Origin of the sequence: Elizabethkingia miricola, from assembly GCF_001675285.1 — a bacterium.
Classification (GTDB): Bacteria; Bacteroidota; Bacteroidia; order Flavobacteriales; family Weeksellaceae; genus Elizabethkingia; species Elizabethkingia miricola.
Genome location: NZ_LSGQ01000001.1, coordinates 57,672 through 288,357, shown reverse-complemented (window position 1 = coordinate 288,357; position 230,686 = coordinate 57,672). Strand labels below are relative to the sequence as shown.

Annotated in this window: 215 protein-coding genes, 1 pseudogene and 1 riboswitch (2 of these 217 only partly in view); of the genes and pseudogenes, 106 read left to right on the top strand and 110 right to left on the bottom strand. The window is 35.6% G+C overall.

All coding sequences use genetic code 11. The features are described 5' to 3' along the window. The 3 genes in view from ATE49_RS01325 to ATE49_RS01315 are tightly spaced (at most 28 nt apart) and all read left to right on the top strand, a layout consistent with a single transcriptional unit that may run on beyond the window. Positions 1-675: the 3' portion of an NAD(P)H-dependent glycerol-3-phosphate dehydrogenase gene (locus ATE49_RS01325; protein ID WP_057267694.1), read on the top strand. It extends 336 nt beyond the left edge of the window; the window shows 675 of its 1,011 coding nt (coding positions 337-1,011); its start codon lies off the left edge, out of view; it ends in the stop codon at positions 673-675. Between the two features lie 28 nt (positions 676-703). Continuing rightward, positions 704-2,185 carry a malate dehydrogenase (quinone) gene (mqo, locus tag ATE49_RS01320; protein ID WP_065080777.1) on the top strand — a complete coding sequence of 494 codons (1,482 nt, stop codon included), beginning with the start codon at positions 704-706 and terminating at the stop codon, positions 2,183-2,185. Next, positions 2,185-2,784 (top strand): DUF1684 domain-containing protein, encoded by a 600-nt coding sequence (locus ATE49_RS01315; protein ID WP_065080776.1) that lies wholly within the window; start codon positions 2,185-2,187, stop codon positions 2,782-2,784. Before mqo ends, ATE49_RS01315 begins: the two co-directional genes overlap by 1 nt. A 133-nt stretch (positions 2,785-2,917) precedes the next feature. Here the strand turns inward: ATE49_RS01315 and ATE49_RS01310 are convergent, their stop codons facing one another. From ATE49_RS01310 to ATE49_RS01300, 3 genes are all read right to left on the bottom strand, one after another. Further along, the gene (locus ATE49_RS01310) at positions 2,918-4,285 is read right to left on the bottom strand and encodes an MFS transporter (RefSeq protein ID WP_059154718.1); all 1,368 of its coding nucleotides are present in this window, start codon (positions 4,283-4,285) and stop codon (positions 2,918-2,920) included. A gap of 17 nt (positions 4,286-4,302) precedes the next feature. Then, positions 4,303-5,133 (bottom strand): 5-dehydro-4-deoxy-D-glucuronate isomerase, encoded by an 831-nt coding sequence (gene kduI, locus ATE49_RS01305; RefSeq protein WP_065080775.1) that lies wholly within the window; start codon positions 5,131-5,133, stop codon positions 4,303-4,305. A 118-nt stretch (positions 5,134-5,251) separates the two neighbouring features. Then, positions 5,252-6,016, bottom strand: coding sequence for an SDR family NAD(P)-dependent oxidoreductase (locus tag ATE49_RS01300; protein ID WP_065080774.1), 765 nt, complete (start codon positions 6,014-6,016; stop codon positions 5,252-5,254). Between the two features lie 184 nt (positions 6,017-6,200). On the opposite strand from ATE49_RS01300, the gene ATE49_RS01295 reads away from it, so the two are divergent. Together ATE49_RS01295 and ATE49_RS01290 are read left to right on the top strand one after the other, a co-directional pair. After that, entirely contained in the window at positions 6,201-6,689 is a 489-nt protein-coding gene (locus tag ATE49_RS01295) for a GNAT family N-acetyltransferase (RefSeq protein WP_078794469.1), read from the top strand. A gap of 105 nt (positions 6,690-6,794) precedes the next feature. Continuing rightward, positions 6,795-7,271, top strand: a complete 477-nt coding sequence (locus tag ATE49_RS01290) for a GNAT family N-acetyltransferase (RefSeq protein ID WP_065080773.1) — start codon at positions 6,795-6,797, stop codon at positions 7,269-7,271. Here ATE49_RS01290 and mtaB read toward each other — a convergent pair. Then, positions 7,268-8,614, bottom strand: a complete 1,347-nt coding sequence (gene mtaB, locus ATE49_RS01285) for a tRNA (N(6)-L-threonylcarbamoyladenosine(37)-C(2))-methylthiotransferase MtaB (protein WP_045180665.1) — start codon at positions 8,612-8,614, stop codon at positions 7,268-7,270. The genes ATE49_RS01290 and mtaB overlap by 4 nt on opposite strands. A gap of 221 nt (positions 8,615-8,835) precedes the next feature. Between mtaB and ATE49_RS01280 the strand changes: the two genes are divergently transcribed. Genes ATE49_RS01280 through ATE49_RS01270 form a run of 3 tightly spaced genes read left to right on the top strand, consistent with a single transcriptional unit; the run spans position 8,836 to position 12,116 of the window. Beyond that, positions 8,836-9,876, top strand: coding sequence for a UDP-glucose--hexose-1-phosphate uridylyltransferase (locus ATE49_RS01280; protein ID WP_081278395.1), 1,041 nt, complete (start codon positions 8,836-8,838; stop codon positions 9,874-9,876). Between the two features lie 2 nt (positions 9,877-9,878). Further along, positions 9,879-11,039: a galactokinase gene (gene galK, locus ATE49_RS01275; RefSeq protein WP_081278394.1), complete on the top strand. Its 1,161-nt coding sequence runs from the start codon at positions 9,879-9,881 to the stop codon at positions 11,037-11,039. A 15-nt stretch (positions 11,040-11,054) separates the two neighbouring features. Beyond that, the gene (locus ATE49_RS01270; protein ID WP_233174457.1) at positions 11,055-12,116 is read left to right on the top strand and encodes an aldose epimerase family protein; all 1,062 of its coding nucleotides are present in this window, start codon (positions 11,055-11,057) and stop codon (positions 12,114-12,116) included. A 173-nt stretch (positions 12,117-12,289) separates the two neighbouring features. Here ATE49_RS01270 and ATE49_RS01265 read toward each other — a convergent pair whose 3' ends face one another. After that, positions 12,290-13,072, bottom strand: coding sequence for a hypothetical protein (locus tag ATE49_RS01265; RefSeq protein ID WP_021346437.1), 783 nt, complete (start codon positions 13,070-13,072; stop codon positions 12,290-12,292). Between the two features lie 114 nt (positions 13,073-13,186). On the opposite strand from ATE49_RS01265, the gene glgP reads away from it, so the two are divergent. Continuing rightward, on the top strand, positions 13,187-14,851 hold the full coding sequence (glgP, locus tag ATE49_RS01260; RefSeq protein WP_059343995.1) for an alpha-glucan family phosphorylase: 1,665 nt from the start codon (positions 13,187-13,189) through the stop codon (positions 14,849-14,851). 60 nt (positions 14,852-14,911) lie between these two features. On the opposite strand, the gene ATE49_RS01255 is transcribed toward glgP, so the two are convergent. Continuing rightward, positions 14,912-17,110, bottom strand: a complete 2,199-nt coding sequence (locus ATE49_RS01255) for a glutamine synthetase III family protein (protein WP_065080771.1) — start codon at positions 17,108-17,110, stop codon at positions 14,912-14,914. 316 nt (positions 17,111-17,426) lie between these two features. On the opposite strand from ATE49_RS01255, the gene ATE49_RS01250 reads away from it, so the two are divergent. Beyond that, positions 17,427-18,224, top strand: coding sequence for a GLPGLI family protein (locus ATE49_RS01250; protein ID WP_065080770.1), 798 nt, complete (start codon positions 17,427-17,429; stop codon positions 18,222-18,224). A 128-nt stretch (positions 18,225-18,352) separates the two neighbouring features. Beyond that, positions 18,353-18,769, top strand: a complete 417-nt coding sequence (locus tag ATE49_RS01245; RefSeq protein ID WP_065080999.1) for a hypothetical protein — start codon at positions 18,353-18,355, stop codon at positions 18,767-18,769. Positions 18,770-18,852: 83 nt separating this feature from the next. Here ATE49_RS01245 and ATE49_RS01240 read toward each other — a convergent pair whose 3' ends face one another. Both ATE49_RS01240 and ATE49_RS01235 read right to left on the bottom strand, forming a co-directional pair. Next, positions 18,853-20,124: a Y-family DNA polymerase gene (locus ATE49_RS01240; protein ID WP_065080769.1), complete on the bottom strand. Its 1,272-nt coding sequence runs from the start codon at positions 20,122-20,124 to the stop codon at positions 18,853-18,855. Positions 20,125-20,328: 204 nt separating this feature from the next. Beyond that, positions 20,329-21,075: a DeoR/GlpR family DNA-binding transcription regulator gene (locus ATE49_RS01235; protein ID WP_065080768.1), complete on the bottom strand. Its 747-nt coding sequence runs from the start codon at positions 21,073-21,075 to the stop codon at positions 20,329-20,331. Positions 21,076-21,198: 123 nt separating this feature from the next. On the opposite strand from ATE49_RS01235, the gene ATE49_RS01230 reads away from it, so the two are divergent. After that, entirely contained in the window at positions 21,199-21,726 is a 528-nt protein-coding gene (locus ATE49_RS01230) for a 5' nucleotidase, NT5C type (protein ID WP_059343999.1), read from the top strand. A gap of 57 nt (positions 21,727-21,783) precedes the next feature. On the opposite strand, the gene ATE49_RS01225 is transcribed toward ATE49_RS01230, so the two are convergent. Both ATE49_RS01225 and ATE49_RS01220 read right to left on the bottom strand, forming a co-directional pair. Then, positions 21,784-22,971, bottom strand: a complete 1,188-nt coding sequence (locus ATE49_RS01225) for an MFS transporter (protein ID WP_169817109.1) — start codon at positions 22,969-22,971, stop codon at positions 21,784-21,786. A gap of 187 nt (positions 22,972-23,158) precedes the next feature. Beyond that, positions 23,159-24,958: a DUF4091 domain-containing protein gene (locus tag ATE49_RS01220; protein ID WP_065080766.1), complete on the bottom strand. Its 1,800-nt coding sequence runs from the start codon at positions 24,956-24,958 to the stop codon at positions 23,159-23,161. Between the two features lie 190 nt (positions 24,959-25,148). On the opposite strand from ATE49_RS01220, the gene ATE49_RS01215 reads away from it, so the two are divergent. From ATE49_RS01215 to ATE49_RS01180, 8 genes are all read left to right on the top strand, one after another. Then, positions 25,149-25,904, top strand: coding sequence for a M12 family metallo-peptidase (locus ATE49_RS01215; protein ID WP_065080998.1), 756 nt, complete (start codon positions 25,149-25,151; stop codon positions 25,902-25,904). A 129-nt stretch (positions 25,905-26,033) separates the two neighbouring features. Next, positions 26,034-27,170 carry an acyltransferase gene (locus tag ATE49_RS01210; protein ID WP_065080765.1) on the top strand — a complete coding sequence of 379 codons (1,137 nt, stop codon included), beginning with the start codon at positions 26,034-26,036 and terminating at the stop codon, positions 27,168-27,170. Between the two features lie 68 nt (positions 27,171-27,238). After that, positions 27,239-29,485 carry a glycoside hydrolase family 20 protein gene (locus ATE49_RS01205; protein ID WP_059344005.1) on the top strand — a complete coding sequence of 749 codons (2,247 nt, stop codon included), beginning with the start codon at positions 27,239-27,241 and terminating at the stop codon, positions 29,483-29,485. 116 nt (positions 29,486-29,601) lie between these two features. Continuing rightward, complete coding sequence (locus tag ATE49_RS01200) at positions 29,602-30,597, top strand: isoaspartyl peptidase/L-asparaginase family protein (protein ID WP_059154733.1); 996 nt, start codon at positions 29,602-29,604, stop codon at positions 30,595-30,597. 22 nt (positions 30,598-30,619) lie between these two features. Continuing rightward, complete coding sequence (locus ATE49_RS01195) at positions 30,620-31,177, top strand: hypothetical protein (RefSeq protein ID WP_065080764.1); 558 nt, start codon at positions 30,620-30,622, stop codon at positions 31,175-31,177. A gap of 15 nt (positions 31,178-31,192) precedes the next feature. Continuing rightward, positions 31,193-31,855, top strand: coding sequence for a copper homeostasis protein CutC (locus tag ATE49_RS01190; RefSeq protein ID WP_065080763.1), 663 nt, complete (start codon positions 31,193-31,195; stop codon positions 31,853-31,855). Positions 31,856-31,858: 3 nt separating this feature from the next. Next, entirely contained in the window at positions 31,859-32,479 is a 621-nt protein-coding gene (locus tag ATE49_RS01185; protein WP_065080762.1) for an SGNH/GDSL hydrolase family protein, read from the top strand. 218 nt (positions 32,480-32,697) lie between these two features. Next, positions 32,698-33,993 (top strand): serine hydrolase domain-containing protein, encoded by a 1,296-nt coding sequence (locus tag ATE49_RS01180; RefSeq protein ID WP_065080761.1) that lies wholly within the window; start codon positions 32,698-32,700, stop codon positions 33,991-33,993. Positions 33,994-34,058: 65 nt separating this feature from the next. Here ATE49_RS01180 and ATE49_RS01175 read toward each other — a convergent pair whose 3' ends face one another. Next, positions 34,059-34,955 carry a hypothetical protein gene (locus tag ATE49_RS01175; protein WP_065080760.1) on the bottom strand — a complete coding sequence of 299 codons (897 nt, stop codon included), beginning with the start codon at positions 34,953-34,955 and terminating at the stop codon, positions 34,059-34,061. A 116-nt stretch (positions 34,956-35,071) separates the two neighbouring features. Between ATE49_RS01175 and ATE49_RS01170 the strand changes: the two genes are divergently transcribed. The 4 genes from ATE49_RS01170 (at position 35,072) to ATE49_RS01155 (ending at position 39,887) form a co-directional block, all read left to right on the top strand. Beyond that, positions 35,072-35,767 carry a glycine-rich domain-containing protein gene (locus ATE49_RS01170; RefSeq protein ID WP_065080759.1) on the top strand — a complete coding sequence of 232 codons (696 nt, stop codon included), beginning with the start codon at positions 35,072-35,074 and terminating at the stop codon, positions 35,765-35,767. Between the two features lie 9 nt (positions 35,768-35,776). Then, positions 35,777-36,115 (top strand): hypothetical protein, encoded by a 339-nt coding sequence (locus ATE49_RS01165; protein WP_065080758.1) that lies wholly within the window; start codon positions 35,777-35,779, stop codon positions 36,113-36,115. Between the two features lie 123 nt (positions 36,116-36,238). Further along, entirely contained in the window at positions 36,239-38,725 is a 2,487-nt protein-coding gene (locus tag ATE49_RS01160) for a beta-mannosidase (protein ID WP_233174391.1), read from the top strand. 253 nt (positions 38,726-38,978) lie between these two features. Beyond that, positions 38,979-39,887, top strand: coding sequence for an AEC family transporter (locus ATE49_RS01155; RefSeq protein ID WP_059154738.1), 909 nt, complete (start codon positions 38,979-38,981; stop codon positions 39,885-39,887). Positions 39,888-40,100: 213 nt separating this feature from the next. On the opposite strand, the gene ATE49_RS01150 is transcribed toward ATE49_RS01155, so the two are convergent. Both ATE49_RS01150 and ATE49_RS20435 read right to left on the bottom strand, forming a co-directional pair. Next, positions 40,101-41,351: an alpha-L-fucosidase gene (locus tag ATE49_RS01150; protein ID WP_260255532.1), complete on the bottom strand. Its 1,251-nt coding sequence runs from the start codon at positions 41,349-41,351 to the stop codon at positions 40,101-40,103. After that, the gene (locus tag ATE49_RS20435; protein WP_221407058.1) at positions 41,290-41,472 is read right to left on the bottom strand and encodes an alpha-L-fucosidase; all 183 of its coding nucleotides are present in this window, start codon (positions 41,470-41,472) and stop codon (positions 41,290-41,292) included. Before ATE49_RS20435 ends, ATE49_RS01150 begins: the two co-directional genes overlap by 62 nt. Positions 41,473-41,643: 171 nt before the next feature. On the opposite strand from ATE49_RS20435, the gene ATE49_RS01145 reads away from it, so the two are divergent. The 6 genes from ATE49_RS01145 to ATE49_RS01120 all read left to right on the top strand — a co-directional run bounded on the left by ATE49_RS01145 (position 41,644) and on the right by ATE49_RS01120 (position 52,655). Further along, positions 41,644-43,779, top strand: coding sequence for a S9 family peptidase (locus tag ATE49_RS01145; RefSeq protein ID WP_065080756.1), 2,136 nt, complete (start codon positions 41,644-41,646; stop codon positions 43,777-43,779). A gap of 143 nt (positions 43,780-43,922) precedes the next feature. Continuing rightward, entirely contained in the window at positions 43,923-45,581 is a 1,659-nt protein-coding gene (locus tag ATE49_RS01140) for a peptide MFS transporter (RefSeq protein WP_059344012.1), read from the top strand. 181 nt (positions 45,582-45,762) lie between these two features. Then, on the top strand, positions 45,763-47,472 hold the full coding sequence (locus ATE49_RS01135; protein WP_065080755.1) for a peptide MFS transporter: 1,710 nt from the start codon (positions 45,763-45,765) through the stop codon (positions 47,470-47,472). Positions 47,473-47,599: 127 nt separating this feature from the next. Continuing rightward, a complete protein-coding gene (locus ATE49_RS01130) occupies positions 47,600-49,075 on the top strand; it encodes a peptide MFS transporter (RefSeq protein WP_065080754.1) in 1,476 nt (491 codons plus the stop codon). Positions 49,076-49,107: 32 nt separating this feature from the next. Then, positions 49,108-49,641 carry a thioredoxin family protein gene (locus tag ATE49_RS01125; protein WP_057267743.1) on the top strand — a complete coding sequence of 178 codons (534 nt, stop codon included), beginning with the start codon at positions 49,108-49,110 and terminating at the stop codon, positions 49,639-49,641. A 73-nt stretch (positions 49,642-49,714) separates the two neighbouring features. Further along, a riboswitch (SAM riboswitch) is annotated at positions 49,715-49,810 on the top strand. Between the two features lie 64 nt (positions 49,811-49,874). Beyond that, the gene (locus tag ATE49_RS01120; protein ID WP_081278393.1) at positions 49,875-52,655 is read left to right on the top strand and encodes a TonB-dependent receptor plug domain-containing protein; all 2,781 of its coding nucleotides are present in this window, start codon (positions 49,875-49,877) and stop codon (positions 52,653-52,655) included. Positions 52,656-52,715: 60 nt separating this feature from the next. On the opposite strand, the gene ATE49_RS01115 is transcribed toward ATE49_RS01120, so the two are convergent. From ATE49_RS01115 to gldC, 6 genes are all read right to left on the bottom strand, one after another. After that, a complete protein-coding gene (locus ATE49_RS01115) occupies positions 52,716-53,438 on the bottom strand; it encodes a YqjF family protein (RefSeq protein ID WP_065080753.1) in 723 nt (240 codons plus the stop codon). 101 nt (positions 53,439-53,539) lie between these two features. Then, the gene (locus tag ATE49_RS01110; RefSeq protein WP_081278392.1) at positions 53,540-54,964 is read right to left on the bottom strand and encodes a CCA tRNA nucleotidyltransferase; all 1,425 of its coding nucleotides are present in this window, start codon (positions 54,962-54,964) and stop codon (positions 53,540-53,542) included. Positions 54,965-54,978: 14 nt separating this feature from the next. Continuing rightward, on the bottom strand, positions 54,979-55,527 hold the full coding sequence (locus ATE49_RS01105) for an L-threonylcarbamoyladenylate synthase (protein WP_024565131.1): 549 nt from the start codon (positions 55,525-55,527) through the stop codon (positions 54,979-54,981). A gap of 69 nt (positions 55,528-55,596) precedes the next feature. Then, positions 55,597-56,745 carry a cystathionine gamma-synthase gene (locus tag ATE49_RS01100; RefSeq protein ID WP_065080751.1) on the bottom strand — a complete coding sequence of 383 codons (1,149 nt, stop codon included), beginning with the start codon at positions 56,743-56,745 and terminating at the stop codon, positions 55,597-55,599. A 13-nt stretch (positions 56,746-56,758) separates the two neighbouring features. Next, positions 56,759-57,298, bottom strand: coding sequence for a hypothetical protein (locus tag ATE49_RS01095; RefSeq protein ID WP_059154782.1), 540 nt, complete (start codon positions 57,296-57,298; stop codon positions 56,759-56,761). Positions 57,299-57,326: 28 nt separating this feature from the next. Then, complete coding sequence (gene gldC / locus ATE49_RS01090; RefSeq protein WP_034871059.1) at positions 57,327-57,653, bottom strand: gliding motility protein GldC; 327 nt, start codon at positions 57,651-57,653, stop codon at positions 57,327-57,329. Between the two features lie 206 nt (positions 57,654-57,859). Between gldC and ATE49_RS01085 the strand changes: the two genes are divergently transcribed. From ATE49_RS01085 to ATE49_RS01070, 4 genes are all read left to right on the top strand, one after another. Further along, positions 57,860-58,363 carry a GNAT family N-acetyltransferase gene (locus ATE49_RS01085; protein WP_065080750.1) on the top strand — a complete coding sequence of 168 codons (504 nt, stop codon included), beginning with the start codon at positions 57,860-57,862 and terminating at the stop codon, positions 58,361-58,363. A gap of 7 nt (positions 58,364-58,370) precedes the next feature. Next, positions 58,371-59,162, top strand: coding sequence for an NAD(+) synthase (gene nadE / locus ATE49_RS01080; protein ID WP_065080749.1), 792 nt, complete (start codon positions 58,371-58,373; stop codon positions 59,160-59,162). A gap of 73 nt (positions 59,163-59,235) precedes the next feature. After that, entirely contained in the window at positions 59,236-59,727 is a 492-nt protein-coding gene (locus tag ATE49_RS01075; RefSeq protein WP_065080748.1) for a ribonuclease domain-containing protein, read from the top strand. A 13-nt stretch (positions 59,728-59,740) separates the two neighbouring features. Further along, on the top strand, positions 59,741-60,028 hold the full coding sequence (locus ATE49_RS01070; RefSeq protein WP_009085403.1) for a barstar family protein: 288 nt from the start codon (positions 59,741-59,743) through the stop codon (positions 60,026-60,028). 115 nt (positions 60,029-60,143) lie between these two features. On the opposite strand, the gene ATE49_RS01065 is transcribed toward ATE49_RS01070, so the two are convergent. After that, positions 60,144-61,364 carry a hypothetical protein gene (locus tag ATE49_RS01065; RefSeq protein WP_065080747.1) on the bottom strand — a complete coding sequence of 407 codons (1,221 nt, stop codon included), beginning with the start codon at positions 61,362-61,364 and terminating at the stop codon, positions 60,144-60,146. Positions 61,365-61,390: 26 nt separating this feature from the next. After that, entirely contained in the window at positions 61,391-63,994 is a 2,604-nt protein-coding gene (locus tag ATE49_RS01060; protein WP_081278391.1) for a TonB-dependent receptor plug domain-containing protein, read from the bottom strand. Between the two features lie 164 nt (positions 63,995-64,158). Here ATE49_RS01060 and ATE49_RS01055 point away from each other — a divergent pair, with 164 nt between their 5' ends. The 5 genes from ATE49_RS01055 (at position 64,159) to ATE49_RS01035 (ending at position 69,193) form a co-directional block, all read left to right on the top strand. Then, positions 64,159-64,836 carry a response regulator transcription factor gene (locus ATE49_RS01055; RefSeq protein ID WP_009085400.1) on the top strand — a complete coding sequence of 226 codons (678 nt, stop codon included), beginning with the start codon at positions 64,159-64,161 and terminating at the stop codon, positions 64,834-64,836. A gap of 9 nt (positions 64,837-64,845) precedes the next feature. After that, the gene (locus ATE49_RS01050; protein WP_059154752.1) at positions 64,846-65,874 is read left to right on the top strand and encodes a sensor histidine kinase; all 1,029 of its coding nucleotides are present in this window, start codon (positions 64,846-64,848) and stop codon (positions 65,872-65,874) included. A gap of 127 nt (positions 65,875-66,001) precedes the next feature. Then, on the top strand, positions 66,002-66,580 hold the full coding sequence (locus ATE49_RS01045; RefSeq protein ID WP_059154753.1) for an IS1096 element passenger TnpR family protein: 579 nt from the start codon (positions 66,002-66,004) through the stop codon (positions 66,578-66,580). A 127-nt stretch (positions 66,581-66,707) separates the two neighbouring features. Then, positions 66,708-67,991, top strand: coding sequence for an alpha-amylase family glycosyl hydrolase (locus tag ATE49_RS01040; RefSeq protein WP_065080746.1), 1,284 nt, complete (start codon positions 66,708-66,710; stop codon positions 67,989-67,991). Between the two features lie 11 nt (positions 67,992-68,002). Beyond that, a complete protein-coding gene (locus tag ATE49_RS01035) occupies positions 68,003-69,193 on the top strand; it encodes a S41 family peptidase (protein WP_065080745.1) in 1,191 nt (396 codons plus the stop codon). Positions 69,194-69,222: 29 nt separating this feature from the next. Here the strand turns inward: ATE49_RS01035 and ATE49_RS01030 are convergent, their stop codons facing one another. The 5 genes from ATE49_RS01030 to ATE49_RS01010 form a co-directional block, all read right to left on the bottom strand. Further along, positions 69,223-70,239 (bottom strand): DUF6624 domain-containing protein, encoded by a 1,017-nt coding sequence (locus tag ATE49_RS01030; protein ID WP_065080744.1) that lies wholly within the window; start codon positions 70,237-70,239, stop codon positions 69,223-69,225. Between the two features lie 58 nt (positions 70,240-70,297). Next, entirely contained in the window at positions 70,298-71,119 is an 822-nt protein-coding gene (locus ATE49_RS01025; protein WP_065080743.1) for a helix-turn-helix domain-containing protein, read from the bottom strand. An 8-nt stretch (positions 71,120-71,127) separates the two neighbouring features. Further along, complete coding sequence (locus tag ATE49_RS01020) at positions 71,128-72,186, bottom strand: serine hydrolase domain-containing protein (RefSeq protein WP_065080742.1); 1,059 nt, start codon at positions 72,184-72,186, stop codon at positions 71,128-71,130. Positions 72,187-72,275: 89 nt separating this feature from the next. Then, complete coding sequence (locus ATE49_RS01015; RefSeq protein ID WP_081278390.1) at positions 72,276-75,155, bottom strand: gluzincin family metallopeptidase; 2,880 nt, start codon at positions 75,153-75,155, stop codon at positions 72,276-72,278. Position 75,156: 1 nt separating this feature from the next. Then, positions 75,157-75,789, bottom strand: a complete 633-nt coding sequence (locus ATE49_RS01010; RefSeq protein ID WP_065080994.1) for an alpha/beta hydrolase — start codon at positions 75,787-75,789, stop codon at positions 75,157-75,159. 199 nt (positions 75,790-75,988) lie between these two features. Between ATE49_RS01010 and ATE49_RS01005 the strand changes: the two genes are divergently transcribed. Then, complete coding sequence (locus ATE49_RS01005; protein WP_034871049.1) at positions 75,989-76,939, top strand: isopenicillin N synthase family dioxygenase; 951 nt, start codon at positions 75,989-75,991, stop codon at positions 76,937-76,939. A gap of 51 nt (positions 76,940-76,990) precedes the next feature. Here ATE49_RS01005 and ATE49_RS01000 read toward each other — a convergent pair whose 3' ends face one another. Next, entirely contained in the window at positions 76,991-77,620 is a 630-nt protein-coding gene (locus ATE49_RS01000; RefSeq protein WP_065080741.1) for a hypothetical protein, read from the bottom strand. A 170-nt stretch (positions 77,621-77,790) separates the two neighbouring features. On the opposite strand from ATE49_RS01000, the gene ATE49_RS00995 reads away from it, so the two are divergent. After that, positions 77,791-78,657: an ATP-grasp domain-containing protein gene (locus ATE49_RS00995; protein WP_065080740.1), complete on the top strand. Its 867-nt coding sequence runs from the start codon at positions 77,791-77,793 to the stop codon at positions 78,655-78,657. 139 nt (positions 78,658-78,796) lie between these two features. Here the strand turns inward: ATE49_RS00995 and ATE49_RS00990 are convergent, their stop codons facing one another. The 3 genes from ATE49_RS00990 to ATE49_RS00980 form a co-directional block, all read right to left on the bottom strand. Then, a complete protein-coding gene (locus ATE49_RS00990) occupies positions 78,797-79,438 on the bottom strand; it encodes a peptidase associated/transthyretin-like domain-containing protein (RefSeq protein WP_059154760.1) in 642 nt (213 codons plus the stop codon). Positions 79,439-79,564: 126 nt separating this feature from the next. Then, positions 79,565-80,860 (bottom strand): tyrosine--tRNA ligase, encoded by a 1,296-nt coding sequence (gene tyrS, locus ATE49_RS00985; protein WP_059344026.1) that lies wholly within the window; start codon positions 80,858-80,860, stop codon positions 79,565-79,567. A gap of 107 nt (positions 80,861-80,967) precedes the next feature. Further along, positions 80,968-82,275, bottom strand: a complete 1,308-nt coding sequence (locus tag ATE49_RS00980) for a hypothetical protein (protein ID WP_065080993.1) — start codon at positions 82,273-82,275, stop codon at positions 80,968-80,970. Positions 82,276-82,465: 190 nt separating this feature from the next. On the opposite strand from ATE49_RS00980, the gene ATE49_RS00975 reads away from it, so the two are divergent. From ATE49_RS00975 to ATE49_RS00910, 16 genes are all read left to right on the top strand, one after another. Next, positions 82,466-83,026, top strand: a complete 561-nt coding sequence (locus ATE49_RS00975; RefSeq protein ID WP_034871045.1) for an RNA polymerase sigma factor — start codon at positions 82,466-82,468, stop codon at positions 83,024-83,026. Beyond that, the gene (lipA, locus tag ATE49_RS00970) at positions 83,019-83,891 is read left to right on the top strand and encodes a lipoyl synthase (protein WP_065080739.1); all 873 of its coding nucleotides are present in this window, start codon (positions 83,019-83,021) and stop codon (positions 83,889-83,891) included. Before ATE49_RS00975 ends, lipA begins: the two co-directional genes overlap by 8 nt. 410 nt (positions 83,892-84,301) lie before the next feature. Continuing rightward, a complete protein-coding gene (locus ATE49_RS00965; protein WP_065080738.1) occupies positions 84,302-85,858 on the top strand; it encodes an AraC family transcriptional regulator in 1,557 nt (518 codons plus the stop codon). Between the two features lie 47 nt (positions 85,859-85,905). Beyond that, complete coding sequence (locus tag ATE49_RS00960) at positions 85,906-87,474, top strand: tetratricopeptide repeat protein (protein ID WP_233174364.1); 1,569 nt, start codon at positions 85,906-85,908, stop codon at positions 87,472-87,474. A gap of 65 nt (positions 87,475-87,539) precedes the next feature. Beyond that, positions 87,540-87,944, top strand: a complete 405-nt coding sequence (locus ATE49_RS20470; protein WP_260255531.1) for a tetratricopeptide repeat protein — start codon at positions 87,540-87,542, stop codon at positions 87,942-87,944. A gap of 160 nt (positions 87,945-88,104) precedes the next feature. Then, complete coding sequence (locus ATE49_RS20465; protein ID WP_260255530.1) at positions 88,105-88,473, top strand: helix-turn-helix domain-containing protein; 369 nt, start codon at positions 88,105-88,107, stop codon at positions 88,471-88,473. Between the two features lie 461 nt (positions 88,474-88,934). Further along, positions 88,935-89,108 (top strand): hypothetical protein, encoded by a 174-nt coding sequence (locus tag ATE49_RS20310; protein WP_166460689.1) that lies wholly within the window; start codon positions 88,935-88,937, stop codon positions 89,106-89,108. A gap of 55 nt (positions 89,109-89,163) precedes the next feature. Next, positions 89,164-90,756, top strand: coding sequence for a hypothetical protein (locus ATE49_RS00950; RefSeq protein ID WP_065080737.1), 1,593 nt, complete (start codon positions 89,164-89,166; stop codon positions 90,754-90,756). A 215-nt stretch (positions 90,757-90,971) separates the two neighbouring features. Further along, positions 90,972-91,805, top strand: coding sequence for a dienelactone hydrolase family protein (locus tag ATE49_RS00945; protein ID WP_065080736.1), 834 nt, complete (start codon positions 90,972-90,974; stop codon positions 91,803-91,805). Positions 91,806-91,808: 3 nt separating this feature from the next. Then, positions 91,809-93,065, top strand: a complete 1,257-nt coding sequence (locus ATE49_RS00940) for a CinA family nicotinamide mononucleotide deamidase-related protein (protein ID WP_065080735.1) — start codon at positions 91,809-91,811, stop codon at positions 93,063-93,065. A 132-nt stretch (positions 93,066-93,197) separates the two neighbouring features. Continuing rightward, positions 93,198-93,866, top strand: coding sequence for a head GIN domain-containing protein (locus ATE49_RS00935; protein WP_034871151.1), 669 nt, complete (start codon positions 93,198-93,200; stop codon positions 93,864-93,866). A 153-nt stretch (positions 93,867-94,019) separates the two neighbouring features. Further along, on the top strand, positions 94,020-96,083 hold the full coding sequence (locus ATE49_RS00930; RefSeq protein WP_065080734.1) for a M13 family metallopeptidase: 2,064 nt from the start codon (positions 94,020-94,022) through the stop codon (positions 96,081-96,083). 108 nt (positions 96,084-96,191) lie between these two features. Continuing rightward, entirely contained in the window at positions 96,192-97,442 is a 1,251-nt protein-coding gene (locus ATE49_RS00925) for a DUF2264 domain-containing protein (protein WP_065080733.1), read from the top strand. A 91-nt stretch (positions 97,443-97,533) separates the two neighbouring features. After that, on the top strand, positions 97,534-98,112 hold the full coding sequence (locus ATE49_RS00920; protein ID WP_065080732.1) for a hypothetical protein: 579 nt from the start codon (positions 97,534-97,536) through the stop codon (positions 98,110-98,112). A 73-nt stretch (positions 98,113-98,185) separates the two neighbouring features. Next, on the top strand, positions 98,186-100,258 hold the full coding sequence (locus ATE49_RS00915) for a M13 family metallopeptidase (RefSeq protein WP_065080731.1): 2,073 nt from the start codon (positions 98,186-98,188) through the stop codon (positions 100,256-100,258). Between the two features lie 92 nt (positions 100,259-100,350). Further along, a complete protein-coding gene (locus tag ATE49_RS00910; protein ID WP_065080730.1) occupies positions 100,351-101,193 on the top strand; it encodes an alpha/beta hydrolase family protein in 843 nt (280 codons plus the stop codon). A gap of 66 nt (positions 101,194-101,259) precedes the next feature. Here ATE49_RS00910 and ATE49_RS00905 read toward each other — a convergent pair whose 3' ends face one another. The 8 genes and pseudogenes from ATE49_RS00905 to ATE49_RS00870 all read right to left on the bottom strand — a co-directional run bounded on the left by ATE49_RS00905 (position 101,260) and on the right by ATE49_RS00870 (position 108,987). Beyond that, positions 101,260-102,180: a M28 family peptidase gene (locus tag ATE49_RS00905; protein WP_065080729.1), complete on the bottom strand. Its 921-nt coding sequence runs from the start codon at positions 102,178-102,180 to the stop codon at positions 101,260-101,262. Position 102,181: 1 nt separating this feature from the next. Continuing rightward, positions 102,182-103,006 carry a flavin reductase family protein gene (locus ATE49_RS00900; protein WP_059155309.1) on the bottom strand — a complete coding sequence of 275 codons (825 nt, stop codon included), beginning with the start codon at positions 103,004-103,006 and terminating at the stop codon, positions 102,182-102,184. Between the two features lie 25 nt (positions 103,007-103,031). Then, positions 103,032-103,406 (bottom strand): annotated as a pseudogene (locus ATE49_RS00895) (four helix bundle protein). A gap of 56 nt (positions 103,407-103,462) precedes the next feature. Beyond that, on the bottom strand, positions 103,463-104,710 hold the full coding sequence (fahA, locus tag ATE49_RS00890) for a fumarylacetoacetase (RefSeq protein ID WP_065080728.1): 1,248 nt from the start codon (positions 104,708-104,710) through the stop codon (positions 103,463-103,465). A gap of 96 nt (positions 104,711-104,806) precedes the next feature. Then, positions 104,807-105,298, bottom strand: coding sequence for a hypothetical protein (locus ATE49_RS00885; RefSeq protein WP_065080727.1), 492 nt, complete (start codon positions 105,296-105,298; stop codon positions 104,807-104,809). A gap of 42 nt (positions 105,299-105,340) precedes the next feature. Next, positions 105,341-106,471 (bottom strand): 4-hydroxyphenylpyruvate dioxygenase, encoded by a 1,131-nt coding sequence (gene hppD, locus ATE49_RS00880; RefSeq protein WP_065080726.1) that lies wholly within the window; start codon positions 106,469-106,471, stop codon positions 105,341-105,343. A gap of 62 nt (positions 106,472-106,533) precedes the next feature. Beyond that, positions 106,534-107,808: an acetyl-CoA hydrolase/transferase family protein gene (locus ATE49_RS00875; RefSeq protein WP_034871027.1), complete on the bottom strand. Its 1,275-nt coding sequence runs from the start codon at positions 107,806-107,808 to the stop codon at positions 106,534-106,536. 24 nt (positions 107,809-107,832) lie between these two features. Further along, on the bottom strand, positions 107,833-108,987 hold the full coding sequence (locus ATE49_RS00870; RefSeq protein ID WP_059344041.1) for a homogentisate 1,2-dioxygenase: 1,155 nt from the start codon (positions 108,985-108,987) through the stop codon (positions 107,833-107,835). A gap of 281 nt (positions 108,988-109,268) precedes the next feature. On the opposite strand from ATE49_RS00870, the gene ATE49_RS00865 reads away from it, so the two are divergent. Both ATE49_RS00865 and ATE49_RS00855 read left to right on the top strand, forming a co-directional pair. Beyond that, positions 109,269-109,715, top strand: a complete 447-nt coding sequence (locus ATE49_RS00865) for a nuclear transport factor 2 family protein (RefSeq protein ID WP_065080725.1) — start codon at positions 109,269-109,271, stop codon at positions 109,713-109,715. 119 nt (positions 109,716-109,834) lie between these two features. Next, positions 109,835-111,049: a hypothetical protein gene (locus ATE49_RS00855; protein ID WP_143349670.1), complete on the top strand. Its 1,215-nt coding sequence runs from the start codon at positions 109,835-109,837 to the stop codon at positions 111,047-111,049. A gap of 100 nt (positions 111,050-111,149) precedes the next feature. On the opposite strand, the gene ATE49_RS00850 is transcribed toward ATE49_RS00855, so the two are convergent. The 4 genes from ATE49_RS00850 to cls form a co-directional block, all read right to left on the bottom strand. Beyond that, the gene (locus ATE49_RS00850; protein WP_065080722.1) at positions 111,150-112,487 is read right to left on the bottom strand and encodes a UDP-N-acetylmuramate--L-alanine ligase; all 1,338 of its coding nucleotides are present in this window, start codon (positions 112,485-112,487) and stop codon (positions 111,150-111,152) included. Between the two features lie 15 nt (positions 112,488-112,502). Continuing rightward, positions 112,503-113,321: a lysophospholipid acyltransferase family protein gene (locus ATE49_RS00845; RefSeq protein ID WP_009085366.1), complete on the bottom strand. Its 819-nt coding sequence runs from the start codon at positions 113,319-113,321 to the stop codon at positions 112,503-112,505. A 61-nt stretch (positions 113,322-113,382) separates the two neighbouring features. Next, complete coding sequence (locus ATE49_RS00840) at positions 113,383-114,009, bottom strand: NUDIX hydrolase (RefSeq protein WP_021346499.1); 627 nt, start codon at positions 114,007-114,009, stop codon at positions 113,383-113,385. Positions 114,010-114,133: 124 nt separating this feature from the next. After that, on the bottom strand, positions 114,134-115,612 hold the full coding sequence (cls, locus tag ATE49_RS00835) for a cardiolipin synthase (protein WP_065080721.1): 1,479 nt from the start codon (positions 115,610-115,612) through the stop codon (positions 114,134-114,136). A gap of 94 nt (positions 115,613-115,706) precedes the next feature. Here cls and ATE49_RS00830 point away from each other — a divergent pair, with 94 nt between their 5' ends. Both ATE49_RS00830 and ATE49_RS00825 read left to right on the top strand, forming a co-directional pair. Next, positions 115,707-116,279 (top strand): NfeD family protein, encoded by a 573-nt coding sequence (locus ATE49_RS00830; protein WP_065080720.1) that lies wholly within the window; start codon positions 115,707-115,709, stop codon positions 116,277-116,279. A 4-nt stretch (positions 116,280-116,283) separates the two neighbouring features. Continuing rightward, positions 116,284-117,873, top strand: a complete 1,590-nt coding sequence (locus tag ATE49_RS00825) for a flotillin family protein (protein WP_065080719.1) — start codon at positions 116,284-116,286, stop codon at positions 117,871-117,873. A 109-nt stretch (positions 117,874-117,982) separates the two neighbouring features. On the opposite strand, the gene ATE49_RS00820 is transcribed toward ATE49_RS00825, so the two are convergent. The 4 genes from ATE49_RS00820 to ATE49_RS00805 form a co-directional block, all read right to left on the bottom strand. After that, positions 117,983-118,597, bottom strand: coding sequence for a GNAT family N-acetyltransferase (locus tag ATE49_RS00820; RefSeq protein WP_065080718.1), 615 nt, complete (start codon positions 118,595-118,597; stop codon positions 117,983-117,985). A 175-nt stretch (positions 118,598-118,772) separates the two neighbouring features. Then, positions 118,773-119,573: an endonuclease/exonuclease/phosphatase family protein gene (locus ATE49_RS00815; RefSeq protein ID WP_065080717.1), complete on the bottom strand. Its 801-nt coding sequence runs from the start codon at positions 119,571-119,573 to the stop codon at positions 118,773-118,775. 90 nt (positions 119,574-119,663) lie between these two features. Next, positions 119,664-121,220 carry an Rne/Rng family ribonuclease gene (locus ATE49_RS00810; RefSeq protein ID WP_009085359.1) on the bottom strand — a complete coding sequence of 519 codons (1,557 nt, stop codon included), beginning with the start codon at positions 121,218-121,220 and terminating at the stop codon, positions 119,664-119,666. 222 nt (positions 121,221-121,442) lie between these two features. Beyond that, positions 121,443-121,739 carry an HU family DNA-binding protein gene (locus tag ATE49_RS00805; protein ID WP_009085358.1) on the bottom strand — a complete coding sequence of 99 codons (297 nt, stop codon included), beginning with the start codon at positions 121,737-121,739 and terminating at the stop codon, positions 121,443-121,445. A gap of 47 nt (positions 121,740-121,786) precedes the next feature. On the opposite strand from ATE49_RS00805, the gene mutY reads away from it, so the two are divergent. From mutY to ATE49_RS00750, 11 genes are all read left to right on the top strand, one after another. After that, positions 121,787-122,818 carry an A/G-specific adenine glycosylase gene (mutY, locus tag ATE49_RS00800; RefSeq protein ID WP_065080716.1) on the top strand — a complete coding sequence of 344 codons (1,032 nt, stop codon included), beginning with the start codon at positions 121,787-121,789 and terminating at the stop codon, positions 122,816-122,818. 145 nt (positions 122,819-122,963) lie between these two features. Then, on the top strand, positions 122,964-123,884 hold the full coding sequence (locus tag ATE49_RS00795) for a PfkB family carbohydrate kinase (protein ID WP_059155325.1): 921 nt from the start codon (positions 122,964-122,966) through the stop codon (positions 123,882-123,884). A gap of 42 nt (positions 123,885-123,926) precedes the next feature. Beyond that, complete coding sequence (locus ATE49_RS00790) at positions 123,927-125,768, top strand: peptidylprolyl isomerase (protein ID WP_065080715.1); 1,842 nt, start codon at positions 123,927-123,929, stop codon at positions 125,766-125,768. Between the two features lie 65 nt (positions 125,769-125,833). Beyond that, a complete protein-coding gene (locus ATE49_RS00785; RefSeq protein ID WP_065080714.1) occupies positions 125,834-127,207 on the top strand; it encodes a peptidylprolyl isomerase in 1,374 nt (457 codons plus the stop codon). Positions 127,208-127,357: 150 nt separating this feature from the next. Further along, positions 127,358-128,290 carry an NAD(P)H-dependent flavin oxidoreductase gene (locus ATE49_RS00780; protein WP_176370680.1) on the top strand — a complete coding sequence of 311 codons (933 nt, stop codon included), beginning with the start codon at positions 127,358-127,360 and terminating at the stop codon, positions 128,288-128,290. 562 nt (positions 128,291-128,852) lie between these two features. After that, a complete protein-coding gene (locus ATE49_RS00770; RefSeq protein ID WP_059155328.1) occupies positions 128,853-129,041 on the top strand; it encodes a hypothetical protein in 189 nt (62 codons plus the stop codon). A gap of 33 nt (positions 129,042-129,074) precedes the next feature. After that, positions 129,075-130,715: a fibrobacter succinogenes major paralogous domain-containing protein gene (locus ATE49_RS20460; RefSeq protein WP_234107927.1), complete on the top strand. Its 1,641-nt coding sequence runs from the start codon at positions 129,075-129,077 to the stop codon at positions 130,713-130,715. A gap of 468 nt (positions 130,716-131,183) precedes the next feature. Then, positions 131,184-131,360 (top strand): hypothetical protein, encoded by a 177-nt coding sequence (locus ATE49_RS00760; RefSeq protein ID WP_249489599.1) that lies wholly within the window; start codon positions 131,184-131,186, stop codon positions 131,358-131,360. Positions 131,361-131,401: 41 nt separating this feature from the next. After that, entirely contained in the window at positions 131,402-132,985 is a 1,584-nt protein-coding gene (locus ATE49_RS00755) for a hypothetical protein (protein WP_065080713.1), read from the top strand. Between the two features lie 356 nt (positions 132,986-133,341). Next, positions 133,342-133,518, top strand: coding sequence for a hypothetical protein (locus ATE49_RS20305; RefSeq protein ID WP_165689183.1), 177 nt, complete (start codon positions 133,342-133,344; stop codon positions 133,516-133,518). Between the two features lie 33 nt (positions 133,519-133,551). Then, complete coding sequence (locus ATE49_RS00750; protein WP_065080712.1) at positions 133,552-135,045, top strand: hypothetical protein; 1,494 nt, start codon at positions 133,552-133,554, stop codon at positions 135,043-135,045. An 80-nt stretch (positions 135,046-135,125) separates the two neighbouring features. Here the strand turns inward: ATE49_RS00750 and ATE49_RS00745 are convergent, their stop codons facing one another. Then, on the bottom strand, positions 135,126-135,413 hold the full coding sequence (locus ATE49_RS00745) for a rhodanese-like domain-containing protein (protein WP_034871006.1): 288 nt from the start codon (positions 135,411-135,413) through the stop codon (positions 135,126-135,128). Positions 135,414-135,425: 12 nt separating this feature from the next. After that, a complete protein-coding gene (locus tag ATE49_RS00740) occupies positions 135,426-136,229 on the bottom strand; it encodes a 5'-nucleotidase, lipoprotein e(P4) family (protein ID WP_065080711.1) in 804 nt (267 codons plus the stop codon). 85 nt (positions 136,230-136,314) lie between these two features. Between ATE49_RS00740 and queG the strand changes: the two genes are divergently transcribed. Continuing rightward, on the top strand, positions 136,315-137,250 hold the full coding sequence (gene queG, locus ATE49_RS00735; protein WP_065080710.1) for a tRNA epoxyqueuosine(34) reductase QueG: 936 nt from the start codon (positions 136,315-136,317) through the stop codon (positions 137,248-137,250). A 219-nt stretch (positions 137,251-137,469) separates the two neighbouring features. Here the strand turns inward: queG and ATE49_RS00730 are convergent, their stop codons facing one another. Both ATE49_RS00730 and ATE49_RS00725 read right to left on the bottom strand, forming a co-directional pair. Then, positions 137,470-139,515 carry a M16 family metallopeptidase gene (locus tag ATE49_RS00730; RefSeq protein WP_065080709.1) on the bottom strand — a complete coding sequence of 682 codons (2,046 nt, stop codon included), beginning with the start codon at positions 139,513-139,515 and terminating at the stop codon, positions 137,470-137,472. 4 nt (positions 139,516-139,519) lie between these two features. After that, positions 139,520-140,839 carry a M16 family metallopeptidase gene (locus ATE49_RS00725; RefSeq protein ID WP_065080708.1) on the bottom strand — a complete coding sequence of 440 codons (1,320 nt, stop codon included), beginning with the start codon at positions 140,837-140,839 and terminating at the stop codon, positions 139,520-139,522. A 141-nt stretch (positions 140,840-140,980) separates the two neighbouring features. On the opposite strand from ATE49_RS00725, the gene ATE49_RS00720 reads away from it, so the two are divergent. Beyond that, the gene (locus ATE49_RS00720) at positions 140,981-141,469 is read left to right on the top strand and encodes a DinB family protein (RefSeq protein ID WP_059155335.1); all 489 of its coding nucleotides are present in this window, start codon (positions 140,981-140,983) and stop codon (positions 141,467-141,469) included. A gap of 27 nt (positions 141,470-141,496) precedes the next feature. Here ATE49_RS00720 and ATE49_RS00715 read toward each other — a convergent pair whose 3' ends face one another. The 3 genes from ATE49_RS00715 to ATE49_RS00705 are packed head-to-tail and all read right to left on the bottom strand — an operon-like array spanning position 141,497 to position 144,035. After that, positions 141,497-142,477, bottom strand: a complete 981-nt coding sequence (locus tag ATE49_RS00715; protein ID WP_065080707.1) for a helix-turn-helix transcriptional regulator — start codon at positions 142,475-142,477, stop codon at positions 141,497-141,499. A gap of 8 nt (positions 142,478-142,485) precedes the next feature. After that, positions 142,486-143,139, bottom strand: a complete 654-nt coding sequence (locus tag ATE49_RS00710) for a DUF1345 domain-containing protein (RefSeq protein ID WP_065080706.1) — start codon at positions 143,137-143,139, stop codon at positions 142,486-142,488. Positions 143,140-143,162: 23 nt separating this feature from the next. Beyond that, positions 143,163-144,035, bottom strand: coding sequence for a bestrophin family protein (locus ATE49_RS00705; protein WP_059155338.1), 873 nt, complete (start codon positions 144,033-144,035; stop codon positions 143,163-143,165). Between the two features lie 158 nt (positions 144,036-144,193). Here ATE49_RS00705 and ATE49_RS00700 point away from each other — a divergent pair, with 158 nt between their 5' ends. Further along, the gene (locus tag ATE49_RS00700; RefSeq protein WP_065080705.1) at positions 144,194-145,363 is read left to right on the top strand and encodes an MFS transporter; all 1,170 of its coding nucleotides are present in this window, start codon (positions 144,194-144,196) and stop codon (positions 145,361-145,363) included. A 70-nt stretch (positions 145,364-145,433) separates the two neighbouring features. On the opposite strand, the gene ATE49_RS00695 is transcribed toward ATE49_RS00700, so the two are convergent. Further along, positions 145,434-146,375 (bottom strand): MBL fold metallo-hydrolase, encoded by a 942-nt coding sequence (locus ATE49_RS00695; protein WP_065080704.1) that lies wholly within the window; start codon positions 146,373-146,375, stop codon positions 145,434-145,436. A 4-nt stretch (positions 146,376-146,379) separates the two neighbouring features. After that, complete coding sequence (locus ATE49_RS00690; RefSeq protein WP_059155341.1) at positions 146,380-146,778, bottom strand: hypothetical protein; 399 nt, start codon at positions 146,776-146,778, stop codon at positions 146,380-146,382. A gap of 217 nt (positions 146,779-146,995) precedes the next feature. Here ATE49_RS00690 and ATE49_RS00685 point away from each other — a divergent pair, with 217 nt between their 5' ends. After that, positions 146,996-147,406 (top strand): hypothetical protein, encoded by a 411-nt coding sequence (locus ATE49_RS00685; protein WP_059155342.1) that lies wholly within the window; start codon positions 146,996-146,998, stop codon positions 147,404-147,406. 92 nt (positions 147,407-147,498) lie between these two features. On the opposite strand, the gene ATE49_RS00680 is transcribed toward ATE49_RS00685, so the two are convergent. The 13 genes from ATE49_RS00680 to ATE49_RS00620 all read right to left on the bottom strand — a co-directional run bounded on the left by ATE49_RS00680 (position 147,499) and on the right by ATE49_RS00620 (position 159,134). Continuing rightward, complete coding sequence (locus tag ATE49_RS00680) at positions 147,499-148,017, bottom strand: YceI family protein (protein ID WP_035589261.1); 519 nt, start codon at positions 148,015-148,017, stop codon at positions 147,499-147,501. A 44-nt stretch (positions 148,018-148,061) separates the two neighbouring features. After that, positions 148,062-148,880 (bottom strand): 4,5-DOPA-extradiol-dioxygenase, encoded by an 819-nt coding sequence (gene ygiD / locus ATE49_RS00675; protein WP_065080703.1) that lies wholly within the window; start codon positions 148,878-148,880, stop codon positions 148,062-148,064. Between the two features lie 71 nt (positions 148,881-148,951). Then, complete coding sequence (locus ATE49_RS00670; protein WP_059155344.1) at positions 148,952-149,296, bottom strand: tRNA-binding protein; 345 nt, start codon at positions 149,294-149,296, stop codon at positions 148,952-148,954. Further along, positions 149,296-149,871: a DUF1572 family protein gene (locus tag ATE49_RS00665; protein WP_065080702.1), complete on the bottom strand. Its 576-nt coding sequence runs from the start codon at positions 149,869-149,871 to the stop codon at positions 149,296-149,298. Before ATE49_RS00665 ends, ATE49_RS00670 begins: the two co-directional genes overlap by 1 nt. 39 nt (positions 149,872-149,910) lie before the next feature. Next, a complete protein-coding gene (locus tag ATE49_RS00660) occupies positions 149,911-150,519 on the bottom strand; it encodes an alpha-ketoglutarate-dependent dioxygenase AlkB family protein (RefSeq protein WP_065080701.1) in 609 nt (202 codons plus the stop codon). Continuing rightward, the gene (locus ATE49_RS00655; protein WP_059155347.1) at positions 150,506-150,751 is read right to left on the bottom strand and encodes an Ada metal-binding domain-containing protein; all 246 of its coding nucleotides are present in this window, start codon (positions 150,749-150,751) and stop codon (positions 150,506-150,508) included. The genes ATE49_RS00660 and ATE49_RS00655 overlap by 14 nt, the downstream gene beginning before the upstream one ends. Position 150,752: 1 nt before the next feature. After that, a complete protein-coding gene (locus ATE49_RS00650) occupies positions 150,753-151,466 on the bottom strand; it encodes a 2OG-Fe(II) oxygenase (RefSeq protein ID WP_081278389.1) in 714 nt (237 codons plus the stop codon). A gap of 9 nt (positions 151,467-151,475) precedes the next feature. After that, on the bottom strand, positions 151,476-152,321 hold the full coding sequence (locus ATE49_RS00645) for a methylated-DNA--[protein]-cysteine S-methyltransferase (protein WP_059155348.1): 846 nt from the start codon (positions 152,319-152,321) through the stop codon (positions 151,476-151,478). A gap of 60 nt (positions 152,322-152,381) precedes the next feature. Then, complete coding sequence (locus ATE49_RS00640) at positions 152,382-152,906, bottom strand: DinB family protein (protein ID WP_065080700.1); 525 nt, start codon at positions 152,904-152,906, stop codon at positions 152,382-152,384. A gap of 108 nt (positions 152,907-153,014) precedes the next feature. Further along, the gene (locus ATE49_RS00635; protein ID WP_065080699.1) at positions 153,015-156,506 is read right to left on the bottom strand and encodes a glycosyltransferase family 117 protein; all 3,492 of its coding nucleotides are present in this window, start codon (positions 156,504-156,506) and stop codon (positions 153,015-153,017) included. 152 nt (positions 156,507-156,658) lie between these two features. Beyond that, complete coding sequence (locus ATE49_RS00630; protein WP_065080698.1) at positions 156,659-157,393, bottom strand: DsbA family oxidoreductase; 735 nt, start codon at positions 157,391-157,393, stop codon at positions 156,659-156,661. 66 nt (positions 157,394-157,459) lie between these two features. Continuing rightward, positions 157,460-158,119, bottom strand: coding sequence for a hypothetical protein (locus ATE49_RS00625; RefSeq protein WP_009085285.1), 660 nt, complete (start codon positions 158,117-158,119; stop codon positions 157,460-157,462). 112 nt (positions 158,120-158,231) lie between these two features. After that, positions 158,232-159,134 carry a sulfite exporter TauE/SafE family protein gene (locus tag ATE49_RS00620; RefSeq protein ID WP_234107931.1) on the bottom strand — a complete coding sequence of 301 codons (903 nt, stop codon included), beginning with the start codon at positions 159,132-159,134 and terminating at the stop codon, positions 158,232-158,234. A gap of 421 nt (positions 159,135-159,555) precedes the next feature. Between ATE49_RS00620 and ATE49_RS00615 the strand changes: the two genes are divergently transcribed. From ATE49_RS00615 to ATE49_RS00595, 5 genes are all read left to right on the top strand, one after another. Next, positions 159,556-159,762 (top strand): hypothetical protein, encoded by a 207-nt coding sequence (locus tag ATE49_RS00615; RefSeq protein ID WP_065080697.1) that lies wholly within the window; start codon positions 159,556-159,558, stop codon positions 159,760-159,762. A 19-nt stretch (positions 159,763-159,781) separates the two neighbouring features. Further along, on the top strand, positions 159,782-161,464 hold the full coding sequence (locus tag ATE49_RS00610) for a hypothetical protein (RefSeq protein ID WP_065080696.1): 1,683 nt from the start codon (positions 159,782-159,784) through the stop codon (positions 161,462-161,464). Positions 161,465-161,628: 164 nt separating this feature from the next. Next, a complete protein-coding gene (locus ATE49_RS00605; protein WP_065080695.1) occupies positions 161,629-162,306 on the top strand; it encodes a TIGR02117 family protein in 678 nt (225 codons plus the stop codon). Between the two features lie 183 nt (positions 162,307-162,489). After that, entirely contained in the window at positions 162,490-162,849 is a 360-nt protein-coding gene (locus tag ATE49_RS00600) for a hypothetical protein (RefSeq protein WP_065080694.1), read from the top strand. Beyond that, on the top strand, positions 162,815-163,336 hold the full coding sequence (locus ATE49_RS00595; RefSeq protein WP_234107936.1) for a GNAT family N-acetyltransferase: 522 nt from the start codon (positions 162,815-162,817) through the stop codon (positions 163,334-163,336). The genes ATE49_RS00600 and ATE49_RS00595 overlap by 35 nt, the downstream gene beginning before the upstream one ends. Before the next feature lie 36 nt (positions 163,337-163,372). Here ATE49_RS00595 and hisIE read toward each other — a convergent pair whose 3' ends face one another. The 17 genes from hisIE to ATE49_RS00510 form a co-directional block, all read right to left on the bottom strand. Next, positions 163,373-163,960: a bifunctional phosphoribosyl-AMP cyclohydrolase/phosphoribosyl-ATP diphosphatase HisIE gene (gene hisIE, locus ATE49_RS00590; RefSeq protein WP_065080692.1), complete on the bottom strand. Its 588-nt coding sequence runs from the start codon at positions 163,958-163,960 to the stop codon at positions 163,373-163,375. Beyond that, the gene (gene hisF, locus ATE49_RS00585) at positions 163,951-164,709 is read right to left on the bottom strand and encodes an imidazole glycerol phosphate synthase subunit HisF (RefSeq protein WP_065080691.1); all 759 of its coding nucleotides are present in this window, start codon (positions 164,707-164,709) and stop codon (positions 163,951-163,953) included. The genes hisIE and hisF overlap by 10 nt, the downstream gene beginning before the upstream one ends. 63 nt (positions 164,710-164,772) lie before the next feature. Further along, complete coding sequence (locus ATE49_RS00580) at positions 164,773-165,429, bottom strand: N-acetylmuramoyl-L-alanine amidase (protein WP_065080690.1); 657 nt, start codon at positions 165,427-165,429, stop codon at positions 164,773-164,775. Between the two features lie 29 nt (positions 165,430-165,458). Next, positions 165,459-166,175 (bottom strand): 1-(5-phosphoribosyl)-5-[(5-phosphoribosylamino)methylideneamino]imidazole-4-carboxamide isomerase, encoded by a 717-nt coding sequence (gene hisA, locus ATE49_RS00575; protein WP_065080689.1) that lies wholly within the window; start codon positions 166,173-166,175, stop codon positions 165,459-165,461. A 1-nt stretch (position 166,176) separates the two neighbouring features. Beyond that, positions 166,177-169,374 carry a S41 family peptidase gene (locus ATE49_RS00570; RefSeq protein ID WP_065080688.1) on the bottom strand — a complete coding sequence of 1,066 codons (3,198 nt, stop codon included), beginning with the start codon at positions 169,372-169,374 and terminating at the stop codon, positions 166,177-166,179. 15 nt (positions 169,375-169,389) lie between these two features. Beyond that, a complete protein-coding gene (hisH, locus tag ATE49_RS00565) occupies positions 169,390-169,968 on the bottom strand; it encodes an imidazole glycerol phosphate synthase subunit HisH (protein ID WP_065080687.1) in 579 nt (192 codons plus the stop codon). A 99-nt stretch (positions 169,969-170,067) separates the two neighbouring features. After that, entirely contained in the window at positions 170,068-171,201 is a 1,134-nt protein-coding gene (hisB, locus tag ATE49_RS00560; RefSeq protein ID WP_065080686.1) for a bifunctional histidinol-phosphatase/imidazoleglycerol-phosphate dehydratase HisB, read from the bottom strand. 33 nt (positions 171,202-171,234) lie between these two features. Further along, positions 171,235-171,609 (bottom strand): four helix bundle protein, encoded by a 375-nt coding sequence (locus ATE49_RS00555; protein ID WP_034847777.1) that lies wholly within the window; start codon positions 171,607-171,609, stop codon positions 171,235-171,237. A 132-nt stretch (positions 171,610-171,741) separates the two neighbouring features. Further along, a complete protein-coding gene (hisC, locus tag ATE49_RS00550; RefSeq protein ID WP_065080685.1) occupies positions 171,742-172,776 on the bottom strand; it encodes a histidinol-phosphate transaminase in 1,035 nt (344 codons plus the stop codon). A 3-nt stretch (positions 172,777-172,779) separates the two neighbouring features. Continuing rightward, entirely contained in the window at positions 172,780-174,081 is a 1,302-nt protein-coding gene (hisD, locus tag ATE49_RS00545; protein ID WP_065080684.1) for a histidinol dehydrogenase, read from the bottom strand. 97 nt (positions 174,082-174,178) lie between these two features. Beyond that, positions 174,179-175,033: an ATP phosphoribosyltransferase gene (gene hisG / locus ATE49_RS00540; RefSeq protein ID WP_140384386.1), complete on the bottom strand. Its 855-nt coding sequence runs from the start codon at positions 175,031-175,033 to the stop codon at positions 174,179-174,181. Between the two features lie 231 nt (positions 175,034-175,264). Beyond that, positions 175,265-176,674 carry a DHA2 family efflux MFS transporter permease subunit gene (locus tag ATE49_RS00535; protein WP_059155366.1) on the bottom strand — a complete coding sequence of 470 codons (1,410 nt, stop codon included), beginning with the start codon at positions 176,672-176,674 and terminating at the stop codon, positions 175,265-175,267. Between the two features lie 77 nt (positions 176,675-176,751). Then, on the bottom strand, positions 176,752-177,990 hold the full coding sequence (gene fabF, locus ATE49_RS00530; protein WP_065080682.1) for a beta-ketoacyl-ACP synthase II: 1,239 nt from the start codon (positions 177,988-177,990) through the stop codon (positions 176,752-176,754). A gap of 115 nt (positions 177,991-178,105) precedes the next feature. After that, the gene (locus ATE49_RS00525) at positions 178,106-178,990 is read right to left on the bottom strand and encodes a pirin family protein (RefSeq protein ID WP_059344086.1); all 885 of its coding nucleotides are present in this window, start codon (positions 178,988-178,990) and stop codon (positions 178,106-178,108) included. A gap of 18 nt (positions 178,991-179,008) precedes the next feature. Beyond that, positions 179,009-179,311 carry a GNAT family N-acetyltransferase gene (locus tag ATE49_RS00520; protein ID WP_065080681.1) on the bottom strand — a complete coding sequence of 101 codons (303 nt, stop codon included), beginning with the start codon at positions 179,309-179,311 and terminating at the stop codon, positions 179,009-179,011. Positions 179,312-179,461: 150 nt separating this feature from the next. Further along, positions 179,462-180,337, bottom strand: coding sequence for a pirin family protein (locus ATE49_RS00515; protein ID WP_065080680.1), 876 nt, complete (start codon positions 180,335-180,337; stop codon positions 179,462-179,464). Between the two features lie 51 nt (positions 180,338-180,388). Then, entirely contained in the window at positions 180,389-180,739 is a 351-nt protein-coding gene (locus ATE49_RS00510) for a response regulator (RefSeq protein ID WP_065080679.1), read from the bottom strand. Between the two features lie 140 nt (positions 180,740-180,879). Here ATE49_RS00510 and ATE49_RS00505 point away from each other — a divergent pair, with 140 nt between their 5' ends. Further along, on the top strand, positions 180,880-181,401 hold the full coding sequence (locus tag ATE49_RS00505) for a hypothetical protein (protein WP_065080678.1): 522 nt from the start codon (positions 180,880-180,882) through the stop codon (positions 181,399-181,401). Between the two features lie 60 nt (positions 181,402-181,461). Here the strand turns inward: ATE49_RS00505 and ATE49_RS00500 are convergent, their stop codons facing one another. The 5 genes from ATE49_RS00500 to ATE49_RS00480 are packed head-to-tail and all read right to left on the bottom strand — an operon-like array spanning position 181,462 to position 186,126. Then, positions 181,462-182,775: a serine hydrolase domain-containing protein gene (locus ATE49_RS00500; protein ID WP_081278388.1), complete on the bottom strand. Its 1,314-nt coding sequence runs from the start codon at positions 182,773-182,775 to the stop codon at positions 181,462-181,464. 14 nt (positions 182,776-182,789) lie between these two features. Beyond that, positions 182,790-183,872 (bottom strand): serine hydrolase domain-containing protein, encoded by a 1,083-nt coding sequence (locus tag ATE49_RS00495; RefSeq protein ID WP_065080676.1) that lies wholly within the window; start codon positions 183,870-183,872, stop codon positions 182,790-182,792. A gap of 33 nt (positions 183,873-183,905) precedes the next feature. Next, a complete protein-coding gene (locus ATE49_RS00490; protein ID WP_065080675.1) occupies positions 183,906-184,709 on the bottom strand; it encodes a class I SAM-dependent methyltransferase in 804 nt (267 codons plus the stop codon). Positions 184,710-184,712: 3 nt separating this feature from the next. Beyond that, on the bottom strand, positions 184,713-185,258 hold the full coding sequence (locus ATE49_RS00485) for a CopD family protein (RefSeq protein WP_059155375.1): 546 nt from the start codon (positions 185,256-185,258) through the stop codon (positions 184,713-184,715). Positions 185,259-185,298: 40 nt separating this feature from the next. Beyond that, positions 185,299-186,126 (bottom strand): SAM hydrolase/SAM-dependent halogenase family protein, encoded by an 828-nt coding sequence (locus ATE49_RS00480; protein ID WP_034869184.1) that lies wholly within the window; start codon positions 186,124-186,126, stop codon positions 185,299-185,301. A 114-nt stretch (positions 186,127-186,240) separates the two neighbouring features. On the opposite strand from ATE49_RS00480, the gene ATE49_RS00475 reads away from it, so the two are divergent. The 6 genes from ATE49_RS00475 (at position 186,241) to ATE49_RS00450 (ending at position 191,428) form a co-directional block, all read left to right on the top strand. After that, positions 186,241-187,200, top strand: coding sequence for a PhoH family protein (locus tag ATE49_RS00475; RefSeq protein ID WP_065080674.1), 960 nt, complete (start codon positions 186,241-186,243; stop codon positions 187,198-187,200). Positions 187,201-187,262: 62 nt separating this feature from the next. After that, positions 187,263-187,739, top strand: coding sequence for a hypothetical protein (locus tag ATE49_RS00470; protein WP_065080673.1), 477 nt, complete (start codon positions 187,263-187,265; stop codon positions 187,737-187,739). Positions 187,740-187,887: 148 nt separating this feature from the next. Then, positions 187,888-188,382 (top strand): hypothetical protein, encoded by a 495-nt coding sequence (locus tag ATE49_RS00465; RefSeq protein ID WP_065080672.1) that lies wholly within the window; start codon positions 187,888-187,890, stop codon positions 188,380-188,382. A 136-nt stretch (positions 188,383-188,518) separates the two neighbouring features. Beyond that, a complete protein-coding gene (locus ATE49_RS00460; RefSeq protein ID WP_065080671.1) occupies positions 188,519-190,111 on the top strand; it encodes a hypothetical protein in 1,593 nt (530 codons plus the stop codon). Positions 190,112-190,243: 132 nt separating this feature from the next. Beyond that, complete coding sequence (locus tag ATE49_RS00455) at positions 190,244-190,762, top strand: hypothetical protein (protein WP_065080670.1); 519 nt, start codon at positions 190,244-190,246, stop codon at positions 190,760-190,762. Positions 190,763-190,777: 15 nt separating this feature from the next. Further along, positions 190,778-191,428, top strand: a complete 651-nt coding sequence (locus ATE49_RS00450) for a porin family protein (RefSeq protein ID WP_065080669.1) — start codon at positions 190,778-190,780, stop codon at positions 191,426-191,428. Positions 191,429-191,534: 106 nt separating this feature from the next. On the opposite strand, the gene uvrA is transcribed toward ATE49_RS00450, so the two are convergent. Continuing rightward, positions 191,535-194,327 (bottom strand): excinuclease ABC subunit UvrA, encoded by a 2,793-nt coding sequence (uvrA, locus tag ATE49_RS00445; RefSeq protein ID WP_065080668.1) that lies wholly within the window; start codon positions 194,325-194,327, stop codon positions 191,535-191,537. 265 nt (positions 194,328-194,592) lie between these two features. On the opposite strand from uvrA, the gene ATE49_RS00440 reads away from it, so the two are divergent. The 5 genes from ATE49_RS00440 to ATE49_RS00420 all read left to right on the top strand — a co-directional run bounded on the left by ATE49_RS00440 (position 194,593) and on the right by ATE49_RS00420 (position 201,584). Next, the gene (locus ATE49_RS00440) at positions 194,593-196,395 is read left to right on the top strand and encodes a TonB-dependent receptor plug domain-containing protein (protein WP_065080667.1); all 1,803 of its coding nucleotides are present in this window, start codon (positions 194,593-194,595) and stop codon (positions 196,393-196,395) included. Positions 196,396-196,497: 102 nt separating this feature from the next. Then, entirely contained in the window at positions 196,498-197,217 is a 720-nt protein-coding gene (locus ATE49_RS00435) for a DUF2490 domain-containing protein (protein ID WP_034869174.1), read from the top strand. A 102-nt stretch (positions 197,218-197,319) separates the two neighbouring features. Continuing rightward, entirely contained in the window at positions 197,320-198,450 is a 1,131-nt protein-coding gene (dnaN, locus tag ATE49_RS00430) for a DNA polymerase III subunit beta (RefSeq protein WP_034869173.1), read from the top strand. A gap of 160 nt (positions 198,451-198,610) precedes the next feature. After that, on the top strand, positions 198,611-201,010 hold the full coding sequence (gene pheT / locus ATE49_RS00425) for a phenylalanine--tRNA ligase subunit beta (RefSeq protein WP_065080666.1): 2,400 nt from the start codon (positions 198,611-198,613) through the stop codon (positions 201,008-201,010). A 139-nt stretch (positions 201,011-201,149) separates the two neighbouring features. Next, on the top strand, positions 201,150-201,584 hold the full coding sequence (locus tag ATE49_RS00420) for an META domain-containing protein (RefSeq protein WP_065080665.1): 435 nt from the start codon (positions 201,150-201,152) through the stop codon (positions 201,582-201,584). Between the two features lie 49 nt (positions 201,585-201,633). Here ATE49_RS00420 and ATE49_RS00415 read toward each other — a convergent pair whose 3' ends face one another. From ATE49_RS00415 to ATE49_RS00395, 5 genes are all read right to left on the bottom strand, one after another. After that, entirely contained in the window at positions 201,634-201,873 is a 240-nt protein-coding gene (locus ATE49_RS00415) for a hypothetical protein (protein ID WP_009085191.1), read from the bottom strand. A 54-nt stretch (positions 201,874-201,927) separates the two neighbouring features. Then, a complete protein-coding gene (locus tag ATE49_RS00410; RefSeq protein ID WP_065080664.1) occupies positions 201,928-202,821 on the bottom strand; it encodes a 3-hydroxybutyryl-CoA dehydrogenase in 894 nt (297 codons plus the stop codon). A gap of 56 nt (positions 202,822-202,877) precedes the next feature. Continuing rightward, the gene (blaCME, locus tag ATE49_RS00405) at positions 202,878-203,765 is read right to left on the bottom strand and encodes a CME family extended-spectrum class A beta-lactamase (protein WP_065080663.1); all 888 of its coding nucleotides are present in this window, start codon (positions 203,763-203,765) and stop codon (positions 202,878-202,880) included. 24 nt (positions 203,766-203,789) lie between these two features. Continuing rightward, positions 203,790-204,383, bottom strand: coding sequence for a hypothetical protein (locus ATE49_RS00400; protein ID WP_148774283.1), 594 nt, complete (start codon positions 204,381-204,383; stop codon positions 203,790-203,792). A gap of 205 nt (positions 204,384-204,588) precedes the next feature. Further along, positions 204,589-205,551: a Gfo/Idh/MocA family protein gene (locus ATE49_RS00395; protein ID WP_021346561.1), complete on the bottom strand. Its 963-nt coding sequence runs from the start codon at positions 205,549-205,551 to the stop codon at positions 204,589-204,591. 173 nt (positions 205,552-205,724) lie between these two features. Here ATE49_RS00395 and ATE49_RS00390 point away from each other — a divergent pair, with 173 nt between their 5' ends. Next, positions 205,725-206,372 (top strand): protein-L-isoaspartate(D-aspartate) O-methyltransferase, encoded by a 648-nt coding sequence (locus ATE49_RS00390; RefSeq protein ID WP_065080661.1) that lies wholly within the window; start codon positions 205,725-205,727, stop codon positions 206,370-206,372. A gap of 127 nt (positions 206,373-206,499) precedes the next feature. Here the strand turns inward: ATE49_RS00390 and ATE49_RS00385 are convergent, their stop codons facing one another. Together ATE49_RS00385 and ATE49_RS00380 are read right to left on the bottom strand one after the other, a co-directional pair. Further along, positions 206,500-206,883 carry an acyl-CoA thioesterase gene (locus tag ATE49_RS00385; RefSeq protein ID WP_034869160.1) on the bottom strand — a complete coding sequence of 128 codons (384 nt, stop codon included), beginning with the start codon at positions 206,881-206,883 and terminating at the stop codon, positions 206,500-206,502. Between the two features lie 247 nt (positions 206,884-207,130). After that, on the bottom strand, positions 207,131-207,562 hold the full coding sequence (locus tag ATE49_RS00380; protein WP_065080660.1) for an MliC family protein: 432 nt from the start codon (positions 207,560-207,562) through the stop codon (positions 207,131-207,133). Positions 207,563-207,857: 295 nt separating this feature from the next. Here ATE49_RS00380 and ATE49_RS00375 point away from each other — a divergent pair, with 295 nt between their 5' ends. After that, entirely contained in the window at positions 207,858-209,837 is a 1,980-nt protein-coding gene (locus ATE49_RS00375) for a urocanate hydratase (protein ID WP_065080659.1), read from the top strand. A 244-nt stretch (positions 209,838-210,081) separates the two neighbouring features. Here the strand turns inward: ATE49_RS00375 and ATE49_RS00370 are convergent, their stop codons facing one another. The 4 genes from ATE49_RS00370 to ggt form a co-directional block, all read right to left on the bottom strand. After that, positions 210,082-210,414, bottom strand: a complete 333-nt coding sequence (locus tag ATE49_RS00370) for a DMT family transporter (protein ID WP_065080658.1) — start codon at positions 210,412-210,414, stop codon at positions 210,082-210,084. A gap of 70 nt (positions 210,415-210,484) precedes the next feature. Then, positions 210,485-210,982 (bottom strand): ecotin, encoded by a 498-nt coding sequence (locus ATE49_RS00365; RefSeq protein ID WP_009085173.1) that lies wholly within the window; start codon positions 210,980-210,982, stop codon positions 210,485-210,487. 361 nt (positions 210,983-211,343) lie between these two features. Next, on the bottom strand, positions 211,344-212,315 hold the full coding sequence (locus tag ATE49_RS00360) for a sterol desaturase family protein (RefSeq protein WP_059155390.1): 972 nt from the start codon (positions 212,313-212,315) through the stop codon (positions 211,344-211,346). 143 nt (positions 212,316-212,458) lie between these two features. Then, a complete protein-coding gene (gene ggt / locus ATE49_RS00355; RefSeq protein ID WP_065080657.1) occupies positions 212,459-214,156 on the bottom strand; it encodes a gamma-glutamyltransferase in 1,698 nt (565 codons plus the stop codon). A gap of 102 nt (positions 214,157-214,258) precedes the next feature. On the opposite strand from ggt, the gene ATE49_RS00350 reads away from it, so the two are divergent. Both ATE49_RS00350 and ATE49_RS00345 read left to right on the top strand, forming a co-directional pair. Continuing rightward, positions 214,259-215,227, top strand: a complete 969-nt coding sequence (locus ATE49_RS00350) for an NAD-dependent epimerase/dehydratase family protein (protein ID WP_065080656.1) — start codon at positions 214,259-214,261, stop codon at positions 215,225-215,227. Beyond that, positions 215,228-215,983: a polysaccharide deacetylase family protein gene (locus tag ATE49_RS00345; RefSeq protein ID WP_065080655.1), complete on the top strand. Its 756-nt coding sequence runs from the start codon at positions 215,228-215,230 to the stop codon at positions 215,981-215,983. A gap of 58 nt (positions 215,984-216,041) precedes the next feature. On the opposite strand, the gene ATE49_RS00340 is transcribed toward ATE49_RS00345, so the two are convergent. Next, positions 216,042-217,250 (bottom strand): metallophosphoesterase, encoded by a 1,209-nt coding sequence (locus ATE49_RS00340; RefSeq protein ID WP_059344113.1) that lies wholly within the window; start codon positions 217,248-217,250, stop codon positions 216,042-216,044. Continuing rightward, a complete protein-coding gene (locus ATE49_RS00335; protein WP_009085157.1) occupies positions 217,247-218,311 on the bottom strand; it encodes a 3-oxoacyl-ACP synthase III family protein in 1,065 nt (354 codons plus the stop codon). Before ATE49_RS00335 ends, ATE49_RS00340 begins: the two co-directional genes overlap by 4 nt. A gap of 113 nt (positions 218,312-218,424) precedes the next feature. Between ATE49_RS00335 and ATE49_RS00330 the strand changes: the two genes are divergently transcribed. From ATE49_RS00330 to ATE49_RS00295, 8 genes are all read left to right on the top strand, one after another. After that, positions 218,425-218,994, top strand: coding sequence for a hypothetical protein (locus ATE49_RS00330; protein WP_045180294.1), 570 nt, complete (start codon positions 218,425-218,427; stop codon positions 218,992-218,994). A gap of 10 nt (positions 218,995-219,004) precedes the next feature. Then, positions 219,005-219,730, top strand: coding sequence for a bifunctional demethylmenaquinone methyltransferase/2-methoxy-6-polyprenyl-1,4-benzoquinol methylase UbiE (ubiE, locus tag ATE49_RS00325; protein ID WP_034869134.1), 726 nt, complete (start codon positions 219,005-219,007; stop codon positions 219,728-219,730). A gap of 125 nt (positions 219,731-219,855) precedes the next feature. Beyond that, the gene (locus ATE49_RS00320) at positions 219,856-220,158 is read left to right on the top strand and encodes a hypothetical protein (RefSeq protein ID WP_034869133.1); all 303 of its coding nucleotides are present in this window, start codon (positions 219,856-219,858) and stop codon (positions 220,156-220,158) included. Further along, entirely contained in the window at positions 220,158-220,451 is a 294-nt protein-coding gene (locus tag ATE49_RS00315) for a cell division protein ZapA (RefSeq protein WP_009085149.1), read from the top strand. The genes ATE49_RS00320 and ATE49_RS00315 overlap by 1 nt, the downstream gene beginning before the upstream one ends. Before the next feature lie 245 nt (positions 220,452-220,696). After that, positions 220,697-222,268 carry a ribonuclease Y gene (gene rny, locus ATE49_RS00310; protein ID WP_045180292.1) on the top strand — a complete coding sequence of 524 codons (1,572 nt, stop codon included), beginning with the start codon at positions 220,697-220,699 and terminating at the stop codon, positions 222,266-222,268. Positions 222,269-222,363: 95 nt separating this feature from the next. Next, positions 222,364-223,425 carry an SMI1/KNR4 family protein gene (locus tag ATE49_RS00305; RefSeq protein WP_065080654.1) on the top strand — a complete coding sequence of 354 codons (1,062 nt, stop codon included), beginning with the start codon at positions 222,364-222,366 and terminating at the stop codon, positions 223,423-223,425. Positions 223,426-223,468: 43 nt separating this feature from the next. Then, entirely contained in the window at positions 223,469-223,945 is a 477-nt protein-coding gene (locus tag ATE49_RS00300; protein WP_065080653.1) for a hypothetical protein, read from the top strand. A gap of 343 nt (positions 223,946-224,288) precedes the next feature. After that, on the top strand, positions 224,289-225,383 hold the full coding sequence (locus tag ATE49_RS00295; RefSeq protein WP_065080652.1) for a glycoside hydrolase family 18 protein: 1,095 nt from the start codon (positions 224,289-224,291) through the stop codon (positions 225,381-225,383). Between the two features lie 50 nt (positions 225,384-225,433). On the opposite strand, the gene ATE49_RS00290 is transcribed toward ATE49_RS00295, so the two are convergent. The 6 genes from ATE49_RS00290 to ATE49_RS00265 form a co-directional block, all read right to left on the bottom strand. Next, complete coding sequence (locus tag ATE49_RS00290; protein ID WP_081278387.1) at positions 225,434-225,916, bottom strand: YybH family protein; 483 nt, start codon at positions 225,914-225,916, stop codon at positions 225,434-225,436. A gap of 14 nt (positions 225,917-225,930) precedes the next feature. Continuing rightward, complete coding sequence (locus ATE49_RS00285) at positions 225,931-226,590, bottom strand: NADPH-dependent F420 reductase (RefSeq protein WP_065080987.1); 660 nt, start codon at positions 226,588-226,590, stop codon at positions 225,931-225,933. A 116-nt stretch (positions 226,591-226,706) separates the two neighbouring features. Next, positions 226,707-227,282: a Crp/Fnr family transcriptional regulator gene (locus ATE49_RS00280; RefSeq protein ID WP_059155400.1), complete on the bottom strand. Its 576-nt coding sequence runs from the start codon at positions 227,280-227,282 to the stop codon at positions 226,707-226,709. Positions 227,283-227,287: 5 nt separating this feature from the next. Beyond that, positions 227,288-227,854 carry a cysteine hydrolase family protein gene (locus ATE49_RS00275; protein ID WP_065080651.1) on the bottom strand — a complete coding sequence of 189 codons (567 nt, stop codon included), beginning with the start codon at positions 227,852-227,854 and terminating at the stop codon, positions 227,288-227,290. A gap of 17 nt (positions 227,855-227,871) precedes the next feature. Further along, complete coding sequence (locus ATE49_RS00270; RefSeq protein WP_065080650.1) at positions 227,872-228,585, bottom strand: DUF2071 domain-containing protein; 714 nt, start codon at positions 228,583-228,585, stop codon at positions 227,872-227,874. Between the two features lie 26 nt (positions 228,586-228,611). Further along, on the bottom strand, positions 228,612-229,313 hold the full coding sequence (locus tag ATE49_RS00265) for a hypothetical protein (RefSeq protein WP_065080649.1): 702 nt from the start codon (positions 229,311-229,313) through the stop codon (positions 228,612-228,614). 134 nt (positions 229,314-229,447) lie between these two features. Here ATE49_RS00265 and ATE49_RS00260 point away from each other — a divergent pair, with 134 nt between their 5' ends. Next, positions 229,448-230,686: the 5' portion of an ATP-dependent helicase gene (locus ATE49_RS00260; RefSeq protein WP_065080648.1), read on the top strand. Its footprint extends 1,080 nt past the window's final position; the window shows 1,239 of its 2,319 coding nt (coding positions 1-1,239); its start codon is at positions 229,448-229,450; the stop codon falls past the right edge of the window.

Below are 230,686 nucleotides of genomic sequence, written 5' to 3'. Positions count from 1 at the left end.
ATTAAAGGGATTGTACCGGAACAAAATGATATTGTAGCACATTTTCTAAGAGAGAAACACAATATTGGTTTCCGAAGTCAGGCTGTAATTTCTGGCCCTTGTCATGCTGAAGAAGTTGCTATGGAGAGACTTTCTTATCTTACGGTTTCAGCTGCTGAAGAAGAAAATGCAGCTAAGGTTGCTAAACTTCTGGAGTCAGACTTCATCAAAGTAAACAAATCTTCGGACATTTTAGGAAACGAGTACAGTGCGGTTCTAAAGAATATTTATGCAATTGGTGCTGGAATAGCAGCAGGTCTGGGGTATGGAGATAACTTTAATGCAGTATATGTTTCCAATGCAATCCGCGAAATGGAATTGTATCTGGATGCAATATATCCCGAACCAAGAGACGTAAACCAATCTGCATTCCTTGGAGATCTATTGGTGACCGCTTATTCTTTATTTAGCCGGAACAGAATGCTGGGGAATTTAATAGGTAAAGGATATACTGTAAAATCAGCAATCCAGTCTATGAGTATGGTGGCGGAAGGTTATTATGCAACAAAAAGTATTTATGAAATCGGAAAGGAAAGGAAATTAAAGCTTCCGATCGTTAATACAGTGTATGAAATCCTTTATGAGGAAAAGAATGCTGAAAAGCAGTTTAAAAAACTAACAGCGAAACTTAACTAATCCTATAATATAAAATTGTTATAATAAAATGAATCCGAAACCTAAATACGATGTCGTTCTTATTGGCGGAGGTATAATGAGTGCTACTTTGGGTACTATGTTACACGAGTTTGACCCAAACCTGAAAATTGCACTTTTCGAAAGATTAAAAGATGTAGCCCGCGAGAGCTCATCTGCATGGAATAATGCAGGAACAGGTCACTCTGCTTTTTGTGAACTAAACTATACTACCGAGAAAAAAGATGGCTCAGTAGATATTAGTAAGGCTGAAAAAATTGCAGAACAATTTGAAATTTCAAAACAATTCTGGGCTTATCTTATTAGCAAAGGATATATTGATTCTCCTAGAGAATTCATCAACTCCTGTCCGCATATGAGTCTGGTATTTGGAGAAAAAGATATTGAGTTTCTTAAAAAACGTCATGAGACAATGATAAAATCCCATTTGTTTGAAGGAATGGAGTTTTCTGAGAATCATGATAAACTGAAAGAATGGGTTCCTTTAATTATGCGTTCACGTAATGCTTCTGAAAAATTAGCAGCTACAAGAGCAACAATGGGGACAGATGTAGACTTTGGAGCTTTAACTAAAAAGTTGGTAAAACACCTTGAAGAAAGTTCTAATGTTGAAGTATTCCGTTACCACGAGATCAAGGATATTGATGATAACAGTGGTAAATGGAGAATGAAAATAAAAGACAGGTTAAACAACCATCCTGTAGAAGTAGAGGCAGATTTTGTTTTCATCGGAGCAGGAGGCTATGCATTGCCTCTTTTAGACAGTTCAGGTATTGAAGAAAGTAAAGGTTACGGAGGTTTCCCTGTTAGTGGGCAATGGCTTGTAACCAAAGATCCCGAGCTTATTGCAATGCACCATGCAAAAGTATATACACAGGCTACTGTAGATGCACCACCAATGAGTGTACCTCACTTAGACCTTAGAATTATCGATGGAGAAAAGGCTTTACTTTTCGGACCATTTGCAGGATTCTCTACTAAATTCCTTAAAAACGGAAGCTATCTGGATTTACCGGAAAGTGTAAACTTCAAAAATATCCGTTCTTTATTCGGTGCATGGTGGCATAATCTGTCATTGACGAGATACCTGATCAGACAGGTAACAATGAATAAAGATCAGCGAATTGCACACCTTAGAGACTTCATTAAAGATGCTAATGCCGACAAATGGGAACTAATGGTTGCCGGGCAAAGAGTACAGATTATTAAAAAAGACGATGCTGAAGGTGGTAAACTGGAATTCGGAACCGAGGTTGTAACAAATAAGAAGGGAACTATTGCATCTCTGTTAGGCGCTTCTCCTGGGGCGAGTACAGCAGCTTTTGCGATGATTAATATTCTTGAAAAATGTTTCGGAGACAAACTTCAGAAAGAATGGAGAGATAAGCTTTTGGAAATGGTACCTACTTACGGAAGAAAGCTAAAAGATAACGCTGAGCTTACAGACAGAGTAAGAAATTATACTAAAGAAAAACTGGAATTAGAATACTAATGAAGTATCTGTTTGTTTTCCTGTTTAGCATTTTTGCTTTTGGACAAAAAGCCGAAATAAAAGAGATTCAGAAATTTCAGGCTGACTTGAATGCTGAATACAAAAATCCTGAAGAAAGCCCGTTAAGAGGAAATTTACTGAAGGATTTTAAAGCAATACCTTTTTTTGATATTGACCTTAAGTACAATGTAAAGGCTAAGCTGGTTCCGACAAAAGATGCAGAAGTTTTTGAACTGCCTACATCTTCCGGGAAAACAAAAAAGTATAAAGAATATGGCACTGTAACCTTTTCTTTAGAAGGCCAGCAATATTCACTAAAAGTATACCAGAGTCAGGATCTGATTAAGAAGCTAGGCTTTAAAGATCATCTTTTTCTGCCGTTCAGAGATGCGACCAACGAGAAAGAAACTTATGGCGGTGGACGTTATATCGATTTGAAGATTCCTAAGAAAGATAATCTGATGATCGATTTTAATAAAGCTTATAATCCTTATTGCGCATATAATGCCTTCGATTATAACTGTCCCATTGTCCCTATAGAAAATAAACTTCCTGTAGAGATAAGAGCAGGAGTAAAGTATGACGATATTTATCACTAAAATAAAATCCCCGGAACTTCCGGGGATTTTTTTATATACTGCTAAGGTAAAAGAGCAAAACTAATTAGCTGTTTTTTGCTCTTTTTAGAACATTAGTTCTTTTGTACCTTTTGTGGTTGATATAATTTATTTTTTATAAATCCGTAATAGGTCTGTATTTCGGAACCAAAATTTTCATAATACTCCATGCCAGAATATAAGCGATAGCACAGTAAGTAAACATAATGGTATATCCGGTTTCTATACTGCCTTGTTTTTCGTAAAAATCAAATAGAGGTCCTCCGATTTTTGAGATAATTACACCGCCAATTCCGCCTGCCATTCCTCCAATACCGGTAACAGAAGCTACTGTTTTTCTTGGAAACATATCAGATACTGTCGTGAAGATATTAGCACTCCAAGCCTGATGCGCAGAAGCGCCGAGGCCGATAAGGATTACCGGAACCCAGTAACCGAATGAACCTAAAGGCTGAGCAGCCAATACAATTAAAGGACATAATGCTATAAAGAACATAGCACGCATTCTTCCGTCATAGGCCTGATAGCCTTTCTTTATAAAATACATAGGGAACCATCCGCCGGATATACTGCCGACCATTGTCATGCTATATAATACAAACAAAGGGAGAGCAAGCTCTTTTCCACTCAGATGATATTGTCCTTCCAGATACTTAGGCAGCCAGAATAAGAAAAACCACCATACACCATCAGTCAGGAATTTTCCGGTAGCAAAAGCCCAGGTTTGTTTATACTGCAGCAACCTGAACCATGGAACTTTTTTAGCATCTTCAGGATTTTCGCTCTGGTCTACTGTTTGATCAACGTCACTGCGGATATAAGCCAGTTCTTCGATAGAAAGCTTCTTCTGTTTTTCAGGTGTTTCATATAAGAAGAACCAGAAAATTAACCAGAGAAAGCCTATACCTCCGATAATCATAAATGTGGATTCCCATCCGTATTTTTCCGATAGGACAGGTACTGTTAATGGTGCTAAAATAGCACCGATATTACTTCCCGAATTAAAAATTCCGGTAGCTAAAGCCCGTTCTTTTTTAGGGAAATATTCTGCTGTGGTCTTTATAGCGGCCGGGAAGTTTCCGGATTCACCAATTCCTAAAACCGCTCGTGCGATGACAAATCCCAGTATAGATACAGGTACGCTTGCCAATCCAATCCAACCCATAACAGAATTAGCCGCATTACCAATATCTATAGCATGTGCATGCATCATAGCTCCAAGACTCCATATGATAATAGCAATAGCAAATCCCCATTTAGTCCCTAGTTTATCAATAAACCTTCCGGCAAAAAGCAGGGATATAGCATATACAAACTGGAAGACAGCTGTAATATTTCCATAGTCGCTATTGCTCCAGCCAAATTGGTGGGTAAGTTCCGGAGCCAGAAGGCTGAGAACCTGACGGTCTAAATAATTAATTGTTGTAGCAAAGAATAAAAGACCGCAAATTGTCCACCTGTATTTTCCGATACTTTTTTCCATAATCTAAACGCTTATGGTTATAAAAGTACATCTAAAGGAGCCGGGTCCATATCATCGTATCGTTTATTTTCGCCACCCATTCCCCAGATAAATCCGTAATTGGAAGTACCGGCGCCAAAGTGTACGCTCCATGAAGGTGAAATAACAGCCTCGTGGTTTTTCATAATGATATGGCGTGTTTCCGTCGTTTCACCCATCATATGGAATAGCTTCTGTTCTGCACTCAGATCGAAGTAAAAATAAATCTCAGTTCTGCGGGTATGGGTATGCGCAGGAATTGAATTCCATACACTGCCTTCTTCCAGAACAGTAAGTCCCATAACAAGCTGACAGCTCTGAATTCCGGCTTCGTGGATATATTTGTAAATTGTTCTTCTGTTAGATGTTTTACCATCACCCAGTGTTACAGGAGCTGCCTGTTCTTTTGTGTACTTTGTTGTAGGGTATTCCTTGTGAGCAGGAGCCGATAATAAATAATATGTAGCCGGTTCAGCAGGATTGTCACTGGAAAAAGTAACTTTTTGTGCTCCTTTACCTACATATAGACAATCTAATTTATCCAGTGCATACTTTTCACCATCTACTTCTACAGAGCCTTTTCCACCAACATTAATAATTCCTAATTCTCTTCTCTGAAGAAAATAATCGGCTTTTAGTTCTTCATGTGTCTTCAGTTCAGTAGATTGTTTTACAGGTTTGGTTCCGCCTATAATAAGTCTGTCGTAGTGTGAATATGTAAGGCTGATGTTGTCTTCAGTCATAAGGTTTTCCACCAGAAATTCCCGGCGTAAAGATGCAGTGTCCATCGTTTTGACCTCACGGGGACTGCTCTCAAATCTAATTTGCATGGTTGTAATGTTTTTATAGTTGTTAGTTTTTATTGTGGTCACCAAGAATACTGTACTGATTACATGGTATCTCAATACATATTCCTGACTCTATTGCACAGCTGATTATAGAAAGAACTTAACGTCCCATCCATCCACCGTCGACAGTAAGAATTGTACCGTCAACATAATCACTGGCTGAAGATGAAAGAAAGACTGCAGGGCCTGCAAAATCTTCCGGAGTGCCCCATCTGTTTGCAGGTATTCTGTCCAGAATAGCTTTACTGCGCTCTTCATCGTTGCGTAAAGCTTCCGTATTATCTGTGGCGATATAACCCGGTGCAATGCCATTTACGTTGACACCTTTAGAAGACCATTCGTTGGATAAAGCTTTGACTAAACTGGCCAGAGCTCCTTTACTGGCAGCATATCCCGGAACATTAATCCCGCCCTGAAAGCTTAATAAAGAACAGGTAAATATAATTTTACCCTTCCCCTGATCGATCATTTTTTTTCCTATTTCACGAGCCAGGATAAATGGTGTATCCAGATTGATATTGATTACAGAATCCCAGTATTCGTCAGGATGTTCTGCAGCAGGTTTTCTAAGAATGGTTCCGGCATTATTGATAAGGATATCTATATGTGGATGATTGGAGTTGAGCTGCTGAATAAATTCATAGACATTATCCCTGTTTTCAGCATCCATCTTATAAAAATGGAAATTTCTTCCCAGTTTTTTTACCTCCTGTTCTATTTCAGAATTGGCTTCTATACTACGGGATGCAATAATAATATCAGCACCTGCCTGAGCGAGGCCTATAGCCATTCCGCGGCCAATACCTTTATTGCCTCCTGTGACCAGAGCAGTTTTACCGCTAAGGTCAAATAATTTGTTCGTCATGGTTGGTTTTAGTTTTTCCAAATATATAAATTAATTATGAAGTATGAATGACTAAATATAACCCCCTGTTAATTATTCATCATAATGTGATAAAAAGATAAATGTATATCGTCATAATAGATATTTTTAACAATTTGTTAAAATATAAAATAGATTATTAGTCTAAATTTGAGCCTAAAATCTGATGACAATTAATATGGTTAAAATTCTTGAATACCAGACAGAACATTTTGCAGACCTTACCTCTTATACATTACCCGAAGAACAGGCTATGTTTTCCAGAATACCGGCAGAAGTACTGAACAATCCCAGAATAGATGATGAAACGGATCGATTTTACTATACAATTATGTATAATGATAAAGCTGTAGGATTCTTTCTTCTGGAATTTGCGCATGACAGATGGTATAAGCCTCAGGATGAAACAGCTGCATTATTAAGATCGCTTACTCTAAATCCTGAATTTCAGGGAAAAGGGATTGCCAAGGAAATGATGATACAACTTCCGGATCTGGTAAGAAAACAGTTTCCTGATGTAAAAGAAATTGCTTTTGGAGTGAATTTTAAAAATATATCAGCTTATCAGATGTACCTGAAGGCAGGATATCAGGATTCCGGCGAAAGTTTTGACGGGCCTAAAGGTCCACAGCATATTATGGTTAAGGAACTGTAACTCCAAAGTTTTATCCTTTTATATATATCCCGAAATACCGAATAATTCGAAGAAATTTGAATTCTGCTTTTTGAATAATGTTGTAAATTCGTTTAAAAATAAACCATGACAGAAATTGTCCCTTATGTTGAAGAACACTACGATGCACTAACTTCCTATATACTGGACGAAGAACAGTCTCAGTTTTCGCTTGTACCAAGACAGGTACTGAATAATTCTGATATAATGGGGCTTAAAAATCGTTTTCAGTACACTATAATACATGAAAAAGAGATAGTTGGTTTTTTCTCACTCGATTTCTCCTCAGATCTTCTTACTTACTCAGATAATAAAAATGCCGTTTTACTTCGGGCACTATCTATAAACCCTAAGTTTCAGGGGAAGGGTATTGCAAAATCAGCAATGATAGAGCTTCCGGCTTTTGTGAAACAAAATTTTCCAAAAGTTGATGAAATTGCTTTTGGCGTAAATGCAACAAATGAGAATGCTTACAAACTCTATTTGAAAACAGGATATCAGGATTCAGGTAAAATCTACGAAGGAGTGAAAGGTCCACAGCATATTATGCTGATGAAGCTTTAGGCTTTAGCCAGAAAAGCATCAAAGGCAGCCAATATGCTTACTGTTCCGTCAGCTTCAATTTTGTCTAGCTTTACCAGTTCGATTTTATTAATACTCAATGCATCAAAAGGTTTATGGACACGAACATAATTTTCGGTGAAGCCATACATAAGGCCATCTTTATTTTCGTGTTCCCACAGAACAGGTAATGTTTTGCCTAACTGAGTCTGGTAAAAAGCCATTTTCTTTTTTTCGGAAAGTATACGGAGCATTTTGTTACGCTTCTTTCTTTCTACAACAGGAACAATACCCTGCATTGCAGCAGCTTCAGTATTTTCTCTTTCAGAATAAGTGAAAACGTGTAGATAAGAAATTGGTAGTTCGTTTAGAAACTGATAGGTTTTCATAAACTCTTCTTCAGTTTCCCCCGGGAATCCTACAATAACATCCACACCAATACAAGCATCAGGCATTACCTCACGGATTTTTGAAACTCTGTTTCTGTAAAGTTGTGTAAGATAGCGGCGTTTCATTTTTTTCAGAACTTCGTCGCTTCCGGATTGCAGCGGAATATGAAAATGTGGAACAAAGCTTTTGCTGGTCGATACCAGATCAATAGTTTCGTCTTTTAGAAGATTAGGTTCGATAGAAGAAATTCGGATTCTTTCGATTCCATCTACCAGATTAAGTTCTTTTACCAGATCGAGGAAAGTATGTTCGTGTCTTTTATTACCGAATTCCCCTTTACCATAATCTCCGATATTTACTCCGGTTAATACAATTTCTTTAATATCCTGAGATGCAATTTCGCTTGCATTTTTAATTACGTTTTCCACAGTATCCGAACGGGAAATTCCTCTTGCTAAAGGAATAGTACAATAGGTGCATTTGTAATCACATCCATCCTGAACTTTCAGGAACGCACGTGTTCTGTCACCAATAGAGTAAGAACCAATAAAGAAATCGGTTTCCTCAATTTCACAAGAATGCACTTCTGCAAGATTTTCGGATTTTTCCAGATCATTCAGGTAGCTAAGAATATTAAATTTTTCTTTAGCTCCCAATACAAGGTCTACACCTTCAATTTCTGAAATTTCTTCAGGCTTTAACTGAGCATAGCAACCGATAATAACCACGAGGCCATCCGGATTAGCTTTTAATGCTCTTTTTACAATCAGCTTACATTCTTTATCTGCATTTTCGGTAACCGAACATGTATTGATCACAAAAACATTAGCCGCATCATCAAACGAGACCTTCTTATAACCTGCATCTGTTAACTGACGGGCAATAGTAGAAGTTTCTGCGAAGTTGAGCTTGCATCCTAATGTGTGAAATGCAACTGATTTTAGACCTGATTCCATAATTAAAAACGAGAATGCAAATTTACGAAATTATTATAAAATTGTATTGAAGTGTTTTTGTGCTTCTGAATGCTCTGGTATTGCTTTGTCTTCTATTCAAAAGATATACAGCTAAATCGACAGATATTATTTATTATCTATAACTGATATTTATACATCGAATTTCATCATTTATACTTCACAATTAATTTATTACATTTGTTAAAACTATTAACTAAAACATGAATTTCGACTCTAACGTACCACACACTCGTGTCAATATATTAACGGGTGAAAAAGTATTAGTGTCGCCACACCGTAACAAAAGACCCTGGCAGGGACAAACGGAGGCGATTTCTTCAGAACGGAGAAATGAATATGAACCGGAATGTTATCTGTGTCCGGGAAATAAAAGATCAGACGGTACTGTAAACCCAGATTATTCGGATCATTTTTCTTTTGTCAATGACTTTTCTGCTTTGTTACAGAATACTCCGGACCATCAATCGGATGAAGAAGGGCTTTTTGTAACTGAAAACATCAAAGGAATCTGCAAAGTTCTGGCATTTACTCCAAGGCATGATCTTACTCTTGCAACCATGGATGAAATTTCCATTGAATCCGTAGTAAACTTATGGCAAACGGAATTTGAAGAACTGCGTTCGAATGACTGGATTAAATACATTCAGATATTTGAGAATAAGGGAGCGGTTATGGGGTGCAGCAATCCTCATCCGCATGGTCAGATCTGGGCACAAAATACGTTGCCTGTTGAGCTGGAAAAAGAATCTATACAGCAGAAGAAATATTTTGAAAAATATCAGAAAACCTTACTGAAATCTTATCTGGAAGCAGAGTTAAAAAAGCAAGAACGGATTATTTATGAAAATAATTCATTCGTTGTTCTGGTTCCTTTCTGGGCGGCGTGGCCTTTTGAAACAATGATCATAAGTAAGCGTCCGGTACAGTATATCTCAGAATTTACAGCCTCCGAAAAAACTGATTTGGCGCAAGCGCTAAAAGTTTTAACGGTAAAATACGATAATCTTTTCAAAACATCTTTTCCTTATTCTGCAGGAATACATCAGGCACCTGTTAATTCCGGAGACTTTCCGGAATGGCACTGGCATATGCATTTTTATCCGCCTTTGTTAAGGTCTGCTACTGTGAAAAAATTTATGGTCGGCTATGAAATGCTGGCTAATCCACAGCGTGATATCACACCGGAGCAGGCAGTGCAGCAATTGAGAGAACAATCTTTAACACATTATCTATCTGTCTAAACATGGCAACAATTTCAAAACAATATATAACAGAGAAATTCGAAGAGGTATTTGGTCAGGCACCAGATGTCGTTTCTAAATCACCCGGAAGAATTAATATTATAGGAGAACATACGGATTATAATGACGGATTTGTTCTGCCTGCAGCGATTGATAAATACAGTTATGTAGCTGTTGGCCACCGCAACGACGATGAAATTCATTTATTTTCTCAGTTGTTTAATGAAAAGCTAAGCTTTAATCTTTCAGAGATAAAGGCACTGGAAAACTCCTGGGCCAATTATATCCTGGGAGTGGTGTATTATATTCAGAAAAATGGACACCAGCTAAAAGGCTTTAATATGGTGATTGACGGAGATGTTCCTTTGGGAGCGGGGGTTTCCTCATCTGCTTCTTTAGAGAGTGCAGTGGCAGTGGCTCTGGATAAAATATTTGATTTAGGTTTATCTAAATGGGATATGACTAAAATTGCACAAACGGCCGAGCATACTTTTGCCGGAGTGAAATGTGGTATTATGGACCAGTTTGCTTCAGTTTTCAGTAAAGAGGATAAGGTGGCGAAATTAGACTGCAGAAGTCTGGAATTTGAATATTTCCCTTTAGAGCTTGGTGAGTATACTCTACTCTTGCTGAATACTAATGTAAAGCATTCATTGGCTTCTTCAGCTTATAACGACAGACGAGAAGCCTGTGAAAAAGCTGTTGAGATTATCAGTAAAGATTTTCATGATGTGAAATCATTGCGGGATGTGAACAGTCAGATGCTTCGGGAATATTTATATTCTGATTATCCTGAACTCTACGTTAAAGCCAGTTATGTTCACGATGAAAATAAAAGGGTAGAAGAGGTGTGCAAAGCTTTGGAAAAAGGAGATCTGGAAACAGTAGGTTTGTTCCTGTATGCTTCGCATGAGGGTTTGAGTGAATACTATGAGGTAAGTTGCGATGAACTGGATTTTCTGGTAGATGAGGTGAGGCAATATCCTGAAGTTTTAGGTGCAAGAATGATGGGCGGCGGATTTGGAGGCTGTACATTGAATCTTTTAAAGAAAAGCTTTGTTCCTGAACTAATTGCTAAACTAAAGCCAGCTTATGAAGCTAAGTTTAATCTTGAATTGACACCGATAGAAGTTGTTCCTTCTGAAGGTGGACATGTTCTTTAAAATTGTATGGTATTTATGAATTACAAACCTGAAAGACAAAAATTCCAAAAAGAAAAAGACGGAAAAAAAATAGATTTATTTCAGCTTAAAAATAAAAATAATACGGAAGTTTTTCTGACCAATTACGGAGCCAGAATTGTAAGTTTTTTGTTTAATGACCGAAATAATAACCCGGTAGATATTAACCTGGGACATGCCAGTATAGACGAGTATCTGGAACCTAAAGGTAACTTTTACGGATGTGTTATCGGTAGGGTGTGCAACAGAATTGGCGGTGCTGAGTTTACACTGAATGGAAAGAATTATCAGTTAAACCCTAATATCCCGAACAATCTTTTGCATGGCGGAGAAAATGGTTTTCATACAAGGGTTTTCGATGTAGAAAATACAGGAAACAATTTTGTGAAAATGACATATCATTCGGAAGATGGCGAAGAAGGCTTTCCGGGGAATGTAAAAGTAAAGGTCAGCTACACGCTGACGGATGAGGATGCTCTGGAAATTTTGTTTGAAGCCGAATCGGATGAAGAAACTCCTTTTAATATTACCAATCATGCATTCTTTAATCTGAATGGAGAAGGGAATGGTGATATGCTGAAACATCAGCTTCAGATCTTTGCAGAAAAATATTTGCCGGTAACGGAAAATGTTGTTCCGAACGGAACTTTAGAATTTGTAGAAAATACACCATTTGACTTCAGAGAGGTGAAAACTATAGGACAGGATATTAATGCAGAGAATCATCAAGTGATTTTAGGAAGTGGTTTCGATCATACTTATGTATTAAAAGAAGCATTTGATTCGGAATTACTGCATGCAGCAAAGGTAACAGGAGATCTGACAGGAATTGTTCTGGATGTATATACGGATCAGCCGGGAGTACATTTATACACCGGGAATTTTATGGATGAAACACATACTTTAAAGTCTGGTAAAACAGACGGATGGAGAGAAGCGTTTTGTTTGGAAACACAACATTTTCCGGATGCAGTTCACCACAATCATTTTCCTTCCGTTATCCTGAAACCGGGAGATAAATTTGCTTCTAAAACGGTATTTAAGTTATCTAATAAGTAATTGATCCAGTTTTGCCCTGACAAGGTTTGCGTATATATTGATGTAATTTAACTTTTTGATTTACACCTTATAGGTTTTAGAAACCTATAAGGTGTGTATATTAAAATAAAACCTTGACAAGTATTATTCGTATTAAATAGCCTGAAGAATTGAACTTTGCCAGGGCTTATCAATTATTTAATATACATCATCTGACTGTATAAATTCTCGATATGCAGTATTCTGCTAAACGGACTTTTAATGGAAGAAAGTGGCTTGTTGTGATTGATATAGCTGTATCGGGAAGCCAGATTGTTCATGTTAGAAACCAATACCAGCCAGCATTCATCTACGTCTTTTTTATAAATACGGAACTTTTTATTTTTCTTATAAATAGCCTGCGCTATTTTTTCAGAATTCAGCTCATCAAAGAGAGATAAGTTATAATCTAAAACAAGAAGAACACCTTTATTATAGGGTGTTCTTCTTATTTTTTGTACGTATTTAGACTTCTTATTTTCAGTAATACAGCTGATAATTTCCTGTTCAACCATTTCTGGTTTTTTGTGGAAATCATTATCGTGTTCATTTAAACTTAGATAATAGATTCCGGAAAAATTCTGTTGGATTTTCTCTAGATATTTTTCAATATTCCGGAAGATTTTAGAGATCTGGGTTTCTTTTTTCTTGAGTTCAAAATGATTGATAATTTCTGAAACTTCTAAGCCTATCTTTTTGTCCTTGTATTTTATAATAAAGTCGGGACTTTCGCAGATTAAGTTTTCAATTTCAATTTCCGGGAAATGATGGAAAAGAGAAGTAATGAGCAATAGTTCCAGCTTTTTCTGATATTCCTCTCTTTCAGACAGGCAGGCTCCTTCAATCTGTTGATACCAAAGGTTGAGGTTGTTTTGATTAATGTTCTGGCTGTTTACACACAACTCCAGACTTTTTTGTAAATCCTGAAACGAAATCATAGCTGGCTGAATTTCAATTCTCTACTGATATAAAGCTAAACATTTTTTTTGATATAAAGGGCTATGTATCAAAATTTAAGATTAAATTCATATTGTATATTTGTAAACCGAATAATGAAAAAAAATATGGATTTTAGAAACTTTACTATTCCCTTTGAAATTAACCCTGACTATAAAAAACGTGTGGCTTACTTCTCCATGGAGTTTGCAGTCGATCAGCCCCTGAAAATCTACAGCGGTGGACTAGGTTTTTTAGCCGGATCACATATGCGAAGTGCATATACATTGAAGCAAGATTTGGTTGGTATTGGAATTCTTTGGAAATACGGCTATTATGACCAGGCAAGAAATCAGAATCAGACGCTTAATGTAGCCTGGACAGAAAAGAGTTATAACTTTCTTCAGGATACAGGTATAAAATTTCAGATAGATATTCATAGTGCTCCAGTTTGGGTGAAAGTATGGTATCTGGCGCCGGAAACTTTCGGTACAGCTCCTATTTTCCTTTTGTCTACGGATATTCCTGAAAATGATTATATATCACAAACAATTACACACAGGCTTTATGATGCTAATCAGGCAACTAAAGTAGCCCAGTATATTTTATTAGGAAAGGGTGGAGCTAAGCTTCTGGATGAAATGAACCTTGGCCGGGATATCTATCACTTGAATGAAGCGCATGGATTGCCGGCGGCCTTCTATCTGCTGCAGAAGTATAAAGATCTGAATGAGGTGAAGAAAAAGCTGGTGTTTACTACCCATACACCTGAAGAAGCCGGAAACGAGAAACACGATTTCCATTTGTGTTATAATATGTCTTATTTTTCCGGTATCAGCGAAGAGGAAGTACGCAGGGTGTCCGGAACCGATGGGGAAGTATTCAATCATTCTCTGTGTGCCTTAAGAATGGCGCATATTGCAAATGGGGTTTCCAAGCTCCATGGTGAGGTTTCCCGTGAGATGTGGGGTAAATATTCCGGTATTTGCGATATTAAATCGATTACCAATGCTCAGGATTATAATTTCTGGGCAGACGAAAAGCTTTATGCTGCCAAAGATAATGCAGATGCTGCAGGATTTGATGAACGTAAAAAAATAATGAAGTACAGAGGTTTCAAGATAGTATCCGATCAGACCGGAAATATATTCAACCCTGATGTTTTTACGATGGTCTGGGCCAGACGATTTGCAGGCTACAAAAGAGCAGATTTGCTGTTGGAAGATCAAGAGCGTTTTCGCAGACTGATGGAAAACGAAAAATATCCGATCCAGATTATCTGGGCAGGAAAGCCTTATCCATTGGATTATCCGGCAATTTCGACTTTCAATCGTTTGGTAGAAGAAAGCAAGAAATATAAGAATATGGCCGTGCTCACGGGATATGAAATCTACCTGAGTAAGTCACTGAAAAGAATGTCCGATGTATGGCTGAATAACCCGCGTGTACCCCGTGAAGCTTCCGGAACCAGCGGAATGACAGCAGCAATGAACGGATCGGTAAACTTTTCTACAGATGATGGTTGGGTTCCTGAGTTTGCAAAGCCCGGGAAAAATTCATTTGTAGTACCTAAAGCCGATTATAACAATATGAGTACCTATGACCAGGATATGTATGATCTGAATAAGCTTTATGATTTATTGGAAAATGAAATTCTGCCAACTTATTATGACCGCCCGGATGAATGGCGTGCAATAACACAGCAAGGGATGGAGGATGTACGCTACGCTTTTGCGAGCGATCGGATGGCTGATGAATATTACAGGGAAATGTACAATTAAATAAAAAAAACAGACTGCCAGCGGCAGTCTGTTCCTCTATATAGATGTTAAATTGGTGTATTAACGGGTGAACAAAAGTTCTCTGTATTTAGTCAGCGGCCAAAGCTCGTCATCAACCATCATTTCCAATGCATCAGAAGCTTCTCTGATAGTATCGAATAAAGGTTTTACTTTGTTACAGTAAGCTTCTGCCTGTTTGTGGCTGTCTTTTGTATTTTTAGCTTTCTCTTTCTCTGTTAATAGGTTGTCAACACCAACTTTGATGTTAGAAACGTTTGTAGAAATCTGAGAAATAAGACTGATTTGTTCTTTTGCCAGAGTTTGGAATTCTTTGTCGCCAAATATTTCCTTCAAGCCTTTAACGTTCTCAATTAATCTGTTCTGATAGTTAAGAGCAGCTGGAATAATGTGGTTTCTTGCAATATCAGCCAATACTCTTGCTTCGATATCGATAACTGTAGAGTATTTTTCGAACTTAATTTCGTTTCTTGCTTCAAATTCTCTGTGAGAGAAGATGCCTAGCTCTTCATAAAGATCAGCAAATTTCTTATCCATTTCCTGTTTAAGAGCTTCCGGAGTAGTCTTTAAGTTGTTAAGACCTCTCTTTTTAGCTTCTTTAGCCCAGTCATCGGAATAACCGTCACCTTCGAAAAGGATGTTTTTCAATTGTTTGATATATTCTCTAAGAACGTTGAAAATAGCTTCATCCTTTTTCAGACCTTTTTCAATTAGCGCGTCAACTTCTGCCTTGAATACTTTTAGCTGTTTAGCCGCAATTGCATTCATTACAGTCATTGGTTCTGCACAGTTTGCAGAAGATCCTACAGCACGAATTTCAAATTTGTTTCCGGTGAAAGCAAATGGAGAAGTTCTGTTTCTGTCAGTGTTATCCAGAAGGATTTCAGGGATTTTTCCAACAACGTTTAATTTCAACTCTGTTTTTTCTTCCGGAGACAATTTTCCGTCAGTTACTTTTTCTAATTCTTCAAGAACAGAGAATAGTTGACTTCCGATAAATGCGGAAATAATAGCAGGTGGAGCTTCGTTTGCACCTAATCTGTGATCGTTGCTTGCAGAAGCAATACTCGCTCTCAGTAAGTCTGCGTAATCATGTACAGCTTTAAGAGTGTTTACAAAGAATGTTAAGAACTGTAAGTTTTTCTTAGGATTTTTACCAGGGCTCAATAAGTTTTCTCCTGTATCTGTTGCAAGGCTCCAGTTGTTGTGCTTTCCACTTCCGTTTACACCATCGAATGGCTTTTCATGGAATAAGATATGGAAGTGGTGCTTGTGCGCAACTCTTGCCATAACATCCATTAATAAAGAGTTGTGGTCTACTGCAACGTTTACTTCCTCGAACATTGGAGCAAGCTCAAACTGGTTTGGAGCAACTTCGTTGTGGCGGGTAGTTACAGGGATTCCCAGTTTCATACATTCTATTTCCAACTCTTTCATGAAGTTCATTACTCTTGTAGGAATAGAACCGAAATAGTGGTCGTCCAATTGTTGTCCTTTTGCCGGAGAGTGTCCTAAAAGTGTTTTTCCTGTTAGTACAAGGTCCGGACGGGAAATATATAAAGCCGAATCTACAAGGAAGTATTCCTGTTCCCAGCCTAAAGTAGGCATAACTTTCGTTACGTTTTTATCAAAGTAAGCTTTACAAACATCTGTAGCAGCTTCGTCAACAGCATTCAGAGCTCTTAATAAAGGCGTCTTGTAATCCAGTGTTTCTCCGGTATAAGAGATAAAGATAGAAGGAATACAAAGAGTGGTTCCCATAATAAATGCAGGAGATGTAGGATCCCATGCAGTATATCCTCTTGCTTCAAATGTATTTCTGATTCCACCGTTAGGGAAAGAAGAAGCATCAGGCTCCTGTTGGATCAACATTCCACCGTTGAAACGCTCGATAGCTCTGTCTCCCTCAATCGGAGTGAAGAAAGAATCGTGCTTTTCAGCTGTAGAACCTGTTAATGGCTGAAACCAGTGAGTGTAGTGGGTAACCCCCTTAGACATAGCCCAGTCTTTCATTGCAACAGCTACCTGATCTGCGATATGGCGCTGTATTTGTGATCCTTTTTTAATAGCATCCATAATAGAACTGAATGCTTCTTTAGTAAGGTATTCTCTCATAGTGTATTCAGAGAATACATTAGAACAGAATAATTCTGAAAGTTTTCCGGGAACTTCTACGAAATTGTCTTGTCTGTAATTTCTAAAAGGAAGTTCAGCTAAGGCTTTAAATCTTAATGTTGACATTGTTGTGTTGGTTAAGTGATGCAAATTTAGATATTTTTTGAAATAAAATAGCAATACCCCTATTTTTTTTAGGGGTGTTATGTAAAATTTAACATTTGAAATTGTCTTAACCTATAGTTGTCTTTGGGGTGTTTTGCTTTTTATAGGGATTTAAAGGGTGTTGGTAATGCCTTTTTTGTGCTGTAATTATTCTCAAGATCTAAATTTTTCAATATTCTGACTGAGTTAAATAATGTTGATGATTAATTTTTACTTTTATCACAGGAGCTAAAGTTTCAACTCCTGATCAAAAATAACTGTTCAAAATATAATTTTTATGCTTAAAGTTAAAACATTTATTTTATTATTAATAATAAGTTGCTCCCTTTTTATTAAAGGGCAAATTAAGGCTGATATCGAAGTTAATTATGAAACCAAAATTCAAAAAGACAGTCTTAATACTTACTCCTCGGATATATTTTACTATACTTTACTAACTAATAAAAATAGTTCATATTACTTTAGCAGAGAAGAAAAAGAGTATTTTGATGTACTTAACGGGAAATCTATGTTAAATCCTGAAAATTCTATAAAGACTAGTATGGGAACTTTTCCAAAACCTTCTACATCCAAAGGAAGTGTTTATTATAATGGTACTACAATTTTTGCATCAATACCTTTAAGCAGATATTATTTTGTATATCCTGAACCTTCCATAAAATGGGAAATTTTGAATGAAACAAAGAAAATTTGTGACTATTCGTGCAAATTAGCTAAAGCTATTACAGAAAACGGGAATGTTTTTTATGCATGGTTTACAGATGATATTCCTGTTTCTGATGGTCCTTTTCGTTTTAAAGGACTTGCTGGACTTATTTTAGAAGTTTATAATCAAGGTAAAACAATACATATTACGATGACAAGTATTAAGAAGTCTACAGAAGAAATTTCTCCAATACAATATCTTAGACCTGTAAAAGTAAAAGACAAAAATGAATTTATAAAAGCAAGAAATAATTATTTCGAAGATCCATCAATTTACAATGGTAATATGAAATTGTTAGATTCACAAGGTAATGACAAAACCTATACTATTAAAGAGAAGTTGAAAAAGATTAATGTTTTTTTAGATTAAAAATGCTTTTCTGTTGTAACTACTCCTGAAATCTAATTCTTTCAATATTCTGACTAAGCTACATAATGTTGATGATTAATTTGTACTTTTATCATATAAACAAACATCAGATTTTATAAATGCATGATATGAAGAATAGAATTTTTATTGTTACTGCAATTATCTTATTTGGCTGTACATCTCAGGTACAGGCACAATCCAAAAAAGCCTCAGGTACAACCACAGCAAAGAGTATGGATGGCGGCTTTGCAGGTAAGTATTCCAGTGAAGGTGAAAAAAACGGAGTTTTAGCTTTTGATATTTCACAAACCGGAACTAAAGTAGAAGGTACAGCCCGTTATAATACTTATGGAGCTAAAGCGAAGAGCGTGACATTGTCAGTCAAAGGATATGTAAAGGGAAAGACGGCTTATATTAGGCTTAGAGATAAGAAGGGCTCTGTTGTAGCCGATGGTACTTTGGGTATAGATGGGGAAGATACTGTTCTGTTTAAACAGACGACTTCGTCCGGAGTGATACCACGAGAAGCAGTACTCCTTAGATAAATAAACCCGATTAAAATAATTTTAATGCTTTTGTGCGGAATTCTGGATTGAGGTTCCGCATATCTTTTTGAATACTGATACTATTATTGGAATCTGTAATCGGCTTCAGGGAGCGTGTTGTTTTTTAAGAAATCTTCATAGTTGGCGGAAAGTTTCTTTCTGCCATAATTACTTTTGAAGTCCAGATTGCCAAGACGTATCTTATCCTTGCCGTAACGGCGGTTAAGTTTATCCATTGCTTCCATAATGTTTTTATGTCTGTCGAAATGGTCCTCTTCAAAAAGGCTGATAAGCCTTTCATTTTCCGGAACAAAATCATTAATCCATACACCAGCTCTTTTATAATGATAGCCTTCAATAAATATTTCGTCCAGGAGCTTTGCAGCAATTTTAGCAAGGTCTATTGAAGAGCTTACAGGATTTGGGAAGTGATATGAAACCGCATTTCTGTATTCCGGAAGATCCTTTCGGTAACGATTGGTACCTACAAATACGGTGAGTGTTTTACAGCAGCTTTTTTGTTTACGTAGCTTTTCTCCGGCAGAAAATGCAAAAGAGCAGATGCGCTCCTGTAATTCTTCCTTTGTTTTAATCATCTCCATAAAACTGCGGGTTACAGCTATAGATTTTTTAGCAGAAGTGTTTGGGATTTCCAGTTGTGGGATACCCTTTAGTTCACTGACCAATCGGACTCCATTTATGCCCATTTCTTTCCGTATCCACTGCTCTGGTTTACTTAGTAAGTCATAAGCTTTATAGATGCCGGCATCTTTCATGCGGGCACCCAATCTGCGTCCGATTCCCCAAACATCTTCTATGTTTAGCCATTTAAGTGCTTTTTCTATATCCTCAGGTTTTTCCAGGATAAATAGTCCATTAAACTTTTCGGGGTTTTTCTTTGCAATTCTGTTGGCAATCTTAGCTAAAGTTTTGGTAGGAGCAATGCCGACACTTACAGGAATGCCTTCTGTATCCAGTACATCCTGTTTTAGTTTTATGCTGTGTTCAATAATATTAATATATCTGAATCCTGAAAGATTGAGGAAAGCCTCGTCTATACTATAAACTTCTGTTTCCGGGGCATATTTTTTAATGATAGCCATTACATTCTGGCTCCTGAAGTTGTACAATTCAAACTTTGCAGAAAGGGCTATAACATTATTTTCCTGAAAAAACTTTTCATATTTAAAAGTAGGAGCGCCCATAGGTATTCCTAAAGCTTTAGCTTCTTCACTTCTGGATATAATACATCCATCGTTGTTGGAAAGTACCACAACAGGTTTGTCGATCAGATCGCTGTCCAGCGCCCGTTCGCAGCTTACAAAAAAATTGTTGCAGTCGACCAGAGCAAACATGAGAAATTTTATTGCAAGTTAGTCCGAAAAAACAAAATAAGAATGTAGTTGTGGATAAAATTCGATAGGTATTTTGAATAAGAAATTATCTTTTTAATTATGGTCTCCATAATCCTGAATCAGTTACAAATAGATAAAATAAAAAATGACCAGAAGAAGAATTCGGTCATTTTTCAGTATATTTTACAGTTATCTGTCTGTACTTTAAATCATTTCTATACCCTGAGCAATATATTTGCTTACCTGAGTACTGGTATTGTCTTTTTCAGTAATGATAATATCAAGCTTACTTGTTTTATCAATTATAAAATTAGATTCAGTGTCAAGTTTGTCAGAAGTACATAATCCGATTATTCTTTTACTCTGCTTTATCATTGCCTTTTTTACTTCCGCGTCTTCCAGATAGGCTCCGTATAAATTTTCGGTGGTAACAGAGCATACTCCAAAGAAGTATAAATCTGCTTTAAATCCTGTAATGCTTTCTAAAGTAACATTTCCGAAAGTAGTAAATGCAGATTTGTAAAGCCTGCCTCCTAGAAAGATTAATTCTACAGAAGGATGATCTTCTATGATACTGGCTACAGGAAAACTATTGGTAATAATGGTGACTTTAAGATCTTTTGGCAAAATCTTGGTCAATTCTAAAACAGAGGTACCTCCGTCAAAAAATAAAACCTGATCATTTCTAATTAAAGATAAAGCTTTTTCTGCGATAGTTCTTTTTTCTTCCAAACCTTCTTTTTCCCGGTCGCGATAGTGGTGTTTTTTCTGAACAATACTATGGGCACCACCTCTTACTGCTCTAAGCAAATCTCTTGTATCCAGTTCTTTTATATCTCTACGGATAGTATCTTCAGATACTGCAAGTTTTTTACATAACTCCTGAAACGAAACAGAGCCTTCTCTGTTTGTTATATCTAAAATGGTTTGTAAACGATCATACTTTAGCATGAGTACAAATATATGTATTTGTTATAAAAATTCAATTTGCAAAATATTGCAATTATAGCAATATTTTGCAAATATTTATATTTGTTTGTATACATTTGCATTGTTATAATAAAATCAAGAAACATGAAAAGAAAGACTATTTCCATAGATATGGATGGTGTATTGGCTGATATTAAAGAACATTATCTGTCGCATTATTTTGAAGAAACCGGCATTCGTATAAATAATGAAGATATTATAGGAATGGATGAAGCAGATTGTGTACCCGATAAAACTGCTGTAAGGCGTTATTTGAATAAACCGGATTTTTTCAGAACAATCCCTGTAGCCAAAGATGCTCAGAATGTGGTTAAAGATTTACAGGTTCATTATGATATTTTTGTTGTTTCTGCAGCAATGGAATTTCCCCGTAGTCTTTTTGAGAAGAAGGAATGGCTGGCTGAACACTTTCCTTTTATTTCCTGGAAGAATATAGTTTTCTGTGGAAATAAAGAAATCATCAATACAGATTTTCTGATTGATGATCATGTTAAAAACCTGATTGGTTTTTCAGGAAAGAGCCTTTTGTTTGATACATTTCATAATGTTAATGAGAATAGATTTGAAAGGCTGAAAGACTGGAAGGACGTACATCGTTTTTTTATTGGTTAAAAAAATACCAGCATATTGTGAATGTAATATGCTGGTATTCTTTTTAATGATTTTGTATTACTGTACTTTTTTCTGTTTAATATAATAGGATATACAAAGAAGCAGCATGAGGAAAGCAACTAATAACAGGGATGCAGAAATTCCGTAGTATTCAGCAACTCCTCCTAATAGAGCCGGGCCTAATAATTGTCCGGAATGTCCCATAGTAGACATTACAGGAATACTGGCAGAACTGCTTATTCCTTTCAGGTCTCCAGCATGGCTAAATAGTACCGGAACGATATTAGAAGCACCAAGACCTAATATTATAAATCCGACTAAAGCTCCCGGATATGAAGGGGAAATAACTGCAATAACTAATCCTGCAACGGCAAGGAGGCTGCCTGCAATAACAACAGTATTGTGATTCAGATGTATGATTAGTTTGTCTCCAAAAAGCCTCATAAAAGCCATAGATATAGAAAAGGATGCGTAGCCTATCCCTGCTATTTCCAGGGGAGCTTTCTTTTCATCATGAAGAAAAACAGCGCTCCAGTCCAACATTGAACCTTCAGCAAGATAGGCGCAGAAACAAAGTGCTCCAAGAAATAAAACATTTGGATTAATCCATCCAGACCATTTTGACTGATTTTTAGCCGTCTCTCCATGGTTGTGAAAATTATTAATTTTTGCTTCATCTGCCTGCGCATAGAGTTTTTTGTACATTAAAAGCATAATTATCAGAATAAGTATGGATATAAATATCATTACATAAACAGCTTCTAATCCAGCTTTCATCAATAATCCGGGAACCAGTGATCCGGTTAGTCCACCAACACTAAAGATTCCGTGTAATCCGGAAAGAATAGGCTTATCATATAACTTTTGTACGAGGATAGAATGCGCATTTGCTGATACTTCAATTCCTCCCATACACATGCCAAAGCAAAAGAGTGCTATGACTATAGTTGGAACTGAATTGGCAATTAGTAAAACAGGTAAGACAGCAGCAAGAGAGATTCCTGCAAAAAAAATAACTTTCCGTGTCCCGAATTTATTCAAGAGAATCGCTGAGAAGGGCATGATGAAGAGCGCTCCGCCTCCGATAAGAAGCATTAAAAGTCCCAGAATACCATCATCGATTCCAAGCTTCATTTTGACATAGGGGACCATTGGTGCCCAGCTGGCAAGTCCAAGACCGCATACAAAGAAAATAAACCTTATGGCGTTTCTTGCTTGGGGAGGCTTGACTAATAGAGTTTGCATTTCCATATATAAATTAACTGGATGCAAAACTATTGATAATTATTTAAGTTTAACGCATAATATTGCAATTTTTGCAATATTATGCGTTTTTATAATAAATCAAAATTTAGAATAGTGAAATTTAATCGTATTTATAAAAGTCAGAATCTTACTATAGTTCTGTTTATCAGATGTGTTAATTGATTTTCTATTTAGTTATTGATTCAGATATAGTGTTCAGAAGCTCTTTAGCGGTATTCAGATCCTGATTCCAGCCATCGTGACGTTTATCATTGTTAAGCTTACTGATAGCATTGTTCAGTGCTTTTAATTTTTCAGTTTCTTTCTTTTCTTGCAGAAGCTTTTTTACAATCGATACTTTTTCATAATCCTGTATACCTTCTAATAACCGTTCATAACGAATGGAGCTTCTTGCCTGTGGATAAGCAATGTATGTATCTCCGGCTGGCCAGGTTCTGAATCTGGAATCCACCAAAGGATTTTCCACCCAGGAATTAAATGCCCAGCGCAATGCACCATTGTATCCTGCTGCCATTGTATACCAACCCATATAAGTAGATTCTGCAGGATCCGAGAAGGTAAACTGGTTAGGGAAGTTATTTCCGCAATAAACATAAAAGGTTGTATTAAGCCCTCTGGAATTTCTGTCTTTTAAATCCTGGGGAGATAATGGATGTTGTACTGCTGTGCTTACATCGCGGCTATCCGGATAACGCTTAAAGGTCTGCTGATTATCAGCATAAGAAACGCCCAGTTCCGGAGCTACTTTTTTGATAAGAGCAAAGGCAGCACCCATTTCATTTTTGTCCCTTTCATCCAATGCTATATTGGTAATCTTCAGCCATCCTTTTTTCTTTTGATGTTTCACAAAGTCTTTCAGGAAAGGCTCCCATATCTTTGTGAATTCATCGGTACCTGGTTTGGCTACAACATCAACAAATTTGCCCGTTGCGGCATCTTTATAATGGATTTCGTTATTCCAAGGAACAATAGAGTAGCAGTTGATCATTTTTTTTACCCCCAGATCCATCATAAAAGATACCCACTTATCGAATACTGTATAATCATAAGACCAGCTTCCATCCTTTTCCTTGGTCCAGATAATCATATCCTCGTACGGATCAAAAGTTTGTACATGCCATGGATCTTTATTCAGGGTAGTGGTAATCACTTTCTGCCCCAGATTTGCGAGCATTTGCATTTGCGGTTTTAGTGCCTTGAAGTGTTCGTCGCTCCATACAGAAACTTTATTTACGCGAGCTACTGCCGAAGGATGCTGCCACTGGTCGAGATGGAATGTCCATTTTGCAGGTTCCGGAAGGGTCATGTCAATAACATCCAGAGATATATTGAGTTCTTGTTGTTTTGTTGCAGGTGAAGAGATTAGCACTTTGGCATTGTAAGCTCCTTTTTCGGTGTTTTTCGGAATGCTTATCGTAATCCACACAGGCCTTACTTCTTTTTTTTCTATACTGAACGAGGAGAGGTCGTCCAGCATATCCGGAGACAATGAAGAACTAAAATCTTCCGGTTTTCGCCATCCGCATCCGGGACCGAATTCATCTGTTACTATATAGCGTTCGAATCTGGCGTAACCTATGGATCCTATTTTTTTTCCATTTTTGGAAGTGAAGTCTGATACCTGTACTTTAATATCCGATACAGGATCTGTTGTCCATAGTAACACCTGAGCAGACAAACGCTCGCCCTTCCATCCTTTTAAGGAAATAGTATTGTTCTTTATAATGACAGGAGCCTGATCTTTACTGTAACGTTTATCAATACTTACAAAAGAACTGTGTAAACCGGGAGTTATGTTTTTCCACGTTTCTTCGTATCCTTTTGTTTTCATAGAAGCTTCTGTAAAGGTTTGACCCTTATTCCATTCTATCTGTTGGGCAGGTATTATATTGGGGAATCCTGCAAGAGCACCTAGACAAAAAAGTGCATACAATCTTATCTCATTCATAATTAATTGAAATGTCATGGTTTAGTCCGGATAAAATTATAGAAAACCACTTTATATAACAAATTGTTTTGCATTTAAATCATATCTTCCAATGATAATATTTGGTTTCAGTTTTAATAAATTATTAAAATTGTATACTTTTGAAATAATATTGCCATTGTATGTTAAATGTTTTAGTAAAAGAATTATAATTCATAAATCACATATTATGATTAAAAAATTTATTGCAGTATCTGTAATCTTGCTTTTTGTTGCATCATGTAACAGTAGTAACGATGGATTCAGTAACGGATCGTCAGATTATAATCACACCCGCGCTGTAGGAGCGTCTTCTAATGATTTACTAAGTAATAACAGGTATAGTGCTCTGCAAATAGAAATACTATATATGTCGGGGTATGCTCCCGATGCACAGGCGATAGAGCATTTAAAGAGCTTTTTGTCGTCTACACTCCGAAAAGATGCCGGTATTACAATCCGACAAAGGGAAATATCCGCTACTTCATCGGGAAGCTTATCTGCGGAGGAGATTCGACAGATTGAGAATAGTAACCGTACCATATTTACAACCGGAAACACAATGGCTGTAAGTGTTATTTATACCAATGGACAATATGCGGGGGGAGCTAGTACATTGGGAATTGCTTACAGGAATACCTCGGTAGCGCTAATGGGAAAAACAATTCGTGATAATTCCGGCGGGTTTGGGCAGGTAAGCCGGGCAAAACTAGAATCTACTGTTCTTGAACATGAAGTGGGACATCTGCTGGGGCTTGTGGATTTAGGATCTAAAATGCAGGTCAGCCATAAAGACGGAGCCAACGGAAATCATTGTGATAATAAAAACTGTTTGATGTACTATGCGTCAGAAACTACAGATATTTTAGGTTTTATTAATTCTGGTAATATACCGCAGCTTGATGATAATTGTAAAGCCGATTTAAGAGCGAATGGCGGGCGTTAAATAGTTTAAGAATATATTTCGGATAAGGGCTTATTTGTTCGTTATTTTGAATGAAAGCTACAATGGAATGCGGTAAATTCATTTTTCTGCCTTATTTTAGTAGACTTAAAAACTAACTAATCCGAAAATATGAAAACTCAAACGGGGCGAACCTATATTCCCTGGGTAGACTTACTGCGCATTGTCGCATGCTTTATGGTTATTATTTCACATAGCTGCGATGCCTTTGTCGGATCTTTTGATAACAGCTTTAGCTTTCATACCGGAGTTTTCTGGGGAAGCCTTGTACGGGCCTGCGTTCCGTTATTTGCTATGATGTCCGGAATACTTTTGTTTCCGGTAACTACAGATCTTTCCACATTTTACAAAAAGAGGATAGGACGTATTGTAATTCCTCTGATCTTTTGGTCTGTTGTATTGCCTTTGCTGTTTTTTCTGTATCTGAATTATATAAAGGCAAGTACCAGCGCAGTAATTGACCTTTCTAATTTTACATGGCAGGCTACATTAAAGAAGATTGGAACATCGATTTTTAATTTTAATTATGATACAACACCGTTGTGGTATCTTTATATGTTGATAGGTGTTTATTTGTTCATCCCCATTATTGGAGTATGGCTAAATACTGCTTCTGCTAAAGATATTCGCCTCTTTCTGGCTTTCTGGGTTGTATCACTTATAGCACCTTACATTAAGATGGCAGCTCCTCTGCTGGGGTATACAGGTAATTATGATAATGCAGGGATTTGGGGGGTATGCAATTGGAATGAGTTTGGAACTTTTTACTACTTTTCCGGGTTTTTAGGTTATATTATTTTAGCCTATTATCTTGTAAAATATCCACTGAACTGGTCGTGGAATAAAACACTGGCCGTAGCAATACCTTTATTTGTTGTAGGATACGGAATTACTTTCTCCGGGTTTCTTATTACCCAAAAGTATTTCCCGGCCAATTATGCTAATCTGGAGATTGTATGGTATTTCTGTAATATAAATGTAGCAATGATGACGTTCGCAATGTTTATTGTTTTTCAGAAAATCAATATTAAAGAATCTAAACTGTTGAAGAATCTGTCATCAGCAACATTTGGTATTTTCCTGTGCCATTTTATCCTGATACAAGCTTTTACAGACGTATTTCTTCATCTGGAGTTTCTTCCTGCAAGTGTCAGGATTTTATGTATTGCTATCGTAAGCTTTCTGGTAAGTTATGGTGTAACAGAATTGCTAAGTTCTAATAAATTAACAAGACGCTTTGTGAAGTAAGCGATTCTCAATTTTAACCGCTATTAAGAATAAGAAAAAATTAAACTATCTTTGTTAAAATCAGTAATATGAAAAAACTTAATTCCATGGTCCTGTTGGCTGCTTTATCTGTGGGGACAGCAACATACGGGCAAAACTCAATTATTCCCAAGCCCCAGAAAATAACGGTACAACAGTCTGTTTACAATTTCAATAATATTTCTATTCAGTCATCCAAAGCTATTCCGGAAGCTGTATACTTACAGAAGCAACTGAAAAGTATTACAGGACAAGATTATAAATTGTCTCCGAAAGCCAATGTTACCTTTACTCTTCTGAAAAAAGATGCAAAGCAAAAGGATGGATATTATACTTTAACTATTAACGATAAGGGAATTAATATTTCCGGATATGATAATCAAGGTCTATTTTACGGTGTGCAAACACTTTTACAATTAGTAGAAGAACATAAAGCCGATCTTAAAATTCCTTATTTAGAGATTGAGGATTATCCTAAGTTTGCTTACAGAGGAATGATGCTGGATGTAAGCCGCCATTTCTTCAATGCTGATGAAGTGAAAAACTATCTGGATTACCTAGCTGCATATAAATACAATAAATTCCACTGGCACCTTACAGATGACCAGGGATGGAGAATCGAAATAAAAAAATATCCTAAACTTACTGAAGTCGGAGCATGGAGAGACGGCTCACAAGTTGGTCGCTATATCGACATGAAATTCGATGATAAGAGATACGGAGGCTTCTACACACAGGAACAAATAAAAGATGTTGTAGCGTATGCAAAGAAGCTTCATATCGATGTTATTCCTGAAATAGAAATGCCGGGACACGCATTGGCAGCATTAGCGGCTTATCCTAATCTGGGATGTACAGACGGGCCTTTTAAAGTTGGTAAAACCTGGGGGGTAATGGATGATATTTTCTGTCCTAAAGAAGAAACTTTCAAATTCTTAGAAGGTGTAATTGATGAGGTGGTTCCGTTGTTCCCGTATCAGTATATTCATATTGGTGGAGACGAGGCTCCTAAAAAGCGTTGGAAAGAAAGCAAGTTTGCTCAGGATCTTATCAAGAAACTTGACCTGAAAGACGAGCTTCATCTTCAGAGTTATTTTGTTACCCGTATGGAGAAGTACATCAACTCTAAAGGTAAGCAGATTATTGGCTGGGATGAAATTCTGGAAGGAGGTCTTGCTCCAAATGCAACTGTAATGAGCTGGACTGGTATTGAAGGTGGGATACACGCTGCTAAAACAGGACATAAAGCCATTATGACACCTACATCTACCAACTATTTCGATTACTATCAGGGAAGTCCGGATACAGAACCAATTGCTATTGGCGGAGATCTGAGACTGCCTAAAGTATATGCTTATAATCCTATCCCTAAAGAATTAACACCAGAACAGGCAAAATATATCTGGGGAACACAGGGGAATCTGTGGACGGAATATATTCTGGATTTCAAACATGTACAGCATATGATTTTCCCAAGAATGATGGCGCTTTCTGAAGTGGCATGGGGAACATCTAACCCGGATGAATATAAAAATTTTGAAGGAAGAGTTATTCAGCACTTCAAAATATTAGACCGTAAAGGAGTTGACTACAGTAAAGCTATTTATGAAGTAGATGGAAAATCTATGGCTAAAGATGGCAAGATTTTCTTTAACCTTACTTCTGCAAATCAACCAGAAAATATCCGTTATACAACAGACGGATCTGAACCTACATTACAGTCTAATGTATACAGCAAGCCAATTGAAGTAAATAAGACAATGACTGTAAAAGCAGCTTATTTCGAGAACGGTAAAAAAGCAAGCGCAGTAACAAGTCAGGATTTCTTAATTACTAAATCTACAGGTAAGAAAATTACTTTGGAAAAGCAGCCTAGTGAAGCTTATTCAACAGGTGGAGCGGCTTCTTTAGTAGATGGTATCCGTGGGAATATGAAAAATCATGGTAAATCGTGGTTAGGTTTTTCCGGTAAAGATGTTGTAGCGACTATAGATTTTGGTGCTAAAACAGATTTTACCAGTGTTCAGTTTTCTACATTAGAACGTCCGGGAAGCTGGATTTATTGGCCTTCATCTGCTAAAGTTTATGTTTCCGATAACGGAACTGATTTTAGAGAGGTAAAAGGTGTAGATGCTGCAACTATTCAGCAAAGTAATGGTGTTGTAGTGATGAGCTTTCCTAAGCAGACAGCACAGTTTATAAAAGTTGAGATTAAAAACATAGGTAAAGTTGCTGACGGAAAAGCTGGTGCAGGTAACAATGCATGGTTATTTGTAGATGAGATTGCAGTAAACTAATCGAGCAATTAATTTGTATATACAGGGAACGGGTAATATTTTATTACCCGTTTTTTATGTTTTATTCTGCATAATTTAGGATATTTGTTATGCGTATTATACATAAGCAACAAACTATGAACAATAACCGAAGAGATTTTATCAAAAAACTGGGAATTGCAACCGCAGCAATTGCTATTAATCCGTTAGAAGCTAAAAATTTATTAGATACATCCGAGCCTAAAACAACAAATAAACCAATCGTTCTTTCTACTTGGAATTTTGGACTTCATGCTAATGTAGAAGCATGGAAAGTTCTTTCCAAAGGCGGAAAGGCTCTGGACGCTGTAGAAAAAGGAGTCCGCTTGGTAGAAGATGATCCTACAGAAAGAAGCGTAGGTTATGGCGGGCGCCCGGACAGAGACGGAAGGGTTACTCTGGATGCCTGTATTATGGATGAAAATTATAATATAGGTTCAGTGGCATGCATGGAGCATATTAAAAATCCAATTTCTGTAGCCCGTGCTGTAATGGAAAAAACACCCCATGTAATGTTAGTAGGAGACGGAGCTTTGGAATTTGCGTTATCTCAGGGGTTCAAAAAAGAAAACCTTCTTACTGCAGAATCGGAAAAAGAATGGAAAGAATGGTTAAAAACCAGTCAGTACAAACCGATAGTAAATATAGAGAACCATGATACTATTGGTATGATTGCCTTAGATGCACAGGGAAATCTTTCCGGAGCATGTACGACAAGTGGAATGGCTTATAAAATGCATGGAAGGGTTGGAGATTCTCCAATTATCGGAGCCGGACTTTTTGTGGATAATGAAATCGGAGCTGCTACAGCAACCGGACATGGTGAAGAGGTTATCCGTACTGTAGGGACTCACCTGGTCGTAGAACTAATGAATCAGGGACGGACACCACAACAAGCATGCAAAGAAGCAGTGGAAAGAATTGTAAAGATTGTAAACAGAAGGGGGAAGAACCTTAAAGATATTCAGGTAGGTTTTATAGCGCTGAATAAAAAAGGTGAATATGGTGCTTACTGTATCCAGGATGGGTTTAATTTTGCAGTATACGATCAGAAAGGAAACCGTCTGGAGAAGCCTGGATTTGCTTTGAAGTAGTATACCATTATAAAAACATAATATGACGAAAAAAATATTTATTATCGGGGCTCTTGCTATCCTTTCCTGTAAAGAAAGGCCTAAAAAAGAGACTGCAGAAATTAGTGTACAGCAATCGGGAAGTGCGGTCTATGATGATGAGAAAAAAGAAACTGATGAAGCACATAATTGGCTGGAGACACATATCGAGAACTATTTTGCCGGAGATTTAGGTAATCTGGATAAGATGATGAAGGATATGACAACCAAAGACTACTATGACTACAAAAGTGATGCAATGAATGTAGATATGGATGCCGACGGAAGTCTTACCCAAAAAGAATTTGAACAAAAATGGAAAACTAAATTTGATACCAGTAAAGCTGGTGTTGGAGTAGGTTTTTTAATTACCGGACAGGATTGGGATTCTATAAAAGTTGTAAAGTGCCAGTTGATTTCACAGAAAGGAGAGGAATTCTTATTTGATGTAATACTCTCTGATGCTTCCCATCAGCTTAACTACCCTATAAAAGTGAAAGTAATAAAGGAAAACAATGAATTCCTGATTGCAGATGTATTACAGGAAGATATCCAACCATAAACGATAAAAATATACATGACAAAAATAGAAGTAGCTTGTTTCAACGAGCAATCCGCTCTAACTGCTGCAAAAGAAGGTGCAGACAGAATAGAATTATGTGAGAACTATGCAGAAGGTGGTCTTACTCCCAAGCGAGAAACTTTGGAACAGTTAAAAGCCAATTTTTCAACACCGGTTTTTACAATGATTCGTCCGGTAGGCGGAGGTTTTCTTTATACCGATGAAGAATTTGAGGTAATGAAAACCGAGTTACTCAATCTGAAAGACGCCGGTGCAGATGGTTTTGTATTTGGTTTTCTTACAGAAGATAATAAAGTAGATAAAGAAAAAAACTCGGCTTTAGTACAATTGGCAGGTGGCTTGCCTTGTACTTTTCACCGTGCTTTCGATAGAATACAAGATAAAGAAGAAGCTCTGGAAGATGTAATTGGTTGTGGTTTTGCAACAATTCTGACTTCCGGAGGGGAACATCCTGCAATGGAAGGATTATCTAAACTTAAGCTTATTCAGGAACAGGCTGATAACAGAATTACCATTCTTGTAGGAGGTGGAGTACGTTCTACCAACGCAGGTGAGCTGAAAAAATACTTTGGTTTTATACATTCAGCTTGTATTACAGACGGTACAGAAAATATAGATGCCAACGAACTGAAAGCTATAAAAGAAGTAATTCGGTAAGTTATGATCAATTGTCTTTGTTTTGGAGATAGCATTACTTATGGTGAATATGATGGCATTTCAGGAGGTTGGACCGAGATACTAAAGCGCTATTTTCATTTCAGATTTATAAATGAAAATATTGAAGAACTGAATGTTTTCAATTTAGGAATCGGAGGTGAGACAACAAATGGACTTGTAAAGAGATTTAGCACAGAAGCTGCTGCACGTACATCTCTGAATCAGAATCTTATTTTCTTTGCTTACGGAGCTAACGATGTTGCCCTGAAAGAAGGTTACAGAACGGTAGAATCTGAGAAATTAAGAGCCAATCTCCAGGAAGTAATAGAGAAGGCGAAAAAGATTACGTTGTATTTATATATCATCAGTATTCTTCCTGTAGCTTCTGCTATAGATGGAATTACAGTTCCTTCCGGAAAACAAAGATCGAATAAGATAATTGAAGAATACAATCAATTGCTCCAGGATTTTGCTGTACAGCATGGGATTGTATTTATAGATTTATATCACTCGTTTTTTACAGAAAAAGATATTCTTTTATCAGGTGATGGTGTTCATCCCAATGATAAAGGCTATCAATTTATTGCTGAACATATAAAGCCTTTTATAGAAAGATTCCTATAAGTGGTTTATAAATATCAAAAAGACTGTTTTCAATACTTTGAAGGCAGTCTTTTTTTTGTTTTAGCTTTTTATTTCTATAAAATTCTTCACAGATCAAAAAAATAATGTCTTATATCTGTTGATTAAATATTAAATTATAAATTTGGTAATCAGTTGTTTAGCTCGATTGTCTTTATATGGAAAGATGATGTAAGCATAAAAAAATAAGTAATATTAGTATGAAAAAGACTCTTTTCTTGTTGATATTTCTCTCCGGAGTATATACCAATGGCCTTGTTGCACAGTCAAAAACTGATAGTGAGAAGTTGGACGAATATTTCACGGCTTTAACAGCAATAAAAAACTTTAACGGAAATGTCATTATTGCCAGAAAGGCTAATATCCTTCTGGATAAATCTTATAATATTACTGAGAATGTAAATGGGCTGAAAGTAGATAAGAACAGTAAATTTATTATAGCCTCTGTTTCTAAGATATTTGTGAAATATGCTATACTGAAGCTTGTAGAACTAAATAAATTAAAGTTATCGGATATGCTTAGTAAGTTTATTTCCGGGTTTGAATACGGAGATAGAATTACCATTGAGCAGCTTATGTATCATCAATCTGGTTTGCCAAGGGAATTACAAGACTATGATAAATATGAAAATATTTCAATGACACAAACTATAGAGCTTGCCCGAAAAGAAAAATTACAATTTGTACCAGGTACTCAAACTCTTTACTCCAATATAGGCTACTTATTGCTTCATTATATCATTAATAAAGTATCTGGCAATTATTGGGATTTTATGAATAAAGAGATTTTACAGAAATATCAAATGAGGCAGACCGGAGAATTTAATGCTATAAATAAAATTGACCATTTTGCGTATGGCTATAATTTGGAGAATGAAAAAATAATCCCTGTTTCTAAAGAAAGTATTAACCGTTTTGAGACAGGTAATTATTTTTCAACTATTACCGATCTATATCATTTTAGCAAACAACTACTTTCAGGTAAATTTCTTAAGAAAGAATTAGCACTGAAAATGTTTGAAAAAGAAAATACTCTGACTCAGGCAGGAGGGAGACCTGGATACAGAGCATATTATTATCAAAATTTATCCTCAGATATAACCTTTATTTTTACATCAAATTATACAGATATCCCTTTTCAACAAGTCACAACTGACATTGTAAACCTGATGGAAAATAAGCCTTATCAGATTCCTGAAAAGACGGTACGTAATGCCATTACATTGCCAGATGATATTTTAAAACGTTATATAGGAAAATATGCTTTAGAAGCAGATACCTCACAAATTTTTATCATTTCTGTAGTAAACCATCAGCTGGTAATCACTGATAAGGATAATGAAAAGACAATTTTACATCCTGATACAGAAACTACTTTTTTTGACAATCCTTCGTCACAGGATAGTTATAATTTTTACTTAAATAGTCAGACTCAGAAATATGATCTTACTATTATTTCTACAGGTGTTAAGTTGAAAACCAAAAGGCTGGAATAAATTAAAATAGAGATACTGCTTATGTTTTTCAGACTAAATAATAACATTGATATTCAGTGGAACTATTATCTGTAGTTTATTCTGTTGGAATCAGTATCTTCAAGCTGTTTTACAATATATTCTGGAATTTCATCACTATTAATTGGAAAGCTGATGGAGTCGGATATAAAGTTTTTTCTGTCTGCTTTCCTGAATATTTCAAATAATGCTATTGGTTCATAGTTAAAACTGATGCATGTACTGATAAAATGTAACTCACGTAGCTTGTAGTCCGGGTTTTTAAGCTTCTCTTTAATATCTTTTATTCTTGAGATAAAATGCCTTTGTCTAATGAAGGTATTGCTGTTCATGATGATAAAAATATAATCTGAATATGCTGTTACTTTCCCAAAATATTTATGATGATCACCGCCGCTCCTTTCTATAAAATATTCCCCTGTAGTTTCAGACTTATAAATTTCCATAGCGGAACGCCATATTCTGTCTTCTTTTGCTTGTTGTGGATTTTCTGAAAAATTTCTGTTATAGGAATACCAACAGCCAATTAAACTGTCTAAAAGAGCTGTGTTCATATTCACGTTATTAATTTCAATTTTAAGATCACTAAAATTGAATAACTCTGTATTGGAATTAATAAAATCAATATAATTAGAATAGCCCAAAGCTCTTACAATAAGGCTTAATTTAGCCAGATTTGGTTTGCTGAGATTTGCATTTTCATTCTGATAGAATTTCTTTAGCTTATTAATAACCAAATGTTCATAAAGGTAGTTTGTTCCCAAAAGACTGGGTTCTTTTTTTATTTCTTTTTCTGTGTGATAATTTGCAATAAGTTCATTCAGCTCTGCACATATATAGGACCATTCGGTTTTTGTAACATCTCCCCATCGGTTTTTCTTTAGAAAGTGGGTGCTTAAGAAATTCATTAGTTTCTCGAGATGTAAAATATCTTCCTTTTTCATATGTATTTATTATATAAGACTAATTTAAGATTTTTATACATCTTAAAAAGGCTTTTAGAAGACTTTTATATTTTTAAAATAGAGAATATTTGATTAGTAATTAAAAGTTAAAAGCAATGGAAACAAAACCATTATTAAGAGATGAAACTCTTTGGGACAGAATCCATGGATTTTCCTTAGATGCTCCGGATGCTGAATTTCCTTTTTCAAAAAAACTCGCAAAAGAAGAAAATTGGAACGCTGATTTTACAAAAAAAGCAATAGATGAATATAAAAAATTTATATACCTGTGTTGTATTCTTCCAAACGGAGCCTCGCCAAGCAAGATTGTGGATAAGGTTTGGCATATGCATTTGATCTATACCTGGAATTACTGGGAAGAGTTTTGTCCAGTTATTTTAAAGAGAAACCTTCATCACTACCCTGCAAAAGCTGGAAGGGCAGAAAATAATAAGTATAATGAATGGTATGTGGAAACTCTGAAAAATTATAAAGAGATTTTCCATTCTGAAGCTCCGGAAGATATTTGGCTGCGAAAAGAAAACCTGTTTATAAAAAAGCATTGGTGGCAAAGATTACATGTTATTACTTTTTTGATGTTGTTTTTAATGCTTACTGCTTGCCATGAGGGGACTGTAAGTACATTGATAGGTACAGTATTAGTCATTCTTGTAGTATTGGGATTGGGTCTTTTTAGATCATTATTTCAGAATAATGATGATGAAAATGATGGGAATATAGGGTCAGATGGAGGAGGAAATTGTGATGGGAATGCGGGTTGTGGTGGCTGTGGCGGATGTAGCAATCAATAAACAATTGTGATGAAAAATATAATCATACATTCGGTTCCGGTAGTAATAGCTTTTGTATGGATTGCTTTAACATCTGGAACGTTCAATCCAATCATCATAAAAGGACCGGATTTTCTGAAGTTTTATATGCTTTTGATCTTTGGATTCTATATTTCTGTTTTTTTATTACAGCCATTCAAAGAAATTAGTTCGAGAATAACTCTGTATTTTATGATTTTTATTTTTGCTCTGGGCACTATAAAGCTAGTCAGGGGATTGATATTAGACAAACCTGTTGGTATTTTAATACTAATTTTGCTGATACAGGGTGCTGCAATTATACTTTTGCAGATCAAGAGCAAAATTTAATAGATTATAAGTAATAAAAACCTCTGTTTACTCATTTTCAAATAAGCCAAAAGCGACTTTTATTCATTGTAATCCTTTTATTTTAGGATAAAACTCCTTATTTTCGTGCTTCATCCGTCAATTATGAAGCGTATTTACTTGTTAATGACATTGGGATTGATGTCAAAAGGATTTGGACAGGAGACTACAAGGAGTCTTTCCGGAGAGAGCTGGAAGTTCAAAAATGCAAAAGAAGCTAACTGGCTTAGTGCCTCGGTACCCGGAACTGTGCATACCGATCTTATGGCAAATAATAAAATTCCGGATCCGTATCTGGATGAAAATGAAAAGAAAGTCCAATGGGTAGAAACCGAAGATTGGGATTACCAGACTACTTTCAAAGTTTCTGATGTTGAACTTAAAAATGATCAGGCAGAATTGATATTCGATGGCCTGGATACTTTTGCCGAAATCTACCTGAATGGAAGACCGCTTCAGCAGACCAATAATATGTTCCGTCAGTGGATTGTTCCTGTAAAAAATATATTGGTGAAGGGAGATAATGTTTTACAGATAAAATTTAAATCCAGTGTAAATGTAGGGAATAAACTGGCTGAAAAAGTACCATTCAAACTACCCGAAAGTCCAAGAAGTATGGTCCGTAAAGCGCAGTACCAGTTTGGATGGGATTGGGGACCACGGCTGGTAACAGCAGGTATATGGAAAGATGTAAAGCTTAATTTTTGGAATAATGCTAAAATAAGTAATATCCAACTGGAGCAAAAGTCTTTAACTACAGCCAAGGGGCAATTGTCTTTTAATATAGAAGTTATAGCAGATAAATCCGGAAACTATCAGGTAGCTGTAAACAATCTGGCTCCGAAAGCTTTTACATTACAGAAAGGAATGAATAAAATTTCTGTACCCTACGAAGTTAAGAATCCAAAATTATGGCAGCCAAACGGTTGGGGGAAACCAGAGTTGTATGATTTTAAAGTTGTATTAACCCAGCAATCTAAAAAACTGGATGAAGAAAGTCTGCGACATGGATTCCGTACAGTAAAGCTTGTTCAGGAAAAAGATGCTAAGGGAAAATCCTTCTATTTTTTGGTGAACGGAAAGCCGCTTTATGCTAAAGGAACTAACTGGATTCCATCTGATAGCTTCCTGCCGAGAATAACCAAACAGAAGTACTATAAACTGATACAGGATGCTAAGGATGCAAACATGAATATGATCCGTATCTGGGGTGGAGGAACCTATGAAGATGAGGCCTTCTACAAAGCCTGTGATGAAAACGGAATACTGGTATGGCAGGATTTTATGTTTGCCGGAAGTTTCTATCCATCGGATGATGCCTTTGTGGAAAATGTAAAGGAAGAAGTTAAATACCAGGTAAGACGCCTGCAAAATCATCCATCGATTGCTTTATGGTGCGGGAACAACGAAGTAGATGAAGCTATAGTAAACTGGGGTTATCAGAAGCAGTTTAAATATACCAAAGAAGATTCTCTACAGGTATGGAAAGATTATCGTAAAGTTTTTCATGAAGCAATTCCACAGGCACTGAAAGAAACATTAACTCCCGATAACAATACCTACTGGCCGAGTTCACCATCTATAGGCTGGGGGCACAAAGAAAGTCTTACCGAAGGAGATTCTCATTACTGGGGCGTATGGTGGGGCGAGCAGCCTTTCGAGATGTATGAAGAGAAGGTGCCGCGTTTTGCTTCTGAGTATGGCGTACAGGGAATGCCGAGTATGGAGGCTGTAAAGTCAATGTTTTCTGGTAAAGCAGACCTTAATCTTCAAAATTCTGTAATCAAGGCACATGAAAAACACGCAAGAGGCTGGCAGATTATTGATGGGTATATGACAAGATACTATACATTGCAAACGGATCTTGTAAAATACAACTATCTGTCTCAGCTGCTACAGGCACGTGCTATGCAGGTAGCTATAGAGGCTCACCGCCGCTCTATGCCTTACAATATGGGATCGTTATACTGGCAGATTAATGACTGTTGGCCTGTAGTATCATGGTCGTCGATTGATTATCTCGGAAACTGGAAAGCGGCACATTATCAGGCGAAGAGAAGTTTTGAGCAACAATTAATTGCTGTAGAAAATAAAGACGGAGTACTGAAAACCCGTGTAATTAATGACGGACTTAAAGATTTTAAATCTGTAAGACTATCTGTTTCTATTCAGAAATTAAATGGTGAAATTGTTGAGCAATTTGATGAGACCGATCAAAAACTTAATGCAAATTCTATTATAGAATATCATCCTTTAAAAATTGCAGATTTAGTTGCTAAAGGAATTCAGGATCAGGTAGTAATGCATTATACGTTGAAAGATGAAAACAATCGTGTGTTAGCGGAGAGTAATTTCTACTTTGTATATCCTAAAGATCTGAAACTGACAAAGCCTAACCTGCTTGTTAAAAGGATTTCTGCTACAGAGATTGAGGTTTCCACAGATGTTCTGGCAAAAGATATTTACCTGATGGGAGATACTCATTTTAGTGATAATTTCTTTGATCTGATGCCAAATACTAAGAAAAGAATTAGCCTTAGTAAGCCATTGGAGAAGATTGACATAATGAGTCTTTGGGATACTCAGAAATAGAATAAGAATTTTTATAAAAAGCCTCACATATCATGTAGATATGTGAGGCTTTTTTTCTGGTGTTTTTCCCAAATATTGTTTAATAAATCCGGAAGAATATTTCGGCAATACCTATGAGGCCTTATGTTTCAGAAAGTTGAAAAATGAAGCAAAAAAATGATTGAAATAGGTAATGTGTTTTTTATAAAAAATCGATACTGTTTTTGGAAATTATACAATTGACTGAAGTACCTTTGCACTTTAAAAATACGTGATGATTAATTTTGTGCTGATTGTGGTTTGTATTGTAGCGGGGATGATTTTTAAAGCCACTAAGTCCATTCATCCCGATGCACATAAAGGAATCAATACCTGGATTCTTTATATTGCCCTGCCGGCGGTTTCTTTTAAATATCTTCCAAAAGTTCAGTGGTCACAGGAAATGTTATTTCCTATTATTTCTACCTTTCTTATTGCTATAGGCAGCTGGTTTTTTATGTTGTTGTACAGTAAGAAAAAAGGCTATTCGGCCAGATCAAGAAGTACACTGGAATTGGCAAGCGGGTATAGCAATACTTCTTTCATTGGTTTTCCATTAATCAGTGCTTTATACGGTGAAGGTTTGCTGAGTATTGCCATTATTTGTGATCAGACTATGTTTTTGGCACTTTCTACATTAGGAATTATAGCTGCTTTAAGAGGCGGAAATTCATCTGGAACCATCAGTGCTAAATTTATACTTAAACGCTTATTTACTTTTCCACCATTTTTAGGTTGCATCAGTGCTCTAGTTCTTTCGCAGGTAGTAGATCTTGCACCTGTAGAACCATTCTTTGATAAACTGGCTGCTACTGTAGGTCCGTTGGCCCTGTTTTCAGTAGGTCTGCAGCTGAAGTTTAACGGCTGGAGAAAGCTTATTCCGCAGATTTCTACCTCAATGTTTTATAAATTGTTATTAGCTCCGGCTGTGGTGCTTGGATTGGCATTACTTTTCGGGATAAAAGGGAATGTAGCGAAAGTAAGTATTCTGGAATCTGCAATGCCTACACTAATATCATCCAGTATTATTGCCGAACAATTTAAACTGAATACAAAACTCACCAACCTGATTATTGGGATTAGTATTGTAGTAGGATTCTTCTCTATACTTCTGTGGTTTGGAGTTGTGGAATACCTTTTCTAAGGACGAAGTTAGAAGTTAGAAGTTAGAAGTGCGAGGTACAAATATCACCGGGTAAGTAAAAAATAACGAATCTACGTAGTTTATAATCTGCTGTCACTCTGAGCGTAGTCGAAGAGTATTAGAATAAACTTTACTTTATTAATACAGCTAAGGATTGATCCTTATATTATAAAAAGCCCTGTCAAGGTTTTAAACCTTGACAGGGCTTTAAATTTATTCCATTTTGAAAACTACAGCATGTGGCTGTTGCTTGATATCGGAAGTTGGGATACTGATATTATTAGCCTGCTGTTCAAACTTTACAGCTTTGCTACTTCCCAATACAGAAATCTTCTTAAACTTCTTAGGAAAAGAGAATTGTAAATTTGGAGGCAGTTGCGTATTATTTTCCGGAACAAGATAGAAAGCGTAAACACTATTTCCTTTTTGAGTAAATCGGAAGTTACCATCAGCATAAGGTGCAACAGGTTTCGTACCATAAACAGCTTCTCCATTAGTTTTCATCCAGTCACCAATTTCCTTTAATGTTTTGGTTACTCTTGGATCAAATTCACCATTTCCGTCCGGACCAATTCCTAAAAGGTAATTGCCACCTTTGGAAATAATCTCAGCCAATGTATGGATCACCTTATTTGTCGATTTCATAGGATCGTTGGGTACATATCCCCAATTATCTCCCAAAGGATCGCATGCTTCCCATGGATAGTTCAATGGCTTTTCCGGAATTTCTCTTTCGGGTGTTGTGTAGTTTTCGTAAATGCCATGTACTGACCGGTCAACTATAATAAGATCTTTCTGATATCCACGAAGCATACCTGCTATTTTATCCATATCGATGTCCTGACTGCCTTTATAAATTTTGTCACCTTTAAACTTTTCCGGATTAGAAGGTCTTACCCAGCCACCATCCAGCCAGAATAAATCGAGCTTACCATATTGAGAAGCTAATTCTTCTAACTGGTTGTACGTATATTTTTTAAAAGCGTCCCAACGTTCGGGATTTTTGTCTATACTATAATTGTTATTTCTGTTGGAGGTAGCATAGTATGGCCACCAGTAGTTTTCCGAATGCCAGTCAGGCTTAGAGAAATAAGCACCAACCCATAATCCTTCTTTTCTGAAAGCATTAAATACTTCTTTGGCAATATTGCTTTTTGGATTTTTAGAAAACGGAACTTCCGGATTTGTTATTTTAAAGTCGGTTTGCTTGGTATCGAACATATTGAAACCATCATGATGTTTGGTGGAAAATACGACATATTGCATACCTGCATCTTTGGCCATTTTTGCCCATGCTTCCGGATTAAATTTTACCGGATTAAACTGTTTGCTGAGTCCCCAGTACCATTTTTTATAATCATCATAATTAATGTTTTTGGGGCGGGGAATCCAATCTTCTTCTTCAGAACAAAGATTCCACAATTCCGGGAATGCTGTAAAGTCCCCAATGGATAATAATACCAAATTTTTTGTCCTGCCATTGTTTTAGTTTCTGCTGTACTTCCGGCTCTTTGGGTGGAATATAGCCCTGAGCGGCAGCTCCCAGAGAAGAGCATAGTAAGAGTGATAGAATAATTTTTTTCATGGTTAGTAAAGTCTTTGTTTACAAATATATTTTTTTGTTAAAAACAAAGCAATTATTCTTATCATATTTTGTGATTATACTAATGTTTAAAAGAGCTTTATTCAGTGTTTTAGCATATTTACTAAAAAGCTTATATTTACGGACTTTTAGTTAAAAAAATCAATAAATAATATGAAGAAGAAGTTTTTTGGTTTGCTAAGTATTGCGGTTGTTGCCTTTCATGGGGTGTCGGCGCAGGAAATTACTCTGGACAAAATCTATTCCGGATATTACCGTGCAAAAGGTATTACAGGAATAGCGTCACTAAATGACGGAGAGAATTATGCAACAATTGAACCTGCGGGAATTGCCAAATATTCTTATAAAACCTCTCAGAAGGAAAAGAATATTGTAGATGGACGTTTTGAAGGTTATACTTTCTCTAATGATGAATCTAAAATATTATTGCAAAAAAGCAGTGAACCTATTTACAGACATTCATTCCTTGGGAAATTTGATGTTAAAGATTTGAAATCCGGTAAGGTAGTAAGCCTTAATAACGGAAACTGGGTACAAGAACCAAAATTTTCTCCGGATGGAAGCAAGGTAGCTTTTATTGCAGATAATAACCTTTACTATCAGGATCTGGATAGTGGTAAAATTACCCAAATTACTACTGATGGTAAGAAAAATGAAATTATTAACGGTTTAGGAGACTGGGTATATGAAGAGGAATTCGGACATCCGGATTACTACCAATGGAATAAAGCCGGAGATGCTATAATTTTTGTAAGATTCGATGAGCGTAAGGTGCCGGAAATTAATATTCCAATCTATTATCAGAATCTGTATCCAAAGATGATGACTTATAAATATCCGAAAGCAGGAGAGGAAAACTCTGTTGTAACGGCTCATTTATACCAGTTGTCTGCAGAGAAAACTTCACAGCTGAACTTGGGCAGTTTCGAGAATTATTATATTCCGCAGATATTCCAAACGAATGCTAATGACGAAATCGTTGTAGCAACCTCTAACAGACACCAGAACAAGGTAGATTTATTGAAGGTAAATACAAAGACTGCATCTGTTAGTAAATTGTTTACAGAAACAGATAATGCCTGGATAGAAACAGATCATCTTACTATGGAGTTTTTGGATGACAATTCATTCCTTTGGGCTTCTGAGAGAGACGGACACAGACATCTTTACTGGTATGATACCAATGGTAAGCTAAAAAAGCAAGTGTCTAAAGGAGACTGGGAAATTATAAACTATTATGGTTATAATCCAAAAACAAAAGAGGCTTATATTCAGACAACTGAAAAGGGAAGTATAAACAAGGTGGTTTCCAAATTAAATATTAATACAGGGAAAACACAATTACTTTCCAATGCAGAAGGGAATAACAGTGCTGCATTCAGCAAAACATTTAATTATTTCATCAATACTTCTTCTACAGCGAAAGTTCCGACCAGCTATGTACTAAAAGATGCTAACGGGAAAGATGTAAAAGAATTACAAAACAACAACGACTTACTAGGTAAGTTAAAAGGAGATAACTTCCTGAATAAGGAATTTATATCAATACCAAATACGGCAGGAGATCAAATGAATGCATGGGTAATTAAGCCCAAAGATTTCAACCCTGCTAAAAAATATCCTGTATTCATGTTCCAATATTCAGGACCTGGCTCTCAGCAGGTATCCAACAGTTGGGATGGCGGAAATGGTATCTGGTTCGATATGCTGGCACAAAAAGGCTATATTGTAGTTTGTGTGGATGGTAGAGGAACTGGTTTCCGTGGAACCAAATACAAAAAAGTTACTTATAAAAATCTTGGTAAATACGAAATAGAAGATCAGATTACTGCTGCGAAATGGTTAGGTAATCAGTCTTATGTAGACAAATCCAGAATCGGAATCTTTGGATGGAGCTTTGGAGGCTACATGGCTTCATTGGCGATGACTAAAGGTGCCGATGTTTTCAAAATGGGTATTGCTGTAGCACCGGTAACCAACTGGAGATTTTATGACAGTGTTTATACCGAGAGATTCTTACAGACACCACAGGAGAATAAAGATGGTTATGACCTGAATTCTCCTACAACATATGCAAAACTATTAAAAGGTAAGTTCTTATTAATTCATGGTACGGCTGATGATAATGTACATTTCCAGAATTCTATGGAGTTCTCCGAGGCATTGATTCAGAATAAGAAGCAATTCGATTTCATGGCTTATCCGGATAAGAACCATGGAATTTCCGGAGGTAATACACGTCCGCAATTGTATGAAAAGATGACCAATTATATTCTGGAAAATCTTTAAAAGTACAAAATAGGTGTACTGTAAGGTATAGAATATATTCTACATGATCTTACAGTATACTATGATTTGGAAACAATACATTGCCAACTGTATACTGTACACTATTCAATGTAAATATTTACTGTAAACTAAAAATTAAAAGAATGAAGAGCAAGCATCCTAAAGGCTTACCCTACTTATTTTTTACCGAAATGTGGGAACGTTTTGGTTATTACCTGATCCTTGGAATTTTCGTATTGTATATGATTGATCCGGAAGGTCCGAAAGGAGGATTGGGATTCCCTGATAAAATGGCAGATGACATTTTCGGGACTTATATTGCATTAACTTATCTTACGCCGTTTCTGGGAGGTTTCCTTGCAGACCGTGTTTTAGGATATATTAAATCTATTTATCTGGGCGGGATATTAATGGCTGCCGGATATATAGGTCTGGGACTTTTCAAAGAACCTGGACTTTTCTATACTTCTCTTGCATTAATTATTGTTGGGAATGGATTCTTTAAGCCAACAATTTCTACTGTATTGGGGAACCTTTATAGCGAGGAGCCTTATAAAGCAAATAAAGACTCGGGTTATAATATCTTCTATATGGGGATTAATATAGGGGCATTTATCTGTAATATTATTGCTGCCTTTATGCGGAATAAATTCGGATGGGGAGAAGCCTTCATTACAGCTGGTGTAGGAATGTTATTAGGTTTGGTTATATTCAGTTTAGGAAGAAGACATATCCGTCATGCAACTGAAATGAAACCTGCAGAAAAAGGGGATACCAAAATTTCCGATGTACTGATTAAAGTATTTGTTCCTGCAATTGTTGCCGGAGTTATTGGTTGGGTAATCCCGGGGAATATCTTCGGAAGTGATAATACCGATGCATTTATCTTCGCATGTATACCCGTAATTTATTTTTATATTTCATTATACTTCAAAGCGAAGTCGGATGAAAAGAGACCTATTGGAGCGTTGTTGCTTATTTTCCTTGTTTCTATGTTCTTCTGGGCGATTTTCAAACAGAATGGTACAGCACTTACTCGTTGGGCTAACTATTATACGGACAGAACAGTTCCGGCAGCAGTTGAAAAACCATTGGAAAATATATATCTGGTTGAAACTAAAAGTTATGAAACGAAAGAAGTTACAGCATATGACGACCAGTTCCGTGCACAGAAAGATGCAGATGGTAAGACTTTAAAGGAACAAGGAAAGGATGTTTATTTCAAGAATATCACTCCTGAAAAACGCGCAGAACTGGAATCGGGAGAAAATAAGAATGTCTATCTCTACAATACAGAGCTATTCCAGTCCATTAATCCTTTCTGGGTAATTGTATTGACACCTGTTGTTGTAGGATTTTGGACTTTATTACGACGAAAGAAGAAAGAGCCTTCTACACCAACCAAGATTGTACTGGGACTGTTTATTACAGCATTGTCCTGTCTGGTAATGGTAGGAGCGGCCTACGTCGGAAGTAATGGTGCCGTAAAAGTTTCTGCTTTATGGCTGGTTGCCAGCTATGGTGTAGTAACAGTAGGAGAGTTATGTCTTTCACCAATGGGATTATCCGTGGTATCCAAGCTTTCACCACCAAGGATTACAGCGTTAATGATGGGAGGATTCTTCCTGGCTAACTCCGTAGGTAACAAGCTTTCCGGTATTTTGGCAAGTACATGGTACAACTATGAGAATAAAGAATACTATTTCTTAGTGAATTTTGGATTGTTAATTTTTGCCTTCTTCATAGGCTTATTAATGCTGAAATTCTTAAATAAAGTAATGAAAGAGAAAGGACTAAACTAAAAGTTGTCCGGATAAAAACCATCCGATACATAGGATGGTTTTTCTTTTTTTATAGTTTTTTTTGGAATATAATTAACTGAAAATATGTTACAACAAGGTGTAATATTGAATATTATTCCGGCTTACATACTAAAAAAAACTATATTTGCTCATCTTAACAAAAGTTAACATTAAATAAAATATGGAGACAGTTCAATCTCAGTCGAGACATCCAAAAGGTTTATGGGTATTGTTCGGCACAGAAATGTGGGAACGTTTTAACTTCTACGGAATGCGTGCTATTCTTACGCTTTTCATGGTTCATGCCCTTATGCTTGGTGAATCGAATGCCTCGATCATTTATGGAGGTTTCTTGGCACTTTGCTATTTAACACCACTTTTAGGTGGATTTATTTCAGATAAGTATTTAGGTAACAGGAATTGTATCATCTTAGGAGGATCTTTAATGGCTATAGGACAGTTACTTTTGTTCTATAGTGCTTGTATTTTCGATACAGGTATAGAATCTTCCAAGAGCGTATTCTGGTTAGGGCTACTTGTCATTATATTCGGAAACGGATTCTTTAAACCGAATATTTCTTCTATGGTGGGAAGTTTATACCCGCCACAAGAGAAGACTAAACTAGATTCAGCATTTACTATTTTCTACATGGGTATCAACATCGGGGCACTTTTAAGCCAGTATTTTGTACCAATGTTTGCAGATGTTGTTGTGAATGGAAAACAGGATGTATTTGCATTCAAGTGGGGATATTTAATGGCAGGTATTGCTATGATCTTGGGAACTGTATTGTTCTTTATTCTTAAAAACAAATATGTTGTTACACCTGAAGGAAAGCCAATTGGCGGTGTACCTTCTAAAAATACTGCAGAAGGTGAGGTTGTAGAGCAAGCTAAGTTTACTGGTTCATCTTTGGCTGTATTTCTTGTACTTTTAGTTGCATTGTTCTTTGGATTCAGATACCTTTTGGTAGATGAAATCTTCTTTAGCAGCTTCGAAATCGGAACACTAGTAAAAGGTATTATTTATCCTATTATTTATGCATCGGGGATATCGCTTGCCGTTCTTATTTTATTGGATAAAACCCTTACAAAAGTAGAGACACAGAGAATCTTAGTAATTTATATTATTTCGTTCTTTATTATTTTCTTCTGGGCTGCATTCGAGCAGGCAGGTTCATCACTAACCTTTATAGCTTCCAATCAGACAGACAGAACGTTCTTATTCGGATGGCAGATGCCTGCATCTATGGTGCAGATCTTTAACGGAATATTTGTGGTTCTTTTAGCGGTGCCTTTTAGTTTATTATGGGATAAATTAAGAGCTGCAGGTAAGGAGCCGGTTTCTCCGTTAAAACAAGCATTTGGACTTGCACTGATTGCATTGTCTTACTTTATTATTGCACATAATGTAAAAGATCTTGGTAGTTCAGGATTACTGGCTATTAAGTGGTTAATATTACTATATTTTATCCAGACTTGTGGTGAGCTTTGCTTATCTCCTATCGGACTTTCATTAGTAGGTAAATTAGCACCTAAGAGATTTGCTTCATTATTATACGGGGTATTCTTTATCTCTAACGCTGCCGGTTACGCTCTAGCAGGGATTTTAGGATCTATCCTTCCGGCTACGGGAGATAAATTTAAAAAAGCTCAGGAATTGGGGGTTAATCTTCAGGATGTTTTAGACAAGAAGGTTGCGCTTACAGCAGAGCAGACAGATTTGTTAACGAAAAATCAGATTCCTTTAGAGAATCATACTTTTGCCGGATTTGAGATTCATAACTTATTTGAATTCTTTATGGTATTTGTTGTACTATGTGGTATTGCATCTGTAGTATTAGCTTTAATATCACCTCTTTTAAAGAAAATGATGAATGGTATAAAATAAAATTAGACCTATTCACTAGAAGATAATTATAAAAACCTCTGATTGCTCAGAGGTTTTTTCGTAATTTGGTCAGATTGTTTTTTATCAAAAAACAACTTCACGGAGATTAATTAAATATGTATGGTTAATGAGTTTAACATTAGAGCAAATTCAGGATTTTAAAGGCAAATATCCGAAACAGTTATGGTATCTTTTTACAATAGAAATGTGGGAGCGTTTTTGTTTCTACGGAATGCGTGGCGTTTTGGTAATTTTTATGACCGATCAGCTTGGTCTTTTTGAAAAGGATGCCAACCTTAAATATGGGGCAATTCAGGCATTTATTTATGCATTCACTTTTATTGGAGGAATTTTTGCGGATAAGATTTTAGGATTTAAAAAGTCCTTGGTTTTTGGTGGAATTATTATGGCTATAGGGAATTTAATTATTGCCTATAATCCTCATGATTTATTTTATTTTGGGATTACATGTTCTATTATTGGTACTGGTTTTTTCAAGCCTAATATTTCCTCAATGGTAGGGGAGCTTTATAAGGAAGATGATGTAAGAAGGGATGCAGGTTACGGAATGTTTTATGCCGGGATTAATATTGGTGGTCTTTTAGGAGGGGCACTATGTGTTTACTTGGGGAAATATTATTCATGGAGTTTGTGCTTTCTTGCAGCAGCAATTGTAATGATTATTGGTTTGGTGACGTATTTTGTTATCAAAAAATCGATTGAACCGATTGGGAATTCCCCTTTATTGGAAAATAAAAAAGAAGTTAGAGTTCGTAAAGAACTAATGGTTATTGTAGGTGCAATTATAATGCTGCCTATTATTTATATACTAATTCATAATAGTAATTTTACCGACTATTTTATGTATGGGATTGGTATTGTGTCACTGGTTTACCTTGGTTTCGAACTTACAAAACTTAATAATGCATATCGCAAGAAAGTAATAGCAGCATTTGTTTTCATTGTAATGTACTTAATTTTCAATGCAATTTATGAGCAAAGTGGAGGTTCACTTTCCTTGTTTGCAAAGGATAATCTGGTGAGCAATTTAATGTTCTTCCATATTGATCCTAACATTATTAATAACAGTGCGAACTCATTCTTCATTATTATTTTTAGCCCAATTGTCGGTTTGCTTTGGGTATGGCTGGCAAAGAAAAAACTAGAACCGAATACGATAATTAAATTCGGAATTGGGTTTTTATTTTTAGCAGGTGGTTTCTTCTTGTTTTATTCATTACGGTTTTTCGCAAATGATGCAGGCAAGTCATCATTAAACTTATTTACATTCACATGGTTGGTTATTACACTGGGTGAACTATGTTTAGGACCAATAGGAATGTCTATTATCACGAAACTATCTCCTAAGAGATTATTTGGAATGATGATGGGAATGTGGTTTTTGGCAAGCGCATTCGGGCAGTTTTTTGCTGGGAAAATCGGTGCTGAAATGTCGGCTGCAAATACCGGCGGAACACTTGCTTCAAAACTTATTGCTTATACAGAGGGTTATAAAATGTTGGGTATCTATGCATTAATAGCCGGAGTGGTATTGATTTTGATATCGCCTGTGGTGAAAAAATTAATGCAGGAAGTGCGTTAATATATTCATAACAATGCCTAAATTTGAATAAGATGAAGAGAATAATTTTATTTTTCAGCATACTTTTTATAAGCTTTGGATATAGTCAGGTTAAATGGATGACTATGACTGATGCTATGGAAGCTATGAAAAAGAAGCCTAAGAAGATTTTAATTGACTTTTATGCAGACTGGTGTGGGCCTTGTAAAATGATGGATAATCAGACTTATACAAACCCGATTATCTCTAAATTTATCAATGATAACTTTTATCCGGTAAAATTTAATGCTGAAGGAAAAGAAAAACTTTTTTTTAACGGAAGAGATTTTGACAATCCTAATTTTAAGAAAACACCTGGCAGGGGAGTACAGCATGAGTTTGCAAGGTTCATGAATATATACTCTTACCCATCTACAGTTTTTATGGATGAAGATTATATGCAGATTACCAATCTTATGGGGTTCTTTACTCCGAAAGAAATGGAACCCTATCTGAGCCTTATTTCTACAGAAGCTTATAAAACGATAAAGACAAGAGATGAATGGGATAAATTTCAGTCAAAGTTTAAGTCAAAAATAAAAGAATAAAATAACTCCTATCAGATTTGTAGTATTTTAGATTTTTTATATCTTTGTACCGAAATTATTTCACAGAATTAATAGCTTATTAAGAAAGACGGAGGGAACTGAACCTATGAAGTCTTGACAACCTGCCGAAAGGTAAGGTGTTACATTCAGCCGAAAGGGAAAATAAGTAAAGATATAATGCAATGCCTCATTAGCTTTACTAATGAGGTTTTTTAATCGAAAAATATTAGAATATGATAAAGAAAAACATTTTGACTGAAAAGAAATCCAGAGTTGTACTTACAGCTTCTGTTCTATTTTTTGCAGGTTTTGGGCAGGTATACGGACAGGAAACAAAAAAGGACAGCCTTAAAGATAAAAGCATAGACGAGGTTGTTATTGTAGGTTCGCGTTCCGGAGGGCGTTCTAAGGCAGATAGCCCGGTTCCGGTGGATGTTTTCAATCTTAAAGAAGCTTCTTTAGTATTACCACAAACCAATATTAATCAGATTCTTAATGCTGTAGCACCATCTTTTACATCTACAGTGCAAACCAATGCAGACGGTACAGACCACTTGGATCCTGCGCAGTTAAGAGGTTTAGGACCAGATCAGGTTTTAGTATTGGTAAACGGTAAGAGACGGCATACTTCAGCTTTAATCAATGTAAATGGTTCACCCGGAAGAGGGACCGTAGGAACAGACCTTAATGCTATTCCTTCTTTTGCTTTAAGCAGAATAGAGGTATTGCGTGATGGTGCTTCTGCACAATACGGATCCGATGCTATTGCCGGCGTTATGAACCTACAGTTAAAAAGAGATACGGGGAAACTTACAGGGCAAGTCAGTTATGGTGGATATTTAACAGATGCAGCCAAGAATCATACAGGTAACTGGGATGGAGATCAGATTCAGGTAGACCTTAATTATGGTGCTAAAGTAGGTAAAAAAGGAGGGTTTGTTAATGTTACTTTTTCTTCCCAATACCGTAATCCTACCTTCAGAGCAGGAGTTGAAAGCGGTAATATATACAATGCCTATAATGCGATCGAAAAGAGAGCTGCTGAAGGAGGTGTGAATCTTTCCTCATATTTCACGCGTATGGATCAGCTTAGTAACCAGCAACAACAACAATTGATTGGAGTTATAAAACAGTATGCACAAAAAGTAAATTATTTTGATAATGCCTACCAGCAACAAATTCAAAATGCTAGTAATATTTCGACACTTCAGGGGCTGTTGGGAGCTAATTATACCGATCAGGAATTGGCTTATAGAGGACAGGAAAGACGTGATTTTAATATGTGGGTTGGACAGTCCAAACTGAATAATAATCAGATTTTTGTGAATGCCGAAATCCCATTAAGTGACACATGGAAAGTATATACATTCGGTGGCTATGGCTATAGATACGGAACTTCTGGAGGTTTCTTCAGAAAGCCAAATCAATCCAGGACATTTACAGGATTATATTTAGATGGTTATTTACCTAAGATTAATACAGATATACAGGATGTATCACTTTCTGCAGGTGTGAAAGGTACATGGGATGGTTGGAATGTGGATTTCAGTAATACTTTTGGACAAAACTCTTTTGATTATACTATCAGTAATACAGGAAATACCAGTTTAAGATTTAATTCTCCAAGTAAATTTAAAGCAGGGGGACTTAGGTTTTTACAAAATACCATTAACCTGGACTTCAGTAAAAAGTTTGATGTTTTTGACGGACTAAACTTTGCTTTTGGAGGTGAACAAAGACATGAAAGTTTTAAAATAAATGAAGGAGAACCAGTTTCTTATCTTACATACGATATTAATGGAAATCCTGTTACAGACTATGTAAATCAACTAAGACCAACAGATTTTTTTGGTAACGCATTGCCTGGAGGATCACAAGTATTTAGCGGATACAGAAGTGTGAATGCAGTAAGTAAAAATCGTAATTCTTATGCGGCTTATGCAGATGCAGAAGTTAACTTTACCAATTGGCTATTGGTAGACGGAGCTGTGCGTTATGAAAATTATTCAGATTTTGGAAATACAGTTAATTTCAAATTAGCTTCCCGTATAAAATTAACAAAGGATCTTAATTTTAGATTTGCAGGATCTACAGGATTCCGGGCACCGTCCATTCATCAGATTTATTATAATACAACATCCAGCTTATATGTTACAATACCTGGAAATCCAGTTGGGGAGATTCAGGAAGTAGGAACTTTCAGTAATGATTCACAAATAGCAAGAGGTTTTGGAATACCAAAGTTAAAGCAGGAAACTTCTCAATCAATCAGTGCCGGATTTACTTATAAAATTCCGGCTTTAAACCTGAACATTACAGCTGATGGTTATTGGATTAAAGTAAAAAACAGAATTGTACTTACAGATTTATTCTCCAAATTTAAAGGGGCAAATCTTACACCAGCACAACAAGAAGTTAACAATACAATGAATGCTTTAGGTGTTGACGGAGCACAGTTCTTTGCTAATGCCATAGATACAGAAACCCGCGGGGTAGATGTTGTAATCAGTCATAATTATAAAACAGCTGGTTTTTCTCTTAAGAATGATTTTGCCATTAACCTGAATAAAACAAAAAGAGTAGGAGATATTCATTCGTCAGACTTATTGCATAATGCAGGTTTGGATAATGTATATTTTTCTGAAAAATCCAGAGTTTATCTGGAAGAAGCTGTTCCAAGAGTAAAAGCCAGTCTTGCACATACTTTACAATTTGGTAAGTTAGATGTGTATGTAAGAAATACTTATTATGGTAAAGTTACAGGTGCAGATATAATTGTACAACCGGATACTCACCAGATTATGTCCGACAGAGTGATTACAGATCTTTCTGTAGCTTATGGATTCAGCAAAAATATTAGCTTGACATTGGGGGCTAACAATGTATTTGATGTTTATCCTTCCAGAAACCTTCCGGTATCTTCTAATAACGATCAGTTCGTATATACCAGATCTACATCACAGTTCGGAATGAACGGACGTTATGTTTTCACAAGGCTTAATTTTAATTTCTAATTGATACATTAAAAACCCGCACCAGATTCTGATGCGGGTTTTATTTTCTGTTTATTTAGTTTAGAGCTTTTCTGCCGTCCAGGAAAGTACTTTTACTCCGGGTGAGTAATGGCAGGCTATAACATTTTCGGCATTTAAATTAATTGCCTCAAAACCATAATTTAAAGATAAATCTGAATGATTAACAGAATGCAATGGCCATTCTGCGTGATGTATCTCATATCTTAATGTTTTCTGATCTTTGATAAGATATAAACAATATCTCTCAGTTAACCATAAGTCGAAAGCTGTTTTGTTCTCTATTCTTTCACAAGGCTCAAAGTTCGCTATGAGAGAGAATTTCTTTTTTATATTTCTACTGCTATAACTTTTAGTACCGCGTTTGATCTCAGATTTTTCATAAGGCAATCCTGACAATGTTCTTGCTACAAAAGCGGAAATTTGTTTTTCGGCTTCAATATTAAGGAAATACACACCCTGCTTATCGTCATTGTTTATATAAGTACGGACATTTATCTCATAGAAATCCGAAATAAATCCTACTGAAGGAAGGTTTCTGGGACGTATTTTTTCCATCTTAAAAGCGACAACCGAGACATAATATTTCCCTTCAAAACTATCAATATTTAAATTTTCAGGAACAAGTTTCCTAAGTATATTGAAGTCCACTTCAAAATGTAAGAATAAAGCATCATTCCACTCCTGGTAGTATTGCCATTTTCCGATTGGCAGCTTCCAGGGTCTGTGATGTGTATCGGATATTAGATTTTGAATGTGGTTCATTTAAGGTTATCTTTTAATTAGGATAATCCATGTATGATAATTAGTTCTCCTAAAATATTTACAAAATAAAGCGTTTCAAATTTCTGAAACGCTTTATCTGTTTATTTTTTTATTTCAACACCAATCAATGAAGCTTGTTCTATAACAAAACTTCTGGCAGCTTCTTTTTCGTTCGGAATTTCACCCTCCAGAATAGCTTCTTTTACTTTTTCTTTCAGAATGCCAATTTCCTTACCAGGCTTTAAAGAAAACATTTCCATAATTTCTTCTCCGGAGATAGGAGGCTGGAAATTACGTACATGATCTTTCTCTTCTACTTCCTTTATTTTTTGTTCTACATACTCAAAATTTTTCTTGAAACGTTTCTGTTTGCTCGAATTTTTAGTTGTAATATCAGCTTTACATAAGGTGAAAAGATCTTCAAGGTCTTTTCCTGCATCAAAAAGAAGTCTTCTTAATGCACTATCCGATGTATCATCCGTAATAAGGGCTATAGGGCGGGAAGATAGCTTTACCATTTTTTGTACATACTTCATTTCAGCACCTAAAGGAAGTTTCAGTCTTTGGAATAGTGTTTTTACCATTTTAGAACCCAGAAACTCATGACCGTGGAAAGACCAGCCCTGTTCAGGTGTGAATTTCTTGGTAGGTGCTTTTCCTACATCGTGAAGCAATGCAGCCCAACGCAGCCATAGATTGTCTGTATTTACAGAAATATTGTCTACAACTTCCAATGTATGATAGAAATTGTCTTTATGGGTTTGCCCTTCTTTTTCTTCAATTCCTTTAAGAGCCGTAATTTCAGGAAGAATAATATCAAAAAGTCCTGTTTTCTCCAGAATACTTAACCCTGTAGATGGCTTTTCAGATAGCATTATTTTATTGAACTCCGTCATAATGCGTTCCATAGATACAATTTCTATACGCTTAGCTTCCTGTTTAATAGCCTGTAATGACTTGTCTTCAATTCTGAAATTAAGAGTAGATGCGAATCTTATAGCACGCATCATACGTAAAGGGTCATCAGAATAGGTTTGTACGGGTTCCAATGGAGTACGGAGGATTTTATCACTTAAATCCTGCATCCCGTTGAATGGATCAATCAGTTCTCCGAAATTTTCCTTTCCCAGAGATATTGCCATTGCATTAATAGTAAAATCCCGACGTTTTTGGTCGTCTTCCAGTGTACCGATTTCTACCTCCGGATTACGGCTGTTTTCAGTATAACTCTCTTTACGTGCCCCAACAAATTCCAGATCAAGATTCTGGTATTTAATCATAGCAGTACCATAAGTTTTGAAAACCGAAACCTTAGGTTTTGGATTGATATTTTCTGCTACGGTTTCCGCAAGCTTAATTCCGCTGCTTTCCGTTACAAAATCTATATCTGTTGGCTCCTTACGCTGCATAAGCAAATCACGAACATATCCGCCTACTATATAAGCAGATTGTGTATTTTGTTCTGCGGCCTCAGAGACCAGTTTGAATATTTTTAAGTGTTTATTTTGGTTAAGATTGATCTTCAAAATATATCTTTTCGTTATTCTCTAATGATTTTTATTTTCCCATCCTGACCGATTTTGATCACAGATGATCCGGGATATTCAGAAACCACATCGTGAAACTCTTCTACAACATAATCAACTCCTTTCAGGATCTCAGGATCTATATCTGCAAATTTTAACGGGCTTTTGCTGCCACTCAGGTTAGCAGAGGTAGATACCAATGGCTTGTTGAGTTTGGAAATAAGTTTCTTGCAAAAATCATTTTTTACCAAACGGATACCTATACTGCCATCTTCTGCTAAAAGCTCTTTTGGAAGCCCTTTTGGGTTATCATAGATAAAGGTAATAGGTTTCTCGCTGAGGTCCATCATTTCCCATGCCAGTTCAGGTACTTCTACTAATTCCTGAAGGCGACGCTCGCTTTCTACGAGAATGATCATAGATTTGTTGGCATCACGGTGCTTTATATCGTAGATTTTTTTTATTGCTTCGATATTAGTAGCATCACAGCCAATTCCCCATATCGTATCGGTAGGGTATACAATAGTACCTCCGGATTTTAGTATGTTGATTATCTGTTCCATTTATTTTATAGCAGAGACGGGTTTTACCCGCCTCTAGTCAAATTTAATTATAGTTTTCTGTTGGGTGGCCTATATAGCGTTCAGCGCTTGCTCCAGATCCTGTAATAGATCTTCAATATCCTCAATACCTGCACTAAGACGTACAAGATCATCAGTGATACCTAACTCAGCACGTTTTTCAGCAGGAATAGATGCGTGTGTCATCATAGCTGGGTGATTTGCTAAAGACTCTACACCACCAAGTGATTCTGCTAATGTGAAAACACGAAGATTTTCCAGGAACTTAACCGAGTCTTCTTTTTTACCAGATTTGAAGGTAAAAGAAACCATTCCGCCAAAGTCTTTCATTTGTTTTTTAGCCAAATCATTTTGTGGATGGCTTTCTAATCCCGGATAAAATACTTGTTCAATAGCCGGATGTTTTTCCAAGAACTGAGCAACTTTGATTCCGTTTTCAGAATGTCTTTGCATTCTCAATGCTAAAGTTTTAATACCTCTTAGTACTAAATAAGAATCGTGCGGACCTAAGATACCTCCGGATGCAAACTGAATAAAGTGTAGTTTTTCTCCTAATTCTTCTGTTTTAGCAACCAAAGCTCCTGCAACAACATCAGAGTGACCTCCAAGATATTTAGTAGCAGAATGCATGATGATATCCGCGCCTAAATCTAAAGGCTGTTGAAGGTATGGTGATGCAAAAGTATTGTCTACAGCTAAAAGAATATCTTTCCCCTGAATAAGATCCGCAACAGCTTTAATGTCTACTAATTTCATTAAAGGATTCGTCGGCGTTTCTAACCAGATTAGCTTTGTCTTATCATTAATAAGGTCAGCTATTTTTGAAACATCATCGAAGTTAACGAACGTAAACTTTAACTGATATTTTTCAAAAAGGCGGGTAAACATTCTGTAAGTACCACCGTAAAGATCGTCTACAGCAATAACTTCATCACCAGGATTTAATAATTTAAGTACACAATCTATAGCAGCAAGGCCTGAACCGAAAGCTAAACCTCTGGCCCCGTTCTCTATACTTGCCAGAGCATCTTCTAATGCCTGACGTGTTGGGTTTGCACCACGGGAATATTCATATCCTGCACGCAGTTGTCCAGGACTTTTTTGTGCGAAAGTTGAAGTAAGGAATATCGGTACATTTACAGAACCTGTATGAGGCTCTGCATGTTGGTTTCCATGAATTACTTTAGTATTGAATTTCATTTTTTATTTGTATTTACAGACCTGCAGCAAAATAGTCTCTTACTACTGTACTTTGGTCAGAATTTCTGATAATTGTTATTTTTCCTTCGTAAGCATACGTTACAACTTCTATTTCCTGTGGTAGTTTTTCAGGAGTTTTAGAAGTAAAAGACAGTTTATATTCGTTATTAGCATACTGATCTTTTCCGGTTTCCTTAAGAGCAACAATCTTACCATCTGCCTTTATAAAAGCTTTTTTCAAGGACAGATCAATATAAACAACATTTAAAGGAGTACCTTTTATAAAATCTTTCATACTTGGCACCAGTTCCATAATAGATTCTCCTTCCATATCATATGGATGGAGGCTGCCTTTTAGCATTTCAGCAGTAATCTCATCCGGTTTAAAATCCACAATGTTTAATTGCGCCGCCGGAGCTTCAGCTACTTTATCTGTCTTTACAGTATCTTTTTTTGTAGTGATACTATCTTTAGCGTTTATTTCTTTAGTTTCTGTCTTTTTCTGACAGGCAAATAAAGAGAGTATGCTTAGTACTAAAAATGTTTTTTTCATATTAATATTTGGTGTTGGTTTGTGTCTGTTATCCTTTGATCTTTGCAAGAGCAGCAAACTCCTCAGCAAATTCCATTACTTTTTCAGCAACATCTTCTTCGCCGGTAGCTCTTTCATAAGTATGACCTAATGAAACAAGAATCTGATGGAAAAACATCTTCATCTGATCAACAGGCATTTCTTTTGTCCATAGGTCTATACGTAGCGCTTCATGTTTCTTTTCATCCCATACAGAGATCATGACAGCTTTAGTTTCCTGGTTGTCGATACCCCCGTCCTGAGCATTCCATGTTAGTTTTTCCGGTACGTGATTTTCGTCTAGTTCTACATTGATAGATATCTGTGTTTGTCTCATAATTTCTACAGTCTGTTTAATCTGAATATTTCCCAAAATTGAACCTGCTATCTGTTTATATTACTGATAAGGAAAATAAAACCTTACCAAAAGGAAAAACAGATATAAAAGTTTTCGAAAAACTTCTTTACTTTTACATTATATTTTAATGTGCAAAAATAATAAATTCTAAGGACAAAGTGCAGTTAGAAACCAACCGATTAATAATGAGACCATTTGAAGAAACAGACGCAGAAGGTCTCTTTCTTTTAGACTCTAACCCCGAAGTAATGAAGTACGTTGGAGGTATAGTTTCTACTGAAGTTGAACAAAGCCGCCAAATGATTGAATTTATACAAAACCAGTATAAAGAAAATGGTGTTGGAAGACTTGCTGTAATCGAAAAAAGCAGCAATATCCTAATCGGATGGAGCGGACTAAAATACCTGACAAAAGAAATAAACGGTATGAAAAACGTATATGAATTAGGATACCGTTTTTTACCAGAATATTGGGGAAAGGGCTATGCTACAGAGACAGCAATAGCAGCACTGAATTATGCATTTAATGAAATAAAGACTGACGTGGTATACGCCATGGCTGTTACTGAAAATGCCGGATCTAATCGTGTTTTGCGGAAATTAGACTTCGAGGAACTCGGGACTTTCTTAGACGATGGTGATCTGTGCTATTGGTATAAACTAGAGAAAGAAAATTACAAACAGAACTAGATAAAATATGCAATCAGAAAAAGTTATAGAACATATTGTAGCATGGCTGAAAAACTATGCAGAAAAAGCAGGCATGAAAGGTTTCGTAGTCGGAGTATCCGGCGGAATTGATTCAGCAGTAGTTTCTACGCTAGCAGCGATGACAGGTATGAAAACTTTGGTTTTAGAAATGCCTATCCGTCAGAAAGAAGATCAGGTGAACCGAGCTCAGGAGCATATTGATTTTCTGAAAAACAAATTTCCTAATGTAGATGGTTTTAGAGTAGATCTTACTCCTACATTCGATACTTTTCAGAGCCAGGTAGATGTAAACGATGCTGATTTTCCGAACGAACAGCTGGCTTTAGCCAATTCACGTTCCCGTTTGCGTATGATTACACTATATTATTACGGACAGATTCACAATCTTTTAGTTACCGGAACAGGAAATAAAATTGAAGATTTCGGTGTAGGTTTTTTTACTAAGTACGGTGATGGCGGGGTAGATATCAGTCCGATTGCAGATCTGGTAAAAACACAGGTATATGAAGTTGCAAGACACCTGGATATTGTAGAAAGTATTCAAAAAGCAATTCCTACAGATGGATTATGGGATGAGGAAAGAACCGACGAACAACAAATGGGGGCTTCTTATCCAGAACTTGAATGGGCAATGAGTGTTTATAATACCCATAAAGCCGATGATTTTTCGGGGAGAGAAAAAGAAGTTTTTCAGATTTACGATAAATTGCACAGAGCAACTCTGCATAAAATAAATCCGATACCAGTCTGTGAAATTCCGGAAACCTTATTGAATTAATAAATAGAGATTGAGAATCAGTATTCAGAATGAAAATCGGATCAGATAACCAACAACTATAAACTATAAAAGAATGAACTCCAAGTTTTTAAAGATTATGCTTCTTTTCGTTGTTGCTTTTACAGCAGGAATAGGAGTGATGTCTCTGATTAATAAAAATACAGGAAAGAGAATGCCTACTGCCGATGAGGTAGTAAACTATGATCCTACAACTACTAAAAATACGCAGACAGATATAGCTACGCTAACAAATGAGAAAGTTGTAGCAGATTATGTGAAGAAAAATAAAAGACTGCCTGATTATTATATTACTAAAAGAGAAGCCAGAGAAAAAGGTTGGGAGCCATCTAAAGGAAATCTTTGTGATATTTTACCAGGCAAGGCAATAGGTGGAGATTACTTTGGGAACAGAGAAGGAAAGCTGCCTAAGGAAAATGGCAGAAAATACTTTGAAGCCGATGTAAACTACGATTGCGGAAGAAGAGATGCTGAACGTATGGTATTTAGTAATGACGGATTGGTGTTTATAAGTAAAGATCATTATAAAAGTTTTGAACAGAAATAACGAATAGAAACAAATGAAAGAAGTATTCATAGATTTTAGTCAGATAGGTGACTATGAAGAATTTTACGAACAACTAAAGGAGAAGCTCCCGTTACCTGATTATTTCGGGGACAATCTGGATGGTTTGTATGATGTGTTAACAGGTGATGTAGAAATGCCTTTGCATATAGAGTTCGTTAATCTTAGTGTAGACCAGCTGGAGACTTTTGAAGATTTGTTAGAAACAATGGAAGATGCTGAAGAAAATGTTGAAGGCTTTACATTCTCCTATTTTCTGGAACAATTTGAAGATGAAGATTAAACTAATATAGCAGTATAAGATTCAAAAAGAAATCTTTAAATTAAAATAATATAAAATCCCGAAGTCATATAACTTCGGGATTTTTTTGAATTTGAACTTATGAATAAAAAATTGATTATTTTTTCACAGGTGCTAACAAGTCTACACCATCAACAGTTGCCCATGCACCGGATGTAAACTGAGTTTTCTTAACATCTCCGTTGGTAAATGATACAGGTTTGGTTGTAGCAAATGCATATCCATATACACCCGGATTATCAGAATTTAGGTAATTTATCGGAGTAACTTTAATTTTTCCTTTATTTAACTGATCGGTTTCAGTAGCTAAATCCTGAATTAAAACTGCATAAGCTTGCTGAGTACCCATATTTTTATACCCATCTATGTAAACATTGGTAAAGATTCCTGATCCATGCTTTTTAAACTGAATTGCAGTAATTTCTGCGGATCCGGCAACCTCAGGCTGAGTACCTGCTTCTCTGATTAAAGTAATTCCGTTTACTTTTGGAGCAGTGTTATCAGCGTTAGAAGAAGCTTCGATCTCCATACCAAAGTTACCAATACCTGTTTGGTATGCATACCAGTTAGAATTATTTTGGCCAGACCAACCATCTTGCCAGTCGAAAGAATCGTCATAGTTTCCGTAAGAGATTAGATTACTTCCGCTTGCAGTACCGCCGAAGAATTCAAAACCATCATCTGTACCTTTATAAGATACTAGGTTTTCCAAAATAGTTCCTGCACCTACAGCATAGAAAGTCATAGAGTTTGTTTCAGATGTTCCATCTCCAATTTTACGGCCTCCGTATTCAACTCTTACGAATTTCATTACACCAGAATTAGAATTTGCATCATTACCTCCGTACGTCTGAGATAATCCATCTTCTGAAAGTGCTGTTGAAGCACCGCCAACCGCCTTTATCGGCGCATTACCATAGATTGTAATACCACCCCAGTCACCTGGTTTTTTGGAAGCTGTTGTGAAAACAATTGGCTGATCTGCTGTACCCTCAGCTTTTATTTTTCCACCTTTCAGGATAACTAAACTACTATCAATATTAGTTGTAGCCGTAAAATTAGCACCAGCCTCTATTGTTAGAGTAACGCCATCGGATACCTTTACAATACCTGTTAATGTGTAGTTACCTTTTTTTATCAATAAATCTTTAGTAATTGTACCAGTTAGATTTCCTGAGCCTTCCATTACAGAACCATTGTTATTTCCAGGATTGGTTGGGTTTGTAGGGATGTCATTGTCTTCACGAATATCAATCGTACATGAAGAAACGCTTAATAGAAATGTTAAAGACAAAAGCGTTAGGATGTTCTTTTTCATATTACTTAGTATTATTTTATTTTTAATTAAAATGTATAACCTATTGTCAGGTTAAAGTTTGTACCACGTTTGAAGTCTACCATTCTCAAAGAGGTTTCATTGATCGGAATTAAACTTCTATCGCCTAAATCCAGTTTGTACTGCTGATTAAGAATATTCTGTATTGCAAATTTCAGATTCCAGTTCTTAGTCAACTGTGTATTGTAAATAAAGTCTAGTTGGTGGAAAGGACTTTCGTATACATTGTCCAGTCTACCAAATCCAACTCCGTAGATTTTTTTACCTGAAACATTGTAAACAAGAGAGAATGTGTTAGTAAGATTCTGTGAGTTTTTGAATTCGTATTTTAAATCTGCATTCACAGTCCATGGGGCAGCACCCTGTAATTTTCTGTTTCTGTTTGCAAGGAAGTCGGTTTCATTTTTCTGTTCCTCACTTCTTTCTACATCTGTATACATAAAGGTTGCATTAGCTCCTAATGACCACCTGTCTAATCCTTCGAAAATTCTGTTAAGACCAACTAAACCTTCTACTTCAAGACCGAGTACTTTGGCTCTTTTAGAATTGAAATAAGTAATAGTTGTTCCTGTAGAATTCCCGGAAGAAATATATGATCTTTCAATAGCATAATCCAGTATTTTACCAAAAGCATTAAAAGCAATCATCTCCTTACTGGTTGGGAACCATTCATATTTTAAATCGATGTTATAGTTTTCACTATTTTTCAATAATGGGTTACCTACGATATTTTCGTTATCCGGATTCATATATTCAATCGGCATATATTCTATAAGAATAGGTCTTGTGATAGATTTACTAGCAGCAAATCTGATGTTAGAGCTATTATTAAGAGCCTTTTTAATTGCCAAAGAGGGTAGTATAAAGTACTGATTCTTAGTAATGTTTTCAGTGTCCGGATACTTATTGCTTTTAGGATCTTTGTAACGTGTAATGTTCATGTTGTTTTCTACACGGCCACCAATTAATATATCCCAGGTTTCATTTGGTTTATAATTCAGGTTAATATATCCAGCATTGACAAACTGGTAAAGATGTTTTTTGTAATGTTGCGGAGAGCCTTCGAAATAACTATAATAGCCTTTGGTTAATCCGTTGTTGAATTGTGCCTGAGGCTTATCTTTATTAACAATTACATTTGCATTTGCAGGATCTAGCAATCTACCATATATAAAGCGGTAAGATATATTCCTGATGTCAGCAAAACCATTATACCCTGCAGCTATATTAACAGGGAATTCATTTTTCTCATTTCTTTCACCCAATCCAACATTATATTCTGCAAAAGCTGAAAAGTAATTCTTACCATTTACATCAAAGTATTGACGGATAAGGTTATTACCTCCATAGTTCATAGAAAGATCCTGAGTCCCGGGAATTTCTTGCCCAGCAAATATCTTCCGATCTGGTTGTTGGAAGAAATTATTCACCCAGCTTCCTCCTGCTTTTATAAAATGCCGGTCTCCTATTTTCTGGGATGCGATTAACTGAATATTTGTAAATCTGGAAATATCCTGCTGGTTAACACGGAAAAATAATGGTGTTTGTTTCTGTTGATCTCTGTATCCATAGAAGTCTTCAATAACATTATCCGAGTTTTGTAAGAACATAGCACTCAAATCTATTTTCGTTCCTTTGTTCTTATAGCCAACGCCTAATAATGCAGAAGATTCTATACCATAAGTATAAGTTTCTCTCATTAAGCGGTTTCTGTAATCCCCGGATTCATTAAAGTTATTTTTGTTTCCGTTTCTGTATTCGTAAGAGTTAGCCTGGTTTAAGGATAATAAGAAACCTACGCTGCCTGTATTTCCAGCTTTAAATTTCTGAGCTGTTGTAAATCCGATCCCTGTATTTGGTAATGATTTTACATTGTTAACATCCCATGACTCTTTAAAATTATGCAGAGATTCTTCCTTTGTGAGTTCATATCCGCTTGGCTGGTATCCGTTTATAGGATCAGGAAGCTGTCTTTTATCTGAGTTTAATCCTAAATAACCTCTGAAAGTATCTGCATTAGGATTGATTTTAAAATTATTTCTGAAAGTATTCTGAGAATTAACCCCTACACTAAATTCTATTTTTGTAAAAGGCTTCTCGTAGGTAAGGGTTTCAATATCGAAAGTTGCTCCGGCAAAGTCACCATATAAATCTGCATTAAATGTTTTGTAAATATTAAGTTTACCTACAACATCAGTTGGAAACTGTTTTAATGCAATTATTTTCTGAAAAGGGTTATTAGATGGTGATCCCAGCCCATTGATCAACAAATAACTATATCTCTCTTCCAATCCTCTTACAAATAGCCCTCTTCCTTCTACAGAGTTGATTCCTGTTACCTTTGTCAAACCTTGTTCTACATTAGAAATCCCTTTTCTGGAAATTTCTTCAGCTCCCATAGCTTGCTTTTGGATAACAGCTTTTTTCTGCTCTTGTAAAATGGCCGTTTCGGTTTTTTTATTCCTTTGACCTTGTAATTTTACTCCTTCAATATTTTTAGCCTCATTCTTTTTAATGGTATCCTGCGTTGCCTGAGCCATTAGAGAAGTGGTAGAAATAAAAGTGAATAAAACACCAATTGAGAGTTTAGTTATTCTCATTTTACTTTTCATTTATTTTATTGGGGCAAAGAAACCAAGAATTGTTTAAGTTTTTTTTAAGCTATATTTAAGTAATTTTTAAGTTTGTGTTAACAGAATGTTGTTAATATTAAATTATTGTTAATGAGGTATTGATTTATTAAAATTTGTTAATTTTGGGTTTTAAAAAAGTAAACATGAGCACTAAAAAAATCCTTTTAATAGATGATGAACCGGATATTTTAGAATTATTATCCTATAATCTTACCAAAGAAGGATATTTGGTTGAAACCGCTAAAAACGGAGTAGAAGGAATTGAGAAAGCAAAAGAGCTTATTCCGGATATGATACTTCTGGATGTAATGATGCCTGAGAAAGACGGAATAGAAACGTGTCAGGATCTGCGTAATATTAAAGAGCTTGAAAAAACTTTAATTATTTTCCTTTCTGCACGTGGTGAAGAATTTTCTCAACTAGCAGGTTTCCAGGCTGGTGCTAATGATTATATTACTAAGGTAATAAAGCCAAAAGTACTTATTTCAAAAGTTAATGCACTGATGGAGCTTACAACCCGTGTAGCAACACAGGCACAACAATTGAAAATCGGAAGTCTTACTATAGATAAGGATAACTTCAGAGTAACAAAAGGGACTCAACAGTTTTTATTACCAAAGAAAGAGTTCGACTTACTTTATTTACTAGCTTCTAACACTCAGAAAGTCTTCAAAAGAGACGAGATTTTAGAAAAAGTTTGGGGTAATGATGTTATTGTTGGAGAAAGAACCATCGATGTACATATTCGTAGACTTAGAGAAAAGTTGGGAATAGATACCATTCAGACTCTTAAAGGTATCGGGTATAAATTGGTAGTGTAATTTCTCACTATGAATGTAAGCCCCGTTAAAATTATTTCTGCAATATTCCTCACGCTCTGTATGGCAGCAATAGCCATGCTGTATGAGAAATTTCATCACCTTTATGACAGCAGAAATATCACACTATTACTTGTAATAATAGCATTACTTATAATTACCGGAATCAATTATGTGGTTCTGGTTTTCCTTTTCAGAAACTACGATCAGCGACAGATACGTAAAATTTCCCAGACATTTCCGGAGTATTTTATTCAGGAAGAAAATCCTACCACCTTTACCGAGCTCGGAGAGAAAATTACCGGAATGCGGGAAGAGGCAGATGCCAGAATGGTAACCATGAAGGAAATGGAAAACTACCGTAAAGAATATTTGGGTAACGTAGCCCACGAATTGAAAACACCACTGTTTTCCATCCAGGGATATGTAGAAACATTGATGGATGGTGGAGTGGACGATATGAATATCCGCGATAAATATTTGGAAAGGATTGATAAATCGGTTGAGAGAATTCTGAATATTGTTCAGGACCTGGATATGATCAGCCGTCTAGAATCCGGGCAGATAAGCCTCTCTTTATCCAAATTTGATATTAATATTCTTGTCCGCGATATCTTCGATCTTCTGGATCTGGAAGCCCATAAAACGGGGGCTAAATTTTTACTGACTACATCACAAAGTGCAGTAATGGTAAATGCAGACCGTAACAAGATTTCACAGGTACTTATAAACCTTTTGGCTAATGCTATTCATTACGCCAACCGGGAAAAAGCACAAATTGTTGTCAATACAATTATTACAGGTAATGAAGTACTTGTTGAAGTAAAAGATAATGGAATGGGAATAAAACCTGAAAGCCTTCCCCGTATTTTTGAACGTTTTTACCGTGTAGAATCCAGCCGTAGCCGTAAAGATGGCGGATCCGGGCTGGGACTTGCGATTGTAAAGCATATTCTGGAAGCCCATAAGAAAAATATTGATGTAAAAAGTGTCTATTTGGAGGGAACAAGCTTTAGTTTCAGACTCGATTTAGTGAAATAATCGGCCCGGAAAATAGGAAAAATTATTTTTGAAAAAAAGTCTTCTTTTATACAAACGCTGTTTTATATTTGTAGCTGAATTTAGACCTTAATTTAAACAGTAAAGTAAAATAGACAAGTAATCCAAAATGATTTACAAAGTAAGAGTAATTTTAGATGCTAAAGACAGTGTTTTCCGTGATATAGAAATCAAGGACAAACAAACTCTATGGAATTTGCACTTAGGAATTAAAAGTGCTTTCAGCCTGCAGGGAGAAGAACTTTCTTCTTTTTATTTTTCAGATGAAGAATGGACAGAAGGTAATGCAATCCCATTAGAAGATATGTCAGATGAAGGAGATGGGGAAACCATGTCGGATATTTATTTAAATGAAGCATTTGCCGAGAAAGGAGCAAAAATGCTTTTCAAGTATGGCCTTTTGGACCTATGGGAATTCTTCTGCGAATTGCAGGAAATAACCGAAGAAAAGCCAGCAGTTAACTATCCTATCACAGCTTTTAGATTTGGAAATATGCCATTAAAGGCACCATCTAAATCTGGTAACGGAGGCGGTAAAATGGCAATGCCTATGGCAGATGATGAGTTTGGAGACATCTCTTCTGATTTTAAAGGAGACGATTTTGATGACTTTGACGATGACGAGGAAGAAGAAGAAGGAGGATATGGAGACGATCTTTATGATGAAGAGGATCTCGATAAAATCTAAAAAATATTAAACCGGTTTTTAACCGGTTTTTTTATTATCTTGAAGTTTCAACTTAGCACCTGAATAATGATGAAACTGCATTGTTGATATTGGTGTAATTTCATGTAAACACAATTCCTGAATAACTATGATTGGACAATTACCAACGGATTGGAAGCATACAGCTAATATTTATGAGGTTAATGTAAGGCAATATACAGAAGAAGGAACTTTCAAAGCTTTTGAAAAGGAATTGCCCCGGCTAAAGGATATGGGAATAAAAGTATTGTGGTTTATGCCCATTACTCCTATTGCTCAGGAGCAGAAGAAAGGGAGTATGGGGAGCCCGTATGCTGCACAGGATTATACATCTGTTAATCCGGAATTCGGAACTTTACAGGATTTTAAAGATCTTGTTAATACAGCGCATCAGCAAGGTTTTAAGGTAATTATAGACTGGGTAGCCAATCATACGGGTTGGGATCATATATGGACTAAAACACATCCTGAATATTATCTGCATGATGCCGATGGGAGCTTTCACAAAGCTTCAGGTATGGACGATATTATAGAGCTTGATTATACAAATCAGGAAATGCGCCGGGAAATGATTGAAGCAATGAAATTTTGGGTAAGGGAAACCGATATAGACGGATTCAGATGCGATCTGGCGTCCTGGGTAGAAGCTGATTTCTGGGAACAGGCACGTCCTGAAACAGAGAAAATAAAACCTTTATTTTTTATTGGTGAATACGACGAACTGGAAAATCCTGAATATGGAAAAACATTTGATGCCAGTTATTCATGGAAATGGATGCACCTGACGGAAGATTTTTATAAAAACAATCTGCCACTTTCGAATCTTATAGATCTGTTAAGGCAATATTCGAGTATTCAGTATTCCAGTATGCGGGCTTGGTTTACATCTAATCACGATGAAAACAGCTGGAATGGTACCGAGTATGAGAAATATGGTGAAATGGCTAAATCTTTAGCCGTGTTCAGTATTACATGGGATGGAATTCCTTTAATTTACAGTGGTCAGGAATTACCTTTGAGAACAAAAAGACTGGAGTTTTTTGAGAAAGATCCTATCCCGTGGAACGGAACTTATGAGATGGCAGTGTTTTATAAAAAACTGCTGACTTTAAAATCTAATAATCCGGCTTTAAGAGGTGCTGATAAAAATGTTGTAACAATTCTGCTTCAGAATACAGCACCGGACAAAGTATTTTCTTATCTGCGCAAAAATGGGGATGATGAGGTTCTGGTAATTCTTAATATGTCCAGAGAAACAGAACTTAATTTCAGTTTTACGGATCCGTATGTTTCGGGTATCTTCAGAAGTCTGTTTTCTGATGCGGAGCAAGATTTTACCAGTCAAACAGCATTTACATTACAGCCTTATGAATACATGGTTTTTGAGAAATAATATTATATAGAATGATTAAACGAATTTTACTTTTTGGATTTTTATTTTCTTTAAATACGATATGGTCGCAAACTAAGTATCAGAAAGATTTTAACGAATTTTGGAACGATATAGATCAAAACTATGCTTATTTGAATGAACAACAAATTAACTGGCAGAAAGTAAAAGAAATATACGGTCCGAAAGTAGCGGAAATCAATAATACTTATGCATTTGTCCAGTTTTTGGAAAAAGTTCTTAATGAACTTCACAATGGTCATTCGTCTCTGAATACTAACCTTGATATTTCAAATAAATTAGTCCCTTCCGGGCAAGATATATATGTTGAAAAAGATCAAAATAGATATATAATAGCTGATGTGAGAAAAGGCTCCGGTGCGGAGAAAGCTGGATTAAAAGCAGGAATGGAGGCAAGTTTATTTAATGGGAAGAATATAGATAACCAGCTGAAACAATTCCTTCCCCAATATACAGATCAGTATACACCTGCTATGTATCAATATGCACTGGATATGCTTTTTGCAGGTACCCATAATGTGAAAAGAGAAATTACTATAGCTGAGAAGGGCAAATCTGTAAACTTTTATCCTGATAATTCTACTGTTCAGTCTGGTAATAAACAGCTTTTAGAAAGCAAAATACTAAATAAAAAAACAGCTTATTTAAAAGTAAACAACTCATTAGGAAATAATAATTTAATGTCAGCCTTTGATAAAGCGCTCGATTCATTATTGAATTACAAAAACGTAATAATTGATTTAACTGAAACCCCGAGTGGCGGAAATACAACTGTTGCAAGAGCTATTATGGGTAGGTTTACAGATAAAATGCTTCCATATCAGGTTCATGAGTTTGATGAGGCAAAATACCAGACCAAAAGACACTGGGTAGAATATGTTGTACCCAGAGGTAAAACTTATAAAGGAAAACTTTATATTTTAGTAGGGCACTGGACAGGAAGTATGGGAGAGGGAATGGCTATTGGTTTTGACGGAATGAAAAGAGCCAAAATAATTGGGACAAAAATGGCAGGATTATTAGGAGCAATATCGGGTTTTCAGATGACGGAAACTAAGATTGGATACCAATTTCCTACAGAAAGATTGTATCATGTAAATGGAACGCCCAGAGAAGATTTTGTTCCCGGAATACGTACTGAAAATACAGAAGAAACTTTCCGTAAAGCTTTTGAGATAAAGTAAGTGAATTACATATAATAAAAAGTGGAATTTTATAATTCCACTTTATTTTTTTGTATCAATGCAGGAAGCTGCTCCTTGTACTGAAGTATATCCCAGTCTATATTATATCCCTTAAGATATTTTTTTATAGATTCCAGCCCTACAGAAGCTCTTCTTTGGTCTATTTGATCTACATTCTCAACAGGGTATAGATAGAATTTTTTACTTTCTCTGTCAATTACTGTTTGTGAACCATAGATTTGTTGCTTTTTAGAGTACATCAACATTCTGTCCTCCAGGAAAGCAAAATCGCGGGGCAGAAGTTCTCTTTGTTCAGCAGCTTTTTTCATTACAGGATAATATTTCTTCATCGTAGTCAAATCCGAGTGTTGAATAATCAGCCACATTGTTTGGCTATTTTTGTAACCCACTTTCTGTATAGAGGGCCATCCATTTTTTGTTATTATTTCTTCAGCCTGTTTCAATACCTGTGTATCCTGTGCCTTAATCTGCACTAAAAGATCTTTTTCTTCAGGTGAATTTATTTTGCTTTTGTCTTTTCTTAGCTCATCCAGTTTCAAGCGGATAGACTGATCCTTTTCACGAAGTATAGAAATTTCATTGGAAAGATTTTCATCAATCCCCGTTATAAAATGGTCTGTATTCTGTTTTGCCTTAGCCAGAAGATTATTCCAGTCGGAACGGGCTCTTAATATTTCTAGATCCTGATCTTGCTGTAGATTATTATAAAGCTCCGATGGGTCAGTCCAGGAAGGAATAATATTTTTGCTTTTATTCAATATCATTTTCAGATAATAAACTGCTTTTTTGGGATTATTTGCCAAAGCCCACATACAGGCTGCATTATAAAAATTAGTTTGTATAGATTTTCCTTTATTTATTTTAAAAGCTTTGTCATAAGCCTCCGCACTTTCCAGATATTTTTTATCCTTAGAATAAAGAGATTCTGCCTGCTCAATATAATCGTAGTATGTTAGTTGTGCTTTTACAGTAATTCCAGTAAAAATGATTATTCCCGTTAAAATTAATTTCCATAGTGTTTTCATATCTTCTTTTTTACAAAAGTAAAAGCATCAGATATTATAAACTTGTAAAAATGGGACATTATTCAGAATCCAGGTGCCAGAAAGTATCTTCATCGCCAAGATGTATTCCTTTTTTGAAAAATGAAGTCGGCGATTGTGAGGTCATATTTTCAAAGATCTTATTTAAATGAGACTGGTCACTTAGATTAATATGATGAGCCAGCTGTGTGAAATTTAAATTGCTTTTTTCAAATTGTTTGCTGTTGAGTATACTCCGAAATACAATAATCTCATGAAACTTCTTAATGCTAACTCCCAGATGTTGCTTGAAGAGCCTGTTAAGATGCCTTCTGCTAAAACCTGTCTTTTTTGAAAGTTGTTCAACATTAAAATCTGCAACGTGGGTACTAATATACTCTATACTAAAACTAATGATATCCTGAGTAAATCGTTGATAACGTTTAGATAAAAATTTATCTAGCAAGGGGACTATATGTTCAAAATTGTTGTTTGTGAAAAGAAGCTGAAGCTCTTCAGTGGTGAAAAAAGAGTAGTCATTAATGTGTTTGGTTGTGTCAATATCACGGTAAAACTGTTGTATACCCAATGCTTTGAATACTATCGTAATCTTATTAATTTCCCCAAATAATCTGGATACAAGAATTGTATCCCGTATAGGAGTAAAGCTCTGTAAAAATGTAGCTAAAGGATCATAGTGGGTTTCCTGTATGGGTTTTCTGACATGCGAAGGATATAATGAAAGAGTAGTATTGGTATGTGGAAAACCTACAAATTCAGTTTTTGTATTCTCAGAATCCCAATGAATATAGTAATACTCAATAAATTCGGATATTGTTTTATTCTGGGGTTTATATGTTTTGAAAATACGCTGCTGGGTCATAAACAATATTAATGGTCATTCAGATACTTTCGTACAATGTTTAGAATTGCTGTGTGGTATCTGAAGCTTTCTTTAAATCCACCGGAATTATAATCTGCATTACTCAGAACAGTAACGCCGACATGGTTTTTCGGAAAATAATAATTTTCTGTAACATAGCCGGGAACAAATCCGGTTTGGCCAACCATTAGAAGATTGTCACTGGTATCAATAGTAACTCCCAGTCCATATTCGGTTAATCCAAAAACAGGATGATTTCTTACCGAATTCTTTTGCTTGGTAAACAATTGTTCCATTGTTTTCTTTTTTAATAATTTCCCCTCAAAATAAAGCTGATTCCACTTACCCAGATCTAATGCTGTTGTTATAAAGCTTCCCCCTGCAGGAGCATAAGAATACATAAAGCTGTTGGTTTCAATATTTAATTGCCCATTTTTATTTTCAGTATAGGGGGTTGTTAGTTTCGTGTACTTTTTGATATCCGGATGATAGGTGTCTTTCATTCCACATTTTTGAAATAGTGCTGCTGTGATTTCCGCGAAAGATTTATGATATAGCTTTTCCAGTATTTTAGCCAGAAGATCATAAGTGATAGTAGAGTGGGAATAGTCGAACTGAGTTCCCGATACAAATAATGTAGGCTTATCCAAAGCTTCTATACCGCTTGTATGATTTAGAAGCAGTCTTATTGTGATCGTATCTTTCCAGGATTGTGATAATTCTGGCAGATACTTTCGAATGGGAACATCTAGAGCCAATAAATTATTTTCATAGGCCTGTAATACTAAAGCAGAAGTAAACTGTTTTGCTATAGATCCGCTAATAAACTGGTCATCTGCTTTTAGAAGCGTTTTGTGCTCCAGATTAGAATACCCTTTTGCTTTTAAATACAGATTTTTTCCATTTTGAGATATCAGGATTACTCCATTAAAGGGCTTATCTGTTTCAGCACCCAGCAAAGAATCTATTTTGTTTTTTACAATGTTTTGCCCTCGTTGAGCATTGATATGAGAATATGAAAAAATTAAAAGTAATGTAATTAATATCTTTCTGTTTAAATGCTTCATCAGAAAAATTTTGTTTGTTTTTGGTGTTTATAAATACTTTGAAACTTTTCGGTTTTCGGTTTCCAATTTCTGACTTCTAGCTTCTAAATTTAGAAAACTCCTCTTCTGAAGTATCCAATCACTGCACCCAAATTAAGATTCAGCATGTATCGGATTCGGCTTCCGTATCCCTTGAATGCAGGTTCGAATCCCAGAGAAGACTGTACCGGAAAATAGATTTCCAGAAAATCAGGGATTACTTTTAGTTTGATACCACTATCCCAGATAAACTTCATATTCTGACCTTTGTTTTTGTATAAACCGGCATCTGCATAAACATTGAACATCTTCCACAAGTGAGCATCTACATTGGTGGAAACAACCCAGCTGTTTACAAAATTTTTAAAATCAGATTTAAATCCACCCTCTGCGAGAATAAACTGCTGAGAAAGGACTCCGTCTGTAGCAGATTGACCTAACAGCCCATAGCTAAATGAATAATTGGAAACTCTGGAAAGGCCAAAATTGAAAAGATTATTTCGGGTTTTATTTTCTATAAACAAACCTCCGAAAGCTCTTAGCATTATCTTTTTATCTTTAGCATATTCCCAACGGTAATAATATTCTGCAGATAATTTCTGGAAATCCTCCATCCATTGAAGGTTAGTCATCAAAAAATTTTCATGAATAGCTTTGTTATCAGAATATGAATAAGAAATATTCCACAAGTTATATTTATCATAATCATTTCTTGCAATCAGAGCAGGGGAAAGTGTTCTTTCAAAATAGCTGTAAGAGAATCCTAAATTACGGCTTACCTGACTCCTTGGGTCTTTTGCGAAATTGATGCTGGTAAGAAGATTAATCTTTTTATATGGAAGATTATAATCGTAATGGAAATAGGAGCCGTTAGCAGCAAACATCCAGCTTCTGAAGAAGGAATCGGCAGGCATAAACTGATAACTAACCCCGGCAGAACCCGTTAACTGACTGGTCCCGGTACTATAATACGGAACAAGAGAGTAAACAAATTTACGATCTATAAGGCTTCTGTTCGTAAATCTCATTCCGAGAAGGAATTTGTCATAGTTATTCCATGATAATATCGGTGCAACATACACTTCGTTGTACTCCGGGTTAGGAATGTCAGTAAATAACTTAAACCTTATTTTTTTCATATTAGAAAACATTCCTTTTGTATAAAGATAGTTATCTCTGAAGTTGGCTTCAGGGAAAGTGTAATCGTTATTTATAGAAATTTTTTTTGTGCTGTCATTTGGTATTCTGTAAACCTGTTTGTCAGTACTTTCAGTGGTGTTGAACCAATAAGATTTTATTTTCCCGTTATAGTCTTCAGCTTCTACTTTGAAAGGAATTTTTAGTGGTGTATTCTTAGATATTCTTAACTCCAGCTGATTGTCATCAGTCTTTTTAAAAGATCTGAGATTAAAGTTTACCCTGTTTTTATGCTGAACAAATTTTTCTAAAAATTCACTTGTATGGTTAGTATAAGAATCCAACTGAGTCATAAAGTCTTTACTGTCGATTTTATGACCACGGTTTTTTGCTAGATATTCCTGAACAAAACTATCGAATTTTTGCGTCTTATTATTTAGCATACTGAAGATAAGCCCGGTTTCGAAGCTGCTTACAGCTGTTATATTAAATTTACTAAGATCTTGTAAATGGGTATTTATGCTTTGGTCTAAATTCTGATTGAGAATATAATCATAAGCAAGTCCATAACGGTCTGTCAATTTTATTTTTGAAACCTCAAACCATTTCAGAGGCTTTATTTTCCATAATCTGACCTGATCTGGAAGATTTCCGGCTAGTTTTTTATCACTGTAATTTTTATTCAGGTATTCTATTTCCAGATAAGTTCTTAACCCATTATATAGCCAGTGGTCGGTATTTTTGTCAGCCAAAAAAGATTGATTAACGACATTCTGCGAAATAACACTAAAGTAATTAAAATCAGATTTTTCAGCATCAGAAAATAATTTGAATTTCCATTTGCGGAATTTTATATCATCACTTCCAATAAAACCATTTCGGTCTCTTGCTCTGTCAGAAATGAAAATCTTGCCCGGTAAAAAGCCGATTTTATCTTTAATAAATTTTAATTGTAAAGGAATCAGAAATGCAAGATTTGCCTGCTCTTCCGAGGATATAGTGTAACCTAAGTCCAGTGTGACTTTTTGCTTGTCTACATCGAAATCCATTTTGGTGTTTTCTGTATGAGAAATCATAAATTCCGGATCTTCATACAGGGAACCCTCAAAGGTATAATTGTCTTTCTGATGCAGGTTGGACTGAATAATATAAGGGCCTTTTTCAAAAATAATATTCCAATAGCTGCCATTATTCTGATTTTCATCCAAATCCAGATATGATTTTTCAGATAATTTTGAATCTTCAAAACTATCCGGAACAATGAAGAAATATTTCAGAAGCATCTGATTGTCTCCATAACCGTAACCTGTAAAATCGGATGCAGGAATATGGATGTCGTACTCCAGGTTTAATGTTATTTTCCCGTTTTGTGGAAGAGGTTGTTTCAACCCAAGATATATATTTTCACCCCTTTCATCAGAATAAGACTTCACATCTTTCGAGAAATCTACTCTCAGATTCTCTATATAGCCCAGTTTTTCTTTGTTACTGAAGTATAATGCAGTTTTTCTCTCCTGTAATTTTCGCTTGCCTAAAGGTGTCCTTCTGTTTCGGTAGGCATTTGCCCATGATAATAATTTTATAGAATCTACAGGACGTGAAAGTCTGTTCTGATAGACGATTTTTTGCTGTATGTGCGCAACATATATGTTTTCGTCCAGCTTTATCTGCAGACTTATGCTATCTTTCTGAGCCTTTACACAGAAAGATGAGAACAGAAAGAAACAGGCAATAATTTTCGGGACAGGATGTATTCCTGACTGTATACGGATTTCCCGATTTGAAATATTTTGATAAATGTCCCGAATTTTCATTTTAAGAAAGAAACACCATTAAGTCCATGTAGTTTTTCTGATTGATATTGTGCCCGCTTACATATTCCCGGAATGAGAAAAAGCATCCGAGGTCATACAACATATCTGCCGCCGTTCTTCCCATATCCAAAGGGATTACAGCATCTTCCATTCCGTGGGAAATAAAGAAACGCATTTCTGTAAATGCTTTTTTATCCTTGCTGATATTCTGAAGAATCTTAGTCTCAGGATAAGCACTGAGTATTGCAATTTTATTAAAGAGTTCAGGATATGTTAAGGCCATAGAATAGGATAAAATACCACCCTGGCTGAATCCCATTAAATGAGTTCTTTCAGTAAGCTGATATTCCTCTTTTATATCTCTGATCAGGTTCAGTATGCTTTTCATAGCATCAGTAGCCTCTTCTATATCGATAAATCTGTCCGCAGAAGAAAAATCTATATCGTACCAAGAATAACCTCCGTAAGGAGAATCCTTAGGGGCTCTTAGGCTAACGATTAACCAGTCTTCCGGCAGAGTGGGTACAAAGCTAAAAAGATCTTCTTCATTACTTCCGTAACCGTGAAGCATAACCAAAAGTTGTGTTTTTGGAGTGATAACTTCAGGTTTTCTCACCAAATAATTTATGTTCATACCACAAATATATATTAAGTTAGGCAATATTTTGATTAAAGATAGGTTAAGATCGTGTTTTTTAGCCAAAAGCTGCATCTGTGCAATATATACAGGGTATTTTGGTCCATTAAATGATAACTTCAATAACTGCATCAGTAATTATCCCACTTATATTAAAAAAATGTAAATTTACAGCACGAAAATTTCTAAATATAAAATGGATAAAATCCCAAGTGTAGACCTGCGTGATTTCCTTTCGGATAACCCGGAACGCAAACAGAAATTTGTAAATGAAATCGGAAAAGCTTACGAAGAAATTGGATTTGTTGCCCTTAAAGGACACTTTTTGGACGACAATCTGGTAGACAATCTCTACGGAGAAGTAAGAAATTTCTTCGAACTGCCACTAGAAACTAAACAGAAGTACGAAATCCAGGGAATTGGAGGACAACGTGGTTATGTTGGTTTTGGAAAAGAAACGGCAAAAGGTTTTAAAAAGGGAGACCTTAAAGAATTTTGGCATTTTGGACAATACCTTCAGGAAGGTTCCAAATATGCAACTGAGTACCCAGACAATGTAATTGTAGATGAGTTACCCAAATTCAACGAAGTTGGAAAAGAAACTTATCAGATGTTGGAGAAAACAGGACAGTATGTATTGAGAGCTTTGGCTCTTCACCTTGGACTGGACGAGTTTTACTTTGACAAGTACATTGCAGAAGGTAATTCAATCCTTAGACCAATTCATTATCCGCCAATCACTCACGAACCAGATGATGCGGTACGTGCTGCAGCACATGGAGACATTAACCTTATTACTCTTCTTATGGGGGCGCAAGGGAAAGGTCTTCAGGTTCAGAATCACAATGGTGATTGGATCGATGCTATTGCTGAACCGGATGAATTAATGATTAATGTTGGAGATATGTTATCCAGACATACCAACAACAAACTGAAATCTACAATTCACAGAGTTGTTAATCCTCCAAGAGAATTGTGGAGTACTTCCAGATTTTCTATTCCTTTCTTTATGCACCCGGTGAGCGAAATGCCACTAAATGCATTGGAAAAAACGATTGACGAAAACAATCCAAAATTGTATCCTGATACAACTGCCGGAGAATTCTTACATGAAAGACTTGTAGAATTAGGATTGATTAAGAAGTAATTATTATTCAAAATAATTTATTAAGCGCCTGTAGTAAATGCAGGCGTTTTTTTATGATATAGTGCAGTCTTTTTCAAATCGGTAATATACTCCCAGATTTTTTGTGGTAATTTCTCCTGTCTGTCTGTTAAGTGTTACAAATATGGATTCCAGTGTGTATGGACAGGCAGTGCTCTTTTTTAGATATAGATAAATGAAATCTTTTTCTATTTTATATGATCCTGCATTAAAATAGTTTTCATCATACCACAAATCATAAGTTGCTATGGTTAATAAAGCTTCCGGAAGATTATCAATATATCCAATAAAAGAGCGGAATTCTTCAAAAGAACTATAACAATTTACTCCTTTTTGCTTGTAAGCAATAATGAACGTAAAACAATAGCTAGGCATACATTCTATGAAAAAGCCTTTCTTAGGAGTTAGTTCTTTTGCAGAATTATTTATTTTCTTTGAATTTTTTGAATCATATAAAATCTCATATTCATTAAGTGATACTTTGGGAGCGTTCTTTCTTATTACTTTCCAATGATTAAAACTATCGGAAGGATTAATATACTTATAGAGATTGTGTTTATAGGACAGACTATCCGGGATTTTAGTAAAACCATCAGAGTTAATATTTTGCCCAAAAGTAAGTGTTGTAATAGTTAATAAAAAGGAAAATATAGATATGTTCATGAAATACACTATTTATTTGCAAGTTTAAATGTACGAATAGTTAATCCTGAATGAGACATTCTAAAAAGATTCTGAGTTTTCAAAACTGTACCTATTTAAAATAGTAAAACTGATACTGTGTTTATCCATTGCTCTCACCTAAATTTGCTTTATCAAATACAAACTGAATTATGAAATTAGCATTTGTAGGTAATAAGTTACAGGAAAAGTTTTCTACAGGAACAACTAATGATGAAGATACAGATCTGTTAAATTTTCTGAAAGAAAAGGGGCTGGATATTAGTTTAGCCATATGGAATGACAACAATATAAACTGGACAGATTATGATGTAGTTATTATAAAATCTCCATGGGATTATCATGAGCATGTTACTGAATTTTCGGATTGGCTGGATTCTCTTGACAAGCTGCAGATTAAAGTTTTGAATCCTGTAGATACTATTAAATGGAACAGTAATAAACATTATCTTAAAGATATTAGTGACAAGGGGCTTCCAGCGATTCAGACGGCGTATATTTCTAAAGGAAACGAATTTCGGGATGAATTTTTTGAAATGTTTGGTACAAATAATCTTGTTGTAAAACCTTGTGTAAGTGCTGGTGCCAAGAATACAATAACAGTAAGTAAAGAGACTGTTTCCGATAAAAGAGCTGAAATAAATACTTTGATCTCGGAAGAAGATTATATGGTTCAGCCTTTTGTAAATGAGATAAAGGAAGGGGAGTGGTCGTTTTTGTTTTTTAATGGTAAGTACAGCCATTGTGTATTGAAAAAGCCAAAGCTGGGAGATTTCAGAGTGCAGCATTATCATGGTGGAAGCATCAGTTATCCTGAGGCAGATCCGAAACATGTCTCTCAGGCAGAAGATTATCTGAAAGTAGTTCCTCAGCAAACACTCTATGCCCGTGTAGATGGAGTGCTTATAAATAATACATTTCAGCTAATGGAGTTAGAACTTATAGAACCATATTTATTCTTAAACTCGGATGCTGCATTATTCGAAAACTATTATCAGGCTTTGTTACAGCATATTTAATTTTATAAGTAAATAGTAATAATAAGTGGAAAGAGGCTGCGTCTTTCAGAGTAGTCTCTTTTTTATAATTTACTATTGTCATAAACTAATCCATGAAACATACTATAAAAAGATCCACCTTTCTGGTGGATTTTTTTTCTTATTTCAGTTTTACTTTTACAACCTCTCCATCAGCCTTTACTTCAACAAAGGTTTCTAAAAATTCATTAAAATCCTTAGTATAAGAACTAGGGGAGTAATAGTCTATTCTTCCATAATTGTCATAGCCACTTCCTGTATATTTATTATAGTTGTAATTCAGACTATAATCCATACTTCCGTAAAGGTAATATTTCCCAGGCTTCATATTGGGGAATGTAAATTCTCCATCGCTGTTGGTTATAGCTTCTATACGGTATCTCATCGCATTTCTGTCCATATAGACATATCTGTTTTTCTTAGGATTATTTTTGCTTTTATCACTCCAAAGTTTGTAATACTCTTCGAAATAAGGTGTAACAGGGAACAGAATTACTTTTATCTTATTGGCTTTTACCTTTCCTAAAATTTTCATTCCGTATCCGTTCTTTTGTCTGGTAAAAGCTTCACCTACAATTGTTCCTTTTCCTAGCGCAAGCATACTTTTAGCCTGTAGCGAATCAAATTTCTGAGTAGGCATTGTAATTACTTCGGAAGCTTTTCTCTTGGCAGCCTCTTTGTCTGCTTTTTCAGGTTCTACATATTGAGCCTTGATAATAAGCCCAAAGAATAATAAAGATATTAAAGGAAGTATTTTTTTCATTTTATCATATTTTTTGAGTGTTATGAATGTGAAATTAGAAAAAAGATATAATATCGCAAAAATATTTTTGCATAAAAAAAGCCACCTCAAAAGAGATGGCTCATTGTTATCAATATAATTTATAAATTATACAGTCTTTACTATAAAGTAACTTTTCTTTCCTTTTTGTAGTAAAAGGAATTTGCCGTCAATAAGATCTTTTTCTGAAACTTCAAAAGTATCGTTCACTTTCTCTTTATTTACAGAAATAGCATTTCCGGTAAGTTCTCTTTTGGCTTCACCTTTAGATTTTAGGAAACCTGATTTATCTGAAATAAGATCTACAATATTGCTTCCGATAACTTCAGATTTTGCAACTTCTTTTTGAGGAACACCATCAAAAATCTGAAGGAAAAGCTCTTCGTCAAGGCTAACTAAATCCTCAGCAGTAGAACGTCCAAATAAGATTTCAGAAGCTTTAAGAGCTCTTTCATATTCTGCACGGCCATGTACCCATACCGTAACTTCTTCAGCTAATTTTTTCTGAAGTTTACGCTCATGCGGAGCTGTTCTGTGCTCTTCGATTAGTTTTTCTATCTCTTCTTTTTCAAGGAAAGTATAGAATCTGATGAATCTTTCACCATCTTCATCTGTAGCATTTAACCAGAATTGGTAGAATCTGTATGGAGAAGTTCTTTTAGCATCCAACCAATAGTTTTCGCCACTTTCAGATTTTCCAAACTTGGATCCGTCTGCTTTAGTGATTAATTTAGTGGTAAGTGCAAAAGCTTCACCCTGTGCTTTTCTACGGATAAGTTCAGTTCCTGTAGTGATATTTCCCCACTGGTCAGAACCTCCCATTTGTAATTTTACACCTTTCTCTTTATATAAATGCAGGTAATCGTAACCTTGCAATAACTGATAAGTAAATTCTGTAAAGCTCATTCCGTCGGCGCCATCCTCTCCCGAAAAACGTTTTTTTACAGAGTCTTTAGCCATCATGTAGTTTACAGTAATGTGCTTTCCGATATTTTTTGCAAAATCAAGGAAAGTAACATTTTTCATCCAGTCGTAGTTGTTTACCAGCTCAGCTCTGTTAGGGCCATCACCTTCAAAATCTAAAAATCTTGACAACTGATTTTTTAAACAGTCTACGTAATACAATAGGGTCTCCTCATCTAACAGATTACGTTCTGCGGACTTGCCGGATGGGTCACCTATCATTCCTGTTGCACCGCCTACCAAAGCAATTGGTTTATGGCCGTGACGTTGAAAATGAGCCAAAATCTTAATCGGAATAAGGCTCCCAATGTGTAACGAATCTGCTGTTGGATCGAAACCGATATAGGCTGTAGTCATCTCTTTGTTGAGTTGATCTTCAGTCCCCGGCGTCATGTCAGCCCATAGCCCGCGCCATTTCAGTTCTTCAATAAAAGCATTCATTATATAAAAATTTTAAGATGCAAAGGTACAAAAATGCTTTTGCACAGGCTTATAAAAAGATTTGATTTTTTTAGGAACTTTAGATTGTTACCATTTATATACTAAAGCTAATAAGTGTATTCTAACCAAACCGTGTTTTTTCTGTTATTATCATACCTCTGATAAGACTCCAATAATCCTTTATCGTTCAGATGATATGCCGCTTTTCTTACATTATTGTCTCTTGTATATTGACTTTCATATAATACGGGTGATTTTTTTTCAATTCTGTATTTTGTTTCCTGCATTAATTTTCCGTCCTGATAAACAGTGCTGGTATGGATAAAAGGAAATTCATTAGCATTGCTGCTGCAATTGGCAGTTTGTATAACATTGTCAATATAGAAATTGGTACAGGATTTTTCTATTTTTTCATCAGTAGCAGCATTCATATTATCACTGTTATCATCTTTCATAATAATATAGCTTTTTCGGAGCAGTTCATTTTTTTCCAGATGGTATATCTCCGTTTCTATACCTCCGCCCAAATCGCTGGAAGTAATCATTCTGTCATTATCATAGCTTATATCCGTAGTATTTACAGGGGTCTGGATGTTTGTAAGAATACCGTCTTTATAGGTGAACTTCTGAACAGATTTTTCATCAGATCTGTATTCTGTAATCGTAATGGGTTGACCTAATTCATTAAGCTCTGTAGCCATATATTTTTGCTTTTTGCCATTATCTCCTGTAATATAGGTTGTAATTGTTTTTATTTTGGATTGGTCCTTATTGAAAAGCATTGTATTTTCAATAAAGCAAATTTTGGGTACAGCGAGATGTTGTAAATATGACTGCATTACTTCTGCTGATTTTTTTGTGAAATTATTCTTACCCTGCAGGGTTTTAATTTCCTCCTTGTATTTCTTGCTGTTGGTGATATAAGAAGATTCTTTTTGCTCTCCCATCTGGGTTGCAACAAACTCTGTTGCCCTATTTTTTCCTTCCTGTGCTACAATATTATCATTCATCTTTCCGCTCCAGTAGGCAACAGCCTGATAAGTATTGCCATCACCTGTAAGATCAATATATTGACCATTTTCAGCAAGTACATAGGTATAAGTGTATAACTGAATAATTTCCGGTGTGCTTTTTCTGAAGTTCTTTATTAGTTCATTCTTCTCCTGATCGTCTCCTCCCACAGATACTCCTTTCATATTGGGAGCAACATCTATTAATATAACATATGCTTTGCCTGCTTTTAGCTTTAAAGTGTCAACTTCAGATTTATCAGAAAAAGCATCAGTAACTCCAGCAATATCTACCATAGTCGTTTTTCCGGAAGACTTTTTAGGTTGTTTTTTTGCGGTTTTCCTCTGTGCGGAAATGCCTATTGCTATGACACAGGTTAAGAATATACTTAAAATTCTTTTCATACTATAGTTATTCATATTTGTATTGTAGTTGCCTTGTAGGCTATTATTAGGTGTTAAATTAAAGAAAAAAAATAAATGAATTGGATGACTATCGTTATCATCACTTATGGCGATATGGAAAAACGAAAAATGCTGACTTTTTTTTCAGCAAACTCTTCAGTATCTTTGTATTGTTTTTTAGAAAAAAGTTTTGAACGAGGAATCCTTAATCCATCTTATCCGGAAGGCACAAAGCAAAGATCAGAAGGCACAGACCCAATTGATCAATATGTTCTGGGTGGATGTTTTTTCTTTTATAATGAAGAAGGTTCAGGATGATATCCTGGCAGATGAAATTACAGTAAATGTATTTTCCAAAGTTTTAACGAAGCTGGATTTATTTGATCCTAGCTTTCAGTTTAAAACATGGATTCTGACGATTGCCCAGAACACTGTAATTGATTACTGGAGAAAGAAAAGCCGTGAAGCAGAAGATGCGACCGGAGATCTGGAAGAAGTGAAAAATGTTTTTGTAAAATCACCGGAAGAACTATTGATTTCTGAAGAAGAAAATGATGAGATCCTGCAAATTGTTGCCTCTATGGATGCAAATTATCAGGATATTATCAGACTTAGATTCTTTGAAGAAAAGAGTATAAAAGAAATTGCTGAAGAGCTGAATCTCTCAGTTGCTAATACTAAAGTCAGAATTATGCGGGCGAAAAAGGTATTGGCAGAATTATTAAAAAATAACGAGTTATACAATGAGTAACGAGACATTAACTAACGATACTACAACTCAGAAACCTAAATGGATTAGGGTAAAACTACCAACAGGGAAAAATTACCGCGAGTTAAGAACACTTGTAGATAAATATAAACTAAATACAATTTGTCAGAGTGGAAGCTGCCCGAATATGGGGGAATGTTGGGGAGAAGGAACTGCAACGTTTATGATTCTGGGGAATATCTGTACCAGAAGCTGTGGATTTTGCGGGGTAAAAACCGGAAAGCCACTTGATGTTAACTGGGATGAACCTGAAAAAGTAGCACGTTCCATTAAGTTAATGAAAATCAAGCATGCTGTATTAACTTCTGTAGACAGAGATGACCTGAAAGATATGGGATCTATCCTGTGGGCAGAAACAGTAAATGCAGTGCGAAGAATATCTCCGGGAACAACAATGGAAACATTAATTCCGGATTTTCAAGGGATAACAAAACATATTGACAGACTTATAGAGGTAGCTCCGGAGGTCATTTCTCATAACATGGAAACTGTAAAAAGACTGACCCGTGAGGTGCGTATTCAGGCAAAATACGAAAGAAGTCTGGAGGTACTTAGATATATGAAAGAGGCGGGGCAGCGTCGTACCAAAACCGGAGTAATGCTGGGATTGGGTGAAGAAAAAGATGAGGTTTTCCAGACTATCGAAGATATCAGAAATGCAAATGTAGACGTTATTACACTTGGACAATATTTACAACCTACGAAGAAACACTTACCGGTAAAAAGATTTATTACACCGGAAGAGTTCGATGAATATGGAACTTTTGCGAGAAGCCTAGGCTTCAGACATGTGGAAAGCTCCCCACTGGTGCGTTCTTCTTATCATGCAGAAAAACATATCCACTAAAATTTAATTTGTGAAATGATACCCTTCGGAATTCCGAAGGGTATTTTTTTAACCTGCGATTTTATGGTTTTTTTGAAGGGTGTACTATGGTAATTGTCTCATTTGTAAAATATTATTACTATTTTTATTTGGTATTTTAAATTATTTTATTTTATATTTTTTTAATATAATCATGTACTTTATTACGCTTATTTTTATTTAAATTGCATGTGTAAGTTATTTTTATTCAATATGTTTTTGTTATAAATACATTGTTTGTATACATTTGCAGTCTGAATTGACTATTGTGTGCAGATAAATGTATATTGTGATTTTCTTTTAAGGAAATTGAGATGGATTGCTGAGCAAAATCTGAGATCATAAGTTAATCTTGCTAAAGTTATACAAACTCATTAGGTTAAAAATGCTTTATGTTGAAGATAAAAATTTGCTTTCTCGGTCTGTTTCTTACATTAATAGTGAAAGGCCAGGATGCTGAAGCTTTTAATAAAATATATGTGAAAACATATCTTGAAACTTCTCAGAAAGATTTCAAAAAAGCCTTGGCTGTTTCAGATTCTCTCTTTAATATATCACAAACTCCTTTGTTACAGACAAAGAGTCTTATGCTTTCTGCTACTTTATATCAACAAGCTCATGATCTTAAAAGATCCGTGGACTATGCCTTGAAAGCAGAAAAAATTATAGAACAGACAAGTGATGCATCTTGGAATGCACGGGTTTTAGGTTTTCTTTCCACTCAGTACCGTCTTTTGGGCTTGTTCAATAAATCCAGAGCTTATTCGGAAAAGGCATTGGAATATGCCGAAAAAATAGAAAATAAAGAAGCTGCTAATAGTGCCAAAGGTTTGGTATCACAGGAATTGGCTTATTATAATATAGCAGTTCAGAAATATCAAAAAGCTATCGAGAATATAGAAGCTTCTCAAAAGTATTTTGATAATATCAGTCAGAATAAAGATTTTATGACAGCTGGTAATAAGCAACTTTTAGGCTTGTGTTATAATAATTTAGGAGATATGGAGCGTTCCCTCAAATATTATACTGAAGCTTTAACGTTGTTGAAAGATGGACCAGAAAATTACCTTACAGGGATTGTTTATTCTGGAATAGCTGAGGTATATATGAAGAAAGATGAATTGGCTAAAGCTAAGGAGTATCTGGCTAAAGCTGTAAAAATAGCAGATAAATCAGAATATCTGCAGTTGAAAAAGGAAGTTTATAAAATAACTCAGGAATATTACAGCAAAGTACAGGATATTGAGAACCTTCGTAAAATAAATAATAAAAAAGATGTTGTAGAAGAGAAAATTTCCAAAAAAACGGATGCTTTTATCAATAATGCTTATGTCCAGTTAGAGAATAATAATATTAAAACAAAAGAAACCGGCTCTCTGAAAAATATTGTAATTCTGATAGCTGGTATGGGTATTTTGTGCGGGATATTAATTTTCACATTCTACCGGAGAAGGCAAAAGCAGCAATTGGTCAGAATGCAGTATATTCTGGATCAGCATAAAAAAAGGCAAAAAGAATCTTATGTATCTTTAAATTCATCTGCGCCAGAACATAGTGCTGCAAAAGAAAAAAGCAGACAGATGATGCCTCCGGAGACGGAAGATGCTTTACTGGAAGCTTTGCATAAGTTTGAAAAACAACAGCTTTATAAAGATAAAGATGCTTCACTATCCTATGTAGCCTCTTATATGGAAACCAATACAAAATATCTTTCTTATATAATTAAAAAACACAGGCAAAAAGATTTCACAAGCTATATTAATGAACTCAGAGTTGATTATATTATAGAAAAGTTGACAACAGACCCAGTATACAGACAATATAAAATAAGTGTACTTGCAGATGAAGCCGGCTTTTCTTCCCACAGCAAGTTTGCAACAATTTTTAAAAATATTACAGATGTATCTCCTTCACATTTTATTAATTATATAAGCCATAAGAAGATCTGAAGTTTTTATTTATACAAACTTCAGATGTATAAAAACTAATAATACAAATGATGCTCCGTAAGACTTATACATGTATAGCAATTCTTTTTTTATTGTTGTTGCAGGCGCAAAATGCCAAAAACTATGATAAAGTATATTCGAAAATATTGCATGAGACCTACCACAAGAATTTTGATAAAGCTATAATTGCAGGTGACTCACTATACAGAAATTCGGCTAAACCCGTATTTCAGGTTAAAAGTCTTATGCTGTTAGCGCAATTATACCAGCGGAAAGGGGACGTAGAGAAGGCTGTTAGTTATGCAGAGAAATCGGAAGATATTATAGAGAAGTACCAAATATATGACTATAGTGCGAGGGTATTCGGTTTCCTGGCATCACAATACAGAATTATCAGTCTATATGATAAATCAAAATCTTATACTGAGAAAGCACTTAGTGCTGTAAAGTATATCAAAGATCCTGCTGAATCAAATAATGTAACGGGGTTGATGCTACAGGAATTGGCTCATTATGACATTAAAACGAAGCAATATAAAAAAGCAATTTTTAAATTAGAGAAGGCTCAGGAAAAATTCAGTCTTCTCCGTGAAAAAGATTTCTTTACGGCCACAAATAACCAACTGATGGGTGTCTGCTATATTGGTGCAGGAATGTATGATAAAGCGATTACTTATTATAAAGAAGCTTTGGCATATGCAAACAAAAACCTTCCTAAAAGTACTCTGGCAGGAAAAGTATTTCAGGGCTTAGCACTGGCTTATGTCCGGAATGGAGAGTTGGATGAAGCAAAAGAATACCTGGATAAAGCTGAAGATTATGTGAAAGATTCCAAGTATTTGGGGCTTAATCAGGAAATTTACAGTACATCACAGGAATATTATGCAAAGAGAAATGATGCACAAAATTTTACATTGGCTACAGAAAAAAAAGATTCTTTATCCGAACTGATTGCTTCTCTTAATACACGTTTTCTGAATCAGCAATTTTCAAAGCTTGAAAAACAAAACACTGAACAGGAGGAAAAAAATTTTACCAAGAGTATATTTATTGCAATAAGCGGTATTTTCATTATCGGAAATCTGCTATTCTTCTTTTTCTACAGCAGAGCAAAGAAGAGGCAGATATTAAAAATCAGAAATGTTTTAAAAAATCTGAAAGAAAAGAATAATGAACAAGCTGAAATAGAAGTAACAAGGAAGTCTGATGATAATACAGATCCAGGTACAAGTTTAATGTCTTCAGAAACGGAACAGTTACTTTTGACAAAACTCGAAAATTTTGAGCGAGAACAATTATTTACGGACAAAAAAGTTTCACTATCCTATGTTGCAACTCATATAGGAACCAATACGAAATATTTGTCCTTTGTTATAAAAAAATACAAAGGGAAAGATTTTAATACTTATATCAACGAGCTCAGGATCAATTATATATTGGAAAAACTTAATACAGAACCTGTATACAGGCAATATAAGATAAGTACACTGGCCGAAGATGCTGGTTTTTCTTCTCACAGCAAGTTTACAACAATCTTTAAAAGTGTTACGGATGTATCTCCATCACATTTTATTAAATATATCGAGAGTAAGGACAATCAGAGTGTAACCGAATAGTTTGATGATTAAAAGCTATGATTCATAAAATTTATTTACTTGTTATATGCTTTTCCGTATTATCAATGAAGGGCCAGGATTATGAAGCTTACAGTAAAGTTTATAGAAAAATACTCCATGAAATAGCACAAAAAGACTTTGATAAAGCGCTTATAGCTGCAGATTCATTACATAAGACTACTGTTTTACCTGCTTACAAGGTTCGTAGTTTATTACTCATAGCAACACTATATCAACAAAAGAATAATATAGAAAAGGCGATAAGCTATGCAGAAAAGGCTGAAGATATTGTTGAGTATACAGATGATTATGCATGGCAAGCCAGAGTATATGGGTTTTTAGCTTCTCAATACAGACTTATAAAGCTTTATAGTAAGTTCAGGTATTTAATAATAAATACTTCAACCTGGAGAAAGAAGGTGTTGAAAAAACTAAAAAAGGATTCACTAAAAGTATATTGGTATATGTGACTGTCCTTTTTATATTAGGAAATATATTGTTTTTCATTATATACAGATACAGGCAAAAAAAACGAATTAATAAAATTAAGGATATACTGAACAGGCTTGCTGAAGAAAATAAGTTGGTGCAAACTGATCCAAAAAATCTGAAAATAATACAACTTCAGTAATGCCGGAAGAAACAGAAAAAACACTTCTGGAAAAACTAAATATATTCGAACAGGAAGTACGTTTTATGGATAAAAATATGTCTTTGTCTTATATGGTAACTTTTATGGATGCCAATACTAAATACCTCTCCTATATTATTAAGAAATATAGGGCGAAAGATTTTGCTACTTACACCAATGAGCTTCGAATTAATTATATTTTAAAAAAATTAAGTACCGAACCTATATACAGACAATATAAAATAAGCGCACTAGCTGATGAGGTAGGGATGAGTTCTCATAGTAAATTTACGACTACTTTTAAAAATGTGGCAGGTGTTTCGCCCTCGGAGTTTATTAAGTTTATTAGTAAAAATGAAAATCATTAATGCTTTTTGTGTTCTAGATCTATCAAATTATATCTTCTAAATACAATTTATACCATAATACAAGTGCTCTATTCATATATTGAATTTTTTGATCCTCATTCTGAATAATATAAAAAGGTATGACTACAAAATAGCTCTTAATTATATTTTACAATTTTATATTACTGATTATTAGTTGTTTATGTAAATGTTGGTTTTTGACTTTTATTTGCCATTTTCCGGATTTTGATAATAGTAGTACTTCCGTGGTAGTCTTTATTACTAGTATTTTTGCACGTCTTTATCGATCGCCAAAGACAGGTGATAACAAACATTGGATTTAATCGTATAGGATACTCCGAATAATAAACTTTATCAGAGTGCCTAAATAATATTATGGTCAGTAGTTAAAATTACTGTCCGGTTATTTCTAGCGCCCTTATCCCATAAAGAAGAAGATTACAACACAAACAAATGTATTAATGAATGATTTAAAAAAAGAGGAGTATATATCTCCAAAATTTGAGATGTTCCTAATAGAAATGGAACAAGGAATAGCAACTGGTTCAGCTAAAGTACTTCCGCCAAATTCAGGTGGCCAGGTACAGGAAGAATGGACTCAGGGTGATGACGATAACAGAACCATTGAATGGTAGGTATCCGGATTGAAATAACAAGCAAATATGAAATAAATCTATTACCTCACAAACAATGAAAAATTTAAAAATAACAATTGCAGCTTTTATGTTATCCGGTTCACTTCTGATAACATCATGCAGAAGCTCTGACAATGCTGTAGATAATTCTGGTGAAAATTTAATTACGAATGGTTCTGCTCTTATCAAGATGAACTTGCTAGGAAGTGAATATGAAACGGAAACGATCTCTACGCAGGCATCTGTTAAAAATACAGGTGTATCTTCTGTTGTAAAAGAACAGGTAAGTACATTTATGGCAGGTGAGCAACCAGTTATTGCTACGCTTACACCGGTTATCTCATCAGCAATTGCTCCACAGGCATCAATTAATCCTATGGCAGATGTTATTAGAAACCCATTGAAAGGTCCTAATGTAAAATATCGTGTTATTGCATACAGAACAAGTACAGGTGTCAAAGTAGCTACTAATGTTTATACTATAGATGCTAATGGAGTTTCTACAGCAGATACTGGTGATATGATGCTGGATGGAGATACTGAAGCAACTAACAAATATGATTTTGTGGTGTTGTCATATAATAATTCAACAGCTCCGGGGGATGTTACAGGAAATATCTCAACAGCTTCTTTATCCAGTATCTCGGGAGATAATGATCTGATGTATTTCCGTACCAATAATGTAAGGGTGTCCAAAGGAGATAATGTATTGAATGTTGTGCTGACACATAAATTCAGCCAGATCACGACAACTATAGATGCTTCAGCTGTAGCACCAGGAACACCTATTTCCTCTATAGGTAATGGGATTAATTTTGATAGGCATCGTGGAGCGGCTGTTAATAGTATAAAGTTATCTGATGGAACCGTTACTTTTGGAGCTGCAACAACTACAAAAGCGGTTAGTTTTACTGCTCCAACACCAACAAGTGCAATCTGGACAAGTAATCCTACACTATTGGCTAATCCAGGAGGAACAGCTGCGAATATGTCAACATTGACCTTCCCAAATAATGCAAGCGGAACAATTACTGTAGGATCTAAGACCAAAAGAAATTTTTCTGTTAGTAACTTAGTTGTTACACCAGGAGTGAAATATAACCTTAAGCTGAAGTTTGCATGTACAACGGATGCAACGCCAACCTGGCCTTTTAATATGTCTGATTCTGGATCAGGAACAAGACTAACAAGAACATTCAATGCACCAGCTGCAGATGCTGGTTTTGTATTTGATGTTTATGAGCTGGATAACTCTTTTAACATGACAATTAACGGAGTGGATTTGGCAACTCAGGAAATTCAGTTTCAATCAGGTGTAGATAATTATCCCCAAAATATCAGATTTAAATCAGATGGATCACGATGGGGTGAAAATGGAGTGCCTCAAATCTATGCATTGGGTACTTCAGCAAATACATCAATAGCTATCATTAGAATTACAATCGGGCCTGATGGTTCGGTATCTATGATGGGGAGAAGAAGTTTGACGTCCAATCTGGAGCCTCTTGAATTGTATGGTGGAACCCTTTTCAATACTGTTACGTGGAAAACTACAGGTTCCAACACTGTAGTGGCAACAATGTTGGTGACCGGAGTCACTGTAATGAGAGGTTTAGGAGTCGGTAAGAAAATAATAGCTTGCCCATAATAATATATTCAATCACTTATTACTTTCCATAAAGAAGAAGAAAAACTGTTAATATCCGGTGCTTATTTGTCATCATCCTATTTTTGTTAGTTAACAGTCTGAAGGCAGACATCCGAAGGGATGTCTGTTTTTATTTGCAGTGATCAATAAAAGAATATAAATATGCTTTATTAAAAGCATATTTTTTAATTTTACTTTACCAAAAAAACAATAATATGAAAATACAAATCTTATCCATGTCTTTATTGCTCTTGCTGTCAGGAACAATAGCTTGTAAGAAGACGCCAGAGAATACTGATGCTAAATACACAAAGAATCTTCGGAAAGAGATTTTTGCCGAAGATCTTACGTATTCCGAAAATGGTAAAACATTTAAATCTTTTCTGGCCTTTGATAAAAGTAGAACTGGAAAATTACCTGTGGTTTTTATTATCCCGGAATGGTGGGGAATGAATAATTATGTGAAGAGCAGAGCTAAGCAGTTAGCTGATTCAGGATATATGGCGATAGCTGTAGATATGTATGGTGACGGGAAAATGGTTGATAATCCGGATGATGCCGGAAAGCTGGCGAAACCGTTTTATGGTAATGCAGATCTTGCAAAGCAAAGTTTTGAAGCTGCATTGAAACAGATAGAAAAAAATGAGAAAGCTGATACAGGAAAAATGGCGGCTATAGGTTATTGTTTTGGCGGGGCTATGGCCCTTAATATGGCCAGAATTAACGAGCCGCTGAAAGGAGTCGTTAGTTTTCATGGAAATCTGATGACCGATGTAAAGCCAACAACTAATAGTATACCTTTACTTGTATTGAATGGAGAAGATGATACATTTGTTTCTAAAGATGAAATAGTATCTTTTAAAAAACAGATGGATTCTGCCGGAGTTAAGTATGAGTTTGTTAACTATCCTGGCGCAATACATTCTTTTACCAATCCCGATGCTACGGCGGTTGGGGAAAAATATAAACTGAAGGTTGCTTATAATGAGGCCGCAGATAAAGCTTCATGGAAAGAAATGATAACCTTTTTTAATAAAATCTTTAAATAAAAATTGAAAACAGCGACAATTATTACTATTGGTGACGAGATTTTGTCTGGAAACACCGTAGATACCAATTCCAATTTTATAGCGCAGCAGCTAAAAGATATCGGAATAAAAGTTCAGCAAATTTTCACCATTTCGGATGAGATTTCTGAAATAGAAACTTTTTTAAAAATAGCATTAGAAAACAGTGATCTTGTAATTACAACCGGAGGTTTAGGGCCTACAAAGGACGATAAAACCAAAAAGGCCTATGCCGGATTTTTTCATGATGAATTAATTTTTTCTGAAGAACTCTATGAAAAATTAGGGAAATACCTAGAAAAAAGAGGCCGGCTTGAGTTATTAGAACGTAACAGAAATCAATGTGAAGTATTATCAAAAGCTACAATTTTTGATAACCATTACGGAACAGCACCATGCCAGATGATGGAACAAAACGGTAAATTTATCTTTTGTTTACCCGGAGTACCCTTCGAAGTAAAACCACTAATAAAGGATCAGATTATACCATTCCTGAAGCAGCAATGGGAGCTTAGTTTTATTCATACCCGTATTATCAGCGTGGTAGGAGTTCCTGAAAGTTTGCTGTCCGATACTATTGAAGACTGGGAATTGGCGTTACCTGAAAATGTGAGTCTGTCTTACCTCCCTGTAGGAACAAGGGTGAAACTTAGATTAACCGGAATCGGAGATAATCAGACTATACTTGAAGAACAGCTTGAACAACTGATACAACCTTTGAAATCTCTAATTGGAAATAATGTAATTGCCTGGTCCGAAGATGCTATAGAAAATATACTGGCTTCTGTCTTATTTGATAAAGGATTAACGGTTTCTACGGCCGAGAGTTGTACTACAGGACAATTGGCCAGATTACTGACTTCTGTCTCAGGAAGCAGCGGTTATTATAAAGGAGGTATTATTCCTTATTTTACTGAAATGAAATCACAGTTGTTGAATGTTTCGGAAGATATTATAAAGGAACATACTGTAGTAAGTAAAGAAGTAGCTATAGAAATGGCAAAATCCTGTCAGAAGCTTTTTAATTCAGATATTGCAATATCTTCTACCGGGGTTTCGGGGCCCAATAAAGGGGAAGATGGTAAAGATATAGGAACTGTATATTATGCAATAGCAAAAGGAAGTGAGACAAGAGCTTTTCATCTATTTCTGCCTGGCTTTGAAAGAAATGATTTTGTGAATTTTGTATCTCAAAAAATTATAGAAACGCTTATTGTATGGTTGGAAGAAGAGGAATTGTAAGTTTTTAGTATGTTGTTATACAGTTAGTTGCGTTTTAATATAATGATTAACTTAAAATTAATTTATACTTGTTTAATATTTCTCTAACATTTTATGGCAGGAATATTGCCGTCTGTTTTTAAAATAACTATTATGAAAAATATTATAGCAGGCGCTATCGCCATAGTTGCAGTTCAGTTTTCTTTTGCTCAAACGGTTAAAAACGTTGGAACATTCAGTTCTCTGAAAGTTTACGATAAAATTCCGGTAGTATTAATTCCTTCTACATCCAATAAAGTAGAAGTGAATGGAAAAAAATCTTCGGATGTAGAGGTTGTCAATAAAAATGGAGAGCTAAAAGTAAGAATGACAACAACTAATCTTTTACAGGGAGATGATGTAAAAGTAAGAGTTTTTTATGACAGACTAAATGATATCCAGGCTAGTCAGGGAGCAACAGTAAGTAATGAAGGTGTATTAGAAGGAAATAAAATTGTACTTACTGCCAATGAAGGCTCCTCAATTATTATGGGGCTTAAAGCCAAAACATTGGAGGTAAAGTCTAATACGGGTGGGCTTATAACATTATCCGGTCATGCCAATAATCAAAATGCAATTGTAAATACAGGGGCTAAATATTATGGTAAACAGTTGGCAACGACGACGACTAGTGTTACGGTAAATGCAGGAGGCGAAGCAGAGGTTTCTGCAACGGAATCCGTAGATGCTAAAACGCGTGCCGGAGGCAATATTACAGTATATGGAAATCCTGCAGATAAGAAAACTAAAAAAATTGCCGGAGGTAATATTAGCTTCAAATAAATGAAAATAGAATAAAACATAAAAAAGCTGCTGTGAAACATCACAGCAGCTTTTTTATGAATTAAGATATAAACAAAAATAACAGGTTATAATTATGTTAAGAATTGTTTAAAAATTATTAATATCTTTATCTGATTGATTAAATCTGTGTATATGAAAAAAATAACTTTTGCAGCATTAGCGTTTTCTCTTTGTTTTACAGGAGTTCAGGTGAGTGCTCAACAAAAAAAAGGAAAGACTGTGGCGACTAAAACGCAAAAAGACGAAGGGCTAAATCTTAGTTACAGAGATACATCTGTACGCCCGCAAGATGACTTTTTTAACTATGTAAACGGTGGTTGGCTGAAAACCGCAAAAATCCCTTCTGACAAATCAAGCTGGGGATCTTTTAATCAGTTAAGAGAAGATACGGATAACAACTCCATGAATATTCTGAAAGAGATTCTGAAATCTAAATATCCTGCGGGGTCTGAAGGCCAGAAAATTCAGGCACTTTATACAACATATACGGATTGGACTAAAAGAAATGCTTTAGGGATATCTCCGATTAAAGCCGATCTGGACAAAGTAGATGCTATTAAAGATCTAAAAAGTTTCCAGCAATATATCGATCAGGCAACCCTTACAGGTGATAATCCATTTTATGGATGGGGAGCTGGTGCTGATATGAAAAACTCCAAAATGAATGCAGTTTATTTGGGAGGACCAAGATTAGGATTAGGTAAAGATTATTACCAGAAAGAAAATGAAGCGAATACTGCAATTTTAGCAGATTATAAAAACTATATTACAACATTATTAGGTGTAATTGGTTACCAGAATTCAGCATCAATAGCTCAGAATGTTTTAGATTTTGAAAAGAGAATGGCTAAAACATTATTAACGAATGAGCAGGCAAGAGATGCCAATCTTCGATATAACCCTAAAACGGTTGCTGAGCTTCCTGCTTTGGTTAAAAATGTAGACCTTCCTGACTATTTAAAAACAGTTGGTGTAAATACTGACAAAGTAATTATAGGTGAAATTAACTATTATAAAAACCTGGATTCTTTTATCAATCAGGAAAACCTTCCTTTAATTAAAGATTATCTTAAATACAGAATTATAGCTTCTAATGCTTCTAATCTGGATCAGAAATTGGATGATATTCAGTTTAATTTCTATAGCAAGAGAATGCAGGGTCAGCAAGAACAGAGATCTATGGACAAAAGAGGTTTGTCTTTTGTAAATGGCATTGTGGGTGAAGCTTTCGGAAAGCTTTATGTAGAGAAATATTTCCCTGCAGAGGCAAAAGCGGAGATGGTGGTATTAGTAGATTATGTTAAGAAAGCATTTGCAAGCCGTATTAAAAAACTAGACTGGATGTCTTCTGTAACAAAGGAAAAAGCACTGGATAAACTTAATAAGTTTACTGTAAAAGTTGCTTATCCTGATAAATGGAAGGACTATTCTAAATTAACATTGAAATCTGATGCAGATGGCGGTTCACTTTATAGCAATCTTCAGGAAATTTCTAAGTGGCAGTATCAGAAAGGTCTTGAAAAAGTTGGTAAACCTGTAGATAAGACGGAATGGGGAATGACACCACAGACTGTTAATGCTTATTATAGTTCTTCAAACAACGAGATCGTATTCCCTGCAGCTATTCTTCAGCCACCTTTCTTCAACTTTAAAGCAGATGCTGCGGTTAACTTCGGCGGAATCGGAGCTGTAATTGGACATGAAATTTCTCACGGATTCGACGATAGTGGTTCCCGTTTTGATGGTGATGGTAACCTGAACAACTGGTGGACAGACGAAGACAGAAAGAAGTTTGAGGCAGCAACTCAAAAATTGGGTGCACAATACGATACTTATGAGCCTGTAAAAGGATCTCACGTAAATGGTAAATTTACAATGGGAGAGAATATTGGTGATTTAGGAGGTGTTAATGTTGCTTATGAAGCCTTACAAATGTATTTGAAAGATAAGGGGAACCCAGGTAAAATAAGTAACCTTACTCAGGATCAAAGATTCTTTATGTCCTGGGCAACTGTATGGAGAACTCTATCTACTGACCAGTACAAAGTGAATCAGGTTAAAACTGATCCGCATTCACCGGGAGAGTACAGAGCTTTTGCACCGTTGGTAAATGTTGATGCATTCTATAATGCCTTTGATATTAAACCAGGAGATAAACTTTATAAAAAACCAGAAGACAGAATTAAAATCTGGTAATTATAAACCATAAAACAATACAAAAACCACCCGAAAGAGTGGTTTTTGCTTTTTATAGCCATAAAAATGTTAACTTAGTCAACCATAAAAACTAACTAATTAACCAACATGAGAAACATCAAATTAATAATTGTGATGCAGTTTGCTGTATTAAGCTGTGCATCTCAGTTATTCGGACAATCCTCCAAAGGATATGTACCCAAAGATGGTCAGGAAGACCGTAAATTCTGGGTGAAAACATTAGACAAAATTGCTTATCCCGTAGTTCATAATCTGGCAGAAGGTACTCTTCGGAAAAATATGCCTGTGGAAATACCTCCCGGATTAAAGCCAGATTTTTTTAATAAAGTAACACATCTGGAAGCTGTAGGTCGGACTATGGCAGGTATAGCGCCATGGCTGGCGTTACCGGATGACAATACGGAAGAGTCTAAAGTAAGATCCAGACTAAGAACTGAACTATTGAAGGGTATTAAAAATGCTGTTGATCCTCAGAATCCGGATTACCTTAATTTCAGGACAGAAAAGCAGCCGATTGTAGATGCCGCTTATATGGCACATGCTTTTATAAGAGCACCAAAAGCATTGTGGGAACCTCTGGATGAAACAACTAAAAAAAGAGTAATCGAAGAATTTAAAGCACTTCGTACAAGATCCGGAGCTTATAACAACTGGTTGTTATTTGCAGGATTAAATGAAGCGTTTTTACTAAGTGTGGGAGAACAGCCAGATCCTGTACGTATAGAGTTTGCTAAAAGAAAAATATTGGAATGGTATCAGGGAGATGGCTGGTATAGTGACGGGCCAAGTATGAGTATTGATTATTATAACTCCTATGTCATCCATCCTATGCTGGTAGATTTTTTCAAAGTTTTACTGGATCGTAAAATGATCCAACAACAAGAATACGATCAGGCTGTAAAAAGAATGGTTCGTTATTCAGAGTTTTCAGAGAGATTTATCAGCCCAGAAGGTACTTACCCACCGTTTGGAAGAAGTATTACTTATAGGACAGCTGCATTCCAGGCACTTGGGCAAACAGCGCTGATGCATAAATTACCCGATTATATAGATCCTGCGCAGGTAAGATGCGGGCTTAGTGCGGTTATGCACAGAATGTATGATCATGCTAATAATTTTGATAAAGCAGGATGGCTTGTATTAGGATTTAATGGTCATCAGCCGGGAATAGCGGATTATTATACATCCACCGGGAGTTTATATATGGCTACATTAGGCTTCTTACCACTAGGTTTGCCAGCTACCGATAAATTTTGGACCAATCCTCCCGCTGCGTGGACGGCTAAAAAAGCATGGGCAGGAGAGCCTTTCCCTAAAGACTATCATGTAGAATATTAATATTTTTAAACCACTCTGTGATCAGAGTGTTTTTTTTATAACAGAATATTTATAAATGAATAAAATAAATTATTTTTATAAAAAATAATTTATGAAGGAATTTCTACAGAATACTTATAATCGACTGTTGAAGGATTTTCAGACTATTTTATCTATAGCTTATTTATTCGCAGTTGGCATAGGAATGGTTTTCAATTACCGGAAATATAGCCATTTTAATATCAATATATTCGACTACGCCGATATTACAGATTTTCTGATCGCACCATTTGCCGATTACAGAATTTTTCTATTCACATTTATATCTGTGCTTATTTTAGGAGCCATTTACAAACTCGATTCTTATATCAAGGAAAAGCACCCTAAAATCTACAATATCTATAGTTTTCAGAACTATACATCTTGGTTTTCATCCATGTATTATAATGGGATTTCGATTTTACTGATTATTCCGTTTTATATATGGCTGGCAGCAGGAGTATACGGGAAATTTTCTCAAAAAAAGATAACAAAAGATCAACCAGTGAGCTTTCTGTATTCTGATAATACCGAAGAACAGGCTCAATTGATAGGAAAGACTAAAACCGTTTTATTTCTGCTAAAAAATGATGAGGTAAAGGTTGTGCAGCTTTCTTCAATTAAAAGCTATAAATTACAGAAAGAGTTGTAACTTTTCAGTGATTTTATCTACTCATTGTGTAAGTTTATAAAGCCTATGTATAGGCTTTTGTTAAAATAATATTATGAAAAAATTGACTACCAGTCTGTTAGTGGCCGTTTCACTTCTTTCAACAGGAGTAGTAATAGCTCAAAAAAAGAATACAAAAACAATTCAAAGTACAAAAAGTTCGACTATGAAAGATGAAGGTCTTCATCTGGAAAATATGGACAGAAAAGTACGTCCACAGGATGATTTCTACAATTACGTAAACGGTAGTTGGATGCAAACAGCAAAAATCCCTTCTGATAAATCAAGTTGGGGAGCGTTTAATGAGCTTGCTGAAGCTACGGACAATCAGTCTTTGACAATCTTGAACAATATTCTGAAAGACTCTTTTTCAAAAGGTAGTGAAGGCCAGAAAATTCAGGATCTTTACGGTACTTTCATGGACATGAATAAGAGAAATGCAGATGGTATTAAGCCTATTCAGGCTGACATAGCAAAAATTGATGCTATTAAAAACCTTAATGACCTGCAGTCTTATCTAAAAGAATCTACAAGACAAGGTTTTAATCCTTTCTATGAGTGGGGTGTAGATGCTGATTTAAAAGATTCTAAAATGAATGCTGTATATCTTGGAGCAGCAGAACTAGGTTTAGGTAGAGATTATTATCAGAAAGAGAATGCTGAAAATGCTAAAACAGTAGCTGAATATCAGAAATATATTGCTTCAATTTTAGATGTTTTAGGATATAAGAATTCATCTGAAACTGCTAAAAATATTTTTGCTTACGAGAAAGATATGGCGAAGTCATTGCTTACCGTAGAGCAGATTCGTGATGCCAATCTTCAGTATAATCCTGAGACTATGGATCAGCTGAAAGGTTTGGTGAAAAATGTTGACTTACCAGCTTATCTGACAGCTGTAGGAGTAAATACAAATAAAGTTATCGTAGGTGAATTAAACTATGTTAAAAACCTTGATAAGTTCCTTACAGAGCAAAATATTCCGTTAATTAAAGATTATCTGAAATTCCACCTTATCTCTTCTAATGCCGGACGTTTAGATCAGAAACTGGATGATATTCAGTTTAACTTCTACAGCAAGTATCTGAGAGGGCAAAAAGAACAAAGAGCAATGAATAAAAGAGGGCTTTCTCTTATCAACGGAGTTCTTGGAGAAGCTTTCGGTAAACTGTATGTAGAAAAATACTTCCCTCAGCAGTCAAAAACAGAAATGCTAACGCTAATCGATTATCTGAAGAAAAGCTTTGCTAAACATATTAATGAGTTAACATGGATGTCTTCTGAAACTAAAGTAAAAGCTTTAGATAAATTGAATAAATTTACTGTAAAAGTAGGATATCCGGATAAGTGGAAAGATTACACTAAGCTTGAACAAACATCGGTGAAAGACGGTGGTTCTTTATATGCTAACCTACAGAAAGTATCGGAATGGAGCTACCAGAGAGAACTGAATAAAATTGGTAAGCCAGTAGATAAAGCAGAATGGGGAATGTCTCCACAAACTGTAAATGCATACTACAATCCTACAAACAACGAGATTGTATTCCCTGCAGCAATTCTACAGCCGCCATTCTTTAACATCAAAGCAGATCCTGCTGTTAACTTTGGTGGAATTGGTGCTGTAATCGGTCACGAGATGTCTCATGGTTTCGATGATAGTGGTGCTACATTCGATGGTGACGGAAATCTGGTTAACTGGTGGTCTGATGCTGACTTGAAGAACTTTAAGGATGCTACAACAAAATTGGCAAAACAGTTTAGTCAGTACGAACCTGTAAAAGGAACACACATCAATGGTGAATTTACCAATGGAGAAAATATTGGTGACCTTGGTGGTGTAAATGTAGCTTATGATGCATTGCAAATGTACCTGAAAGATAAGGGCAATCCAGGAAAAATCAGTGGATTCACACAAGATCAGAGATTCTTTATGTCATGGGCTACTGTTTGGAGAACATTGATGACTGAGAAGGCTACAATCAATCAGATTAAAACTAATGAGCATGCTCCGGGTGAATTCAGAGCTTTTGGTCCGTTAGTAAATACAGATGCTTTCTATAAAGCTTTTGATGTGAAGCCGGGTGATAAATTGTATAAGAAACCTGAGGACAGAGTTAAAATCTGGTAATCAAATAATAATTTATATAAGTGGAAAGTTGCTCTTTTAAAGGGCAGCTTTCTTTTTTAGATGGAATTCATTGTTTAACTTTAAAAATAAAAATGAACATCACAACAGAAAAAAATATTCTTATAGAAAACCCCGAAACTAAGAGCTTTCTGGCAGATGCTTATTACCCGGAAAATGAAGAAAAGTTGCCCTTAATAATCTTTGCACATGGTTATAAAGGCTACAAGGATTGGGGAACCTGGGAGCTAATGGCTGAAGCATTTGCAAAGGCTGGATATTTCTTTGTTAAATTCAACTTTTCACATAATGGAACAACCATAAATGATCCGGATAATTTTGGTGACCTTGAAGCTTTTGGAAATAATAATTATACAAAAGAGTTATCCGATTATCAGAAGGTTATCGATTATTTTGAAAATCATCCTAAGGTGGATTCTGATAAGATTGCTATTATGGGACACAGCAGAGGTGGTGGTGATACTGTTCTGCAGGCGCAAAGAGATCCTAAAGTTAAAGCATTGATTACACTGGCTGGAGTCAATAATTTTGTAATGCGATTCCCGAAAAATGATCGATTAGAACAATACAGAGAAAAAGGAGTTTTCTATGTAACTAATGGAAGAACAAAACAGGAAATGCCGCATTATTGGCAATTTTATGAGAATTTCAGAGAAAATGAATCCGAATTGGATATACAAAAAGCAGCACAGAATCTTCAAAAGCCTTATCTTATTATTCATGGAACTCAGGATGAAGCGGTAAAAATAAAAGAAGCTGAGCTGTTACATAAGTGGGCAAAGAACTCTGAGCTAATAATTATTGATGGAGCAGACCATGTTTTTGGAGGAAGAGAACCATGGAATAGTAATACTTTACCAGCGGATTTAGAAAAAGTAGTTAATTACTCGACAGAGTTTCTGAATAGTGCTTTATAAAGGATATCAATGCTTAACCGCTTATTGTAAAAATAAAAAAGGATGAAATTATTCATCCTTTTTTATTTATTGAAGTGGCTTTACATACTTAGGTTTAAAGTCCTTTTTCATCAGCTGATCAATTGTTTTAGCAAAACTGTTAACAATCTGTGTAAGATTCTGAGTGTTGATGACATTGATATCATCATTTACCTGATGGTAATGATTTTGATGCTCCATATCCACAGTAGAGAAGGAGTGGGCAACAATACCTTTCTTTACAAAGTTTACATTATCGGAACGGAAGAACAGTTTTTCAGATAAATAAGGATCAGGAGCAACTTCGAAGCCTTTAGGAGCATTAGCATTAATGATTTCATCCAGGTCAGACTGATCATGTCCTGTCATATATACTTTATTTAATCCAAAAGCAGAAGGCGTTCCCAGCATTTCGAAATTGAATAAAGCTTTTATTTTAGGGATATAAGTTTGGAATTTTTCATCATTAGCCAGATATTTAGAACCCACTAATCCTATTTCTTCACCATTAAAGGCCATAAAAATAAGCCCTTCTTTAGTCTTTTTTCTTTTGTAATAATCGGATAGACCAATAACCGTACTTACACCACTGGCATCATCATCTGCACCATTAAAGATTTTATCTTCACCTTCTTTTGCTTCTCCAATGTGATCGAAGTGAGCTCCGAAAGCGATATAGCTGTCCTCGGTTCCTTTTTTTACACCGCAGACATTATAATATGTTTTTCCATCTTTATAAGTAAAAGGTACAAGATAGGAATCACCATAGCAGTAATCCAGCTTATTTAATTTGAATTGCTCAGCAATATACTGGGCAGCTTTCATATTTTCTTCAGTACCGAACTTTCTGCCCTTCATCTCATCAGAGGCTAATGTTGATACAATTTCTTTAATTCTTGCTTCCTTTATTTCCTGAGAGAAATATAAGCCTGAAGCCAAGGCAAATGCAAGTATTGCAATATTTTTCATATTAACTGATTTTTAAAATTTTCCAGGCTTCTTCAATATTATTTTTTAATAATAATTCCTGAGCCTTCTCGTGAATTTCTTTCTGATCACTAAAACTTCCCTCCGGCAAAGATTCGATATTAGCAAGCATTCCAAGATCATTTCCGGTAAAGACAATGCTATATCTTATTTGTTCCGGTAATTTGTCAAGACCAATTCCTTTAGTAACTAAAGGCTTCGGAACTTCAAAAAGATTGTCCGCTGTATTACGGGAATACCAGTTTCCGCCTAGTCGGGCAACCAGATCCAGTTTTCTCTGGTCCAGATTTCCCTCTTCATTCAGGTATTCTTCACGAATATGAATTTTTATAACTTCACATATCACCAAATTTCCGGCGCCACCTTCTTCTCCCAATGATTTTATTTCATTGATCTTACATTCGAAGTTTACCGGACATTCAGCAATTAATGGCGGTTTTACAAGGTCAGCGGGCTTCATTGTCAGTCCTGCTTTTATAAATTCATTTACGCCCTCCTCATATTCTGTACTTGCCAAAGAAACCTGTTGTACAATCGGGAAATTTACAATTCCGATTACTACTTCAGGGGTATCATGTACATTATGCAATGTGTGTTTTGTGGTATTATCTCTTACCCTTCGGGAAGGTGAAAAAATAATAATCGGAGGTTTCGTACTGAACATATTGAAAAAGCTGAATGGACTTAGATTTACATTGCCTTCGGCATCTACAGTACTTGCAAAAGCAATAGGTCTTGGTGCTATTGCTGTCTGCATTATTGTTTGTAATTGTTGTCCGGGTATATCTTGTGGTAGGATAGACTTCATTAAAATGGTTAAATGGGTTATATAGTTATAAAGGCGATAAAGGTTTATTACCCAGAGATTTTTTCAGATTAGTAATCATGATTCTGATGAAAATTATTTTTTTAAATAACTCTTCATTTTCTGTAATAAATTTTAATCTTACTGCTATTTCTAATTGTGTCTAAAGCTCTGAAAGAGAACCTGATGCAATGTTTAAAAATTGTATAAATTCTAAATTAGATTTTCGCCCTGCTCCTTCTGCAATATTAGAAGGAATTGAAACTGCACTTCTTTTTATTTGTGATGTAAGATTATATTTTTCTTCAGCAGGAAAGTTTTGTACTAATTCGTAGATGTCTGTGACAAGATCCATCGATTCTTGCCATACTTTCAGATCTTTATGAGACTTAATATCAGTCATGATCTATAATGAATTCCCATATAGCTTTATAACATCTATAACCAGTGTAACTTTCTCTAAGTTGATGGAAGTATTTTTGCTTTTACTTCGCCGAAGCCTACACGTTTGCCATCTTTTTCGTTATATGCTCTCATGATAACAGTGTCATTATCTTCGATGAATTTACGCTCTGTACCATCAGAAAGTTTTATTGGATTAGCACCCCTCCATGTTAGTTCCAGCATAGAGCCAAATGATTTAGGGTCTTTTCCGGATATTGTGCCACTGGCGTACATATCCCCAACTTCAATATTACATCCGTTTATAGTATGATGAGCAAGTTGCTGGGCCATATTCCAGTACATATATTTGTAATTACTTTCTGAAATAAGGTTTTCAGCTCCGTTTTCTGGCTGAATATAAACCTCCAGTTGTATATCAAAATTTTTGTTTCCTTCAAACTGAAGATATTCCAATGCTTCAGGATCTTGTTTAGGAGACTCTATACGGAATATATCCAGTGCTTCCAGGGTCACAATCCATGGAGAGATAGAAGATCCGAAATTCTTACCTAAAAATGGTCCTAAAGGAACATACTCCCAAGATTGGATATCTCTTGCACTCCAGTCATTGAAAATTACCATTCCAAAAATAGCATCTTCAGCGTCTTTTGTAGAGATAGATTCACCCATCTCGGTATCTTTATTGGTAATGAAAGCCATTTCCAGTTCGAAATCCAATTGTTTAGACGGACCGAATATTGGTTTGTCCTGATCTGCCGGTTTCATTTGTCCTTTTGGTCTGTGAATGTCAATTCCGGAAACTACAATTGAAGAAGCTCTTCCATGATAGCCTACAGGAAGATGTTTCCAGTTTGGAAAAAGTGCATTTTCCGGATCACGGAAAAGTGAGCCTACATTGGTTGCATGATCTATACTGCTGTAGAAATCTGTATAATTAGGAATGTGTAGAGGCAGCATCATCTGTACCTCTTCAGAATCGAAAAAGCAGCTTTCTATAGCTATTTCATCTTTTGAAAGAGTAGAACCTTCTGTTAATAATTCCTGTATTCTCTCTCTTACTTTTGTGGTAATAGGCTTACCTAATTCTATAAAAGGATTTAAGGTATAAGCTTCAAAGATATTGTCATCCAGGCCATCAATATTTTCGAAGTAGCCTTCATCGTAAAGGGTTGCCAGATCTATTACCTGGTTGCCAATTCTTGTAGCACATGCAATGTACTCCTGATTGAACACTGCAACACCGAAAGGGATATTGTATATTGAAAAATCTGTTGATTCGGAATTTTCTACGAATGATTTCATAAATTAAATAGAGTTTTATTTAATAAAAAGGTTCAAAAAAACGTGTACTAAAAATACAACATTTCCTTGAACCTGAGTTTTGTTATTTATCGAAGATTATTTTCTCTTCTGTACTTTTTTAGAATCTTTTGTTTTGTCCAGATAATGAATCTCAATCCATTTTTCACGGGTATTGATATTGGTGAAGTAATAGTAACCTTTACGATAACTTAGTAATAAATTATAAGTTAAAGGATAGCTCATTGCTTTTTCCTCCAGTTTATCAAGCCTTATAGATACAGCATTGTGATTTCTTACGACATCACCTGTAAAGATATTGGAATATTCCTGCTTTGTACTTTTATCTTCAATAATCTCAATCATTGTAACCTGATTGTTCGGCCGGAATTCCAGGATATGCTTTTCAGAATGATCTGTAGAATCTTTTACAGTAATGAATTTCTTTCCTTCCAGAATAAATTCGTCATAATCCTTTCCTGAATTTTCACTGCTTAGCCTGTCCAGCTTTTTGATAATAGCACCATAACTCTGAGCCTGTACTATTGTACCGGCGGAAATAAGAGTTAAAACCAGAAGTATTTTTTTCATCTTATAAATTTAGTGAAACTAAGACAAATACTAATCCAAAAATTATAAATTTCCTCTTCTTGCCTGTTCTTTTTCTAAAGCCTCGAATAAAGCTTTGAAATTACCGGCCCCGAAACTCTGAGCTCCGTGTCTTTCAATAATTTCAAAAAATAAAGTAGGGCGGTCTTCCACAGGTTTTGTGAAGATCTGAAGAAGATAACCTTCTTCATCACAATCGATAAGAATTCCTAGATCCTGAAGTTTTTTGATGTCTTCATCGATGTGACCAACTCTATCCGGTACCATATCGTAATAAGCTTCCGGAGGTGGAGAAAGGAATTCTACACCACGTTTTTTTAGTTCGCCTACAGTATGGATAATATCTTTTGTAGCTACAGCAATATGCTGAACACCTTCACCTTCATAGAAGTCAAGATATTCTTCTACCTGAGATTTCTTTTTACCTTCTGCGGGTTCATTGATCGGGAATTTTGCATAACCATTACCATTAGACATTACTTTAGACATTAACGCTGAATATTCAGTATTGATTTGCTTATCATCAAAAGATAGAATATTGACAAATCCCATTACCTTTTCATACCATTCAACAGTCGGAACCATACGATCCCAGCCTACATTTCCTACGCAGTGGTCAACGTATAATAAACCTGTTTCAGTAGGGTTATAATCGCTTTCCCATTTCTCATATCCAGGCATAAATGTTCCATTGTAATTCTTTCTCTCTACAAACATATGCACTGTTTCGCCATAAGTGTAGATTCCGGACATTCTCACTTCACCATGTTCATCGGTTAAAGTAACAGGTTCCAAATATGGTTTTCCACCTCTTTTAGTAGTCTCTTCAAATGCTTTATAAGCATCGTCTACCCAAAGCGCTAAAACTTTTACACCATCACCGTGTTTTTTTACATGTTCTGAAACTGAACTGTCTGATCTAAGTCCTGTAGTAAGAATCAAACGGATTTTTCCCTGCTGAAGTACATATGAAGCACGGTCTCTAACTCCGGTTTCAGGCCCTGCGTATGCAATTGACTGAAATCCAAATGCTGTCTTATAGAAGTGTGCAGCTTGTTTGGCATTACCAACATAAAATTCAATATAGTCTGTACCATTGATTGGCAGGAAGTTTTCTGCCTGTGCAATTTTTTCGGCGAATGTTAATGTAGACATTTTTTTACTTTTAGATTATGAAATGCAAAATACTATTTTTTAGTGAATGCCACTAACAATTGTTAGTTTTTAAATCTTTCGTGAGCCGCTCTTTCCAACATTTCTCTGTCATCCGGATGAGAGATGTCTATAAGCGCTTTAGCTCTCTGTCTCAAGTTTTTACCATACAGATAAGCCGTACCGTATTCAGTCACTACATAATGGATATGTCCCCGGGTTGTTACCACACCAGCTCCTTCCTTTAGGAAAGGAACAATTCTCGGAATACCCTTTTTGGTACGTGATGTAAGCGCCATAATAGGTTTTCCACCTTCACTAAGGGCAGCACCTCTCATAAAATCCATTTGTCCGCCAATACCGCTGTACTGGTAAGTACCAATAGAATCGGCGCATACCTGTCCTGTAAGATCAATTTCTATAGCAGAATTTATAGCATGCATTTTATGATTTTTCATAATGTTGATAGGGAAGTTAACATGCTGAACATCTAAGAATGCAATAGACGGATTGTCATCTACAAAGTCATAGAGCTTTTTAGTCCCGAAGCAGAAACTGGTAATGCTTACATTGTCATGGAAACCTTTGTATTTGTTGTTAACAATATCATCTTTAATTAGGTTAATAACACCATCACTCAACATTTCTGTATGGATTCCCAGGTCTTTGTGATTTCCCAGACATTTAAGAACAGCATCTGGTATTGTACCAATACCCATTTGTATTGTAGCTCTGTCATCAATAAGTTCAGCGACATGTTTTCCAATCAGTGCCTCTTCCTCTCCAACTTTAGAACCATAATCTATTGTCATTAGCTCTTCCTCATGCCATACCATTTTATCGATTCTGTTCACATGAACCATTCCGTCACCATGAGTTCTTGGCATTTTAGGATTGACAATAGCAATAACTATTTTAGCCGAGTCTACAGCAGATCGTGCAATGTCTACGGAGGTTCCCAATGTACAGTAACCATGTTTATCCGGAGGAGAAACTGTAATAATGGCTACATCCAGTGGTAGTATATTGTTCTTGAAAAGAATTGGAATTTCGCTAAGAAAAATAGGGACAAAATCACCTCTGTCGGAGTTTACAGCCTCTCTTACAGGAGTAGACACAAACAGAGAGTTAATATGGAAATTATCTTTGTATTCTGGTCTTGCAATAGCCACAGCACCCTGTTGGGTAATGGATACCATTTCTATATCCTTAAAGCGGGAAGACTGATTGGCAAGTTCATTTAATAAATAATTGGGAGTACAGGCACTACCGTGGGAAAATATTCTGTCACCACTTTTAATAACAGATATAGCCTCCTCGGCACTTACATATTGATACATATATTACTATTATAAGTTATTATCTTAATCTAACCATGAAGTTTTATAAGTAGGATCTTCTACTTTCAGCGCCTCTTCTGTTAATTTTAAAGGTCTGAAAGGATCTACCATTACAGCATATTCATGGGTTTCTTTCTGTCCTATGCTTCGCTCCATAGCACCCGGATGAGGTCCGTGTACAATACCTCCGGGATGAAGAGTGAAATCACATAAATCAATATGATTCCGGCTCATAAAGTCACCTTCTGCATAGAAAAGAACTTCATCGGAGTCTATGTTGCTATGGTTATAAGGAGCAGGAATAGACAGGGGATGGTAATCGTACATTCTGGCTACAAAAGAACATACTACAAAATTATGCCCTTCGAAAGTCTGGTGTACAGGAGGTGGTTGATGAATCCGGCCTGTAATAGGCTCGAAATTCTTAATATTAAATTTAAAAGGATAGAAATAACCATCCCATCCAACAACATCGAAAGGATGTGTTGCATATACAAAATCAGTAATCTGATTTTCCTTTTTTACTTTTATGACAAAGTCTCCTTTCTCATTTATCGGATCAACATGGACAGGAGCTTCTATATCCCTCTCACAGAAAGGAGAATGTTCCAGTAGCTGTCCGAATTCATTTCTGTACCTTTTTGGAGTATAAATAGGAGAGTGGCTTTCTATAAAGAACAGAATATTGTCTTCATCTTTAAACTCTATCTGATAGATGGTGCCACGAGGAATAATAAGATAATCTCCATATCCGAATTCAAGATTTCCTACAAATGTTTTCAGAACACCAGAGCCTCTTTGTACAAATAATAACTCGTCGCATTCAGCATTTTTATAAAAATACTCTGTTACCGATTTCCGCGGCTTAGCAATACCCATTTTAAGATCATTATTCAGCATAAGTACCTTTCGGCTATCCAAAAAGTCATCCTCAGCCTGCACTTTCATCCCCTGAATTCGTCTCGGGATGATGTTTTTCTCTACTGCGATTTTAGGAGTAACATCTTTTACACCTTTTATTTCTTTTATCTGGGTGGGTCTGTGTGTATGATATAGTAAAGAAGAAATTCCGTGGAATCCTTCTGTACCAAACAGTTGTTCGTAATAAAAATTACCTTCTTCAGATTTGAAGATGGTATGTCTTTTCTGTGGAATTTTTCCGTTGTGATGGTATCTCATAAATCAGGTTGTGACTTTCTCAAATTTACTCAAATTATCACACGTGAAGAAAAAATAGCCTAAGAATATGGAATGATATAGCTCATAATATCGTTTATTTGCTTAAAAAATCTGTTCAGGATCAGTCAGGTATATTTATGATGTATCGTGTTTATGAGTGATTTTTGGATTATAACTTTATAGAATAAGAACTTCGTTATGAATAGAATTCAAATAGAATTATTAAATTTGATAAAAGCCTAGGGAATAAGTATATAATAACACATTTAATAAATGAAAAAATGGACGAATTAAAAATAAATGCAATTATTCAGGAGCTGTCAAATTCTCTGCAAACGAGAAACTATGATAATTTTGTCAGCTATTTCACAGATAATGCAACTTTTGAAATACCATTTACCGTTAATGGTGGGACTGTAATAAATGGGAAAGAAAATATAAAAAAACACTTTGATAATGTACAGCAAAATCCACTTACCAAGTTGATAGAAATAGAAAGTGTTTATACAAAGATATATCATTGTACAGATAGTCAGACAGTCACTGTTGAGTATTTTACAAAGGGAAAATCATTGAGCACGAGTGAATCTTTTGAGATACAGTCCTCCATCGCGCTTATTAAATTTGATGAAAATGGGATTGTTTATTACAAAGATTTTCCAAATACCTTAGGTATTGCTCGAAAAGCCGGTGTTTTCTCTCAATTAGCAGCTACTTGGGCAAGATAAGATACCAGAATAATTTTATTGCTGAAGTTATAAAAACTGATTGAACAAAAATTAAAAATAGCCAAGCTGAAGTAAAGTCTGTACCTTTTTTCTTTAGCGGAAATTCTAAAATAAAATATATGAACAAAATTTTATTTTTCTTTACATTACTCTCAATTGTATCCAGTTGTAGATCTGGTGATTCCAATAATTTGAATGAAAACCCAACTAGCCCAATCACCAATTTAAAATTTAAATTATCATACAAAACGTCTATAGATAATCTTGAGATTAGACAAATGATAAAAACAAAAGATAATCATTATGTTGCAATAGTATCTGCAGAAGATTATCATGTTATTAAATTTGATTCTAATTTTAATATTGTTTGGAATAAAGTTTATGGTGGAAGTAAAAGAGATTATGCGGAAGGTATAATTGAAGACTCACAAGGAAACTTGCTTGTCATAGGAGAGTCAGAATCAACAAATGGAGACATTGAGAAGAATAATGGCGATTTTGATATTTTTTTAATTAAAATTAACAGAGACGGAAATATTATTTGGAGTAAAAATTATGGTGGAAGTGGCTATGAAGGAATAAGTCAGGATAATACGATCGTTGAGGCCGCAAATGGGAATTTTATTTTTGTTGGCTATACTTCTTCTTCTGATTTTAATGTTTCAAATAATAATGGCGGTTATGATGTTTGGGTTTCAAAAATTGACAGTAATGGAAATCTGATAAAACAAAAAACACTTGGTGGTAGCAATGATGATTTTGGTAGAAAGATTATTAAATTAAATAATAATTTTATTATAACTCTTAAAAGCAATTCGTCCAATAATGATTTTGCACAAATTGGTAATTGGATTGCAAGTATAGATGCTGAATTAAATATTATATGGAAAAAAAGTACTCAAGGAATTAATTCAGGGAGTGTTACTGTTAATAATAACGAAATATTTCTGGTAAATTCTACTTCTACGAGCTATGAATTATCTAAATTGGATTCAAATGGAAATGTAACAAAAAGTTCCTCAATAAATTTTTCTGCACAGACACAAAAACAGCCGTTTGTGAATCAAATAATAAACTCTAATGATGGAGGTTTATTTATTATTGGTGATTTTGGTTATGGAAACGAACAGGATGCTGTAATATTTAAGGTTAACAAGAACTTTGAAAAAGTAGCAGATAATTTTATTGCTGGAAATAATTTTGATAAATCACGTTCAATATTTCCTATTCAAGCAAATAAATTTCTTTATATTATTAATTCAGCATCTACTAATTTACAAATTCCACTTTCAGGAAAGATGTCTTCAATTGTAACTGAGATTACTGAAGAGTAAAAATAATCACAATAGTTATTTTCAGGTTCTTACCAATACTGAATATAACAACGCCCCGATTCAGATGAATCGGGGCGTTGTTATATATGATAATTTGTACTTATTTTGTTAAATCCAGACCTCCGAAGTTACCAGAGCTCATCATCATATACACTCCATCAGTTTTGTCGAGTGTACTCCAATAAGAATGAAGATCTTCGGCATTGGTGAATACTTTTAAATCGGTATTTTTAAAAGAATCTTTAATCATATCCGGAGAAATAGGCTCCATTCTTTTTATCTTCAATGCATCTTCTGAATAGAATACAACAGCTTCTTCAACACCATTCATTGAACCTTCATATTGTTCCAGAAAAACCGGATTAAGGCTGCTGTAGGTATGCAGTTCCAGAAAAGCATGTTTTTTTTGTTTAGGAAATTGCTCTATAAATGCTTTCACAGATGCTTTTACTTTAGAAGGTGCATGGGCGAAATCTTTATAGAGAGTACCACCATCTGCTCTTTCTACTTTTTCCAATCTTTTAGATGCCCCCTTAAAGCTCATAATAGCATCATAGAATTCTTCTTCCATAATACCTAATTGCTGGCATATAAGACGAGCTCCTTCCATATTTAGCAGATTGTGCTGCCCGAAAACAGATAAAGGAATATGACCAATGCTGGTGATAAGATTTACTACTCCGTTTACAATCTCATATTCTGGTGTTTTGTAAGGCAGTTTGCGGAAATAATTCTCTGCAGCATCTACTACTTTTACAACCTCTTCATCTTCCTCATTATATACCAGTACACCTCCCGGAGTTATTGTCGAAACAAATCTTCGGAACTGTTCAATATAGTCATCAAATGTTTTGAATACATTAATGTGATCCCATGCAATACCGCTCATTAGTGCTATGTTAGGCTGGTATAATAAGAATTTTGAACGGGGATCTAAAGTAGAAGAAAGATATTCATCTCCTTCCAGGATCATAAAGTCATTGTCTTTAGTAAGCTTTACCATTACATCAAAACCTTCCAGCTGTGCACCAACCATATAGTCTACATCTTTCTGGTGAAAGTGTAGTACATGAAGGATCATAGAAGTAATAGTTGTTTTACCATGAGAGCCACCAATTACGACACGTGTCTTGTTTTTGGACTGCTCATACAGAAATTCGGGGTACGAATATATTTTTAAGCCTAGCTCCTTTGCTCTTGCCAATTCCGGATTATCTGCATGTGCATGCATTCCCAGAATTACAGCATCGGTATCGGCTGATAGTTTTTCAGGAAACCAGCCCATTTCATTTGGCAAAATTCCTCGTTTGTCAAGACGGGTTTTCGATGGTTCGAAGATCGCATCATCGGAACCTGTCACATGGTAACCTTTTTCTTTTAGGGCAATAGCAAGGTTGTGCATAGCACTGCCTCCTATAGCAATGAAATGGATGTTCATAAATTTATTGTGGTTTTATTCACCTTCATTTTTATTTTGCTGCTTCTCGGCATTCTTTTTAGCAACAATTTCCTGATCGTATTCATGAAGAACGTTATGTTCCGGAGTTTGCTCAATTGCATGCATGATTTTGCTCAGGATATCAGCAGCACTGTCATTATCGTAATCTATGTCCAGTGCAGGTTTAAATTGTAAGGTTGGTTCTATACCTGTTACTTTTATTTTCAAGCCTTTTTTATCAAAAGCCCTACGGAAACCATTAATTTTAATAGGAATAACAATAGGTCTTTGATTTTTAATCAGCTTTGCGGTACCCTTTCTTCCTTGTGCAAATGCAGAAGTAGTCCCTTGTGGGAAGGTTACAACCCAGCCATTATCCAAAGCTTTCATTATATTTTCTACTTCACTAAGGTCTACCATTCTGTTTACAGCTTTACCTTCAGCTCTCCAGGTTCTTTTAACGGTTACAGCACCTGCAAGTTTGAAAATTCTTGCCAGGATGCCATTGTTCATAGTTTCTTCAGCAGCCACATAGTAGAAGTCAATCTTAGGATTTAACAGATAAACCGGATTTTTAATGGTATTGATATAGCCATTGTTTACGCTGCAAAAAACGTGATACATTGCTGCTACATCAGCGAAATAAGTTTGGTGATTTGATACAAATAGTACATTTGTTTTAGGTAAGTCTACCAGATTTTCAGAACCACTTATTTTTAACTTGTTGAAGCCGTTAAAACGACGGTATGAGATCATACCGAGTACGAAGATGATGAATCTTTTCAGAAAATAGACGTTGCCAAAAGCATCGGTAAATATATTTTTCTTTGCCATTTTTATGCAAATCATACAAAAACCCGGAATGGTTAGTCGGGTTTCATAGTAAAGTGCAAAATTAAACTTTTTTCATTAAGTCTCTAAATTCTGACAAAATCATTGATGTTGCACCCCAGATAATATAGCCATTGTAGTCAATTACAGGTACTTCTGTTCCTCTTGTAGAAGACAGTACTTTCATTTCCGGTTTATCGGGTAAATTGAAAAGTGAGCTTACCGGCATTTCTATAAGTTCTTGTGCTTCAGATTCCTGTAGGAGGAATTTTGGCTTTTTGGCGACCCATGATACATAAGCATGGACATAAAAATTACTTGGCGGAACATAAATGGGAGTAAGGGTTTTAATAATTGTCATGCTTTCCATAGCAATCCCAAGTTCTTCAAAGGTTTCCCGTTTGGCCGTAGTCTCAAAGTTGCCATCGGATTCTTCATATTTTCCACCAGGCAGACTTATCTGTCCGCTATGACGGTCATGTTGATTAACGCTTCTTACCATTAAAGGGAAGTACCATTGGTTTTCTTTCGGATATAAAAGAATATTTACAGCAGCCAGTTTAGGATCTAATGCCATAATCTGGTCTGTTGAAAGTAAAGGACGATAAGGAGGTGAATATAGCTGATGAGACACTGTCCCGTCTAATTCTGTTTTTGCAAATCTTTCTATAATATTCGACAATCTTTTCATCCTGTATCTTCTGTTGCATAAAGTTAAATAAAAATAGCGTAACGGGAAAACTTTTCTGGATTCCAGAGATAGAAACAATATGGTTTATTATTACTTATTGAATATTACTCATTGCCCATTAATACTATAGTAACGGAGCAAGTAATCTGCATACGGAAGCAAGCCCTCTTTTGAAAACAGAAGTTTTGTTCCACATTTCAATTGTCATAAGAGATGAAACTTTTTTGTCTTCCTCAAACTGCTGATCAAGCCTTTTCAGCACCTCATGATCATGCACTATAGCATTGATTTCAAAGTTGATCAGGAAACTTCTGTTGTCCAGATTTACAGTTCCTATATAAGCAAGAGCGTTATCTATATTCACTGTTTTAGCATGGAGAAAGCCTTTTTCATACAGATAAAGTTTTATTCCCCGTTTTAACAGAGGTTTCATAAACGAGAGCGATGCGTTTTGTACGATAAAAGAATCACCTTCTTTAGGAATCATCATTTCTACTTCAACGCCTTTGGATACAGCAATAGATAAGGCTGTTTTAAAAGAATCAGTAGGAATAAAATAGGGTGTGCAGATCTGTATCTTTTTTTTGGCAAGTGTAATCCCTAATATTAAAGATTCCATTGCCGATTGTATTTCATCACCAGGTGCTGTTACTGCAAAACTTACAATACTGCTGCCTTGTGTATGTGCATACCAATCACAATAATACCTAGGATCTTCCAGAGCATAGGGAGCTCCGTCAGTCATCATCCAGCTAAGCCAGAAACGCAGCTGCAGAATATTTACTGATGCTCCTTTTATCATAACAGAAGCATCGCGCCAGTATAGTTTTTCTGTATTGGGTTGGTTTATGTATTTGTCACTGATATTGATTCCGCCTACAAATGCAATGCTGGCATCTACAATTAGTATTTTTCGGTGATTACGGAAGTTAGAGTTTGCCAGTGAAGTGAAATGTACAGGCAGGAATACCTGAAATTCGATACCTGTATTCTCGAAACGCTTGTAATGCTTTGCCAGTGTGGGGGAACCAAAATCATCAATAATCATCCTTACTGTTACACCTTGCTGAGCCTTCTGAATAAGCAATTCTATAATCTCATTGCCTATGTTGTCTTCTTCAAAAATGTAATATTCCAAATGAATATGATCCTTTGCACTACGTATTGCTTCTATAAATTTTGGAAATTTCTCTTCACCATTTATCAGCAGTTCTGTCTCATTATAAAAGCTGGGTGGTGAAATTCTGGTTTTGTTCAGAAACTGATAAACCTGGGAGAGATCACCAATTTCATTTTCTATATCCCGCATATTTTGCTGTATAGAATCGTTCAGGTTTTTCCATTGATCCAGAATATACTGCCTTTGCTTTTTATCTATTTTCTTGAAATATTTTTCCCGCTGAAAATCTCTGCCGAAAAAAAAGTAAAGAATAATACCGATTACCGGCACAAAAACGATGATCATGATCCATGCCAGAGTTTTTGGCGGATTTCTGTTTTCTATGAGTATAGTAACAATAATAACGATGTTGGCTATTGTAAGTGGTACCCAATACCATTTTTCAATAAAAAGCCAGGCTGTATGCAGATGTTCGGTAAACATAAAAACAGAAGTTGCTGAATTTTGTTAGTTGAATTTACTAAAATTAATCCACAGAAAATATTATATTTGTTGGAAACACTGAAAAAACATAAATATGCTTGAATTTTTAAACGGATTGGCACCTTTGGAGAAAGGTTTTTGGTATGTAGCACTTATTAGTAGTGCAATATTTGCCATACAATCAATTATGACTTTTGTTGGCGGACATGATGCCGACGGAATTAATGCTGATTTCAGTGGAGATCTGGATCATGTAGATGCGCCGTTTCAGTTTTTCTCATTCCGTAACCTTATCAACTTTATGTTGGGATTCGGCTGGACAGGAGCCGTTTTTTACAATACAATAGGAAACAGTTTTGTATTGATAATTTTGGCAACACTCGTAGGCTGCCTTTTTGTATACCTTTTCTTTCTGATGATTCAGCAGATTATGAAGCTTTCGGAAGATAATACCTTCAATATAGAAAATCTGGTGAATGCCAGTGGACAGGTTTATATTCCTATTCCTGAAAATATGAATGGAAAAGGCAAGGTGCAGATTAGTGTAAAAGGTTCTCACCACGAACTGGATGCTATGACAGAAGGAGGAGAGAAGTTAATTTCTGGAACCTCTATTATTGTTGAAAAAATTAAAGACAAAATATTAATCGTTAAAAAATTAAATTAAAAGTATGTTGGAAGGATTTACATTGGTTATTGTAGCAGTAGTTGTACTCTTTGTTACATTTATTGCGCTTATTTCACGCTATAAGCGTTGTCCCTCGGACAAAATATTAGTCATTTACGGAAGAACAGGAGGCAAGTCAGCAAGATGTATTCATGGAGGTGGTGCATTTATCTGGCCGGTAATTCAGGATTTTGCATATCTGGATCTAAAGCCTATGTCTATTGAGGCTAACTTAACGAACGCCCTTTCCCGTCAGAATATCCGTGTGGATGTTCCTTGTCGTTTTACAATTGCAATCAGTACAGAACCTGATAGTATGGGGAATGCTGCTGAAAGATTGTTAGGGCTTTCACCTGAGCAGATTCAGGAATTGTCTAAAGATATCCTTTTTGGGCAGCTTCGTTTGGTTATCGCGATGATGACAATTGAGGAAATTAACTCGGACAGAGATAAATTATTGGAGAATATCTCGAATAACGTAGATACCGAATTAAAGAAAATTGGTCTGAAATTAATCAACGTAAACATTACGGATATTAAAGACGAATCCGGTTATATCGAAGCTCTTGGTAAAGAAGCAGCAGCAAAAGCGATAAACGAGGCTAAAGTAAGTGTTGCTGAGCAGGAAAAAATGGGGGAAACTGGTAAAGCAGATGCAGACCGTCAGAAAGATATTCAGATTGCAGAATTCAATAGAGATCGTGATGTGAAAATTGCAATTACAAGTAAAGATAAAGAAGTAAGTATTGCAGCAGCAGATAAAGACCAGGCGATTGGTAAAGCTGAAGCAGAAAGAGATGCGAGGATTGCGACTTCCATGGCTAATTCCCTGGCTGTAAGAGGGGAAAACGAAGCTAAAATTACTATTGCAAATTCCGATGCGGAAAGAAGAGAGAGAGAAGCAGAAGCTTTAAAACTGGCTACAGCTGCAGAAAAAGTACAAGCGGCAAAAGCTTTGGAAGAATCTTATGTTGCTGAACAGAAAGCAGAAGCTGCCCGTGCAGAAAGAGAGCGTTCTACACAAAACGCTAATATTGTTGTACCTGCTGAAATTGCTAAACAAAAAGCGATTATTGAAGCAGAGGCTCAGGCAGAAAAAATCAGACTTCAGGCAAAAGGAGAGGCTGATGCTATTTTTGCAAAAATGGATGCTGAAGCAAAAGGTTTATTCGAAATCTTAACGAAGCAGGCTGAAGGTTATGACCAGGTTGTTAAAGCAGCTGGTGGTGATACAAACAGCGCATTCCAGTTACTGATCTTAGAGAAATTACCTGAATTGGTTAAAACGCAGGTTGAGGCCGTTAAAGGTATTAAGATTGATAAAGTTACTGTATGGGATGGTAATGGAAACAATGAAAACGGAAATACTTCCACCGCAAACTTTGTATCGGGTATGATGAAATCTGTACCACCGTTGAATGATCTTTTCAATATGGCCGGGCTAAACCTTCCAAGCTATCTGAAAGGTAAACCTGAAGAGAAAGAAATCGTTAAGATTATTGAACAAAAGGCTCAGGAGAAAAAGAATTTTGATGATATGAGGGATAAGCCTCAGGATAAAAAAGACGAAGGTCAGAATCCTGAACAGAAATAGAAAAGTAATTATTAATCATATTAAGGCCGGAATAATTTCCGGCCTTTTTAATTTATAAAAACTGACAGAGTTTAAAAACAAAATGAAGATTGTATATTGACAGTATTTTTTATAATTTGTTAGTATACTTTTCAATTTGCTGTTTTAAATTTGTTTTTACATTTTCATTCCATTCAGTTTTTATTATACTTAATCTTGCTACGTCAATTCTTTCATTATTAGCGTCAGTTCCTGCATTTCTTAATACACCTTCAACCACACAGCCAATGCTCTTCATTGCACTTAAGCTTTTGATATTTTTGTTATTGGCAGCAAATCCAACTCTTTCCATTTGCAGCTTTTCAAATGCGAACTCCAATAATAAGAGTTTGCAGTTCTTATTAACCCCGGTTCCTTGGTATTGTTTTCCGTACCAAGTGTATCCGATTTCAATAGTTTTATTATCAGAAAAGATAGCGTAGAACCTTGTACTGCCTACATATTTTTGACTTGTTTTGTCAAAAACAATAAATGGATATTCTTTTTCATTTTCTCTTTGATTTATAGCATTTTTTACATATTTCTCGAGGTTCTCTTTTCCATTTGCTCCACCAGAGTTGTATTCCCATATTTCTGGCTCATTTTCTGAGTATGTTAGTAAGGTATTATAGTCAGAAAGTTCCAATGGTCGTAATGTAACAAAATCGTTTTCTAAAATATATTGTTCTTTAAAGTCTAGATTCATATTTTTATTTATTTTGTGAAGTATGTGTTGCTTATAACTAAAGAATTGTTATTTTATATTTTAAGAAGCAATATTAGGAATAATTCTATTATTTTTTTTCAAAATTATGTGAGTATGAAAAATGAGATATAAGTAAATGCTAAACATTAAATAAGCTATTATTATTTTCATAAAATTACTCCAAGCTTAGAGTTACCAGAACCGGCATATGGTCTGAAGCATCATTTTTAATAACCTTTACATCTTTTACTTTCCACTTACTGTTTTTATTTAGGAAAATATAATCTAGTCTGTATTTAGGTTTATGATAGGGGAAAGTAAGTTGTGGATTACCATGTAATACAGCAGCATCATTCATCTTTGCTGTAATCGCTTTGTAAGGCTTGCTATCCGGAGTAATATTGAAATCACCGAGTATAACTGCCGGAATAGATTTTGTTGTGGCAATAGAAGCAACTTGTTTGGCTTGCGCTATGCGGTTTTCTTCAAATTCATGGCATAAATGAGTGCCTCCAAAAATAATTTTTTGACCATTTGGGAAAGTATGTTGTATCGTAATTAAGGCTCTTTCTTCTCCTCCTTTAGGAATTGGCAGCTTATAAACAGTGGGTTTGTCCGGGAATCGGGATAAAATGCCCTCACCATAACCACCATTATCGTAATCCATTGCTTTTCCAAAGTGCCCGTACATTCCTGTTAATTTTGCCAATTCCTGTACCAGATCTTTGCGTATGCCATTATTGAATGCTGCTGTTCTTACAGTCATGCTGTCCACTTCCTGCATGGCAACAAAATCGGGTTTGTATTCGTTGATAACGGCTGCAATAGCTTCAAGATTGCTTTTTTCTCTTTCATAGTTTTTTTCACCATGGTAAATATTGTAGGTAAGTACTTTGATTTCCTGAGCCTGAAGCAGTCCAAAGCAAAATAACAGCAGAAAGCAACCTGTAATAGCTCTTCTGATTGATTGTGTCATGTTTATTAAGTTTTTAGTATGCCGAAGATAGGAAATTGCTGAAAATAAAGAGCATAAAAAAGCTCCGGAATTCCGGAGCTCTGTATTTTTTTAATTAGAGTCACTCATTAACTCTTTCTTTTTCGAATTGTATAAGGCGTATTCCAAATATTTAAAGGAATCGCGAGGGATAACAGTAACCCATTTTTTATAGCGTAAAAACCACTTGTTCTGTATGCTCATTACACCTTTGGTAAGATAAGCTTCTACAAAAGGATGTACATGTAAGTACAATCTTCCTTTTTCTTTAGTCAGGAAACTGCGGATTGCTTCTTCCATCTTTTCTACAGTAACAATAGGGGCTACAATTTCGCCATCTTTGTTAGGGTTTTCCTCTTTAGTTTCGATCTGTTTTTCAGGGCGGACACGTTGTCTTGTAATTTGTATCAGTCCAAATTTACTCGGTGGAAGAATTTTGTGTCTTGCTTTGTCCCGCTTCATTTCTTCCTTCAGGTGTTCAAAGAGTTCTTTCCTGTGCTCAGGATCCGTCATGTCAATAAAATCTATAACGATAATACCTCCCATATCCCGTAGCCTAAGCTGTCGGGCGATTTCTGTAGCAGCCATTTTATTCACGTTTAGTGCGTGAAGCTTATTAGTCTGGCTGGCAGAAATATTGTTTCCTGAATTAACATCTATAACGTGTAAAGCTTCAGTATGTTCAACAACCAGGTAAGCACCTTTTGAGCTTGGGATGTTTACATGTTTGCCAAAAGACTGTTTTAGCTGCTTTTCTACATTGTAGTATTCCAGGAGTGGGATGTGAGAATCATAAAGCTGAACAATATTCTTGCTTTCCGGAGCTATAACTTCCAGATAGTTTTTCATATCATTCACCATTTGCTCATCATCGCATATGATATTTACAAAGTCCTGATTAAAATTGTCCCGAAGTATAGCAGAAGCTTTGTCTTCTTCGCTCAGAACTTTAGACGGAACTTTATTTTTCTGAATGTTTTTGAAACAGCTTTCCCATTTGGTAATTAGCTGGTTCATATCATTGTGCAGTTCTGCTACTTTTTTTCCTTCAGCAACGGTACGGATTATAACTCCGAAACCTTCAGGTCTTATACTTTCTATAAGCATTTTCAGACGTTCTTTTTCCTGATTGTTTTTAATCTTTTTGGAAATAGAAACTTTGTTGTCGAATGGGATTAGTACCAGAAAACGTCCGGTTAAGGAAATCTGTGTGGAAATCCGCGGACCTTTGGTAGAAATTGGCTCTTTAGTGATTTGTAAAAGTACACTGTCCCCGGCTGCTAAAACCTTGTCTATAGTACCGTCTTTAGGAATTTCCTTTTGTACGGCAAAGTTTTTCAGACTGGAGTTCTGCTGTTTCTTAGAAATAGTATCTTTTACAAATTTCTGATAGGAAAGAATCTGTGGTCCCAAATCCAGATAATGCAAAAAAGCATCCTTTTCGTAACCTATGCTTACGAAAGCTGCATTTAAATTGGGAGCGAGTTTTTTTATTTTACCCAGAAAAAGATCACCTACTACAAACTGATTGTTCTGTTCTTCCTGATGTAGTTCGAACAAACGACCATCTTCCAGCAGGGCTATTTTAGAGGTGTCATCTTCATGTGAAATAATCAGTTCTTTCTTCATAAAATATGGTTATGACTAACCGTTTATAAAATAAAAATATAGCTAGTGAAGATAATAAATAAAACACTAACTATATTATATTTTATTAAAAAACTAAAAAAGATTATTTTTTCTTTTTGTGTCTATTTAATCTTCTTCTTTTTTTTCTCTTGTGAGTCGCTACCTTGTGTCTCTTTCTTTTTTTTCCGCTAGGCATAGTTTAAAAATTTTTATTAATAACAATTATTTATTTTCTACTTTCACTTTAGTTTTCACTTTCTCAGCAAACATTTTTGAAGGTTTGAAAGAAGGGATATTGTGTGCAGGGATTTCGATAGCCGTATTCTTAGAAATGTTTCTACCAGTCTTTGCAGCACGAGTTTTAATAACAAAAGATCCAAAACCTCTTAAATATACATTATCGTTGTTATAAAGAGAAGTTTTGATTTCCTGCATAAACGCTTCAATAACTTTCTGCGTATCATTCTTTTCTACCCCTAGTTTATTGGAGATGGTGTTCACCAATTCAGCTTTTGTCATTTTCGAATTTTGTTTTTATTTTTGGACTGCAAAGATAAAATATTTTTTTGAAAAATAATATAGAAAAAGCTTATTTCCTGAAACTTACCCGAAAAATTCTTTCCTGGTATAATCTCCACAGCCGTAATCTGCCGTGGCGGGAAACCCAAAAACCATATAATATATGGATATCAGAAATCATTCTTCAGCAGACGAGAGTTGAGCAGGGATGGAATCATTATGTCAATTTTATAAAAAGGTTTCCAACTGTAAAAGAACTACATGAGGCCGAAAATGACGAAGTCTTGTTGTATTGGAAAGGCTTGGGGTATTATTCCCGAGCGCTCAATCTGCATAAAGCTTCTCACCAGATTATAGAAGAATATAATGGAGAGTTTCCCGACACATTTGCTGGTCTTCAGAATTTGAAAGGAGTTGGAAAATATACGGCAGCTGCTATTGCCAGCATTAGTTACGGAGAAAGAGTACCTGCTATAGATGGTAATTTCTATCGTGTTTTCTCCAGAATATTAGCAGATGATTTCGATATAGCCTCGCCTAAGGCATATTCTTATTTCTACGATTTGATATTACCTTTTGTAGATAAAAATCGTCCGGGTGATTTTAATCAGGCCGTTATGGATATTGGCTCTCAGGTTTGTAAACCAAAGAATCCCGATTGTGTAAATTGTCCTGTAAATGAAGAATGTTTGGCCTTTGCCACAAATCGAATACAGGAATTACCCGTTAAATCGAAAAAAGTAAAAGTAGAGACACTGAATCTGCATTATTATTTTGTGAAATATGGAGAACATTTTTTGATCAGGCAGAGGGATGAAAGTTTTATATGGAAGAAACTCTATGAATTTCCAGATGAAATTCCGGATGAATTAAAAGATTGTATTGTTTTTGAAAAAACAGTACAGCATAAGCTTACTCATAAAACGCTGAATATTATTTTTAGTAGGGTAGAACCAGAGGATGAAAAGAGTTTCGAAGAGTTATGCGCTAATGGTAATTATATAATTGTTGATGTGGAACAGTCTCATAAAAAATCTTTCCCTAAACCATTAGAGAAGATTATTCAGGAATGGCATTAGTTTTTTTACAACGATAATTATAAAATAGCTATTTTTGCCGGATGCTTAAAAAATAAGTTCTTTTTGCAGTTTTATTTATCATTAAAAGATTGCATAAGAGGCTTATGAGAAAAAATATTAAAACAAAATTTTAGAATAATAGAAAATGAAACTTCTTTCAGTAGGTACTGTAGCTTTTGATGCTATCGAAACACCATTTGGTAAAACAGATAAAATATTAGGCGGAGCAGCAACTTATATCGGATTGGCAGCTTCTGTTCTTGACACTGATGTACATTTGGTTTCAGTTGTAGGTGGCGACTTTCCTGATGAATATCTGGACATGATGAAGGGGAAAAATATCAATGTAGATGGCGTTGAAGTTGTTGAAGATGGTAAGACTTTTTTCTGGGCAGGTAAATATCATAATGATCTGAATACCCGTGATACCTTGGCTACTGAGCTAAATGTATTAGAAAATTTCGATCCAAAGATTCCTGAAGGCGGAGCCGATGCAGAGATATTAATGCTTGGAAACTTGCATCCTGCAGTTCAGCTTGCAGTTTTAGAAAGAATGAAAGAACGTCCGAAATTAGTTGTTTTAGATACAATGAATTTCTGGATGGATCTTACGTGGGATTTGCTAATGGATGTTATTGCTAAAACAGATGTTATTACTATTAATGATGAGGAAGCAAGACAGTTGTCCGGAGAATATTCTTTGGTAAAAGCTGCTAAGAAAATTCATGCTTTAGGTCCTAAATATGTAATCATTAAGAAAGGAGAGCATGGTGCACTTCTTTTCGAAGACGGAAAAGTATTTGCTATTCCTGCTTTATTATTAGAAGATGTTTTCGATCCTACAGGAGCCGGAGATACTTTTGCCGGAGGGTTTGTAGCACACCTTGCTAAATGTGAGAAGTTTGATTTCGAAAGCATGAAAACAGCTCTTATTGTGGGAAGTGCTTTAGCTTCATTTACGGTAGAAGAATTCGGAACAGAAAAAATACAGACTGTAACCCCTGCAATGCTTAAAGAAAGAATTAAGCAATTTAAAGAACTAACAACATTTGAGGAACTGGTTTAATCACCGGTTTTTCAGGTTTTATTAAATACTTACATCAGATACATGAAAACTAAATCTTTAATCTCCCTGCTAACTGTAGCTGCAGCACATTTAGGCTTTGCACAAAGCATTGTTATTAATAATGATGCAATGCCAGTTGCAAAATTTTCAAAAGAATATGAATCGGGACTGAAGAATCAGGGGATAGATCAAACAATTGATTCCTATATTAATTTTAAACTGATTCAGGATTTCTCCAGATCGCTAAAGGCAGATACAACGCAGAACTTCAGGACTCAGATTGGTACACGTCTTAACGAGTTAAAGAAAGAAAGCTATTATCCAAAGGAATTAGAAACTAAGTTCCTAAACGATTATATGACTGCTAGCCAAAAAGAAAAGCAGGTTCAGGTTTTCTTTGCAAAAAAAGAAGAGGGTGTAAAGAAAGATTTTCAAAAGATTTATAATGATGTAAGGCTAGGGAAAATGACCATGGATCAGGCGATCCAGACAGAAGCAAAAGGAGATGCTAAGCCTTTGTATATTAAAGCTGGTGTATTGAGCGCTGAACTGGAAGCTGATGTACAAAAACTTTCTATAGGAGGTTATTCAAAATTAATTGACACTCCGGACAATGTAATGTTCGTAAAGGTTGTAGGAGAAAGACCTTCTTTAGGATATCTTATTTTCGGAACATTATCATATCCTAATGATACAAATTCAGAAAAAGCAAAAACCGAAATTTATAAAGCTTTAGCTTCTGGTAAAAAATTTAATGAGGTTACTGCGGAATTCGGAAGTAATGATAACGAGAAAAAGAATGGTGGTGTTGTGATGGGATCTCCTGTTTTACCAGAGGAAGCTTATACACAGCTAAAGACTCTTAAAGAGGGTGATTATACAAAAACTCCTATTCTTATTGAAAATAAATGGTTTATATTCAATATTTATTCAAAGAGACCTTATCAGATAACTCCGGATACAAAAGAGTTCTTCTTTACGGATATGATGAATTCTCAGTACGGAAATGCTTTTTATGATGCATTTATAGATAAGCTGAAAAAATCTCCGGGTTATAAGGAGTCAGGAGCTGCAGGTAAAGCAAAAGCTTCTTATGCAGAATTTAAAAAATTGGTGAATGATAAAGAGGCATTGTATACTTATAATGGCCAGCAGTTCACTGTAGGAGATTTTAAAGCTCAGATTAAGGACCATACTGCTGATGTCGAAAAAATGGACAACAAGAAGTGGGGGCAATTGGTAGATATGATGGGCAGAAATTTCTTGATGAGAGCTTATACCGTTGAATTCGAAAACAGACCTGAAGTTAAAAATCAGCTTGAGGATATTAAAAAGAATCTGTATTCCAATTATTTCTATGCAGAGTATCTTAAAAAGGAAATTTCGCTTCATCCAGAATGGACAGCAGATTATTATAACAAGCACAAAGATAAGTTCAAAAAAGAAGCAGCTGCTAAAGGAAGGGTTATTATCCCGGGTAATGAAGCGGATGTTGATAAATTTGTAAAAGCAATAAAGAATCCTGCTGACTGGGAAAAATTGCAGGCAGAATACAAAGGGAAGACAAACGATAAAAAGCAAGCTTTGGCCAACTTCAATGAAGGTGAGATGGTAGAGTCTGCAGAAGTTTTCAAAAAATATAATGTACCTTTCAAAACCGGTGTTTATACTGCGAAAATAGGCGGAAGAACTCTGGTTATTGCTAATGATGAAATTCTTCCGGCAGGAGTTATGACTCAGAAGGAAGCTGAAGAATCAGGTGAGCTTGAAGAACTGGTTACATCTGAGCAGATTAAAAAGATTCTTGCAGATTTAAAATCCAAGGCAAAGATTACAGTCGAACCTGGATTTGTGTCTGCTCTACAAAAGAATTTTAAGAAATAATTATAATAAAAAATAAGGTTTAATTCGGGCAGAATTCTAATTTTGCACCATTATAAAAAATAGATATGACAAAAAACTTTCGTTTTTTCTTTATCCTTAGTTTCCTTGTAACCACTTTTGCGGGTACACTACTAAAAGCTCAGGTAAAACAGGGACAATTAGTCGATGGTATTGCTGCGGTAATTGGTAATGAGATTGTTTTGGAATCTGATATTGAAGAATACATCAACATGTCCAAGCAACAGGGATCGCCGGTAGGGGATAAATGTGAAATTATAGAGAGTATTATTCACAATAAACTTTTGCTTTTTCATGCAAAAAAAGATACCCTTATTCAGAACAGAAGTAAAGAATTAAAAGCTGATGCAGATAACAGATTCCAGCAGATGCTTTCTGGTTTCCCTTCTGAAAAGGACATGCTTGCTGCTTATAAATACCGTACAGCATACGAATTTAAGGCAGCTATTGAGAAGATCTCTTCTGAGCAGTATTACCAAGGCGAAAAATATAAATTAATCACAAAAGGTGTAGATATTACACCAAGTGAAGTTTCTGCTTTTTATGATACTTATAAAACTCAGTTACCTCAGGTAAATGATGAAGTTAGGCTAAGCAGAATTATCATGTATCCTAAATTGACAGATGCTCACAAACAAGAGATTATTGATAAGTTAAAGAAAATAAAAGCAGCCATCCAGGGAGGTGAATCTTTCGAAAATCAAGCGAGAATTTATTCTGAAGATCCAGGTTCAGCTTCGAATGGAGGTCTTATCAATAATGTTGCAAAAGGAATGATGGTGAAACCATTTGAAGCTGCAGCACTAAACCTTCAGGAAGGAGAAATTTCTGATCCTGTAGAAACTGAATATGGTTACCATATTATTCAGCTGATTAAGAAGTCCGGTAAAATCTATGACGTAAGACATATTCTTATTGCCAGTACTCCAAATGCGGAAGAAATAAAAGCTGCTAAAAATGAATTGCAGAAAGTTAAAGCACAGATTGTTGATGGTACCATCTCGTTTAAAGATGCTGCTTTAAAATATTCTGATGATAAGTCTACCAAGTTTAATGCTGGTGTAATGACCGGTCAGGATGGATCTGATAATCTTGAGAAAACAAAAATGGATCCTGTAGATGCTTATCAGATTGCAGGTCTTAATAAAGGTGATATTACCGAGCCTTATGAAATCGAAGAGGGGCAAAGTAAGAAAAAAGCAATCGAGCTGATTCAGATCAACGATATTGTACCGGCTCACACTCTGGATATTACAACAGACTATGAACGTATAAAGTCTATAGCTTTGAACCAGAAAAAAGGAAATATTGTAGATCAGTGGATTAAGTCTAAATTGCCAGATACATTTATTTCCATCAATAACAGATATAAAGACTGTAAATTTAAAACAGACTGGAAGAGAGAATCTTTAATGAAATAAAGAGATCAATAAATTAAAATAAAATCCCTGTAGTGAATGTTACAGGGATTTTTATTTACAGTCAACTAATTGTAGTAAGTCAGCTATCTGTTTTGCTAATTAAATAGCTGTTTTTCGTATATTGAAAATCGATTGTCATTATTAAATATTATGAACAGAATTAAAGAACTTTTTGATATTAAATATCCTATTATACAAGGCGGTATGATCTGGCATAGTGGCTGGAGATTGGCTTCTGCTGTTTCCAACTGCGGTGGCTTAGGCTTGCTTGGAGCAGGGAGTATGTATCCTGATATTCTGAAAGAGAATATTATTAAATGCAAAGCAGCTACAGATAAACCATTTGGCGTGAATATACCTATGCTCTATCCTAATATGGATGAGATCATTAATATTATTCTGGAAGAAAAAATTAAAATTGTCTTTACATCTGCGGGAAATCCTAAAACCTATACAGAGGTTCTTAAAAAAGAGGGCATAAAAGTAGCACATGTGGTAAGCAGTGTCAAATTTGCATTAAAGTGCCAGGAAGCAGGTGTAGATGCAGTAGTTGCAGAAGGATTTGAAGCAGGTGGGCATAATGGAAGGGAAGAGACAACAACACTCTCTCTTATTCCTAATGTCAGAAGACAAGTTGATTTACCTTTAATTGCAGCGGGGGGCATTGCTTTAGGGTCTCAGGTTAAGGCTGCGATGTTATTAGGAGCTGAAGGTGTACAGATAGGCTCACGCTTTGCTGCTACCGAGGAAGCTTCCTCTCACGACAATTTTAAACAGAAGATTGTGGATACACAGGAAGGGGGAACACATTTGACATTAAAAGAACTGGCTCCGGTTAGGCTTATTAAAAATAAGTTTTATAATGATATCGAAAAATTATATGAATCAGGAAGAGATCAGGAGGCTCTTAGGTCTGTTTTAGGGCGCGCAAGAGCTAAAAAAGGAATGTTTGAGGGAGATATGGAAGAGGGAGAATTAGAAATAGGCCAGTCCTCTGCTCTAATCGATAGTATTTTGTCAGTGGAAAAAGTGTTTGAAAAGCTACTAAAAGAGTTTGAAGAGAGTAGTTGTCCTGAATTATAAAGAGTATCCGATTTAGTCCGATTTAGATAGTTTTTTGATTAAGAATTATTGTTCCCTCAATTATAAGATTGAGGGAATTTTATTTTATAAAAGCAATAGTTGTCATGAATTTAATCTATTACAATTTTTTGCTGAAGCCTGGTTGTGATTTGTTGTGATCATATATTATGGTATTCATAATAATATAGTTTAAATTTTATTTATTTTATTTTAGCCTTATAGCAGGGAGAAAGAGGGGGTGTTATAATAAGGCTGTTTAAATTTGTTTAATAATACTACGGAAATTAAATAAAGTTTGGTATGTATTTTGAAAATATGGGTCAACTACTTCATAAAATATGAATGTATATTTTTTATTATGTTCTGAATATAAGTTCCTTTTTTATAATTATTATAAATGAGTAATTTTGCACCCCGAAAATCTAAACTATAAGTTTTCTGTTTTGCAATTACTTGCATTTTAAAAAAGACTGCTTTTTTTGAAAAATAATTACTGATATGCCACACTGATAGGACATTTGTGGTGTATTAGAATAAATACGAATGAAGTTATAAAACATAAATGATAGAAAAAATGAAAGAAAAAACACAAAAAAGCGAATACGTTTCTCCTGATATGAAAGTATTTTTTGTTGAAATGGAACAGGGAATAGCAGCGGGTTCTGCCAGAGTTGTTCCTCCTAATAATGGTGGAGTTGTCCAGGATGAATGGATCCAGGGTGATGATGACAATAGAACCATTGAATGGTAACTTCTGATAACAACAAAAAAAATGATAGGAGAAATGATGAAAAAAAATACAATATTTAGAGGTAGAATAGCATTGCTATTCTTGGTAACAATAATGCTTTTCTCATGTAGAAGTAATGATGATGTAGTTAGTAATGGAGATAAACAGGCTACTCTTAAAATTAATCTGCAAGGAATAGATTCTGGTGTACAAAACCTTTTAGGGAATGGTGCGATTAAAATGGCATCTGTAGGAAATAAAAATTTTGCAGCACCGATGGAACAACGTTCTGAAGTTTCTTTTAACAAAGATTTTAAACTTATTGCAACACTTACACCGGTGGCTTCTTCAGTAAGAAATACCACTCAGGCTGCAATTGGTCCTGTGGCTGCAGCTGCGCCAGTGGGGCCTCAGGAGTTGAAAATAGGAACTAAATACAGAGTTATTGTTTATTCTGTAGACGGTGCATGGTTAGGAGTGCGTAATTATATATACGGGCAGGATTTGCCAGAAGAAGGAAGTCATTTTCCTGTAAATGCAGGTGAGACTTTAACTTTTGTTTGTCTTTCAGCTAACAGTGATACGGTTAGTCCTAATTTTACGCCTGCAGGAAATAGTTATGCTTATAATGATATTCAGGTAAGTAATGCTGATTATGATTTATTGCTTTTCAAAAAAACTATAACAATCGCAGAAGGAACAAACTACTTAGATGTTGTTTTTAAGCATGCGTTCAGCGAAATTACAACAACTATTAATACTGCAGCTATAGGTAATATTGAAGCTATTAGTGACGGAGTTGTAACTCCGAATTATGCATCTGCCAATGTTAAAATATCGGATTATTTTAATACGGACAATACGGTTAATGCTAATAATATTATATGGAATGGCTCTGCCGGTTCAGCATCTGTTAAGTTTACAGGAGCTATTCCAGGTGCGGTCGTTAAGGCTACAACTATTCTGCGTAGTCCGGTAACAACAAGTGGGGAAATGATTATTCCCTCTATCACTATTGCAGGGGTTACAAAAACTAATTTTAAAATTAGTGGATCAAAAGACTTAAATATTACTCCGGGAGTACGTTATAATCTTAATCTTACTCTTGCTCCGGCGTCCGGACATGATGTAGGTGGAGATATTATCTGGGCTCCGGCGAATCTTATTTACAATAATGGTAATTACGGGTTCGCTGCTAATCAGTCTGAATTTGGAGATCACTGGTATTTCAATGCAGTTAAACCATTGGAGACAGCTAAAGATGTTACGGAAGCGTACAGGTTGCCTGCGGATGTAACCGGAACCAGTATATATCGTATCGAAGAAGATCCTTGTACCAAAGTTACAGCATATGGAGGTGGATGGAGATTACCAACTCAGAAAGAGGTTGTGGATTCGGCAGGTAAAAATGTATATACCTTCCCGGGATACTATAATGGTGTGAAAGGAATTTTTATCGGAACAGATACGCAGCCTGCTCCCGCAGATTATGATAAGTATTTATTCTTACCGTTAGCAGGTTTTGGTAATACATATAATGCTGTTAAAGCTTCTGTAGAAGCAAGATATTGGACAAGTACTGAATTGTCTGCTGAAAATTTCTATGATTTTAGCTTCAATAGCGGCGGAGTTACAATAGGAACGGGTCAGTACTATAAATACGGAGAAAGTATCCGTTGTGTGAAAAGAAAATAATATGTTGGTGATGATGCGGATGATGTAGATGATATTAATGCGGATGCAGATGTAGATGATGTTGGTGTGATGAGCTCCTTTAGTCTTTTTTTGACTAAAGGAGTTTTTTTTGATAGAAATAAAAATTGAATTCCTGATGTGGATTGATTGAATTTTATTTATAAAATTAATGATTATTATTTTTTTACTGTAAAATTATATTGATAAATATTAATTAATAATTATAAAATATGTTTGAATTAATATTTGCATAATATCATATTTTTTGGTTATTTGAAAATATGATATAAATTTGTCGTAAATTTTCATCTTTTAATAAGATTTGATTATTAGGAGTTTGTATTCTTATGGTGAAGGTTATGCTGTTTTGTTGAATAATTCTTAGTGAATTTTTTCCTGTTAGCAATCTTATTTTAAAAATGAAAGACCATATGACAACAAATGAATAATAATATAAACAAAGTATTAATGATGAGTAATTTTCAAAAAGAAGAGTATGTTTCTCCTGAATTTGAAACTTCCTTAGTGGAGGTTGAAGAGGGGATCGCAACAGGATCAGCAAGAGTATTGCCTCCTGATTCCGGTGGTAATGTACAGGAACAATGGGATCCTGATACTGATGATGGCAGAACTATAGAATGGTAAAATTTATAATGAATGAAGTAAAACTACGAACTTACAAACAAATGAAAAATATAAAAATTACTACAGCTATGGCGATGTTATCATTGTCTTTATTGGCTGTATCATGCAGAAGCACTGATAGTGCTGTAGAAAATAACGGGGGAAACGAAATGGTGAATGGTTCAGCCCTTTTAAAATTTAACCTGACTGGGGATGATTTTGAAGGTCAAGATATTGAACCATTGGCTTCAACGAAGAATGCTGGTTCTGCTATGAAAGAACAGGTTAGTAATCTTATAGTGGGAGATCAGGCGTTTATCGTAACAATGACACCCGTGGTTTCTTTAAAGGGAAGTACGGCTCAGGCGTCTGTTAATCCAATTGCAGCTGGAGGTGTTAATTTAGTTCAGGGTGTAGCATTTAGAGTGGTTGTCTATAGAGGAGATACCTATATAGGACAGAAACTTTATACAATCAATGCCTCAGGGGGATCTGCTCCTACTGCAGGAACAAATTCTACTAGTGCAGATATGACGTTGGATGGAGATACTGAATCGCTTAATAAATATACCTTTGTAGTCTATTCTTTTAATAGTTCAACAGATCCGGGTGCAGCACCGACAACGAATCTTTCAGTTACGTCTTTGCCTGCGACATCTGGAAATAATGATTTGATGTATTTCAGAGCAGATAATGTTAGAGTGACTAAAGGTGATAATTTATTAAGTGTTGTATTTAAACATAAATTTAGCCAAATCACAACAATTATTGATGCTAGTGCAGTTTCTCCGGGTAATGGTATTCAGTCAATTAGTACGCCGGTTATGAGTAATCATCGTGCTACAGGAAATGTGCTAAAGCTCTCTGATGGAACGGTTACCTTTGGTGCAGCTGGTATTGGTAAAGCTGTTAATTTTACTGGGAATCCAACTACTAGTGCTGTATGGACTAGTTCTCCTTTGTTGTTTGCTAATCCGGGTGCTGCAGCTTCAGATATGGCAACGCTAACAATTGTATCTATGCAGGTTGGTACAAAGACTAAGAATGCTATCTCAATTCCTAATATTGTTGCAAAACCAGGATTTAAGTACAACCTTAAGTTAAAATTTGCATGTACAGATGTAGCGACTCCGGCTTTTGACTTTTCAATGAGTGACCCAGGGAATACAGGAAATACACGGCTTACCCAAAGCTTTAATTTCCCTGCTGCAGATGCAGGATTCGTATTTGATGTATATGAATTAGATAATTCTTTTAACTTAAACGTTAACGGAGTCGATTTGTCTAATCAGGAAATTCAATTCCAGGGAGGGGTACCTAATTATCCTGTTAATATCCGTTTTAAATCTGATGGAGCATTATATGGTGATACTACTAAAGGGGTTCAGGAGGTTTATAATATTACCGGAAATGCAGCAAGCCCTGTTGTGAGGATAACAATCGGGCCGGATGGTTCTGTTTCTATGATGGGGAAAAGGTCTACCGCAGGAACGTTGGAGCCACTAGAGTTGTTTAATACTGCTTTGTTTAATAAGGTAACGTGGAATTCTACTGCAATAAACCCTGTGACAGTTACTCAGTTAGTAACCGGATTAACCAAATTTATTGGTAAAGGTACAGGTAGAAAGGTTGTTACTTGCCCATAAAAAAAGATATATTATCTAAAAGGTCTCTGGTATTCCAGAGACCTTTTTTTTGTTTCAAATATTTATAAAGTTTTATTTGATTTTTTATTTTATATATGTTTGTTCTAAATAATATGATTTTTATTTCGTTTAGAATAATTCACTTTTATAAGCTAAATAAAAATTGTAAATTGCATACCTGTTTTTACTTTTATATAAAATACTGATTTTCAATTAGTTGTATTTTATGTTTGAATGATGGTTGTCTTATTTTACTTTAATTGTTTTATTATAAAGTATTTTTGGTGATTTGATTTACTCATAGAAGTATAAAAATAAAAACCGAATGATGATAATTTACAAACGATTAGAACGAAATGATGAAAAATGATCAAAAACAGGAGTATTCTGCTCCTGTAGTGGAAGTTTTATTTCTTGAAATGGAGCAGGGAGTTGCTGCTGGATCAGCAAAAGTGCTTCCACCAAATAGTGGTGGAGCAGTCCAGGAAGAATGGATACAGGGTGATGATGATAACCGTACTATTGAATGGTAATATCTCTATAGACTAACACAAAAAAACAAATAAATGAATTTTAAATTACAAGCTGCGGGTTGCTCGCTGCTCGCATTATCTTTTGCCATAACATCGTGTCGAAGTACAGATAACAGTATAGACGAAAGTGGAATAAACAAATCTGCTTTTAATGTGAAAATCAATTTAAAGGGAATTGAGAATGTAGAAGAATTGCCAGTAATGCAGGCTTCCGCAAATCACAGAGGAGCAAATATTGGAACTGCTCAGAAAGCAATTGTTCCTTTCGACGGAGATACTTTTGTTACGGCTACTCTTATTCCTAAATCTTTTGTACCAACTCAGGCAACCGTTAAATCCAGAGCAGCTACTATTGTTCCTAAAGAACTTGCAGACGGTGTAAAGTACAGAGTTATTGTATATGATAAAAATGGTGTGTATAAAGATTATAAAGAATTTACTTACAAAAAAAATGAAACCGACGGTTTTATTTTAGATGGAGGTCAGAATTATACATTTGTTGCTTATTCTCTCAATACTAATGCAAGTACACCTAATACAGCAGTGGATAAAGCACCATTGAATACTGCTAAAATAGCAGGGATTAATGGAGATCTTATGTATTTCAAAAAGAATATGACGGTAACAGGTAATAAGGATAACACACTTGACGTTGTATTGAGACACCAATTCAGTAAGATTACTACTAAGCTGGATGCAAGACAGGTTGGAAATATTTCTGTGGTTAATAATGCAGCTTTTACTCCTGCATTTACTTCTGCAGATTTGAGCTTTGCTACAGATGCTATTACTTATAATAATTCGATAATGAGTGGTCAGTCTGTTAATTTTCCTGCTCCTCAGAATCAGCCAATAGTAACCAGCAATGAAACTCAGGTGATTGCAAAAACAAATACCACTACTCCTGAAGGTGAACTTAATATTGGAACGGTAACGCTTGACGGTGTTTCTAAAAGCTTAAAAATAAATAAAGTGAATATTACACCTGGAGTTAAGTATAATCTTAATCTTAGATTTGGACCATGCAGACAGGATATTAATCCCACTGGATTTGCTGTAAAAGATGGAGTAGCTCAGAATTTTTCTTTCCCAGCTACAGACTTTGGCTTTGTATTCGATATTTATTCATTAGACAACTCATTTAACCTTACGATTAACGGAGTTCAGCTGGCTACCGAGGAAATTCAGTTTCAGGTAGGTAGTAACACTTATCCTCAGAATGTTAAGTTTCAGGATGGATCAGCCTGGCAATCTGGAGGTATTCCAGCTATTTATAGCATGGAGGGAGATAAAAATAACCCTTTGATAAGAGTCGTTATTGGTAAAGACGGTTCAGTTTCTATGTTTGGAAGCAAAGCTGCTAAAGGGCCATTGTTTCCATTAGTATTGAGTGGAACTAATAAATTTAATACCATTACATGGAATACAACAGGTACCAATACCGTAAGAGCAACGCAACGAGTTGAAGGTGCAACATATATGTCCGGACAGGGAACCGGGAAAAAGATTGTTACTTGTGATCCTTAAAGTTTGAATAGTATTTTAAATCATAAAAAATTCCCGGCTTATATAAGCCGGGAGTTTTTATTTATTGCTGTAGTGATCAATTACTTTACATTGTCCAAAGACTGTTGCATGTCTTCGTAACCACCACCATTATATACATTATCAAGCCCCTGAGCTTTGAAGAATTCCGTAGCCTGTCCGGAACGGTTGCCAGAGCGGCAGAAGAAGATTACATTACCTTCAAGACCTTTTATTTCATCCTGTCTCTCTTCGATTTCTCCTAATGGAATATTAGTGGCTTCGTCGATAGCGCCATTCATTTCAAGTTCCATAGGTTCGCGCACATCGATAAGATGATAATTTCCTGCTTTTAATACGTCTTCAATCATGTTATAAAATTTTTATTGATTAATATTTTGAGTTGTAAAGGAACGGAGGCTTTTCATCTTTACCTGTTCGTTGCTTAATTTTTTGTCTGTATTCTTTTTGTACATAGAGCTTTCCCAGTCTCCGTACATAGCATTTGGAAGAATAATGAATTTGCTTCCGAATAATTCAGGATGCTCTAAAACTTTCTCAGATGAAGTTTTGCCTTCATTATTATAATAATAAATATCTGAAAAATCGCTTAGGTTATCTCCGAAGAACAAAACGATATTGTATTTTTCAGCAAGTTTCTGGCGTCTGCTTTCCTTACTTGACTTATCTGTTTTTAAGATAAGGTGATCATTATCTGCATATGGAAAGTTTTTCTTCTGAAGGTTTTCAAGAGTTGGAACTCTTTCTGTTTCACTTCTGTTGGAAACATAGAAAATCTCTACACCATTATTTTTTGTAAAGTTCAGGAAATTTAAAGCTCCGGCGATAGGCTCAGCCTGAGCAAGTTTCGTCCATTTGTTCCAGTCTTCCTGGCTGAAGTTCTTTTTGTTTTCAATCTGATAAGCCTGATAAGGAGAATTGTCCAGTACAGTCTCATCTATATCCAAAACAATAGCTCTTGGCTTTTCCGATGCCTCTTGTGTAATGATTTGTGCTAAACGAATTTGTGCTAGCTGATAGGCCTGGATAGTTAAGGCTTTATATTCTCCGGCATTTTGCATCCATGCGGTAGCATTAACTAAATCTTTGGTGTCATGATCTGCTTTCTGAGCAGAGCAGGAAATAAAAGATAAAATTAAACCTCCTGTAAGCAATATTTTCTTCATAATCTAAAATTTCTTTTTCAAAGCTTTGCAAAATTACGAAAACGTAAAATGACAGAAGTATAATTTTCTCAGTATTTTTGCACCTATGAATCTGGCTGAAAAAAATACAGCAATTATAAAACAGAAAGCAAAAGACTTTGGCTTTCTGGCTTGTGGTATTTCCAAAGCTGAGTTTTTGGAAGAGGAAGCGCGTTCTCTTGAAAATTGGCTCACAAGGAATCTGAATGGTGAAATGCGCTATATGGAAAATTATTTCGATAAGCGTCTGGATCCTCGTTTGCTGGTGGAAGGAAGTAAATCTGTAATTTCTTTTTCCTACAATTATTTCCCCCGTAAAGTATTGAATACCGATGATAGCTTTAAAATATCCAAATACGCTTATGGTAAAGATTATCATGAAGTAATTAAAGAAATTCTTGGAGAATTTGTTGCTGAATTGCAGGAAGAAATAGGAGAGTTTGGATTCAGGGTTTTTGTAGATTCGGCTCCGGTACTGGAAAGAGCCTGGGCAAAAAAATCCGGAATTGGGTGGGTCGGAAAAAATGCCAATCTTATTACAAAAGGAGAGGGGTCTTTTTATTTTCTGGCAGAGATAATCTGTGAGCTGGAATTAGTTCCGGATACCGCAGTAACAGATCACTGTGGAAAATGCCGAAAGTGTATTGAAGCCTGTCCCACAGATGCTATATTGGATAATCAGATCATAGATGGTAGCAAATGTATTTCTTATGCAACCATAGAATTAAAAGAAGAGATTCCTGAGCATTTTCATGGGAAAATGCAGAACTGGATGTTTGGGTGCGATATCTGCCAGGATGTTTGCCCCTGGAACAGATTCTCAAAACCGCATCAACAGCCTCTTTTTGACCCAAATGAATCGCTGCAGAACTTTTCCAAAAAAGAGTGGAAAGAACTTACACAGGAAATTTTTTCTGAAATTTTCAGGAAATCTCCTGTGAAGCGAACAAAATACGCAGGCCTAAAAAGAAACATTGACTTTCTGTCGGATAAAAATCCTTAGAAAATCAATGCTTTTTCTGTTGAACTCTTTTAGGTGCAGTTTTTACTCTGAATTTGAATCTTTTTACTGATTTGCCTTTCTTAATCATATTCAGTTGTGGATTTTGGTTTTCCTAATTTACAAAAATTAAATTAAGATTCCACACATTGTAAACAATATTTAACAAAAAATCCGGTGCAAATTTTTGCACCGGATTTTCTTTGTTCTTTAAAGGATGGTTTATTTAAAATCGGTATCCTTAGCTGTATTGAAGGTATAAGATTTGATATTGGTTACTAAATCTTGTCCCATCATACTTTGAGAAAGAGTATGAGGTAATTTTACACCATTTACATCTTTATAGTTGCTATAAACAGTTGGAATTGTCATTTCCTGCCCGTTCATTTTCTGTGTTTTGGTTTCTCCGGTTTTTAACCCGCTGTTTACACTGTAATAGTAAATATTATTACCATCTTTAATGACATAAGAATCTTCTCCACCAATTTTTTCTATACCAGATACTTTTAGCTCCGGTTTTTTAGCGAAATCCAATTCTTCAAATAATGAAGTGTTTTTTAACAAGGCAGTTTTTATATCTTCAGGGAGAGGTGTCTTATTTCCCATCATCATCATATAACCATCTTTTCCATCAAAGGCCATTTTCTGAACAGTGTTTCCCATAGCACTTACCTCTTGCAATAGTTTACCACCAAGAGCTTTCTGGCTTTTAATAATAAGCTCCATTCCCTGCATAGTAGCAGAACCTTCAGAAGAGATAGAAGTTAGTTTTGCTATAGCAGCTTTACCACCTACGGCATTGATATATTTATCAGCAATGCTGGCTACAGATACATTGGTGTCTACTTTTTTAGCAGCTGGTTTCTCTGTTTTATTAGCATCTTTATCATAATAATTTACAGGATAGCCTAGTTTTTCTAACCCTTCGGAAATATCAGCTGCTTTCCCGGCAATGAAGATTCTACTTTGATTAGGTAAAATATTAGCCTTTGCAGCATTCTGAGCATCAGATATTGTTACATTGTCAATAGATTTAAGATAATTGGTATAAAAATCTTTTGGCAAATTTTGTATAGCTGAGTTGACTGCAAAATTAGCAATTGTCTCAGGCCTTTCCATAGAACGAATAAAATCTCCCTTTAACTTTGCCTTTGCATTGGCCAATTCTTCCGCTTTAATGGTTGTAATACCATTCAACTCATTAATGAATTCCTTTACCGCTTTATCCGTTACATCATTTCTTACACTTGCACCAGCTGAAAAAGAAGGAGAATATTTAGAAGTATTGAATGACGAATATGCTCCATAAGTAAATCCGTTTTTTTCCCGAAGATTCATGAAAAGACGAGCTTCTCCACCGCCGCCAAGAATATAATTGGCGAGTGTAGCTGCAAAATATTGCGGATCCTTCATTTTTAATGTTGTAATGTTCTCTACTGAGACAACAGATTGTACAGCACTTGGAACATTAATGACATCAACTTCTGTTTTTGCGACGTTATTTGCCGGATTTATATTTGGTATTGTGAAACTAGATTTCTTCCAGGTTCCAAAACTCTTCTCAATAAGTTTCTTAGCATCACCAAATTTAACATCACCAACTACAACCAGATAAGCATTGTTTGGGGCAAAATATTTATTGTAAGCATCCTGAACATCTTTTAGTTGTATAGCTTTTACAGTTTCTTCGGTATCAAATTCTCCTCTTGCAGTGTTTTTTCCATATGTGATTGCATTGGAAACTTTGGAAGAAAGAAATTGGGCATTTTTTTCGTTATTTTTCAGACTTTCAAGAGATCTTTCTTTTGATTTCTGAATTTCTTCTTCTGAGAATTTAGGATTAATTGCAGCATCTGCCATTAGACCCAAAACCTCAGGAAAATATTTAGATAAAGAATTGGCATAAGCACTCCCAGAACCAAAATTTACTGTAGCCCCAAGGAAATCAACTCGTTTGTTAAAGTCGTCTTTAGACATTGTTGTTGTGCCATTACCTAGCTGACTTGCCATAATGCTATTAACTCCGGCTACTTTTCCCTCGTATACAGGAGGTCTGTCCATCCTAAGGGTAACATTTACCTTTGGAAGCTTATGATTCTCTACTATAAGAACAGTAAGACCATTGCTTAGTTTAAACGATTGTGGAGAAGTTATATTAATACTTGGCGTAGGCCCTGGTTTAGGCATAGCGTTAAGATCTATATTCTGTGCTGCCATCATTCCTGAAATTAGAAAGCTTGCAGCGATATATGTAATATGTCTTTTCATGTGTTTATTTTTTTTCAGGAATGTAATTAATGATAACTCTTTGGTTAGGATTCAGATATTTTTTTGCAGCATTTTGCAGATCTTCTCTTGTGATAGATCTGTAAATATCTATTTCTTTGTTAATGAGATTAGTATTACCTAACAATACATGATTTGTAGCTAAAGATCCTGCAATACCCTGAATATTTGAGTTTTGATTTACAAATTGGGTTTCAAATCTATTCTGAAGTTTTTGATAATCTTCCTGGGAAATTAACGTTGTCTGCAATTTTTTAATTTCTGCATCTATTTCTGTTTGTAGTACTTGTTTCGGTGTTTGTCCCATTGGGATTGCAAAGAAAGAAAATACTCCAGCATCTTCAAGTCCGTCTGAAATTGATGCAATTTCAAGTGCTTTTTTTTCCTGATCTACTAATTTTTTATAAAGAACAGATGATTTACCGCCGCTTAAATAAGCTGAAAGCATATTGAGTACATATGCATCCCTTTCTTTATTTGATAATGTTCTGTAAGCAAAAACATATGCGGGAAGTTGGATATTTGCGTCAGTTGTTGTAACCTCTTTTTCTTTAATAATTGGCTCGTCTTTCGGGAAGTTCTTAGGGGTAACTGTTCCTTTTGGAATGCTACCATAATATTCCTGTATCCATTTTTTAGTCTGCGCCGGTTTAATATCTCCAGCAACAACTAAAGTAGCATTGTTTGGGACGTAGTATTTTTTATAGAATGCCTGAAATTCATCTAGCTTAGCAGAGTTTAAGTCTTCCATAGAACCAATAACAGATCCTCCATATGGGTGTTTATCAAAAAGGTGAGGATATATAGATGTACGATAAATAATACCTCCATATGGAGCATTATCTATTCTCATTCTTTTCTCTTCTTTCACAACTTCTCTTTGCGTGTCTACACCAATCTGATTAATTATTGCACTGCGCATTCTTTCTGCTTCCATCCAAAGTCCTAACTGTTCATTATTAGAAGGAAATGTCTCATAATAATAGGTTCTGTCTTGTGTAGTATTGGCATTGTTGGTACCACCATTGGAGGATACAATTTTGAACCAATCTCCTCTTTTAATGTTTGGAGTTCCTTCAAAAAGAAGATGTTCAAAAAAGTGAGCAAATCCCGTTCTTCCTTTTACTTCATCTTTAGAACCAACATGGTACATAACTCCAGTAGTAACAACAGGTGCGGAGTTATCCTGATGCAGGATTACATGCAAACCATTTGGGAGATCGTACTCCTCAAATTTAATTTCCTGAGCATTCATCAGCACTCCTAGAAAGGCTAATGAAGCAAATGATAATATTCCTTTTTTCATATTTAATTAGATAATTGTTTACAATTAGTAGTTAAAAATTCTTTTTTGTTACATTTTTAATATAAAAAAATACTGTTGACAAACTGTTGTCACAAACCCGAATTACCTTTGAATTAGAAATAAAATTTAATCTCAAACAATATGGAAACTACACAAATTTCAAAACAAGAAACATTTATGGGTAAAGAAGATTTGCTTAACCACTGGTTAGGGCACAGAAATCTTACAAGAAGAGTAATTGAAAAATTTCCGGAAAAAGAATTATTCGAATTCTCGGTAGAAGGTATGCGTCCTTTTTCAGATATGGTAAAAGAGCTTCTTTCTATTGCAAGTCCTGGATTACATGGAATAGTTAGTAGATCTGAAGAAGCATATAATCATAATCTGAATTTGAATACTAAAGCAGAGCTATTGGCAAAATGGGATGAAGAAACTCCGGTAATTATTGATTTATACAATAGAATCCCGGAAAAAGATTTTCCAAAAAATCATAATCTTTTCGGGCAATATAATTTTCCTATAAAAGATAATATTCTGTACTTTATAGACAACGAAATCCATCACAGAGCTCAGGGATATGTTTATTTAAGAGCACTGGGAATTGAACCTCCTTTTTTCTGGGAAAGATAAACACCTTAACACAAAATTAAACTCCGGCTATTGGCCGGAGTTTTTTATTCTTTCTAGTTGGGTTTCCAGTAAGTCTTGCACATCATTTTTTAGAGATTCAGGCTTTATAATGGTAAGGCGGTCCCCAAACATGAGTAACCATCGAGGAAATCCATTATCTATATCCCTTATTGAAAATACCATTTCAGTTTCTTCGCCCAAATCTTTTTCGGAAATGAAGCCATAATAATGGCGGTCCCATTTCATATAGCCGGCAAAAGAATTGTGTACCCTTATAATGGCTTCGGTACCTTTATGTTCATTTTTTTTCTCCGGTAAAAGTTGTTTCAGATGTGGATGTTTTTTAGAAAAGCCTATTTCCATAATCTGAATTCCCGATATTCTATCAGTACGAAACTGTCTGTAATCATTGCGGAGGAGGCAATAAGCCTGTATATACCAATGTCCTTGCTCATAAAATAATCCAACAGGTTCTATTATCCTTTCCTGGCATTTGCTATCCTGTACACCTTTGTAATCTATTCTTACCTGTTTTTGCTGAGCGATAGCATTAAACAATGTTTCCATTGTATGATCGGGCGCTTTTTTTACTGAATTTGAATGTGGCGGTCTTTGAATAATAATCTGATTCTCCAAAGTAGAAAGTAAATCCTTTTCAGACATTCTTAGAACAGATTTTATTTTATAGGTTGCCGAAAGAAAGTTTTGTTTCAGACCCTCATCAATAAATCTGTCCATTAATTTTTCCGCAGCAATAAAACTTAATGCTTCCTCCTGAGAAAACATTACCGGAGGAAGTTTATAGCCCTCCATTAGTTCATATCCGGTTCCTGCTTCACTGTAAATAGGGATTCCGGCCTGTTCAAGACTTTTTATATCTCTGTAAATTGTTCTTAGGCTTACCTCAAAACGATCTGCCAGATCCTGCGCACGTACAGTACGTCTGGATTGCAGATGAATGAAAATGGCCATAATACGGTCGAATCTTTTAACAATATCTGAAGACATAATAATTTCTAGTGGATAAGTCCAGCAATAATATTAATAGTTAATGCAACAACAAAAGTATTGAGAGCAAATGAAAGCAAACCATGAAACAAAGCAACACGGCGGATTTCTTTAGATGAAATTTCCACATCGGAAACCTGAAATGTACACCCCATAACAAACGAAAAATATGCAAAATCCATATAGTCTGGTTTTTCATCACCCGGATAATCTAAACCTTTTCCTCCTTTTGTCTTGTAATACAAATGTGCATAATGAAAAATATATAACGTGTGTACAAGTGCCCATGAAGAGATCATGCTGCCTACAGCAATAAGAACCATAAACCATTGGCTGATATTTTTATCATTAAATCCCATTACCATAAGAAGTACGGTGAATAAACACGCGAATGAAGCCAGGATAACAAATAGAAAGACAAATGCTTTGCTTCCGTCTTCTATACTGGCTTTTCTTATTATTTCGGTAACGCTCATCGTAAATATTGTGATCCAGCATATTGAAATATAGGTAATGGCAAATCCCAGCCATGTAATCAGTATTCGCGGAAGTACTGGAAGTTCTGATGGTACAATGACAAAAATAAGACCTGAGATAATAATAGAAAGCATCACACGATGAATTGGACGCAGTTTTTTTATAATGTTTAGGATTGAGTTCATGACTGGTTATCAGGTTATATTATTTAAATCAGTTCACCAACGTGTTTTTTAATATTTAAGGCCATTTTTTCAATTGGTAAATCATCTGCATCTGTACCAAAAGGATCTTCAATAGCTTCAGCAATAAGCTCCAGAGAAGCAAGAATATAGAAAATAAAAGGAACGACCAAAGTTACAAAATAGCCCATAGAGAATACAAAACCGAAAGGAAGTGTAATAACGTAGAGAACAATGAATTTTTTAATGAAAGAGCTGTAAGAATAGGGGATAGGGGTGTTTTTTATACGTTCGCATGCACCACAAATATTGGTGAGATCAGTGATGTCCTGATTGATATTGATAAATTGAGCATCAGTTATAATCTTGTCTTTATATAGCTGATTAACGTTGTTGTATATCAGGCTGGCCACCTGATTTGGTCCGTGTTTAGAGTCAAAGTTAAGTTCCGGATGTTGTATATCGTCCAGCATAAAGGTAGAATAATCGGAACGTAAAAAAGAGAATAAAGCCTGTGAGTAAAGCGCAATAGCTTTTCTGTAAAAATTTCTGTTTTTTGCATCTTCCTTTGGTAAATAAGCATTGAGCTTTATAGCCAGATTTCTGGAGGTATTGGTTAAAGCTCCCCATTGTTTTCGTGCTTCCCACCAGCGGTCATAGGCCGAATTGGTACGGAATACAAGCAATAATGATAAAACAAATCCCAGAAGACTGTGGACCGTGGTAATATTCTTTACCCAGCTTTTATCAGAAAGCTTTAGACTTTCGAGTTCCCAATATGCAATTCCCCAGGAAACAAGGCCCATGAATATAATATAGGGAAAAAGTTTTCTGAAGGTATCGGTTTTATGGATGAATACTACAGCCTTAAACCATTCTTTTGTGTTATAAATAGTCATACACAAAAATAGAATTTTTCCGATTCTTTTCCGATTTTTTGAGCTGTATTCTTACTATGAACAAATCTTAATAGACTTAATCTATATCAATTGAGTAGATATTCTTCTGAAAGGTCGTAAATTTGCGCCTTCAAAAAACGAACAGAAATATTAAGGTGATGAAAAAGGGATTATTAGCACTTGCTTTTGGTGGTTTATCCATCGGAATGACGGAATTTACAATGATGGGTATTTTACCGGATATCGCTGGAGATATAGGTGTAAATATACCTGTGGCAGCACACCTTATAGCATTATATGCATTGGGTGTTTTTGTTGGAGCACCTATTTTGGTTTTGTTCACCAGTAAATATCCACCGAAAAAAGTACTTATTTTACTGATGTTGATGTTTTTTGTGTTTAATGGTCTTTTTGCCATTGCCCCAAATCACTGGAGTATGCAGCTTACCAGATTTATGTCCGGATTACCTCACGGCGCTTTTTTTGGTGTGGGATCTGTGGTTGCTGCTAAAATGGCACCTAAAGGTAAAGAAGCCCAGTATATTTCCATCATGTTTACAGGGATGACAATAGCTAATCTGTTAGGAGTTCCTTTAGGTACATTCCTCGGGCATCATTATTCATGGAGAATTACTTACGGAATTATCTGTTTTCTGGGATTAGGAACGGCTTTATCAATTTTCTTTTGGCTGCCTAATATTGCTTCAAGTAATTCTGAAAATATTTTCTCACAACTTTCTTATTTTAAAAGACCGGAAGCCTGGTTACTAATTGTTTTAATCTCTGTAGGAACCGGCGGTCTCTTTGCGTGGATTAGCTATATAGCACCATTAGTTACAAATGTATCAGGGATAGCTGCCGGGAAAGTCCCTTTTATTATGATTTTAGTAGGGCTGGGGATGTGTTTTGGTAATTTGTTGGGTGGAAAACTTGCAGATTCTATTTCACCAACCAAAGCAGCGATGATTTGTTTTTCTTCTATGGCTGTTTGTCTGGTGGTAGTGTACTTTACCTCTCCAATAGAATGGACGGCTTATCCTATGGCATTTATTACAGGATTAATATCGTTTACTATAGGAGCACCTATACAGATTATGTTGATACGTACAGCTGAAGGAGCGGAAACATTGGCAGCAGCAGCAGGACAGGCTAGTTTTAATATGGGAAATACTTTAGGAGCTTATTTTGGTGGAATTCCAATTACTTTGGGCTTTGCATATAATACTCCGGTGCTTGTTGGTTCAGGAATGGCTGTAATGGGAGTAATGCTTACATATGCATTTTACAAAACCATTGTTTTGAAGAAATATAAGCACCTTACCCGTTAATGGATATAATATAAAACAAAAGCGCGGAGAAAATTTTTCTCCGCGCTTTTGTTTTATAACTTCAATAGAATTAAAGCTGAATTTTCTGTCCCTGTTCCGGGAATATTAACTGAACTTTAAATGGATTATTTTCTGTAAGTTCCTTCTTGATAGTCTCAATTCTATTACCTCCGGGTTTTAAATGAGTGATAATAATCTTTAAATCTTTCAGGTCTTTTTGCTGAGCTGTCTTAGCCAGAACGGAAAGCTCCTCGTTCAAAAGCTTTGGTGTAAGATGGCCAAAAAGTGCATTTTCGGCTCTTGCATTTTCAAAAGAAACTTCGATAAGTATGGCTTTTAATTTTTTGCTTTTTACCAATGGTGCAACATTTTGCCAAAGATCTTGTAGTGCATTGCTTTTTTCCACTCTGTCAGCTCCCGTATCTCCCAAATAAAGAACACTTTCTTGTTGTGTACCAGAAACCAGGATTGCAGAACTCTTATAAGGATTTACATGGCTTAGAGGAAAAATACGGCCGGTTAAATTAGTTCCGTCAATAGAAAATGGAGCATTTGTGTCCATTTTTCTATAAGTATATTTGCCCAGAGTAGGCTTATCCCCTTCATTTGCAAAATTGATCCAGGCATCATTCGTAAAATACCTGTTTTTTAATATTTCAGCAGTTTCAGGGATTGAATAGATATTCTTTTTGCTGTCATCCGGAGAATTAATGACCATACCGGATAAATGATCCAGATGTCCATGAGAAATAAAATAACCTTTGATGTAATCTTTAAGTACAGTTTCATTACTTACAGAAAATACACCTTTTTCTATAGCCTTATCTATACCCGCCCTTACCGTTCCGGCATCCATGCACAGAAATGAATTTTTCCCGGTTTCACCGATGAGGTAAGAACTTAAATTATTTTCTTCGCCACCACCATGTACTCCTAACGGAATAAGATCAAATGACTGAGCATTTGAAAATATTTGTGAACATAAAAACAGACTGAGTAATACTTTTTTCATGGGTTTATTTTACAGGATTTTGTTCTTTTTTTATTATTCTCTGGAAATAAATATAACCTAATAGCAGGCAGGCAAATACACTGAAGAAAGTAATGGATGTATTTTTTAGCTGCTGCGGAGTACTCCTTGCTGTTTCGAAAATATAAATGATAACAGGCCAAAGGAAAAAAGAGATAAATCTTAATAGGGGCTTTTGTCTTATCCACTGATATATATTCAAAAATATAGGAATAATGGAAACACACATAATAGCAATTCCCTTATAAATAGCATTCTGATACTGATCGAACAGATTACCATAAAGTTCTTTCTCGTTTCCGATATTGGCATAAAGTAGTATCCCGGCCAGAATAAAACTACCTATACAGATAGAAAGATATAATGTTATAATTTTCTTTACCATACTTATAATTTCCTGACAAAGATAATCATCTTTTATGGTTTGCCGAAGAAGAACGTGCTGATGCTTGTTTTAGACAATTTTATATCACGAATTATGGAAAAATATAATATAAATAAGAATTTCCATAGAAAGTTTCCATCGAATAAAGAAAAAAAACATCTGTATCGAATATAAAAAGTACTACATTTGATATAGTTAACCAACAAATACAAAATATATGAAGAGAATCATTTTGCCTTTGGCTGTTTTCGCTCTTGTAGTTTCATGTAACAAAAAAACAGAAACAAAAACTACAACATCAACAGATTCACTAACTACCAAAACGGAATCTGGTACTACAACTTCAACAACAACTACAGAAGTTAAGGCAGAAGTTCCGAAATTTTCTAATGAAGACGTGAACAAAGGATTAGCAGAATATCAGCAATTACTTACTGATTATAAAACAGCTATCGCAAATAAAGATCAAGCTAAACTTACAGAATTAGCTGCCAAGTTCCAAACATGGAGCCAGGGAGCTGCTGCTTGGGCTTCAAAATTAAAGCCAGAGGAGCAAAAACAATTTAGCGATTATCTGATGAAAGCTAGCAAAGAGTGGACAGATGCTGCTCAGAGTGCTGCTAAATAGAAGATAATCTAAGCTTCACAAAACGTTAAACTTAATAAAAAAGCTTCTCACCAAAATGAGAAGCTTTCTTTTATTTTATTGAAGATGTTGTCTTACTGAGCTTTTGTAAATTCTACATTAGCAACAAGTTTAACTTCATCAGAAACAACTAAGCCTCCTGCTTCAGTAGTCTGACTCCATGAAAGCCCGAAATCTTTTCTGTTTATTTTTCCAGAAATTTCGAATCCTGCTCTTACAAATCCAAACGGATCGTTAATAACACCACCAAAGTCAGCGTCCAATACTACAGGCTTGCTGATACCTTTAATTTCTAAGTCTCCGGCAATTTTACCATTTTCTATACCTGATGTGCTGGTAAATTTAATTTCCGGATACTGATTAGCAGCAAAGAAATCCTCACTTTTTAGGTGATTGTCTCTGTCTTTGTTTTTGGTATTGATAGAATTTACATCTGCAGAGAAATTAATCTTTGCATGGCTAAAATCATCATTTTCCGCTTCAATAGCTGCATTAAAAATTTGTAATTCACCACTTACAGTAGAGATTACCATGTGTTTTACTTTAAATTGTACTTCAGAATGTGAAGGGTCTAAGTTCCATTTAGTTGCCATAATTTCTTAAATTTTAATGATTAAATATTTTGTTAAAGTTTGTTTTATCCTATCTGAAAGGAAAGCATTCCTATCGAACCATAAATTAACTGATCGTTAAATAATTTTATACTATCATTATTATCTCTTAATGCATAAGCATAGAGAGAAGGAATATAATGTTCAGGGGTAGGGACAGAAAGCTGATTTGCGGAGCTGATACCTTGAAATTTCAGTAATTCTTCCTGTTTGTCCTGTAATAAATAATTTTTGAAAGTATCATTGGCTTCTATAGCCCAGTCGTAGCCAGTTTCCGGCTGATGCCAGTTCATCATACGAAGGTTGTGGACAATATTGCCACTACCTACAATTAATACTCCTTTATGTCGTAGATATTGTAATTCCTTTGCCAGTTCGTAATGTTCTTTGGGTGACTTATGAACATCTATACTGAATTCAATAACAGGAATATCAGCATCCGGATAAAGAAATTTTATAACACTCCATGCACCGTGATCCAGTCCCCACATTTTGTCTGGCTCCACAGGTGTAGTATTTATTACTTCCGATAATTCTGTGGCAAGTTCCGGACTTCCGGGAGCAGGATATTGAACTGCAAAAAGCTCGGGTGGAAAGCCATAAAAATCGTGTATAGTTTTCGGATGGGGAACAGCTGTTACTTTAGTTCCGGATGTTTCCCAATGAGCGGAAATACAGATGATAGCTGTTGGTTTTGGAATTGACTGCCCAATCTTTCTCCAGCCGTTAACAAAATCATTTTCCTCAATAGCATTCATAGGACTGCCATGTCCCAGAAATAGGACCGGCATTTTTTCGGTATTAGGAAGTCCGTTAGTGAATGATTTTAAATGATTAAGTTCCATTGTATTTGTCTCATTTGATAAAGCAAAAATACAATGGAACTTATAGCAGGTTCATTGATGTATGATAACTTCTACGCTATAGGTAATCCATTAGTGGCTTTTTGCTCTGGTTGCAATAGTGTAATAACCTGATTAGTGCCTACGATACCCAATACAAGGCATTCACTGAAAAAATTGGCTATTTGTTTTTTTGGGAAATTTACAACAGCTATAATCTGCTGTCCCACTAGTATATCTGTATTATAAAGATCGGTAATCTGGGCAGAAGATCTTTTTATTCCCAGCTCGCCAAAATCTATTTCCAACTGATAAGCTGGTTTTCTGGCCTTCTCAAAAACAGCTGCAGAAATAATAGTTCCCACACGCATATCAATCTTCTCAAAATCCGACCAGGTAATCTCAGGTTTAATATCCATTATTTATTATTTGTATTTAATGTTTCGTCTGTAAAATGTTCTCTATTTTTGGGTTTGTTAAACATATTCTGATTGTAGTCAGCAGATGTATTTCTGGGAATAGAAAGACTTTCCCAGTTTTGATTGCATATCATTTTTCCAGTAAAAACAATTTGTCCGACATGGTAAGGATAATGGGCAAGTTGTCTGTTGATAGCTTCTAAAACTGTATGTCCCTGATTCCGGATATAGATGATTTTCTCCAAATCTTCGTCTTTTAATGATTCCAGAGTTGTCTGAAAAATATTCCATCCTTTATCCCAAAATGCCATTAATTCGGCTTTAGACTGAAAATTATTTTCAAATTCGGCATCGCGGTTTCTCCAATCTTTTTCACCATCTGTAGTGAATATATCGGTCCATCTGGAAAGCATATTACCGGCTAAATGTCTGATGATTACAGCAATGCTATTGCTCTCTTCATTATATTGCCAGAATAGCTGTTCCTCGGTAAGTTGTGCGAAAGTTTTTTCTGCCAGAGCTTTGTAATAAGAAAATTGTTTTTTTACACTTTGTAAATAACCCTCATTGCTCATCTTAGTAAAAATTAATCTACTAAAGATAAGAAATAACTTTTATTCAACAATGCTGCGAAAGGTTAAGTTTACCCTTTCTTTAAAGAATTTTTTAGTTGGTGGCAGCCGATGCAGCCAGAAATCCTGAGTTTCATATTTCATCACAAGAAGACTGCCATGTTCCAGTATAAGTTCCACTTTTTCTTGTGTTTTTTTATGTTTGAATGCAAACTTTCTTTCGGCACCAAAACTCATAGAACCAATAGCACCATGCTTTTTCAGATCTTTTTCGGCATCGCTGTGCCAGGCCATGCCCTCGTCCCCGGAATGGTAGAGATTCAACAGACAGGAATTGTATGTTTCACCAGTAGTCTGTTCAGCAATTTTTTTTAATATCAAAAGGTTCTCTGTCCATGGAAGTGCTGTTTTGGTAGCATTGGAATAAGTATATTCAAAAGGTATGTCTCCGTACCAGGCTACTTTTCGTTTGGTCAGAATTTTTTTTCCGAAAATTATTGCCTCATCATTTCGCCATTCGATTTCAGATAATAATAACTGGTAATAATAATCGGCTTCTTCTAAAGAGAATATTTTTCCGTAATAATTAACCGTTCCGTCTTTTGGAAGAAGGTTTGCTGTACTGTCTATTTCGCGTTCAAATAATTCCATTTTTCCATTTGCTGTATTGTTCTTTCATGCAATGTCCACAGGGGCGGTATGCATTCTCAATAGCTTCATTTTCTGATGAAAAGAAAATTCTGTTTTCCCTTTTCATTCGTTTTCCTGATGTACAGGATAATGTACCATATATTTTGAGTTTCCTGTTTCCGCCCAACAAAATATCTTTTCTTCGGATTTTACTTCTCAGCTCCGAATCAGAAATATCAATATGTTTTATCATACTAATTTAAAGCATCATGAAATATAATACCTAATGTATACCTGTTACCATTCTTTACCTCACTTACACCATGTTTCATATTAACCCTGTAATAACCTTTGGTACCTTTTTCCGGTTTAAAATTAGTTGTAAATATCAGTAAATCGCCTTTATTAGGTTTTAATACTATTGCTTTGGACTGAGCTCTGGGAATTTGCTGGGTGAGAACGAATTCTCCACCAGTAAAATCTTCTTCATGTTGAGTTAACATTAAAACAACCTGTATAGGGAAATACACATCGCCATAAAGATCTTGATGTAATGTATTAAAGCCACCTTTACCATATTTTAAGATTAAAGCTGTTGCTTTTTTCTGCTCGTTTGCATGACATTCGGATAATAATTCCTTATGAACAAGTGGAAACTGTTTGTCTATTTGCAGAGCTTTAAACCATGTATTAGCAATTGGAGCCAGATATGGATAGATATTGGTTCTTATATCCTGAATAATATCTGGTAAAGGGTAATCAAAATACTTATATTCTCCCAGACCAAATCTATGGCGTTCCATAATTACTCTTTTTCTGTAAACTCCGGTTTTTTCATAACCTGTTTTCAGTTCTTCACAAGATCTGTTATCGATGAGGTTTGGGATAATTGCATAACCATTTCGGTGCATGTCTTCAGTTATTTTCTCCCAATCAATATTCTCGATTTTTTGAATAAGTGTCGTCATAACTTCTAACTAAATATCTGCATTTACTCTGGCCTGTTCCCATCCGATAATAGCCGTTTTACGCGTTGGTCCCCACATATAACCTCCAATTTTTCCGGTGGATTGAATTACTCTGTGACAAGGAATAAGGAAGGCTACAGGATTACTTCCGATAGCTGTTCCTACTGCTCTGGAAGCTTTTGGGTTATTGATTTGTTCTGCCAGATAGCCATAAGTAGTAAGCTCACCTAAAGGTATTTTAAGGAGAGCTTCCCATACTTTTAACTGGAAATCTGTTCCTTTCAGATGTAACTTTATTTTATTTATTTGTTGCCAGTCCTTGCTGAAAATAGATAATGCATTTTCTTGAAAAGCATCGCTTTGCTCTCGTAATATTGCATTTGGAAATTGCTTTTTAAGCTGCTGGATGGCATCAGCCTTATTTTCATAAAAAGTCATTGCACAGATTCCTTTCGTTGTAGAGGCTATAAAAACAGAGCCGAAAGTACTATTGAAAAAGCTATAATTAATATGTAAACTTTCACCGCCGTTTTTATACTCAAAAGGTGTCATACCTTCTATGTTGATGAACAGATCGTGTAATCTTCCTGTTCCGGAAAGACCTGTTTCGTATGCAGCTTCAGCCAGTGTAGCATTTTGTTTTAGTAAATCTTTAGCATACTGAAGGCTTATGTACTGGAGGAACTTTTTAGGAGAAGTACCAGCCCAGTCACTGAATATCCTTTGGAAATGATAAGGGCTTACATGCACATTATCTGCAATGGCTTCCAGACTTGGCTGCTCTTTGAAGTGTTGCTGGATATATTCTATAGCTTCAGCAACACGTTGAAAATTAATGTCGGTTTGTGGTTTCATCTCTGTTATATTTGAAACAAATTTCCGATATGTGATACTATAATAAAACCCGAATCTTGCTTATTTCTCTAATAACGGAAGATATCTTTCACGGATGATATTAAAATGATGAATCTGATGTCCTACCATCGTGAAGCCCATTGCCAATACAGACATTTCTGTGTTATAATTGTTACCCGAATGTTGTATTGTTTCATCATCAAAACCTTCAAACATTGCCTTGCTGGCTATACGAACACTTTTTAGCTCCTTCAAAAGACTTTCTAATGTACGATGGCTGACTTTTGCATTGTCAGCGAAGAGATTTTCATCAAACCCCTGTGGAGTTACACCATCTTGCCGGGCAAATCGTGTCGTTCTTTCTGTAAAGACTCTTTCGGTATCTATGATATGTTGTATAATCTGTTTGATGGTCCATTTTTCAGGAGCATAAACATTATCTTCCAACTGAAGCAACTGATCTATGTTGATGTGATCAATCTGTTGAATACTCTGGTCAAAAGCGTCCAGAATTTCAATGTCATCTACCAGATTGATATAACGGTCGTAGTACCCCGGCATTTTTGTGATATTGGATTTTTTCATATATCAGGATTTTAGTACAATATTAGGAGATTTAGTTGTATTGTACAATGTGGAAGAAAATAGTTATTAGAAGTTAGAACATTCACTATTCACCTATTAACGATTCACCTACTGTACTGCTTTCATAATATCCGAGTTAATTTGTTTCATTCTGGCAGATGCATAAGCCGAGTCATAAGGCTGCATGGCATCGAACAAGTATTCATAAAAAGGAGTGATTTCCTGTACCTGTTCAACTTTCTTCTGTTTATATTCTGCTTTGGTATTCTGAAGTTGTACAAGGTAAGCTCTGAACTCTGAATCAACTGGTTTTAGTGCATTCAGAAGATATTTTAAGCCTTTTTCTTTTTCGCCATTCCTTGCATAGGCATCGGCTATACTTTTAGCAATCATAGAATAATAATAAGGTTGCGAAGCCATATCCTTTTTCATCGTTTTCTGATGTTTCTTATCCAGGCTTTTGTAGTAATTATAATCCTGTAATGTATTACTCTGAACTTTTGCTGCCAGTGCCAGCGCTTTTTTCTCATTGCCGGCTAAAAGATAAGCGTAAACGATATCGTCTATAGAACGGGGATCATTATATTTTTCGAACGGAATCTCCGATGTAGCCAGATCTAACACTTCTAAAGCTCTTTTTTTATCTCCTCTTTCAACCAATGCCTGTGCGGTGCGGGAAGCTGTCAGACGATAGCTCATAATATTGCTTGTTGCAATTTCATCATAATGGTTATATAGATTTTTGAAATTTCCCCATTTAAAGTTTTTTACCGTTCTGTAAAGCTCTTCTGCGTCTACGCGTCCAACATCACCACGAGGAGTATTTTCCTGAGTTGTTTTTATAGGAACGAGACGATAGGAGAAGCCATCAAACTGCAGATAATCCCTTAAAAAGAACATGTCCGCTGGGTCTGCCATACCTGTTGCTGAGAAGTTAATAGGTCTTTTCCAGTCAAAATTTGCTAATAAATCCATCAGGAAAAGATTGTATTTGTACATGGTGTTATCCGTGTAGTTTACAACCAGATTCTTTTCAGTGAACGCAGCATTTTCAGGTTTTATAATTCCGGCTTCTACTGCATTTTTGGTATTTACAGGAAGAGTGAAAGTATGAACCGGAAGGAAGTTCAGTTTTGCATATTTATCACCTGCAAAGATCATTTGAAGAATCTGATCTTTGTCTTCCGATTTCATTTTCAGAAAAGCTATAGCCTCCTGAAAGGTCATAGAATCTTGGGTTATATATTTTCTGAAAGACGCCAGCGCTTTTGAATTCTCTCCCTGAGCATCAAGATTATCAAATATACTTTTCCACTCTTCTTTACTCATCAGATAAACCTGTTCATTGGTTCCTTCCTGATATTCTTCCTGTGTTAAATGCAAAGGAAGTTTTTCGGAATTGTTTACTTTTCTCATCGTCTGATTAATAAACCATGATTTTGATACTAATGCCTGATGTACAATTCTTACATCATCGCGGAAGTTCTCGGTCTGTTGTAATCCAAATGTTGGATAAGTATCATTATCAGCATAAGTAATCATTACGCTGTCTTTTGGTAAAGATTTCAAAATAGAGTAGGCGCTGTCATAAGCTGCTGTTTTCTGGCTTCTGTCATGGGGACGATAATTCTGAAAGCCCATCATAAGGGGAATACCTAGCAAGACGGCTCCGACTGCCCAACTGAGATTTGTCTTTTTTATTTTTTGCTGTACCAGATAAAAAAGAGCTGTGGCACCTAATCCAATCCAGATAGCAAAGGCATAAAATGAACCAACAACGGCATAATCGCGCTCACGCGGCTCAAATGGTTTCACACCTGTGTAATAAATAATTCCGAAACTGGTTAGTATAAACAGGGATAATATGGCATAGAATCTTCCAAAGTCTTTATTTAACTGGAAGAAAAAACCTATTAAGCCTAAAATTAGTGGTAAGAAGAAAAATTTTACTGTTGATTCATTTTTGAACTGGGATGAAAGATGTCCCTGATCACCATATAAAGCATTGTCTAACATCGAGAATCCGCTAATCCAGTTTCCGCGGTTATCTTGTAATTCACCCTGAAGATCATTTTGTCTGCCAACGAAATTCCACAGCAGGTATCTTACAAAATAATAACCATTCTGAAAGGATATAAAATAGTTTAGGTTTTGTCCAAAATCAGGTTTTTTAACGTGGACAAGCTTATATTTTTTTGCATTTATATAATCCTGATAGGTAATACTTCCTTCATCATATTTCTTCTTCATAGCTTCAAATGCTGCATAAGCATCTTTATCATTGGCAATGTCTTCATTATCGTAATTAAAGCTAAACTCAGGAGCTCCGTACATAGACATGTAATTTGGAATAACCGTTTTATCATTACTGAACATTCTTGGCAGAAAGCTTATCTGATTTTTATTATAGACCAGATCATCACGGGTATCAATTAAATCATATCTGCCTGTTTGCTCATTTTTTACATAAACATTGCCTGTTTTTACCGTTTTATAACTCCCATCATCATTTTTCTCAATACCATCCGGATCTAAATAGGCTGTGTAATTTTCTCCATAAGTAGTTGGCCAGTCTCCATACTGGACGCGGTTATAATAATCCAGAAGACCAATTGCGCTATCGGGGTTATTAAGGTTGATTGCCGGATTGGCATTGGCTCGAACCGGCAGAACCATCCAGCAGAAAAAGCCTATGATAAGAAATACTGAGCTTAGGGTAATGGTTTGCAGTATATTATTTGCTCTTTTGTATGCAAATTTTAAGATGTAGTAAGATGCAGCAACTAATGCTAAAAATGAAAAAATAGTTCCTGAGTGAAATGGTAATCCAAATCCATTGACAAAAGTAATTTCACTTCTGGAGAAAATCGTCATTAATGTAGGGAAAATAACCTTGAATACCATTGCCAGAACGACTAAAGTAATAAGGTTAGCTAATAAAAAACCTTTCCATGTGAATTTATATTTTTTGGTATAATAAATCAGACATACAGCAGGTACGGCAAGCATACACATCATATGGACACCTAATGAAAGTCCTGTGATAAAGAAAATCAGGATAATCCAGCGTTGATTGTCTTTCTGATCAAAGGCTTCTTCCCATTTACAGATAAGCCACAAAATAAGAGCAATAAACATACTCGCCATAGCATATACTTCACCTTCTACAGCTGAAAACCAAAAGGTATCGCTGAATGTAAAAGCTAAAGCTCCAACAATCCCTGAGAATAAAACAGCAAAAGTCTGATTAGCGTTCAGTTCTTTTTGAGTAGTCTGAAAAAGGTTTTTGGCAAAATGGGTAACTGTCCAAAATAAAAACAGAATAGTAAATGCACTGCAGAGTGCTGACATTCCGTTGATGATTATAGCATAATTTTGTCCGTTGCCAAATGCAAATGCAGAAAGTGTTGCACCTATAAGTTGAAATAAAGCAGCGCCGGGAGCATGTGTTACCTGCAACTTTATGGCGGAAGCAATATATTCGCCACAATCCCAAAAGCTAAGCTTGCGCTCCATTGTAGAAAAATAGATAATCAGCGCAATACCAAATATCAGCCAGCCTAATGAATTATTCCATCTTCTGAATGTCCAATTTTTCATGAAAAAGTGAATTAATAGTTTTGGCGCTAAAATAACTCAATATTTCTTATGAAAATCAAAAATCTTATAATTATTTGCAGGGAATTCTGATTGTTGCAGCTGTTGTAATAAAAAACCTCACAGATATTAAATCTGTGAGGCCTCATGTTTATTTAATCACAATCTCCGTTAATATCGCATGAAGCACCTTGCTCCGATACATTGATAAACGGTGTTGTTTTCTGCTTTTCTTTCCAGTCGTCATAAGAAGCTTTCAGTGTATTAAGGAAAGCATCCGAAGGTTGTGCTCCCGATACTGCATACTTACGATCGAAAACAAAGAATGGTACTCCTGTTACGCCTAGTTCGTAGGCTTCCTGAATATCTTGTTTTACTTTATAAGCGTATTCATCATTACTGATGGCATCTTGGAAATCTTCCTCAGTAAGACCTATTTTCAGCGCTTCGGCTTTTAATACATCGGTGTTACCAAGGTCTTGTCCTTTTTCAAAATAGTCTGAAAAGAATGCTTCTTTTGCTTTATCACCTAATCCTTTTTCCTTCGCTTTATGAAGTACTCTGTGCGCCTGAAATGTATTGAAAGTAACCGCTTTACTAAAATCAAAATCCAAGCCTGATTCTTTAGCTGTATTGGTAATCTGCTGCTGCATTGCATGGATAGCTTCTACAGGTCTGTTGTACTTTTTAGCAAGACCTTGTTCCAGATCATATCTTTCCTCAGACTGTACAAATTCTGGATCCAATTGGTAACTTTTCCATTCCAGTACAACATCGTCAGCATGTTCAAATTGTGCTAAGGCCTGTTCGTAATGTCTTTTTCCGATAAAACAGAAAGGGCATACAACATCACTCCAAACCTCAATATGTAATTTATTATCTGTGCTCATATTTATTTTTATACAAAGATACTATCGAAAGAGGGGCAATGTCAACTATAATATTAATCTATGAAATCAATAATTGGAAGTCTTTGTTTTTACTTTAGTTTTCCTGATCCAATAAGATATATAGAATGATCCCAGTACGGTAGGAGCCAGCCATCCAATGATATTTCCGTAATGAAGCCCGGCGACAATAAATGCTGTTACAGATGCTATAAGTGCTCCGGACATTTTCCCGATATGATGGTGTATCCATTTATTCCGGACATTCTTCAGATTTTTATAGAATGAAATATCTCTGCTGCTCATTAGGATGCCAAGGCCGCCGAAGATAAGATATAGTATAGAGAACTGTTGGTTTACTGACCAGTTGATAACAGCCATAATAACCATAAGAATTCCGCTAAGAAGCATTATATATGATATTGCATAGTCTTTAACGGATGCAGATTCTTTTGATCTGGATTTAAAACTTAATGCTGCATTTCCGGCAAGAATCATATAAATAGTAAATATTCCGATAAGGAATAAGAAGAGATTTTTGTGATGAGGCATTTGAGCAACGATAAGAGATAGTAAAGAGCTGACAAGCATTCCTGCGGAAAATACCTTTCCAAAGAGTTTGTGATTGGATGAACCTTTTTTTACAATAATAGTTGCAAATCCTGCTATAAGCCCGATACCGCCGAAAAATGCATGAATGTAGATAAGTGTTTTAATAAATGTTTCCATAACTTTTAGTTTATGAGACAAAATTCAGGAAATACCCTGAGCTTGTCAAAAACAATCAGCCGAGTGGAAGAATTTACTTGCCGAAAGGGATGAAAATAAATTTAAGCCGTATTTAAAGGAGGTGCATACTGGCAATAAGGATGCGGATGCCTACAAGAGCTAGTGAAATAGCCAGCGCCTTTATAATAAACTTACCTTTTACTTTTCTGGAGAAATAAGCGCCCAGGAAAGCTCCGGGAATAACACCCAAAATAAGAGCAGCTACCATTTTTAGAATTTTTGGATCATTGTAGCTACCTTCGAAATAGTGTACTATAACGCTTACTGTAGACATAATCGCCAGAATAAAATGTGATGTTGCAGTGGCTATATGCACGGGGAACTGTAACCATTCCACCATAGCTGGTACATGAATAATACCTCCACCAATTCCCAGAAGAGGGGAGAAGAAACCTACAAATATGCTGAGGGCTATACCATACTTCATATTGTAGATATATTCATAGGTTTCACCATACTTATCCGTAATTTTCTGATGAATTCTGCCCGTAACTTTCTTTTCAGAATTGTTCTTTTTCTCTTTTCCACCTCTCAGAAACAGGAATATGGAAAGTATGATGAGAACGATACCAAAAATGTTGTCAAACTGATGTTTCGGAATATGTTTGGTTGTCAGTACACCGAGTATAGATCCCGGAATAGTTGCAATTGCGAAAATAATCCCGGCCTTATAGTCTATTCTTTTGGTGCGCATGTAAGCCATAGAGCCTACAGAAGCATTAGCTGCTACTACTGCCATAGAGATTGCTGTGATACTTTCCGGTGATAAATCAGGGTAGAAAAGGATAAGAATAGGAACAAGAATAAATCCACCACCGGCTCCGATTAATGTTCCTAAAGTTCCGATACCAAATCCTAATAGCATTAAAAGTACAAAGCTTTCTGTCATGTAAATATCTCCTGTAAGTAGTTTAGTGTAATGGCCGCTAAAATACAGAAATTTTTGTTCTCCCAAAATAATACAGAGGTTTATCCGAAATAATAATGCTTTAATGATATAAAAGAATTAAGGCAAATAAAATTAAAACCCGTTTTAGATATTATGTGTTTCATAAAAAAATGACAGATATCTGTCATTTTTTTGTTTTGAAACTCAGCATACTTTTGCTGCACAAATAAAACACTCAAACAAATATATAATGATGAACTTTAGTAAAATAAAAATCCTTTTTTAGGTTATAATCCTCATGGATTGTTTAGTGGAATATTGTCCAGCTTAACATAACCTAATTACTCCAATACCAATTTTCCGATTAACACAACTTGAGCAGCTGTACTCTGTCTGGCTTTGTAATTATATCCTATAGTTATTATTGAGTAAGATGAATAGCGAGCTTACTATAGACTTGAATAAAAACCACAAAACATAAACAAAAATGATTAGAAAAACTAAATTAAAAGAAAACTTTCCGAAAAAAGAGTACTTACCACCGATGATAGAAGTGGAATTTGTAGAAACGGAACAATGTATAGCAGGGTCTTCTGCAACGGTACATCCCGGCGGAATAGGAAATCCCGATACACCTGCTGTTACTGACTGGAATAACAATAATATCAACGGTAATACTGATTTTGATTTTTAATAACACAAATAACAATAACATGAATACGATTTATAATTCTATAAAATATGGTATTGCATCAGGCGTATTATGTCTGGGGTTAATAAGTATTAATTCCTGTTCTTCCAGAGAAAATGACACTCCAAAAGAAGACATAAACGGAACTGTTTTGAATGTCAAAATTACAGGAATTACTGATAATACTGCTGTTCAGGCATCAGCTGTAGCTTCTAATAAAATAGTAAACGGGAGCTCAGAAGGGCAATTTATTGCAGAGAATAGAATACTTAATTTAAACGGATTCGATGCTCAGGTAAGTGTTGAGAAATCGGGACCTAATGGATTAAACAATAGTGCGGTTGCCTCTTCTGCAAAAATAACCGGAATGGCAAGTGCTTCACCAATGACAGCCGGAATTAAATACCGTCTGATGATCTATAATTCAGCCGATATTAACCACACCTCGCCAGTGGCAAATGTAGATGCTACTTCCGGAACAGATCCTGCTATCAAAATTGACGCGGGTAAAACCTATAACTGGTATGCTTTCTCTACAAATGAAACAACACTACCGGCAACTACCAATGGTGTAGTGGCTAAAAGTGATCTGAAGAATAAAGATGTATTAATAGCCAATGGAAGCCTGAGTGCCCAATATGGAAACAATTATCTTAAAATTGTCTTTAATCATAACACAGCCCGGGTGAATATTTCAGTTGACAGCCGCGGAATGTTTGGAACAATGAATGCTAACCCTGTTAAAAACTTAAATGTTAACCTTTTGAAATATGGTGATTTAAATGTTTTTACAGGTTTATATTCCAATACAACGGCATATGCTTCCAATGATGTTACACCAATCAGTAATGGGAATAATACACTAAAGACATATACTTATTATACGGTAGACAATACGACGGCTGTTTCTGCAAAAGGATTAAGCCTTCAGGTTAATGCTACAGGAATTGTAAAAAAAGATACCTACGGAGGAAGTGATACAACAGTTACAATACCGGATAATACAAATATACCATTTAATAACAATGCCTTTACTCTGGCATATAATAATGCTTACAACCTAAATGTGAGATTAATAGAGTCTGGGGTTAAAGTTGGAGGCATTACATGGGCAAGGAGTAATATTTCATGGAAAGAGGATCCAGTACTGGGAACGAGGATCTTTGATCCGAATCCTAGAAGAGCCTATTTTGTTGGATCCAGTGCTGGTGAGACTGGATATTACCATTGGGGAGCTAACTATGACAGTAATGTTTGTGAGGCTATTTATCCTGCGGGAGTATGGAGATTACCTACGATAAAAGAATTAAAGGATACATTTATAGGACGGAATTATAGCAGGGTACCTTTTTATTATTCAACTCCTGCCAGTACGCTTTCTACTGCTAACGGAGTAGCTGGTTATGAATACGATCTGGACCCGGGCTCTGTTATTAATACTGCCTATCCCGAACTTGCACAAAAACTGTTCTTTCCAATAGCAGGTGAGTATCTTAACGGTAATTACATTAAGCATGCTTTTTTTATAAAACAAACAGATGGGCCTATCAACGATCTGGAATTAAATATCTGGGCTGATGATCATACAAAGGTTCTCCGGTGGACATCTCGATATAATGGTGATGGTACAATGACTCTTAATTCTGTAGATGAAGTAACAACAGTATATCCTTTTAGATCAACAATACGTTGTGTAAGAGCATAAGCTTATTTACTAATATATAAAACAGGGGTCGCCTTTTTAAGGCGGCCTCTGTTTTATGCATTATCATTATAAGCAAACAGAAGGAAAATGAATAATTTGCAATAAAAAAAATAAAAGATCTGGATTAATATTTTATTTTTATCAGATGTTAATATGATAAAACTATGCGTAAAATTTTAGTCTGGTCGCTTAAACTGGTAGGAAGTATTGTTGGTATTGTGGTTTTATATTTGTTATTGGGCTACTTTATTCCCTTTATTCCTGTAAGAGCTGAGAAAACTGATGATCCAAAGCTAATAGAAGCTTATATTATGACTAATGGAGTTCATACAGATCTGGTAGTTCCTGTAAAACATGAATTAATGGATTGGAGTCAGAAGGTTCTGTTTTCACAGACTAAAGGAAAAAGCACAGATTTTAATTATATTGCCTTTGGCTGGGGAGATAAAGGCTTTTATCTGGATACACCTACATGGGCAGATCTGAAATTTTCTACTGCATTTAAAGCTGCATTTTGGATGGGGCAGTCTGCTATGCATGCAACTTATTATAGAGGGATGAAGGAAGGAGAAGATTGCAAAAAGATTATGCTTACTGTGGCGCAATACAAGAGGCTGGTAGAATATATTGATAGTAAATTTGATAAAGACCAGCAGGGAAATTATATGTTTATTCCTACTAATGCTGTGTATGGAAATGATGATGCCTTTTATGATGCCAAGGGGAGTTACAATTTCCTGTATACATGCAATACATGGGCAAATGACGGACTGAAAGCTGCAGGGCAAAAAGCCGCGCTATGGACACCAAGTGATTTCGGAATTTTCCGGCATTATAAATAGTATGAACTGTACTTTGCGTAAAGCAAGATAGATGGTACTAAAGGCACAATAATAACGTATAATAATAAGGCACAAAGGGAAAATATTTGATTTTTTGTTGCTAACTTTTATCGTTAGATGAAAACTTTGTGACTTCGTATTGTTTAGAGTATATCAAAAAATATATCAAAAAATTAAACGGATATGAGCTACGATATTCAGTTATTCAAGATTGAAACCAAAGAACGGGAGCAACAATCAAAGGATGAGAATTTTTTCGACCATGAAGAGAATCTGGAAGCTTTTACAGAAGAGCAGGTTAATAAGTTAAGAAAGAGACTGGAAAGTTATGGTTATAGATTAATTCAAAAGAATGAACATGGCTTGGAATATAGAAATAATAAGCATGAAGTAGGAGCATTGCTTACGAACAGAGGGTTATATTTTACCGCCGGCTGGAATCAGGATGCTATTTTTGAAGCAGGTATGACGGCTTCTGAATTTACAGATACAGAAGAGTTTGCCAAATATGATCCTCAAAATGGTGGATGGGAAGATTTTTAAAGAAAGACATAAGATATTGGAAATAGAGATAAGAGTAGCTGAAAAAAATGATTTAAGTACTATTCAGCGTATGTGTGCAGATACTATAGCTGCTGTATGTAGTAGGGACTATAATCAAGATCAGATAGAAGTATGGATATCGGGAATAGAAAATACGCCGCATTGGAATGACAATCTATTGGGGCAATATATACTTGTTGCTGAATACGATGGTGAGATTACAGGCTTTATATCTTTAAAAGATGGATATTATATTGATTACTTGTATATCCATGCAGATTATCAGCATCAGGGAATTGCTAAAAGACTATATAAAGCTATTGAAGAAAAAGCGCTGTTAGAAAAACAATCTCTGTTAATGGCAGATGTTAGTATAACGGCTAAACCATTTTTTCAAAAAATTGGTTTTGAAATATTAAAAGAACAAAAAGTATATCTTGAAGGAGTTGAGCTGACTAATTATAAAATGGAGAAAACAATAACATAAAAATAGCCGGATATTACTTCCGGCTATTTTATAAATTTAATGTCTTTCGCGTAAGACAGCTTCTATATCTTCCAGAGTAAAACCTTTGGCTTTTAATAGAATAAGATAGTGATAGAGGAGATCTGCTGACTCATTTTTAAATAAATCGTCGTTATTGTCTTTAGCTTCAATTACGACCTCCACGGCTTCTTCACCAACTTTTTGAGCTACTTTATTAATCCCCCTTTTGTATAGTTGATTGGTATAAGAATTTTCAATATTGTTATCTATTCTATCCGAAATTACATGTTGCAATTCGTATAAAAATCCTTTTCGGGACTGACTCCCAAAACATGATACACTACCAGTATGGCATGTTGGGCCATTAGGCTTTACTTTTATAAGTAAAGTATCCTGATCACAATCCAATAAGATTTCTTTCACTTCCAGAAAATTCCCGGAAGTTTCTCCTTTTGTCCATAACCTGTTTTTTGAGCGGGAAAAGAAGGTGACTTTTCCTTCTTCTTTGGTTTTATTATAAGCTTCAGGATTCATATAACCCAGCATAAGAACCTGCTCGGTCAGATAGTTCTGGATAATAACCGGAACTAAACCATCTTTGTTTTTATTAAAATCTATTTCCATCTTACCGGAATGTTTTGTTGAGTTAGATATTGTTTAAGTTGTGGAATTGGTACTTCTCCAAAATGGAATATACTCGCTGCTAAAGCACCACTGGCTTTAGTCTTTTCAAAAACTTCTTTAAAGTCTTCCATTTTACCGGCTCCTCCGGATGCAATTACAGGAATATTGACTAGCTGGGCAATCTGTTGTGTTATATCCAGTGCGAATCCATTTTTTGTGCCATCAGCATTCATAGACGTTAACAGGATTTCTCCTGCACCCAATTTTTCAGCTTCTTTTGCCCAGATTAAGGTTTCAAGCTCCGTTTCTATTTTTCCACCGTTTACAAATACTTTTTCTGTACCATTCATACTTTTGGTATCTATGGCGACAACAACACACTGACTGCCAAAACGAGCTGCGAGATCACTGATCAGCTGCGGATTCTTAACTGCTGAAGAGTTTATGGAAATTTTATCGGCACCTGCTTTTATAATAGTTGCTGCATCTTCTACGGAGTTGATACCGCCACCTACAGTAAACGGAATATTAATCTCCTGCGCAATCCTCTCGACTAAATCAGCCAATGTTTTACGCTTTTCCTGCGTAGCAGAAATATCCAGAAATACAAGTTCATCTGCTCCTTCTTCTACATATTTCTGAGCCAATACTACCGGATCACCGGCATCGCGTAATCCCTCGAAGTTAATGCCCTTTACGGTTCTTCCGTCTTTTATATCCAGGCAGGGTATGATTCTCTTTTTTAGCATGTTTTTGGTTAGCTCTTTATGTTATTACTTTTTCTCAGATTATTAAATATTTATAATCCTTTATTACGGGGTACTTTTCAAATGAAGATCCTGGATCTTGGCTCTTACTTTTTGCATAAAACTGGCTCCGGGATCATATTTTTCGGTAAAATAATTCGGGTTCTTCTCTTTCCATAGAGATGAATTCCGGAATATGCCATATTCAGAATGACCAATAAGATACTGTATAGCGTATTTTTTGGTAAGGTAGCGGATCAGCTTTGCATTAGCTTCTACCTGTGCTTCTGTTAGAGGCTGTTTACTGCCCCCGATATTCTCAATACCTATAGCACAATAGTTAAGTCCTATGGTATGTCTTGCAAACTGAGTAGGTGGCATTAACTGGTAAATACTACCATCACGATCAATAATGAATTGTGAAGAGACATTCAGTGCACTTTCGCGAGACAGGTTTTTACGTCCGTTGAGGTAAGTATTGTTGAAATACCGGATATTATGCTCCAACGTACCAACTTCCGTATAATGAAGTACAATCATTAAAGGATTTATTGTTGGCGTTTTCTGTACGATACCATAATGGGTGCGCATATAGTCGAGACTAAGGTCAATACGCTCCTGATTGAATTCTATTGGTCTCTGAATAATATTAATGGCATCCGTTTGAGCTTTTAGCTTTACTGAAAACAACAGCAGTATACCTATCAGTTTTAAATATTTCATCCGTTTCATTAAAATTTGCAATACTTCATTTATGAAATTAATTCACGAAGTTCTTTTAGTTTTATTCTTCCCTCATAAATGGCTTTTCCGAGAATAGCCCCCTCACAACCTATTTCTTTAAGAAGATGCAGATCTTCTATATTGGAAACTCCACCGGAAGCAATAAGTTTTACAGCAGTGTTCGTCAGTATTTCTTTATACAACTCATTGGAGGTTCCTTCCAGCATACCGTCTTTTGCAATATCTGTACATATAACGTAAGAAATACCTTTTTGCTTATAATCCCGGATAAAATCTATAACATCCAGTTCTGAGGATTCCAGCCAGCCATGGGTAGCAATTTTTCGGTTTTTACAGTCAGCCCCCAAAATTATTTTCTCTGACCCATAAACCTCAATCCATTTAGTGAAAATTTCAGGCTCCTGTACAGCTATACTTCCACCAGTAATTTGCTTGGCACCGCATTCAAAGGCAATGTCAATATCTTTTTGAGACTTGATACCACCACCAAAATCAATCTGTAATGAAGTCTTTGAAGCTAATTCTTCCAGTGTTCTGTAGTTGATAATCTGTTTGGATTTTGCACCATCCAGATCCACAAGATGCAGATAACGGATTCCATAGTCTTCAAACTCTTTGCCTACTTCCAGAGGATTTTCATTATAAATTTTCTTGGTGTCATAATCTCCCTGTGACAGGCGTACACATTTTCCTTCAATAATATCTATAGCCGGGATTATTCGCATTTTATTTTTTTAAATCTTTTAATATTTCCTGAATGGCCCGGTCCAGTTGTGGATCATTCCCCTGTAGTCGGTCCATAAAGGTGTTTTTAATATAAATGTCTGGTTTTACACCAGTCTTTTCCAGATTCTGTCCGTCCAGTGTATAAGTTCCCCAGGAAGGTAGTCTGTAAGAAGATCCGTCTACAAGACCTTTTCCTGAAGTAAAGATGATCCATCGGTAAGTATCCTGTCCTATAATTTTTCCAAGTTTCAAGGCTTTAAATCCTGCTGCTGTCATCTCTGCATCACTTAAAGAACTTTCATTAATTAACACTACTATAGGCTTCCCGGAAGGAGCAAAGTTTGGCTGTGTTGTCATTTTTCCTTCCCGGTATTTCCACTGCAGGTAAGGTTTCTGTGATAAGAAGTTTAGTACTTTATCATGAACATTTCCACCTGTGTTATATCGCAAATCGAGAATGACAGCATCTTTTCTGTTCTCCTGTTCTACCATATCCAGTAGGAAGCGATCCAGCTCATCTGTAGACATATTTTTCATGTACGAATAAGCAATACGATTGTTACTAAGCTGGTTAACACGCTGACGGTTGGTGAAAATCCAGTCATCATAAAGCAAGCCTTTTAGCTCCATATTCGAAACAGGGTGTACTTTTGTTGTGATATTTTTTCCACCACGGTTGAAAATAAGAACTAATTCATCCAATTTTTTAGGAGTAGCAAAATAAGACTCACGGTTTTCACGGGTATCGATATTTTTGCCATTTACAGTTACTAACTGATCTCCCGGCTTAATGTCCACTCCGGACAGAAATGCCGGCGATTTCCGTACAATACTTTCTACTGTATAAGGCTGATCTTTCTTGAAGATAATTCCTGTTTCGTTTGTAAAGTAGTTTAGTTGTTTGGTTTCTTCTTTTCCGACTGAAGAGAATCCGGTATGTGAGGAGTTTAGTTCTCCCAAAAGATCGTTCAGCAAAATTCTCAGATCATTTCTGTTGTTTACATACGGAACATACTTAGCATATTGCTCCTTTTTGGCTTTCCAGTTAATGCCGTGGAATTTCTCATCATAGAAGTTCTCTTCAACGCCTGTCCAGGTTTCATCATACATCTGGGTAAATTCGGAAGCCAGGTCTTTATTGAAGGTATACTGGATGTTTACTTTTTCAGGTTTTAAAGCCGCTAAAGACATTTTATAAATATTGCCCTCTATTAGCGCAAAAAGATTTTTATTATTTTTTGTGATATAATAGGCTGCTTTATCAAATACCTTCTCGGATTTTGCAGGTTCGAAATCAGTGAAAACCTTTTTATAAAGTTGCCTTTTTCCGTTGTCCTGATTGGAATTATACAACAGAATTTCTTTTTTATCATCAGCAAAAACTGTTGGATCTTCCTGATATCCATATCTGTCAGTTACCAGTTCAATTCTTTCCAGAGCATATTCTGGGTTAACTTTTAATTCCTTAATTACGGGCTCTTTCTCTTCTTTTTTGTCAGTAACTTCTTCTTTTTTAGTTTCTTTAGACTTTTTATCCTTACTGTTTTTTGTATCCTTTGCAGTGTCTGCAGGTTTAGTTTCTTTTGCTTCCTCTGTAAATAGTTTATCAAACTTTTCAGACTTATAAGGTTCGTCGAACCAGTCCAGAGCCATACGGTAAATATTGGATTTTTGCATACCTAAAGGGTAGGATGGGTTGGTTCTGTCACTTGCAAAGTAGATATATTTCCCATTTGGAGACCAATAAGGATCTTCCTCGGAGACTCCGGTATTGGTAAGGTTTATAGTTTGGCCTTTCTTAATGTTGTAGACAAAGATGTCCAGTTCAAAATTTCTTTTTGCAGAGAATAATACATATTCATTATTCGGTGAAAAAGATGGTCTTGAATTTTGGAATGCCCAAATCTCATCTTTTACAATAGTATTGGAAGTAAAGGTTTTTAAATCCAATAATCTGACTTCATCACGGCCACTCAAATAAACAGCTTTTGAAAGATCATTATTAAGTGTGATACTGCGGTTATTGCGGGCATCGTGTGTTAATTGTTTTAGTTGTCCTTTCCCGTCTGCAGAAATTGTGAACCAGTTCTGATAGCCTTTATCGGTCTGACTGAAAAGTAATGTACGGTTATCTTTTAACCATTTTACTTCCATTACACGTTCTTTACCGTCAGAAACCTGTTGTGTGAATTTTCCTTCAACATCTGAAACAAACAGTACTCCACGGCTTACAAAAGCCATTTTTTTACCGTCTGGTGATACATCGTAATAGGAAATAGTATTGTCCACACTAAAGTTCTGCTCTTTTTCCAGTGTCTTATTCGTATTCAGACTGGCATTCAGCAGTTTTGTGTTTTTTGAAGCTACATCATATATGTAAAGCTGATAGTCTTTTTCAAAGATTACTTTAGATCCGTTTGCTGCAACAAAAGGTTTTTTGATAGAAGTATCAAATTGTGTTAATGCTGTTTTTTTGCCATTCTCTATTTTATAAAGATTGTATTCGTTATTATTTTCGTCTGAAATAAAATAAATAATACCATTTTTATCTACACTTGGATTGAAATCTTTTCCTTCGTAATTGGTGTATTGTTTAAAAGTATTGGCCTTCGGATTATAGCCCAGAATATCGGGATTGTTTTCTCCTTTGTAACGTTTGCGGTAAGTCTGATTTGCACTTTCCATAGAACTTGTAAACAGATATTCCCCCGCAGGAGTTTCTGCCAGTCCATTAGTATTATTAAAATAGTTGTTGAAAAGCTTTTGTGGAGTTTTCCCTTCTATAGTCGTTTTAAAGCTTCCGAAATTATTATTTCTGCTTGAAGTAAAATAAATAGTTTTACTGTCCCATCCCCAGTTTTCTACTTCATCTTTTCCTGTGTGAAAGGTTAATTGCTTTATAGTTCCACCCTCAACCGGCATTAGATAGACATCATAATTTCCATATTGATTGGAGCTGAATGCGAGCCATTTTCCATCCGGGGATACACGTGGATTGATTTCTTCTCCCTCAAGGGCTGTTATTCTCGATGCATTCCCACCATTAGAATCTACTTTCCATATATCTCCGTCATAGGCAAAATAAGCAGTTTTCCCATCCGGACTCAGCGAAGGGCTTGATAAAAAGTAGGATTTATCCTGTGCCGAAACCTGAAGAATTGTAAAGGCAGTTAATAGTGAAACATAAAGTTTTTTCATATACAGTTAATTTTTTTATAAACTTAGAAAATTCTTTAGTATTTTTTCGCCTGTTGATGCCGATTTTTCAGGGTGAAATTGGGTCGCATAGAAATTTTCTTTCTGAAATGACGCAGAAAAGGGCAAAATATAGTTTGTAACAGCAGCTGTATCTTCTGAAAGTTCACAATAATAGCCGTGTACATAGTAAACATCTTCACTCTCTCCAATACTATTGAAAATAGTACTATTCAGATCAGTAAGTGTATTCCAGCCCATGTGCGGGACAATATCCTCAGCAGGAAATTTTCGGACTCCGGCATCGAATATACCCAAACAATCTACACTGCCTTCTTCAGAATATCTGCAAAGCAGTTGCTGACCAAGGCATATTCCCAATACAGGCTGTTTCAGGTTAATGATAATTTTATCCAGTCCTCTTTCCTGTAAATACTTCATAGCCGAGCTGGCTTCCCCAACCCCGGGAAAGATTACTTTATCTGCATTTTTCAGAAGCTCAGGATCGTCTGTAATCACTGCGTCATAACCCAATCGGGTTACTGCGTTATAGACAGATTTTACATTACCGGCATTATATTTAACAATAGCAATCATGTTTTTAATTTAGAATTATAAAGTTAAAAGTTAGAAGTACGAATGTCGATTAATGAGCCTTGTCAAGGTTTTAAACCTTGACAAGGCTTACTCCTAATTTTATAACATTCCTTTGGTAGAGGGAAGTATCATTTTTTCTGGATCACGTTTTACAGCAGATTTTATAGCTTTAGCAAAAGCTTTAAAAATAGCTTCTATTTTGTGGTGCTCATTTTGTCCTTCCGATTGAATGTTTAGATTGGCTCTAGCTCCGTCGGTAAAAGATTTGAAGAAATGATAAAACATTTCTGTAGGCATTTCTCCTATTTTTTCTCTTTTAAAATCAGCATCCCATACCAGCCAGTTTCTTCCTCCAAAATCTATAGCTACCTGTGCCAGGCAGTCGTCCATAGGCAGGGTAAAGCCATAACGTTCGATTCCTAATTTATTACCCAAAGCTGTAGAAAATACTTCACCTAATGCAATAGCGGTATCTTCTATAGTATGGTGCTCATCTACTTCCAGATCACCACTGACTTTTATGTCTAAATCCATTTGTCCGTGGCGGGCAATCTGATCCAGCATATGGTCAAAGAATCCAAGTCCTGTTTGTATATTGGATTTTCCGGTACCATCCAGATTTAGCTTAATTTTAATTTTTGTTTCATTTGTATTTCTTTCAACCGAGGCTGTACGGGATTCCAGCTTCAGGAATTCGTAGATAGCTTTCCATGAAGTTGTTTTTAGAGCAATATATTGTTCAAGGCTTTCTTCTTTTGATATTTCTTCAGCTCCAAGATTTTCATCATTAGCAATAAAAATCCCCTTTGAATCTAAGTTTTTTGCCAGCTTTACATCCGTGATTCTATCCCCGATTACATATGAGTTTTGTAAATCGTATTCAGGATTATTGATATAACGGGTAAGTAACCCGGTATTAGGCTTTCGGGTAGGAGCATTTTCAGAAGGAAAGGTTTTATCAATAAGTACTTCAGAAAAATAAATGTCTTCATTTTCAAGCGCTTTAATAATAAACTGGTGTACCGGCCAGAAGTTTTCTTCAGGGTGAACATCAGTACCTAATCCGTCCTGGTTAGTTACCATTACCAATTCATAATCGAGTTCCTTTGCAATTTTTGAAAGATATTGAAATACTTCTGGGTAGAATTCTAATTTGGTAAAGCTGTCTACCTGATAATCTTCCGGTTCTAACACCAAAGTTCCGTCACGGTCTATAAATAGGACTTTTTTCATTTTTTCTAAGGCTATAAGTTATAAGATTATTAGTTATAAGGGGTTGGGTTTATTGTTTTGCTTTAAAAATTTTTCATATCCACTGATAAGTTTTCCGATTTCCTCAGCACAATTAAATAATTGTAAAAATATTTCATTACTAATATATCGAAGGTCTTTCGAGAGAATTAAAAAATATTTTACTTCTTCCAATGAGCCTTCCGAATGGGAAAGAAAACTTATTTTATGTTTTTGGGTTTTCTTCTTTCTGCCCTCTGCTATATTTGCTGGAATAGAGTAGGATGCTCTTCTTATTTGATTGGTAATTCCATATATTTCTTCTTTAGGAAAATTTTTAGTGGCTTCATAGATTTTTAATACCAATTCATGTGATTTTTGCCATACAATAAGATTTTGAAATGTGTTCATAATTTTGTGTGTTTTTGGTTATAATATTTTAATTCTAAAGGTTTTAATTTATGATCAGTTTTTAAATTTAACTATTCTCTATTTTAATTATCCTTATAACTAAAAGCCTTATACCTTGACACTTTATTACACTTAGCTAATTTTATAAGCTTTTAAGGCTGCAATCAGCTGGTTATTTTCTTCTGTTGTTCCTATGGTAATTCTTATGCAACTGGCTATTACACTATTTCGGTTTCTGGTAATAATTTTTTGCTGAACTAAATTATTGTAAATTCCATCAGCATCATTCACTTCAACTAAAATAAAATTGGCATCAGACGGATAGATTTTTTTGATAACCGATAATTGAAGAAGTTCTTTCTCCAGGCGTTCTTTTTCTCCGAGAATAGTTTTTATTTCAGATTGGTACCTTTTATCATCTAACAAGGCTATTAAAGCAGCTTCCTGATTAAGCTGGCTTACGTTGTACGGAGGTTTTGTTTTATTGAATAATGCAATAATCTCTGGGGAACTGTAAGCAATGCCAACACGTACAGCTGCCAATCCACGGGCTTTGCTGAAAGTCTGGCTAATGATAAGATTTGGATATTGGCTTAGTTTTTCGGCCCAACTCTTTTGAGCGCTAAAGTCAATGTAAGCTTCGTCCACGAATGCAATTCCGTTGAAATTTTCCAGAATGAAATCTACATTTTCTATGCTGTTACCTGTAGGATTGTTAGGAGAACATATAAAAATAAGTTTTAGATTTTCATCTGTCAGAAAGGGGAGAATAGATTCTTTATCAATTTGAAAATCGCTGTTAAGAGGCAGTTGCAAAAGTTCAGTATCGTTAATATTTGCTGAAACTTCATACATCCCATAAGTAGGTGTAAATACTAAAGCTTTGTCACGGCCTGGTGTACAGAAAATTCTGAACACCAGATCTATGACTTCATCACTACCGTTACCCAAAAATATTTGTGTTACAGGAATGCTTTTTAAAGCACTTAACTTTTCTTTTACTTCCTTCTGATAAGGGTCGGGGTAGCGATTGAGAGTACCGAAAGGGTTTTCGTTGGCATCCAGAAATACACCTGTACTTCCTTTGTATTCATCTCTGGCAGAAGAATAAGGTTTTAATTTCAGGATGTTGGGACGAACCAGATTTTCTAAATTAAAATTTTTCATCTTTTATAGTGTGTTGTTTTGGGAATTAAGCGATTTCAGGCGAACAGAGACAGCATTTTTATGTGCAAAAAGCTCTTCTGCTTCGGCCATCTTTTCAATACCTGGTCCGATATTTTGAATCCCTTTTTCGGTAACTTTTTGAAATGTAATTTTTTTAACAAAACTATCAAGAGATACACCACTGTAATTTCGGGCATATCCGTTGGTGGGTAGAGTATGGTTAGTTCCTGATGCATAATCACCGGCACTTTCGCACGAGAAGTTGCCCAGAAATACAGATCCTGCAGAGGTAATCTTATCAGTATAATTTTCAGTATTTTCAATAGCCAGAATTAAGTGTTCCGGTGCATAGAGGTTTGAAAATGCTATACATTCTTCAATACTGCCTAAAACGATGCCCCGACTCTGCAGAAGAGCCTGAGATGCTATCGACTTTCGTGGCAATTGAGTAAGCTGGCTCTCTATCTGCGTCAGCGTTTTCTGAAGAATATTTTCATCGGTCGTCAGTAATATTACCTGCGAATCGGCGCCGTGTTCTGCTTGTGAAAGTAAATCTGCAGCCACAAATTCAGGGTTAGCAGTAGTATCGGCTATTACCAGAACTTCGCTTGGACCGGCAGGCATATCTATTGCAACGCCAAAGTTTTGAGCAATTTGTTTTGCTGCAGTTACATATTGGTTTCCGGGACCAAATATTTTATCTGCTTTTTCAATAGTTTCGGTACCAAAAGTCATTGCTCCTATAGCCTGTATACCACCAGCCTTATAAATATTTTTTATCCCGATAAGATTAGCTGTATAGAGTATAGCCGGATCAATATTACCATTTTTATCGGGAGGGGTACATAAAGTAATGTTTTTACACCCTGCCAACTGGGCTGGTATTCCCAACATAAGAACAGTTGAAAACAGGGGAGCACTTCCTCCGGGAATATAGATCCCTACGTTTTCAATTGGTCTTGCCTCCCGCCAGCAATTTACCCCTTCAGCAGTTTCTATAATATTTTTACTTTCTTTTTGTGAAGCGTGAAATTTCTCAATATTTGAGGCTGCCATTTGAATTGCTTGTCTAAGTTCTTCAGAAACTGACGTTATTGTAGCGTTTATTTCATCAGATGAAACTCTGATATCAGTAAGATTTGCTTTATCGAATTTTTTAGTATAATCAATAAGAGCCTTATCCTTTTGATTTTTTATATCTTCAAAAACAGTCAATACAATATTTTGTAAGTCTTCTGCCTTTTGTACAGGACGCTGAATAAGATTTTTCCATTCGGAAAGTGGTGGATTTATGTAGGTTTGCATGAGGGGTATAGTTATCTGATTTTATAATATCAATGTGTCAATAGGTGAATTAGTGAATTTTATACTTCGTATTTTGTACTTCTAACTTCGTACTTTATCAGAGTATCATCTTTTCAATTTCCAATACCAAAATGCCTTCTGCACCAAGGTCTTTCAACTGTTCTATAATCTCCCAGAATGTATCTTCTTTAATTACAGAGTGTACCGAGGACCAGCCCGCTGTGGCTAATGGGAGTACAGTAGGTGCTTTCATTCCGGGTAAAACATCTATGATTTCCTGTAGTTTATCATTGGGAGCATTCAGTAGAATATATTTGTTTTCTGCAGAGTTCTGAACGGCTTTTATTCTGAATGATAAACGGTCGAGAATTTTTTGCTGTGCTTCCGGAAGATTTTTGCCTGCTACCAGAACAGCCTCACTTTTCATTACTGTTTCTACTTGCTTTAATCCGTTCGTCAGTAGGGTAGAACCTGTACTTACAATATCGAATATTGCATTGGCCAGCCCTATGCTTGGTGCTATTTCCACACTGCCGCCAATTTCTTCAATCTGTACATTGATGTTTTGTTCTTGAAAGAATTTAGTCAGGATTTTAGGATATGAAGTAGCAATTTTTTTGTCTTCGAAATAGCTGATTCCGCTGTATTCTTCATCTTTAGGAATAGCCAGACAAAGATTGCAGGCTGCAAAACCCAGTCTGGAAATAATATCTATATTTTTATCTTTTTCCAGTACCTCGTTTTCACCAAGTATACCTATGTCTACAACTCCCTGTTCTACATATTGAGGGATATCGTCGTCACGGAGAAATAAGATTTCGATTGGGAAATTTTTTGCTGTGGCCTTTAGGATTCTGCTTCCGTTGGAAATATTGATGCCACATTCTTCAAGCAGTTTAAGTGAAGTTTCGCTAAGTCGTCCTTTTTTCTGGATTGCAATTTTCAGATTCATGTCTAATTTTTGATGTTTGGATCCGAGCAGCAATGCAGAAAAATAAAAACCCGTCATGACTACTCAGACGGGTTTTATATATCTTAGGTGTACACACAACTAATCAACTCGCCTGTTGCAAGAATGATGATGGTGATGATGTACAGCGTTGAATTTCATTTTTTGTTTTTCTACTATGCAAATCTATAACTTATTTTTGAACTGCAAAATATTTTAGATAATTTTTTTTAATTAATGCTTTACACCAGTCAAACTATCGCCATCGGAGCTTTTTAGGCGAAAGAATATAAGGCTGGCTAATGCTGTTAATACGCCCATGGTAAGGAAAGTATAGCGGAATACGGTTATAGAATTTGTATGATCTACCCACGGCAGGTCACCATATTTATTCAGAAGGTAAGCGCCAACTGATATTCCCAGACTCATGGATAATTGCTGCATGACCATCAGGAGGCTATTGCCATTACTGGCATTTTTATTATCCAGATCTGATAAGGAAAGTGTATTCATCGTTGCAAGCTGAATAGAGTTTACGGCACCGTATATAACCAAGAGTGGAATCAGTAATGGCAATGGTGTATTCTGATCCGGTACAGCAAATAATGAAATAATAATAGCAATGAGAATGGTATTGATAATCAATGTTTTTTTATACCCAAGCTTTTTTACAATAGGAACAACCCACGGTTTTACCATAATAGTTGTAATAGCTGATGGTATAAGCATCATCCCCGATATAATGGCTGTATGTTTAAATCCAACCTGAAATAGAAGAGGTAAAAGCAGCGGCATTCCGCCAATTCCTAGCCGGGTAAGAAGGTTTCCAAAAACACCAATTCTTAATGTTCTTATTTTTATCAGATTAAGATCTATGAGAGGGTTATCTACTTTTTTGAAATGGCGGTAATATAAATTCATTAAAAGAATACCTGCAGCAAATACCAAAATAAGCCACCAGCCATTGATCACTTTTTCGGAGCCAAGCTCTATAGCAATTGTCAGGAGTAGGAGAGAGCCACTAAACAGGAGCATTCCGGTAAGATCGAATTTCTTGCCTTTATTTACATAATCAGGCATATATTTTCGGGCGAAGAGTATTCCGGCAATTCCGATAGGGATATTGATCAGGAAATTCCAGTGCCAGCTGGCAACATCCACGAGCCAGCCACCTAATGTAGGACCGATAATAGGGCCTACCAGTCCGGGAATTGTAATAAAATTAATAACCCCCAATAGTTTGTCCTTGGAATAAGTATATAAGATGGCCAGACGGGAAACCGGAACCATCATGGAGCCTCCAATCGCCTGAATAATTCGGGAGAGTATGAGAAAACCTAAATTGGTGGAGAGGGCACAGAGTAATGAACCTACAGTGAATATTCCGACAGCCCATATAAATATCTTTTTGGAACCAAATCTATCCGATAGCCAACCACTAAGAGGTATTAGCAGCGCAAGAATTAAGACATAAGAAATGATAATGGACTGCATGGTAAGGGGAGAACGGTTCATGTCTTGCGCAATGGAGGGTAGCGCGGTATTAAGAATGGTTCCGTCCAGTGACTGCATAAAAATTGCCAGAGCAGCTATCCATGGCAGAAATTTATAAGTATTGTTTAAATCTTTATTCTGAGCATTCATCGTGTTTTAGATTACTCTTGTGTTGTTTTGTTAAATGTCTCTTTCTCTCAAATTTAATAATAAAAAAAGAGCTTTTATTAAAGCTCTTTAAATACTACTGTACTGTTATGTCCTCCGAAACCAAATGCATTACTCATCGCTGTTTTCACTTCTTTGTGTAATGATTCGTTAAATACAATCTGTATTTCTTCCGGAATCTCAGGATCCGGTTCTGTCATATTGATTGTAGGTGGAACAATATTATCATTAATTGCTTTAATCGAAATAATAGCTTCAATAGCTCCTGCAGCCCCAAGAAGGTGTCCTGTCATGGATTTTGTAGAGCTTACATGAAGGTTTTTTGATTCTCCGAATACTGTTTTTACAGCATTCACTTCTGCAATATCACCAATTGGAGTAGATGTTGCGTGAAGGTTCAGATAGTCAAGTTCCTCAGGTTTTACTCCTGCTTCTTCCAATGCCAATTGCATAGATTTAGAAGCTCCTAAACCTTGTGGATGTGGAGAGGTAATATGATAAGCATCTGCAGTCATCGCAGCACCTACTACCTCAGCATATATTTTTGCACCTCTTGCCTTTGCATGCTCATATTCTTCTAATATCAAAGCAGCACCACCTTCTCCCATTACAAAACCATCACGGTCTTTATCAAAAGGCCTGCTGGCAGTTTGTGGGTCATCATTTCGGGCAGTCATTGCTTTTAGCGCTGCAAAGCCTCCGAAAGAAGCTGGCGTAATTCCTGCTTCTGATCCTCCGGTGATAAAAGCTTTTGCTTTACCAATACGGATGTAGTTAAAAGCATCCATAATAGCACTGTTTCCTGTAGCACATGCGGACACAGGAGTGTAGTTGATTCCTTGTAATCCAAATTTCATAGAAATAAGGCCTGAAGCCATATTTACCAATAATTTTGGAATAAAGAAAGGATTGAAACGTGGGTTTTTCTCTCCTTCTATATAATTTTCAACTTCATTTTCGAATGTCTGCATTCCGCCCTGTCCGGTTCCCCAGATGACACCGAAGTCAAACGGATCCATTTTGGTTAAGTCGAAATTGGCATCTTCCATTGCCTGAGCGGCACTGTATAACGCATATTGTGTAAAGAGATCACTACGTTTGATCTCATTTTTATCTAAATATTTTAGCGGGTCAAAATCTTTTACTTCGCATGCTACCTGAGTTCTGAAACGGGTAGAATCAAAATGTGTTACTTTATTTCCTGCACTTTTTCCGGCGGTAATATTACTCCAGAATTCTTCAACGTTATTTCCTAAAGGATTTATAGTTCCTAATCCTGTAACAACAACTCTTTTCATTGTAAACTTTATATAATAAATCTGGCTTCTAAAAAAACGAAATGCAAATATACGGCAAGAAGCATAAATTATGCTATAGATAATATATATTGCGATAAAAAAGCTTTACAAAATATTATTTTAAAGATGTTGCAGGTAAAGGAACAAATTCTGTTTCTCCCGGAACTTTTGGGAATTTCTGATCCTTCCAGTCATGTTTCGCTTGTTCAATCACTTGTTTATCAGAGTTTACGAAGTTCCAGTGGATATATCTTTCTTCAGGAAAAGGTTCTCCTCCAAAAATATAAACAGTGGTATTAGCATCCATTTCGAATTCACATAATTTTGCATCTTTTGCAATTAAAATGAATTTTGGCTCGTAAGTATTGCCTTCACTTTTGATATTGCCTTCCAGAATGTACAATGCGCTTTCACCATAAAGATCATTTCCTATGCTTATTTTAGCTGGTTTATCTCCGGTTTTAATTTCTATGAAATATAATTTGCTGTGTACAGGTACAGGTGATGTTTTACCAAAAGCTTCACCAGCGATTAGTTTGTAATGTACACCATCTGTTTCCCATGCTGGTATATCAGCTGCTTCTGTATGATGGAAACTAGGTTCACTACCCTCAAGATGTTTTGGAAGAGCAACCCAGATTTGCAACCCATGTAATCTTTTGTCAGTATGGCGAAGATATTCAGGGGTTCTTTCTGAGTGTGTAACACCTTTTCCTGCCGTCATCCAGTTAACGGCACCAGGTTGAATTTCTATTGCAGAACCTATGCTGTCGCGATGGAAAATAGAACCCTCAAATAAGTAAGTTAGCGTAGAAAGTCCAATATGCGGATGCGGTGGTACATCCAGATTCTGATAATCTTTTAAGTCTGCCGGCCCCATATGATCGATGAAAACGAATGGTCCTACTGATCTTTTCTCAATAAAAGGAAGCAGTCTTCCTACCATAAAGTTACCAATATCTGCTGCCCTTTCCGGGATGATGATTCCTATATTTGACATATTTGTTTGTTTTATTTTTTATAAAGAGGTTACATTATCGGCTACAATTCTTTTCCATTCCGGATGCCTTTTGATATAGGCGACAACCAATGGACATAGTGGATTAAGCTTTTTACCACTTTCTTCTATTGCTGCTAGAGTTTTCTCAATTATAGCTGTAGATGCACCCATTCCCTGTAATGTAGGTTCTACTTCGGTATGAAGAAGAGTAATAGTGCTGCTGCTTTCCCTGTAAGTAATAAAGGCTTTACTGCCGTCTATTTCAATTTCATATTGCTGTGGTGCTTTTACCAATGGGATGTTTTCAAATTCTGGTTTCATATTATTTGTTTTAGAGATGTTTAATGATATTGATTTAATACTGTATTTTAACCGCAAAAGAAACAAAAGTTTTTTAAGGAAAAAGTAGATCTCAAAAAGCAGAAAAGCATCATCCTTATCCTTTTGTTTCTTTTGGGTTGTTATAAAATATTAGTCTTGTAAAGTTCCGAATTTTCCTCTGTTAAAATCATCAAAAGCCTGAATAATTTCTTCACGGGTATTCATTACAAACGGACCATGAGCAAAAATAGGCTCATTGATTGGTTCTCCGCTCATAATAAGAACAATTGCATCTTCTGTTGCTTCAACAGTAAATTCTTCACCATTGTTTTCAAAAAGTACAAAATTATCGGTTGGTACATCGACTCCGTTTACTTTCACATTTCCTTCAATAACCAATGCTGCGGTATTGTAATTTGCAGGAAAGCTGAAACTTGCTTTTCCACCTGCGTTTAATTTCGCATTCATTAAGTTTACCGGAGTAAACGTAAAAGCAGGACCTTTGTGTTCATTGTAATTTCCTGCAATAATTTCAATACTTCCGGAGTGATCAGGAAGATCGACTTTTGTCATATCTGCATTGGTGATAGCCTGATATTTGGGATCAGCTTTTTTATCTTTAGCAGGAAGGTTTACCCACAATTGTACCATTTGGAATTCACCACCAGTACGGTTAAAGCTTTCTTCATGGTATTCTTTGTGCAAAACTCCGGAAGCAGCAGTCATCCATTGTACATCGCCTTCACCAATTACTCCGCCACCGCCACTGCTGTCATGGTGAGCAACACGGCCTTTGTAGGCTATGGTAACGGTTTCGAAACCTTTGTGTGGATGCACGCCAACACCTTTTAAATGTTCACTTGGCGGAAATACAAATTTGGAATTATAATCCAGCATAATAAATGGGCTCATACGCTGCATGCTAAGACCTGATATGCCAGGGATAAAGTTATGTACACGGAATCCGTCTCCTACGAAATGAGTTCCTTGTGGTGCTATTACTGCTTCTATTTTTTTAGTGTTCATGATGTCTGATTTATAGATTGTGATTGTAAGTTAATTTTACTGACAGTTAGTTTAGTTATTGCAATACAAAGGATGGCTGGCAAACATGTTATCAGTAAAAGAGTAGTTCTGTTGTTTTTGTATTTTTAATTCTTCAGCAGTCTGATTACTTTTATCAATAATATCAGTTACGGATGAAAAGAAAAATACAGGAACATCACTCTGCTGCAGATTAGCAATCTTTTGTAATTTAGCTGTTAAATCCTGATCAAAATTGTTTTCCACAGCAATGAGGTCAAAATCAATGCTCTGAATTTTTTCGATAGCAGCTTCTATGTTTTCTGCTGAAGTGATTTTCCAATTACTGAACTGGTTAAAATCGGTTTGTTGGTTTGTAACCAAAAGCATTTCTAAAGTTTTCATAATAACTCTCATTTTGTAGTACAAAGATATAATGACAGAAAAGCGAATGAATTGATGTAGGATAAGATGTGCAGGGTTTATATATAGAAGAGGATGATAGCTATTTTCTATTAAATGAAAATCAATAGTATATTTGTCTTATGAAGAGATGTTCAAGATTTGGCTTGTTTTTATTTGTTATGATTGCTGTTATCTCTGTAAAAGGACAGCAGAAGTATTGCGATTCTCTGCGTGGGGAAATACCACGTTTTTGTAAACTAATAGAAGATGAAGCAATTGAAGAATTTCCAAAGGATTATAGCAGAATAGGAAAGTGTATAGAGATAGATCCAACAATACCGGTACTGCTTAATTTTGATATGATGAAATTAAAGGCGCTTGAACTTCAGAAAAGAGAGGATCGTTTATTTACTTATGGTGACTGGATCGTAATTATTGAAAAATATAAAAAACTTCCCGAGTATTATGATGTAAAAAGAGTAATGGCATTACTCGACCATAAAGTAAATATGGATGACTGGAATAAAATTGAAAAGATGATCCGAAAATATGTATTGCCTGTTTATTTGAAGAAACTAAATTTGGATGAGGTAAAGAAAAAGCTTTTTTCTCCGGAAAATAGAGAAAAAAGCTTTACAGATGTTTTGGGACAGTTAAAGTAATAAGTATTAATAAATTTTCATTCCCTTTACAATATGAAGGGAATGAAAATTATAGGCATTCTATTCTTTAGTAAAGAGAATATCCAAGCCATTTTGTAACAATCGGAATTGTTTTTTATCCGGATAAAATTCCATTTTAATACCGGCCTGTGAAAACTCGAATTTGTTTTTATCAGTAGGTGTTAGCGTAAATTCAGATTGTCCTGTTGCCTGGGCTTTCAAAGACGTGTTATCTGTTGTAATTGCTATTTTTAAAGGAAAGGTTGGTGATGCATATGTTCCGATATATTTTGCAAAATCATTTACATCTGCCTGATAAGTCTTAAATTCGGGAATATCATAAGGCTTATTATAAACAGCACTTAAAAGAGCTTTGGCAATTAAATTATTTCCATATCCATCAGATACATTGGAATCCAGTGCAAAACTTACGTTTCCTACATTATAGTGTGCAAAAAGCGAAGAAAAATCATCAATACCTCCTGCATGTCCAAATCCTTTTAAATCATTGAACTGAGTAGTAAATAGGCCGTATCCATATCCATCTCTTATAGTAATCATTTTTTCCAGACTTTCTTTATTTAATAATTTTCCGTTGAATAATGCATTACTAAATTTAACTATTTCAGTAGGGTTAGAAACGACGGCACCTGCGCCAATTGGTATGGACATATCTGTTTCGGCTGATTTTTTATTGCCAGGAGAATAGGAATATGCTTCATTGTTTTGGGAATTTATCTTCTTTCCTACATAGGTACTGTTTAAACCTAAAGGCTTCGTAATTTTTTCTTTTAATAGTTCAGCATAGGATTTTTTGTTTACTTTTTCTAGGATATAGGTAAGAAGAATATATCCTGAGTTGCTATAGGAATACTTACTGTCTGGTTGAAAATCGCTACCTGCTTTAGTGATGATATCTAACAATTTAGCTTCACTCTGTGGCTCCTGATAATAGTCCATGTAAGAATTGTCGTTGGTAATATTATGGATGCCACTACGGTGTTGTAAGAGTTGTGAAATTGTTATCTGGTCTGCATTTTTGATCTGCGGAAAAAATAAACTGAGTTTATCATCTGGTTTTAATTTTCCTTCTTCAAAACTTTTTAAGATCAGAACAGCTGTGAACGTTTTAGAAATAGACCCAATACGGTATTTTGTCTTATCTGAATTCTGAATTTTATTTTCTATATCAGAATAACCAACCGAACGTGTATAAATAAGCTTGTTGTCTTGTGTAATAGCGACAGAGCCGGAGAATTTATTATTCTTCTCTAATGTGCTGAAATAAGTGTCCAGTTTTTCCTTATTAAAACTTTGTGATAATAAAACTGATGAAACACTTAGTAATACGGAAGTGAATAACGTTTTGTACATAATATTTGGTGTTATTAAGGATATTGCTTTCTAAGAAGTTCCAAAAAATTAAATAAACCATTCTGAGCTTGCTCGCTGGCATTATTAATTAAAATAATATAGGCTTTAGGTTCTGACTGGTTGATAAGTGTATACGCAAAGAAAGTTCCGTCGGAACCAGCATGTTCTGAATATTTTATATTATTTAGAACACTATTTCCCCAGCCAATACTATAATGGTCGGATGAATTGAATAAATACTGATAGGTTTTTGATTTCAAAAAGCTATCCTTTCCCGCCAATCCCTGTAAATTGAACTGAATGTATTTTGAATAATTGATAATATTCATGCTGATATCTCCTGCCGGTTCAGCCATACTCAGGTCATATTTAGTTTCTGGCGCTACACTCACCAACTGCGGATCTTCCCAATGTCCCCATGGTTGATTGATGTCGGTTCTGTTTGGCCAGCCTAGTGTATATTGTAGTTTTAATTTGTCCTTTAAAACATCCTGAACCAATTGTTCCCATGTTTTTCCGCTTACTTTTTCCAGCATAAATGCTGCTACGCTATAACCGGCATTGGAATAATTGTATGGTTTATCATTTTCTATAGGAGGGAATGTTAGAACATATTGAGCGAATGCCTGCCTTTTTTCAGATTTGTTACCTTTAAATACTGGGAGCTTCTGATATTCAGCTCCGGATGTGAATGGTTGAATTCCGGCTTTGTGTTCCAGAAGTTGGCTAAGTGTAATATTCAGGTATTTAGGATTGCTTTTGTCTTTTAATTCAGGGAACAGATCGAAAAACTTTGTATCCCATTTGATTTTATTCTGTTCGGTTAAATAACCAGCAATGAAGCCTGTAATAGCCTTTGTATTGGATCCTAAATGAAAAAAATCGTTGATATTGGCATTTGGCTTTTCATGAATCTGTTCAATTCGGTGGTGGCCAATTGTTTTTTGTACCAGTATTTTATCTGGTGTTACAACTGCATAAGCCATTTCCGGAATATGATGAACTTTCATAATGCTGTCGGCAGATTTTTCTAAACTCTTTTGTGCAGAAAGATTTAAAATTAATGACAGGAATGAAAAGGATAATAGTTTTTTCATTGTGTAATCCTTGTGGTTATTAGTGTCAGGTTCTTATTCTGCTTTTTGGGCTAAAAGTGAATACACCATAGGAATATTATTTCCCAGATGTTTTATCCTGAATTTTTTTGGTTCAAATTCTTCTGTATGTCTGAAGCAGTTGTAAGGTGAGTAATCGAATTCATTAAATGCTGTAATTTGCATTTTCTGATTGATTAGACTTGTGAAAACTTCGGATAAACTATGATTCCATGAAACTGTATGAAGTACCACGTCTGCATCTTTCTCGGCATAAGTACCTGTATTGGTTTCTACAATAGCATCACTTTTGAAATAATTGTAGCCGATACCTTTAAAGTCATCATCAAACATCCAGACAACCGGATGAAATTCAGCGAAAACAAATTGTCCGCCGGGTTTTAGAAAATGACTGATAACTGCAGCCCATTTATCCAAATCAGGGAGCCAGCCTATAGTCCCGTAACTGGTAAATACAATATCAAATTTTTCATTTAAAACATTTGGAAGGCTATATACATCGCTGCATACAAATTTTGTATCAGTTCCTGCCTGTAGAGCCAATTCTTTTGCTTTTTCAATTGCCTTGTCAGATAGATCAATTCCTGTGACTTCGGCACCCATACGTGAAAGAGAAATGCTGTCCTGTCCAAAGTGACATTGCAGGTGCAAAACTTTTTTTCCGGTGATATCTCCAAGCAATGCCAGCTCTATACTATTGAGCGAAGTATTTCCTTTCAGGAAGCTTTCTACATCATAAAATTCAGAATCGAAATGGGTGTCGACTCTATTGTTCCAGGATTCTTTATTAACGTCTATATAATGTTCTTCAGGATTCATTTATTACTTTCTTTTGCGGTTAACCAACTTAACCACTAAAGTAATAAAAATAACAAGTCCTACAAATCCTAAAGCTAGCTGCCACCAGTATTCCAATAGCGCATATTTCAGAATAACAGTAAATACTACAAAAAAGAGAATAAATGTCGCAATCTCATTTGCTTGTCTTAACGCAAGGTTTTTGGAAGGTAAAGTTGCCTTATTAAGATTTTTCAGCTGAATTACCTTTTTCCAACACCAGTAATGGTAAATAGCCAGACCTATCAAAGCTGTAAGCTTTAGGTGAAACCATGGCATTTTAAGTAAAGCAGGGTTCATGCAGATCATGGTAATGCCAAAAATAAGCATCAATGTACCTCCGGGTACTGTAATAATATTCCATAACCTACTGGCCATAAAGGAATATTGTTCACGCAGGACATCTTTTTTAGGATTATCGAATGCGTCGGTATCTTTATAATAGACAAATAGTCGTACAGTATAGAAAAGCCCCGCGAAATAACTTACCATGAAGATAATGTGTAATGCTTTAATAATGAGGTAGGCCATTTTAGAATAATAAATTAATGGTTATAAATAATACAAACACTTAGCTGAACTCTATAAAAATACGTTCGCCTACACTAAGTCCTAAAAGACTGGAAGCACCATTTATGCTGCTGCCTTTATAAATAGCAACTTCCAAAAGGTCACTTTCATTAAATATAGCAGAAACGCTTCCATGATACTGGGGTTCGTTTTTCCAGTCATCTACCACATCGGTGTAATGGTTATTTACTTTTGACATGACAAAGTTCCTGAACTTTAATTCAAAGCTATCATAAGACTTTAAAGTATTGTTGAAGAAATTCTTGCTGATGTTGGAAATGGCATTTCCAAAATTATCAATATACATAATTTCTCCTACGATAATACCTTCAGCCTCATTCAGAATCGCTCTTGGGAAAGAGTTTTCTTTTATTTTATTCGTTTTTTTACCAACAACTTCCGGTATTCCGCCTTTAGCCAAATGTGCAGCAACAGGAACGAAAATATCTGTTGAGGTAAAACTTACCTGATCATCGAAACGGTTTCCTAATTTAATTTCATAGATATCATCCGGATTAATGTCGAAGAACATCAAACTTAGCAAACCATTATCTGCACAAATGAAATAATGATCATCTACTTTGGCGATAATATTCTTCCGGTCTTTATGGTAAAAAGAATCCACACTAATGATGTGTATTGTCCCTTTAGGATAATATCTGTAAGAGCTTCTGATGATGTAAGCCGTCTGCTGAAGGTTATATGCCTGTATTTGATGAGTAATGTCGACTATGTTTATAGTCGCCAGTTCATTGTATATACTACCCTTAATAGCAGCAACCCGGTAATCGAGTGTTCCGTAATCAGAAGTTAGTGTAATAATCGGCATATACTGCAAAGATAGAAAATACAGAGCAGTCCTGATAAATTAACAATTCTTTTATCTGTATTTTTTTCGGAATCGTTATATTTGTTTAGTTACACACGTAAAAACAAGTATTGGATGTATGAATTAAATTATGAACTGAAGGATATAGATACCAAGCAGTTTTATGGGGTGCAGAATCAGTTTTTCAATCTGATTAAGTCCTCATTCCCAACATTAAAAATTACCGGAAGAGACAATTTTATCTTTGCTATGGGCAATAACGAAGCTTTAAAAGTTTTGCAGGAAAAATTAGACGACATTGTTTCTTTTATCTCAAATAATAACAGTATAGAACTAAAAGATGTTGAAAGCATCCTGAAAATAAAGGATGAAAATGAAAAGCAACTGGTTTTTGATAGTGATATTTTGCTAAAAGGCGTTGGCGGAAAAATTATTAAAGCCAAAACGACAAATCTTAAAAAACTGGTTAAGGTTTCCGAGAAAAAGGATATGGTCTTTGCTATAGGGCCTGCCGGAACTGGTAAGACCTATACAAGTGTGGCTTTGGCAGTAAGAGCTCTCAGAGATAAAGAAGTTAAACGTATTATTTTAACACGTCCGGCAGTAGAAGCAGGTGAGAGCCTGGGCTTTCTTCCCGGGGATATGAAAGAGAAGCTTGATCCATACATGCAGCCTTTATATGATGCTTTAAGGGATATGATTCCTTTTGAAAAGCTGGAAGGTTATATCGAGAAAAAGGTAATAGAAATTGCTCCTTTGGCTTTTATGCGCGGGCGAACACTGGATGATGCTTTTGTAATTTTAGATGAAGCGCAGAACACAACACATTCTCAGATGAAAATGTTCCTTACCCGTATGGGGATGAATGCTAAGTTTATTATTACAGGAGACCCTAGCCAGATAGACTTACCTAAAAATCAACAATCCGGATTAAAAGAAGCGATGTTTATTCTTAAAAATATTGAAGAAATAGGCTTTATACATCTTACTGATGAAGATGTGGTAAGACACCCGGTGGTGAGAAAAATTATTCAGGCTTATACCAGTGAAGAAGGTAGAATGCAGGAAAAATAAAATTTTAACATATTTTAGCATAGTATTTGTAATTGATAGCCTACAGTTATAAAATTAATATTATGAAAAAATCATTATTGTTAGGTGCTTTTGCACTTTTAGGGTTTGCTGCAAGCGCACAAACTACCGGACAATTGAAAATTGGAGCTAATATTGGTATCCCTGTTGGTGATGTATCCAATGTATCCAGTTTTACTATGGGATTGGACGCAGCTTATCAGTGGAGACTAGCGGAAAACTTTGACTTAGGTATTGCAACAGGTTATCAGCATTTTTTTGGTAAGAGTGGTTGGTCTGATGGTGGATTTATTCCATTAGCAGCCTCCGCACAATATTCTATAGATCCTAAATTCTTTATCGGAGCAGATCTTGGTTATGGATTTCTTACAGGTAAAGGATCATCAGGCGGAGGATTTTACTACCAGCCAAAAGTTGGTTATCAACAATCTGATTGGGAACTGTATTTAGGATATAAAGGAGTTTCTGACAATGGAAGTATTAGTTCTGTTAACCTAGGATTTAACTTTAAATTCAGATAAGTAAAACAATTTACTATAATAAAACCTCCGTTGAAAACGGAGGTTTTTGCTTTATATCATAGTACGCAGTGATGACGGAATATTAAGATATCCTAACTTTTAAAATATTTTTATATCTTCGTACGGTGAAATAAAATTCTAAACTATTATGAAAAAAACATTATTGCTGGGTGCATTTGCACTATTAGGATTTGCTGCAAGTGCACAAATTACTGGACAATTCAAAATTGGAGCTAACGTAGGTATCCCTGTAGGTGATGCTTCAGATGTAACTAGTTTTACAATGGGAGTAGATGCTGCTTATCAATGGAGATTGGCGGAAAACTTTGATTTAGGTATTGCAACAGGTTACCAACACTTTTTTGCTAAGTCTGAAATAAAAGATTGGGGTGGAGCTGATGCAGGTTATATCCCTTTGGCAGCATCTGCACAATATTCAATAAGTCCTAATTTCTTTATTGGTGCTGATCTTGGATATGGGTTCCTTACCGGAAAATATGCATCAGGTGGTGGTTTTTACTATCAGCCAAAAGTTGGATATCAACAGTCTAATTGGGAACTTTATTTAGGATATAAAGGAGTTAGTAAGGATAGTAATACTTTAGGCTCTGTTAATTTAGGATTTAATTTTAAGCTGAAGTAAATTATACTTTAATATAGTATTAACCCTCCGCTGAAAAGCGGAGGGTTATTTTTTAATGACAAAAATCATAATTTATCACATTAAAGTGATTTAAATAAAATTTATATTTGGTTTTATCAAATTATAAATATTTTTTATGAAAAAAATTCTATTATCTGCTATTTTGTTTTCCAGCATTATAGCTTGTCGCGAAGAGTCTTTATCTAACCGAGATGCTCAATTACAGGCTCAGCAAAATTTACTTGATGTAAAATCTGTTTACAAACAGGAATTCTCGATAGCATTGGCTAAAGCATTAGCTGTTAATGCTGATTTAAGAGACTTTATTAAAAAAGAAGCCCTTAAAGAGTTTGATAATGATTATGATGTACTTTATCAAATGGTCAAAGATCAACTGATAGGAGGAAAAACCTTTAAAAATATTATTGCAGAGCAATATACTAAAAAAGAGAATTTGGAAGCTTTGGAAAGGTTGTATCCTACCCTTACTATTTTCGTTCCTGAGTTGCCTATGGACAGTTTTTCAGCGGAAAAATGGGATGTGAAAACAGAAATTCCTTTAGTTGCTTATACATTAAATACTACTAAAGATATTCCTATTGTAACTGAAAATGGAAGTGAATTTCTCTTAGAGGCAAAATATATCCCCTCATTTCCTATTGTAGTTGTCAAAGAAAATGAAAGAGTTAAGGTAGTTAGTCTTGGTGACTCGGTTAAAAACAAAACCATGGCTTCTATAGATACTAAGTCATCAATAATTCATCAAGATAATTTACTGAAGGGAAGTTCATATAATTTTGAATTCTTGGATGATGCATTTAATGGAAATAAATCCAATGGAATTCAAAAATCAGCTTCTGTAAGAACAATGACTACAAGGAATGACTTGGTTGTAGATCCTAAAATACAACAAGCATATGAAATTTATAAAAATACAGATGGATGGCAGAGAGACTATATCTATTATAATATAGCTCCAAGTAATACCCGTGGTAAATTTAGTTATGACTTTATGGAGTATATAACTTCTTTTACATTAAATAAAGCAAGTGATTATTCAAAGATTGCTGATCAAGATGATCCGAAACTTAATACAGATCATATAGAACTTAATTCTGGGAATATTCCTGATAGTTCTGGTTTTTGGACAGAAGGGAACTTTGAATTTAGTATTATAGCTTTGGTAAATGGTAAGAATGGTGTTGGATCAATTATAGAAAAGGGTTTCACTCTCAGACCATCACAATTATTTAATTTATTTTATGAAAAGACACTAATACCATTACCTCCTCCATTTCCTCCCTCAATGCGTACTTATATGTGGAAAGTAAAAGAAGCTACTCCTATAGAAGTTGCCCTAAATATACCATTATTGAACTGGAGTCTTGAAGATTATTCTTCAAGTATCAAAATTAGTATTGAGGAAGTAGATCCTAGTCAAACGACAACAGATAAAATTGTTCATCAAAGTAAATTTGCGGCAAATTTCAGTATTGATCCAACTGAAGGTTTGATGAATAAAATTGGACTTAAATTTGGAGCGAGCGCAGAGGTTGCAAATTCCACTGAATATACAGTTGTTACGAATTTAGGAAATGATAAATTGCGAGATGTTATAGTTAATTTTGGAGATAATACAATAATTGGGTTGAATAATTCACAATACATAAGAAGGAAATATGATTCTGGTTTTTTCACTATTACGGTCGAACCAAAAAGAGTACAATAATTTTAGATCAGTCCTCCGCTGAAAAGCGGAGGATTTTTGTTTAACTAAAGAAGGATTCTAAATTACAAAGTATCATAAAAGGATTAATTATATTTTATATCTTCGCGCGGTGAAATAATAATTTAAACAATTATGAAGAAAAATTTATTGATTGGTGTATTTGCATTATTAGGATTTGTAGCGAATGCACAAACTAAAGGTAACTTTAAATTAGGAACTCATATAGGAGTTCCAACGGGCAATTTAGCAGATGTAGCAACCTTTAATATCGGTGTAGATATGGCTTACCTATTTAATATTGATACAAACTTTAAAGCTGGATTTACCACAGGATATTCCCACTATTTTGTTAAAAGTATTACAAGAAATTTTCTTGGGAGACAAATTACACTTAGACCTGATGATATAGGTATTATTCCTGTAGCAGCAACAGCAAAGTATAACTTTGAATCTAATGTTTTTATTGGTGCTGATTTAGGTTATGCTTTTTTTGTTGTTGGTCAAGACGGAACAACAGGTGCTTTTTATTTTCAACCAAAATTAGGCTATCAGTCAAAAAGTAATGAATTCTATATCTCTTACAAAGGAATGAGTAAAGAAGGAACTACAATTGGTTCTGTAAATCTTGGATATGCCTATACATTTAAATAAAATTAATACTATAATATGAAGAAAAATTTATTAATTGGTGCATTTGCACTATTAGGATTTGCTGCAAATGCACAAAATTCGAAAGTTAAGTTTGGAATTAAAGGAGGTTATGTACTTTCTACTATAAAAGAAAAGTACAATAATATGTCTAATTCCGGAGATCCTAAATCTTCTTTTTATGTTGGAGGATTAGTAGAATATAGAATTGATAATCAATGGGGATTACAAGGAGAAATCTTATATGCTGATTTGGGGGGGCGTGATGAAATTAATTATGGAACTCAAAATGTAAATGGACAAAATGTTTATGTAGGGAATGTAAAACAAAAGACAAACCTTTCAACAATTGTAGTTCCTATTGGAGCTAAATATTTTGTAACCAATAATTTTACGGTTAATGGTGGTTTTAATTTTGCATTCTATGTAAGTAAAGATATAAAGAATGATCTTACGCAGTATGGTACTTCTGTGAATGTATCAGCAGATGATCTTTTGAAGACGTTTAATTTTGCGCCTTATTTGGGACTTGAATATCAGTTTGATAATGGTTTGTTTGTTGATTCCAGATATAATTTTGGGGTAGCAAATATTAGTAAAGTAAATGTTGACGGATATAAGATGCGTAACAGCTTCTTTCAGATAGGATTAGGTTATAAGTTTAAATAATAGCTATTAGACTGACTAGTCCTAAAATAGGTTGACATTTATTAGTCAACTTTTTTCAGGACGGGACAGACAAATAAGAAAAGCCTGCAGATGCAGGCTTTTCTATTTATTTTAGTTTCTCCTCAATAAACCTTGCGGTATGTGAGGTTTTGTTTTTTATCAGTTCTTCAGGAGTTCCTGCAAATACAATTTCACCACCATATTTACCTGCTTCCGGACCAATATCGATAATATAGTCTGCACATTTAATAATATCCGGCTGATGCTCGATAACAATAACAGAATGGCCAAGATTAACCAATGCTTGTAACGAAATCATTAACTTGTTGATATCATGGAAATGGAGACCTGTGGATGGCTCATCGAATATAAATAAAGTCTTGTCGTGACTTGTGCCCTTCACAAGGAAAGATGCCAATTTTACCCTTTGTGCCTCACCTCCGGAAAGAGTAGAAGAGGACTGACCTAACTGAAGATAGCCTAATCCTACATCCTGAAGTGGTTTTAGTTTCTGAACAATTTTATCCTGGTGATTGTCTCTGAAGAAATCTAAAGCTTCGTTTACCGTAAGATTGAGAATGTCCGAGATATTCTTTTCGTCGAATTTTACATCCAGAATTTCGTCTTTAAAACGGGTTCCATGGCAGGTTTCACATTGTAATTCTATATCTGCCATAAACTGCATGGAAACCGTAATTACACCTTCACCTTTACATTCGTCACAACGGCCACCATCCACATTGAAAGAGAAATGTTTTGCTTTCAGTCCCATATGTTTGGACATTTTCTGTTTAGCAAAAAGATCACGTATATCATCGTAAGCTTTCAGATAAGTCACAGGATTGGAACGGGATGATTTTCCGATTGGATTCTGGTCAATCATTTCGATATTCTGAATCAGCTTTTTCGGGAATGTTATCGAATCAAAATCCGCTTTTTTACCTCCTAACTCCAGTTCTATCTGAACGGCCTGCGCCAGAACATCTTTCATTAATGTAGATTTTCCACTTCCCGAAACACCTGTTACTACAACTAAGCTTTCTAATGGGATATCTACATCAACATTTTTAAGATTGTTTTCTCTGGCTCCTTTTATATGGATAAATTCCTTTGGTTTTCTTCTGTGCTTTGGCACAGCGATTTCTTCAACACCATTTAGATAATCAGAAGTCAGTGTATTTGCTTTTTTTATTTCTTCAAAGTCACCACTAAATACTACTTCACCACCTAAATAACCTGCTTCCGGACCTATATCTATGATATGATCTGCAGCACGCATTACGTCTTCATCATGTTCTACCACAATAACGGTATTCCCTAAATCACGGAGATTTTTTAATACTTCTATAAGATTTTCGGTATCGCGGGAGTGAAGTCCGATACTCGGTTCATCCAGAATATAAATAGACCCGACTAAACTGCTTCCTAAAGAGGTTGCCAGATTAATACGCTGACTTTCCCCACCGGACAGAGTATTCGAATTACGGTTAAGGGTAAGGTAGCCTAAACCTACTTTTACTAAAAATTCTAAACGCGAAACAATTTCGTATACCAATCTTTTGGCAATAGCGGCATCGTGCTCGTTTAAATTCAGGCTTTGAATAAGTGGTAATAATTCGTCTAATGGTAATTCAACCATAGACTGGATATTATGACCATCAATTTTCACCCAGGAGCTTTCTTCTCTTAAGCGTAATCCTTCACATGTTGGACATGTTGTTTTTCCTCTGTAGCGGGAAAGCATTACACGGTACTGGATTTTGTAAAGATTTTCTTCAAGCATTTTAAAGAAATTGTCTACACCAGGGAAATTTGCCGATTTATCACCACGCCATAAAAACTGACGCTGCTCTTTGGTAAGCTGAAAATACGGTTTATGTATTGGAAAATCCTTAGCTACCTTTTTTATAAAAGCTGCTTTCCATTCTTTCATGGTTTCGCCACGCCAAGGTGCTACGGCATCTTCATAAACCGAAAGGTTTTTATTGGGAACCACAAGATCTTCATCTATGCCTATTATTTTTCCGTAACCTTCACAGGTAGGGCATGCACCATAAGGATTGTTGAAGCTGAAAAAATGAATATTGGGTTCATTAAAGACAATATCGTCCAGTTCGAATTTGTTTGAAAATTCTCTTATTTTTTCGTTGTCAGCATTTTTGATAGAACAATAGCCTTTACCTTCATAAAATGCCATTTGTATAGAGTCTGCAAGACGCTGCAGGAAAGTTTCATCATCTTCATATTTAAAACGGTCGATAACCAGAAATATTTCAGTTCCTGCTTCAGGTTCAAACCCAAAGCTTTCCAGATCCTCAATGCTGGCAACATTTCCGCCGATTTCAAGTCTTGTAAAACCTTGTAATTTTAGAGTCTTAAGCTGTTCAGCGAAATTTTCGGTTTCATAATGCCATGGAGCGCGTAAAATAAGTGTAGGTGCTTTTTTCTGAGCTTTAATAAAGTCTATGACATCGGTAACGCTGTCTTTTCTTACCTCTTCTCCGGATACAGGAGAGTAGGTGCGTCCAACACGAGCAAATAATAATTTAAGATAATCGTATATCTCTGTAGTTGTCCCTACTGTAGAACGAGGGTTAGAGGAGATTACCTTTTGCTGAATAGCGATTGAAGGAGCAAGTCCTTTAATATCGTCTATCTTTGGTTTTTCCAGCTTCCCGAGAAACTGTCGGGCATAGGAACTTAAGCTTTCTACATAACGTCTTTGGCCTTCAGCGTAAATAGTGTCGAAGGCTAAGGAAGATTTACCACTACCGGAAACTCCCGTGATTACGGTAAGCTTATTTTTCGGGATGGAAACATCAATATGTTTTAGATTATTGAGATGAGCGTTTTTAACAAAAATCTCTTTTTTAATATCTATATTGTCCTGGTGTGCCATAATAATTATAAGGTTGCAAAATTACAAAAATTAAAGCCTAATAGGAAGTAGATATTGGAATTGTAAATCATAAAAGATGCTAAATTATATGATGAAGGGATATCCAATATAAAACGGAAGTCTTATACAGGTAAGCGGTGTAAAAAGCGGAAAAACCAATGGTAATCTAGTAAAAACTAACCGGACTAGCATCTATCATAAAATCCGGATCCGCATATTTAGATGAGAGTCGAGTACATTTGCCGACTTAAAAATTACTGTTATAATGAAGAAACTATTACTAAGTGCTATTGTGTTGATTCCTGCTGTCGGTATTATGGCTCAGGAAAAAGCGATTGATGAGGTAGTGATAGACGGGAAATTCTTATCACTCTCGTACAAAAAAGTAAGTGAAAATATTGAGATTATTACCAAAGAGCAGATTGAGAAAGCTCCTGCGCAATCTATTGAAGATCTTTTAGCTTACTATACAGGGGTAGATGTCAGAAGACGGGGTATGGCAGATACTCAGGCAGATGTTAGTATCAGAGGTAGTTCTTTTGAGCAGGTACTTATGCTAGTTAATGGTATCCGGATGAGTGATGCCCAAACTGGGCATAATATGATGAATGTACCGTTCAGTTTAGCATCTGTTGAAAGAATAGAAATTATAAAAGGACCTGCTGCCCGTAGATTTGGGCAAAATGCCTATGCAGGTGTCATTAATATTATTACAAAAGCTTCCGGTAAGGACGAGTACAGAGTTTCTGCAACAGGAGGTGATTATAAAACATGGTCACTTGGAGCTGCAGCCGATTTTGGTAATGAGAAGTTTGGGAATTTTCTGCAGGTGAATAACACCGAATCTGCAGGGTACCGCTATAATACCGATTATAAAATTAAAAATTTCTGGTATCAGAACCAGATGAAAATAAAAGACGGAAGCATTAAATTTCAGGCTGGTTTTGTAGAAAAAAAGTTTGGAGCTAATGGTTTTTATTCGTCTCCGGCAGCCAAAGATCAGTATGAAGAAACACAAACATCTCTGGTAAGTGCAATTTATAATCAGAAATTTGGAAATTGGGGTGTAAATGCCAATTTATATTGGCGTAGGGCACAGGATATGTATCTCTTTGTAAGAAATAAGCCTGAAATCTACCGCAATATGCATATTGGCAATAACTATGGTGGAGAACTGAATATAAGTTATAAATCGTCTCTTGGGGTTACCGGTATTGGTGCAGAAATGCATCAGGAAGATCTAAGAAGTAATAATCTGGGCGCTCGTGGACGTTTTGTTACTCAGGTACTGGTGGAACACCATTCTTCTTTTATCAATAACCGCTTGAGTATAATTCCGGGGGCAAGCTGGGTAAATTATACAGGTACTGGGAATTTCTTTTATCCGGGAGTAGATGTAGGTTTTGATATAGATAAACAAAACAAGGTATATGGTAATGTAGCCAAAGTACACCGTGTGCCAACCTATACAGATCTGTATTATCAAAGTAAAACAGAGCAGGGGAATGCTGATCTGAAACCTGAAAATGCACTTTCATACGAAATTGGTTACCGTTTCAGCAGACAAAAGTTTTTATTCAAAACCAGTGTATTCGGAAGGGATTCTAAAAATGCGATCGACTGGACAAGAGCAAATGCTAACAGTATTTGGGTTGCAGAAAATATTTCTGATGTAAAAACGAAAGGGCTAGAGGTGGAGGCTTCACAAGGTTTCAATAGTTTCGTGAAAAACATATCTATAGGCTATACTTATCTGGACAGCAAAGCTAAAAATAATGATAAAGGCGAGAACTCGCGTTATGCTTTGGAAAATCTGAAACATCAGTTTAATGCAAAGCTTACACTGGGATACTGGAGGTTTACAAATGAGCTTATTTATCAATACAACCAGCGTGTAACATTAGGAAGTTATAATCTTTTGGATGAGAAACTTACATTTAGTACCAAAGATGTAGATGTTTTCCTGTTAATTAATAATATTACCAATGCAAAATATACAGGTGCAAGCCTGGTACCAATGCCGGGAAGATGGTTTCAACTAGGCTTTAATTTTAAAGGTAAATTCTAGGTTCTTTTTTATTACTTTTGCCGAATGGAATATTTCATGTACAGAGTGTTCCGTTTGATAAAATAAATTAGAGTAAAAAGGTCATTAATTCCGGTTATACGAATGAAAAAACATTTTGTGTTTATACTGCTTACTTTGGCAGTTATAGGGAAAGCTCAGAATAAAGAGCATATTTCTTCTTTCAATATGTTATCAATTACTTATAAGTTTTCAAAAAAATGGATGGCTTATACGGAATTTCAGACCAGATCAATTGAGGATTATACCAATATTGATTATTACGAAACTAAAGGAGGTGTAGGATATAATATCAACCGCGATAACCAGGCTTTTGTCGGAATAGGACGTTACGGAACTTATAAAGAACAGAAGATTTCTCAGGAGGAACTAAGGTTATGGTTACAGTATACTTATAGTCATAATATCGGCCGTGTAAATATTGACCATAGAGGGCGTGCTGAACAGCGGTTTTTCCACATGTCGCAAACCGGAGAAAATACAACTGATAACAGATTCAGATATCGTCTGAGCGCTACGATGCCAATTAACAATCCAAAGATGCAGGCCAATACTTTTTTTGTTAATGCATTTGAAGAGTTATTTGTTGGACCGAAATCTGATTTCCTCAAAAGAAACAGATTGTTTACAGGATTTGGATATAAATTCAATAAATCGGTGAGTACTTCAATGGGGTATATGTGGCAGAGGGAATTTTCACCGAACGGAAACAAAAATTTACATTTTCTCTACATGGCGCTTAATTTCACTATTGATCACAGCGATGATGATCATGCCAGAGTAATCATTCCTGTAGCGGATTAGAGAATGTGCAAAAAAATACAAGAAAAAAGGAAACTAAATCATCATTTAGTTTCCTTTTTGTATGGAGAATCATTATCTTTGTCTGCGTTATAAAATTATTTTATGAAATTTATTGTTGCCAGCGGCGAGTTACAAAAAGCCTTGCAGACGGTAAGCGGAGTAATTTCTGGTTCCCAGTCAAGACCGATTTTAGAGAATTTTCTTTTTGAACTGGAAAATGACAATCTAAAAATTACCGCTTCCGACGGAGAAACAACTTTAATAACTTCTATTCCTGTAAAGTCTGAAGACAACGGTAGAATGGCTGTTCCGGCTAAAATGTTTCTGGATGTAATTAAATCATTCGGAGATCAGCCTCTTACTTTTGTAGAAAAAGAGTCTGAAAACGGAATTGGCAGTCTTCTTGAGATTTTGGATGAGAAGGATAATTACTTCGTAGCATTGGACAATGCTGAGGATTATCCTGAGTTACCAGAATTTGATGCTTCTAAAAGCGTGAAAATTCAGGCTGGAATTTTGTCAGAAGCATTGGTTAACACTCTGTTTGCAACAAGTAACGACTCACTAAGACCTGTAATGACAGGTGTTTTGTTCCAGTTTAACGAGAACGAAGTTAACTTTGTATCTACAGACTCTCACCGTTTGGTAGTATACAACAGAAAAGATGTAATGAATGTTGATAATATTGAATTCATTATGCCGAAGAAACCTTTGGCTATTATCAAGAACATCCTGTCTAATACAGACGATGAAGTTCTTATTGAATTCAATGAAAATATGGCTAAGTTCAGCTTCCAGGATAATATCTGGATCTGCCGTCTTATCGATGGTAAATATCCTAACTATACAGCTGTTATCCCGAAAGAGAATCCTAATGTATTAACGATTAACAGAAACTTATTACTAAGTTCTATCAGAAGAGCATCTATCTTCTCCAACAAATCGACTAATCAGGTAAGATTCAAGCTTTCAGGAAATTTACTTCACCTTCACGCAGAGGATACTGAATATGCAAACAAAGCAGATATGCAGATTCCATGTGAGTATAACGGAGAAGATATTAATATCGGATTCAGCTCTAAGTTTTTAACAGAAATGCTTTCTGTTTTAGGATCAGATGATATTACGATGAAGATGTCACAGCCAAACCGTCCGGGAATTATAGAACCGGTAGACGGTCTTGAAGAAAATGAGAGTATCCTTATGCTTTCGATGCCTGTAATTGGCCTATAATTTTATTTTAATATAGACAAAAAGCTTCATCTTTATTTGATTGGATATAAAATATCGGATCAGATGCAGGATGAAGCTTTTTCTTTTATTAAATTTGCAGTTCAAAATTTTGTAATAAAAGCTGTGTGCATACAGCAGCTAAATAATAAGAAAATAATACATGAAAATTTCTGATAAGTGGCTTAGAACTCACCTTGAAACAGATTTGTCAGCTGAAAAGCTTGGAATAATTCTTACAGATTTAGGTCTGGAAGTAGAAGGAATAGATCCTTATGAATCTGTGAAAGGTAGTCTTAATGGAGTAGTGGTTGGAAAAGTGCTTACTTGTGAGCAGCATCCTAATGCAGATAAACTGAAAGTAACTACTGTAGACATTAATACCGGAACACCTTTACATATCGTTTGTGGTGCACCCAATGTTGCTGCAGAACAAAAAGTAGCTGTGGCTACAATAGGTACTACAATTCATCTGAATAACGGTGATTCCTTTAAAATTGCTAAATCTAAACTTAGAGGAGAGGTGTCTGAAGGAATGCTTTGTGCTGAAGACGAATTAGGTCTTGGAGAAAGCCATGCCGGAATTATGGTGTTGCCGGAAGATTATGAAATTGGAAAGCCTTTATCCGATTATATTAAGGTAGAGCAGGATGAAGTTTATGAAATCGGACTTACACCAAACAGAACAGATGCTATGTCGCATTATGGTGTTGCAAGAGATCTTCAGGCTTATTTATCTCTGAATAAACTAAAATCCACGTTCAACAAGCTCCAGGCTCCTGTAATTAACGGAGAAGGAAGCCACGATTTCAAACTTGAAGTTGAAGATACAGAATTAACACCTCGTTATTTAGGTGCTGTTATCGAAGATATTAAAGTTGAAGAATCTCCGGAGTGGTTGAAAAACCGTCTGAAAGCTATTGGCCTTGGACCTATTAATAATGTTGTAGATATTACCAACTATATTTTACATTCTTACGGACAGCCTTTACATGCTTTTGATGCTACAAAGATCAATGGACATGTGGTGAAAGTAGGGGTTGCTGCTGAAGGAACGAAATTCAAAACTCTGGATGGTACGGAGCGTAGCCTGAATGGTACCGAAATTATGATCAAAGACGGAAATAATACACCAATGTGTATTGCCGGTGTTTTTGGTGGTGAAAATTCAGGAGTTTCAGAAGGAACAACTTCTGTGTTCTTAGAAAGCGCATATTTTAACCCTGTAGCGGTACGTAAAGCTGCTAAAGCACATGGCCTGAATACGGATGCTTCTTTCCGTTTCGAAAGAGGTGTAGATCCTAATATTACTAAAGATGCTTTATTGAAAGCAGTAGAGATGATTCAGGAAATTGCCGGTGGAAAACTAAAAGGAGAAATCCTTGAATCTTTTCCTAAGAAAGTAGATTATTTTCCTGTTATCCTTAGATACTCCAAAGTAGATCAGATTCTGGGGATTAAGATTCACAGAGAAACAATAAAAGAAATCCTGAAATCTCTTGACATATTAGTTCTGAATGAGATTAAAGATGGATTGGAAATTTCTGTTCCACCTTATAGAGCCGATGTAACCAGAGAAATTGATGTTATAGAAGAAATCCTTCGTGTTTACGGATATAACAAAGTAAGCTCTCAGGAGAAAATAGCATTTACACCGGTTCGTTTAACATTAGATGATCAGGATTCTCTGGAAAATTTCTGGGCGAGAATGTTACAGTCTAATGGCTTCAATGAAGTAATGAATAACTCTCTGACTTCTCTTAAAGAAGAGAAAGCTGATGCTGTTACCTTACTAAATCCTTTGAGTAATGAACTTAGCACCATGCGCCAGTCTTTATTAGAAGGATTATTGCAGAATGCTGATTACAATATCAAGCGTAAGAACCAGGATATTAAATTCTTCGAGCTTGGAAAAATCTACTTCAAAAAAGAAAAATTTGAAGAGCGCAAGCAACTGGCAATTCTTGTTTCCGGTAATAATAATCCTGAAAACTGGATTCTGAGTAAGTCTCCGACGGACTTTTTCATCCTGAAAGGCTATGTTCAGTTATTGCTGGATAAATTAGGACTGAATACTACCGAAAAAGCTTTAGAAGATGCACGTTTCTCAGATGCTTTAGAAATTGTAGCTGAAGGTAAAACTATTGCCAGAATAGGTGTTGTAAGCAAAGCTTTATTAAAAGATGCAGATCTTTCTCAACCTGCTTATTATGCAGAAATAGAACTGGAGACTTGTCAGGCTTTAAGAAGCACGGCTAACTTTAAATTCGTGGATATTCCGAAGTTTAATAAGATAAGAAGAGATTTAGCGTTATTAGTAGATAAAACTGTTTCTTATAACGATCTGCTTCAGGCATCTAATGATATTTCTTCTAATCTTAAGAAGATTCAGTTATTTGATGTATACGAAGGTAAAAATCTTCCTGAAGGTAAGAAGTCTTATGCTTTAAGCTTTGAATTATTGAATACAGAGAAGACGTTAGAAGAAGCTGAGATTACAAATATTATGAATAAGCTGATCAAGAAGTATCAGAAAGAATTTAACGCTGAGCTACGTTCATAAAAATTCAGTTGTTAAAAAAATAGTATTTTTACAATCTGCTAAAGGATTATAATTATGAAATCTGGACTAATGCAGTGATCTTTTTCAAGAGATTAAAGATTACTGTATTGGATACAGACTAAAAGATAAAAATTTACATATGAAAAAGCTTTTTTATATAGCCTCAATAGGAATTTTAGCTGCAGTATCATCCTGTACTTCCACTGCTAATTTGGGAAATGTTTCTAAGATCGGAACACAGCAGCCTACATTATCCAATACCCGTTGGGAGGTTATGGATAATCTTCAGACCAATGCAAAGCCTTATATAAGCTTTGATCCTGAAAAAGGAATGAGCGGAAATGCAGGTTGTAATAAAATCTTCAGTCAGGATATTATAATCCAGTCTAAACAAGGAGATTTCTCTATAAAACAAATTGGTTCTACCAGAATGGCCTGTCCTAGTATGGATATGAAGATAGAGGGGAACTTTATTAAAATACTGGAGTCTGCCGACAAGTATGTTGTTGTAAAAAATACTCTGGAGCTTTATAAAGGAAATATACTCTTAATGAAATTTCAGAAAGCAAACTAAAATAAAAAATCCGCTCGTAAGAGCGGATTTATTTTTTTAGATTTTACAATTAAGCTTCGTCTTCGTCGTCATACTTTTCCAACTCAGCATCACACCATTTGAAAGCTTCTTCTACAACTTTAGTAGCTTCTTCTGCTACCTGCTCTTCATCATCACCTTCTAAATCGTCTAACCATTCTACTTCTTCCTCCTCAACATTTAGGATAAAACGTGGATACTCAGTATGAACTACAAAAAGATCCTCTGGAAAGTCTGAATTGTCGGCTAATAAAAACTTAGGTAATTTCATTTCTTTAATATTTGATATTTCAAAGATAGGGAAAATTTTTTCGGCTTTCCTCGTTTACTTTGCAAATTGTTTGGAAATTTTTTCAGCTTTCTTACTCTCACTATAATCGTAGAAGCCCTCTCCTGATTTTACACCTAACTTTTTAGCTGTTACCATATTAACTAAAAGCGGACAAGGCGCATATTTAGGATTTTTGAAGCCGTCATACAATACATTCATGATAGAAAGGCAAACATCCAGCCCGATAAAGTCTGCCAATTGTAATGGTCCCATTGGATGAGCCATTCCAAGTTTCATTACAGTATCTATTTCTTCTACTCCGGCAACACCTTCGTATAATGAATAAATAGCTTCATTAATCATCGGCATTAATATTCTGTTCGCTACAAAACCAGGATAATCATTTACCTCTACAGGTACTTTGCCCAGTGTTTTGCTCATTTCATAGATAGCACTGAAAGTTTCCTTGGAAGTAGAGTAACCTTTTATAATTTCTACAAGTTTCATAATAGGAACCGGATTCATAAAATGCATACCAATCACTTTTTCAGGTCTTGAAGTTACTGAAGCAATTTTCGTAATGGAAATAGAGGATGTATTGGTTGCTAAGATACAGTCTGCCGGAGCTGCTGCATCCATTTGCTGGAATATTTTAAGCTTTAAGTCTATATTTTCTGTAGCAGCTTCTACAATAAGATCGGCATTTTTAACAGCATCTTCCAAAGCTGTAAAAGTAGAGATATTTGCCAGTGTATTGGCTTTCTCTTCTTCTGTAAGATTTCCTTTAGCAATAATTCTGTCCAGATTGGTGGTAATAGTTTTAATACCTCTGTCCAGTGCTTCTTGTGAAACATCAACTAAATTTACTTTAAATCCAGTCTGGGCAAAAGTATGAGCAATTCCGTTACCCATAGTTCCCGCGCCAATTACTACAATATTCTTGTTCATAATTTTTTATTTTTTGATTAAAGAATTTACGAACCTTTCGGTTTTATTATTAGGGTTTATTTTTTTTTATTTAGAGTATCCCAGACAATTTTCGAGATTTGGGCAATCATTCCACAATTGACTTCCTCACTTTCCATAGAGTCCTTCACAAATACTGCAATTGCATAATGTTTACCATTCGCTAAAGTTACAATTCCTGAATCGTTCTCAGCAACAGTTAATCCGTTTTTCATTTTACCGGAAGAACCTGTTTTTCTGGCCATCTTCACTTTTGGAAGTAATCCCGGAAGCTTTGTCATCCCGGTATTGGTTTTAGTCATAATATCCATTAAAAAAATTGTGGATCTTTTTGATAAAAACATTCCTTTATAAAAAGCTTTCAGGGTTTTTACCATGGATGCTGTGGTCGTATAATTTGCATAAAGAGCTTTTATATCATTTTTATGCATTTCTTCCTCATTGTATTTTATCTGGAAATTTTTCACCCCATTCACATCCATCAGTTTTTGTACTGTTTTGGTTCCTCCAATTAGTCTTAGAAGGATATCGCAGCCATTGTTGTCGCTTTGGGCTACGGTATAAGTAATAATTTCACTTAAAGGAATTTCTACGTTTCCATTCGGATATTTCTCACGAAGTGGTGACCATGTATTTTCTAATAGATCTGATTTTTTAATCAGTATTTTCTGATCCAAGGTAAGATTTCCTTTGTCCACCTGATTAAGAACTGCTAATGCAATATGGAATTTAAAAACACTCAGCATCGGCATTTTCAAATTACCATTGGTGTTACTAAACTGAAATTCATTTTCTATTCCCAAAACAGACACGGCTACTGTGGCTTTCTTGTCTTTGGTAACAGCATTTATATCATTTAGTATGGACGTATGCTGAGCAAGTACAAACTGACCTGTCAAAAGAAACAGAAGTATAATTTTTTTCATTTCAACTAATTTATGTCTTTGAATTTAATCATAAAATATAGTAACATTCATATAAGAATTTACCGGTATACCTTTTATTAAAGCTGGTTTCCAGTTGAGGCTCTTTACATAGGTTTCTACACTTTTGTTAAATGATTTTTCGAATATATTATTTTTAGTATTAACAAGAGATGATTCTGTATTAAAATCTTTTGCAGTACCATCTTTCATGATTACAAAATGCGTTGTTGTATTAGAATGGCTTTCATCACCTTTTCTTTTAACATAGCTCTTAGGATATCTGAAACTGGTAAAATAATCTTTTTGAAGTCTGTCAAACTGTTCACTATCATCATTTGTTTTGGTTGTTCTTGAAGTCAGATCACACACCTCAAATGAAAAAATTGAATCCTTGTTTTTTAATACAAATTGTTTTATCCCCAATACTTTTAATGAGTCAAAAAAAGACTTCCCATATTTGTTTTCCAGTAACCGGTTCATCTCTTTGGGATAACATCTTTCAAATTGTGTATTTTCGTATACAACACACGACTCTGTAGCAGTCTCATATCTGATTTTATTTTCCTTCAGTAAATCCGAAAATTCCTTTTCGGCATTGATACCAAATCCAAAACCCATGAAGTTTGTATAGATATATTTTTGATATTTAAAATCATTTTTTGCAAGTTTCGTTTCATAATTACAATCAATCTCATACTGATTAGTCCTTTGTTTAATACAAGAAAGACTTATAATTGATATACAAAACAGCAGTAATGATTTTAAAGCCATACCGAAATTATTTATAAACCCTGTAGGTTTCAAAATCCTACAAGGTTAAATACTATTTAATAAGCTCCATTATTTTCAGTGCTACTTTCAATGCTTCGGTTCCGTCATTTAAGCTTACTTCAATAGGCGTATTTTCTTCTATAGCCTGAGCGAAGCTTTCCAATTCATCCAGAATAGCATTGTTCGGCTGAATATTTGGATATTCAAATACAATCTGGTTCTTTTCACCTTCAGCATTCTCAATAATCATATCGAAATCAGATGGAGTTTCCGGAGCTGCCTGCATACGGATAACCTCTGCTTTTTTCTCAAGAAAATCTATGGAAATATAGGCATCTTTCTGAAAGAATCTGCTTTTACGCATTGCTTTCATAGAAATACGACTGGTTGTAAGATTTGCTACACAACCGTTTTCAAACTCTATACGGGCATTGGTAATATCCGGCGTCTTACTTACAACCGATACACCACTTGCATGGAGGTGTTTTACAGGTGATTTCACAATACTCAGTAGTATATCCAGATCGTGGATCATTAAATCCAATACTACGGATACATCTGTCCCACGAGGATTAAACTCGGCCAGACGGTGGATTTCAATAAACTGAGGATTGCTCAGGTAACTCTTCGTAGCGATATAAGCAGGGTTGTAACGTTCAACGTGGCCTACCTGCACTTTTATATTTTTTTCCTCACAAAGACGAATCAATTCTTCTGCCTGTTCCAGCGTTTGAGTAACCGGCTTTTCAATGAAGAAATGAATTCCTTTCTCTATTGCTTTTTTTGCGTATTCGTAATGGAAGAGGGTAGGTGTTACAATATCCAGAACCTGAATTTCACTTAACAGCTGGTCCAGATCGTTGTAGTATTTATAACCAAATTCCTGCTCTAATTTCTTTCCGTTTTCAGCATCACTGTCGTAAAAGCCTACCAATTCATATTTTTCAGATTGATTCAGAAGTCTCAAATGAATTTTCCCTAAGTGGCCGGCACCTACTAATCCCGCTTTTAACATGTAATTTTAAATTTTCGTAAAGATAATAAACACCCAGGAATTATGAGTTATAAGTTGTAAGGTATTGATGTGTAAAGTCGTATTCCATCTATAACATATATGCGTGATAATATTAGGTGTAAACTATCAACCAATAAAGGTAAACTAATAAGTATTTTCCCTATTTTTGCCGTATGAGAGACAGTTTTGTGCATAAGGGGAAAAGAAGACACCTGGTGAATTATTTGATGTCGAAAGGAATTTCGGATCAAAACGTTCTTCAGGCAATAAACAAAATACCCCGTCATCTCTTTTTGGAAAGTATTTTTGAAGATTATGCTTATGAAGACAGAGCTTTCCCTATTGCTGCAGACCAGACTATATCTCATCCGTCGACTGTAGCAGAACAGACACAGCTTTTAAGAGTAAAGGAGCAGGAAAAAGTTTTGGAGATAGGCACTGGCAGTGGTTATCAGACTGCTGTTTTGATTGAAATGAAAGCCTTTGTGTACACTATTGAAAGGCAAAAAGACCTATATGATTTTTCAGAAAGAAAGTTACGGGAAATAGGACTTAGACCCAAGTTCCAAAGTTTCGGTGATGGCTTTGCAGGCTTACCGACCTTTGCACCGTTTGATAAGATTTTAGTGACCTGTGGAGCGGCGGTTTTGCCTATTGAGCTATTAAAGCAGCTGAAAATTGGTGGATTAATGGTTATTCCTTTAGGAGAAGGAGATGAGCAGATTCTCACACGTTTCAGAAAAGTAGGAGAAACTTCTTTTGAGAAAGAAGAATTTGGGCTTTATAAGTTCGTTCCGATGCTGAACAATACGAATAAATAGAAATACGAAGTTAGAAGTTAGAATTGTGAAATAAACAATTCAGCGATTAACTGGTTTAACTTAAATTAGAAGTACGAAGTAGGGTATTGAACATACACACTGACTTTGTACTTCTAATGGTATAATTTTATTTAATGCTTACAGGTTTACCTTCTTCATCTACAGAAACCAAAGTAAATTCTCCAGATACAGCCAGATCACGACCTTCCTGATACATTTTTTCTGTGAAGATATCCACATGTACTTTTACACTGGTATTTCCTACATGTTTTATAGAACCGATAAGTTCTACAAGAGTACCTGAAGGAATTGGCTTTTTAAAGTCAATTTTATCACTACTTACTGTTACAATTCTTTTTCTGCTAAAACGTGTAGCAGTCATAAAGGCAACTTCATCCATCATCTCCATAACCGTCCCCCCGAACATTGTATTGTGGTGATTAGTAATCTTTGGAAACACTACTTTAAAGACATGCGTTTCCGAATTCTGAATTTTTTCTTCTAAATTCATAATTAAATTTTAAATTAAATTATATAAGTTGAACAGGAAAATAAACCTAAAAGAAAAAATTTAGGAGCATTTTTCTACTTCAAACCGCGAAAGTATTTACCGAATTTTCAGGGATCTGACTCATGTCAAAGGACATATACAGTTGCGCGACAGTTCGTGAATTACACACGATTCACCTTTTCGAAAATTCGAATGCAAAAATAAGGATATTAAAATAAAAACGGAAGTATTTTACGAATATATAATTTTAGTGCTCTTCCTTAGGTTTTCCAGCGATAGATCCTTCAGCAACAACTTTATCGGCCTTACCAAAACTAAAGTCATCTCCTTTTAACCAGAAATAGTTGCCATCTGCATCCTGATATTTTTCGCCACTTGCACTGATTACTCTTTCCATATCGTAGATTCTACCACTGATATCGTTGCGCAAAAGAATTTTTGCAGGCTTACTATCATCCTGTTTAGAAATGATACGGAAGTGGTATTGGCCATCTGAAGAAATGTATAATGAACCGTCGTTGTCTATATCTATTTTTGTGTTTACTGCAGTACTATCCTTTTTCTCCACAGTTACAGAATCATTTTTTGTAAGTGTTTCAGTTTCGGATTTTTCTTTTTTACTGTTACAGGCAGCGACAATAATAGCTAGAGCGGCAATTCCAAAAAGTACTTTCTTCATTTGTAAAAAATTTCAATAAAAGTACTGAATTTTTATCTTTTTTGCAAGAAAAAAATGGCCTTTATGCAGAGGGTTTGATGTATAAAGCTCCTGTGTAAAGGTGTTTTGGTGTACTCTTTTTTGAAGCAAATTTTATATAAATAAGCTCGCTTTTTAGAGATAATTATTTCATTTCATAGTTGGGAATGTAAGTTTGGTGAAAGATATACCGGGATTATTTGTTTCATATTTTTCATTTTGAATATATTTAGGTTTTTAAACCAAGTTGAAAGCAACTTTAAATTTTGAATATTCAATGACTTTTAAAGAACAAATCCAACAGGGCATTCCTGCGATTTTACCAAATCCGAAAGCATACGATACTACAGTAAGTCATGCACCTAAGCGTAAAGAAATATTATCTGAAGATGAAAAGAAACTGGCACTGAAAAATGCATTGCGTTATTTCGATGCTCAGTATCATGCTGCATTAATTCCGGAATTTAAAGAAGAACTGGAAAAATACGGACGTATCTATATGCACCGTCTTCGTCCGGATTACGAAATGTTTGCACGCCCGATAGAAGACTATCCGGGAAATTCGCAGCAGGCAAAGGCAATTCAGTTAATGATCCAGAATAATCTTGATAAAGCTGTAGCACAGCATCCACATGAGCTGATTACTTATGGAGGAAACGGTGCTGTTTTCCAGAACTGGGCACAATATCTGTTAACGATGAAGTATCTGTCCGAAATGACAGATGAACAAACATTGGTTATGTATTCGGGACACCCGATGGGATTATTCCCTTCTCATAAAAATGCTCCAAGAGTTGTGGTAACAAACGGAATGATGATTCCTAATTATTCTAAACCGGATGACTGGGAGAAATTTAATGCATTGGGGGTTACACAATATGGACAAATGACAGCAGGAAGCTATATGTATATAGGTCCGCAGGGAATTGTACACGGTACAACAATTACTGTACTGAATGGTTCCAGAAAAATAGATGATCAGGGAACTGCCGGTAAGTTATTTGTAACTGCAGGGCTTGGCGGGATGAGTGGCGCTCAGCCTAAAGCCGGAAATATTGCCGGAGTGGTATCAGTTACGGCAGAAGTAAACCCGGCTGCAACCTATAAAAGACATGAGCAGGGCTGGGTAGACGAAGTAATCTCAGATCTGGATGAACTGGTAGTAAGAGTTAAGAAAGCCAAAGAGAATAAAGAAGTTGTTTCTATTGCCTATGATGGTAATATCGTAGATGTCTGGGAGAAGTTTGATCAGGAAGATGTTTATGTAGACTTGGGCTCGGATCAGACATCTCTTCATAATCCATGGGCGGGTGGTTATTATCCTGCAGGAATTTCATTTGAAGATGCCAACAGAATGATGGCTGAAGAGCCAGAATTGTTCAAAGAAAAGGTACAGGAAACACTGCGCCGCCATGCAGCAGCAGTTAATAAGCATACAGCAAAAGGAACTTATTTCTTTGATTATGGTAATGCTTTCCTTTTGGAAGCTTCTCGTGCTGGTGCGGATGTGATGGCAGAAAACGGAATCGATTTTAAATATCCATCTTATGTACAGGATATTATGGGACCAATGTGTTTCGATTATGGATTCGGGCCGTTCCGTTGGGTTTGTACTTCCGGAAAACCAGAGGATCTTCAGAAAACAGATAATATAGCATGTAAAGTACTGGAGGAGATTATGAAAAATTCTCCAAAAGAAATTCAGCAGCAGATGCAGGATAATATTACATGGATAAAAGGAGCTCAGGAAAACAAATTAGTTGTAGGTTCTCAGGCACGTATCCTTTATGCAGATGCAGAAGGGCGTACTAAAATTGCCAAGGCATTTAATGATGCAATTGCAAATGGAGAGATAGGGCCTGTTGTGTTAGGAAGAGACCACCATGATGTATCCGGAACAGATTCACCTTTCCGTGAAACTTCAAATATTTATGATGGTTCCCGATTTACAGCTGATATGGCTATTCATAATGTAATTGGAGATAGTTTCCGTGGTGCTACATGGGTTTCTATTCACAATGGAGGTGGAGTAGGCTGGGGAGAAGTAATCAATGGCGGATTCGGAATGTTATTGGATGGTACTTCCGAGGCAGAGCAACGTCTGAAATCTATGTTGCATTGGGATGTAAATAATGGTATTGCCAGAAGATCGTGGGGCAGAAATGAGGAGGCGATATTTGCCATAAAACGAGCTATGGAAGAAGAACCTTTGCTAAAAGTGACATTACCAAATATTGTAGATGAATCTTTATTGTAACAGATATTTGATATAAAAATAAGCTCCTGATATCAGGGATTGTTAATATACAAACATCATAGGTTTTCGAAACCTATGATGTTTTTTATTTAGAGTTTTTTACTGAGGATTTATTCTATAAACCGCAAAAGAAATAAAAAAGGTAATCTAAGGATTTCAAAAAATAGATTCATTCTAATAAAGCTGAGAGTTTTTAGAATAAATTTTAGCCGTCTTTTTGGGTTTAGTAAACTGAATTTAGTCTTTAATGAGAAGGCATTTTAGAAAACAGATTAATGATAACAACACCGGTAATAATAAAGATAAAGCCTATAATCGCTGGAAGATCAGGAATTTGCTTGTAAACCAAAGCTCCTACAGCAGTAATAAGAATAATTCCTACGGCCGACCATAATGCATAGGCAATTCCCACAGGTATTTGCTTTAATGAAAGGCTCAGGAAGTAAAATGCGCCGGCATAACCTAAAATGGTAATAATACTGGGAATAAGTTTGGTGAATTGTTCAGAACTTTTGAGGGTAGAAGTAGCAACTGCTTCAAATATAATAGCGATAAAAAGATAAATATAGTGCTTCATCGTGGTTCAAATTTATACCAAAAATAAAAGTTTCCCTTGGGAAACTTTTATTTTAGTAGAGAAAAGATACTTATTTTTTCTTTTCCATAATTTCCGGAGCACTGTATAGCTCAGGACTAGCTTCGTAAATTTTGTATTTAGCCTCATATCCTTCAGGGATATAAAGAACGATAGGCATTCTTCCGTTGTATCTTGTAAGATATCCTCCGGACATTACAAACTCCATTTTTGGTTTTGCTCCCGGGCAAGCCATTAATGTAGATGGTGTGCTACCGTTGGTTGTAAAAGTAAGGTAATCGTATCCCCATCCTTTCAGTTCACTGCTTTTAAACTCTCCGCTTAGGAAGGTTTTGTTGCAGCCATCTGTTTCCATGGTTTTTCCAACAAAAATTTCAATCTTCTTGTTTCCATCGTTTTGAGAATGTGGAACCTCAATAACAACTTGCTTTTGTCCTTTTTCCGGTTTTGGGAATGGTGCTAAATCAACTTTATAAGTTGTTTGTGCCATTAACGAAACTGACATTAAACTTAGTCCTAAAAAAGCGCTCGCAAAAATTGTTTTTTTCATCATCGTAAAATTTGGGATTATTTTAATTGTATTGGTATAGACAATTTGCGTACCAAAAATTATAATATTCCTTTTTTTACAAAGAGTTAATATTAAAAGTTTATTCTGAATAAACTCCTGAATAAGGGTTTTTATACTTGTTTAAATCAGGGTTTATGATTGGATGTTTTTAATTAAATTACAGATATACAGTAGGTAATGTGTATTGTGTGAATTAAGTTTCATGCATTATAATATCTAAATGAGATAATGTAAAATAAATATTAAAAAATAATTATTATTAATTTTAATTTAAAAATAATGGAGAGGTATAAAATGCAAAGACCAGAATGAAATTCTGGTCTTTGCTATAATAATTAAATTAACTTACTTTTTTTATTGCTTCATTTTCGGCATTCTTAGCTGCCATCTCTGCAGCTTTTCTTTGTCTGCGTTTTAGTTCCGCACGCTGGTAGTCCTTTACTGTCTTACCAGTGCCGTCATGTCGCCATCCCGGAGAATAGAAAATATACCTGAATCTATCCATCATACTAAGATTAGGCTGAGTCAGATCACGGGCCAGTTTTTTCCATTCATAAAATACAACATTAATAGGACCACGGTCTTTTGCCTTAGGATAGATTCCGTATTTTACTGGAAGCTCCGGATCTTCTTTTTCAAATGTCCCGAATAATTTATCCCATACAATAAGCATCATACCCATGTTTTTATCCAGATAGCGGATGTTGCAAGCGTGGTGTACACGGTGGTGGGAAGGAGTTACCAGAATATATTCTAATATACCCATATTTTTAATTGTTTTGGTATGTACCCATGTTCCGTATACCTGTACTATAGCATATACCACCATAATATGCCAAGGATTGAATCCTAAGAAGGCTAATGGTGAAAAGAACATATAGCGGTACAAGGGTTCGAAAACCGAAGATCTGAATCCTGTGGAAATATTGAATAATTCCGAATTGTGATGGGTAATATGTACAGCCCAGAATACACGGGATTTGTGGTCTACAAGATGCAGAACATAATAAGCGAAATCCTGCAGCAGGAATACCGCGATCCAGTACCATGCATTTTCCTCCCATGTGAAAAGACGGTAATGATAGAAGAAGAACATTACTCCCATTGCAAAGGCCTTCATCAAAAGATCCAGCCCGTAGTTTAAAAGAGCTAAATAAACATTGGTAATAGTGTCCTTTGTTTCATAAAGTTTTTCTTTATTGAAGTGGCTGTAAATCATTTCTCCCAATATCACTGTAAGGTGAATCGGGGCAGCCCAGGTGTAAACTACACCTTGTCCGTTTTCAGTAAACAAATTATTCCAATCAATCATCCTGCAAATTTACTCAATAAAATTCCTGATATAGGCTTAAAAATGGCTTAATATTATAAATAACACCGATAGATAAAGGCATAAAAAAACTGTTGCTTATAAAAGTTAAGCAACAGTTTGTAAAAATTTATGCATAGTTGGGTTTATTTCTCCATAGAAACAGAGTCATCTCCACGTCCATCGGCCACAGCATGGTAGTTACCGTTAGGATCTACGACGATCATTTCTACACGGCCGATTTTATCACGTCTTTCAAATTTGTAATTTTTCTTTTCCAGCTCTTTGATGGTATATTCCGGAAAGCCTTTTTCCACAGCTACTGTTTCCGGTAACCACTGGTGGTGGAATTTTGGTGCATTAACAGCAATGTTTGTATTGGCTCCAAAGTCAATAACATCCACAATAGCCTGAAATACAGAAGTTGGAATTGTTGTACCACCCGGTGTCCCGACTACAATATATGGTTTCTTATCTTTTAGCACAATGGTAGGAACCATTGAGCTTAGCATTCTTTTGTTAGGTGCAATCGAATTGGCCTCACCGCCTACAGCTCCATACATATTCGGAACTCCAGGTTTTACGGAGAAATCATCCATCTCATTATTTAAAAAGAAACCAGCGCCGCTTACAACTGTTTTGCTTCCGTAGTAACCGTTCAGGGTTGTGGTCACAGAAACCGCATTTCCTTCTTTATCCAGAATACTGATGTGTGTGGTTTGTGTACTTTCTTTTCCGGGATTGATGATTTTACCCACATCTTTGCTTGGTGTAGCAAGATTGGGATTATAGTTGGCAAATCTTTTCTTCAGGTAATCCGTACTGATCAGCATCGCAGTTTTATCCTGAATAAAATCGGGATCTCCCATGTATTCTGCTCTGTCTGCATAGGCACGTCTTTCAGCTTCTACCATTAGCTGCACTGCTTCCGGAGAATTTATTTGCTTATCCTTTAATCCTACAAAATCTGTCATAGTGAGCATTTGTGCCAGCAAAATTCCGCCGCTGGAAGGCAAAGGCATTGTAACAACTTCATTTCCTTTATAATCGAAAGTAATGGGTGTTCTGGATTTTACTTTATAATTTTTCAGGTCATTATGAGTAATGATTCCGTTACCTCTTTTCATTTCAGCAACAATAAGATCGGCTGTTTTTCCTTCATAAAAGCCTTTTAATCCTTCTTTCTGGATTCTTCTTAAGGTTTCTGCCAGATCTTTTTGTACAAGGATATCTCCTTCTTTCCAATCGGTATCCTTTACAAAAACAGTAGCGTTTTTGTTATTATTCAGGAAGTTTTTCTTTGTAGAGTTTAATAGGTTGGCTTCAGCCTGGGTAACAGCAAATCCTTTTTCAGCAAGATCAATAGCAGGCTGAATCAGCTTTTCCATAGGAAGCTTTGCATATTTATGCATTTCGTATAACCCCGCCACAGAACCCGGAACGCCGACAGCAAGCCATCCATATTGGCTAAGATCTGTATTGGCATTTCCTTTTTTATCGATATACATATCTTTATGAGCCTTTGCCGGAGCTGTTTCACGGTAGTCTAACGACAGTTTTTTTCCGTCTGCAGTTGTAGCAACCATAAATCCGCCACCACCAATATTTCCTGCCTGAGGATATACTACCGCAAGAGCATATTGAGTCGCAATTGAAGCATCAAATGCATTTCCGCCTTCATTCATTACCAATGTACCTGCTTCGCTGGCAAGCGGATGTGCTGATACAACGACGCCTTTATTTTTTACTTTCACTTCTTTTACCACTCTTACGTCAGTGTACTGAGCAAATAAAAGGGTAGAAGTAGTTGAAATAATCCCAATAGTAAAGAGTAATTTTCTCATAAGATCAATTTGTGTCTACAAAAATAAATAAACCTGTCAGATTCTTTATTATGTTTTAGATAATAATTAAATTTGCTTCTTTAAAATATTGAAACAATAATTATGGAGTCACACACGGAAAGAATTTTGATTACTGGCGCATTAGGCCAGATAGGTACTGAATTATGCATTCGCTTAGCAGCAATATACGGAAGAGAAAACATATTCGGGCTTGGGCTGGAAGATGAAAGTAAAGCCGTCGATTCTGCAGCAGGTACTTATGTCAAAATGGATGTGACTGATTCTGCATCTATCGAAACATTTGTAACAGAAAACAAAATTACAACGGTATACCATTTAGCATCTCTTTTATCCGGAACTTCAGAGAAGAACCCGCCACTAGCATGGAGAATTAACGTAGATCCGTTAATTCACTTCCTGGAAATGGCAAAAGATAAGAAAATCAATAAACTTTTCTGGCCGAGTAGTATTGCTGTATTCGGACGTGAAATTCCTAAAATAGATGTAGGGCAGGAAGTACCATTAAATCCTTCTACGGTATATGGGATTTCTAAACTGGCAGGAGAGAAATGGTGTGAATATTACCACAATAAATATGATGTAGATGTTAGAAGTATCCGCTATCCCGGACTTATTTCATGGAAAGCACCTGCAGGTGGTGGAACAACGGATTACGCTGTTGAAATTTTCTATAAGGCTATTGAAGATGGTAAATACACCAGCTTTATAAAAGAAGATACAGCAATGCCAATGCTGTATATGGACGATGCAATCAATGCAACATTAAAGCTAATGGATGCTCCTGCCGAGCAATTGTCAGTAAGAACATCTTACAACCTTGGCGGTATGTCTTTTACTCCGGCAGAATTGGCGGCAGAAATTAAAAATGAAATGCCTACATTTGAAATAAGCTACGAACCTGATTTCCGTCAGGCTATTGCAGACAGCTGGCCTGCAAGCATAGATGATACTGTAGCTAAGAAGGACTGGGGGCTGAAATATGATTTCGATATTACCTCTATGACCAAAGACATGTTAGAGAATTTAAAAAAGAAGTTGGCTAAAGCCTAAATGATATTATTAACATTCAATCTTCGAAGTTTTCAAGTCCCTACTGAAAAGCAGGGACTTTTTTCAATGAAAGAACTGGATGAGATTAGTATTAAGGGAACGCAGAGCCTTCTTCGTATTTTGGAAAACGCCGAAATACAGGCTACTTTCTTTATCGAAAGCCATTTTGCAGAGCGAAATCCGGAGTTTGTTAAAAGCATCGTCGCTAAAAATTTTGGAATAGCCCATTGGTATACCGAAGAAAATATAGATCAGTTGGCAGAATCTAAAAAGATATTGGAAGAGGTGTCCGGTAAGAAGATATTCGGAATTCGATATGCTCCCCATTGTGATGTTTCTGCCGATGATCTTAAAAAACTGGATTATGTGTATGATGCCAGTTTTGAACCACGGGATATATCTCAATATCTCAAAAAGATAACCCGGAAAACAACTCAGTATGTAAAGGACGATATTATGTATCTTCCGGTTTCACAATCTCCAATGACAAGATTGCCATTTAGCGATTTTTCTTTTCAGTTTTTACCATTGCGCTATTATGAAGGAATGGTACTGGAAACAGTAAATCAGGATGAGTATACCTTATTGTACTATTATCCATGGCAGTTTATGAATGTAACATCACCCGACTACGGGTTGGCCTTCTACCGAAAATATAATTTGGGAGATAAAATGTATCATAAGTTCTCTGAATTTCTGAAATGGATTAATGAGAACGATTTCGCTACAGCAACTCTTAGAGAGTATTTTTTCTGAAGTTTTTATAAAAAAGTCACACTATAAAAATAGTGTGACTGTATATTAGTAAAGCATATTAGCTTAATTCAAATACTGTGATTTCTGGTTTTACGCCGACTCTTCCCGGATATCCAATAACACCAAATCCACGGTTAACATAAAGGTATTTACCCATCGATTCATATAAATCTGCCCATTTAGGATATTTATATTGTACCGGAGACCATTTAATGTTCTTTAAGTCTAATCCAAACTGCATACCGTGCGTATGTCCGGATAAAGTCAAATGAATATTAGACGGGTGTTTTTTTACAATCTCGTCAAAGTGAGTAGGATCGTGAGACATTAGAATCTTGGCTGCATCTGCAGGTATTCCCTGTGTTGCTTTGTCCAGATCTCCATATTGTGGGAATGGAGGAAGACCCCAGTTTTCAACACCTACGATATAAAGTTTTTCTCCGTTTTTCTCAATAATTCTAAACTCGTTACGAAGCATATCGAAACCAGCCTGTTTTTCAAGTTCTATAAGTTTTGGAATGTTTTGATCGTGTTCTGCCTGACTTTTCCAAGTTCCATAACCACCATAATCATGATTGCCAAGAACTGCCAGTTTTCCGTCCTTAGATCTTATAGTGGAGAAAAGTTTTACAAAAGGAACAAACTCTTCGGCATAAGCATTTACCATATCTCCTGTAAACAAGATAAGATCAGCATTTTGCTCATTAATCATATCTATTGCATGCTGCAATTTAGCAGGATCGGAAAAGCTTCCGCTGTGTACATCGGAGATTTGAAGGACTTTATAACCTTTAAAGCTTTTAGGTAGGTTAGGGATTTTTACCTTAATGTTTCTTACAAAATATCTGTACTTACCCCATACCATTCCGTCGAAGAAAGAATAGGAGAGTGCTGCTCCCAATCCTAATGCTGTCAGGCTTAAGAATTTTCGTCTTTCAGGGAAAGTTTTTGCAGGTTTTGTAAAACGCTGTAAAGTGTATTCTGCAACACGAAAAATATCACCTAGAAGCAGAATAACAGCAATTAATACTTTCGGTACCAGAAACATGGTAAACAGAGCGGCAAGCCAATGTACTTTGGTCTGGTCTCTGGATCCCTTTTCGAAAGTAAGCATAAGAGTAATAATAATACCGTATAGCAGTACTGTTATTACCCAATATGTTAATCTTATTTTTTTATTCTTAGTTATGTTTTTTATGGCCTGATATACATATAATTCTAATATCAGGATTATTCCGAAAACATAAGGGAAGATTTTTTGAATCATTCGTTTTTATAGATGAGGCAATTGATGTTCATGCCGGCACCTACTGAAGCCATGGCAACATAACCACCCTTCTTGAAAGAATGCCCCTGCATTTTGTCTTTTTTAATCAGATCATACATCGTAGGCACAGTCGCTACTGAAGAGTTACCAAATTCCTGAATAGTCATCGGAGCAATCTCTTCTCTGTATTCTTTACCGTAAAGTTTGAATAGTCTGTGGATAATAGCGTGATCCATTTTAGCATTCGCCTGGTGGATAAGGATTTTGTCGATATCATCGATGTCTAATCCAGCCTGACTGATAGTGTCTTTTATAGCATCCGGAACATTTTTCAATGCATATTCGTAAATTTTACGACCACGCATACGGATGAATAGTCTTTCTGGTCCTACTTCCGGATTCAGAGAACAACCATTGCTAAGGTAATCCAGCTCTGCATCGTTATCACAAATCGTACTGGAAGTGATAAATCCTTCTTCAGTATTTTCTTTAGCCTGCAGAATAACAGCTCCCGCTCCATCAGCAAAGATTAATCTGTCTCTGTCATATATATCTACTACACGGCTTAAGGTTTCTGTACCTACAACCAGAATAGTTTTTGCTCTTTTAGCCTGAATAAGATCGTTGGCAAGGATCATTCCTTCTACCCATCCCGGGCAGCCAAAGATCATATCGTAATTAACACATTTGCGGTTTTTAATCCCCAGTTTACTTTTTATTCTTGCAGAAACTGAAGGCATAAAGTTAGCCAGTCCGTTCTGTGTAACTTCACCAAAGTTACTTGCCGCAATAACATAATCTATAGTTTCCGGATCTATTCCTGCTTCTTCAATAGCTTGTTGGGCTGCTTTAGCACCAATATCACTGTTTAAAAGGTCATCTGTAACATAACGGCGTCTTTCAATCTCCGTAATCTCAACAAACTTTTTTACAATCTCCTCATTAGATTTTTCAATCTTATTACCATTTTCATCATAGAAAACAGCGTCATTAAAGTATGATCCGTCAATTACTCTTTCAGGAAGGTAGTGACCGGAACCGGTGATTACACTTTTAAGCATCAGTTTTTAATATATAAAAAGTAAATTATTAATAGTTGGCAAAGGTAAGAATTAAATATATATAATAGTGAAAACAAAATTATTATTAACTTTGCAGAGCTTATTTTTGACGTATGAAGAAGCTTGGTGCATCGGCGAAAGGCCTTATTTTTTCAGTGTTGGCTGCGGTCGTGGCTTTTGCTGTTTACTATATCTATTTAAAAAAAGAAAACCATTACCTGGTAGACAATCCCACTCCTGATACTTTTTACTTTAAAGTGAATAACGGGGAAGAGAATATTATTGCTTCCGGACAGTATGTGACAGTAGACCTTAATAAAGGTCAGAATAACATAAAAGTATTTGATAAGAATAAAAAAATGCTTTATGATTCTGCTTTTACTGTAAACAAGCTGCGTGGTTTACTGAATATTGCTCACAAGGATTATTATGTAAACAGACAGTACTACGGATACAATCTGAATAAAGATTCGCTTCGGGCAAAACATAATATTGTTGTAGACGGAGAAACTCTTTTTACCGATGCTAAGAAGATAAACAAACTGTATACTGAAGATTTCTACTACAACATCAATGAAGAATATGATAAAGTGATTAAGAATATTCAGAAGGTAGAATCCAGAACAAAAATATTCAGAAAGCAGGACTTCTTAAACTACTACAAAGATTATTATAACGAATAAAAACAATATTTTGGAACATAATACAATAACCCCATATAATTCAGAACAAAGTAAGAAAAATCAGGTAGAGGAAATGTTTGATAACATTGCCCCTAAATATGATTTGCTTAACCACGTTTTGTCCATGAAAATAGATGTTACATGGAGAAACAAGCTGGTAAAGTGGCTTAAAATTGACAGCCCAAACAGGATTCTGGATGTAGCAACAGGTACAGGAGATCTGGCATTGACCATACAAAAAGGAACAGGTGCTGATGTTGTTGGATATGACCTGTCTCAGCAAATGCTGAATGTTGGGGTGGAGAAAGTGAAAAAAGCAGGCCTTCAGGACAAAATCCAGATGATAAAAGGAGATGCAGAGCATATGCCCTTCAAGGATAATGAGTTCGATGCGATTACAGCTGCATTTGGCGTAAGAAACTTCGAAAATCTTGAAAAAGGGCTTGCTGAAATGAAAAGAGTTGTAAAAACAAACGGAAACGTATTTATTTTGGAATTTTCCAAAGTTGAAGGTTTCTTAGGGCCGTTTTACATGTTTTATTTCAAAAATATTCTGCCAAATATCGGAAAGCTGATTTCTAAAGACAGCCGCGCATATACTTATCTGCCGGATTCTGTAAATGCATTCCCTTATGGTGAGAAGATGAAAAATATATTGCTGAATTTAGGATTTTCTAAAGTTGAATATAAAAAACTGACTTTCGGAATCGCAACTATTTATAAAGCAACAAAGTAAAAAATAAACAGATCAGCTTTGTCTATTGGGGCGATAGGCTGATAAAATAAAATTGGAGCAAACATTAACAAATGTTAAATTAATTTGTTACTTTTGCTTTTAGGTTAGAATTATAAACTTCGAAAATGCTGAAGGATTTAGAAAGCAATTTTGTATCACTGGAGAAAAAGATTCTTAGGTTAACAGCTAATTATAAGAATCTTTCAGAAAAATATGCAGAGCTTTCGGATAAATATGAAAAGCTGAGGACGAAATATGAAGATGAAAGCAGCAAAAATGAAGAATTACAGGAAGAACAGAGAAGAATAAAATTAATGTCTGCTATATCAGGTAATCCGGAACATAACCGATTGATGAAAAACCACATCAACAGGTTGGTAAAAGAGATAGATTCTTGTATAGCACAACTTCAAAACACGGGCATATAATGGATTTTAGAAGAATAACCATCAATATAGCCGGAAGAAACTATCCGTTGAACGTTCCCGCAGCTGAGGAAGAAACACTGCGTAAGGTAGGGAAACAGATAGAGGATATGATAAAGGAATTTGAAGCGAATTTCGCCGTTAATGATAAACAGGATGCTTTAGCAATGTGTGCCTTGAGACTGGGTACCAATGCAGAGATTAATAAACTTAACGACGAAAAGAATATAAGCATTTCAAATGAAAAGTTAATTCATTTGAATAATTTATTGCAAAACGAATTAGAGGAATTATAATATTCGTCTTTTAACGACTGCCTACATTAGTTCTAACACAAGCAGGTAAACTCAACGCAAACAATTTGCCGAGCGAATGTTTACTGAATGGCGTGCCGGATTTATCCGGATTACAGACAGTAAAAATCAGCTCAAATCGTGTAGATTCGGAGTTTACTCTAATCAATAGAGCTGATGTGGGCTTTTTTTATGGTGTAAAAACAGAAACAAAAAAGGAAATAAAAAAAGAAAATTAAACTATATATATGACAACCACTATCATCATTGTCGGCATTTTATGCCTCGTTATAGGAGCACTGGTTGGCTTTTTACTATCGAAAAGTTCGCTAAACTCCAAAGCCCGATTTATTATTGAAGACGCCAAAAAAAGTGCAGAAAACCTTGTAGAAAAGGCAAATGTACAAGCAGAAAGTATAAAGAAGGAAAAAAATGTACAAGCTAAAGAAAAGTTTCTTGAACTAAAAGCCGAGCATGACAGCAATATTCAGCAGCGTGAAAAGAAAATGCAGGAGGCTGAAAAAAGAACAAAGGACAAAGAAAATAAGCTTAATGATGAGCTTTCTAAAGTCGGGAAATTAGAGAAAGATCTTACCCGTCAGAATCAGGATCTTGAAAAGAAAATTGAGCAAATGGAGATCCGCCAGCAGGAACTGGCTACTGCCACTGCTCAGAAAGTTGAACTATTACAAAAGATTTCAGGATATTCTGCTGATGAAGCTAAGGCTGAATTGGTAGAAGCAATGAAAGGAGAGGCTAAATCCAAAGCACAGGCTTTTGTTACCAATGTAATGGATGAAGCAAAACTGAATGCGAAAAACGAAGCTCGTAAAATTGTTATTCAGACTATTCAGAGAATCGGTACAGAGCAGGCAATTGAGAACTCTGTGTCTGTATTCAACATCGAATCCGATGAAATTAAAGGTAGAATTATCGGCCGTGAAGGGCGTAACATCAGAGCTTTGGAAGCTGCTACAGGGGTAGAGATTATTGTAGACGATACTCCGGAAGCTATTTTGCTTTCATGTTTTGATCCGGTAAGAAGAGAAATTGCAAGATTATCTTTACACCGCTTAGTAACCGACGGACGTATTCACCCGGCAAGAATTGAAGAAGTTGTAAATAAAACAACGAAACAGATCGAAGAGGAGATTATTGAAGTAGGTAAGAGAACAATCTTAGATTTAGGAATCCACGGTCTTCACCCGGAATTGGTTAAGATTGTAGGTAGAATGAAGTACCGTTCTTCATATGGACAAAACTTATTACAACACTCCAGAGAAGTAGCAAATATTGCTGCTACAATGGCTGCAGAGTTAGGATTAAATGTAAAACTGGCTAAGAGAGCAGGTTTATTACACGATATAGGTAAAGTTCCTGAACAGGAATCTGAGCTTCCACACGCACTTTTAGGAATGCAGTGGGCAGAGAAGTTCGGTGAAAATCCGGAGGTTATTAATGCAATTGGGGCTCACCACGATGAAATCGAGATGACTTCTTTATTATCTCCGATTATTCAGGTTGCCGATGCTATCTCAGGTGCAAGACCTGGTGCAAGAAGACAGGTACTGGAATCTTACATGCAGAGACTTAAAGACCTTGAAGCTGCAGCATTAAGCTTCGACGGGGTATCCAGTGCATTTGCAATTCAGGCTGGTAGAGAACTTCGTGTAATGGTAGAGAGTGGTAAAGTGAACGACGACGTAGCAGCACAGCTTTCCTATGATATCTCCGAGAAAATTCAGAATGAGTTAACATATCCTGGACAGGTAAAAGTAACGGTAATCCGTGAAACAAGAGCTGTAAATATCGCAAGATAACAGACTGAGCTATTCAGTTAAATAATAAATATAAAGCACCGCTGTTGCGGTGCTTTTTTGTGTTTAAATGATTATATTCGCTAAAAAGAGTATATATGACCAGAATTTGTTTCACAGCTGATAGTTTTGATATTAACGGAAATTCCATCGCTCTTCCGCTGCCTATAAATGAACTGGAAAATATCCTGGGCGAAGCCCGCGTTTTTGCCGGAGAGTATAATACTGTTTATACCTGGTCGGAATTGGGGCTAAAAGCGTATTCTAAGGAAGGGAATTTGGCCGAGACTGTTGATGTAGTCTTCGAGGCAGAAGATTATGAGCATTCCCCTGAAAAGGTTTTTATAGGAGAACTCTTACTCAATGGGACAGATATAAAAGAATATTATATCAATAATAAAGATAAGCGTATAAAATTGTGGGATGATGATCCAAACGGAGCATTTGTTTTTAATAACCATAGTTTATGGCTGGACATAGAAGACGGAGTATTTAATACAGTATCTATAGAAGCCTATACAAAAGGAGAGGCAAAGACTTTGGAATCACTGCCACTGGATGCAGGATTCGAAGATTTGGCTGTACTATGGAGTAAATGGATTGCTGTCATCAAAGAATATGTAGATGAAGACAATGCTTATTATAATCTCACTCACGGTATTACCGCCGGGCAAATGCATGAAACAGAAGTACAATTGGAGGTACCGTTACCCGGGGTTCTGTTGAATTTCTATAAAGTACATAATGTAAGATGGAATGCTGTAACTTCAGCTTTTAGCTTTAGTGTAAATGGTTGGAGCTATGACTTGTTGCCGTTCGAAAAGATTATAGATGAATGGGAAGAGATACAGGACTTAAACGACGATGAAGTATTGGGTGCGGAAATGAGGGAAGGATATTCTGATAAAGTAAAAGCTGTTAACTATGCAAATCCAAAATGGATTCCTTTTGCGGAGGGACGAAATGGTGATTACCTGCTAATTGATACAGATCCAAGTGAGAAAGGAAATTTCGGACAGATTATCGAGTTACAGAATGAAGGCTGGACAAGAAATGTAGTAGCTTCTTCACTTGAAGAGGTGATAACACAGGAAATAGAGATTATTAAAAACGAAGGTAATAACAGGTTCGGATTTATTCAGGAAAATGGTAAGTTTTAATTTTCAGATATAAATATATAATCGGTATAAAATCCAAATAAAGATGAAATACAAGAGCTATTATTTAATGTTACTGGGCTTATTGCTTCCTTTGGCTTTTAGCGGCCAGCAAAAGGATTTAACAAAAGCTCCGTTTGAGTGTGATCTACTAAAAGCTTATGCAGAACCTATAAAGGGTCTTAAATTTGAAAGATGCGAGGAACCTAAGGAACTTTCTCAGCTTATGACAACTGCCTACTATAGCGTAGCGGGTAAAGATCATGCAAGGATTGAAAAACTTTTGCGAGAAAAATACAAAATGCCGAAACTAGTTCCTTTTATGGGGCATTATGAGACCGAACATGGAGGCAGCGGTGTCATAAGAAAACAAGAAGGTGAGAACGGATCTCTATATGAACTTGATGTGAAAATGTCGGGTAAGATGAAGTCCGGAACGGATCCAAAAACAGGTCGTTATACAGTAGATAGCAACAGTAATTTAGCGGAGTATACAGTTGCCGTTTCTATATGGGAATTATAAGTGCTGCAGAGTAGATTGATCATCGGAAAATTATTGTGAAAATAATCTACCCCTGCTAATGTAGCTACAAAAAGATCAAAAGAAGTATGGATCTGATATAAGAGCCTGTTTAAATTTTATTGTTAATACTCTTCGACAGGCTCAGAGTGATATTGCCTGTCCAAAATAGCTTCCTTTTAGGAGTGTCAGGCTGAGCCTGTCGAAGTCTAATATTTTTTTTGATCAAAATTTAAACAGGCTCTAAAAAGCTATGCCAGGTTTTAAACTTTGATAAGGCTGTGATTTTTTTGATTTTATCCCGTTTTGTTTAAATTCATTATCTTTAGTCTGGAAAACTAAAATTATGAATAACAACTTTACAATTTCTTTTAGGAAAATAGCCTTTTTCCTGTTTCTTACATTCAGTTTGAATATAGCTTTTGGGCAGCAAAAACAATATAAGGTAGTGGCTTATATTTCTTCGGATAGTACTTCTTTAATGCAGTATGACCTTAAGAAAGTTACCCACCTTATTTACGGATTTGCCCATTTGGATAATGAAGGAAAGATTAGTATCAACAAGAAAAAAGACACTGTGATGCTAAAAACCTTTGCCGAATTAAAGAAAAAGCATCCCAAACTAAAAACAATGATCGCTTTAGGAGGGTGGACAGGATGTTTTACCTGTTCTGCAACATTCTCGGATAAGAACAAAAGAATAGAATTCGCAAAGTCAACAAAGGCATTTATCGATCACTTTAAACTGGACGGAATCGATTTAGACTGGGAATATCCTGCAATAAAAGGACCGCCAGAGCATTTATACCAGGATCAGGATAAGCCAAACTTTACGGATCTTGTTATACAGTTACGTAAAGAATTGGGCAAGACTAAACTGATTACATTTGCAGCCGGAGGATTTGGTGATTTCTTTGAGAAATCTATTGAATGGCAGAAAGTTAATCCATACTTGGATTTCGTGAATCTTATGAGCTACGATCTTGTGCATGGTTATTCTACTGAAACAGGGCATCAGTCTGCATTATATTCTAACAGATCTCAGGACGAGTCTATAGACAGAGCTGTAGATTTTTTCAGAAAATATAAATTTCCTTTAAGTAAAGTTGTTGTTGGTGTGCCTTTCTATACCCGCTATTTTCAGGTAGAAGATACCAGTGATAATGGCTTGTTTAAAGCGGCTAAGTTTGTAAGTGGAAAAGATTATAAAAATAATAAAGATACTATGGAATCCGATGGCTTTGTGGCTTATTGGGATTCGACAGCATCGGTGCCTTATTGGTTCAATGCAGAGAAAAAGCTTTTTGCTACCGGTGATAACAAGAAATCGATTAAGATAAAAACTGATTATATCAAAAAGCAACGTCTGGGTGGTATTATGTTCTGGGAACTAGCCAGTGATGCACCAAAAGATGGATTATTAGACGCTATTGAATTTTAATAAAAAAGCCCTTACTTTTTAGTTGAGGGCTTTTTTATTAATCGTATGACCTATTCAGATTTATTAAACATATATCTGAATATTTTCCATTTTCCATTTTCCTTTTTTAATAAGAAAAACTCTCTGTTTTCTTCAGGCATGGATTGATCGGTTGCATTTATAATGACATTTCCCTTTGAAGATGTTCTGGCAAATGCTATATCTCCATTTACAAGAACCTCTTCAATATTAAACTTTACATTTAACCGTATGGTTTTAAAAATATTGCTGTATGATTCTTTCAATTGCTCCGTTCCTGTAGCGGTAGGAAGGGTAGTAGGCATAAATACTCCGTCCTGTGTATATACATGTAATACCTTACTTACATCGGCTGTATTTAAAGCATCTCCATAAGTATATAAAACGTTCTCAATTGATGCTTTTTCTGCTGAGTTTTCCATTTTGATTTGATTTTGATTGGTGCTCTGCATTTCTGTTTTATTCTGACATGACTGAGCTGATAATAACAGAATTGCTATTACTAAGATTCTCATATTGGATGTATTGATTATGAATTGATTACTATTTGTCTGGCTTCATCCAATGTAACGGTTTTTCCAAGCGCTCCAAATTCGTGAAGATCTCCAAATACCTCAATGCGAATGGACTGATCAATTCCTCCGATATGGAATGGAACAAATCCACTTGCTGTAATAAGTTCTTCTACAACTTTATTAGACTTAATATTGTCAGAAGCATAAAAGAGAACTTTTCTTTCAGGTGTATTGAATGCCGCATTTGTTAATGTTGCAGCTGCTAGTGTGCCAAATGCTTTTATCAGAATTGTATTGGGGGGTAATAGCGCCGAAAGATTTTTTCCGGCAGATTCGTTTTCACTGATAATCTTTTTGAATCCACCATTCTCATCAGGAGCAATAGGATTAGAAACATCAATAATAATTTTTCCCTGAAGCTCCTGAGCATAGGTTTTCAGAAACTCTTTAATTTTATCATAATAGATTGTAGGAATAATAACATCAGCTTCTTTAATAGCTTCTGCTATTTCCATTGGAGTTGTTGAAGCTCCCAGATGAGATGAAAGCTCTTGTGCCTGGCTAAGTTCTCTGGATGCCAGAATTACAGGATAATTACCTTTTGTTAGATCAGAAGAAATAGCTTTTCCGATGTTACCTAAGCCGATAATGGCTACTTTTGTTGTAGTGTTCATTGTGTTCATATTTAAAAATTGTATGTCGAAACTGACAATACAAAGCTATGATGAATGAACGGTGAATGTCTATAATCTAAATTAAGAAATAGTCTTAATCTAGATTAAGGGCAGCCTTATTTTCGTACTCTTTCATTTCTTATTTTACTTAGAAATTCAGGAGTAATTCCTAAATAAGAAGCAATTTGAGTATTGGGTACTCTGTTGGAAAGATGAGGATATTGTTTTAGAAAATTCTCATAACGTTCGTATGCCGTTGCACTGAAAGTGAGAAGTAATCTGTTTTGAAGCTCAATATATTTATTCTCAATAATAACGCGGAAATTACGGTCGAACTTTGGGAAATTTGTATATAAATACCATAAATCTCCTTTAGAAATTTGTAAGATTACTGAAGGTTCCATTGCTTCGATAAAAAGCCTGGAGGGCTTTTCATTATGCAGGCTGTCAATATCAGCAACCCAGTCATCTTCTGCTGCAAAAGTCAGATTGTATTCCGTTCCGGAATGATCTACTCCGTACATTTTGAAACAGCCTTCTACAACGTACGTGAAATATTTACAGGTATCTCCTTCCTGCAGAATAAACTGTCTGCGTTTTATTCTTTTCTCAACCAGACGACTCGTTAGTGCCTCTGATTCTTTTTCATTCAACGGTAAATATTTTCCAAAATGCTGGATAATGCTTTTCATATAGCCTATAATTCATTTAGTAATTTCTCAGAGCTCCATACTGTTGCAAACTCATCATTCAGATTAGCAAGTGCTGTTAAATGTATTATTTCCGAATCATACTTTTCACCATTGATTCCTGTTCTGTCAAAGGCAGTTGTGGCATCAGAAATTACATAAGTTTCATAGCCATAATTTCCTGCCATTCTTGTAGTGGTCGATACGCAGTGATTGGTCGTTATGCCCGTAATGACAAGAGTATTTATTCCTTCCCTGTCTAGTCTCTCTTTCAAATCAGTTCCTATAAAAGCACTGTTTACTTCTTTTGTAATAACAGGTTCATTATCTATAGGTAGAACATATTCATTGAACTCAAACCCGGGATTTGACTCATGTAATTTTGAACTTGAATTAGTGGAACTGTGCTGAATATGAAATATAGGCAAGCTCAGTTCTCTCCATTTATTTAAAATTGTACCACTTATTTCTTCAGCGTTTTTGTTATTTCTGTTACCGCCCCAATAGTCTTCATCCATAAAACCTTTCTGGATATCTATTAAAATAAGAGCAGGTCTCTTTTCACGTAATTTCATGTGGTAATTTTAAATGATTAATGACTAATCGTTGGTAGTGATTTCCATTCGTGTTCTATATTTTCCATGAGAAGCGCATTGTCAAATTGTATTGTTCCTTCCGGAAAGATGTTTTTGTTCTCAAAAAAGCTTGACTTGATATTTATAACCTCCAGAGGTTTAACTTCCCATTTATAAGTTTCTAATTTTAAGCCGTCAAAATTATTAGCGTTAGGAGAGTAGCCTACAGAACCTTTTTCAAAAAAGTCAGATACATTATTAAGAGTTTTAAAAATAGAATCTTTGTTCAGTTTGTCCGATAACTTTGCATCTATTTCAATTGTTGTATCATCTGAACTTACAAAGTCTAAATGATAATGGTTATCATTTTCATCAACATTAAATTTGGCGAGGTAATGCTTTCCAGGAAATAGTTTCCCTCCTATAAGAGAGTTTAGCCTAAGTGAAGTGTCTCTGCGTGGAATATAAACTCCTTCTTTAGTTACATTATTCTCATCCCATTCTACAGCAATTCGGTGAGCTCCATTCTCGGAATTTACCCCAATAATATTAGGAAAACCTTTAGGTTTTATATTTCTTAATCTTATTAAGCAGATTCCGACTATAGCTTTCCCATCATATAGTTTAGGTCTGAAAGGTTTTGGTAGTATTTTTTGTACATACTCAGGATCAGCAGTATAATTTGCGAGAATTCTTCTTTCTATAATGCCGTGAATAGTTGGTATTTTCATTCAGAATAAAATTAAAATTTATGGAGTTAGAATAAACTTTGCATAAAACTTTTTGCTTCAATATATTCAATGTGACAGCTTTGCGGGATTTCGGTACCGGTTTTATCAAAGAAATGTATAACGAGAAACTGCATTAGATTTTGTGGATGCTCCTGTCGCTTTTTAAAACTGTATTTTTTCTTCTGATCCAGTGGTTGTATTTTTAGCATCTGCTCAGTAACCTGAAAAGTACTCTGTTCCATATCGGTATCAATATTTTTCCATTCAGCACTGAATTGTACAGCATTTTTTGGAAAGACAACAAATTCCAGACTATGTTTTTCCGGATCAAAAGAGATGGCTGATGCGTCGTGCTCATTCCATTGAAATCCTTTCATTAAGGCTAGCCCTTCATTATTCAATAAACCTTTCTCAGTAGTCTTTTTTCCTGGCTGAGATTCCGGATCATGTTTCATAATGTCATGTAATAACTTGGCAACACGGCGGTGAATGTTTTTGTCCTGTATATTTTTCAGTTCATTTTCCAGAGCTGTCCGCAAAAGTTTTCCCATGCGGGAACATCTTCCGAATTCCGATGCATTCTGGGTAACTTTACTGTATTTGGGATCATTTTTAAGATCACCTTTTTTAAAACCGCCTGCCCGGCGGATTACCAGTTTACCATTCATCTGGTAGAAAGAGTAGCCTTCTTTCATGGCTTCACGGATAAGGTCTCTGTTAATTTCCATATCTGCTGTTTTTACAAATTTATATATTTTTTCAGTATAGATATAGTATAGAGATACTTACGAATTAAATTTGTTGAATTCCAACTGCCAAAACTTTTCCTTAAATTTGTATTCCTAAAAATTGTAGACACGGAATGGATTATCTGAAAGGACTTAATGAATCACAATACGAAGCGGTAACAACTATCCAGGGACCATTGATGGTATTAGCGGGAGCGGGTTCCGGAAAAACCAGAGTACTTACCATGCGTATTGCTCATCTTATACAAAATGGTGTAGATCCTTTCAATATTCTGGCACTAACCTTTACCAATAAAGCAGCACGAGAGATGAAAGAGCGTATTGCAAGGGTAGTGGGAGATAGCGATGCTAAAAGTATATGGATGGGAACATTTCACTCCATATTTGCCAGAATACTCCGTATGGAAGCACATTACCTTGGATTTCCATCTAATTTTACAATTTATGACAGTCAGGATGCACTGAATGTTATAAAAAAAGTGCTGAAAGAAATGTCTATCGATTCAGATCTGTATAAACCAAAAAAAGTACTGAACCGAATTTCTCAGTATAAAAACAATCTGATTACAGTAAATGCCTATTTCAACAAACCGGAGCTGATGGAAGCTGATGAAATGGCTAATATGAAGTTGTTGGGTGAGATATACCGTAAATATGTTGAAACCTGCTACAAATCGGGAGCGATGGATTTTGATGACTTGTTGTTACGTACCAACGAGCTTCTAACCAGATTCCCGGAAGTCCTGGCAAAATACCAGGACAGATTCCGTTACATTTTGGTAGATGAGTACCAGGATACCAACCATTCCCAGTATCTTATTGTAAAAGCATTGGCTTCTAAATTCGAAAATTTGTGTGTGGTAGGAGACGATGCACAGTCAATCTATGCATTTCGTGGGGCGAATATTTACAACATCCTGAACTTTAAAAAAGATTATCCGGATGCGGTTACTGTTTCTCTGGAACAGAATTATCGCTCTACCCAGAATATAGTAAATGCTGCAAACGATGTTATTGCTAAAAACCAGCAGCAGTTTAAGAAAAATGTTTTCAGTGAAAACGAACCGGGAGATAAGATACAGGTTTACCGAAGCCTTTCCGATGCTGATGAAGCCAACTTCGTTGCATCACAGATTTTGGAAAACAGTATGCGAAATCAACGTAAATACAGTGATTTTGCAATTCTATACAGAACCAACTCTCAGACCCGTGCATTTGAAGATGCACTGAGAAGAAAGAATATTCCGTATAAAGTATATGGTGGACTTTCATTCTATCAGAGAAAAGAAATCAAGGATTTAATTGCTTATTTAAGACTTCTGGTTAATGAAAACGATCAGGAAGCTTTGCTT

Coding starts and splice junctions, on each gene's coding strand:
- mqo (WP_065080777.1), top strand. CDS start 704: ATGAATCCGAAACCTAAATACGATGTCGTTCTTATTGGCGGAGGTATA.
- ATE49_RS01315 (WP_065080776.1), top strand. CDS start 2,185: ATGAAGTATCTGTTTGTTTTCCTGTTTAGCATTTTTGCTTTTGGACAA.
- ATE49_RS01310 (WP_059154718.1), bottom strand. CDS start 4,285: ATGGAAAAAAGTATCGGAAAATACAGGTGGACAATTTGCGGTCTTTTA.
- kduI (WP_065080775.1), bottom strand. CDS start 5,133: ATGCAAATTAGATTTGAGAGCAGTCCCCGTGAGGTCAAAACGATGGAC.
- ATE49_RS01300 (WP_065080774.1), bottom strand. CDS start 6,016: ATGACGAACAAATTATTTGACCTTAGCGGTAAAACTGCTCTGGTCACA.
- ATE49_RS01295 (WP_078794469.1), top strand. CDS start 6,201: ATGACAATTAATATGGTTAAAATTCTTGAATACCAGACAGAACATTTT.
- ATE49_RS01290 (WP_065080773.1), top strand. CDS start 6,795: ATGACAGAAATTGTCCCTTATGTTGAAGAACACTACGATGCACTAACT.
- mtaB (WP_045180665.1), bottom strand. CDS start 8,614: ATGGAATCAGGTCTAAAATCAGTTGCATTTCACACATTAGGATGCAAG.
- ATE49_RS01280 (WP_081278395.1), top strand. CDS start 8,836: ATGAATTTCGACTCTAACGTACCACACACTCGTGTCAATATATTAACG.
- galK (WP_081278394.1), top strand. CDS start 9,879: ATGGCAACAATTTCAAAACAATATATAACAGAGAAATTCGAAGAGGTA.
- ATE49_RS01270 (WP_233174457.1), top strand. CDS start 11,055: ATGAATTACAAACCTGAAAGACAAAAATTCCAAAAAGAAAAAGACGGA.
- ATE49_RS01265 (WP_021346437.1), bottom strand. CDS start 13,072: ATGATTTCGTTTCAGGATTTACAAAAAAGTCTGGAGTTGTGTGTAAAC.
- glgP (WP_059343995.1), top strand. CDS start 13,187: ATGAAAAAAAATATGGATTTTAGAAACTTTACTATTCCCTTTGAAATT.
- ATE49_RS01255 (WP_065080771.1), bottom strand. CDS start 17,110: ATGTCAACATTAAGATTTAAAGCCTTAGCTGAACTTCCTTTTAGAAAT.
- ATE49_RS01250 (WP_065080770.1), top strand. CDS start 17,427: ATGCTTAAAGTTAAAACATTTATTTTATTATTAATAATAAGTTGCTCC.
- ATE49_RS01245 (WP_065080999.1), top strand. CDS start 18,353: ATGAAGAATAGAATTTTTATTGTTACTGCAATTATCTTATTTGGCTGT.
- ATE49_RS01240 (WP_065080769.1), bottom strand. CDS start 20,124: ATGTTTGCTCTGGTCGACTGCAACAATTTTTTTGTAAGCTGCGAACGG.
- ATE49_RS01235 (WP_065080768.1), bottom strand. CDS start 21,075: ATGCTAAAGTATGATCGTTTACAAACCATTTTAGATATAACAAACAGA.
- ATE49_RS01230 (WP_059343999.1), top strand. CDS start 21,199: ATGAAAAGAAAGACTATTTCCATAGATATGGATGGTGTATTGGCTGAT.
- ATE49_RS01225 (WP_169817109.1), bottom strand. CDS start 22,971: ATGCAAACTCTATTAGTCAAGCCTCCCCAAGCAAGAAACGCCATAAGG.
- ATE49_RS01220 (WP_065080766.1), bottom strand. CDS start 24,958: ATGACATTTCAATTAATTATGAATGAGATAAGATTGTATGCACTTTTT.
- ATE49_RS01215 (WP_065080998.1), top strand. CDS start 25,149: ATGATTAAAAAATTTATTGCAGTATCTGTAATCTTGCTTTTTGTTGCA.
- ATE49_RS01210 (WP_065080765.1), top strand. CDS start 26,034: ATGAAAACTCAAACGGGGCGAACCTATATTCCCTGGGTAGACTTACTG.
- ATE49_RS01205 (WP_059344005.1), top strand. CDS start 27,239: ATGAAAAAACTTAATTCCATGGTCCTGTTGGCTGCTTTATCTGTGGGG.
- ATE49_RS01200 (WP_059154733.1), top strand. CDS start 29,602: ATGAACAATAACCGAAGAGATTTTATCAAAAAACTGGGAATTGCAACC.
- ATE49_RS01195 (WP_065080764.1), top strand. CDS start 30,620: ATGACGAAAAAAATATTTATTATCGGGGCTCTTGCTATCCTTTCCTGT.
- ATE49_RS01190 (WP_065080763.1), top strand. CDS start 31,193: ATGACAAAAATAGAAGTAGCTTGTTTCAACGAGCAATCCGCTCTAACT.
- ATE49_RS01185 (WP_065080762.1), top strand. CDS start 31,859: ATGATCAATTGTCTTTGTTTTGGAGATAGCATTACTTATGGTGAATAT.
- ATE49_RS01180 (WP_065080761.1), top strand. CDS start 32,698: ATGAAAAAGACTCTTTTCTTGTTGATATTTCTCTCCGGAGTATATACC.
- ATE49_RS01175 (WP_065080760.1), bottom strand. CDS start 34,955: ATGAAAAAGGAAGATATTTTACATCTCGAGAAACTAATGAATTTCTTA.
- ATE49_RS01170 (WP_065080759.1), top strand. CDS start 35,072: ATGGAAACAAAACCATTATTAAGAGATGAAACTCTTTGGGACAGAATC.
- ATE49_RS01165 (WP_065080758.1), top strand. CDS start 35,777: ATGAAAAATATAATCATACATTCGGTTCCGGTAGTAATAGCTTTTGTA.
- ATE49_RS01160 (WP_233174391.1), top strand. CDS start 36,239: ATGAAGCGTATTTACTTGTTAATGACATTGGGATTGATGTCAAAAGGA.
- ATE49_RS01155 (WP_059154738.1), top strand. CDS start 38,979: ATGATTAATTTTGTGCTGATTGTGGTTTGTATTGTAGCGGGGATGATT.
- ATE49_RS20435 (WP_221407058.1), bottom strand. CDS start 41,472: ATGAAAAAAATTATTCTATCACTCTTACTATGCTCTTCTCTGGGAGCT.
- ATE49_RS01145 (WP_065080756.1), top strand. CDS start 41,644: ATGAAGAAGAAGTTTTTTGGTTTGCTAAGTATTGCGGTTGTTGCCTTT.
- ATE49_RS01140 (WP_059344012.1), top strand. CDS start 43,923: ATGAAGAGCAAGCATCCTAAAGGCTTACCCTACTTATTTTTTACCGAA.
- ATE49_RS01135 (WP_065080755.1), top strand. CDS start 45,763: ATGGAGACAGTTCAATCTCAGTCGAGACATCCAAAAGGTTTATGGGTA.
- ATE49_RS01130 (WP_065080754.1), top strand. CDS start 47,600: ATGAGTTTAACATTAGAGCAAATTCAGGATTTTAAAGGCAAATATCCG.
- ATE49_RS01125 (WP_057267743.1), top strand. CDS start 49,108: ATGAAGAGAATAATTTTATTTTTCAGCATACTTTTTATAAGCTTTGGA.
- ATE49_RS01120 (WP_081278393.1), top strand. CDS start 49,875: ATGATAAAGAAAAACATTTTGACTGAAAAGAAATCCAGAGTTGTACTT.
- ATE49_RS01115 (WP_065080753.1), bottom strand. CDS start 53,438: ATGAACCACATTCAAAATCTAATATCCGATACACATCACAGACCCTGG.
- ATE49_RS01105 (WP_024565131.1), bottom strand. CDS start 55,527: ATGGAACAGATAATCAACATACTAAAATCCGGAGGTACTATTGTATAC.
- ATE49_RS01100 (WP_065080751.1), bottom strand. CDS start 56,745: ATGAAATTCAATACTAAAGTAATTCATGGAAACCAACATGCAGAGCCT.
- ATE49_RS01095 (WP_059154782.1), bottom strand. CDS start 57,298: ATGAAAAAAACATTTTTAGTACTAAGCATACTCTCTTTATTTGCCTGT.
- gldC (WP_034871059.1), bottom strand. CDS start 57,653: ATGAGACAAACACAGATATCTATCAATGTAGAACTAGACGAAAATCAC.
- ATE49_RS01085 (WP_065080750.1), top strand. CDS start 57,860: ATGAGACCATTTGAAGAAACAGACGCAGAAGGTCTCTTTCTTTTAGAC.
- nadE (WP_065080749.1), top strand. CDS start 58,371: ATGCAATCAGAAAAAGTTATAGAACATATTGTAGCATGGCTGAAAAAC.
- ATE49_RS01075 (WP_065080748.1), top strand. CDS start 59,236: ATGAACTCCAAGTTTTTAAAGATTATGCTTCTTTTCGTTGTTGCTTTT.
- ATE49_RS01070 (WP_009085403.1), top strand. CDS start 59,741: ATGAAAGAAGTATTCATAGATTTTAGTCAGATAGGTGACTATGAAGAA.
- ATE49_RS01065 (WP_065080747.1), bottom strand. CDS start 61,364: ATGAAAAAGAACATCCTAACGCTTTTGTCTTTAACATTTCTATTAAGC.
- ATE49_RS01060 (WP_081278391.1), bottom strand. CDS start 63,994: ATGAAAAGTAAAATGAGAATAACTAAACTCTCAATTGGTGTTTTATTC.
- ATE49_RS01055 (WP_009085400.1), top strand. CDS start 64,159: ATGAGCACTAAAAAAATCCTTTTAATAGATGATGAACCGGATATTTTA.
- ATE49_RS01050 (WP_059154752.1), top strand. CDS start 64,846: ATGAATGTAAGCCCCGTTAAAATTATTTCTGCAATATTCCTCACGCTC.
- ATE49_RS01045 (WP_059154753.1), top strand. CDS start 66,002: ATGATTTACAAAGTAAGAGTAATTTTAGATGCTAAAGACAGTGTTTTC.
- ATE49_RS01040 (WP_065080746.1), top strand. CDS start 66,708: ATGATTGGACAATTACCAACGGATTGGAAGCATACAGCTAATATTTAT.
- ATE49_RS01035 (WP_065080745.1), top strand. CDS start 68,003: ATGATTAAACGAATTTTACTTTTTGGATTTTTATTTTCTTTAAATACG.
- ATE49_RS01030 (WP_065080744.1), bottom strand. CDS start 70,239: ATGAAAACACTATGGAAATTAATTTTAACGGGAATAATCATTTTTACT.
- ATE49_RS01025 (WP_065080743.1), bottom strand. CDS start 71,119: ATGACCCAGCAGCGTATTTTCAAAACATATAAACCCCAGAATAAAACA.
- ATE49_RS01020 (WP_065080742.1), bottom strand. CDS start 72,186: ATGAAGCATTTAAACAGAAAGATATTAATTACATTACTTTTAATTTTT.
- ATE49_RS01015 (WP_081278390.1), bottom strand. CDS start 75,155: ATGAAAATTCGGGACATTTATCAAAATATTTCAAATCGGGAAATCCGT.
- ATE49_RS01010 (WP_065080994.1), bottom strand. CDS start 75,789: ATGAACATAAATTATTTGGTGAGAAAACCTGAAGTTATCACTCCAAAA.
- ATE49_RS01005 (WP_034871049.1), top strand. CDS start 75,989: ATGGATAAAATCCCAAGTGTAGACCTGCGTGATTTCCTTTCGGATAAC.
- ATE49_RS01000 (WP_065080741.1), bottom strand. CDS start 77,620: ATGAACATATCTATATTTTCCTTTTTATTAACTATTACAACACTTACT.
- ATE49_RS00995 (WP_065080740.1), top strand. CDS start 77,791: ATGAAATTAGCATTTGTAGGTAATAAGTTACAGGAAAAGTTTTCTACA.
- ATE49_RS00990 (WP_059154760.1), bottom strand. CDS start 79,438: ATGAAAAAAATACTTCCTTTAATATCTTTATTATTCTTTGGGCTTATT.
- tyrS (WP_059344026.1), bottom strand. CDS start 80,860: ATGAATGCTTTTATTGAAGAACTGAAATGGCGCGGGCTATGGGCTGAC.
- ATE49_RS00980 (WP_065080993.1), bottom strand. CDS start 82,275: ATGAAAAGAATTTTAAGTATATTCTTAACCTGTGTCATAGCAATAGGC.
- lipA (WP_065080739.1), top strand. CDS start 83,019: ATGAGTAACGAGACATTAACTAACGATACTACAACTCAGAAACCTAAA.
- ATE49_RS00965 (WP_065080738.1), top strand. CDS start 84,302: ATGTTGAAGATAAAAATTTGCTTTCTCGGTCTGTTTCTTACATTAATA.
- ATE49_RS00960 (WP_233174364.1), top strand. CDS start 85,906: ATGATGCTCCGTAAGACTTATACATGTATAGCAATTCTTTTTTTATTG.
- ATE49_RS20470 (WP_260255531.1), top strand. CDS start 87,540: ATGAAGGGCCAGGATTATGAAGCTTACAGTAAAGTTTATAGAAAAATA.
- ATE49_RS20465 (WP_260255530.1), top strand. CDS start 88,105: ATGCCGGAAGAAACAGAAAAAACACTTCTGGAAAAACTAAATATATTC.
- ATE49_RS20310 (WP_166460689.1), top strand. CDS start 88,935: ATGAATGATTTAAAAAAAGAGGAGTATATATCTCCAAAATTTGAGATG.
- ATE49_RS00950 (WP_065080737.1), top strand. CDS start 89,164: ATGAAAAATTTAAAAATAACAATTGCAGCTTTTATGTTATCCGGTTCA.
- ATE49_RS00945 (WP_065080736.1), top strand. CDS start 90,972: ATGAAAATACAAATCTTATCCATGTCTTTATTGCTCTTGCTGTCAGGA.
- ATE49_RS00935 (WP_034871151.1), top strand. CDS start 93,198: ATGAAAAATATTATAGCAGGCGCTATCGCCATAGTTGCAGTTCAGTTT.
- ATE49_RS00930 (WP_065080734.1), top strand. CDS start 94,020: ATGAAAAAAATAACTTTTGCAGCATTAGCGTTTTCTCTTTGTTTTACA.
- ATE49_RS00925 (WP_065080733.1), top strand. CDS start 96,192: ATGAGAAACATCAAATTAATAATTGTGATGCAGTTTGCTGTATTAAGC.
- ATE49_RS00920 (WP_065080732.1), top strand. CDS start 97,534: ATGAAGGAATTTCTACAGAATACTTATAATCGACTGTTGAAGGATTTT.
- ATE49_RS00915 (WP_065080731.1), top strand. CDS start 98,186: ATGAAAAAATTGACTACCAGTCTGTTAGTGGCCGTTTCACTTCTTTCA.
- ATE49_RS00910 (WP_065080730.1), top strand. CDS start 100,351: ATGAACATCACAACAGAAAAAAATATTCTTATAGAAAACCCCGAAACT.
- ATE49_RS00905 (WP_065080729.1), bottom strand. CDS start 102,180: ATGAAAAATATTGCAATACTTGCATTTGCCTTGGCTTCAGGCTTATAT.
- ATE49_RS00900 (WP_059155309.1), bottom strand. CDS start 103,006: ATGAAGTCTATCCTACCACAAGATATACCCGGACAACAATTACAAACA.
- fahA (WP_065080728.1), bottom strand. CDS start 104,710: ATGAAATCATTCGTAGAAAATTCCGAATCAACAGATTTTTCAATATAC.
- ATE49_RS00885 (WP_065080727.1), bottom strand. CDS start 105,298: ATGAAAAAAATACTTCTGGTTTTAACTCTTATTTCCGCCGGTACAATA.
- hppD (WP_065080726.1), bottom strand. CDS start 106,471: ATGTCTACATTAACATTCGCCGAAAAAATTGCACAGGCAGAAAACTTC.
- ATE49_RS00875 (WP_034871027.1), bottom strand. CDS start 107,808: ATGTATCAATATGTAAGTGCCGAGGAGGCTATATCTGTTATTAAAAGT.
- ATE49_RS00870 (WP_059344041.1), bottom strand. CDS start 108,987: ATGAGATACCATCACAACGGAAAAATTCCACAGAAAAGACATACCATC.
- ATE49_RS00865 (WP_065080725.1), top strand. CDS start 109,269: ATGGACGAATTAAAAATAAATGCAATTATTCAGGAGCTGTCAAATTCT.
- ATE49_RS00855 (WP_143349670.1), top strand. CDS start 109,835: ATGAACAAAATTTTATTTTTCTTTACATTACTCTCAATTGTATCCAGT.
- ATE49_RS00850 (WP_065080722.1), bottom strand. CDS start 112,487: ATGAACATCCATTTCATTGCTATAGGAGGCAGTGCTATGCACAACCTT.
- ATE49_RS00845 (WP_009085366.1), bottom strand. CDS start 113,321: ATGGCAAAGAAAAATATATTTACCGATGCTTTTGGCAACGTCTATTTT.
- ATE49_RS00840 (WP_021346499.1), bottom strand. CDS start 114,009: ATGAAAAGATTGTCGAATATTATAGAAAGATTTGCAAAAACAGAATTA.
- cls (WP_065080721.1), bottom strand. CDS start 115,612: ATGTTTACCGAACATCTGCATACAGCCTGGCTTTTTATTGAAAAATGG.
- ATE49_RS00830 (WP_065080720.1), top strand. CDS start 115,707: ATGCTTGAATTTTTAAACGGATTGGCACCTTTGGAGAAAGGTTTTTGG.
- ATE49_RS00825 (WP_065080719.1), top strand. CDS start 116,284: ATGTTGGAAGGATTTACATTGGTTATTGTAGCAGTAGTTGTACTCTTT.
- ATE49_RS00820 (WP_065080718.1), bottom strand. CDS start 118,597: ATGAATCTAGACTTTAAAGAACAATATATTTTAGAAAACGATTTTGTT.
- ATE49_RS00815 (WP_065080717.1), bottom strand. CDS start 119,573: ATGACACAATCAATCAGAAGAGCTATTACAGGTTGCTTTCTGCTGTTA.
- ATE49_RS00810 (WP_009085359.1), bottom strand. CDS start 121,220: ATGAAGAAAGAACTGATTATTTCACATGAAGATGACACCTCTAAAATA.
- ATE49_RS00805 (WP_009085358.1), bottom strand. CDS start 121,739: ATGACAAAAGCTGAATTGGTGAACACCATCTCCAATAAACTAGGGGTA.
- ATE49_RS00795 (WP_059155325.1), top strand. CDS start 122,964: ATGAAACTTCTTTCAGTAGGTACTGTAGCTTTTGATGCTATCGAAACA.
- ATE49_RS00790 (WP_065080715.1), top strand. CDS start 123,927: ATGAAAACTAAATCTTTAATCTCCCTGCTAACTGTAGCTGCAGCACAT.
- ATE49_RS00785 (WP_065080714.1), top strand. CDS start 125,834: ATGACAAAAAACTTTCGTTTTTTCTTTATCCTTAGTTTCCTTGTAACC.
- ATE49_RS00780 (WP_176370680.1), top strand. CDS start 127,358: ATGAACAGAATTAAAGAACTTTTTGATATTAAATATCCTATTATACAA.
- ATE49_RS00770 (WP_059155328.1), top strand. CDS start 128,853: ATGATAGAAAAAATGAAAGAAAAAACACAAAAAAGCGAATACGTTTCT.
- ATE49_RS20460 (WP_234107927.1), top strand. CDS start 129,075: ATGATGAAAAAAAATACAATATTTAGAGGTAGAATAGCATTGCTATTC.
- ATE49_RS00760 (WP_249489599.1), top strand. CDS start 131,184: ATGATGAGTAATTTTCAAAAAGAAGAGTATGTTTCTCCTGAATTTGAA.
- ATE49_RS00755 (WP_065080713.1), top strand. CDS start 131,402: ATGAAAAATATAAAAATTACTACAGCTATGGCGATGTTATCATTGTCT.
- ATE49_RS20305 (WP_165689183.1), top strand. CDS start 133,342: ATGATGAAAAATGATCAAAAACAGGAGTATTCTGCTCCTGTAGTGGAA.
- ATE49_RS00750 (WP_065080712.1), top strand. CDS start 133,552: ATGAATTTTAAATTACAAGCTGCGGGTTGCTCGCTGCTCGCATTATCT.
- ATE49_RS00745 (WP_034871006.1), bottom strand. CDS start 135,413: ATGATTGAAGACGTATTAAAAGCAGGAAATTATCATCTTATCGATGTG.
- ATE49_RS00740 (WP_065080711.1), bottom strand. CDS start 136,229: ATGAAGAAAATATTGCTTACAGGAGGTTTAATTTTATCTTTTATTTCC.
- queG (WP_065080710.1), top strand. CDS start 136,315: ATGAATCTGGCTGAAAAAAATACAGCAATTATAAAACAGAAAGCAAAA.
- ATE49_RS00730 (WP_065080709.1), bottom strand. CDS start 139,515: ATGAAAAGACATATTACATATATCGCTGCAAGCTTTCTAATTTCAGGA.
- ATE49_RS00725 (WP_065080708.1), bottom strand. CDS start 140,839: ATGAAAAAAGGAATATTATCATTTGCTTCATTAGCCTTTCTAGGAGTG.
- ATE49_RS00720 (WP_059155335.1), top strand. CDS start 140,981: ATGGAAACTACACAAATTTCAAAACAAGAAACATTTATGGGTAAAGAA.
- ATE49_RS00715 (WP_065080707.1), bottom strand. CDS start 142,477: ATGTCTTCAGATATTGTTAAAAGATTCGACCGTATTATGGCCATTTTC.
- ATE49_RS00710 (WP_065080706.1), bottom strand. CDS start 143,139: ATGAACTCAATCCTAAACATTATAAAAAAACTGCGTCCAATTCATCGT.
- ATE49_RS00705 (WP_059155338.1), bottom strand. CDS start 144,035: ATGACTATTTATAACACAAAAGAATGGTTTAAGGCTGTAGTATTCATC.
- ATE49_RS00700 (WP_065080705.1), top strand. CDS start 144,194: ATGAAAAAGGGATTATTAGCACTTGCTTTTGGTGGTTTATCCATCGGA.
- ATE49_RS00695 (WP_065080704.1), bottom strand. CDS start 146,375: ATGAAAAAAGTATTACTCAGTCTGTTTTTATGTTCACAAATATTTTCA.
- ATE49_RS00690 (WP_059155341.1), bottom strand. CDS start 146,778: ATGGTAAAGAAAATTATAACATTATATCTTTCTATCTGTATAGGTAGT.
- ATE49_RS00685 (WP_059155342.1), top strand. CDS start 146,996: ATGAAGAGAATCATTTTGCCTTTGGCTGTTTTCGCTCTTGTAGTTTCA.
- ATE49_RS00680 (WP_035589261.1), bottom strand. CDS start 148,017: ATGGCAACTAAATGGAACTTAGACCCTTCACATTCTGAAGTACAATTT.
- ygiD (WP_065080703.1), bottom strand. CDS start 148,880: ATGGAACTTAATCATTTAAAATCATTCACTAACGGACTTCCTAATACC.
- ATE49_RS00670 (WP_059155344.1), bottom strand. CDS start 149,296: ATGGATATTAAACCTGAGATTACCTGGTCGGATTTTGAGAAGATTGAT.
- ATE49_RS00665 (WP_065080702.1), bottom strand. CDS start 149,871: ATGAGCAATGAGGGTTATTTACAAAGTGTAAAAAAACAATTTTCTTAT.
- ATE49_RS00660 (WP_065080701.1), bottom strand. CDS start 150,519: ATGGAATTATTTGAACGCGAAATAGACAGTACAGCAAACCTTCTTCCA.
- ATE49_RS00655 (WP_059155347.1), bottom strand. CDS start 150,751: ATGATAAAACATATTGATATTTCTGATTCGGAGCTGAGAAGTAAAATC.
- ATE49_RS00650 (WP_081278389.1), bottom strand. CDS start 151,466: ATGACGACACTTATTCAAAAAATCGAGAATATTGATTGGGAGAAAATA.
- ATE49_RS00645 (WP_059155348.1), bottom strand. CDS start 152,321: ATGAAACCACAAACCGACATTAATTTTCAACGTGTTGCTGAAGCTATA.
- ATE49_RS00640 (WP_065080700.1), bottom strand. CDS start 152,906: ATGAAAAAATCCAATATCACAAAAATGCCGGGGTACTACGACCGTTAT.
- ATE49_RS00635 (WP_065080699.1), bottom strand. CDS start 156,506: ATGAAAAATTGGACATTCAGAAGATGGAATAATTCATTAGGCTGGCTG.
- ATE49_RS00630 (WP_065080698.1), bottom strand. CDS start 157,393: ATGAGCACAGATAATAAATTACATATTGAGGTTTGGAGTGATGTTGTA.
- ATE49_RS00625 (WP_009085285.1), bottom strand. CDS start 158,119: ATGGAAACATTTATTAAAACACTTATCTACATTCATGCATTTTTCGGC.
- ATE49_RS00615 (WP_065080697.1), top strand. CDS start 159,556: ATGATTAGAAAAACTAAATTAAAAGAAAACTTTCCGAAAAAAGAGTAC.
- ATE49_RS00610 (WP_065080696.1), top strand. CDS start 159,782: ATGAATACGATTTATAATTCTATAAAATATGGTATTGCATCAGGCGTA.
- ATE49_RS00605 (WP_065080695.1), top strand. CDS start 161,629: ATGCGTAAAATTTTAGTCTGGTCGCTTAAACTGGTAGGAAGTATTGTT.
- ATE49_RS00600 (WP_065080694.1), top strand. CDS start 162,490: ATGAGCTACGATATTCAGTTATTCAAGATTGAAACCAAAGAACGGGAG.
- ATE49_RS00595 (WP_234107936.1), top strand. CDS start 162,815: ATGATCCTCAAAATGGTGGATGGGAAGATTTTTAAAGAAAGACATAAG.
- hisIE (WP_065080692.1), bottom strand. CDS start 163,960: ATGGAAATAGATTTTAATAAAAACAAAGATGGTTTAGTTCCGGTTATT.
- hisF (WP_065080691.1), bottom strand. CDS start 164,709: ATGCTAAAAAAGAGAATCATACCCTGCCTGGATATAAAAGACGGAAGA.
- ATE49_RS00580 (WP_065080690.1), bottom strand. CDS start 165,429: ATGAAATATTTAAAACTGATAGGTATACTGCTGTTGTTTTCAGTAAAG.
- hisA (WP_065080689.1), bottom strand. CDS start 166,175: ATGCGAATAATCCCGGCTATAGATATTATTGAAGGAAAATGTGTACGC.
- ATE49_RS00570 (WP_065080688.1), bottom strand. CDS start 169,374: ATGAAAAAACTTTATGTTTCACTATTAACTGCCTTTACAATTCTTCAG.
- hisH (WP_065080687.1), bottom strand. CDS start 169,968: ATGATTGCTATTGTTAAATATAATGCCGGTAATGTAAAATCTGTCTAT.
- hisB (WP_065080686.1), bottom strand. CDS start 171,201: ATGAAAAAAGTCCTATTTATAGACCGTGACGGAACTTTGGTGTTAGAA.
- ATE49_RS00555 (WP_034847777.1), bottom strand. CDS start 171,609: ATGAACACATTTCAAAATCTTATTGTATGGCAAAAATCACATGAATTG.
- hisC (WP_065080685.1), bottom strand. CDS start 172,776: ATGAAAAATTTTAATTTAGAAAATCTGGTTCGTCCCAACATCCTGAAA.
- hisD (WP_065080684.1), bottom strand. CDS start 174,081: ATGCAAACCTACATAAATCCACCACTTTCCGAATGGAAAAATCTTATT.
- hisG (WP_140384386.1), bottom strand. CDS start 175,033: ATGAATCTGAAAATTGCAATCCAGAAAAAAGGACGACTTAGCGAAACT.
- ATE49_RS00535 (WP_059155366.1), bottom strand. CDS start 176,674: ATGAATGCTCAGAATAAAGATTTAAACAATACTTATAAATTTCTGCCA.
- fabF (WP_065080682.1), bottom strand. CDS start 177,990: ATGAAAAGAGTTGTTGTTACAGGATTAGGAACTATAAATCCTTTAGGA.
- ATE49_RS00525 (WP_059344086.1), bottom strand. CDS start 178,990: ATGTCAAATATAGGAATCATCATCCCGGAAAGGGCAGCAGATATTGGT.
- ATE49_RS00520 (WP_065080681.1), bottom strand. CDS start 179,311: ATGAAACCAGAATTTGAAAACATCCCATTGGTAAAAGCACCACAGCAA.
- ATE49_RS00515 (WP_065080680.1), bottom strand. CDS start 180,337: ATGAACACTAAAAAAATAGAAGCAGTAATAGCACCACAAGGAACTCAT.
- ATE49_RS00510 (WP_065080679.1), bottom strand. CDS start 180,739: ATGAAAACTTTAGAAATGCTTTTGGTTACAAACCAACAAACCGATTTT.
- ATE49_RS00505 (WP_065080678.1), top strand. CDS start 180,880: ATGAAGAGATGTTCAAGATTTGGCTTGTTTTTATTTGTTATGATTGCT.
- ATE49_RS00500 (WP_081278388.1), bottom strand. CDS start 182,775: ATGTACAAAACGTTATTCACTTCCGTATTACTAAGTGTTTCATCAGTT.
- ATE49_RS00495 (WP_065080676.1), bottom strand. CDS start 183,872: ATGAAAAAACTATTATCCTTTTCATTCCTGTCATTAATTTTAAATCTT.
- ATE49_RS00490 (WP_065080675.1), bottom strand. CDS start 184,709: ATGAATCCTGAAGAACATTATATAGACGTTAATAAAGAATCCTGGAAC.
- ATE49_RS00485 (WP_059155375.1), bottom strand. CDS start 185,258: ATGGCCTACCTCATTATTAAAGCATTACACATTATCTTCATGGTAAGT.
- ATE49_RS00480 (WP_034869184.1), bottom strand. CDS start 186,126: ATGCCGATTATTACACTAACTTCTGATTACGGAACACTCGATTACCGG.
- ATE49_RS00475 (WP_065080674.1), top strand. CDS start 186,241: ATGTATGAATTAAATTATGAACTGAAGGATATAGATACCAAGCAGTTT.
- ATE49_RS00470 (WP_065080673.1), top strand. CDS start 187,263: ATGAAAAAATCATTATTGTTAGGTGCTTTTGCACTTTTAGGGTTTGCT.
- ATE49_RS00465 (WP_065080672.1), top strand. CDS start 187,888: ATGAAAAAAACATTATTGCTGGGTGCATTTGCACTATTAGGATTTGCT.
- ATE49_RS00460 (WP_065080671.1), top strand. CDS start 188,519: ATGAAAAAAATTCTATTATCTGCTATTTTGTTTTCCAGCATTATAGCT.
- ATE49_RS00455 (WP_065080670.1), top strand. CDS start 190,244: ATGAAGAAAAATTTATTGATTGGTGTATTTGCATTATTAGGATTTGTA.
- ATE49_RS00450 (WP_065080669.1), top strand. CDS start 190,778: ATGAAGAAAAATTTATTAATTGGTGCATTTGCACTATTAGGATTTGCT.
- uvrA (WP_065080668.1), bottom strand. CDS start 194,327: ATGGCACACCAGGACAATATAGATATTAAAAAAGAGATTTTTGTTAAA.
- ATE49_RS00440 (WP_065080667.1), top strand. CDS start 194,593: ATGAAGAAACTATTACTAAGTGCTATTGTGTTGATTCCTGCTGTCGGT.
- ATE49_RS00435 (WP_034869174.1), top strand. CDS start 196,498: ATGAAAAAACATTTTGTGTTTATACTGCTTACTTTGGCAGTTATAGGG.
- dnaN (WP_034869173.1), top strand. CDS start 197,320: ATGAAATTTATTGTTGCCAGCGGCGAGTTACAAAAAGCCTTGCAGACG.
- pheT (WP_065080666.1), top strand. CDS start 198,611: ATGAAAATTTCTGATAAGTGGCTTAGAACTCACCTTGAAACAGATTTG.
- ATE49_RS00420 (WP_065080665.1), top strand. CDS start 201,150: ATGAAAAAGCTTTTTTATATAGCCTCAATAGGAATTTTAGCTGCAGTA.
- ATE49_RS00415 (WP_009085191.1), bottom strand. CDS start 201,873: ATGAAATTACCTAAGTTTTTATTAGCCGACAATTCAGACTTTCCAGAG.
- ATE49_RS00410 (WP_065080664.1), bottom strand. CDS start 202,821: ATGAACAAGAATATTGTAGTAATTGGCGCGGGAACTATGGGTAACGGA.
- blaCME (WP_065080663.1), bottom strand. CDS start 203,765: ATGAAAAAAATTATACTTCTGTTTCTTTTGACAGGTCAGTTTGTACTT.
- ATE49_RS00400 (WP_148774283.1), bottom strand. CDS start 204,383: ATGGGTTTTGGATTTGGTATCAATGCCGAAAAGGAATTTTCGGATTTA.
- ATE49_RS00395 (WP_021346561.1), bottom strand. CDS start 205,551: ATGTTAAAAGCGGGATTAGTAGGTGCCGGCCACTTAGGGAAAATTCAT.
- ATE49_RS00390 (WP_065080661.1), top strand. CDS start 205,725: ATGAGAGACAGTTTTGTGCATAAGGGGAAAAGAAGACACCTGGTGAAT.
- ATE49_RS00385 (WP_034869160.1), bottom strand. CDS start 206,883: ATGAATTTAGAAGAAAAAATTCAGAATTCGGAAACGCATGTCTTTAAA.
- ATE49_RS00380 (WP_065080660.1), bottom strand. CDS start 207,562: ATGAAGAAAGTACTTTTTGGAATTGCCGCTCTAGCTATTATTGTCGCT.
- ATE49_RS00375 (WP_065080659.1), top strand. CDS start 207,858: ATGACTTTTAAAGAACAAATCCAACAGGGCATTCCTGCGATTTTACCA.
- ATE49_RS00370 (WP_065080658.1), bottom strand. CDS start 210,414: ATGAAGCACTATATTTATCTTTTTATCGCTATTATATTTGAAGCAGTT.
- ATE49_RS00365 (WP_009085173.1), bottom strand. CDS start 210,982: ATGAAAAAAACAATTTTTGCGAGCGCTTTTTTAGGACTAAGTTTAATG.
- ATE49_RS00360 (WP_059155390.1), bottom strand. CDS start 212,315: ATGATTGATTGGAATAATTTGTTTACTGAAAACGGACAAGGTGTAGTT.
- ggt (WP_065080657.1), bottom strand. CDS start 214,156: ATGAGAAAATTACTCTTTACTATTGGGATTATTTCAACTACTTCTACC.
- ATE49_RS00350 (WP_065080656.1), top strand. CDS start 214,259: ATGGAGTCACACACGGAAAGAATTTTGATTACTGGCGCATTAGGCCAG.
- ATE49_RS00345 (WP_065080655.1), top strand. CDS start 215,228: ATGATATTATTAACATTCAATCTTCGAAGTTTTCAAGTCCCTACTGAA.
- ATE49_RS00340 (WP_059344113.1), bottom strand. CDS start 217,250: ATGATTCAAAAAATCTTCCCTTATGTTTTCGGAATAATCCTGATATTA.
- ATE49_RS00335 (WP_009085157.1), bottom strand. CDS start 218,311: ATGCTTAAAAGTGTAATCACCGGTTCCGGTCACTACCTTCCTGAAAGA.
- ATE49_RS00330 (WP_045180294.1), top strand. CDS start 218,425: ATGAAGAAGCTTGGTGCATCGGCGAAAGGCCTTATTTTTTCAGTGTTG.
- ATE49_RS00320 (WP_034869133.1), top strand. CDS start 219,856: ATGCTGAAGGATTTAGAAAGCAATTTTGTATCACTGGAGAAAAAGATT.
- ATE49_RS00315 (WP_009085149.1), top strand. CDS start 220,158: ATGGATTTTAGAAGAATAACCATCAATATAGCCGGAAGAAACTATCCG.
- rny (WP_045180292.1), top strand. CDS start 220,697: ATGACAACCACTATCATCATTGTCGGCATTTTATGCCTCGTTATAGGA.
- ATE49_RS00305 (WP_065080654.1), top strand. CDS start 222,364: ATGACCAGAATTTGTTTCACAGCTGATAGTTTTGATATTAACGGAAAT.
- ATE49_RS00300 (WP_065080653.1), top strand. CDS start 223,469: ATGAAATACAAGAGCTATTATTTAATGTTACTGGGCTTATTGCTTCCT.
- ATE49_RS00295 (WP_065080652.1), top strand. CDS start 224,289: ATGAATAACAACTTTACAATTTCTTTTAGGAAAATAGCCTTTTTCCTG.
- ATE49_RS00290 (WP_081278387.1), bottom strand. CDS start 225,916: ATGAGAATCTTAGTAATAGCAATTCTGTTATTATCAGCTCAGTCATGT.
- ATE49_RS00285 (WP_065080987.1), bottom strand. CDS start 226,590: ATGAACACTACAACAAAAGTAGCCATTATCGGCTTAGGTAACATCGGA.
- ATE49_RS00280 (WP_059155400.1), bottom strand. CDS start 227,282: ATGAAAAGCATTATCCAGCATTTTGGAAAATATTTACCGTTGAATGAA.
- ATE49_RS00275 (WP_065080651.1), bottom strand. CDS start 227,854: ATGAAATTACGTGAAAAGAGACCTGCTCTTATTTTAATAGATATCCAG.
- ATE49_RS00270 (WP_065080650.1), bottom strand. CDS start 228,585: ATGAAAATACCAACTATTCACGGCATTATAGAAAGAAGAATTCTCGCA.
- ATE49_RS00265 (WP_065080649.1), bottom strand. CDS start 229,313: ATGGAAATTAACAGAGACCTTATCCGTGAAGCCATGAAAGAAGGCTAC.